The following is a 228,223-nucleotide window of genomic DNA, read 5'->3' as shown; positions in this document are numbered from 1 at the left end:
GGTCATCACGCCTATTTTGATGCGGCGGTCATGCTGGTGTTCTTTTTGCTGGCGGGGCGCTACCTTGATCACCGCACCCGTGCTGTCGCGCGCTCTGCCGCCGAAGAATTATCAGCTTTGGAGGTGCCGCGCGCGATTCGTGTGGTGGACGGCACCGAGGAAACCGTAAGCATTTCCGCGCTGGCGGTCGGGGACATCGTGCGCGTGCGTCCCGGTGGCCGGATGCCGGTGGACGGGCTGGTGATTGAAGGCGCCTCAGAGGTGGACCGTTCGCTTTTGACCGGGGAAAGCCTGCCTGCACTGGCGGGGCCGGGCACAAATGTCGCCGCAGGCGAGATCAACCTGACCGGGCCGCTGCTGGTGCGGGTTGTGGCGGCGGGGCGCGATAGCAGCTTGCACCGCATGGCCGATCTTGTGGCCGTGGCCGAAAGCGCCAAGACCAAATACACCAGCCTTGCCGAACGGGCCTCTGGTGCCTACTCGCCACTGGTGCATCTGCTGTCTTTCGGTGCCTTTGGCTATTGGATGTGGGCCACGGGCGGCGATGTGCGCTACGCGGTCAATATCTCGGCGGCGGTGCTGATCATCACCTGCCCCTGTGCCCTGGGCCTTGCTGTGCCTGCGGTGGTTACGGCAGCCAGCGGCAAGCTGTTTCGCAAAGGCTTGCTGATCAAGGACGGTACAGCGCTGGAACGCTTGGCCGAGGTGGATCATGTGGTGTTTGACAAGACCGGCACCCTGACCCTGGGCACACCGACCCCAACCAATATCGACACGCTGCCCAGGGATGCGCTGGCCATTGCGCTCGGGCTGGCGGCGGGCTCGTCGCATCCACTGGCCCTGGCGCTGACCCGCGCGGCCCCGCACCCTGCCGCCACCGTGACCGATCTGCGAGAGGTGCCGGGCTATGGGATAGAGGCGCGGTACAATGGCCAAACCGTGCGCCTTGGCCGCGCGGAATGGGTTGGGGCCACCCCCGCCGCCGAAACCGCAACCTACCTGTCGGTAGCAGGGCAAACGCATGCCATCTTGTTCGCCGACAAACTGCGTCCGGGGGCCGAAATTGCCGTTGCCGCGCTGAAAGCTGCGGGCCTGCGGCTGACCCTGTTGTCGGGCGATGCCGAAGCTCCGGTGGCCAATCTTGCCGCGCGTCTGGGGATCACCGACTTTGCTGCAGGCAAGCTGCCTGCGGAAAAGCTTGCTTATGTCAAATCGTTGCAAGATCAGGGCTATAAGGTGCTGATGGTCGGCGATGGGTTGAACGATACAGCGGCTCTGGCGCAGGCCCATGTCTCGATTTCGCCTGCCTCGGCACTGGATGCGGCGCGCACGGCGTCTGATATTGTTCTGCTGGGCCAAGATATGGCACCCGTGGCCGATGCCCTGCGCATCGCCAGGCAATCCACCCGCCGCATCCGCGAAAACTTCGCGCTCTCGGCGGGGTATAACGTAGTTGCAGTGCCGCTGGCGCTGATGGGGCTGGCAACGCCACTGATGGCGGCCTTGGCGATGTCGCTGTCTTCGATTACAGTATCTCTGAACGCATTGCGCCTAAGGTAGACCCATGGAAATCCTGACAATCCTGATCCCGGTTTCGTTGCTGCTGGGCGCAATCGGCCTTGCCGCCTTTTTCTGGGCACTTAAAACCAAGCAGTTCGAAGACCCACAAGGCGATGCCGCCCGGATTTTGAAAACAGATTACGACGATCAGCCAAAACCCTGAGTCTGCTTTCTTTTCGGCAAAAATATCCTCGGGGTGGGGGTCTGGGGGAGGGGCCGACAGCCCCTCCCCCAGCGGTCGGCCATGCTCACTCGCCGTAAGGTACCCAAACCGTCTTCACTTCGGTTGCGGCCTGCAAAAAGGCGCGGCCCTCGGCCTGTGCCCAATCGGTTGCAAACCCGTGGTTTACCCAGGTGCGTTTCAGATTGCCCGCAGCTTCCCGCTCTACCATGCCCGACAACGCCGCCGCGCCAAAGCACCACATGGCATCCACCTCCAAATGGCTTGCCAAAGGCTTTGTCAGATCCGCATGCGCGCCAGTGACGATGTTCACCACCCCCCCCCGGCAGGTCAGATGTATCCAGCACCTGGTAAAGGTCGGTCGCGGCAAGGGGGTAGGCCTGTGATGGTACCAGCACGCAGGTATTACCCATCGCGATGGCCGGAGCCATCAGGCTGATCAGGCCCAGCAGCGGCGCTTCATCCGGGCAAATTGCGCCGATCACACCGCAGGGCTCATTCATTGCCAGCGCCACGCCGCGTATGGGCACCGACTTTACCGCACCGTCAAATTTATCGGCCCAGGCGGCATAGGTGAACAACCGCGCGATGCTGGCCTCTACCTCGGCCGCGCCTGATTTGCCGGTCATATCGGCCAATCGTCTGGCAAACTCCTCTGCGCGCGCAGACAGGTTTTCGGCAATGTAGAACAGGATCTGTGCGCGCAGATGGGCGGTGGTCTTGCCCCAGCCTTTTGCCGCCTGCGCCGCCTCTACCGCGTTGCGGATGTCCTTGCGGTTGCCCTGCCCGATATGGCCCAACAGCTTACCTTTGGCTGACCAGATCGGTTGTGAATAGCCGCCATCGGGTCGCGCCTGTTTGCCGCCGATATACAGCTTGGCCGTGCGGTCAAGGCCGGTCACGTCGGCTTGCAAAGGTTCGGGCATTGCGGCAACCGATTTCAGGGGCTTGCGGGCCTCTTTGCGGCGCAGATAGGCCAGCAAGCCCTCCCAGCCCCCTTCCCGGCCAAAGCCGCTTTCACGCAGCCCGCCAAAGCCGGCGGCGGCGTCGAACATATTGCTGCCGTTGATCCAGACAACGCCAGCCTTGACCTTGGGTGCCATATCCAGCGCCAGATTCACATTCTCGGTCCAGATGCTGGCGGCCAGCCCGTAGCGGGTGTTATTGGCCAGTTCCACCGCCTCGGCCGGGGTGCGAAACGTCATGGAAACCAGCACCGGGCCAAAAATCTCCTCTTGCATCAGCGTTGAGGCAGAGCCGAGCCCGGTGATCAGTGTTGGCGGGTAATAACAGCCCGCGGGGCAGGGGACCTGATACTTTTCACCCTCGCTGGCATCGACCATCGCGGTGATCTGCGCCAGTTGCTGCGGTGCCACAATCGCGCCCATGTCGATGCATTTGTCCATCGGGTCACCAATGCGCAAGCCATCCATACGGGCGCGCAGCTTGCTATGGAAACGCTCGGCCACGCCTTCTTGCACCAACAGCCGCGACCCGGCACAACAGACTTGGCCGCCATTGAACCAGATGGCATCGACAAGGCCTTCGACGGCTGAATCCAGATCGGCATCATCGAACACGATATAGGGCGATTTTCCGCCCAGCTCCAACGTCAGTGCCTTGCCGGTGCCGGCGGTGGCCATGCGGATTTTCCGGCCCACATCGGTACTGCCGGTAAAGGCGATCTTGTTGACATCGGGGTGATCGACCAGGGCGGCGCCCGTCGTCCCATCCCCGGTGACCACGTTCAAAACGCCGGGGGGCAGGCCAGCCTCGCGGCTGATCTGCGCGAATAAAAGCGCGGTCAGGGGCGTATACTCGGCGGGTTTCAGAACGACGGTGTTGCCGGCAGCCAGGGCGGGGGCAACTTTCCACGCCAGCATCAGCAACGGAAAGTTCCACGGGATTACGGCCCCGCAAACGCCCAAGGGTTCCATAGCGGGCTGCTCTGCGGCCAAAAGCTGCGCCAGCCCCGCATGGTAGTAAAAATGCCGCGCAACAAGCGGTACATCAATATCACGCGCCTCGCGGATAGGTTTGCCACTGTCGAGCGTTTCGGTCACCGCCAACAAGCGGCTGTGTTTTTGCACCAGCCGCGCCAGCGCATAGAGGTAAGCGGCGCGTGTGTGGCCGGGCAGGCGCGCCCATTTGGGTTGGGCCTTGCGGGCGGCCCTGACGGCTGTGTCAATGTCGGTGGCGTTGCCCTGCGTCACCTGTGCCAAGGCTTGGCCATCGGCGGGGTTGTGGGTGGTAAAGACCGCGCCGGGTGGGGTGAATGTGCCATTGATCCAATGACCAAAGGGGGCGTTTTTGCCAATCCACGCCATCGCCTCGGCGCGTGATTCCGGGGCGGGTCCATAGCACATGTCGTCAAATATCTGCTTGATTGTCATGGCGTTATCCCATTGCATGGCGGTTGGCGGCGGAATAGGCGCCGGTGATGTGGTGTTCGAGCTGGCGTTCAATATCGCCCAAAAGCGACGAGGCCCCGAAACGGAACAGGTCGGGCTGTACCCAAGGCAGCCCCAATTCGTCCCGCATCAGCGATAGATAGACCAGCGCATCCTTGGCCTTGGAAATACCGCCAGCAGGTTTATAGCCAACCTTGATTGCGGTACGGTCTTGATAGTCACGGATCGCGCGGATCATGGTCAGGGTCACGGGCAGGGTCGCGTTGACGGGCTCTTTGCCGGTTGATGTTTTGATGAAATCGGCCCCGGCCATCATGCAGACCAGACTGGCGCGCGCCACATTTCGCAAGGTGCCAAGCTCGCCCGTAGCCAGGATGGCTTTCATATGGGCATCGCCGCAGGCATTGCGCATCTGCCGGGTTTCATCGTAAAGGGCCTGCCAGTTTTGCGTCAGCACATGGCGCCGAGAGATCACGATATCAATTTCTTTCGCCCCTGCGGCGACGCTTTCGCCAATTTCGGCCAGCCGCAGATGCAACGGTGACAGCCCCGCCGGAAAGCCGGTAGAAACGGCGGCCACCGGAATGGCGGTGCCTTCAAGCGCGCGAACGGCGGTTTCCACCATGTCGTGATAGACACAGACCGCGCCAACGGTCAGCCCCTCCATCCCCAGGGCGGCCAGCAAATCAGCGCGTACGGGCTGGCGCGCCTTGAGACACAGACGCAGCACACGGCCAGCGGTATCATCGCCGGACAGGGTGGTCAGGTCGATGCAGGAAATCGCCTTGCACAGCCACGCGGCCTGATAGTCTTTTTTAACCGAGCGCCGCCCCGGAAAGGTGGCCGCGCGCCGTTCGATCGCTGAGGTGTTGGCCTGCACCGAGGCGACCCAATCCAGATCAAGCGGCAAACCAGGGTTGCGGGCATGCGTGAGTTGGGGAAGGTTCGTGGTGGCCATGGCTTGCGCATGGGCCGGGGGGGTATGGTTTTGCAAGAAAGCCTCCGCGTCAAGGGACACGCAAAGCGTGGCACGGGGCCGCGCCTTTCGCAAGTGCGCCGCATCATCAAAGACGCCACATTTTACCAAATGGTCAGGTTTAGTGGTCTTGCTTGGGGGGGGCTGCGTTTGGTGGGGTTTTGGTCATCATCGGCTGCATGTCCTTGGCTTCATCCTCAAACGTGGCCCAATCGCTGGGGGTGCCGGTCGCTGGCAACTTGCCCATATCGCCAAAGCGGTGCAGATGCGCTTTGGCGATAAGATTTGCGGTGATGGGCGCAGTAAGCAACAAGAACATGGTGATCAAAAGCTCATGCCAGCTAAGCCTGCCTTGCGTGATCCAGAAATACAGCATCGAGGCCAAAAGCACACTGCCGACCCCCAGGGTGGTGGCCTTGGTGGGCGCGTGCAGGCGGGTCATGGTGTCGGGCAGTTTTATCAGCCCAAAGCTGCCGATGAGGCCAAAGACCCCCGCAGCGACCAGCAAGACAGCAACGATCAGTTCTGCAATCTGTTCCATGATTTGCCCCTTATTCGATGATATCGCCGCGCAAGATAAACTTGCAATAGGCCACGGTAGAGACAAAGCCGGTCATGGCAAACAGCATCGCCGCCTCAAAATACACGTCGGAATGGGTCGAGATGCCGTAAAGTATCAGCAGCGCTATGATATTGATGACCATCGTGTCCAGCGCCAACACCCGGTCGATAACGCCGGGCGCCATGAAAATCCGATAGAGGTTGAACAAAAGCCCAAGGCCAAAGCAGCCGAATGCGAAGGTTAGTGCATAGTGGATCATTCGAAAATCCTCATCAAACGGGCCTCATAGCGGGCTTTGATATCGTCGCGAATTTCGTCGGGGTTCGGGGCGTGCAGGCAATGGATCAGCAGCGCCCGGCCATCGCCCGACATGTCGGCGGTCAGGGTGCCGGGGGTCATGGTGATGGTGCCGGCAAGCACGGTAATCGCCTCGGGTGTGCGCAGATCCAGCGGGACCGTAACCCAGCAAGATTGCAGCTTGCTGCTGGGTTTGAACAGCACGATCCGCGCGACGATGAAGTTTGATTTCACGATGTCATACATCACAATCAACAGATATCCGACAATCGCCAGTGGATTGCGCAAGATCGGGCGGTCGGGCCAATAGGGGGCCGTGATGATCGGGATGATGATGCCAAGGATCAGCGCAAACACCACAGAGCCGAGCTTGAATTGATCGACCAGCAGCAGCCAGGTCATGACCAGCAGCAGCGTCAGATAGGGGTGCGGAAAGAGCTTGCGTAACATGAGCCTACTCCTGTGCCGGGGGAAAGACGGCCTGAATATAGGCAGACCGGTCAAACAGTTCGGCGCTGGTTTCTGCCAGCCAATCAGTGATCGGGCCGGCCATCAGCGTCAGTACCACAAGGCCCAGCAAAAGGGCAAAGACCATGGCAAAGGCCAGCGGCTCTGGCTTGCCCTCGGGTTGGGTTTGGCGGATGGTGGTGGCATGCGCCTTCCAGAACACCTGCGACCCGGCCCGCGAAAAGCCGATGATGGTGATCAGTGAGGTCACCAGAATCGCCGTCCAGATCATTGCCATATGGGGGCCGCGCGTGGCGTCGAGCACCAACAGCTTGCCCAGAAAGCCCGATAGCGGCGGCATGCCAGCCATGGCAATCGCGCCGCCAAAGAACAGGGCTGCAATCAGCCCATGTTGGCCGGTTACGGGGGCGGGCACGCGCAGGCTGTCATTGCCGCGCCGATCCTGCACCAGATCAGCCACAAGAAACAACGCTGCTGTGGCCAGAGTAGAGTGCAAAAGGTAGTAAAGCCCCGCTGTCATGGCCTGCGGCGTGAATTGCGACACTGCGATAAACAACGTGCCCATTGATCCGATCGCAGCAAAGGCCACCAATCGGGCCATGCCCGTAGCCCCCAACACGCCGATCGCCCCCACGATCAGCGTCATAATGGCGGCTGGCAGCAAGATATCGGCAAAAAGTGCCCCTGTGGCGGCCGTTTCGGGTGGAAATATCAGGGTAAAGACGCGGATCACCGCATAGGCACCAACCTTGGTCATCACCGCAAACAGGGCGGCGACCGGGCCGGGGGCAAAGCTGTAGGTTGCAGGCAGCCAGAATTGCAGCGGCACCAGCGCGCCCTTGACGGCAAAAACCAGCAGCAGCAAAATGGCCCCCACACGCAGCAAGGCGGCATCGCCTTGCGGAAGAACGGCCACTTTCACCGCCAGATCGGCCATGTTCAGCGTACCTGTTACCGAATAGATCGTGGCCAGGGCAAACAGAAACAGCGTCGAGCCGACAAGGTTATAGGCCACATATTGCACGCCCGCCTTCAGCCGGTTCGCGCCGCCGCCATGAATCATCAAGCCGTAGCTGGCGATCAGCAGTACCTCGAAAAACACAAACAGGTTGAAGGCATCGCCAGTCAGAAACGCGCCACACAGGCCCATTAACTGAAACTGAAACAAAGCGTGAAAATGGTTACCGCGGGCGTCCCAGCCAGTACCGATGGCGTAAAGCTGCACCATCAGGGCCAACACCGCCGTCAGGGCAATCATCAGGGCTGACAAGCGGTCCAGTACCAAAATGATGCCAAAGGGCGCCGGCCAGTTGCCAAGAAAATACACCTCTGGCGGGTTTGTTGCGGCCGTGTACAGCAAGACCAGCGAAATTGCCGCCAGAATGGCCGTGCCCGCAGTCGAGAAAATGCGCTGCAATGACAGGTCATGGCGCATCACCAGAACGATAAACGGCGCCAGCAGGGCGGGCAAAATGACCGGGGCAATGATCCAATGGTTCATTCTGCGCCCTCCAAGGATGTGGCGGGCGGTTTCGTGGCCGGATCTTGTTCTTCCATGCCGATATAGTCATCCCCGGTTTCCAGAAAGGCGCCCAAGGCCATCATCACAATCAGCGCGGTCATGCCAAAGCTGATGACGATCGCGGTCAGCACCAGGGCCTGGGTCAGCGGATCGGTATAGCCTATGGCATTTTTGGTGATGATCGGCGGCAGGCCAATGGCCAGACGCCCCGAGGCAAAGATGAACACGTTGACCGCATAAGACAGCATGGCCAAACCGACGATCACCGGAAACGTGCGGCGGCGCAGAATCAGATAAACCCCGCACGCAGTCAGCAAGCCAACGGCAGAGGCGACAAGAAGTTCCATATCAGTGCGTCCCCCCGGTTTTTGGCCCTGCATCCGCCATATCTTCGTCAGGCTGAATATCAAACGGCTCGATGTTCACCGTCTCACCTGCGCGGATTGCGATGCGGCTGATAGAGGCCAACGCCAGCATTACCGCCCCGACCACAGTCAGGAAAACGCCAAGGTCAAATATCGCCGCTGTGGCCAGCTCGAATTTTTCAATAAACGGCAATTTGACATAGCCGAAACTGGTGGTCATGAACGGGCGCGCGGCGAACCACGACCCAATGCCACACAGGCCTGCAACCGTTACCCCCCAGCCAATCAGCGCGTGGTAATCAATGCGTTGCCGCGCCGCCGCCCAGCCAAAGCCAGAGGCCATATATTGCATGATCGTGGCAATCGCGACGACAAGCCCCGCGATGAATCCACCCCCCGGCTCATTATGGCCGCGCAAGAAGATATAGACGCCAACCATGATCGCGATGGGCAAAATCATCCGGGTAGCGACCACCAGCATCAGCGGGTGCCGGTCGCCCGCACGTTTCTGGTCTGGCACCCAGGCCAACAGGCGGTCATTGGCCGGCCCGCCCCGCAGCAGCGCCTCGACCAGCGCATAAATCACCAGGCCCGCGATGCCCAGCACCGTGATCTCGCCAAAGGTATCATAGCCGCGAAAATCCACGAGGATGACGTTGACAACGTTGGTGCCACCGCCGCCGGGTTTGGAATTGGCAAGGTGAAAATCGGCAATCGTCGGGAAAGCGAAATCACGCATCATCAACGCATAGATCAACGCGCCGATGCCGATACCCGCCGCCGCCGCGATAAAGCCATCACGTCCGCGCCGCGCGGCTGTGCTTTCAACCGGGCTATCCTTTGGCAAGAAGTTCAGCGCCAGCAGCAAAAGCATGACCGTCGCCACCTCGACGCTGATCTGGGTCAGCGCAAGGTCTGGGGCCGAAAGATACACAAAGCCGACCGAAATGATCAAGCCGATCACCCCGATCAACACCAGTGCCAAAAGCCGGTTGCGGTGGAAGGTGAAAAGCGCCGCGGTCGCCCCCATCAGCAACAGCCACCCTACCGCAGCCACAGGCTCTATCGGCGTCAGCGCCCGCGTGCCGGGCATATGGCTGCCGGATTGGAAGGCAAAATAACCTGCCGCCAATATGGTCAGCGTGGCCACGGCCAGATAGCGCGCCAAGGACCCGTCATGCAGACGGTCAATCACAACCTGTGCTGCTTTGGCAAAAGGTTCAAGAATACCGTCAAAGATCGCCTTGGCTTCGGGGCGCGGGGCTGACACCCACAGCGCCTCAAGGGGGCGATGCAGGCCCAGCAGGATCAGCCCCGACCCTACCGCAATAACCGACATCCAAAGCGCCGGCACAAAGCCATGCCAGTGACTTATATACACCTCGGCCTGCGCGCCGATCACGGCACTGGTGGTGGTGCGAACCAGATCGCCAACAATGGCCATTGGCAGTACCCCGATCGCAATGACCAAGGCCGCCAGAAACGCCGGTGCGGCCCACATGCCAAAGCCGGGATCATGCGGTGTCGCCGGGTAATCATCGCGTTGCGGGCCCAGAAATGTATGCGCGATCAGGCGGAAAGAATACGCCACCGAGAACATGGCGCCTATCGTCGCCAGGGCCGGCATAAGCCAGTGATTGCCCAGCCAAACCGCGTGCAGCGTCTCCTCCAGCATCATTTCCTTGGACAAAAATCCATTCAGCGGCGGGATGCCCGCCATGGACAGGGCCGAAATGCACACGATGGCAAAGGTGATCGGCATCAGGTGCCGCAAGCCGCCCAAGCGCTTGATGTCACGGGTGTTTACCTCATGGTCCACGATGCCCGCGCCCATGAACAAGGCGGCTTTGAAAGTGGCGTGGTTGATGATGTGGAACACCGCAACAGCCGCCGCTTCGGCGGTGCCAAAGCCCAAAAGCATGGTAATCAGGCCCAGATGCGATACGGTGGAAAATGCCAGCAGCGCCTTCAGGTCATCCTTGAACAGGGCAATCTTGGCGGCCATGATCATGGTAAGCAGGCCCGTGGTGGCGACGATATAGAACCATTCGGGCGTGCCAGCCAAAACCGGCCACATCCGGGCCATCAAAAACAGCCCCGCCTTTACCATTGTGGCCGAGTGCAGATAGGCAGAAACCGGCGTTGGCGCGGCCATCGCATGCGGCAGCCAGAAATGGAATGGGAACTGTGCCGATTTGGTAAACGCGCCCAGCAAGATCAAGATCAAGGCCGGCAAGTACCAAGCCGAGCCCTGGATCAGGTCTTTGCTCTGCAAGATCACGGTCAGGTCATAAGATCCGACGATATTGCCCAAAATCAGCATGCCCGCGATCATTGCAAGCCCACCCGCACCCGTCACTGTCAACGCCATCCGCGCGCCTTGGCGCCCCTCGGGCAGGTGCTTCCAATAGCCGATCAACAGAAAAGAGCTAAGGCTGGTAAGCTCCCAGAAAATCAGCAAAAGCAAGATGTTATCTGACAGAACAATCCCAACCATCGCGCCCTGGAACAGCAAGAGATAGGTATAGAACTGCCCCATCGGGTCTTTGGACGACAGGTAAAACCGGGCATAAAGAATGATCAAAAGGCCGATGCCCAGAATCAAACCGGCAAACAACAGCCCCAACCCATCCAGAAAGAAATTGGCATTCAGGCCCAGCACGGGCAGCCATTCGATCCGCGCCGTAATGACCTCGCCCCGCATCACGCTGGGCGCGTGCATCAATATGCCCAGCAAGGCCAAAGCCGTTACCAACCCGGTAACAGTGGCACATGCATTGCGCCCGGCGCGAATAAGCAAACCGGGAAGCAGCGCGCCAAGAAAGGGCAGGGCGGCGATCAGGGCAAGGGACATTCTACTTGTTCCGTTCGTTGCTCGGGTCGTCAGATATACAAAAAGCGGCCCCAGACTTCGTGACCGCTTTCCCTTGTTTAACTGTAAGACAGGCCGCGCCCTGTCAAGGCAAACCGACAAGATTGCGACAAAATCCCCTGTCGCAATCGCCGCACCTCCGCTTTCTGTTCGGCAAAAATATCCTCAGGGGGGAATTCGCCGTAAGGCGAAGGGGGGCGCGAGCGCCCCCGCTGCGGCGGCTCCGGCAGGCGGTTAGCCGTTTTCGCGCAACACTTGCCCCGCCAGATAAAGCGACCCGCAAATCAATACGCGGGCTGCAGGTTCGGCCCGCGCAATCGCCTGCAGTGCCGCCATCACCGAACCGGCCTCAACCGCGTGCATCCCGGCTGCGCGGGCCGCATCACAGGTGGCCCTGGCCGGCAAGGTCGCCGCCTCACCAGGGATGGATACCGCAGACAGGCTGGCCGCCTCGGCCGCCAGCGGGCGCAAAAAGCCACCGATATCTTTGGTGTTCAGCATGCCGCAAATCAGATGGGTCGGGCGCTTTGGCAAAGCCGCCAGCGTGGCCGCCACCGCCTTGCCGCCGGCGGGGTTATGGCCTCCGTCAAGCCATAATTCGACCCCCGGTGCCGCCTCTACCAACGGCCCGCTGCGCAGGCGCTGCATGCGGGCGGGCCAGGTGGCGCGGGTTACGGCAGCCTCGGCATCGCCGCGCCCCAGCAGTCGCAGGGCCATCAGCGCAGCCCCCGCATTCTGGAGTTGATGTGGGCCGGGCAGATTGGGCATCGGCAAATCAAGCAGGCCGTTTTCATCCTGAAACACCATCCGCCCGCGGTCTTCAAAGCAATGCCAGTGTTGGCCATGCACATGCAGCGGTGCGCCAAGGCGGGCGGCACGGGCCTCTATCACCGCAAGCCCCTCACTGTCTTGCGGGCCAACGATGCACGGCACGCCGGGTTTGATGATTCCAGCCTTTTCGCCGGCAATCAGGGCCAAAGTGTCGCCCAGATATTGCTGATGGTCGAGCGAGACGGGCGTGATGATGGTCAGCGCGGGTTTGTCCACCACATTGGTTGCATCCAACCGCCCGCCAAGACCCACCTCCAACAGCAGATAATCGGCAGGCACGCGTGAAAAGGCAAGCATGGCGGCACAGGTTGTCGCTTCGAAAAACGTGATCGCGTCGGGGCCGTTTGCTGTAATGCACTCGTCCAAAAGCGTCGACAGCGCCTCTTCGCCAATCAATGCCCCTGCCAGGCGGATGCGTTCATGAAAGCGGGCCAGATGCGGGCTGGTATAGGCATGAACGCGCAGGCCCGCAGCTTCCAGCCCCGCGCGGATCATCGCCTGGGTGCTGCCTTTGCCGTTCGTCCCGGCCAGATGGATCACCGGGGGCAAGGCCCGTTCAGGATGGCCAAGGGCCGCGAGCAGCCGGGTTACGCGGTCCAGTGTCAGGTCGATGATCTTGGGATGAAGCGTCATCATCCGTTCCAAAAGCGCGTCAGAGCTGGTCTGGTTCACGTCTTCGCGGCCTTCTTCTCAGAGGCGACCGTCGGTTTGGCGGGGGGCGTTGCCGCGACAGTGCCGGGCGCGGCCCGATTTGGTGTAACCGGGTCTGGCGGCGGCAAGTCGCCACGCACAGCGGGGGATTGATGCATCAAGATCCGCAAAACCGTAGTCAGCTCATCACGCAAATTTTTGCGGTGGGTCACACGGTCAAGCATGCCGTGATCCAGCAAATACTCGGCCCTTTGGAACCCCTCGGGCAGCTTTTCACGGATGGTTTGTTCAATCACGCGCGGCCCGGCAAAGCAGATCAGCGCATTGGGCTCAGCGATATGAATATCACCCAGCATCGCATAAGAGGCCGTCACCCCGCCCGTCGTGGGGTGGGTCAGCACCACAATATAGGGCAGGCCGGCCTCTTTCAGCATTTGCACCGCAACGGTCGTGCGCGGCATTTGCATCAGCGACAAAATCCCTTCTTGCATCCGCGCACCGCCAGAGGCGGAAAACAGCACCAAAGGCCGCTTCAGTTTCACCGCGCGCTCGGCTGCGGCCAGCAACGCATTGCCGACAAAGGCGCCCATCGACCCGGCCATGAAAGAAAAATCCTGCCCGACGGCAACGATCGGGGTGCGGGCAATCTCACCCTCGGCCACCAGCATCGAATCTTTTTCGCCGCTGGCCTTTTGTGCAGCCTTGATGCGATCAGGGTATTTCTTTTGGTCGCGAAACTGCAGCGGGTCGGCAAATGGCTCCGGCACTTTCACCTCGGTAAAAATGCCACCGTCAAACAGCGCTATGAAGCGTTCGCGCGGTGTGATCGCCATGTGGTGATCGCAACTGGTGCAAACGTTCAGATTGTCTTTCAATTCGCGGTGAAACAGCATGGTTCCGCATTCGGGGCATTTGGTCCACAGGTTTTCCGGCACCTCGCGGCGCGAAAACAACGAGTTGATGGTGGGACGGACGTAGTTCGTGATCCAGTTCATCTGTGTTTGGCCCTTCGGTCACTTTGCCTGACGCCCAGATAAGCCTATGGGGCAGGAAATGCAAATAGGATGGCTGCATCTTATGCGGGGCCAGATGCGGGTTGAAAGCGGGGTGCCGGGGTTGCAGACTGCGGGCAAACCCAATGAGGTGCCGAGTGACACACCCTGACACATCCGAACGCCGCGCCCTTGTCTGTGCGATTTCCGCAGACCATGCCTTTGCGCTGGCCAGTTTGATCACCGGGTTTCGGCGGCACAACCCGGATTTTTCGGGCGTCTGGGTGGTGTTTCATGATGGGCTGACGCCCGATCAGCAGGCGCAGCTTTCTGCGCTGTGGCCTGATATTGTTTTTCGCCGCTTTGACCCAGCGATTTTGGCCAAGAGATTTAAAGATACGACCGATCTGGGCAAGGTTCTGGCGCAGTATAGCCCGATGATCTTTGCCAAGTTTGAATTGCCTGACCTGCTGACCGAATTCGATAAATGCGTCTGGCTGGATGTGGATATGCTGGTGCAGGGGGGGCTTGCCCAGCTTTGGGGGTTTCACGGGCTGGCGTGGCGGCCCCTGCCCGAAGGGGCGTTTGCGCGGCGGGCCAAGGTGATGGCAGCCTTTGGCGACTTGCGTGGCGATGGGTCTGTGCCCTTGCTGAATGGGGGCGTCGTGGGCATGGGGCCAGCGCTGCGCGGCCAGATTTCCAGCGCCGATCTTTACGCAATGGCGGCACGGTTGCTGGCAAAAACCGGGGCACCCGCAGTGGATGAGTTGGCACTGTATTTTCTGGCGGCCTCGCGCGGCCTGCCGCTGCACCGTCTGGACCTGCGCTTCAATCATCCGGTGGTTGCACCAGGGGGGCGAGAGGCGCTGATCGTGCATGCGATCGGGCCGGATAAGTTCTGGAATTCTGCTCCGTTGCAGCTTGGCTATCCTGCATGGGCGCAAAACTTGCAGCCTTGGCTGGCAGGTGGCGGTGCGGGCTATGAGGGGCCGCAGCGGCTGGGCATTGTGCAGGCCGCCAGCCCGGATGAGGCGCTGAAGGCGGCGCGGAACCGGGCGTATTGGCAGCAGCTTTATACGGATATCCGGGTTGTGCTGCCTTTTGGGCTGCAGGTGGATTTGCAAAGCGACAGCAAGGGCCTGCGGTTCTTTTATGCCGGTGCAAAGACGGTGCATCTTGGCCTGATCCGGCAGGCGAATGAGCGGCGGATCGGGGTTGAGGTGCATTTTGCCGATGACCAAAGCCTTGCGCCAGCGCTGTTTGCACTGCTGGATCAATTGGATATTCCGGGGCAGCCCGCTGGCACGACACTGGAACTGGCGCAGACCAAGCAGGGCTGGTCCTATGGCGCTGTTGTGCCGGTTACTGCCTGCGGGCAGGTGATAAACCGTATCGTGGCGATGTTGGATCAGGCGACATCACGCGCCAAAAGCTGACCGCCGGGGCCTGACTTTACCTCAAACCGGCTGATTTTACGCACGAGGTCAGAGAGTTTGGCGCTGCCATAGGTGCGGGTATCAAAATCGGGCGCGCCCTGGGTGATGTATTGGCCAATCTGGCCCAGCGAATACCACTCGCCTTCCTGCTCGATCGCGCGCATGGCGGCGATGATCAGCGGAATGGCCTTGTTCGGCGGCTCTTTTGGCGGGCGCGCGGGGGTCGGTTCCGGCATGTCCGGCATCATGCCACGCTCGGGCTTGGGGGCTGGTTGGCGCGGCGTTTCCTCTGCCGGGTCGTCGCTGTCAAGGTTTTCCACATAGATAAAGCGTTTGCAGGCCATGCGGAACGCCTCGGGCGTCTTTTTCTCGCCGATACCGTAGACATCAAGCCCCTGTTCGCGGATACGCGCAGCAAGGCGGGTGAAATCACTGTCGGAACTGACCAGAACAAACCCATCAAACAGGCCCGAATGCAGGAAATCCATCGCGGCAATCACCAAGCCGATATCCGAGGCATTCTTGCCCCTGGTGTTGGAAAACTGCTGATCAGCGACCAGCCCGAGGGCCGCGACCTTGCGCGCCCAGCCGCCCAATCGCTGCGCTGACCAGTCGCCATAAATGCGCCGGACAGAGGCTTCGCCAAGCCCGGCGATTTCTTCAAAGATCGCTTCGGCATAAGAGGCGGGGACGTTATCGGCATCAATCAACACGGCAAGCCGTGGTGCGCGCTGGTCAGACATTGGGTTTCCTTTCGCGGTTGCGGTGACCCTAGCGGATCACGGCAGGGGGCAACAGGGGGGCTGTGCCTGCTTGCGAAAAGGCGGCGCAATTTGCCCCCGGCTACAATCTGCGATGTGATTTACACAATCAGGCGGTGCCAAAGCGTTTTGCCTTGAACCTAGCTTATGTATCGCTGCCTGAAATCAAAGATTTCAACGTGTTATGTGACGGGCCTTGTTTCAAGTCAAAGCTGCCAGAGGCGCCAAGGCCCGCTGCGATCAGATTTGCCGGGATGATAGGTCAGAGGGTATGACAGGTTGGATTCAGGCAATCTTGCGGGCCACAGCGACACCGCCGGTCAACAGAACCATCAGACAGCCCGCCTGCGGATGTGCAAGCGGGGCCGCCAAACGGTCGCAAGATGGCTTATTTCTTGGCGCGAAAATCGCTGTGGCAGGCTTTGCATGCGCCGGCAATGGCGCCCATCCCCGCTTGAAGCGATGCCAGTGAGGACACATCAATCGCCCCTGCGGCGGTTTCAAGCCCCTTGGCTTTTTCCACGAAACCTTCCGTGTTCATCCAGATTTCGGGGCGCGCCTCGGATACGGGGTCATCAGCCTCGGTTTCAAACACGGCAGGTATCTGGGCAGCGGCGGCGGCCAAGGCCGTCTTGGCGGCCTCGGCGGCGGCGGCATCAAACGGGGCCTTGTCGCCTGCCATATCGCCCAAAATCTTGGTGTTCTGGCCAACTGTCCCCATTAAATCCATCCGTATTTTCACAGTTGGGTCCTGGACGCCTTCCTTGGCTAGTGCGATCCCTGCGGTCAGGGTAAGGGTGGCAATTAAGGCTTTGGCTGCGAATCGCATGGGCACGCTCCTGTTTGTTTCTGAGGGGCAGTATAGCTGCGACATAGTGTCAGCCAAGTTCCCAAAGGAAGGATCGGCAAACTTTCACGCGATTGTCAGGGCACCAGCCAGCTAACCGTCGGCAAGATGCCGTTCGCCGCGCGCCTTTGACAAAGCGATTTGCTTTTGGCGCTCGCGAAAGCGTTCGCGGTCGGCCTCGGTGTGTTCATGGATGCATTGGTGGCAAGACACGCCTTCCTCATACTCGGGGCGCGACAGATCTGCGGGGGCAAGCGGGCGGCGGCAGCCATGGCAATTGGAATAGGGGCCGGGCACCAGGCCATGACCAACGGATACGCGGTTGTCAAAAACGTAGCATTCGCCATTCCACAGGCTTTGTTCCTGCGGCATTTCCTCAAGGTATTTCAGGATGCCACCTTTCAGGTGATACACATCCTCAACCCCTTGTCCTAATAGATAATTCGTTGATTTTTCACAGCGAATCCCGCCGGTGCAAAACATCGCAATCCGCTTGTTGTGAAAGCGGTCCTTGTTTGCCTGCCACCAGGCCGGAAAATCGCGAAAGGATCTGGTTCCGGGATCAACAGCATTTTCAAACGTGCCGATCCCCACCTCATAATCATTGCGGGTGTCGATCACGGCCACATCGGGCGCCGTGATCAATGCGTTCCATTCCGCGGGGTTCAGGTAATGGCCAACCTGTGCGCGTGGGTCGATATCGGGCTGGCCCATCGACACAATCTCGCGCTTTAGCCGCACTTTCAGGCGGCCAAAGGGTTCTTTATCGGCCCAGCTTTCCTTGTGTTCCAGATCGGCGCAACCGGGCAGGGCGCGAATATGGGCCAGCATTGCATCAATCCCGGCGCGATCGCCGGAAATGGTGCCGTTGATGCCCTCGGTCGCCAATAAAAGCGAGCCGCGGATGCCAAGGCTGCGCCCAAGCGCCAACAACGGTTGTTGCAGGGCTGCAAAGTCGGGGAAGCGGGTGAAATGGTACAGGGCTGCGATTGTGAACATGGGCAGCGTCTTGCCGTGCCTTGCACTGAAATGCAAGGTATCAGATGATGCAGGCCAGAAGACGCAGCTAAGGAAACGCCATGACCAACGCGCTGATTGTTATTGATATACAGAATGATTTTTGCCCCGGCGGTGCCTTGGCGGTGGCCCAAGGCGATGCAATCGTTGCGGGGATCAACGCGCTGATGGCGGATTTTGACGCTGTGGTGCTGACCCAGGATTGGCACCCGGCGAATCACAGCTCGTTTGCCGATAACCATGCGGGGGCTGCGCCGTATAGCATGATTGAGATGCCTTACGGCCCCCAGGTGCTGTGGCCGCGCCATTGCGTGCAGGGTTCGGATGGTGCCGCGTTTCAGGGGGGGGCTGAACAGCGACCGGGCCGATATGGTAATTCGCAAAGGCTTTCGCCCTGAAATCGACAGCTATTCCGCATTTTTTGAGAATGACCATAAAACCCCTACGGGGCTGGATGGCTATCTGCGCAATCGCTGTGTGACCAAGCTGGTGCTGGCCGGGCTTGCAACCGATTTTTGCGTTGGGTTCTCGGCGCTGGATGCGGCCTCGTTGGGCTTTGACGTGACCGTGCGGATGGACCTGAGCCGCGCCATTGACCTTGATGGGTCACTGGCGGGCATGGTGGAGAAGATGAAAGCCGCAGGGGTGGTGCTGGCCTAAAGCCCGGCACCTTCTTCCAGCCCCAGCATGATGTTCAGGTTTTGCACGGCGGCACCGGATGCACCCTTGCCCAGATTATCCAGAACCGCCGACAGAACCACGCGCCCGGAAGCCGCGTCGCCCAGCACCGACAGTTCCAGCATGTTGCTGTTGTTCAGCGCTTGCGGGTTTTCGCGGGCTTGGGCCTGACCCAAGGGGCGCACGGTGACAAACTGGCTGCCCGCGTAATGGGCGGTCAAAGCTGCCTGTATTTCAACCGCGCGGCTGGTGTGCAGCGGAATTTGCACGATCATGCCTTGGGCATAATGCCCTACGGCGGGCACGAAAATCGGGGCATGGGCAAGATTGCCGTAATGCATCACCTCAGGCATGTGCTTGTGGTGTTGCGTGGTGGCATAGACAAAGCTGCCGTTCGTCTCGCCCTTTTCAAATTCGGCAATCATCGCCTTGCCCCCACCCGTATAGCCCGAAATGCCAAAGATCGACAGGTCGGCATCGGTGCCAACCAGCCCGGCATCGGTCAAGGGGCGCAGCAAGGCAATCGCACAGGTGGAATAGCAGCCGGGGTTGGATACGCGCTTGGCACCCGCAATCGCAGCGCGCTGGCCTGCACCAAGTTCGGGAAAGCCGAACACCCAGTTGGGATTGACGCGATGCGCGGTGCTGGCGTCAATCAGGCGGGTGGGCAGCGCCTCGCAAATCGCAGCCGCCTCACGCGCGGCATCGTCGGGCAGGCACAGAATGGCGACATCGGCAGCGGCAAAGGCATCGGCCCGCGCGCTGGCATCTTTGCGCCGATCTGCGGGCAGGGAAATCAGGCTGATGTCATTGCGCCCCAGCAGGCGATCACGGATTTGCAGGCCGGTGGTGCCAACCTCGCCGTCGATAAAGACCTTTGCGTTCATTTCCATGCCCTTTTCTGGTTGTGTTGCGCCCCCTTGTAACGGCTGGTGCGGGCTTCGCCAAGCTGGACAAGGGGCAAGTGGCTTGATTTAAGCACAGTCAGGCAACAGGGGCGGAACATGGTTGATATTGCAACGCGGGTCTATAACCACAAATGGAAGATTGACCCGATTGTCCGGTCGCTGCTGGATACCGATTTTTACAAGCTGCTGATGTGCCAATCGGTGTTTCGCAACAAGCCCGACACCAATGTCACCTTCAGCCTGATCAACCGCACCAAAAGCATTCGCCTTGCCGATCTGGTGGATGAGGGGGAACTGCGTGAGCAGTTGGACCATATTCGCACCCTGCGCCTGTCGCGTGGCGAAAGCACATGGCTGCGCGGCAACATGTTTTACGGCAAGCGCCAGATGTTTCGCCATGATTTCATGGAGTGGTTCGAGGGGCTGCAACTGCCGCCCTATCATCTTGAAAAACGCGATGGCCAGTATGAACTGACGTTTGAGGGCAAATGGCCCGAGGTGATGATGTGGGAAATTCCGGCGCTGGCAGTGCTGATGGAGTTGCGGGGCCGTGCAGTGCTGGGCGGCATGGGTGCGTTTGAATTGCAGGTGCTTTACGCCCGCGCCATGACCAAACTATGGGAGAAAATCGAGCGCCTGCGCAAGATCGACGGGCTGAAGATTGCCGATTTCGGTACGCGGCGGCGACATTCCTTCATGTGGCAGGATTGGTGCGTGCAGGCGATGCAAGAAGGCCTTGGTTCGGCGTTCTCCGGCACCTCGAACTGTCTGATCGCGATGCGCCGAGAGGTCGAGGCGATCGGCACCAACGCCCATGAATTGCCGATGGTTTACAGCGCTTTGGCCGATAGTGATGCCGAGCTGGCGCAAGCGCCCTATCAGGTGCTTGCCGATTGGCATGAAGAGCATGACGGCAACCTGCGCATCATGCTGCCCGATACCTACGGCACCCAGGGTTTTCTTGCTCGTGCGCCGGAATGGTTGACGAAATGGACCGGGATTCGGATTGACAGCGGTGACCCGGCAACCGGGGCGGAAATGGCGATCAAATGGTGGCAAGCGCGTGGTGAAGACCCGCGCAAAAAGCTGGTGATTTTTTCCGATGGGCTGGATGCCGAGGTGATCGAGGCGTTGCACCGCCAATTCGTGGGCCGGGTAAAGGTGTCGTTTGGCTGGGGCACCATGCTGACCAATGATTTCCGCGGCTTGGTGGCGGGGGATGCGCTGGCGCCGTTCAGCCTTGTGTGCAAGGCGGTTTCGGCCAATGGCCGGCCTACGGTAAAGCTGTCTGATAATCCCAACAAGGCAATGGGCCCGGCCGATGAGATTGCCCGCTACAAGCGGGTGTTTGGGGTCGGCAACCAGACGGCGCTGGATGTGATTGTCTGATCGGGCGCTGTGCAGAACCGGGGCGGAAAGTCAGCCTTTTTTCCGCAGATGCCGCCTCAAAGCGCCAACAGCGACAGGCACCAAAATACCCCGGCTGACAGCAAGGCCGTTGCCGGAACCGTGATGACCCAGGCGGCAATGATCGTCAGGAAATGCGAACGGCGCACCAGTTTGCGGCGGCCGCGTTCCTCTGGCGCTACGGGTTTGCCCTTTAGAATCCCCAACTCGCGGGCGCGGCGTTCGGCATGCCATTCGCGGTAAAACCCGACGCCAAATATGGCGCCAACCGCGATATGCGTCGAACTGACCGGCAGGCCCAGCCATGAGGCCAGGATAACCGTGATCGCCGCTGACAGCGCCACACAATAGGCGCGGATCGGGTTCAGCTTGGTAATCTGGCTGCCTACCATCCGGATCAATTTTGGGCCAAACAACAAAAGCCCAAAGGAAATTCCGGCGGCCCCCACAACCATCACCCAAAGCGGAATCTGTACCTTGCTGGAGGTGTCAAAATCCTGGACGGCATGAACGATCGCGGCCAGTGGCCCAACGGCATTGGCCACATCATTCGCCCCATGCGCAAAGGACAGCAACGCCGCCGAGGCGACCAACGGTATGCCGAACAGCTTTTTAAGCGATTTCTTGCGGTTCTCCAGCCCTTCGGATTGCCGACGGACAAGCGGCTTGGTGATGACCTGCGTCACCAAGCCCACGCCAACCCCGATCAGCAAAGCTGTCGGCAGGTCAATCTCGACAATCTTTTTCAGACCTTTGAGCGAGAGATAGGCAGCAAATGCCCCTGCCATGATCGCTGTCAAAATTGGCACCCAGCGGCGCGCGGCCGCAATTTTATCATCGGCATATTCCAGTTTGGCCTTGATAAAGGCCAAAAACATCGCCGCAACCGCGCCCCCCAAAACCGGAGAAATGACCCAGCTTGCGGCGATCTGCGCCATTGTGGGCCAGTTGACAGCCATCAGCCCCGCTGCCGCAACGCCTGCCCCCATAACGCCGCCAACAACCGAATGGGTGGTCGACACCGGTGCGCCCATCCATGTCGCAAGGTTGATCCACAGCGCCGCCGAGATCAGCGCGGCCATCATCGCCCAGATGAACGTGCCCCGGTCAGCAAGACTTTCCGGTGAGACAATCCCGCCTGAAATGGTTGAAACCACATCACCGCCAGCCAAAAGCGCGCCGGCAGTCTCAAACACTGCGGCAATCGCAATCGCACCGCCCATCGTCAGGGCATTGGCCCCGACCGCCGGGCCCATGTTGTTGGCCACATCATTGGCCCCGATATTCAGCGCCATATAGGCCCCGAATACAGCCGCAGAAATGACGATAAGCTGGTCTTGTGATCCGCCCGTCAACATGGCGGCGACCACGGCTACGAACACGATGAACGCCAACCCCAAGCCGGGCGCAACCAGCGGGCGGGCCACATATTGGGTGGCCTGTTCCAGATGCGAGATGCGGTTAAGGTCTTTGTCCAGCGTCTTCCACTGGTTCACCGGGCGGTCGGTCATTGGGATGGCCTGTCATGCGCGTGTTACATTTTGCGCGGGTGCTATCTGGTTTTTCGCGTGGGAACAACGCAGATCACTCAAAATTCGCAAGATGGTCTTGAATAAGCGCTTGCAGCGCCGGTTGGCGTAGCCGTTTGATTGCGTCGGTTTTCGACATCCATCGTGGGTTACGCAGGGCAACTTCTGGGAAATTATCTGCGATGCTGGTGACATGCAGGGCAAAGACGTAAACGGTGCAGGATTGTTTCAGGCCGGTCGCCCGCCGCTTGTGGTAGCGAAAGCTGCCGATCGGGTCGGAAGAGATGTGGCCCTTTACGCCCGCCTCTTCCCACGCCTCGATTCTGGCGGCTTCGGCCAGGGTTTTGCCGCGCATGGGCCAGCCTTTGGGAATCATCCAGCGCTTGCTGTCAAGGCTGCGAATCAGCAAAAGCTGGATGTCGCCGTCATTCCTGCGCCAGCAGAGTGCCGCAACCTGCAGTAAATCCGGGCGATAGAACAGGCTGCGAATTGCGTCACGGATGGCCCCAAAAAAGGCAGAGATCACGCCATGACCCGTTTTGCACAAAGCAGGGCGCGGGCGATATGGCTGCGCATGATCAGGTCATCGGGCGCAAGGCGCGGCATCGTCCAGCCCACCGAAGCAAGGCAACGGGCAAGCGTAAAGATATCAACCATTGCCGCATCTGTCGGGCGCAGACCCTTATAGCCAGCAATAAGCGCGTCGCGAATATCGGCGAAGGCAGGCTCATACAGGTTTTGCGACAAGACGGTGCCAAGATCATAAAGAGGAAAGCCAAGGCCGCTGTCGTCAAAGTCGATCAGCGACAGGGCCTTGCCGTCTACAAGGATGTTTTCGCGCAGTACATCGGCGTGAACCGGGATGATCGGCGTGGTCTTGGCATGGGTTTGCAGGGCGGCGCGCAAAAACTGACGCGCGCTTTGCATCTGGTCGCGCTCGGGCTTGGTCAGCGCGGCATGATCCCAAAACCTGCCCCAGAACGGGGTTTCCCCAGTCAGCCCGTCAATATCCCAGGACGGGCGGTCAAATGTGCTTGGCAGGTTCAGCGATAGGGGGGCGCTGTGGATGCGGGCCAGCAATTGGCCAAGGGCATGATGCTGCGCTGCCTGATCTGCGGCGGAACCGGCCAGCGGCACCCCCGCCTCGCCCAGTGGCGCGCCCGGCAGCCATTCTACGGCGGTGGCCATGCGGCCGCCCTGCACCGTCACCAGATCGGCGCCGTTCTGGGCAGGCAGCGGGCGCGGCACCGGCAGGCCATTGTCGGCCAAAGCCCCACAAAACCACAGCTCTGACGCAATTGCTGCCTTGGTCTGATAGCCCATGCGGTGCAGCCGCAACGCGGCGTGTTTGCCATTTGGCAAGGCCATGCGGAACACGGCGTTTTCGCGGTTGCGGATCAGGGCAAGGGGCGTGCCCCCCCCATTGTGCGGCGGCCTCACGGGCCAGGTCCTGGATAGTCATGCTGGCACCGGCGTTGTTGCCAGCGCCTCTTGCAGCGCGTCAATCAACAGGTCGGCATGCGCGCGCCCAAAGGGCAGCGGCGGGCGAATTTTCAGGGTATTCTCGGCGCGGCCAATGCGGTTCAGAATAAAGCCCTTGGCCACCATCACCTCGACCAGATCCTCGACGAATGCGGTGGCGGGGGTGTTTTCGGCGTCCAGCACAAATTCGGCCCCAAAGAACAGGCCCACACCGCGCACCTCGGCCAGCAGCGGGTGGCGCAGGGCGCGCAACCGCTCCATGACATAGGCGGCGGTTTGGGCCGCGTTGTCTTGCAGCCGCTCATCGTCGATCACCTTCAGCGTCGCGATGCAGGCGGCCGCCGATACCGGATTGCCGCCAAAAGTATTGAAATAGCCAAAGGCATTGCGAAACGCCGCCATCACATCGGGCCGCGCCAGCACTGCCGCCACCGGATGCCCATTCGCCATTGGCTTGCCACAGGTCACCACATCGGGCGTCAAGCCCAGCCAGTCATGCCCCCAGAAATGGCTGCCCATGCGGCCAAAGCCCGGCTGCACCTCATCACACAACACCAGCCCACCTGCCGCGCGGATCACGGCTTGCGCCTTGTCGAAAAAGCCGGGGTGGACGGTGGGGATGCCTTCATTGGCAAAGGCGGGGCAAAGCATCATGCCGGAAAAGCCTATGCCGCAGGCGTTCAGATCGTCAATCGCCGCCTGAATCTGGGCGGCAAAAATACTGCCATCCGGGTCGGGGCTGCGCAGGCTGTCGGGGGCCGGAATCCGCCGGACATGCGCCGGATACCCCCCGATCGGCGGGCGGCGCGATGACAGCGCCGAGGTCGCCGCCGTGTTGCCGTGATAGGTGTTGTCGGTCGCAATAATCCCCATTTTTCCCGTCACCGCCTGCGCCATGCGCAGCGCGATATCATTCGCCTCTGACCCTGTGCAGGTCATGATACATTGCGAAATATCATGACCCAGCCGCGCAATAAGCTGCTCGATATAGTCCAGCACCAGATCGTGATGATAGCGGGTGTGGGTGTTCAGAATGGCGGCCTGTGTGGCAATCGCCGCAACCACCGCCGGGTGGCAATGCCCGACATGCGGCACGTTATTGTAGCAATCAAGGTAGCGCTTGCCCTCCACATCCCACAGCCAAACCCCCTCACCCCGGACAATATGCACCGGGTTGCGATAGAAGGTTGGCACATTCGGCCCCATCAGGCGGGCGCGGCGGTCGGTCAGGCTTTCAACATTGGGTGTCATTCGTCAGGCTCCACTTTGCCGCGCAGGGTTTTAACGGTGCCGCGCACGGCCTTGGCGGCAAGGCGACGTTTTTGGCTGCCATAGGTTGGCTTGGTCGGGATTCGCCGCTTGGGGGCGACAAGTGCGGCGCGGATCAGTTCTGCCAGCCGTTCGCGCGCCAATTCGCGGTTACGGATCTGACTGCGGGTTTCCTCGGCGCGGATCACAATCGCACCATCCAGCGTCCAGCGCCTGCCCGCAAGCCGTTTCAGCCGGGTTTTCACCGGGCCAGACAGATGTGGAGAGCGTTCTGCCTCAAACCGCAACTCGACCGCGGTTTCGACCTTGTTCACATTCTGCCCGCCGGGCCCCGAGGAGCGTGTGAAGGTTTCTGACAGTTCCCAATCCGCAAGGGTGATTTCACTATTGATCCACAACATGGGCCGACCCTAGCGGAAATTACGGCAGGGGGAAGGGGGGTTGCGTGACGGGCTGTACCGGGCAGCAAGGGCATTGGGGCGCGCGCGATCGGCCCGCCTTGGGTGACAAGCGGATTGGCGCGGTTCTCGAACATGCGCAGCAAGGGCAGCGCCGGCATTTCCGATGTTTTCGGGTTTGTGCCCGAGGGGCGGCACGCTCTGGCGGCAGGGGTAAGATGGCGCCTTCCCGTGCTTTGCCGCCCCATGATGGTTTTGATGGTGGCGCTTTTGCCCATGCCATTGCGGCCCGGCAGCCCGGTTTCTCACTGCAATGCGCCCCTGATATTTCGCCATTGCTGTTCAAGCGGGGCTGTTCAAGCGGGGCCGGGCAGGCCTTTTCCATCTTGTCCGGTTGCACATTGCTTGACAATCGCGGCGCGTGCGTTCAGGCCAACGCGACAAATTCCAAGGGTGACCCCATGACAGATGATGCCGAAAAGCCCAAAAAGACCTCGCGTCAGCAGGTCTATACATTGGTGATCGAGGTTGGCCGCAACCCCGGCGACGGCCTGCCTGCCAAGGCAACAGGCGCAGCCCTGATGATCTATGCCAGCGGTGTGGATGAGGCCGAGGCGGTGCGTGAAACCGTGGCGATCCTGAAGCAAGCTGATATGGCGCCGCTTGATGTGTCGGGATACGGCACCCTGGAAGAGCGGCTTGAATCAGGCGACGAAATTGACCCTGAAGAGCGGGCGCTGATGACCCGCGCCCTGACCGAAAATTCGGTTGTCGTGGCCTCTATGACGCCGTTTTTCGACTGATCCTCAGGCGGCCTGCGACAGTAGCAAATGGGCCTCATGGGCCTTTACGTCATAGCGGGCTGCGACAAAGGCGTTTGCGTTGGTGCGCAACTGGGGGAAAAGGGCCAAAACCTCGTCCCTTGTGTCTTGCTCCATCGCATTCAATACCTGCGCGCCGGGATGAAAGCTTTCGGTTTCCAGCCCGTTTGACATCACGATCTCATGGCGGTCGCATAGGATGTGGAAATATTCCACTTCTTCGCCTGATTGGTCCAGCCGCACATTGCGGCCATTCACCAAATGCTGCGCGCGGATCAAAACCTCGGCCTCGCCGCACAGCAACTCTGCCCTGGCCCCACGGAACAAGATGCGGTGTTGCTGGGATACGACCAACCGATCATGTACCCCAAAACTGTTTGCGTCGATGATCACCGGCGCAAAGGCCCCATGGCCCAGGGCCGTGCTGGCCCCGACCCAGCGCACTGGCTGCAAGCCGCTGTCCAAGGTCCACACCCTGTCGCCCGCCATCAAATCCTGCACGGCAATTTCGCCCCTGTCCGTCTGGATGCGGGTGTCTCGGGTGAAACACGGGGGCAGCGTGACCACCGTGACAAAGGCGGTATCGGTAGTGCCGAGCCCGTCAGACACCTCATAGGAAAAGGTGTTGCTGGCCGCCGAAGACCCGCTTTCCAACGTGATTGTTCCATCAGCATTCAGGGTAATCACTTCACCCGTTGCCAATGTGATGGTGCTGCCGGCAACCACATCCTGCCCATTGATTTTGGTGATTGTCAGGGTGACCCCGGTTGCCCCGACATCATTGGCAAGCAGGTCGATTACCTTTGTGCTGTTCGGGTCAAGCTCTACCGTGTCATCATTGGCAATCAGCGCCGTCTGAACGCTGTTCGCGACGATCATCAGATTGCTGTCATACATGCGATCCCCCCCGTCGGCGATTGCGATTTTTATCGTGTTTGGCACGCCGGGGTTCATCGGGGCTTTAAGGGTCAGGGTGATGGTAAAACCATCCATCTCGGTATTATAGGGAGAGCTGCTTGCCGGGTTGTTTACATAAAGATTGGAATTGGAGACGTTGTTTATATTGTCGATGGAAATCGCGCCTGTGCCCACGGTCAGCACTGCGGGCACCCCATTTACCCAAACACCCACCGCATCATTGAAACCGGATTTGACAAATTCAAGATACTCCTCTGACGAGAAGCTGACCTGCATTGTCAGCGTGTTGCCGATTGGCGTGAAATTCGCTTCAAAGATCGCCGCATCATAGGTTTTTTGGCCCGATATCGCATCAAGCTGGCTGTCACCCGGTGTTTTATGTTCGGTTGTGGTGGACGCGCTGCGGTTGGCTGCGCCGCTTGAGTTGGTAAAATCGGAGGCCCTGCCGGTCGACAGAATAACACCGCTGTCTGAGGGCACCACACCCGGCGAGGTGGTAAGCCCGCCCGAATAAATACCCGAGGCCGAGTTCGCCCCGGTATAGGTGGCGTGGTTGACCGTGATGCCAGACCCGAACATGGTCGCAGCCATTTCTTCTGCCGTTGCCGAGGTGTCCACAGCCAGTTTTGATGCAGCAACCATTTTACACTCTCCCAACATTTGCTTGATGACAGTAAGCGCCCGTTTGCTTAATGCTGCGCAAACAGCCCCACGCAATTATCGCCGTCATTTTAGACTTATTTATGGCATCTCGGGTTACCGACATTTCGCAAAGACTCTTTTACCCCCGGTTGCGCGTGCATGACAGAGGCGTTATCGCTTGGCGGTGCCGCCAGAGGCGCAGCTTATCCAAGGATGATCACAGATGCGCAATACCGTCACGCCCATTGACCCCGTTGCTTTGACCGCCGATCTTATCCGTTGCAATTCCGTGACACCTGCCGAAGGTGGGGCGCTGGTTTTGCTGGAGGGTTTGCTGACAAGTGCCGGTTTTAGCTGTACGCGGGTGGATCGGGGGGGCATCGCCAATCTTTTTGCGCGCTGGGGGCGCCCCGGTGCGAATCGCAGTTTTGGCTTTAACGGGCATACCGATGTTGTGCCCGTGGGTGACATTGCCGCATGGACGCATGACCCTTTTGGGGCCGCGATTGTGGATGGCTGGATGTATGGCCGGGGGGCGACCGATATGAAATCGGGGGTCGCCGCCTTTGCCGCCGCAGCGATTGATTTTATCCGTCAAACCCCGCCCGATGGCGCTGTGATCCTGGCCATTACCGGCGATGAGGAAGATATCGCCGCCGATGGCACTGTGGCCCTGCTGGACTGGATGGCTGCCAATAACGAACAGATGAGCGTCTGCCTTGTCGGAGAGCCGACCTGCCCGAATGTGATGGGCGAGATGATGAAGGTCGGGCGGCGTGGCTCGCTCACCGCGCATTTTACGGCGCGCGGCGTGCAGGGCCATTCCGCGTATCCGCACCGCGCCAACAACCCGCTGAATGCGATGGTGCGGTTGATGGACAAGCTGGCAACGCATGAGCTTGATACAGGCACCGAGCATTTCGACCCGTCTACGCTGGCAATCACCACGATTGATACCGGCAATACGGCGACAAATGTTATCCCGGCGACCTGCCGCGCCACGGTGAATATCCGCTTCAACGACTGCCATAGCGGCGCGTCGATTTCCGATTGGCTGCGGGCCGAGGCGGCGGCGATGCAGGCCGCAACCGACATTCAATTTGGCGTTACGACCACAATCTCGGGCGAAAGCTTTATCACGCCGCCGGGTGAACTTTCGGCGCTGGTTGCCAAGGCGGTGCAGGCGGAAACGGGGGTGACCCCGGTACTTTCCACCTCTGGCGGTACATCAGATGCGCGGTTTGTCAAAGATCATTGCCCGGTGGTGGAATTTGGCCTTGTCGGCAAAACCATGCATCAGGTCGATGAACGGGTCGAGGTGGCACAGATTCACCACCTCAAGGCCATCTACAGCCGGATTTTGGCGGATTATTTCGCATGAGCGCCAAGATTGAGGTCACGCAAGATATCACGGCCTGTCTGGGCCTGCGGCGCACCGTGTTCATCGAAGAACAAGGCGTATCCGAGGCGGATGAGCGCGATAATCTTGATGCGCAGGCAACGCATCTTTTGGCACGGGTTGGCGATAGGGCCGTGGGGTCGGCCAGGCTGCTGACTGCGGGCAAGATCGGTAAAATCGGGCGGGTGTGTGTGTTGGCCGATCAACGCGGCACCGGGCTTGGGGCGGCGCTTATCCGGGCCGCTGTGGAACAGTTCCGTCAGATGCCGGGTATTGAAACGGTCAAGCTGGGTGCGCAAACCCATGCAATTGCGTTTTACGAAAAGCTGGGGTTTGCGGCGTATGGCCCCGAATATGATGATGCCGGTATTCCTCACCGAGATATGATGTTGGACCTGTCGCTTGACGCGTGACGCCGCGAATTGCGCATGCTAAAGTGTTTCGCCTTAATCCGGAATCACATATCGCTGCCTGAAATCAGAGATTTCAACGCGTTATGTGGAAAATTTTGTTTCAAGTTATAGTTGAAACGCTATAGGGCATGATCATGGAACAATTACCGTCTAAACCCCAGATCGTGCAATGGTTGGCTGACAACCCGACGCTGACATCCAAACGCGATATCGCGCGGGCCTTTGGTATCAAAGGCGGCGCATTGCGCATTGAGCTGAAGCGTATGCTGAAAGAGTTGGAGGAGGAGGGCGCGCTGGTCAAAAAGCAGCGCCATTACCGCGACCCTGATGCGCTGCCGCCTGTGTCTATCTTGAAGGTCGAGGCACCGGACGCCGATGGCGATCTGTTTGCCAGCGCGGTGGAATGGAACGACGAAGGCGATGCCCCGCGTATTCTGATCATCACCAAAAAATCCGACCCGGCACTGGGGCAGGGTGACCGGATTTTGGCGCGGTTGGAACCCGTGGGCGGCAAGGACCATGACTATGAGGCGCGGCTGATCCGCAAACTTGGCTCCAACCCGCTGAAGCTGCTGGGGATATTCCGAACCGATAGCGAAGGTGGGCGGATTGTTCCGGTCGATAAAAAGAATGACAAGGAATGGCGCGTGTTGCGTGACGGCACCATGGACGCCCGCGATGGCGAGCTGGTCGAGGCTGAACAAGCAGGCCCCCGCCGCATGGGCCTGCCGCAAGCCCGCATCACCGCGCGGCTGGGTGACCCGTCTGGCCCGCGTGCGATTTCGCTGATCGCCATTCACGAACATGGTATTCCTGACCAATTTCCCGACAATGTGGTGGCCGAGGCCGATGCCGCCGAACCCGCCCCGATGGCCAAGCGCGAAGATCTGCGCGACTTGGCCTTGGTGACGATTGACCCGGTGGATGCCCGCGACCGCGATGATGCGGTGCTGGCGATGCCCGACCCCGATAAGGCCAATCCCGGCGGGCATATCGTTTGGGTTGCGATTGCCGATGTGGCACATTACGTTCGCCCCGGTTCGGCGCTTGACCGTGAGGCGAAAAAACGCGGCAATTCCAGCTATTTCCCCGACCGGGTGGTGCCGATGCTGCCCGACACACTTTCGGGTGATCTGTGTTCGTTGCACGAAAACGTCGATCGCGCCTGTATGGCGGTGCGGATGGTGCTGGATGCGCATGGCCGCAAGATCAGCCACCGCTTTACGCGTGGGATGATGCGTTCTGTGGCCTCGCTCAGTTATGCGCAGGTGCAGGTTGCGATTGATGGCACCCCCGATACCGTAACCGAACCGCTGCTGGACGATGTGCTGCGCCCGCTTTACGCCGCCTACCACGCCACCAAACAGGCCCGCAATGAACGCCAGCCGCTGGATCTGGACCTGCCTGAACGCAAGATCATCCTGTCGGATGAGGGCAAGGTGCTGTCGGTCGATTATTACGAACGCTTCGACGCGCATAAGGTGATTGAAGAGTTCATGATCCTCGCCAATGTCTCTGCCGCCGAGGAGCTGATAAAACTGAAAACACCGCTGTTGTTTCGGGTGCACGAAGAACCCAGCCCGGAAAAACTGCAAGCCCTGCGCGAAGTGGCCGAGGCGTCTGGTTTTGTGCTGGCCAAGGGGCAGGTGCTGCAAACCAGGCATCTGAACCAGTTGCTGTCGGCGGCAGAGGGGACGGAATTTGATGAGCTGATCAACATTTCGACCCTGCGGTCAATGACCCAAGCCTATTACAACCCGCAAAACTTTGGCCATTTCGGGCTGGCTTTGCGTAATTATGCGCATTTCACCTCGCCTATCCGGCGCTATTCCGACCTGATCGTGCATCGCGCGTTGATTGCGGGGCATGGCTGGGGCAGTGACGGGCTGACGGCGCAGGATATTGAGGAACTTGCCGATACCGCCAAGCAAATCTCGGACACTGAACGCCGTTCGATGCTGGCCGAGCGTGACACCACCGACCGTTACCTTGCGGCCTATCTGTCGGAACGGGTGGGGGCCAGCTTTACCGGCCGGGTGTCAGGGGTGCAACGCTTTGGCCTGTTTGTGAAGCTGGATGACAGTGGCGCCGATGGCCTTGTGCCGATCCGCTCGGTCGGGCGTGAGTTTTTCCATTTTGACGCGGATAGTCAGACCCTGATGGGGGCCGATACCGGGATGACCATCGGCATCGGTCAGCGTGTAACCGTGCGATTGACCGAGGCGGTGCCAGTAACCGGCGGGTTGATTTTGGAGCTGCTTGAAATCGAAGACCGGACCTTGCCCAAAAGCCACGCGCCACGCGGCAGGGGCGGGCCGCGCAAACCCGGCAAGGCCGCTGCCAAGGCCAAAGCGATCAAGCGCAAAGTGCTGCGCAAGCGCAAATAACCGCGCATGCCACCGGCCCCGCGTTGCCAATCGGGCGCCAAGCGCTAAACTGAGCGCAACAGAAAAGCGGGGCTGCGCTATGCGGTATTTTCATCTTTTGGGCGCGTGCGGTCTGGGAATTGGCATTGCCAGCGCCAGCCCGGCCGAAACCGCTTTCCCCCTCGCCCCCCAGAAAGTTGCTGCCATGGCCGATGTTACCCCGGTTGCCGATACCCAAGGCCTGCAAACATGGATTGCCGCGTTTCGCTTGCGCGCGGCGGCGGCGGGGATATCGGGCGCTGTGATGGATCAGGCGCTGACGGGCTTGTCCTATGACCCTGATGTCATCCGCCGCGACCGCAATCAATCAGAGTTCACCAAGACGATCTGGGACTATCTTGACACGGCGGCATCAGAGGCGCGGGTGACCAATGGCAAAGCCGCGCTGGCAAAAAATGCGGCGGTTCTGGCGCGGATTGAGGCGAAATACGGGGTGGAAAAAGAGGTGATTGCGGCGATCTGGGGGTTGGAAAGCGCCTATGGCACGTTTCGCGGCACCGTTCCGACAATTCAATCGCTGGCTACGCTGGCCTATGACGGGCGGCGCGCCACGTTCTTTGAGGCCGAGTTGCTGGCCGCGCTGAAAATCTTGCAATCGGGTGATACGAAGGCTGCGACCATGCAGGGCAGTTGGGCGGGGGCGATGGGGCATACGCAGTTCATGCCGTCATCCTTCCTTGCCTATGCCGTGGATTTTGATGGCGATGGCAAGCGCAATATCTGGGGTGATGACCCCACCGATGCGCTGGCATCCTCGGCGGCCTATCTGGCGGGGTTCGGCTGGACCAAGGGCGCGCCCTGGGGGCTGGAAATCACGCTGCCCGCCGGGTTCGACTATGAGCAAACCAGCGAGCGGGTGAAAAAGCCGGTGGCCGCATGGCAAGCGCTGGGCGTGCGCCGGGTGGATGGCGGCGATTTGCCCGATCATGGCGCGGCCTCGGTTCTGCTGCCGGGGGGCGCGCGGGGGGCAGCGTTTCTGATTTTCTCGAATTTTCAGGTGATCGAGCGGTACAACAGCGCCGATGCCTATGTGATTGCCGTGGGGCATCTGGCCGACCTGCTGAAAGACGGGATGCGGATCAAATCCGGCTGGCCGCGCGATTTGCGGGCCTTGACGCTGGAGGAACGCCTGGATCTGCAATCCCGGCTGACCCGCTCGGGGTTTGATACGCTGGGGATTGATGGCAAAATGGGGCCAAACACGATTGCCGCCGTCAAGGGGTTCCAGCGCGCCAACGGCATTGTGGCGGATGGATACCCAAGCCTGGATATTTTGCAAAAACTGCCTTGATGCCTGGACATAGGACTGATTTCAGAAAAGGAACGACCATGAGAAAAACTTCCCTACTGGTGACGGCTGCGATGGGGCTTGGCCTGTTCATGGCGGGCTGCGTGGAGGCGCCGCAGCCGGAGCCGGTCCAGAATGCCAATCTGGCTGGCAATTGGCAGGTTACAGCGATCAACGGCGCGACAATTCCCGGCGTTACGGTGACGATGGATATGGGGGATGGCAAGGTTGCGGGCAGTTCTGGCTGCAATCGTTACAACAGTACCTACACGCAATCCGGCTATACCCTGACGTTCGCAGATGGGGCGATGACACGGATGGCCTGCGCCCCCGCCGATATGGATGCCGAGGCGCGGTTTGGCCAGGCGTTGAGCCGGGTTACCAGCTACAGCTTTGCCACCGATGGCGCGTTGCAGATGTTCGCGGGTAACGCTTTGGTGTTGCAAGCCAGCCGCCGCTAATGTGGTTTGCGTTTGATCTGATCCACGGCAGACCAAACGCAAACCGCCCTGCGCCTATTCAGCCGAGGAACGCGCCCAAAGGTTGATGTCTTCTTCCGAGGAAATCCGGTCAATCTCGGCCAGTTCCGCCGCTGTAAACTCCAGGTTTCCAACTGCGCCTGCGCAATCCTTGACCTGTTCGGGCCTGGACGCGCCGATAAGCGCGGTGGTAATCCCGCCCTCCCGCAGCACCCAGGCAATCGCCATCTGCGCCAGCGTTTGCCCGCGTGCCTGCGCCATGCCGTCCAGCGCCTTGACCGAGGCCAGCGCCCGGTCTGTAATGGTTGCGGGGTTCAGCGATTTGCCTTGCGCCGCGCGGCTGCCCTCGGGAATGCCGCCCAGATATTTCTTGGTCAAAATGCCCTGCGCCAGTGGCGTAAACGCGATAGAGCCAACCCCCAATTCAGCCAAGGTTTCCTTCAACCCATCCTTTTCGACCCAACGGTTCAGCAGGTTATAGCTGGGTTGGTGGATCACCAAAGGCGTGCCCAGATCGCGCAAAATTTCCACAGCTTCGCGTGTGCGGGCCGAGTTGTAGCTGGAAATCCCGACATAGAGCGCCCGGCCAGACCGCACGATATGGTCAAGCGCGCCCATGGTTTCCTCTAGCGGTGTGTCAGGGTCAAAGCGGTGCGAATAGAAAATATCGACGTAATCCAGCCCCATCCGTTTCAGTGATGCATCACAAGACGCGATCAGGTATTTTCGGCTGCCCCATTCGCCATACGGGCCATCCCACATCTCATAGCCCGCCTTGGATGAGATGATCAGCTCATCCCGGTAGCCTTTGAAATCCGTCGCCAGAATATCACCAAACGCCTCTTCTGCCGATCCGGGGGGCGGGCCGTAATTATTGGCAAGGTCAAAATGGGTGATGCCATGGTCAAACGCGGTTTGACATATGGCGCGCTTGGTCTGGTGTGGGGTGTCATAGCCAAAGTTATGCCACAGACCCAGCGACACCGCAGGCAGTTTCAGCCCGGATTTGCCGCAACGGCGGTAGGTCATGCGGGAATAGCGATCTTGGGCGGGGGTATAGGACATGGGTGGCTCCTCTATCTGGTATGGCAGGTTTGGGGCGTTCGGGGGGAAACTGCAACCCTGCGCCTTTCATCCCGGCCCCAATCCCTGCCTTTTGCTGGCCAGGTCGCGCTGCCCGGCAATCGCTTGCAGGCCCTATCAGCCCAAGGTGGCGATTGCCGCTTGCGCGGCATGATAGCGGGCATGCCCCGCGTCAAACGCTGCCGTCAGGGCTGGGCTTGGGTCAATCTGCCGGGCGATGGGCGGCAGGGTTGCAATCTCTGCCCCTGCGCCGGTCGTCGCCATGATGGCCAGCCGTGCCGCACCGAAGGCACCGCCAAAATCACCGGCTTGCGGTAGCAATACCGGCACATTCAGCGCTGTTGCAATCGCCCCCAGCCAGTAATCCGAACGCGAGCCCCCCCCCACCGCAATCAGTTTTTCCAGCTTGGTGCCGGTAGCCGCCAAAGCATCGCGGCAATCGCGAAACGCAAAAGTGACGCCTTCCAGCACCGCACGCGTGCCAGCGGCCTTGTCGGTCGCATGTTCCAACCCCAGAAACGCGCCGCGAATGGTGGCATTGTTCAGCGGCGTGCGCTCTCCGCCAAGATAGGGCAGAAACAGCGGCTTGCCGGGGCTTTGCAACGCGCCAAGCCCGCCGGTCAATGTGGCGGCGGCTTCACCGACCAGGCCTGCGTACCAGTTCAGCGAATCCGTGGCCGACAGGATAACGCCCATCTGATGCCATGTATCGGGCAGGGCATGGCAAAACGTATGTACGGCAGTTTCCGGGCTGGGCTGATAACCGGCATTGGCGGCAAACAGCACGCCCGAGGTGCCAAGCGACACAAACGCCTCGCCCGCGCGCACAACGCCGACCCCCACGCCCGACGCGGCGTTGTCACCGCCGCCGCCCGCAATCACCACGCCCGCAGGCAAGCCCCAGCGCGCGGCAAGGGCGGCGCGCAAATTGCCCGAAATCGCTGCGCCTTCAACCAGTCGTGGCATGTTTGCGCGGGCCAGCCCGGTTGCGGCCAGCAGATCATCCGACCAGTCACGCGCGCCGGTATCCAGCCAGCTTGTCCCTGCGGCATCCGACATTTCGGCGGCATATTCGCCCGACAGCCACAGGCGCAAATAATCCTTGGGCAGCAGCACGGTTGCCACGCGTTCCCAGTTCCGGGGCTCATGGTTGCGGACCCACAGCAGCTTGGGCGCGGTAAAGCCGGGAAACACGATATTGCCGGTGATGCGCCGAAACATCGGGTCGCCGTCCAGATCGGCCGCCTCGGCGGCGCTGCGGGTGTCGTTCCATAAAATACAGGGGCGGATCACCTCATCCGCGCTATCCAGCAGGGTCGCGCCATGCATCTGCCCGGAAAGCCCGATGCCGCGCACGTCGCCCAGCCCATGTGCCGCCAGCCTGTCCATCACAATTTCAGCCGCAGCAATCCACGCAGCAGGGCTTTGTTCTGACCAGCCGTCATGCGGGCGCTGCACCGTCAGCGGGGCCGTCGCCTCGGCCAGCACAGTCTGCGCCTCGTCAATCAAGATGCCTTTCAGGCCGGATGTGCCAAGATCAAGTCCAATATACATCAGGCAGCCTTTGCGGGTTTCTTGCCAAGGATGATCATGGCCAGGATGTCTTCATCCGTCACCTCATCCACATTCACCGTACCGACCAACTCGCCGTTTTTCATCACACTCGCGCGGTCGCATAGTTTCATCACGTTGTGAATGTCATGCTCGATCAGAAAAATGCCGAGGCCCTGCTTTTTCAGCTCTTGGATCAATTCCGAAACCATTTCGGTTTCTTGTGGGCCAAGGGCGGCGGTGGGTTCATCCATGATCAGGATGCGGGCGTTGAAATACACCGCGCGGGCAATGGCAACCGACTGTCGCTGCCCCCCCGACAGCGCCGACACCGGCACGTTGAATTTTTTGAAATTCGGGTTCAGCCGGTGCATGATCTTGCGGGTTTCGGCCTCCATCTTGCTGTCATTCACAAAGCCAAGCGGGCTGATCAGTTCCCGCCCCAAAAACAGGTTCGAGGCGGCATCAAGGTTATCGGCCAGCGCAAGGGTTTGATAGATCGTCTCGATGTTTTGCGCGCGGGCATCGCGGGGGTTATTGATTTCCACCGGCTTGCCATCAATGAAAATCTGGCCAGCATCGGCCTGATAGGCGCCCGACAGGCATTTGATCAGCGTTGATTTGCCTGCGCCGTTATGGCCCAGAAGGCCAACAACCTCACCCGCATGCAAATCTATGGTGACGCGATCAACAGCCTTGATGCCGCCGAAAGAAATCGAGATATCGCGCATCTCGACCAGTGGTGTTCGCGTATTGGTCATGGCGGTCCCTTTCACTTCACTTTTTTGCGGTAAAGATTGTCGAGATACACAGCGAGCACGAGAACAGAGCCGACAACGATCTGTTGAATGGCGGTATCAAAACCAATCAATACCATCCCGGTTTGCAGGCTTTGCATCACCAGCGCGCCAAGGATAGCGCCGTAAATCGTGCCGATACCCCCCGCCAGCGAGGTGCCGCCAATAACGGCAGCGGCAATGACATACAGCTCGTCAAACACGCCCAAAGCATTGGTGGCCGAGTTGAGGCGGGCCGAGGCGACGACCCCGGCAAGCCCGGCCAACATACCCATAAGGGCAAAGATTTTCAACGTCATCCACTTGGTGTTGATGCCTGCCAGCGCTGCCGCCTCGGGGTTGCCGCCAATGGCAAACACATAGCGACCAAAGCGGGTGCGGGTCATCAGCACCGTCATCAAAATTCCGACCGTAACCAGTATCAGCACCGGAATCGCAAAACCGTGGCTGATGAACAGGCCTTCGGCCGGCACGGTAATGTCATTGGCCTTGGCATAGGCATTCACGATGCCTTTGGGCCAGGGGTAAGCGTTGACCAGCAGCACGGCACCGATAATCGCGCCACAACCGACCACTGCCAGAAACCCTTCGGCCCACATCGGGCGCAGCTTGAAATCATGTAACTGCCGTTGTTTGCGGCCAGAGTGCAGCATCCAGACAACGCCAGCGCAGGCGATAAGGCCGACAATCCAACTGCCGGTTTCGCCAATCGCGCCATAGGGCCCCCCGCCCAGCAAGGCAAAGTTTTCATCCACCGGCGAAATGGTGCGCCCGCCCGCCGACAAAAACGCGCAGCCGCGCCAGACCAGCAAACCACCAAGCGTGACGATAAAGGCCGGGATGCCGCGATAGGCGATCAACCAGCCTTGAAAGGTGCCAATCACCGCACCCGCCACCATGCCTGTTGCCACCGCGATGATCCAGATGAACGGGTTTCCCAGCCCAAGGATCGGCGGCAGGATATTCACCTGCAGCAGCCCCATGATCATCGCCGTCAGGCCCAGCAAAGCGCCCACCGAAAGGTCGATGTTGCGGGTCACGATCACCAAAACCATACCCGTCGCCATGATGCCAATGGACGAGGTTTGCACCGAAAGGTTCCACAGGTTGCGCGGCGTCAGGAAAAATCCGCCATTCCCGAAAATCGCCCCGTAAAAGTGAAACCCGAACCAGATCAACATCAAGGCGCCGATCATCCCCAGAAGACGGGTATCTATTTCAGTCGCGCGCAAAAAGCGCGTTATCAATGAGGCGGTCTGGTCAGTTTTTGGGGGGGATGTATCGGTCATATCCGGGTCCAACGCTAATGAGGAAATGGATTGCAGGCAAAACATCCCAAGGTGTGCCCCCGAGGTGCCATACACAAAACATCAACCTAGTCAGGAAAAAAGGGTCCCGGCACCAATGAAAAACCATGGTGCCGGAACAGGGCCTAGGCCGTTACTGGCAAGCGGCCACGCCATCCATCGCGCCTTCGCAAGCCATCTCTTTGGTGATGTGGCCTGCGTCAATCGCAAGGTTCAGGGTGTCTTTGGTGATCGGTGTCGGTTTCAGCAAGATCGCGTTCATTTCAACGCCTTTTTCGCCACCGCTAAACTTGGACGCGCCGTCGATTGCGTCCAATGCGGTGCCATCTGCCAAAGCCGCGGCAATTTCGCCAGCCGCTTTACCCAGTTGCCGCGAATCTTTCCAAACCGAAACGGTCTGGCTGCCGCGTGCAACCCGGTTGATCGCGGCAAGGTCGCCATCCTGGCCGCCGACCGGAATGACAAGGCCCTGTGCTGCCAAAGCCGCCACAACGCCGCCCGCCATACCATCGTTTTCGGCCAGAACCGCATCAACCGCGTTGTTGTTTGCGGTCAGAATCTGCTCCATGTTCTTTTGCGCATTTTCCGGCTTCCAGCCATCCGAGAACGCCTCGCCAACGATCTTGATCTTGCCCGATGCAACATCTGCGCCAATCACTTCCATCATGCCTTCCAGCAAGAATGCCGCGTTCGGGTCGCCGGGATCACCCTTGATGATCGCGAAATTGCCTTCAGGCTGCACGGCCACAACGGTTTCCGCGATGATCGAACCAACGCCCTTATTGTCAAAGGTCAGATAAAAAGTGCGGTCATCTTCGATCAAACGGTCATAGCCGACCATTGGAATACCTTCGGCAGCGGCTTTGTCGATCGCGGGGCCAATGGCATCTTTGTCCCATGCGTTGATGATCAAGGCGTCTGCGCCTTGTGCGATCAGCGCCTCGATATCGGTCAATTGTTTTGCCGAGGATGATTGCGCGTCAGCCGAAATATAGCTGTCGCCGGCCGCCTCGATTGCGGCTTTCATCGCGGCTTCGTCAATCTTCCAGCGCTCTTCCTGAAAGCTTGCCCAGGATACGCCGATTTTCTTGCCTTCGGCCAATGCGGCCGTTGAGAAGCCCGTCGCAGCGATGACGGCCAGCAGAATTGCGTTACGCATGTGTTTCCCTCCCTGTGGAATCGACCTTTTGCAGGTCAGCCCGACGGATTCGTCGGTACACTCCATTCCTAGGCGATAATAAATTCAGTTGTCAAAATAAAAATAGCTGTCACTATGCGATCTGCCAGGTTTTCTGTATGAAAATGCCGCTGTGCAGCATGAACTTGATCATTATAGGTGAAATGCTGCAGTATTTAATTTGGGAAGTAAACTAATGATGCCGCAATTGCGAAAGGACTTTGTGATAAACGCTGTACCGGGTTGCGGCCCGCTCATCCCTCCGCTTTCAGAATCACTGCGGCCTTTGCGCCAGCAGATCTTTGAAAAAGTACGGGCCGCTGGCACCATAGCGCGGGTGCAGGTTGCCAAAGAGCTTGGCGTCAGCCCGGCCTCGGTGACCACCGGCGTATCAGAGCTGATCGATTCTGGCCTGTTGGAAGAGGTCGCGGCCCTGCGCGACGGTGATGCAGGGCGCGGCCGCCCTGCGGTTGCCTTGGGGGTCAAGGCGCAGGCGCATCGGGTCGCGGGTATGAAGCTGTCTGATCGTGAACATACGGCGGTTATTGTCGATTTTGCCGGCAATCTGATTGCAGATGAGGTGGTTGCCCGCAGCCCCGGTGCCATGGAATTGCCGCAGCTATTGGCCGCGATGGCGGCGCTGCTTGATAAGGTCTGTGCAAAAGCCGGGATTGATCGGGGTGATTTGTCGGCCCTGGGCCTTGGCGTTCCGGGGTTTGTTGACAGTCGCAGTGGGCAAGTGATGTGGTCATCGGTGATGGCCGAACGCGGGGTCAATCTGGCCGAGGCGGCCAGCGCGCATCTTGGCCTTTCGGTGCATGTCGACAATGATGCAAACCTTGTGACGCTTGCCGAATTATGGTTCGGGGCAGGGCGCGGATTGTCGGATTTCGCGGTTGTTACCATAGAGCATGGCGTGGGCATGGGGGTCGTGATAAACCACCGTATCTATCGCGGTGCGCAAGGTCTGGGGATGGAGTTGGGGCATACCAAAGTGCAGCTTGATGGTGCCCTGTGCCGCTGCGGCCAGCGTGGTTGCCTTGAGGCCTATGTGGCCGATTATGCGCTGGCGCGCGAGGCAACAACCGCGCTGAACTGGGTGGGTAAAGAGGGGCAGTCGATCAACGTGTTGTTGGAAAGCCTGTATGATCATGCCAAGGCGGGGAACGCGGCGGCACGGTCAATCTTTCGCAGGGCAGGGCGCTATCTGGCGGTTGGGCTGTCAAATGTGGTAAATCTGTTTGATCCGTCGCTGATTATTCTTAGCGGCGATCGGATGCGGTTTGACTATCTCTATGCCGCCGATACCCTGGCCGAGATGAACAGCCTTGCGATTGCCACCGGACGGCCCCGACCGCCAATAGAAATTCACGCCTGGGGCGATATGCTTTGGGCGCAGGGGGCTGCGGCACTGGCGCTTTCGGCTGTGACCGAGCGTTTGCTTGCGCCCAGCCGTGAGGGTGGGCAGCGTGAGGTGGCCGCGCAATGAAGATATTGCCTTTGCTGTTTTCGGTGTTTGCGGTGCAGCCAGCGCTGGCCGCCCCAAGTTTCGTGGATCATGCGCCAGACCTGCCCTCTGCGGTGATCTATGCGGGTGAATGGGAGCATTTTGTCGGTGGCGGCGTGGCGATTTTTGATTGCAACGCCGATGCCCGACCGGATGTGTTTGTGGCGGGCGGCACCAATGCGGCCAGACTGTTGGTCAATATCAGCGAACCAAAGGGCGCTGTGATGTTTGCGGATGGCGCGCTGGCCGATTTAACCGGGGTAACAGGTGCTTACCCACTGGATTTTGACGGCGATGGCTTGCTCGATCTGGCGGTTTTGCGGGTTGGCCCGGATGTCTTTTTGAAAGGCGGGGCCGATTGCAAATTCCACGATGCAACTGCCGAGTGGGGCCTGCAAACCGGCGACAGATGGTCCACGGCGTTTTCGGCAACATGGGAAAAGGGCCAAAGCTGGCCCACCCTTGCGATCGGCCATTATGTTGACCGCAGCCGCGCCGATGGCCCGTTTGAAGCGTGTGACAGCAACAGCCTGTATCGCCCGAAACCGGGCGGCGGCTATGATGCGCCAACGGCACTGGCCCCCGGCTATTGCGCCCTGTCGATGCTGTTTTCCGATTGGCAGCGCAACGGCACTGCCGATCTGCGCATTTCAAACGACCGCCATTATTATGTGCGCGGCGGCTATGAGGAAATGTGGCATCTGACCCCCCTTGCGCCCTATTCGCAGGCAACTTGGCCCCGGTTTTCGCTTTGGGGTATGGGGATTGCCAGCCGGGATATTACCGCCGATGGTCTGCCCGAGGTGATGATGACCTCCATGGGCGACCAGTTGCTGCAGGTCAACAAGGGTGGCGGCAGGTTGGAAAATGCGCCATTTGCTTTGGGAACCTACGCGCATCAGCCCTATTTGGGCGATGATGGCCGCCCCAGCACGGGCTGGCACGCCGAATTTGGCGATATCGACAATGACGGGCGTGATGACCTGTTCATCGCCAAAGGGAATGTCGATCAGATGCCCTCAAACGCGATGCATGACCCGAACAACCTGCTGATGCAGGGCGCGGATGGGGTGTTTGTTGAAAAGGGCGGGGCGGCGGGCATTGGCACGCTGGAACGGTCTCGTGGGGCGGGTTTGGTGGATTTGAACGCCGATGGGTTGCTGGATATCGTGGTCGTCAACCGCCGGGCGCCGATGGAGATCTGGCAGAATACGACGCAAGACACCGGGCATTGGCTGGGCGTTTCCCTGCAAGGCCCGGCGGGCAACAGCCAGGCAGTTGGCGCCTGGGTAGAGCTGCGCAGCGGCGGCCGCGTGCAATCGCGTGAAGTGACGGTGGGCGGTGGCCATGTGTCGGGGCAGGCGGTGCCGCTGCATTTTGGGCTTGGCGTGGACGGGGCCGCAGAGGTCAGGGTGATCTGGCCAAATGGCAGCACTGGCCCATGGCTTGCCGTATCTGCTGACAGGGTGGTGACAATCTTGCCGGATGGCCTGCGCGATTAAGCGGCCTTAGCGGTCAATCGGCAAGCCGCTGGGAACGGCCAGCGGAATACCCAGCCGCCCGGCAAGTGCAGCAGGATCGGTAAGACTGTCCAGGAACGCCAGAATCGCGGTGGCCTCATCGTCGGTCAAGGCGCGTGCGGGTTGGCGGATGGCCTGCTTGATTGCAGCGGTTTCGGCCTTGTCTTGCAGCATCGCCCAATCATCTTTGTCGGTGGTAAACCCTGACAGGACCGCTTGCGGGGTATAGGTATCCAATCCGGCCGCCGGGTTCGCATGAAACAGCACAAAGGCGCGCAGGTCGGCATGGCCCCCGGCATGGCCATAGGGGCCGGTTGCGGTGATATTGCGCAATGATGGCGTGCGAAAGGCATAGGCATCCGCGCTGCGATTTGTCACCCGACTGCGGCCCAGATCGCGCTGATTGCTTTCAAACCGTTCCGCCTTGCCCGGCCCCAACTGTGGGCTTCCCATGGCGTGAAAGGCCTGATCGGTCAGCAAGGGGCCAGAATGGCAAGTGCTGCACCCGGCATCACCATAAAACAAATCGGCCCCCTTGGCAGCAAGTGGGGGAAGCTGCGCCGCCCCCCGCAGCCACGCATCAAAGGGGGCAGTATCGGACCGCCATTCAAAGCTGATAAAGGCGGCAATTGCATTGGAAATATCGGTGAATTGAACGGGCCGCCCCGCCGCGATTTCCGGATAGACCGCCGCAAACTGCTGCTGATAGGCCGGAATGGCGGCAATTCGCGCCGCGATCTTTTCCCAGGCGCCGTTTGGCCCCGTAAGCTGGCCGGTACGGACGGCCTTTGAAACCTCATTTTCAGAATAGTGCCCGGCCATTTCATCGGGCGACAACACCGGAAACATGCTTTGCGCCGATAGCAAGGAAGCAAAGCCGCTGACCATCTCATCCTCTAGCGGGGTGCGAAAGCCGCTGGCGCGCGTGCGATCTGCCTCTATCCGGCCATCGTGAAACAGATTGCGCAAATCCAGAATACCCAGATTGAACAGGGCTGGCGCGTTGCGCGGGATGCGCTGTTCGGGCAGATTGGCAGGGTCGGGGCGGCGATCTGGGCCAATGCCAATGCCGCCTTCGCCCAAAGCCAGCGATACACCATCGCCGGTGCCAAAGCGTGGATGATGGCAGGTTGCACACGAAATGTTACGGTTTCCAGACAGTTCGGCATCCCAGAACAACGCTTGCCCCAAAGCGACCTCGGGTTGCGAATGGTGCCTGAAATCAGCATCCGTCAAGGGCAATGGCCGTGTTTCAGCCCGTGTTTCAGCCATTGCAACGGAGCCAAAAGCTGCGAGCAGCGTTATACTTGTCAAATAAAGATGCATCGGTTCCTCCGCTGCGCAACATAAGCAGAAATTTGGTGAAACAGAAAATCAAAAATATGGCCCATCGTTGCCGATACCCTGAAAATCACCGTTTCGTTTCGTTGTATGTTTGCAGGCAAGATGCAATACATATGGTAATAATATTTGTTAAGCGGGCAGGAGGCAGGATGCAGCGGTTCACGCACCATGGATTGGGCATAGCCGCGCTGTTGCTGGCTGCGGTTTTTGCATCAACCGGGCCAGTCAAGGCATTGGATCAGCTGGATTTCAAGGTCGAAGGCGGCGATGCCGAGGTTGAAAAAGCGCTGCGCAGTGCGTCGCTTTTGGTTGCAGCACAAGCTGAGGGCAGCGCCAACGTACAGGATCTGTTCGCCTCGGCGCGGGCGGAATATCAGCAGCTTGAAGGCGCGCTTTATGCGATGGGCCGCTATTCTGGCGTTATCGAAATTCGTATTGATGGGCGCGAGGTTGCCGCTATCCCGCCCTTGGATGCGCCCAAATCCATCAAGAAAATATCGCTGAGGGTGGTCCCCGGCCCTGCCTTCAAATTCTCCCGGGCCGAGGTTGCGCCGCTTGCCGCAGATACGAAGCTGCCCAAAACCTATCGTGTGGGTGAAATCGCGCAAAGCGCCATTATTTCAAGCGCGGCTTCGGCTGCGGTTGATGGTTGGCGCGCGGTTGGGCATGCCAAAGCCGAGGTAACCGACCAGGACCTGACCGCCGATCACCGTACAGCAATGCTTGCATCAAGCCTTCGGGTCACGGCTGGCCCCCGGCTGCGGTTTGGCCCATTGGCCGTGACCGGGCAAGAGCGTATGCGCGTAAACCGTATTGTCAAAATTGCGGGCCTGCCCAGCGGTGAACAATACAGCCCCAAGGAATTGGAAGACGCAGAGGAGCGGTTGCGCCGTACCGGGGTTTTCCGTTCTGTAGCCCTGGAAGAAGATGCGGCCATCACCGCGCCCGATATCCTTGGCATTACCGCCAAACTGGCCGAGGAAAAGCCGCGCCGCCTAAGTTTCGGCGTCGAGGTGGCAAGCAGTGAGGGTGCCAAAATCAGTGGCTATTGGCTGCACCGGAACCTGTTTGGCGGCGGTGAGCGTTTCAGGGTTGATGGTGAGATTGCACAGATCGGGGCGCAAGGCAGCGGTGTCGATTACGCGCTTGGCTTCAAGATAGACCGCCCGGCAACGCTTAGCCCAGACACCACGGCCACGGCCCTTTTACGGATAGGCCATACCGACGATGCCGATTATGTGCAGGATTTTCTTGAGACGAGGCTAGGGTTTACCCAGTATCTATCGCGCGAGATAACAGCGCGCGTGGGGCTGGAGTATTCGCAATACCGCGTCACATATCCCGCAAGCACAATCAATTTTCGCAATCTGGCCTTGCCGGTGGGCGTGAACTGGGACCGCCGAAATTCAAAAACCGATGCGACCCAAGGGTTTTATGTTGATGCCGAGGCGGCGCCGTTTTTGGGTTTCGGCACCTCTGATTCCGGGTTCAGGCTTGCCGTTGATGCGCGGGCCTATCGTGGTTTTGGGGCAAATGACCGCGTTACAATCGCCGGGCGCTTTCAGGCGAAAGGCGTGTTTGGGTCGTCGATCAGCAACTTGCCGCCCGATTTCCTGTTTTATTCGGGGGGGGGGCGGTTCAGTGCGGGGGCAACCTTATCAATCGCTTGGTTTTACCTCGGCCATGACGGGCCAACGCAGCGGTGGCACCGGCTTTTTGGGGGCATCTTTGGAAGTGCGGGCCAAGGTGACGGATAGCATCGGCGTTGTCGGCTTTGCCGATTTTGGCCAGATTGCGACGGATGGTTTGTATGGTGGCACGACGGCCAGCCATGCGGGGGCAGGATTTGGCCTGCGCTATGCAACCGGTTTCGGGCCGATCCGGCTTGACATCGGTGTGCCGGTTTCGGGTGGCGGCAAGAAGCCACAGGTCTACGTTGGTATAGGGCAATCCTTCTGATGCGCATGTTTTGGATCACGCTGCTTTTTCTGTTTTCCCTGCCCTTCATGGCCGTTGCCCAAGGGGATGATCGCGATTTGCTGACGGCGTTTTTAGAAGATAACCTGTCTGGCGCAGGCCGAAAGGTGACGGTGACAGGGTTTTCCGGCGCGTTTTCATCAAAGGCCGAAATGGCCAGCCTGACGATTGCCGACAGCCAGGGTGTGTGGCTGACGCTGAACAATGTGGTGCTGGATTGGAGCCGGGCTTCGTTGCTGCGCGGCGTTGTCCAGGTATCGGAACTGACGGCGGATGAGGTGATCATCGCCCGCAAACCGCTTGCTGATCCCGATGCAGTTCCCGCCCCCGAGGCGGCTGGCTTTGCACTGCCCGAACTTCCCGTATCGGTGAACGTTGAAAAGCTGGAAGCAAAGCGCATCGTTATGGATGCATCCATTCTTGGCCAAAAGATCGAAGGCAGCCTGTCGGCCTCGGCGCGGCTGGCAGGTGGCCAGGGCAACGCTGATCTGGCGCTGACCCGCACGGGGGATGGCCCGCAGGGGCAGTTGGCGCTGACCATTGGCTATGGAAATGCGGATAAGACACTGAACATCAGCCTTGATCTGACCGAGGGTGCCGATGGGATTGCGGCAACTTTGCTTGACCTTCCGGGCAAGCCCAGCGTTGCGCTGAAAATCGTGGGCGCTGGCCCACTGGATGATTTCGCAGCAAAGCTGAATTTGCAGACCGATGGGCAGGAACGTCTGGCGGGCGATGTCACGCTGACGGGCCAGCAAGACGGCGCGCAAAAGTTTGCACTGACCCTTGAGGGCGATGTAGCACCGTTGTTCTTGCCAGATTACGCCGAGTTTTTCGGCCCCGAAATTCGGTTGAACGCGGAAGGTCAGCGCAGCATTTCAGGCCAGTTGGACCTGACGGCGCTGGCATTGAAAGCGCGGGCGATATCGCTGGAGGGTGCGGCGGTGATTGCAGCCGATGGCGTGCCGCAAACCTTCAGTCTGGCGGGGCGGCTGGGCTTGCCAAGCGGTGAACCTGTGCTGCTGCCCTTTGGCGGCAAAGATGAAACCCGCGTGACCGCTGCTGACATTCGGGTCGGGTTTGACGCGGCGCAAAGTGACGGCTGGTCGGCAACGGTGACGCTGACGGGGCTTGCGCGTGCGGATGTCACGCTTGGCATGGCCAGTATTGATGGCTCTGGCCGCATCAACCGTCAGTCCGGCATCGGCGGTGCGCGTGTTGATGGTGCGCTGGTCTTTGATGCGGCAAATGTTGCGCTGACGAATCAAGCCCTTGCCGAAGCTTTGGGCCAATCCATCAGCGGCAAGCTGAGCTTTGATTGGGAACGGGGTGGCCCCGGCTTTCAGATCGACCGGCTTGAGCTGAATGAGGAAGGCTATAACATCGTCAGCACGGCGCGCGTCGGCAATCTTGCAAGCGGTTTCAGCACTCAGGGCAGTATTGACGCGCAATATGCCGATCTGTCGCGCCTTTCCGCGCTGGCCGGGCGCCCTTTGTCGGGGCGCGCGGGTTTTCGGATCAGCGGCCAAATCAGCCCGCTTGGCGGTGAATTTGATGCGGTTGGCAACATCAAAGGCAATGACATCACGGTCGGGATTGCCGAGGTCGACAGCCTTTTGAAAGGTGGCTCGGCGATTGAATTTGCCGCAGAGCGTTCAAAAGAGGGTACGTTTCTGCGCCGCCTTGACGTTGTCGCTGGGCCGCTTGTCGCGCATGTCGCGGGCAAACTGGCAAGCGATGGCAGCAATCTGAAAGGCACTGTCGGTTTTGCGGATCTATCGGCGCTGGGCGCAAAATATGGCGGTAGCCTGCGGGCTGATGCCAGCTTTGAAGGCACCCCCGTGAATGGGCGCATCACGCTTGACGGGATCGGTGAAAATCTGAAACTGGGGCAAGGGCAGGCCGACGCGCTGATCGCGGGGCAAAGCCGCCTTTCGGTTGCCATCAGCCTGCGCGACAAACGGTTTGTGATAGAGACGGCCGCGCTTTCCAACCCGCAGGTCACCGCAGATGCGACCGGCTATTATGACGCTGCAGGCAGTGATATTTCTGCCAACCTGTCTTTACCCGATCTTTCGCCGCTTGGCCCCGGGTATCGGGGGGCGTTGCAGGCCAGGGTTACGGCAAACGGTACGTTTGACGCGGGGCAGGTGACGCTTTCGGGGATGGGGCAAAACCTTGCAATCGGCAACGCCGAGGCGGACAGGCTGTTGAAAGGCCAAAGCACCCTGAAAGCCGCGGCCAATTTCCGCGATGGCAAGCTGGAGATTGAACAAGCAACCCTGTCGAACCCTCAGGTTTCGGTCAACGCCACCGGCAGCGTGATCGGTGAGACCCGGAAAATCCAGCTTGAAGCGCGGCTTGCCAATCTTGGCCTGCTGGTTTCGGAGTTTCCGGGCGCGGTGACCGTCGCGGGCAATGCGACACAGAATGGGCAGGGGTATTTGCTTGACCTTAACGGAACCGGGCCGGGCGGCCTGAACGGGCGGGTTTCGGGGCGCATCGCCCCCAGCTTTCGCAGCGCTGACCTTGCGATGACGGGCACAGCACAGGCCGCGCTTGCGAATGCGTTTCTTGGGGCGCGGTCGATTTCGGGCCAAACCCGGTTTGATCTGCGGCTGAATGGCCCCTTTGCACTCTCGTCCTTGTCTGGAACCGCAAACCTGGAGGGAGGCCGCTTTTCAGCACCAAGGCTGCCGTTTGGCCTGCAAGACATTGCAGCGACGGCACGGCTTGGCGGTAATGCTGTTCAGATCAATCTGACTGCGGCCCCAAGCACGGGCGGCTCATTGGCCATAGACGGCAGCATCGGGCTGGCTGCGCCCAATACGGCGGATTTGCGAGTCGCCCTGCGCAATGCAACCCTGAAAGACCCCGACCTGTATTCCGTGTCTTTGGGGGGTGATGTTACCGTGCAAGGCCCGCTGGCGGGCGGCGCGGTGATTGCTGGCACAATTCGTATCAGCGAGGCAGAGTTGCGCGTCCCGACCTCGGGCTTTTCCTCCATCGGTTCGCTGCCGGGGCTGAAGCATTTGAATGAGCCGGCAGCGGTACGCGATACGCGTTACAAGGCCGGTCTTATTGACGTTGGTTCTGGCAATGGGAATGGGGGATCATCCCAGCCCTATGGTCTGAATCTTGCTATCGAAGCACCATCGCGCATTTTCTTGCGCGGACGCGGGATTGACTCGGAATTTGGCGGGCGCGTGATCATTCGTGGCGACACGAATGCCGTGATGCCAAGCGGTGCGTTTGAATTGATCAGGGGGCGTCTGGATATTCTGGGAAAGCGCCTTGAACTGGATGAAGCACAGCTGGTGTTGCAAGGTGATATGATCCCCTACATCAATATTGTAGCGATAAATCAAGGGGATGACGTTGTTACCTTGGTTACGATCAAGGGCCGCGCGGATGAGCCTGAAATCATCTTTTCCTCGGTTCCCGATCTTCCGCAGGAAGAAGTGCTGGCACAGCTTTTGTTCGGGCGTGATCTGCAATCCATTTCGGCGCTGCAGGCCGCACAGCTTGCCGCCGCCGTTGCCTCGCTTGCCGGAAAGGGCGGGGAAGGGATTGTGGGGCGTTTGCGCAAAGGGTTTGGTCTGGATGACCTGGATCTGACAACCGATTCCCAAGGAAACGTGTCGTTCAAAGCCGGTAAGTACCTGAGCAAGCGTGTCTATACCGAGGTGGAAGTTGACCAAAAGGGACAGAGCAAGATCAACCTGAATCTGGATCTGAAAAAGAACGTCACGGTGCGCGGCTCGGTCGGGGCTGATGGGCAATCGGGCATCGGGGTTTTCATCGAAAAGGATTACTGAGCTGCAGCTCGTCTGTGGGCCTCCACCTCGGCATCTACGGCGGCCCCCAGCAAGACGGCATAAGCCGATAGGTAAAACCACATCAACAGCGCAACCACCGCCCCGATAGAGCCGTAGACCTGATTGTAATTGGCGAAATTGCCAAGATAAAACACCAATCCGCGCGATACCGCGATCCAAAGGCCAAGCGCGAGAAACAAACCGAAGGTTACAAAAGGCGGGCGTTTTGCATGCTTGGGCCGGTTCGGGCCAAGTCGATAGGCGACTGCAATGCTTGCGATTGCCAAGGCCATGCCAAGCAAAAAATTTGCCGCACCCAGCGCTTTTGCCGCGGCGGCGCCCAGCGGCAGAAACCCGATTATCAGCGGCGTTATGACCGCAACCGTCATGCCGGATAGAACCAGCCCTATCATCACCAGGGTCAACACGAACGCACGCAAGACGTGCAGTAGCCCGCTCCGGCCTGGAAACCCATGAATGGCGTTGATGCCGCTGATCAACGCGCCAACGCCTGCACGGGCAGACCACAAGGCAAAAAGTGTTGAAATAGCCGTGGCAAGGCCCAAACTTCGGGGGTTTGTTGCCAAAATTCGCTGCACCTGCCCATAAAGCAGGTCATAGGCCTCACCCGGAAGGTAGTTTTCAGCCAGAACAAGTTGTGTTTGCACCGCATTGGGGTCGGCTGCAAAACCCCAGATCGTTATGACCGCAGCCAAAGCAGGAAAGATCGCCAGAAACCCAAAAAAGGCGATGCCCGCCGAGATCAGGCCAATTTCGGCATTAGACACGCGAGTCCAGAGGGTAATGGTTGTTTGGTAAAAACTCATTGGTTTTGCTTCACGGTTTTGGCGCGCTATTCCACGTTTCGCAGACACAGTGCTGATGGTTGATTTCAACACAAAAAGGCCCGCCTTAAACGCGCATGGCCGCTGACGGGTGGCTAAGCCCGCCCAGTTTTAGGGGCTTTCCAGGTTAAACAATGTATCAGGGCCCTTGCCAACGGTGAAAATGAATGCTGTGCCAGCAGCGATCCCAGCCGTGATGGCAAGCGTGGTCGGTATCAAAATGATCACCCGCGCAGGCGCCCCTGTCGGCTGTGCCTGAACCGCGCCGCCTAAAGCTGCGATCAATGTCAAAGTGGCAATAGAAGAAACGATCTTTGTTTCAATCTCCATAAGAAAAATCACCTAGACAATTTGATAGCATGACAGCGCGTTGCATAAAACCCCATATGGCGTGCGCTGCTTTTGCGGCGACCGAATTACCGGGCCGCTGCAATCTGTGCTGGCGTGGAATAGCCTTCGACATAAGTATTGATCACGCCATGCGCCTGCCTTGCATTGCCAGTCGCAACCGCCGCGCGCAGATCGCGCAATGCGGTTGCCATCTCAAGCTCTGTCAGGCTTTGTTCCTGTGCGCGCAGTATCTTGGGGTGTGGCGTTGTGAAAAGCTCATCGCCGATCAACAATTCTTCGTAAAGCTTCTCGCCGGGCCGCAGCCCGGTCACAATAATTTCAATGTCACCGTGGGGGTGTTCGGCATCACGAACAGTAAGACCCGCTTCTTTGATCAAATTCCGGGCCAGGTCACGAATCCTGACCGGTTCCCCCATATCAAGCACAAAAACATCGCCGCCATCATTTGAAAAAGACCCGGCGAGTAAAACGAGTTGCGCAGCCTCGGTGATCGTCATGAAGTAGCGCGTCACATCTTCATGCGTCAGGGTGATTGGCTCACCATTGGCGATTTGTTCCTTGAACAAGGGAATGACCGAGCCAGATGAGCCAAAGACATTGCCAAAGCGCACCATCGAAAAGGCCGTACCGCGCGACCGTTTGGCCAGATCTTGCACCACCAGTTCAGCAAGCCGTTTTGAGGCGCCCATCACATTGGTTGGGCGCACGGCCTTGTCGGTTGAAATCAGGATGAATTTCTTTACGCCCGCCTCATTCGCGGCATCCCCGAGCGTGCGGGTGCCCAGAACATTGTTTGCCAGCCCGGAAATTGGGTTGGCTTCGACCAGTGGCACATGCTTATAGGCCGCCGCGTGAAGGACGATATCAACCTTGTGCTCTTTCATGGCTGCCCGTGCCAACCGACCGTCCGTCACTGACCCCAGTACCGCAATAATGCGCGTTTTCGTTCCGACGGCAAGCTTGTTCAGTTTTCGTTCAATCGTGTAAAGTGCGATTTCACTGATCTCAAACAAGACGATGCAGGCGGGGTTGCTTTGCAGCAACTGGCAGCAAAGCGCCGTTCCAACCGACCCGCCCGCGCCGGATACCAAGACGGTGCGCCCCTGATAGGCGGGGCTTGCCAAAGGCAGGCCGCCCTCTATTTCCATGCGGCCCAGAAATTTGTCTGGGTCTATCGGTGTCAGCGCATCAACCAGACGCTCTACTCCGACAAGCTGTGCGAATGAGGGAACAGACATCACCGTCAGGCCCATGGCCTGCAACCGCCGCGCTATCTGTGCCAATTTCGGCCCGGGAACGGATGGCATCGCCAACAAGACACGATCAACATCAAACTGCGCAGTCAGTTCCGCAATCCGGTCTGATCCGTAAATGCGCAACCCTCCTGCTGACATCGAGCGCAGTGCCGGGTTGTCATCTATATAGGCAACGGGGGAAATACTGTCATGCGACCGTAGGGCCGCACGCAACTGGGTCCCGGTGCGCCCTGCGCCATAAATCAAGACGCGGCGGCGTGGCTGCCCTTCACGCAAAACCCATCGCAATATGTGCAACATGGCAAAGCGTGCCACCACAACCAAAAGAAAAAAGACGAAGGCAAAAAGTATGCTTCCCAACCGTGACACATATATGCCGGACTCATTCGCAATCAGGGCGAAAGAAACCGTCACAAGCAACACCATGGCACCGCTACGCAAAACCCCGCGCGACTCGTAGGCGTTCAGCTTGATGTTTTGCATTTTCAGGGCGGTCACAAAAAGCCCGGCGAGGCCGGCCAAAAGGATGAGGAGCGGCCAGTTTCTTTCAAGAAATGCGCTGCCGGGTAATGCGTTGTAAAGGATGGTCGAGGCGATCAAGAAGGCGACGGGGGCCAGCATAATATCAACGCAAGCCAGGCAAACCTTTTTATCGAACCGCGACAGGCGTTCAACCAGTCTGAAAAGTGGTGAGCGAATGAACGGCATTACAATCCTCACAAAAGGCCACGGTATGTTTTTTGCAGCAAAGGGGTTTCCCCAAAACTTCCGCCCCCAACAGCTTTAGATTGTGTTTCCAAAGCGTCCGATTCCTGAAGTTGACTAATATCTACCGCCTGTGGGGTTAATTTCTTATTGATGCAGCTATGCAGGCCAGGCTGCCAATTTGCCGACCGCGCTGCATTTTTGCCCACAATGCCAAACATGGCCGAGATCGGCATGCTGATCATAACAAAGGGGTTGCATTCACGCAGACCTTGCAAATAGGCGCAGCGATAGGTTACAAGTTCCAATAGTTGACGTTTATTTCCACTATATGAAACATCATGGGCGCGACCCTGGATCAGGCTTGTGCTTTGCTATGCCGAATATCACTATATCCGAACTTCCCAGCCTTTATCCTGTCAGTTGCCCAAACCCTACCAGATGAAAGCGAAATCATGTCCGATACACGCGCAAACAAGAAGTACCGTTCGCAGGAATGGTTCGATAATCCCAATAACCCCGGCATGACCGCGCTATATCTGGAGCGTTACCTGAACCAAGAGTATACGCGCGGCGAATTGCAGGGCAATCGCCCGGTAATCGGTATCGCGCAAACCGGGTCAGACCTGACGCCTTGCAACAAGATCCACGTCTTTTTGATGGATCGGATCAAGGCGGGCATCCGTGATGCGGGCGGCGTGCCGATGGAGTTTCCGGTGCATCCCATCCAGGAAACCGGCAAGCGGCCCACAGCCGCGCTAGACCGTAACCTTGCATATTTGTCGTTGGTCGAGGTGCTGCACGGCTATCCGCTGGACGGCGTTGTGTTGACCACGGGCTGCGATAAAACCACCCCGGCGATGCTTATGGGCGCAGCCACCGTTGATCTGCCCGCAATCGCGCTGAATGGTGGCCCGATGCTGGATGGCTGGTGGAATGGCGAGCGCACAGGCTCTGGCACCATTGTCTGGGAAAGCCGGCGTTTGCTGGCCGATGGCAAAATTGACCTTGAGGAATTCATGTCGCGCGTCTGTTCCTCGGCCCCCTCGCTGGGCCATTGCAACACTATGGGCACCGCCAGCACCATGAACGCGATGGCAGAGGCGCTGGGCATGTCGCTGCCTGGCAACTCTGCCATTCCCGCACCGTTCCGCGAACGTATGGGCATGGCCTATGAAACGGGCAGGCGGATTGTGGCGATGGTTGAAGAAGATCTGAAACCCTCGGATATTCTGACCCGAAAAGCGTTTGAAAACGCGATTGTGGTTAACTCTGCCATTGGTGGCTCCACCAACGCGCCGCCACATCTGCAAGCGATTGCGCGCCATGCGGGTGTGGAATTGCACGTCACCGACTGGCAGAAAATCGGCTTTGATGTGCCGCTTTTGGCCAATATCCAACCCGCCGGCAAATACCTGAGCGAAAGTTTTTACCGCGCCGGTGGTGTGCCTGCAATCATGGGAGAGCTGTATGCAGCGGGCCGATTGCACGGCGATGCGATGACGGCGGCAGGCAAACCCGTGTCGGAAACCGTGGGCAAATGGCGCAGCCGCGATACCGAGGTAATCTTGCCCTATGACAAACCGATGCGCCAGAACGCCGGGTTCTTGGTGTTGTCGGGTAACCTGTTCGACTCTGCCTTGATGAAAACCAGCGTGATTTCTGCTGATTTCCGCCAGCGCTTCCTCTCCGATCCTGGTTCAGAAAACATCCATGAGGCCCGCGCGATTGTGTTTGAAGGGCCAGAGGATTACCACGACCGCATCAATGACCCGGCACTGAATATTGATGAAACCTGTATCCTGTTCATCCGCAATGTTGGCTGTGTCGGCTACCCCGGCTCGGCCGAAGTGGTGAATATGCAGCCACCAGATGCCATGATCAAAGTCGGCATCAACCACATGCCCACAGTCGGCGATGGCCGCCAATCGGGTACGTCGGAAAGCCCGTCGATCCTTAACGCCTCGCCGGAATCGGTGGTAGGCGGCGGCCTTGCCCTGCTGAAAACGGGTGACCGCGTGCGGCTTGACCTGAACGCCAGCACCCTGAACGCGCTGGTGGATGATGCCGAATGGGCCAAACGCCGCGCCGATTGGGTGGCCCCGGTGCTGCACCATCAGACCCCCTGGCAAGAGATTTACCGCACCCATGTCGGCCAACTGGCCGAGGGTGGCTGCCTGGAATTGGCGACCAGTTATCACCGTGTGGTCAAGGATTTGCCACGCGACAACCATTGAAGCAGGGGCAAAGGGGGGCATATGGCCGGGTCCACACTGATCATCACAGGGGCTGGCTCGGGCATCGGTCGCGCGACCGCCGGTGCTTTTCTTGAGGCCGGTTGGCGTGTTGGCCTGTTTGGCCGCCGCGCTGCCGCGCTGCATGAAACGGCGGCGGGCCATTCGAACGCGCTGGTCTTGCCCTGCGACGTGACCGACCCCGCCCAAGTTGATGCGGCCTTTGCAATGGCTGCGAAAACATGGGGCCGCATCGACGCGCTTTTCAACAACGCCGGTGTCGCGCTTTTTCCGACCTTGATAGATGAGATCAAGGTCGAAGATTGGCTATACCTTTCCAATGTCAACATTACGGGCATGTTTCTTTGCGCGCGTGCCGCCTTTCGCCATATGCGGGCGCAAGACCCGATGGGGGGGGCGCATTATCAACAATGGCTCCATCTCGGCCCATGTGCCGCGCCCCGGTTCGGCCCCCTACACCATGTCTAAACACGCGATCACCGGCCTGACGCGCAGCCTGTCCCTTGATGGCCGCCCCTTCAACATTGCCTGCGGCCAGATTGATATCGGCAATGCGTTGACAGATATGGCGGTTGCAATGACCAAAGGCGTGCCGCAGGCCAATGGCACCACCGCGATAGAGCCGGTCATGGATGTCAAACACATCGCCGCATCCGTTCTGCATATGGCAAACCTGCCGCTGGCCGCGAATGTGCAATTCATGACGGTAATGGCCAGCGCCATGCCTTTCATCGGGCGCGGTTAATCCGCGCCGTGCCTGGCCAGTGCCGTGCTCTGCCCTTTCGCCGTTTGTGGCCCGGCCACGCTTTCCGGCCCCCGTCTACCAGCCGCCAAAGCGTTCCCATATGCGCAGCGGCGCGCCGGTTTCTTTCGGGATGACATGATAGCGTTGATGTTGGGCCGCTGTTGCGCATGCGTGGTTGGGCAAAATCCGTAAAACCGTCCCGATCGGCAACTCGGGCATGATCCCGCGCGAACCGGGGCGCAGGGCAACAACCCCGTGTTCCTGATTGGCCTTGATGACGATCAGATCGGGGATCACGGCGCCCGCTGCGTCGCACACCAGACCATAGCCTTGATCAACCGTCTGGGTGGCGGTGCCACGGTCACGCGACATCGCCATCCATCCCGCATCGACGATCACCCAGCCTTGCTTTTGCTGATGGCCGATAACCGTGGTCAGGACCGACAAAGCGATGTCAGAAACCCGGCACGCCTCTATGCCCGCCATGACAAGATCAAAAAACACATAAACACCTGCGCGCATTTCGGTGACGCCGTTCAGGTCCTTGGCCGCGTGGGCTGTAGGGGTAGAGCCGACGCTGACTACGGGGCAGGGCAGGCCCGCCATGCGCAGGGCCGTTGCGGAATTGACCACCGCCAGACGTTCGATCTCGGAAAATCTTGATTGCGCCTCTTGCCCGATGGCTGAATAGCTTTCACCGGCATGGCACAAGACACCGGCGAGTTCTGCGCCCTCTTCATGCAAGATGCGCCCCACTTCGATCAGCGCAGGGTCTGCGGGCGTCAGCCCGCTGCGGTGGCCATCGGCGTCAATCTCGATCATCGCGGGGATAGGGATGCCTGACGCGCGCGAGGCCTTGGCCACTGCCCTTGCCTGTACAACGCTGTCCAGCAGCACTGTCAGGCGGCAGCCCGCATGATGAAGGGCCAGCACCCGCTCCAGCTTGTTCAAGCCAATGCCAACGCCATAAACAATATCCCTGATGCCGGCTTTGGCGAAGGCTTCGGCTTCGGCCAAGGTCGAAACCATGGCCGGCCCGGTTCCGTCTTTCAGCACATAGCGGGCGGCGTCGATGCTTTTGGTGGTTTTCAGATGCGGGCGCAGGGTGACGCCAAGGCGCGCTGCATGTGCTGCAAGGCGCGCGATATTATGCATCATTTTCGCCTCATCGACGATCAGGCAAGGCGTGGGCAGTGTGGCAAGGTGTGTGGCGGTCATCACAGCTCCTTTTGGTGATCTTGTGCTTTACGCTAACAAGGGGCGGCAGGCAGCGCTATAGGGGATTGCCGTGCGGCAACAGACAGCCCAGACCCTGCGGCCCCGGACGATGTTACAACAACCATTCAACCGGCAGCCAGCCAACGATAATCAATGCAAGCCGCTTGATTGGCGACGCGCCCGGTTCATCCCGTGTTTCCGTTCCGCTTGCGGTATCAATCCAGACCGGATTGCGGCCGCGTATTTCGACGCGCCATGCCAGACCGTTCAACCCCTGATCAAAGGCAGAGTGCATGGCCAAAGCCATTCGTTCGCTTTCAATCAGCAGCCCCATTTCGGTGTTCAAAGTTGTGGAGCGCGGATCGAAGTTGAAAGACCCCACAAAGATGCGTGTACCATCAACGGCAAAGGTTTTGGCATGCAGGTTGGACCCAGAAGAGCCGAATGGCCCAAAGACATCAGGCTTTATCTGTCCCACCGCTTGTCTGCGCAATTCAAACAGCGTGACGCCGGCGCGCAGCATTGCCTCGCGGCGTTTGGAATAGCCGGCATGAACCGGCACAACATCCGTTGCCTCTAGCGAGTTGGTCAACATGCGCACCGTCACGCCACGGCTTTGAAGGGTGGCAAACGCCTTTACACCCGCAGCACCGGGCACGAAATAGGGGGTGATGCCATCAAACCGCGTCTTGATTTCGCCCACCGCTTGCAACAAGCGTGTGGCAAGCAAATCCTCGCGCGGCACCGCGCCCTCGCCCTTGATCGGGTCGTCGCTGACCAAAATGGCCTTTGTCCATTCCAGATCCAACGTGCCAGCCGCCAAGGCCGCAATGATGTTGGAGGATTGCAGCAGCGTTTGGTATTCGCTGCGTTGCGGGTCGGTGTCGAACCGGCTTAGCCCCAAGGTGATCGGGTGGGGGATCGGGTCTGTGCGACCCGGCTTGCCTAATATCTGGCGGGCAGGATGAACGGATTTTGCCGCCCAGTAGCGATCAAAATCCGCCGAAATCTGCGGCACAATAGCCCCGACCGCCAGCACATCCAGATCGACCTGAAGCGGGTTTGTGCCGGTGCCAAAATATTCATCCCCGATATTGCGCCCCCCCAAGATCGACACGCGGCCATCGACCGTAAAGGCTTTGTTATGCATGCGGCGGTTCAATCGAAAGAAGTCGAAACCAAAGGACACGCGCTTGAAGCGGCGCAGGTTGAAGGGATTGTAGATCCGCACCTCGGCATTTCTATGCGCGTCCAGCGCCGACAGCGCTGGGTCAAGGCCGGAAATGCCATTGTCATCCAGCAGCAGCCTGACGCGTACACCCCGATCCGCAGCCCGGCGCAATGCGTCCAGCAGCAGATAGCCGGTCATATCGGCCCGCCAGATGTAATATTGAACGTCAAGAGAGCTGACGGCCGCATCAGCCAGCATGAACCGCGCCGCAAAGGCATCAGCGCCATTCTGAAGCGGCGCAATCCCTGTCAGCCCGGCGTGGTTTTTGCCGTGCTGGTCCAAGGCATCGGCCAGGGCCCCGGTTTGCGCCGGTGGCAAGGCAATGGTTGCCAGCCGTTGTTTGAAAACCGGCACCGGGAACAGCACGCGCGCAACCAGAATAAGCAGCGCCAAAAGGAAGGCCGTGGCCACAAGGAATTTGAGGATGGGCAATGCCATATCAGATTGCTTTCGTTCCCCGAACCGGCAAGCGAACCGTCACACAGATGGGACGATGATCCGACGCCATCCGCGAACCATCATCATTAAGCACCATGCTGGCCAAGATGTCTATATCATCGCTCAGGGCGACCCTGTCCAGCTTCAGCAGGGGAAGACCCGCCGGAAAGGTTGGCCCCGGACTGTGGGTCTTTAGCCATTTGGGGACTGTCTCCAGGCCCTTCCACTCTCGCCATTCGTTGAAATCTCCGGCAAGGATTGTCGGCTTACGGTCAAGTTTTATCAAGGTGTCAATGACATAGGCAATCTGCTTGCGGCGGTTGCTGCGCAAAAGGCCAAGGTGAAGCCCGACGATCCGAACCGGTTGGCTTGCAATTTCCAGATCGACGATAACAGCCCCCCTCGGCTCCAGCGCGGGCAGGTCCAGCCGCCTGATGGCGGTGACGTCGATACCGGGGCGCTTGAGCATTGCAATGCCATGCCAGCCCAGCCCAACGCCGGTTGGAGTCAGGTCAATCACGTCGAATGGCCCGATACGGCCGTGCAACCTTGGCAGCGCGGCGGGGCGGGGATGGCGGCGAAAATCGGCCTCTTGCAGCAAAACGACATCGGCATCAAGGCCGGTGATCACGTCAATTGTGCGCTGTGGCCGCCGCCGCAGATCGCGCCCCAAGCCCGCGCGGATATTCCAACTGGCAAGCCTTAGTTCAGTCATGCGTTATCGCTCCTGCTACATTGGACGGGGGGCTTGCAAAGGGCCGCCGCCTGGCCTCGTACACTGGGTTGGGGCGCGATCTGTGCGCTGACAGATGGCGGATACGTTGATTTCCCCATAGCCCATAGCAGCGATGGGCGCGGGCCGAAACAGGCAGCGCGCCTGCCGTGGCCTGCCAGCCGATCAAATCAATGCGATAAGATGGTTATCCCAGGCGACCCGGTGGCGCTGACGCAGTGACAGGCCGCTGTCCGCACAGGCCCAGACTGCGCCCAGCCCGTCAGAGACGGTAAACGCCGGGCCAAGGGCGGCAACGCCGCTTAGATCGGCGCGGAAATGGGTTGCGATAGGCGTGCCGCTGCCATCAAACAGCATCACCGCGCCGCCGGGGGCAGAGGTGACGGCAAGGCGGCTGCCATCGGCAAGGGCGGCGATGGAACCGGCATAGCCCTGCATCACATGCGCCTCGGTCGGTGCCGCCGGGCACAGCCGGGGCAAGCTGCCGGGCGACCACAGGCCCACAAGCGGCACTGCATCGGCCTTGTCGCCTTCCCATTGCATGGCAAAGGCGATCTGACCCGGCAGCAGCGCAAGGTGGCGGATGGAATTGGCGCGGTATTCCGGCGGCAGCTCTGCCTGATCCAACAGCGTGCCATTGGCCGATAGCAGGCTCAGGTTCGGGCGCATCTGGCCCAGGTTCAGTTTGCTGCGGTCTAACGGGTCGGTTTGAATGCCGCCATTGGCCACGACAATCCGGCCATCGGGCAGGCGTTTGATGTCATGTGGGCCAATGCCGCCACTGTCCCATTCCGTGATCCTTTGAAAGTGCCGCGTCTCCCACAGGCCAATGCGCCCGGCAGACCCTTCGGCAACCACCTCTGAGGTCATCAGCAGGCTGCCATCGCTTGAAAACGCGCCATGGCCGTTGAATTGGCGGTTCGCTGCGGGGGCAAGACGGTGCAAAACAGCGCCGGTTGCGCAATCAATCACAAAAGCGAATTGACCGGGGCGGCGGGCAAAGGCCACGGCAAGGGGCCGTGTCGGGTGGGCTGCCGCCGCATGGCCGCGCGCAGGCAGGGGAATTTGAAACAGGCTTGCGCCCAGGTCTGACAGCCCGTGCAGCACAAAACCCTGCCCCTGCTTGCCTGCAGCCAGAAAGGCCGGATTGCCGATGTCGGCCCAGGTCAGGCTTGGCCAGGTGGCGGCGGCAAGGCCTGCAAGAAAGGCGCGGCGGCTGGTCATGTCAATCGCCATCCGCCGCGTTAAAACCGATGCCGACATCCAGTTCGGGGCCCAGTTCAGACAGCACCGTTTCGCGCAACGCCTTGATCGCCTGTTGCAAGATTTCTACCTTCAGTCGCGATTCCGGGTCGGCGACGCCCGCAAGCACCGGGTCATCCAGCGTTTGCGCAAGATGAATGGCGTGGTCAAACGCGGCCATGGTTTGCGGCGCGTCGGGTGTCAGGGTTGCCACCAACGCCCGCTGCGCCTGCAAGGACAGCAGGATATTGCGCAACGAGCGGCCCGACGCCCTGGCCTCGGCGCGTTCGGGGCGCGGTTTGCTGAAGATGCCAAGCGGGCGGCCCAGGCGGCTGTCATCGGTGAACTCCAGCGAGGTGACAAGCTGGGTGAACAAGGCTTGGCGCACCTCGGGGCGGGTCAGGTAAATGCTGTTCCCGGCCTCGCCTGCCGTCAGCACGGTCTGCGCATAATCGGTTGTCCAGGCGGTGTTGATCAGCGCGGCCACGCGGGCAAGGTCATGCGTCGTGGCGCGGATCAGGGCGCATGGATCGGCGGGCAGGGGCTCGGCCGGATAGAGCAGACGTTCCAAGGCGAAAAGCCCCCGCGCGGCGATGGATTGCTGGGCGAAATTATCCGGCTCCAAAACGGCGGGCTCGGCTGTCAGCAGGGCAGCCTGCGCCCGCGCGCCGCTGCCCTTGGGGTCCGGCCAAAACCCGATGGAAAGGCCAAGACCGCCCTGTTCCACCGGGCCAAAGCGTAAATGTTGCACCCCCATCCACGCATCAAATGCGGTCTGAAAGGCCGGGCGCAGGGTTTCGGCCTCGCAGGCGGTTGCGGCAGCATCGGACAGGGTTTGGGTGGCCAGCGCAAAATTGGCATAGCCGGGCAAGATATGTTCGGCCACCGCTTGCGGAAAGTCGGCGAGCGCGGGGGTGGCAAGGAAGACAGAAAGGATCAGGGCACGAAACATATCAAAGGCTTTCCAGAAATGTGATGAGGGCAGCGCGGTCTTTGGTATCAAGCACGATAACCCCGTCACGGGCGGCTTGCGCCTCGCCGCCATGCCAAAGAATGGCCTCTAACAGGCTTCGCGCGCGGCCATCATGCAAGAATTCGCTGTGGTTTGATACCTGTTCTGTCAGGCCGATACCCCAAAGCGGCGGGGTTTTCCATTCGCGGCCGGTCGCGCGACCCTCGGGGCGGTTGTCGGCCAGCCCCTCGCCCATGTCATGCAGCAAAAGATCGGTATAGGGCCAGATCAGTTGAAAGCTTTGTTCGGGCTGATTTTGCAGACGATTGGTTACATGTTTGGGGGTATGACAGGCGATGCAGTTGAGGGTGTAAAACACCTCTTTGCCACGCAAGACCTGCGGATCGGCGATATCGCGCCGCGCAGGCACAGCAAGATTTCGGGCATAGAATGTCACCAGATCAAGGCTTTGCATATCCACTTCCAGCCCATCCCGGTTGTCCGGTTCTTGGCCATGTGGCGCGTTGCGGCAATCGGCCTGAAAATCCGTGCAATCGCCCCAAGGCAGGGGGTGCAGCGGTGAAGACAGCCCCATATCGCCCAGAAAGGCCGCCGCCGACTGGTCCTTTACCGTGGCCGCGCCGCCTTTATAGCCAAATCGCCCCAGCATCGGCACGCCGAATTCCGCGCTCGGCACGATAGCCGGGCGCCCCGAGATGCCGTCCCCATCGGCATCCTTTGGGTCGGATCTGGCAAGAATGTCTGCAGCGGGGATCGCCTCTAGCAGGCCCAGACCGATCATCTGCGGGGCGACGCGAGGCGACAGCATTGTGTCTGGATGCAGCGGGCCATAGCCCAGATCGGCAAGCGAATAGCGGGGCGCGCGCAGGGTGATCACGCTGCCATCAGCAAGCGTCACCGGCAGGTCACTATAGGTGATTTTCATCTGTGCCTCGGCGGTCTGGCCGGGGGTGGCAAAATCTTGCAACTGGCCACCATAGCGCGGCTCATCCACCGTTGCGATCCAATCCTCAATTTCGATTTCGGTGCTTGCAGCGGTGGCGGGGATGGACAGGCGCAGAAACATCGACACGGATTTGTCATCGGGGCCTGCGGGGGTGTGGCCGCGCCCATCTTTCAGGTGGCAATCCTGACAGGCCCGCGCGTTATACAGCGGCCCCAGCCCATCCGAGGCCAGAGTCGACGAGGGAGACGCCACCCAAGACTTGCGGAACAATGCATTGCCCAGTTTGAAATCCATTTCACGCGCGAAGGGCATATTGCCCGATAGCTGCGAAAATGCATCGGCATTGCCACGGGCGCGCACCGTGGCGGCCCCTGCCGGTTTGTCCTCAAAATGCTCGGGCTTGCTGAAATCATTGGTCGGGGCCACCACCTGCGCAATACGCGCAGATTCAGCGGCGCTGCGCGCAATGATGTTCAGATGCCCGTCACCAAGCGGTTGCCCCAGCGCAGGGCTGGCCAGCAGCATAAGAAAAAGCGAGAAACGAACCATAGGGGCCTCCTTGCCCGCTTTTCCCAAGAGACATGCCTGACCGGTTCAATCAGAAACAAGCGGGCCGTATGTGGGATTATTGGAAAACGGACCCCGGATTATCAAGGCTTTCAGAACCTTCAAAGGTGGCTGCCCCAAGGCCAAGCGCAGTGACAGCACGGTTGATCGAGGCGGTTTGCGTCACCAGCGCCGCGACCGCCCCCATGATCAGCGCCTCACCTTCTGCATTGCCCGCTGCCAACATCTGGTCATAGGCCATCCCCGCTTCGGCCTTTGCCTTAACCGCACCCAAGGCTGCAACCGAGGCTGCCAGCTCGGCCTGAAGCTGCGCATCAACCGCAGGATCGGCAGCGGCGACCAGATCCGCCAGCGAGGGGCCGGAAACCGTGGTGCCATCTACCCGAATGTAGCGGCCAAGATAGACGTTCTGGATGCCCAGGCCATCGTAGTAATGGCTGTTATGGGTGTTGTCGGAAAAGCAATCATGCTCTTCTTCAGGGTCATTGAGCATGACGCCAAGCCGCATCCGCTCGCCCGCCAGTTCACCATAAGACAGGCTGCCCATGCCGGTCAGCATGGCCGAAAGGGCTGCGGTCGGGTTTTCCGCTAGGGCGGTACGGGCGGCGCCACCATCCCCCCATTGGGCGGCCATATAGGTCAGATCATCGACCAACAGGTCGGTCGCAGCGCCAAGATAGGCCGCGCGGCGGTCACAATTGTCATTGGTGCAGGCAGTGCCTGCGGCATAATCGGTCCAGCTTCGCGCCCCTGCGCCCGGCCCGGTGCCGTTCAGATCTTGCCCCCACAGCAGAAATTCGATCGCGTGATAGCCGGTGGCGACATTCGCCTCTATCCCGTCAGCTTCGTGCAGGGTTTCCGACAGAAACGCTGGCGTAAGGGCGCTGGCGTCAATATCGCTGCCCGACAGCGTAAAGCGCGGCGTGGCGATGATGTTCAGCGTTGACAGGGGGTTTTCCTCGGATTGGCCATAGCTGGTATCTACATAATCAATCAGCCCTTCATCCAGGGGCCAAGCGTTTACCTTGCCTTCCCAATCATCCACAATAGGATTGCCAAAGCGGAAAGCCTCGGTTTGCTGATACGGCACACGCGCTGCCAGCCAGGCGCTGCGCGCAGCGGCCAAGCTGGTTTCGGACGGCGAATCTGTCAGGGCTTGCACCGCCACTTGCAGGGCCAATGCTGTCGTCAGGCTGTCACCATACGCGGCTGCCGCGATATTGGAATAGGTTGTAACCACCTCTTGCGGGGTCGCGGCAAATGCGGGCAGCGTGAAAATTGTTGTCGTGGCAAGGCTGGCAAGCAAGGTCAAACGCATCAGATTTCCTTATATATCGGTTTTCAGGTCTGGATCAGGTCAGTGTCGTGTTTTGGGTGCAGGCCAAGCGGGCAGGGCCATCTCGGTCGCCACAAAACTGCGGTTCAGGCCAAGCAGCGCAAGGCCGAAATCTTTGGCGGCCATCACAGCCTGCCATGCCGCATCGGGCCGCATCAAGGTTAGCGCAAAGGCCATCGCATCTTCTTTGTCGTCTGCGGCGGCGGCGGCGACCAAATTGACAAAGGCGCTTTCATCGCCACCAAAGCAGGCGCAGCCTGTACAATGGCCCATGATTGGCCGCCGCTGCCCAACGCTCAGATAGGCCATCAGCGCCGCCAGGGTGTTGACCTCTTGCACCGCGCGGGTCGGCGTGAACACCTGTGAAAACGCATGGGCAACCGCCTCGCGTCCGTTGGGCCCATTCCGCCATTGGCGAAAATACAGCAGCGCCGCGCGTTCGAGTGGGGGCAGTTCGGCGACATGCCCCACAGGCGCGCCGCCGCGGTTTGTTGGGGCAGGCCGGTCATCGGGCTCTTTCAGGGTCCAGGCGATGCTCATTTTGTCAAAATCAACTTTCCAGCTTTGGTGATGCGCAAGGTATAGGTCTGGGTATCCAGCGTGATCTGGGCGACGTGCTGCCCTTGGGTCAAGTCGCGGGCATCATACACGGGCGTCGTTTCTGTGGGGGGCGCGCAAACCTTGGTCACCGCGACGCCCATTGCAGATCTGAGGCCCGCAGGTCGGCATAAGCCACCCATTCAGCATACCCGCCGATTGCCGCCAGCGATAGCAGTTCTGCGGATGTGACGGGGGCTGAAGATCGTGTTGGCGCAGTCTGAAGCCATGACATATCTTTGGGCTGCGGGGGCATTTCGCACTCCTTTGCAAAAATTGACCGGGCTTCCCTAGTGAGGTGGCTTGGCGTGTTTTCATAAGGTGACTGATTTAGTCGGAAATGTAAATCCGATTCTTTTGCACAGCCTTTGATGCCGCGACAGCCGATTTGACCGGCTGACGAAATGCCAGGGTTTCATGAATTATCAACGGCCTGTGCGGTTTCTTTTGCCAAGCCGTCTGCGCCGCTAGCCATTTTTCAATGGTGACAGCAGGCTGCGATCAAACAGGCGGCCCCATCTGCGACAGACCCAGGGTGCAGATGGCGCCGCTGTCAGATTGGCCCAATGGCATCAGGTTTTGCTTAAGGTGCTAAGCCCGAGGTCATCCAGGATTGCATAGATCGCGGGCAAGACGAACAGCACCACGAGGCTGGCAGACAGCAGGCCAAAGACCAGGCTGGCGACCAGAGGGATCAGGATTTGCGCTTGCAAGCTGGTCTCTGTAAGAATTGGCAACAAGCCTGCGGCGGTTGTGGTGGTTGTCAGAAAGATCGCCCGAAACCGCGCCCTTGCGGCCCGTGCCGCAGCGACCGAAACGCTTTCGGCATCTGCATGTTCATGTTTCACAAAGTCGACCAGCAGGATAGAGTTGTTGACCACCACACCAGCCAAGGCGACAAAGCCAAGCATGCTGGGCATTGAAAAATCGAGCCCCATCGCCATATGGCCAAAAATCGCGCCGGGCAGGGACAGCGGGATGACCAGCATCACCACAATCGGTTCAAGATAGGACCGGAACAAAAAGCTGAGCAGCAAGAACACGCCCAAGAGCCCGATCAAAAAGCCTTTGACCATGGATTTTTGCGTCTTGCCCGCCTCGGCGTTCTGGCCTTCGACATCCAGTATAACGCTTGGGTGGCGTTCCAGCAGGCCCGGTATGAACCGCGTTGTCGTGTCGCCAACAATCGCATTGGCATTGGCAAAACGAGTGTCGATCGACCCTTGGACCGTCACGGTGCGAATACCGTTTTCATGGTTGATCCGGCTGTAGCCCTGCCCGATCTCGATATCCGCCACGATATTCAACGGCACATAACTGCCATCGGCACGTTTGATGGTGAAATCGTCGAAAACGTCGCGGTCGCTTCGGTCCGAAGGGCCGAATTGCGCGGTTAATTCCACCAGATTGCCGGCTATCTGCATCTCGCTGATGGTGCTGCCCAGATAGGCCGCGCGCAACTGATCCGCGACCGTTGCGGCGGTAATTCCCATTGGCCCCGCGATATCTTTCAATGTCACACGCAACTCACGCTTGCCGGGGCGCAGATCATCCAGCACCGAGGTTACCCCTTGGTATTGCCACAGCCAATCTTGCAACTCGGTCGAGGCAGCCTTTAGCGCGATCAGATCATCGCCTTTCAAGCGCAGATCAATCGCGATGCCGGCAGGGCCGATTGTGCTTTCGGCATATTTCAGGCTGATCACATCGGGCACCGGGCCAACCGTATCGCGCCACAGTTCCATGATGTCATCCGGGGTGCTGACCCGCTGGGCCGAGGGCAGCAGATCGACGCTGATCGTGACAACATGCGCGCCCGTTTCAAACGCATCGCGGTTCAGGCCGTGGAAAATGGAAATATGCTGCACCAAGGCGGCCCCTTCGGGCTGTAAGGGCGTCAAGGTGGCGTTTACCTTTTCCAGCCCCGCCTCAAGCTGGCCCACAATTTCATCGGTGCGGGCCAGCGGCGTGCCTTGCGGCAGCAAAACCCGCGCCACAATCGTATCGCCATCCAGTTCTGGAAAGGCGGTGAATTTCAGATAGCCCCCCGCCAGCATCGCAACCGAGATCAAAAGCACCGTCATGCTAAGCCCCGCCACGACATAGCGCCAGCGGATGCAAGTATCGACCAGCGGCCCGACAAGGTTTTCACGGGTCCAATCGACAGCCGACTCTACCCGCGCGCGGATGCCTGTGGCGTGGTTTGATACCTCTAGCGAACGGATCAAATGATGCGGCAATATCAAGAACGCCTCAACCAAGGATACCATCAGCACGAACAACATCACCACCGGCACCACGCGTAAAACCGCGCCCAGATCACCCGACAAAAAGGCGAGCGAGCCAAAGATCATCGCCGTCGTCCCGAATGAGGCCAGCACGTTGGGAAACACCTGTACCGCCCCCTCAACCGCGGCATCCAGCGCGCCAAGCCCCTTTTCGCGCAGCCGGGCGATGTTTTCGGCGATCACAATCGCATCATCCATCAACAGGCCGATCACGATCAGCAGCCCAAGCGATGTCATCAGGTTCAGCGAGTAGCCAACAAGGGCCATCATCGCAACGCCCCCCATGAACGCCACCGGCAGGCCCATTGCCACCCAGAATGAAAAGCGAAAGCCAAAGAAAAGCCACAGCACGCCGAACACAAGGGCCAGCCCTTGCAACCCGTTGACCACAACCAACGACAGGCGCTCGCGCACGACCGACACGCCATCGGCGGTGATTGCCAGCGTCACCGCCGCCGGGGCTTGTGCGCGTTCGGCGCCTAGAAACGCCTGCAGCGCGTCCATCACGCGCAGGCTGTCCTCGGATGGCGGTTTGGTGATGTCGAGAATGGCGGCGGGTTGGCCATCAAACAAGATCACATCATCTTCCAGCGCAAAGCCCGTGGTGATATCGGCGATATCGCCCAGCCGTACCTGCCCCCCCTGCGCCGAGGAGCGCACGATCAAAGCGGCCAGCGATGCGCGGTCCTGGCGCTCTTCGGCGACGCGCACCAAAAGGGTTTCGGTTGCGGCCTCAAGGGTGCCTGCCGGAAGGTCAAGGCTGCTTGCCTGCACCGCGCGCGCAACATCGGAAACCGAAATGCCGAATTTTTGCAATTCAACAGGGCGCAGATTGATCTGGAATTCACGCGTGGAAAAGCCGCGGATATCGACTTTGGGAATACCGCCCCAGCGCAGCATCCGGGTGCGGATTTCTTCGGCATAGGTATACAGATCGGTGCGGGTTTGCGGCCCGGTAATCGCAACCGAAGCGACAAAATCGGTCTGGCCAAGCGGCCTGACCGTCGCAGCCTCGGCCCGTTCGGGGAAATCGGCAATTGCATCGACTTCGGTTTTCACATCATTGACAAAGGTCTGGAAATTATTGCCTTCGCGCATTTTCACCACGGCGCGGCCAAGGTTTTCACGGGCTTCGCATGACTGCCGATCAACACCTGTTACCGCATCCAGCGCATTTTCGATCCGTTCACAAATCGCGGTTTCCACCTCTTCGGGGCGCGCGCCGGGGTAGGGTACGCTGATTTCAACCTCGCTCAGCGCTTTGCGTGGAAAGGTTTCGCGCAGCAGGGTTGGCGTAACAAACAGCCCCGCAGCAAGAAACAGGATCATCAGCAGATTGGCGATGGTGGGATGCGCCGCGAAAAACCGGATCATTGCGGCACGCCCTTGCCCATAAGCCGGGACATGATTGCATCATCGGGGTGCGGGTCCAACAACTGCCCGTCGATTACCGGAACCGGCGGTGCAATCACAACGCGGCTGCCTTCGGCAACAGCATCGGTGAAAACGGCAATTTCGCCCTGTTCAAACAGCGGTGACGCCGAAACGCTGCGCAAGCGATTGTCAGCATCGGCGACAAATATCTTGCCATCGCGCAGCGCGCTTCGGGGCAAAACCACGCCTTGCATGGGGGCCGTGCTAAGAATCACCTCGACAAACATGCCCTTTGTCAGCGGTGGGCGTGCGTCTGGCCCGGTTTTGCCATAGGCGTTTTCGACCACCACGACAACGCCGATCGTGCCCGATTGCTGGTTTATGCCATCGCTGATCCTGTCAACTGTCGCCGGCCAGGCAACCACATCTGTGCCCAACCGCAGCCGCACTTGCGCATTCAGGCCGATATGGTGCAGCGCCTGCGTCATTTTGGCGGGATCCAACAGCAGCGCCGGGGGCGTGGTTTGGCCCAGACGCACGAGCGCGCGAAAGCTTTCCATCGACAGTTGAACATCCACTTCGGCCCGGTCGATACCGTCGAGGATTGCCGCTGTCTGGCCCGCCTTCAGGTATTGCCCGGCCTCAATCGAATGTGAGGCCACCCGCGCCGCAAAAGGCAGGGTGATTTCGCTGCGGGCCATGTTCAGTTCGGCCGTGGCAAGGCTGGCCTGATACACCGCGATTTGTTCGGTTTGAACGGCGCGCTGGGTCGGGAACAGCGCCAGCGTGCTTTCAATGCCCTGTACCTTTTGGCGCTGGGCCAAATGCGCCGCGCGGGTCACGTCGCGGGTGCCTTGCGCCGTTGTTCCGGCGGTAAACAGCGCCTCGGCCCGCGCCAGGTCTGAGGTTTTCACCGCAAGCGCCTCGCGTTCAATATCCAATGCGTTGAGTTGGTTTTGTTCGGATACATCCAGTTCGGCCAGTTTCGCCTCGGCGGCGCGGATATTGGCTTTGGCCTGCGCAATGGCAAGGTTGAAATCGGCAGGTGACAGGCGGAACAACACATCCCCCACAGGCAATATCTGCCCATCACGCAGTCCGGGGTTCACATAGTCAATCCGCCCCCCCACTTCGGCAATTGCCTCAAAGCTGCGTTCGGGTGCGACAATGCCAAACCCGGTGATTTCGGGGGTAACTGACCGCGTTTGCGCTGAAATCACCCGTACCGCGCTGGCGCGTTCGGCCGTTGCAAGGCGGGCAGGCGGCTGGCTGCTGGATATGATATAGGCCAAAACGCCAACGCCAATCGCGGCAAGCGGCAGCGTGATAAAGACCAGTTTGAGCCCGGTTTTCATAGGATATGTCCTTCATGTCCAAGTAGCGCCAATTGCAGGTCCAACAGTCGTTCTCCGTCTTGTTCGATGATTGCAGGGTTTCGGGTCAGGATAAGACGAAAAACAAGGCTTTGAATGATTCCGAACAGCAGCATGATGCCATCCGCCGTTGCAATCCCTGCGCGCAATTGCCCGCCCGTGTTTGCCGCATTCAGCTGCAGGTAAAGTGCGGCCCGAAATGTGCCCATCGCCTCATGGATATGGTCGCGGATCTCGGTCAGGTTGCCGCCCGGATCGCGGCTTGTCATGATTTCAGGCAAAGCCGGGGTTGTGGCGATAAGGTGCAAATGGCCAAGGACAAGCTGCTTGAGCGTTTGCAAAGGGGGCCCCCCTGCCTGCGTAGCCACAGCGACATTCTTGCATATTTGCGTGCAAAGCGAGGTGGTAACCGCCTGCCAGATGTCTTTCTTGTTGGGAAAATGTTTGTAGATGGCGGGTTGCGTCAGCCCAAGCCGTGCCGCAAGCATGCCGGTCGTTACATGGGCAGGCCCCACCTCAAACGCCAGATCAAGCATGGCGGCCACAATCTCGGCCTTTCGATCTTGCGAAGGTTTGCGCGTATTCATGGCTGCCGCCTCATTCGATTTTACGATTGGCCGGCGCGGATATGGGGCCGGGGAAGATTTCGGGGCGGGTGATGATTTCAGATTGCAAAGGGAATGCCGATATGGTGAGTATCTGGTTATAGTGATATAACTAACGGGATGTGACCAGAATTCAAGTCCAAACAATCGCCGCCGGTTTTTTGTCATTTTCGCTTTGCGCCGGGGTTCGTCTGTTGCTGACAATGTCGGGGTGCTGGTGGGGCCGGTTCCGCCGTGACAGAGCAGCCTTGTGCCCTGCCCCGGTTTCGGCAAACATCGAACCCATGTTTCGGCGCAGCCAAGGCGCAACATGCCCTGAGACATGGGGGGCCAAAACACGGATCGGAGTTTTATGAAAGCGATTATTTATAGGGTGGCGCTTTTGCTGGCTCCGTTCGGCTCTCGTGATCTGCATGCGGTAATTTGCGGGGTACAGGTGTGACCGAGGTAGCAAAACAAAGCGCGCCCAAGCCGCTGCTGCGCGACCCCGCTTTCATTCTGTCGGCGCTGACGGTGCTGGGTATGCTTTTGGGTATGGCCGGGGCGTGGCTGCCGGTTGACGGGCTTGCAATGGTCACCCTGCCTTCGCTGGCGATTGTTTACCTTGCGGGGGGCGTGCCTGCGGCGTGGCGGGCGCTTTCGGCGCTTTGGAGCGAGCATGTTCTGGATATTGACCTGCTGATGGTGGTTGCCGCCGTGGCTGCCGCTGCGGTGGGCGCACCGCTGGAAGGCGCGGTTTTGCTGACGCTGTTCAGCGTGGCGGGCACGCTGGAGGAACGCGCGCTTGGCCGTGCGCGCAGCGCGATCGAGGCGCTGATGGCGCTGCGCCCTGAAACCGCGCTTCGCAAAACCGCGTCGGGCGGGGTGGAGGAGGTGGCGGCAGACGCGCTGGAGGTTGGTGATACGGTAGTGCTGCGCCCCGGTGCGCGGGTGCCGAGCGATGGCACCATCAGCCTGGGCCGCGGCGGGTTTGATGAGGCCAATATCACCGGCGAATCCATGCCCGTTTCCAAAACCGTGGGCCAGCCGGTGTTTGAAGCGACGGTGAACCTTGACGGGGTGCTGGAGGTCACGATCACCCGCACCGTTGGTGAAAGCACCATCGCCCGCATGATCCGGCTGGTCACGCAGGCGCAGGCGGCCAAGGCCCCGTCCGAACGCTTCAGCGCCTGGTTTGGCCAGCGCTATACCATTGCGGTGCTGATCGGGGCGGTGCTTGCCTTTGCCGGTTTCTACTGGCTGGGTGGTGATTGGAAGCCAGCGCTTTACAAGGCGGCGACGTTGCTGGTTGCGGCCAGCCCCTGCGCGATTGTCATCTCGGTCCCTGCCGCGATCCTGTCGGCGCTGTCTGCCGCCGCGCGCATGGGGGTGCTGTTCAAAGGCGGGGCGGCGCTGGAAACCCTTGCTGCCGTTGATAGTTTTGCTTTTGACAAGACCGGAACGCTGACCAAAGGGCAGGCGGCGGTGACGCAAATTGTGGCGCTGGATGGTGACGAGGCGGGGTTTTTGTCGCTTCTGGCCGGGCTGGAGGCGCAGTCCGAACACCATGTCGCCGCTGCAATCCGGCGCGCGGCGACCAAGCGCGGGCTTGCCCCGATCGAGGTGCACGAGGTCAGCGCCCGGCCGGGGATCGGGATTACCGGGCAGGATGATCTGGGGCCGATCTGGGCCGGAAACCCCTATCTGGCCGAAACTATGGGCGCGCCGATTGATGCGCAGCAATTGCAGGCCTTGGCCGAGGGCAGTGATACGGTGATCTATCTGGGGCGCGGGGCAACGGTTCTGGGTGCGGTCAGTGTGGCGGATGAGGTGCGGCCCAGCTCGGCCCCTGCGATTGCCGCGCTGCAGGCCAGCGGTGTGCGCCGGATCGTGATGATGACCGGCGACAGGCGCGCGGTGGCGCTGCGGATCGGGGCGGAACTCGGCCTGGCCGAGGCAGAGATTCACGCCGAAATGCTGCCCGAGGATAAGGTGCAGGCCGTCGCCACGCTGGCCGAGAGCGGCAAGGTGGCCTTTGTCGGTGATGGCGTGAATGATGCCGCAGCCCTTGCGCGCGCCGATATCGGCATCGCGATGGGGGCCGCGGGGTCCGAGGTGGCGTTGCAAGCCGCCGATGTGGCCCTGCTGTCGGAGGATATGCGTCAGCTTGCCGATGCCCACCGTCTTGCCCGCCGCGCCGCACGGATCATCCGCCAGAACCTGATCTTTGCCATCGGAGTCATGGTGATTTTGGTCATCGCCGGGCTGTTCTTTGACCTGCCGTTGCCGCTTGCGGTCGTCGGCCATGAAGGCGGTACGGTGCTGGTGGTGCTGAACGGGCTGCGCCTGCTGTTGAATCCCGCGCGCAAGGCGACGCGCGATACGCCAATCCGCGGGCCAAAAGCGGCCGCTGCATGAGGGGGGTGGCCCTTGCCCGCTTTGCGAAGGGAGCTTTGCTATGATGGCTGAAAAACCCCGTGAGGACTGGGACGAGGTGCTTGATTTCTGGTTTCCTGAGGGCTGTGCTTTGGATGTGGACCCGCAGGCGCATCATGCCCATTGGCGCTGGCGGATGCAGGGCGGTGCGGATGCTGAAATCATGGCGCGGTTTGCTGATCTTACCGAAAGCGCGGCGCAGGGGCGGCTTGACGCTTGGGCGCAGGACCCACATGGCAGGCTGGCGCTGATCACCGTGCTGGATCAGTTTTCCCGCTCGGTCTGGCGCGATGATGCCCGCGCCTTTGCGCAAGACCCTTGCGCGCTATCGCTGGTGATGTGCGGTTTGGCGAACGGCGATTATGCCCGGTTGCAGACGCCGTGGTTCCAGATCGTGTTCGGCCTGCCCTTGGGCCATTGCGAAGGCCCGGACCATTTGCAGCGGCTTGACCAGTTGATCACCCTGCGCGAGGGTATTGCGGCCACCGCGCCAACCCCTTTGCAGCCGATCTATTCCGGCTTGGTCCGTCAGGCCCGCGACGTTCGGAAAATCATCGCAGCCTTTGGGCGGCACCCGCATCGCAATGACCTGCTGAACCGCAAATCGACCACCGAGGAGGAGGCCTATCTTGCCAAGGGCCAGTTCCCCCATATGAAAGCCTTTCGCTAAGGCAGCGATGCGGATTGCCAGATGGCGGGCGGGGGCCGATGGTGTCGCCGTGTCGGCCCCCGAATAGCGTCACCGCTGATAGCAACTCTATCCTCTTTTGCGGTGAGCTTCGGCTTCTGCCAGCGCGGCCAGCGGCATGTGGCGAAAGAAATGGCCGTCTTGTTTAAACATGCTTGCATCGGGCAGCGGAGGAAGCGCGGCAAAGGCGGTTGCCAGACGCTGTGCCAGCGTCGAGGCTGCGGCTGTATTGCCCGCATATGCTGCAATAAGCATTGGCGTTTGCAGCGTTGCCTCAAGGTCTGGCTTCAAGTCCCTTGTCCAGTTTTGAAGATAATCGCCCGACGCAACATAGGGAATGGATAAAACCAAATCGCTGCGCCCCATCCGCCCCAGTTCCGCGATAAGCAATGTATAGCGTGAATTGAGAGGGTTTTTCTCGGGTTCCAGCCTGTCCAGCCATGCCAGAACCTCATCTCGCCAAAGGAGCAGGCGATCATCCGCATTGGCTGCCGCCAAAATGCGCAACAATTGATAGTGGCATTTCGCATAGCTGGTGAAATAGGGAAATACCTGCATCTCTGGTGAAACGGCGGCAATTTCTGTGCGGATTTGGTATTCAAGCGTGTCCGCGCTCATCCCGCCTTTGCGCCATTTGGTTTCATTGATGATCGCCCGGCACAGAACCGAGTCTGGGTCATGACCTGCGTGGCGCATGTTGAAATATTCATTTGCAAAATAAACCGCTTCGCGCTCAAAACCGGCACCGCGAAAGGCAAAAGCCATATTCGCACGTTGTAACGGGGTAGGCCCTTTGTCCTGTTGGGACGGTTTATCAATAAATGACTGCATCTCAACAGCAGCGTTTTGCAGCAGGTTCAATCGGGTCGTGTCACCGGCCATGCGGGCAATGGTCGCCATCCTTAAAAACAGCAGGGTCGTTGCCGTAAAATCGGCCTCGATTGCGGCTTGTGCCGTTGCGGCGTCTATCAAACCCTCCAGGTTCCGGTCGGGGTCTTGCAAAAGGGCGATCATGCCTTCGCCGATGCGACGCTCCTGCGCGGTGATCTGCTTTTCCAGAGGGGTGGAAAACCGAGGGATAAGCCGCGCGGGATCTTCGTTGAGGGTTTTGTGAATGGTGGTCAGCGCGAAAGCCGGCAGAAGTATCTGGTTGCGATACCATTCGATCTTGCGCAAACCATGCATCCGCAACGCATCGGCAAGTGGCGCGTCATCTGTGATTAGATCTATCGCATCGTACAGTTGCATGATTTTATTGCGATATTCTGTCACGTACAGGTTCACATCGGCAAAAACAGGGCCAGCAATTGCAGCAACAGGCAGGCCAAGTATAAACTGACGTCGTTTCATGAAACTCTCCGGTGAAGGGGTGATCTTGCTGGGGTCAGGCTGATTTTTTAACGGCGCCAGCCTGCGCGGTTGCCGTGTTCGGTGCAAAACGACGACCGAACCAGTTGTAATCCATCAGCTGAGTGCCCGTATTCTGGCGTGAATAGATTACCGCGATTTGAATGGCACTATAGATGACAAGGCCGATTACGGTCGACCAGCCAGAGCTTGCCAAAGTTCCGTTGTTGAAGCTTTGCCCCAACATCACGATAGCGAAGAGCGTCGGCATAAGGGCGCTGACCCCCACAAGGGCAATGCGCGGCAGATCGGGCAGACGGTTCATCACGTGCCGCTCAAAAACCTCAACAAAGGTTGCAGTAACAGCGATTGCTGCGGCAATGGGTGCCAATGTCGGAATGGCGGCCGCCCCGATGAAGAAAAGCGTAAGAACAGCCCCTAAAGGGTGATCCGGCAAGGCGGAGCCGAGCACTGCAAAGATGATTTGCAGGGCGATCCATCCCGCCAAGCCCACGACCAATGTGGGCAAAGGGCGAAAGAAAAACTGCAACACCAGCGTCATCCCGATTGCGATAAGGCCACCGATGCCCTGTGCAATCAGGTTTCCGTAGTGGAATGTTGCAATCTGCCCCTGCAGATCGGCGCGGGCGTTGGCTGCGGCTTCTTCGGGCGTGCTGCCCGCGCCGTATCCGGTAAACTTCATAAAACTTTCTTTCATTGAACTTCGTCTGATTCCGATACCGAAAAACGGGGTGAATTGATCAGCCGCTTTCAAATTCGTCGCCTTCGCCCCAGAGGTATTTAGCCAACTCACCATTGGCGAGCGCCCCAATGAATTGACGCGCCTGATCCGGTTTCGTCAGGTCGAATGCCACCCGGCCATAGCTGTTGTCCTTTATGAAAACTGCCCCGTTGATGAGTGAATTTCGGGTTTTTGGCCCGAAAGCGCCATCAACGACGCCGTCATATAGGCCCGCCATTGCCAGTTGTTCCTGCACGGCCCTGCGTTTTTCGACGCCAAGCATCGCGAAGGATTCTGCCAAAGGGTCGGTTTGTGCAAACACGGCCCCTGCAGATATCGCAAGGCCGAACATGGTCGTAAGAAGGGTGCGTCTTAACATGATGATATACCTCCTGTTTGTTAGGGCATGGGCCTTGATCTTGGCAAAATTTTGGCACTCCAGCGGTATAGATGCCAATGGTTGATTATTTCTTTTCACCGGTTGTTCCGTTCGGGTCATTTCCGCAACCATCTGAAAATAAGCCGGATCCTGGCGCGGTTCTGGGAAGCTGATCTGCGCCCGCCAAAGCCGGGTCAACACGATGCGGTGCGGGCTTGGAAAAAAAAGAGGGGGCCGGTTACAAACTGGGGCCGCAATCGTGAACCAGATAGACCAAGGGGCATCAAAAACCCAAGGCATTGGGGGAAACCGTGCAGGCCAAGGCCCGCGAATACCGCCGCCGCAGAGTTGGGGCTTTAACAATCGGTTAATCAGGACCTGTCAAAAGGGGATGATGAAGATCATCGCCCTTTTTTCTCGCGCTTGCAGCATGTGCGGCGCAGCCGGCACCGCAGATGTGGGGTGCAAAACGGCATGATGTCACCCGTGATGGTCGTCAATATGCGCTGTTCCAAAAAGGCAATCAGGTGGAAATCATCCGGCTTGGCTGGGCTGCGCATGGCGAACATCAGGCTATTCGCGCCACAATGATCGAAATCATACAACAGGTTACAGCTTGCCGCCTGGTCGAGCGCACGCTGCAAGGTGACAGCGGTGAGATGCGCGCCCGCGTCGCATGCCCGCGCAAATAGGTCACATGCATTCTTTTACTGTTCGTGCTACGCTGCGCCGCAGAAAAGGGGGAATCACATGGCCCATATCATCACTATTGCCCAGCAAAAGGGCGGCGCGGGCAAGACCACCCTTGCGGTCAACTTGGCTATCGCCTTTGCAAAACAGGGGCTGCGGGTTGCGATTCTTGATACTGACCCCCAAGGTTCTCTTGGTCGTTGGTTCATGACCCGGCGTGAGGCGCTGGGCGATCCTGGTGTTGAATTTGCCACCGCGTCGGCTTGGGGCGTGGGGTATGAATGTGAAAAACTTAGCAAAACCAATGATATCGTCATCATCGACACCCCGCCAAAGGTCGATAGTGACCTAAAGCCCGCCCTGCGTGAGGCGGATTTGATTCTGGTCCCTGTCGGCTCTTCGCATGTTGATCTCTGGGCCACGGATGGCGTGGTTGATTTGGCGGTAAGGGTTGGAAAACGCTGTGTTATTGTGCTCAACCGCGTAAAGTCCGGCACCCGTTTGGCAGAAGATGTGGCTGCTGCTGCCGCGACCATTTCCGCCGATGTGGCGACCGCCAGCTTTGGGCAACGCGTTGTTTATGCCGAAACGCTAGGTCAGGGCCGCGCCGCGCATGAGGCGGGGAAATCGGCGGCCTCGGCCGAGGTAGAGGCGCTTGCCGCCGAAGTCATGTTGCTTCTGCCCACCCAAAAATAAGGCCGCCAATCCGGCGGCCAAACTTGTTTTTGATGGTGGAAAGCCCCGATCAGCGGCGGCGGTCGCGCCGCGCCGACATGGGCTGAAACGCAACCCCCACATGGGCCTCACAATAGGGCTTTCCGGCTGTCGAGGGCAGGCCACAGAACCAGAATTCTTCGGTTGCGGGGTCGCCGATCGGCCATTTGCAGGTCCGTTCTGTCAGCTCCATCAGGCTGATTTTCTTGGCATGTTTTTCAACCTCACGCACGGATGCCAGCGCCTCGGGGCTGATCTCATTTGCCGAGGGTTGCGGGGGCAAAGGTTGCCCCGCCGGCACGATGGATTTGCGCAATGGCAATGGGGTGACATTGTTTACCACCTGCGCCATGGTTGGGTTTACGGGCGCGGTTGGGCGCGGTGGTGGCGCGGGTTCTGGCCTTGCTTCGGCGGCTCTTGGCGGTTCCGCCGGGCGAACGGGCGCCTCTGGCTGTGGGGGCGCAACGGGTGCTGGCGCTTCGGGCTCTTCCTTGACCGGCGCGCCGGTCACGCGGTTCGAAAGGCCCAAACGGTGCACTTTGCCTATCACCGCATTGCGCGTCACCCCGCCCAGTTCCTTTGCGATCTGGCTGGCGCTCTGCCCCTCGGCCCACATTTTCTTAAGCGTTTCAACGCGCTCATCTGTCCAGGACATGCCAATCTCCGGTGTTGAGGGCGGCCTGTGGCTGCCGGCTGATGGCGCTTTATCGCCGCAATATAGCTGTAGCAGCGATAGTTACTACCGCGTGGCCTCAGATACAAGGGTCCGCGCGCAGCAAATGCGGCCCGAACCGGCCCGCGCGGGTTTTGCCGTGCCCGAACTTGTGCGTACTGGACGGGCGCTTGGCGCTTGGGATAGGATTATACGCAAGAGCAAAAGGGGCGTGAGATGTTTTCAAGGCGTTGGGTTCTGACGGCGCTGCTGGCCGGGGCTGCGGTTCCGGGATGTGCCGAGGCGCCGGCACGGTCGCCGCGTCCTGCGGCCCGCCCCGGTTCTTCTGCGGCACGATCAGGGGGCGGTGCTGCGATTGTTGATGCGGCAGGCGTCGCTGGCACCGTTGGGTTTGTGGTTATGGAGACGGCCAGCGGCAAAATCCTTGAAGGGATGAACGATACTTTGGCGCAGCCGCCGGCCTCGGTTGCAAAGGCAGTGACCGGCTTTTATGCGCTTGACCGTCTGGGGCCAAATTATCGCTATGCGACGCGTGTCGTCGGTACGGGGCCGGTGCATGATGGGCGCTTGCAGGGCGATCTGGTCTTACTGGGCAGCGGCGACCCCAGCCTTGATACAGACCGTTTGGGCGATCTGGCACAGACATTGGCTGCAAGGGGAATCAAAGAGATTACCGGCCGCTATCTCGCCTTGGCCGGGGGCATCCCGCATATTGATGAAATTGACCGCGACCAACCCGACCACGTTGGCTATAACCCGGCCGTTTCTGGCCTTAACCTGAATTACAACCGGGTTAATTTTGAATGGAAGCGTGGCAACAAGGGCTATGATCTGTCGATGGATGCGCGGGGCAGGCGCTTTGTTCCGGCGGTGTCGATGGCCGATGTCAGCGCGGTTTCGCGTGCGTCCCCGCTTTTCACCTATAAGGCCGGAAAAGATCGTGACAGTTGGACTGTGGCGCAAGCCGCGCTTGGCAAGGCGGGCAGCCGCTGGTTGCCCGTGCGCCACCCCGAAGTCTATACCGCCGAGGTTTTTGCCACCTTGATGCGCGCGCATGGTTTGCGCCTGCCCCAAGCGGTCTTGATCAACGCCTTGCCTGCGGGTGCGGTCCTGGCCGAGACGCGCAGCGATGCGCTGTCCGATGTCATGCGTGACATGTTGAAACATTCAACCAATTTGACCGCCGAAGCGGTGGGGCTGACGGCCTCGGGTGCGGGCGGGCTAACGCAATCGGCCGCACAGATGAGCGCCTGGGCCGCCGCCAAACACGGTATCCGCAGCCATTTCGTCGATCATTCCGGCCTTGGTGGCGATTCGCGGATTTCCGCAAGCGATATGGCAACTGCCTTTCGTGCGGCCCGCGACGGTATGTTGCCCGGCCTGTTGAAAGAACAGGGTCTTCGTGATGCCCAGGGCAAAGAGATCAAGGGCCACCCGATCCGGGTTGCCGCCAAAACCGGAACGCTGAATTTTGTGTCGGGCCTGGCGGGGTATATTCAGCCGCCCTCGGGCAAGGAATTGACCTTTGCGATCTTTAGCGCGGATACCCGGCGCCGCGATGCGCTTTCCATGGCAGAGCGAGAGCAGCCCGAGGGCGGCGCGCAATGGACCCGCCGCGCACGGAACATGCAGCACAGGTTGATCAGCCATTGGGCAAGCCAATACACCTGACAGGGCTACACCGAATACGGGCCAGTGCCTTGCCTCACATCGTCATATGACGCGCGCGCGCGCCGCGTTCAATCGCTGCGGCGTGCAGGCGGTCAATGGCCAGTTCATCACGGATTTCCTGAAGAAATTGTAACTCTTCCTCATAAAGCATCCCATCCGCAGCCGCTACATCACAGGCCAGCGCATAGGCGGTTTCGAACAGCTTTTCGGGCAAAGCCTCTTGCACCAGCCCGAACAGGGCATCAAGGCCATCTTCTTCCTCAAACAGGTCAAACACCACCCGCGCGATGCGTTCGAACCGGTCGGCATCATAATTGGCAAAGACGGGCAGGTGATTGACAATGCGCTGGATGGCGACAAGCTCTGATGTGCGCACATTCTCATCCGAGGCGGAAACCGCGACCATGATCGCCAAAAGCGCGTCCTGTGCGGTCATTGATGGGGGGGTATCGGGCATGTCTGGCATCCTTGTGCGGGCTGTGCGGTGCGCGTTTTTGCGCAGATTATTGACCTATGGACGGCGGGGCAATAGGAGAGGCGGATAATGGCAACGCTGTGTTGCTGCATGTTGAAAAGAGGATGAGGGATATGTCTGCCCTGCGCGATGCTGCGATGACGTCGAAAGCCTGGCCTTTTGAAGAGGCGCGCGCCCTCCTGAAACGCTATGAGAAGAAGGCCCCGGAAAAGGGCTATGTGCTGTTTGAAACCGGCTATGGCCCGAGTGGTTTGCCGCATATCGGCACCTTTGGCGAAGTGGCGCGCACAACCATGATCCGCCGCGCGTTTGAAGTGATATCCGATATTCCGACCCGGCTGATCTGTTTTTCAGATGATGTGGACGGCATGCGCAAAGTGCCCGAAAACGTACCGCAACAAGATATGCTGCGCCAGCACATGCAAAAGCCGCTGACCTCGGTGCCTGACCCTTATGGCGAGTATGAGAGCTTTGGCGCGCATAACAACGCCATGTTGCGCCGGTTTCTGGACACGTTCGGTTTCGAGTATGAGTTCATCTCGGCGACCGAGTTCTATAAGTCAGGGCAGTTTGACGACACGCTGCGCCTTTGTGCGGAACGCTATGATCAGATCATGGCGATCATGCTGGCATCCTTGCGTGAGGAAAGGCAGCAGACCTATTCGGCGTTTTTGCCGATCCATCCCGAAACCGGGCGCGTGCTGTATGTGCCGATGAAGCATGTTGATGCCGTCAATCACACGATCACCTTTGACGATGAGACGGGCCGCGAGTGGACGTTGCCGGTGACCGGCGGCAATGTGAAATTGCAGTGGAAGCCCGATTTCGGTGCGCGCTGGGCCGCACTTGGCGTTGATTTTGAGATGTATGGCAAGGATCACAGCACCAACACCCCGATCTATGACGGGATTTGTGAGGTGCTGGGCGGGCGCAAGCCGAATCATATGACCTATGAGCTGTTCCTGGATGAAGAAGGCCAGAAAATCTCGAAATCGAAGGGCAATGGCCTGACGATTGATGAATGGCTGACCTATGCGAGCGCCGAAAGCCTGTCGTATTTCATGTATCAAAAGCCCAAGACAGCGAAGCGGATGTATTTTGATGTGATCCCGCGGGCGATGGATGAATACCACCAGCAACTCCGCGCCTATCCGGGGCAAGACGTTGGTGGCCAAGTGAATAATCCGGTGTGGCATATTCATTCTGGCCAGCCGCCGGAAAGCCACATGGTTGTACCGTTTTCGATGTTGTTGAATTTGGCAAGCGTTTCGGCGGCCCAGGATGCTGCGGGTTTGTGGGGCTTTATCAAACGCTATGCGCCGGATGCCTCGCCCAAAACGCACCCCGATCTGGATGCGGCTGCGGGCTATGCCGTGCGCTATTTCGCTGATTTTGTCGCGCCAAAGCGGGTGTTTCGCCTGCCAACCGACCCAGAGCGCGCGGCGATGCAAGACTTGCGGGCGCGTTTGGCTGCGTGGGATGGCGGGTTGGATGCCGAAGCGTTGCAAAGCATGGTCTTTGCCATTGGCAAAGACCATGGGTTTGAGCCGCTGCGCGATTGGTTCAAGGCGCTTTATGAGGTGTTGCTGGGCGCAAGCGAAGGCCCGCGATTCGGTGGCTTCATTGCGCTATACGGCGTGCAGGAAACGCTGGCGCTGATGGATCGGGCGCTTGCGGGCGAATTGACCGCGTAATTCGGCGCATCGGAAAACGGCAGTATCGAAGAAAATTCGCAAGTGGACCGTCGCAAGACGCACCACTTGCCTTTTTCGGTGCGCGGCCTAGCTTTTGTCAGGGAAAGCAACGGGGGCGAGGGCCACAGGATGCGCAAGGTTTTCATGGCACTGCTTTTTACACTGGGGCTGAACACAGCCGTCACCGCCCAGGACGGTGCCTCGGCGGCGATAGAAACCACAATCACCAGTCAAATTACGGCGCTTGCCGCTGATGATTTTCCAAAAGCCTTCGGCTTTGCCTCGCCTGCAATCAAAGGTATTTTTGGAAGCCCGGCGAAATTTGGCGCGATGGTTCAGCGCGGATATCCAATGGTCTATCGCCCCGGTGCCGTGCGTATGCTGGGCCTGCGCGATATTGATGGGCGGCTGTGGCAGCGTATCATGGTGACAGATTTGGCGGGGGCGACCCATATGCTGGACTATAACATGATCGAAACGCCTGACGGCTGGCAAATCAACGCCGTGCAGCTTTTGCCGGATTCTGGCGTTGGGGCATGAAATCTCGGGCTATCGCGGCCTTGGCCGCTTGACGAAGGCGGCGTTTCCCCCTAACAGACGTCAATAGAATTTTGGCGCACTGCCCCGAGTAGTGGCCTTTGATGTTGATGTGATGCCCAGTCGGGCGTTGAATACAAGGATCACGACTATGTCGCGCGTCTGCGAACTAAGCGGTAAAGGCCCAATGTCTGGCAACACTGTCAGCCACGCCAAAAACAGAAATCGTCGGCGTTTCTTGCCGAACCTGAATGTTGTCACGTTGATCTCGGACGTGCTCGGTCAGTCATTCTCTCTGCGTATATCCTCCGCTGCATTGCGCACGGTAGATCACCGCGGTGGATTTGACGCATTCCTGGCAAAAGCCAAGGATGTAGAGCTTTCGCCGAAAGCGTTGAAAATCAAGAAAGACGTTGAAAAGGCGCAGGCTGCGGCCTGATTGCCCTGACGTTTCAAGGCATGGCCCCGCTGTATGCGGGGCTTTTTGCATTGCTGCCTTTGGCTGGCCCCTGCGCCAAAATGGCTCTTTCACAGGGTATCGGCTGGGTGTAATCTTTTCTGATGTTTAGGATGCTTCGCCAGTTCAGCCTGATATTGACCTGCCTTGCTTTGATCGCAGGCAGCGTTTCCATGGCTGTGGCGAATGGACAGGCGGCAGGGCTGTCGCGGGGGGGGATAACCGCAGTCATTTGTACGGGCTACGGCGTGATGACCCTTACGCTGGACAGTCAGGGTAACCCCGTTGGGCCGCAATATCCTTGCCCGAAATGTCTTGCCGGGTTGGCGGCATATCTGGCGCCCGGTCCGGTGGCGATTCGGCCAATCGCATTGTCAGGCGCAAAGATCGTGGGGCTGGATCAGCGCAGATTGCCGCGCGCGGCTACTCTGCTGACAACCCGTGCAAGGGGGCCGCCATTGCGGGGCTGAACCAATCTGTTTCAGACCTGTTTTCAATGAAGGACCACACAAATGACCACTAACACCCTTTTTGCGGCTGCTTCGGCAGCATTTCTGGCAATGGTTTCGGCCCCGATGGCCTTTGCCGCCGATATTACTGTCACCGATGCCTATTTGCGGGTTTCGGGGGCCATGGCGAAAAGCGCCGCTGCCTTTATGGTGATTGAGAATCATGGCGCCGAGGATCGCTTGATCGACGCCCGCTCTGACCTTGCCCAAAAGGTGGAGCTGCACACACATCTGCAAGATGCCAATGGCGTGATGAAAATGATTCACGTCGCCGAAGGCTTTCCAATTGCTGCAGGCGAAAACCATGTGCTTCAGCGTGGCGGCGACCACGTGATGTTCTTGGGGCTGAATTCGGTGCCGGTAGCGGGTGAAAGCATCAGCCTGACACTGACCTTTGAAAAGGCCGGCGATGTGACCATCGAGGTGCCCGTCGACAATGAGCGTATGCCCGACATGGGCAAGATGGACCACAGCACTATGGGCCATGGCAAGATGAAAGGTGGCGCCAGCAATTAAGCCAAGGCGCCTTTGGCCTTTGGCCCAGACGAAAAAAACGGCCCTTATGGGGCCGTTTTTATGGTTTCAAAGCGTGTTGCGCGATCAAGGCTAGGCTTGGCGGCGGCTGAATTTTGTCAGCCGCATCAGGCCAAAGCTGAAACGCTTTAGCCTGCGCAATACGCCGCTGCGGTTTCGCCAAAGTTCTTGTAGCGCGCCCAAAACGCATTATCGCGGTCACTTTTGGACATGCGAACCTTTTGCGCCTGGTCTGGATCTCTGAAGAACTTGGCGGCCTGGCGTTGGTCACCGCCCTTCAAGGTCATGTCTGCAACCTGCTGAATACAGCCGCACAATGCCCGATTCGCAACCTTGCGATCAGATTTAAGGCAAGCACTTTCAATCGGGCCTGCCATCGCAGTCAAGGGTAGCGCAAGCGCAAGCAGGCTTGCTGCGATCAGGGTCTTGGTCATGGCTCTGCCTCATGTTTACGCGGGGTATGCCCCGCAGTCTGTCCTTATATGCAAACCATCCTAGTGATTCTGGCAAGTTTTTTCAACGAAATAAGGCCAAAACGGCGGTTTGCCGCCGAAACACCAGCCATAGCGGGGCGCTGGGTTTTGACCACAATATGCCGCCTGGCCGCGCAAAATTCAGACCGCCTGCAGCCGCTGCAAAGCTCTGGGATTATTGCGAGCAAATGTCTTGCAGGCTGACCCAGTCGCCATCGGGCAACAGGGCAGGGGGGATGACATTGCCGAACGGGTCCCCCTCTATCAGATCAGCGGTGGTTTCGCCCGATGGGTCATGCGCATTGGCATAGGGGCTGGTCGCCAGGCCCACCATCTCAAACCGTGACAACAAGATCGAATCAGCCGGAAGATTGAGCGGGGCCGCGATCAACGTCTCGGCATAGCCAGCGATCGCGGTTTCAGGCAAGGTGCCGGTTGTCAGCAGCCGAAAGGTGGCACTGATGCCAGCATGGTCAAGCAACGGGATCATGGGGTCTGTCATCTCGGCTGAAATGCGTGCGACCAGCGCAAAGCCCGCCGCGGCCTCGGGGCCATCTTGCTCGGCCAACAGCGATTCGGGCAGTACGATCATTCTTCCCGGCAGGCTTTGTGCGCGTGCAAGCCCGGTGCGCAGGATAATGATTTTCACGCCGCTATCCGGCCCGAACAGGCGTTCAGAAAGCTTTTCAAGCGCTGCCAGCCCGCTCTTGGCGCTGCAAGGTTGCCCGGTCAGGCGGGTAAGATCGGCCAGAGCCTCTTGCCCGATGGCTTGCCGGGTGCTGCGCGGCAAGAATGAGGCGGTATGCTTTTCCAGCGCGTCAGGCAGCCAAAGCGCACCGATTGCCAAGACGCCAAAGGCGATGATCCCGAAGAAAGAGTTGCGCAGCCGCCCCGGATGCGGCCGCGCCGCACTAATTGCAGAATGGACGGTTTGCAGGGCCGTGATCATCTCATTGTCGTCGATCTCCAACGTCTCGCCATCCGAGGCGTCAGGCGCAAAAAGCGCCGGCATCTCGCCGGGGTTCAGGCGTTTCACGGCAGGAAGCGACCAATGGGCCAAGGCAACTTCGCATTTGGGGTCGGATAGGATCAACGAGGTCATCCCCAAATTGGCAACAACTTCCCGTCTCTGGCTCTGTACGCTTTCACGCCAAAGACCCGAGCATTCCAGCTTTTGATATTTCGTCAGTGCCGTCTTTGCCATCTATGGCCTTGCCTGCTGCCTTATTGACCGCAAAGATAGCCGACTGGCCCAGATAGCACAATCTTGGTCAGGCCTGATCGGGGCCTTACACCGTTCCAGCCCGGTTTTATCCGTCAATCGGCCCATACCCCCCCTTTGTGTCGCTTTCTGCCTAGCATCATTGGCGATTTTGGGTGAATCGATAAAGGACAAACCGGATAGGTAACTGAAATGAGACTGACAACTGATCCGGTGCTGCTTGCAGCGCTGCTTGTGCTGGGCTTTGCAACCGTTATCGGTTTTACTGATAACTTCGTGCGCACTATCGCGGCAGACTCTGGGTTGTGGCAGTTTCATCTGACCCGAACCGTGATGGCGGTCGGGCTTTTGCTGATATCTCTGCCGTTCTTGCGTTTGCGGCTGCGCCCCAAAAAACTGCGGGCAGTTGTGGCGCGGTCGGCGGTGCATGGCTTGGCAATGCTGATCTACTTTGGCGCATTGGCATTTTTGCCTGTCGCCGTTGTTGCTGCCGGGCTGTTTACCGCGCCGATTTTTGTGCTGCTGATTACCCGGTATGTATACCGCCAGCCTATTGGTATTGTGCGGGTGCTGGCGGTGCTGATCGGCTTTGGCGGCGTGGCACTTGTACTGGGCCCCGAGGCGTTGCGGGGGGCATCGCTTGCCGCGCTGATGCCGATTTTCGCGGGCGCCTTTTATGCGATGGGTAATGTGGCCACCCGCGAATGGTGCGAAGGTGAATCGGCCGAAACCCTGACGATCGGGTTTTTTCTGGCGCTGGGCGTGTTTGGCCTGCTGGGGGTTGTTGTGCTTTCCGTGCTGCCAATCACGGTGCCCGATGGGGCTGCGGGCTTTGTGTTGCGCGGCTGGGTCTGGCCCTCTATGGCGTTTTATGGCTGGACCTTTGTGCAGGCGGCGGGTTCGCTGTTGGGCATTGGCATGTTGGTGCGCGCCTATCAGATTGCCGAGGCCAGCCGCGTATCTGTTTTTGAATACTCGGCACTGCCCTTGGCAGCGCTTTGGGGCTGGGTTTTATGGGGTGAAACGCTGGCGGGCCATGCGATTGTCGGTATGGCGCTGATCAGCATCGCGGGCGGCATGATCGCGCTGCGCGGTCGTCAGGCTGGCGAACCATCGCCGACCGCCTGACGCCAATGGCGGCGGCACAGCGAGGCATAGCTTTCATTCCCGCCGATCTGCACCTGATCACCGTCGCGCAGCACCACACCATCCGGGCCTTTGCGCACCACCATTGTTGCTTTCTTGCCGCAGTGGCAAATCGTGCGCACCTCACGCATCTCATCAGCCCAAGCCAGAAGTGCGGCGGAACCGGGAAAAAGATTGCCCTGAAAATCCACCCGCAACCCGTAGCACATGATCGGCACGTTCAAATCATCCACAGCGCGGGCCAATTGCCAGACCTGCGCTTTGGTCAAGAACTGCGCCTCATCAATGAAGGTACAGGCGATAGCGGTGCTGGCAAGCTGCGCCTTGATCTTGGCAAACAAATCCTCGCCCGGCGCAAAGGTATCGGCATCTTCGCCTATGCCGATGCGGCTGGCGATACGGGCCTGCCCGGCGCGATTGTCAAACTGCGCGGTGATCAAATAGGTTGCCATCCCACCCTCGCGGTAATTATGCGAGGCTTGCAGCAGCGAGGTCGATTTGCCCGCGTTCATCGTGGAGTAGTGAAAGTACAGCTTTGCCATAGCCGCTTGTTAGCCCCGCCCCACCCTGATCGACAAGTGTGAATCATCGGATAGGTAAAAATGGGGCGCGGCGGTGCCTGATTTGATCAGTTCCGCCGCCCAAAAGCATATTGTACACCGCATGAATGGCCCGCCGTATCGCGACGCGGCAACGCACGCCGCCCCTGACATCGGTAAAGACACGGCAGGCCCTATTCATACCGATGCTGCGGCATCGGCCACTCGGTACCATTCCAACACACACTGGAGCGGCAATCATAAATGGCAAACCCTGAATCGCAGCTTAACGGGGCAAAGTGAAACGATTTCCCAAGGGTGGCACGGGCATCGGCAACAGCTTTGTCAAGAAGGCGAGATGCTTTCTGCGGCAAACCTGGGCAGTTCAGCAGGCTTTTCTGCCAAGGAAGCCACAGCGTGACGCAAAAGCCGACCAGCGCGGAGGCCCCGCGCTGGTCGGCTGGCTGTATCAGGCCACGTTGCTGCGGCCCTGCGGCCGTGGGCTGCGTTTTTGGGCCGTCTTTTTCGGTGCGCCCAGCCCACCTTCGATACCGCGCATCGGTTTGCCCTGGGGCTTGCCTTGCGGCTTGCCGCCGCCGGGTTTGCCCTGCGCCGACCGTGGCTTGCCCTGACCACCGCCGCGCGGCGGCCGTGCGCCACGCTGCGCAGGCTTTGGCGCGGCCTTGATATCGGCAAGGCCCCATGGCGCGCCACCGATCACCGGAAGCGGAGTTTTCAACAGCTTTTCAATGTCTTTCAACTCGCCCATTTCCGCAGGCGCGCAAAACGCCACGGCGCGGCCCTCGGCCCCGGCGCGGGCGGTACGGCCAATGCGGTGCACATAGTTTTCCGCTACGTTCGGCAGGTCGTAGTTATAGACATGGCGCACGCCGGGAATATCAATTCCACGCGCAGCAACATCGGTGGCGACCAGCACGTCCAGCTCGCCATTGCGAAACTCGGTCAATGTCCGGTCGCGCTGGTTCTGGGATTTGTTGCCGTGGATGGACCCGGCCTTGAACCCCCAGGATACCAGCAATTTCATCAGCTTTTCAGAGCCATGCTTGGTGCGGCCAAAGACCAGCGCCTGTTCGCCCTGATGATCCTTGAGATAGGTTTCCAGCAGCTTGGCCTTATCGCCCTGCGGTGTGTAATGCACGGATTGTTCAATTTTTTCAATCGGTTTGCCAGGGGGGGCAACCTGCACCTTTACGGGATCGCGCAGGTAGGTGCCTGCAAGATCCTCGATCAGTTTCGGCATGGTGGCTGAAAACAGCATCGTCTGCCGTTTCAACGGGATATACTGCGCGATTTTGCGCAGGGCGTGGATAAAGCCCATGTCCAGCATCTGGTCGGCCTCATCCAGCACCAGATAGCCGCAATCCTCCAAGGTCAGGGCCTTGCGGTCCAGCAGGTCGATCAGGCGGCCGGGGGTGGCAACAACCACATCCGCGCCGCGTGCCAGCTTTTCCGACTGGCGGAAAATCGACGCGCCGCCGGTGATCATTACTACTTTTACGGGCGTGCCCTTGGTGTAATTCGTAAGGTTGTCAGATATTTGTGCGACAAGTTCGCGGGTCGGTGCCAAGATCAGGCTGCGCACGCTGCGGGGCGCTGGCGGGTGGCCAATATCAAGCAAACGGTGCAGCAAGGGCAGGCCAAATGCGGCGGTTTTACCGGTGCCGGTTTGCGCCAGCCCCATGATATCGCGGCCTTTCATGATATGCGGAATCGCCTGCACCTGAATAGGTGTGGGCGTAGTGTAGCCGGCCTTATCCAAGCCAGCCATAAGTTTTGGGGATAGCCCCAAGTCAGAAAACGTCGTCATAAATAGTCTTTCCGGCCCGTGAAACCACGCGCCTAGCGCCGCACCAGCGGCAAAAGGGAGCGGCGCGCGCCTCGGATGCCTGCACTTGCAAACACCCCGTCGGCACCGCGGAACCCCTGCGTGACGGTGGGAACCAGTTATTCGGGCCGTTCACATGCTCACGCGGCACGGGCACTCGAATGAGGTCCAGATGAGGGTATAAACGACGAATGTCAAGGCATGCTTGGATGTCTGGGCAAATGACGGTGCGCTTATGGGGCGCTGGCGGCGTGGGTACAGGCTTTGGCGCTGATGGCGGGGGGGTGTTTACGGGGCAATTACGCCACGCGGGCTTGACTTTGGGCTTGGCCCGATGTGTATCACGCTGAACCGGAAAGCCAGCCCTTGGAAAGGGAATTATGATGCACGCCTATCGCAGCCATACTTGCGCCCAACTTAACGCCAGCAATGTCGGGCAGGATATCCGCCTGTCGGGTTGGGTCCATCGGGTGCGCGACCACGGCGGCGTGCTGTTCATCGACTTGCGCGACCATTACGGCATCACCCAAATTCTGGCTGACAGCGATAGCCCCGCCTTTGCCGCGCTGGAAAAGGTGCGGGCTGAATGGGTCATCCGGATTGACGGCACAGTCAAGGCGCGGGATGCGTCACTGGTGAACCCCAAGCTGCCAACGGGTGAGATTGAGGTCTATATCCGCGACATGGAAGTGCTGGGCGCTGCGGATGAGCTGCCGATGCCGGTGTTTGGCGAGGTGGATTACCCCGAGGAAACCCGCCTGACCTACCGCTTCCTTGACCTGCGCCGCGAGAAACTGCACGCGAATATGATGCTGCGGTCCAACGTCGTGCGCTCTATCCGCAACCGGATGTGGGATCAGGGTTTCAACGAGTTTCAAACCCCGATCATCACCGCGTCGTCACCCGAAGGCGCGCGGGATTTTCTGGTGCCGTCGCGCCTGCATCCGGGCAAATTCTATGCCCTGCCACAAGCGCCGCAGCAGTTCAAACAGTTGATCATGGTGTCGGGATTTGACAAATACTTCCAGATCGCGCCCTGTTTCCGCGACGAAGACCCGCGCGCAGACCGATCCCCAACCGACTTCTATCAGCTTGATATTGAGATGTCTTTCGTCAAGCAAGAAGACGTGTTTGCCGCCACGCAGCCGGTTATTCAGGGGATATTTGAGGAGTTCGGCCGCGGCAAGAAAGTTGATACCGACTGGCCGCTGATCGCCTATAATGACGCGCTGAAATGGTATGGGTCGGACAAGCCCGACCTGCGCAACCCGATCAAGATGCAAGACGTGAGCGAGCATTTCCGCGGCTCCGGCTTTGCCATTTTCGCCAAGCTGCTGGAGAATGAAGGCAATGAAGTCCGCGCGATTCCCGCGCCGACAGGTGGTAGCCGCAAGTTCTGCGACCGCATGAACGCCTTTGCGCAACAGCAAGGGCTGCCGGGGATGGGGTATATTTTCTGGCGTGAAGTTGAGATGCCGTCTTATGAGCAACTTGGCGGCAACGACATGCAAAACCCCGCCGCTGCAAACCACGCACATGGCGTAGCGCTGACCAATGCTGAGCAATGGAAATCTGATCGGATTGACCTGGGAAATGGCAAATGGATGGAAGCCGCCGGTCCCCTTGCCAAAAACATCGGCCCAGAGCGCACCGAAGCCATCCGCCAACAACTCGGCCTCGGTGTTGGCGACGCCGCCTTCTTCCTCGGCGGCAAGCCGGAAACCTTCCAGGCGGTCGCGGGGCGTGCGCGCAATGAGATCGGCAATGAACTCGGGTTGACGGAAAAAGATACGTTCCGCTTTGCGTGGATCGTTGATTTCCCGATGTTCGAGAAAGACGACGAAGGCAAGATTGATTTCAGCCATAATCCATTCTCGATGCCGCAAGGCGGGATGGAGGCGCTGCAGGGCGATCCGTTGCAGGTTTACGCCTATCAATATGACCTTGCCTGCAATGGGTATGAGCTGATTTCGGGTGGTATTCGCAACCACAAGCCGGAAATCATGTACAAAGCCTTTGAAATCGCGGGTTACCCGAATGATGAGGTCAACAAGCGTTTCGGCGGTATGGTCAAAGCCTTCAAATACGGCGCGCCGCCCCACGGCGGTTGTGCGGCGGGGATTGACCGCATCGTGATGTTGCTGGCAGATGAGGCGAATATCCGCGAAGTGATCATGTTCCCGATGAACCAGCGCGCCGAAGATCTGCTGATGAACGCGCCGTCAGAACCAACAAATGAGCAGCTGCGCGAATTGCATCTGCGCGTGATTCCAAAGGAATAGGCGGCTTTGGCCCTATGTTTTGCCGCATGAGGCCGCCCGAATTGCACTTTGCCCTTGAAAATCAGGCGCATTGGGCGCATATGCCCGCAAAAGCTCGCATTTTTGCGGGCTCAACGTTATTGGAGTGACCATGGCCAAAGAAGACATTCTCGAATTCCCCGGTGTCGTGAAGGAACTTTTGCCGAATGCGACATTCAAGGTCGAACTTGAGAACGGCCACGAGTTGATCGCGGTGATGGCCGGCAAGATGCGCAAGAACCGTATTCGCGTGCTGGCTGGCGACAAGGTTCAGGTGGAAATGACACCTTACGACCTGACAAAGGGTCGCATCAACTACCGCTTCAAGTAAGCGCATGCGGTTGATCCTTGGCTCTGCCAGCCCGCGCAGGCTTGACCTGTTGGCGCAGATTGGTGTGGTGCCGGACGCCGTGCTGCCCCCTGATATAGATGAGGCCCCGCTGAAGGCCGAGCTTCCGCGCCCCTATTGTGCGCGGATTGCGCGCGAAAAGGCGCGGGCTGTGACGGCAGGGGCCGAAGACCTTGTGCTTTGCGCCGACACGACGGTCGCGCTGGGGCGCCGAATCATGGGCAAACCCGCCGATGCGGGCGAGGCTGCGGCGTTCTTGCTGGCCCTTGGCGGGCGCAGACATTCAGTGATTACCGCCATAGCACTGCGCCAAGGGGATAAGATGTGGACGCGCGAAGTGGTTTCAGCCGTCAAGATGAAGCGATTGTCGGATGATGAGTTGAACGCCTATCTTGCCAGCAATGACTGGCGCGGCAAGGCGGGGGGCTATGGCATTCAGGGCATGGCTGGCGCGTTTATCCCGTGGATTTCGGGGTCTTTCACCGCGATCATGGGGCTTCCTGTGGCGGAAACCGCCGCGATGTTGGCAACGGCGGGCTACCCGCTTTGGAAGGAAAAGCCATGAAGGGCCGTAGCGTTGTTCTGGATGAGGTGCAGGGACGACCTGCGGCAGCGCTGCTGGTTGATGGCCATTTGCAGGATTTGCTGGTCGACCCGGCAGATGATCAGGCGTTGCCGGGCGCGATTTATCGCGTGGTCGCTGACCGTCCGATGAAAGGGCAGGGCGGGGTTTTTGTGAAACTGCCCGGGGGCATGGGGTTCTTGCGCCAGACTGCCGGCATCGCGCCGGGGGCGCGGCTGCTGGTTCAGGTTACCGGCCCTGCCGAGTCGGGCAAAGCTGTGCCGGTTACGACGCGGCTGCTGTTCAAAAGCCGCTATGCGATTGCCACGCCGGGGGCGCCGGGCCGCAATATCTCTCGCCGTATCAAGGATGAAGATATCCGCGCGGCGTTGGAGGCGTTGGCCGATGCCGCCTTGAACGGCGCATCCGAAACGCTTGGTCTTATCCTGCGCTCGGCATGTGAAGGCGTGGACCCGGCTGATATTACTGCCGATATCGTCGCTGTGCGTGATCTGGCCGAGGCCGTGCTGGCCGATACCAACGGCGGGCCGGAATTGCTGGTAGAGGGGGCCGGTGCCCATGAAACCGCGTGGCGCGATTGGGCCGATCCCGCACCGGATGAGGTGATCGAAGGCGGTTTTGCGGATTTGGGTGTGCTGGAGATGATCGACGCGGTGTTGGAGCCGCGGGTGAATTTGCTCGACGCGGGCCACATGATGTTGCAACCGACCCGCGCGCTGCTGGCCGTGGATGTGAATACGGGCGGGGATACGAGCCCGGCGGCGGGCCTCAAGGCCAATATAGCTGCCGCCCGCGAATTGCCGCGCCAACTGCGGCTGCGCGGGTTGGGTGGCCAGATTGTGATTGATTTTGCGCCGATGCCAAAACGCGATCGGGCAGTGCTGGACCAAGTGCTGCGCGCGGCCTTCAAAGGCGAAGCGGCAGAAACCAGCCTTGTGGGCTGGACCACTTTGGGCCTGTATGAATTGGTTCGCAAACGCGACCGTCTGGCCCTGGCCGAAGTGCTGGCAGGGGGCAGGCCATGAACTGCCCGATCTGCGCGCGCGCGAGTGATGCCAAATACAAGCCTTTCTGCTCACGCCGCTGCGCCGATATTGACCTTGGCAAGTGGCTGACCGGCGGATACGCGATCCCGGCGGCAGTGACAGATCAAGACGAGGATGATGAGGGGGCAGCGCGCTTGGAAGACGGTGGTTCTTTGCGCCAGTAAAACACACCGATCATGTGATTATTTTGCGCAATTCCTCTGGACAGCCTCGGTCCTGTGTCATAATACCCACCCTACGTGCCCGGATAGCTCAGTTGGTAGAGCAGCGGATTGAAAATCCGCGTGTCGGCGGTTCAAATCCGTCTCCGGGCACCACTTAAACACCTTAAAAATAACGCTCATTATTCTGTCCTTGTATAGTATATGGGTCGTTGTGCTATCTCGGGACAACACCGGGACTGCAAATGTTGTTTCCTTCGTTGACCGACCAACCTTGGCAACCTGATGGGGATCAATCCGGATGAACCTTGAACGGACACGCCCGATCCCGCGATACATGATCTGAGCCATGCCGCCGACAATCTTGGCCCAGCCAAAGGCCTCCTCGATCCGTTTGCGGTGCTTGATCGACAGGGCGTAACTCTCGTGCCGGATGGTTCTGGCGTCGATTGCTGAATATCACGATTTCTGGGCGACGTGCGGCGTGGCGCAGGCTTTGCGCAGGTTGGCGACGAACTCGTTCGCGTCATAACCCTTGTCGGCCCCCAATGTCAGCCGTCGGGTCGATCCGGGGGAATGACGGTCATGTCCTACGCTGCCTTGCGTTCGGCATGACCGTCCATTGCCCGGCAGGCGCATGCGCAGCATGCTGCCGAGAGGGGGCTTGGGTCAGGTCGCCCTGCACGATCAGCCCGTTACGGTTTTCCATCAGCGCATGGCCCATGAAACACAGCATCGCAGCGGTGCCGGGCGATTTCTTGTAGAGCCGTGCCTCCGGGTCCGTGGTCGAAGCGTGGGTGGCGTTCGAGCGCTTCTCGCCCTTGAAATCGATCTCGGCATTCCGGTGGGGTTTGGTTTTGCGGGGCCTCTGGTCGGTCTCGGCGGCGTTATCGGGCGGATCGCCACGCCCTTCATTGTCAGGCGGGGCCGCATCGGCTTTCGGCTGGAAGCTCTTCATCGACGCCCAGGCTTTCGCCAGCGTGCCGTCGACCGAGAAATGCTCATCCGACAAGAGCGGCGCCACCTCGCGGTGAGCCAAAATTGCCGCCACCCCCTTGCGCGATATCTCCGTGCTCAGCAGCCGGTCGCGGTTCTTCGTGAACACGCTGGGCCTTCGGCCCGGGGCTCCGCCCGTTCAGGGCTGAATTGATCCACTGGATCAATTCCAAGACGCTCTTCACCCCACACTGGGTCATCAATTCCAAGCCCGACAAACCAGCGGAACATCAGGTTGTAATCCATCTGCTCCATCAACGGCCGCTCGGATCGGAGCGGGAACAGGATTTGCAGCAGGCTCGCCCGGATCAGCCGTTCCGGCGGGATCGAAGGGCGGCCGAAATCAGTGTAAAGCGCTTCGAATTCGGCATCGAGGCTGGAGAGCGCGTCATTGACCACCTGTCTGATCTTGCGCAGGGGGTGTCGCGGCGGGATACGCTCCTCCAGATCGACATAGCTGAACAGCGACCCGCTCGTCCCATCCGTCCCGCGCATCATCACCCCCGCCCTTGCCGTGCAAAGGGTGAATCATGTTCTCAAATTTCTGTCGAGGCAGAACTATTTCAGCAGCCTGTTAACTACATTGAAAGTGGTGCGGGCGGTGGGACTCGAACCCACACGGGGACAAGCCCCAACAGATTTTAAGTCTGGTCTGTCTACCATTCCAGCACGCCCGCATAGCGCGTAGTCGTTGAACTCTCCATTGGGTCTAATTCAGGCCCAAAAACATCAGTAGTGCCTTAATCACATGTAAACAATACGCTTCTGGAAGCAGAAAGACAGATTTTAAGTGTCTTGTGTGCACTATTCCACCACGTCGCCATAATCGAATACTCCGACACTCTATTTCAACAGTCTGAAAACCGTCTATGCAGAGATAGGGATGGGGTCATCTCCCCCATTTTTAACGGGGTGCGTTCGCAGAACTTACGCGGCCATTTTCAGTTTCATGGCGGGTGTGATGCCACCGATGCCCCGTTGCCCGGCAACGGTTTGCCTGCAAACCGTGAGAGGGATGTTGGGGCGGTCGTTGTTGTATGTCCAGAGCCATTGCGTGGCGTGATCCTGTGCCTCCTCGATACTTTCGATGATGTATTGGTCAAGCCATTCATGCTGGACGGTGCGGTTGTAGCGCTCCCCTCTCGACGATGCGGTGTATCATCTGCCGGGCGGCGGACATAAGCGTTCTGCTGGGGCTGGCCTGGTTGGATGTGCTGGATGGTAACCCCATGTTTCTTGGCCCATTTCATCAGCTTTTCGCTGATGTATTCGGGGCCATTGTCGACCCTTATGGTGCCGGGCTTGCCGCGCCATTCGATGATCCTGTCCAGGCTACGGATGTCCCGCTTCAGTCGCTTGCGCGGCTTGATCCGCAGGTTTAACTGCCAGCTCGCAGTAGATCCGCCTGACGGTGATTGCGGCGCAATCACCTGACGGCCAGTGGATAGACGCGTTTGTGCCCTCTCATGCATGTAAACATGCATTGCCGGGTAACAGGCCCATGGGGGCCCCTTCACGTTGCGCAGGTGCAGAAAACACAGGCCAAATCCCAGGCTTTGCGGGCATCGGTCAGACCGGTCAGAAGATCGGCAATTTCTTCGTTCTCGGCGCGCAGCTTGGGGCCATAGCGATAACAGGTCTCGCTGACACCAAAGGCACGGCGGGCCAAGGCGATGCTGGCCCCGCGTCGCGCCACTGCATTCTTGGCCATCTTTCGGCGTTGACCCACGGCAGCGGCTTTTGACATCGGGGGATCAGAGATTCGCAGTCACATCAGGGCATTCACGAACTTGGGCGACACGGGGAAATGCCATGACGCTGATCTGTCCGGGCCCTCGAATCTCAAAAACCGCAACAGGTTCTACTTCCGGGGCCAGACCGCAGAGTTGATCATATGGATCGGGTTCCCCATTGCAAATGCATTGATCTGATCAAAGATATCGGCGAACTGGGTGTCGAGTTCATCTTCGGTGACAAAGCCGATATGCGGGGTGGCGATGACATTGGGGTGATGGACCAGCGGGTCATCCGCCGCCGTCAGGGGCTCGGTTTCAAACACGTCGATCCCCGCGCGCCCCGGCCGCCCTGCACGCATCGCCGTCAGCAACGCCCCCGCCTGCACCAACCCTGCGCGCGAGGTGTTGATAAAGCTGGCGCTTTGTTTCATCCGGCCCAGATCTGCAAGGGTTATGATCCCCTGGGTTTCTGGTTTCAGCCGCACATGCAGGCTGATAAAGTCACTGTCGGCAAAGAAGGCGGCGCGGCTTTCGGCCAGCGTTTCGCCTGCAGCAACGGCGCGGGCCCGTCCGGCATCGGAGCCCCACCAGACTACCTCCATCCCAAAGGCGCGGGCATAGCCTGCCACAGCCTGCGCGATGCGCCCATACCCATATAGCCCCAATCTGCGCCCTGCCAGTGACTGACCGACGCCCATTTGCCACTGCCCGGCCTTGATTGCGGCGTTCTGCGCCGTCAATTGGCGGGCGCAGGCCAGCACCAGCGCCCAGGTCAATTCCGCTGCTGCGACGGAATGGCCATCGGCATGCATGTTGGAACATAACAGCACCCCCTGCGCCGTGCAGGACGCCACATCAATATGCGGGTATACGCTGCGCTGGCTGATCAGCCTCAGCTTTGGCAAGCGTTGCAACAGGTCGGCGGTTACGGGCGTGCGTTCGCGAAACAGCACCAATGCCTCGGCTTCGGCCAGCCTATCGGCCAGCAGGGCGGTGGTGGGGGGATGGTCATTCCAGATTGTCACGTCATGGCCGCGCAGCTTTTCAAAGCAGGGCAAATGCCGCAGGGTGTCAAACCAATCGTCAAGAATATGGACCTTCATAGTGACCTCTTTTTGATGGCTTCAGGCGCGGCTTCGGGCGGGCAGGCACCGCAAAAGACGGCTAGAACTTCATATAACGGGCAACGATAGGGGCGGCGGTGATGACCAGCACGATACGTGTGAGGTGATGCACGATTACGAAACCAAGATCTGCCCCGGCGACGATTGCCAAAACCGTCATTTCTGCCTGCCCGCCGGGGGCAAAAGCCAAGAACCCTTCCACCTGTGCGGCAAGGCCGGTCAGCACGACAAACTCGGTAAAGGCAATTGCCAGAAGCGCCAGTAAAATCACATAGGCAACGCCTGCCAGCACAAATTTCCGCAATTCGGCCAGCGTCACACCGACATAGCCCACGCCGATGCCGATGCCGATAAAATACTGTGCGGTCAAAATGGCCTCGGCAGGCGGGCGTGCATGGATCAGGCCTGCCAACGACAGCGCGGCAGTCACGATCATCGGCCCAAGGATGGAGGCACCGAACAAGCCGATCCGCTCGCCTACCTTCCAGCCGATCAGCGCGGCAAGCGCCATCAGCACAAGTTCGATGATGTCAATGTCGCCAATCGGTGCGCCGACAGGGTGGCTGAGCGGGGTATCAAAGGCCTGTGTCAGCAGGATTGGTGCGACGGTGACAATTATCAAAACCCGCGTGGCATGGATCAATGACAAGGCGCGCGGATCGCCACCGGCCTCGGTCCCGAAAATCACCATGTCTTGCAAGCCGCCGGGCATGGCCGCGTAATAGGATGTGACCGGGTCAAATCCGCAGATGCGCCGAAAAAACGGCACGCCAACCAGCCCGATACACAGGATATAAAGCGGGATCAGCGCGACCGACAGCGCCATTTGCGGCAGCACGGTCACAAGATCAGGGGTGATGGATGCGCCAACCGCAACGCCCAGAATGGTGCGTGCGGCCACTGCAACTTGCCCTGTGCCACGCAAAGGCGCGCCCAGCAATGCCGCAATCAGGCAGGCAAGCATAGGGCCGAACAAAAACGGCAGCGGCAAGCCCAGTGCGCTGAACAACGCCGCACCAAGGGCGGCCAAAAGCAAGGTGCCCGCCGTGCGGGTAAAGGGCTGAAGCGAGGCCGAAAAAGGCATGAGTGAACTTTCGTTGACAAGTAATGAATCCGACTGTATCCAAGTGTATACAAAAGACAACCCCGGAGTTTGCCTTGGCCACCAATCCCCTGCCAATCCGTGATCTTAGCCAGGGTCAGGATGCCTACCAACGGCTGATCTCTGAAATTCGCTCGGGTGCGCTTGGCCCCGGTGATCGGCTGACCGAAACCGACCTTGCGGATCGTCTGGGCATCAGCCGCACCCCGGTCCGTGAGGCGATCCGCGCGCTGGAGGCGGATGGCTTGGTGGTGCATGTGCCGCGCGTCGGTGCCAGTATTCGCCGGCTGACCTATTCAGAAGTGACCGAGCTTTATGAGATGCGCACCGTGCTGGAAGGCACCGCCGCGCGGTTGGCCGCGCGTACCGCGTCAGATGTGGAACTGGCCGAATTGCGGGCGATTTCGGATGAGATGGCGTTGACGCCGGCGCAAGCGCCGCGGTTGTATGCGCTGAACCGTCAGTTTCACCGCACGCTTTTGGATGCGGCCCGCAACCGTTTTTTGCTGGATGCAGTGGCCGGTTTGGAAAAAACGCTGCTGATCCTTGGCCCCACCACGATGCAAGATGCGGGCCGTGTCACCCAGGCGCAGGCCGAGCATGAGGCGATATTGACAGCGCTTCAGGCCCGCGATGCCGACCGGGCAGAGACGCTGATGCGGGCCCATATCAACGCGGCCCATGCCATGCGGCTGCGCCAGTTTCGATCCGAAGAACAAGGGAGCCAACCACTATGAACCAAATAGACAAACTCTGGGATGTTGTCGTGGTGGGCGGGGGCAATGCCGCGCTTTGTGCCGCGATCGAGGCGGCAGAGGCCGGGGCGAGTGTGATCATTCTGGAGGGCGCACCGAAAGATTATCGTGGTGGCAACTCGCGCCATACCCGCAACTTTCGCTGTATGCATCAAGGGCCATTGTCGGTTTTGACCGATTCCTATGAGGAAGCCGAATATTACGATGACCTGTTGCTGGTGACCAAAGGCCAGACCGATGAGCATTTGGCGCGCTTGGCGATTCGCACCTCTGAGACGTGTTTGCCGTGGATGGAACGGCAGGGCGTGCGGTTTCAGCCCTCGCTTTCGGGGACTTTGTCGCTGTCGCGTACCAATGCGTTTTTCCTTGGGGGCGGCAAGGCGCTGGTGAATGCCTATTACAACCGCGTCGAAGATCTGGGCGTGACCGTGATCTATGAGGCGCAGGTCAAGCATGTGGATATCAAAGACGGACTCTTCAGCGGGGTTGATTGCGAGATTTCGGGAGAGGTTGCGCGCGTGAATGGGCGCGCGGTGGTGCTTGCCTCGGGCGGGTTTCAGGCCGATCTGGATTGGCTGGCCCGCGCCTGGGGGCCTGCCGCCAGGAACTTTCTGATCCGCGGCACGCCCTATAACCGCGGTGTGGTGCTCAAGGATATGCTGGATCAGGGCGCGGAATCGGTGGGTGACCCGACGCAATGTCACGCGGTTGCCATCGACGGGCGCGCGCCAAAGTTTGACGGCGGTATCGTGACCCGGCTGGACTGTGTGCCGTTCTCGGTCGTCGTCAATCGTCACAGCAAGCGGTTCTATGATGAGGGTGAGGATGTCTGGCCCAAACGCTATGCGATCTGGGGGCGGTTGGTGGCGGCGCAGCCCGATCAGGTGGCCTATTCCATTATCGACAGCCAAAGCATCAATTCATTTATGCCTTCGGTGTTCCCGCCGGTCATCGCTGACACAATCGAAGAACTGGGTGAAAAGCTGGGTTTGTCGGCGACCGCGTTGAAAGAAACGGTTGACGCGTTCAACGCCGCCTGCCGCCCCGGCACCTTTCATGGCAATGAGCTGGACGGGCTGGCCACCGAAGGGCTGGAGCCGCCCAAGACCAACTGGGCGCGCCCCCTCAATCAGCCGCCCTATTACGGATATGAATTGCGCCCCGGCGTGACCTTTACCTATCTGGGGCTGAAGGTGGATGACACCGCGCGGGTCTCGGGCGCAAACGGTCTTATGGTCAATGTGTGGGCTGCAGGTGAAATCATGGCGGGGTCAATTCTTGGACAGGGTTATCTGGCGGGGTTTGGTATGACCATCGGCACCGTTTTTGGACGCATCGCAGGCAAGGAGGCCGCTAAATATGTCGCTTGAACCGATAAACCTTGCCGGGCTGGACCTGACCCAAGAGGCCCGCCGTCAGGTCGAGATTTGCAACGCTTGCCGCTATTGCGAAGGGTTTTGCGCGGTGTTTCCCGCCATCGCCGAAAAGCGGATGTTTGCGGATGGTGATATCACGCAACTGGCGAGCTTGTGCCATAATTGCCAAGGCTGCTATCATGCCTGCCAATACACCGCCCCGCATGAGTTCAACCTGAACCTGCCCGCAATTCTGGCCGAGGTGCGGCATGACAGCTGGGACCGGTTTGCATGGCCGGGCGCTTTTGCCGGCGCGTTTCAGCGCAGCGGGGTCGCCATCGGTTTGGCGCTGGTGGCCGGGTTTGCGCTGCTGTTTGCCGCGCTCGTGGCTTTGCGCCCGGAGTCGGGCGAAGGGTTTTACGCCTATCTTGCGCATACCGCCATGGTTGCGATTTTCGCCCCCGCTTTTCTTGGCCCCTTGGCCATTATCGGCATCGGCCTGCGCCGTTACTGGGTAGAGGTGGGCGGCGCGCGCATCCGGTGGGCGCATATCCGCCACGCCTTTGCCAGTGCTGCAAGTATGCGCAACCTTGGCGGCGGGCAGGGGCAGGGCTGTAACTTTGAAATTGGCGACCGCTTTTCCAACAAGCGGCGTTGGGCGCATCAGATGGTGATGTATGGCTTTTTGCTGTGCTTCGCCGCGACTTCCTCGGGCACGGTGATGCATTATGCCTTTGGCATGGAGGCACCTTATGGGGTGTTCTCGTTGCCCAAGCTGTTTGGCCTGCCGGGGGGCGTGCTGCTGACGGTTGGGGCGGTCTGGCTGATTTCGCTGAAAACGCGGTCTGAAAAGGCGCTGGGCGCAGCGAGTGCCTGGGGCGGAGAGATGGCGTTTGTGGTCCTGTTGGGGCTGACCGGGTTCACCGGGCTTGCGCTTTATGCCGCGACCGGCACCGCGCTGGTGGCGCCGCTGCTGGCGGTGCATCTGGGGGCGGTTCTGGCATTTTTCCTGACCACGCCTTACTCCAAGATGGTGCATGGGTTTTACCGCCTTGCGGCGCTGATCCGTGATGCGCAAACCGGCAGCAAAACCACCGCTTAGCACCAAAGCCTGGAGGAAGGGGCAGTTCACCCCCTTCCGTCAGGCTGCAAGCGGAAGACGGATTTCAACCATGGCACCGTCTTGGCAGTCAAGGAAATGAGCGGTCCCGCCATGCGCCTCTACGATCTTGCGCACGATGGCCAGGCCAAGCCCGCACCCGCCAGAGCCATCATCCTCGCCGCGGACAAACCGGTCAAAAATCCGGTCACGCAGATCCGGGGCGATGCCGGGGCCGTTGTCGCATACGCTGATTGCCACATCATCGGGCCCGAATGTGACCTCCAGCGCGACTTCGTCGCCTCCGTAACGGCTGGCATTGTCCAACAGGTTTTCTATCGCTTCCGATAACATCACCGGATCACCGAGAATGCTGCGTGCATCGCCCGAGACCCTGAACGACACGCCAATCCCGCCGCGCATCCCTTGTTCGGCAAAGCGCCGGGTCAGGTCTTGTGCAAGCGCGCCGATATCCACGGCTTGCCAGGTGTCGGGCGCAGAACGGCCGCGCGCCTTCTCCATCGACAAAAGCTGCTTGGTAAGCCGCCCGGTTCTGCGTGCGGTTGCTGCAAGTTCTGCCACGCGTTTGCGCAGTTCGGCCTCATCCGGGGCGGTGGTGGCGGCTTCGGCCTGTGCCTGAATCGCGGCGATGGGGTTGCGCAATTGATGCGCGGCATCGGAAATGAACGCGTCGCGCAGCGCGAAAGCCTCTGTCAGCCGTGCGAAAAGCGAATTCACCGCGCCCACCAGATTGCGCACCTCTTTCGGAACGACGCGCCGTATCGGGCGCAAATCCCCGGCCGAGCGTTCTGCGACAGCCTCTCGCAACTGCAACAGCGGCCTCAGGCCAAGGTTGATGCCGAACCAGACCAAAAGCGCAGCAGCGGCAACCACAACCGTCATCAGCACAACCGCCTGTGCGACCAACTGAAGGCTAAGCGCCTCGCGCTGATGCATGGTTTGCCAGACGTTCACCGTGACCCAGCCCCCAAATTGCGGCTCTGCGATAAATTCACGCATGGTGACGACCCGCACGGGCCGACCCAGGCTGACCGCATCATAAAAATATGGGACGCCAGATTTAACCTTGGCGAATTTCGGCAGGGGGGGCGGATCGGAATAGCCGGTCACAAACCGCCCGTCCGGCCCCTCGATACGGTAATAGACCGGATCGCCAAGCGCCTTGGTCAAGGCATCCAATAGCTGTTCGGTCAGCATATCGCCTTCGCTCAGCACGACATCGCGCGAAATTGTCAGCGCGACGGTCAAAAGCGTGTTGTCATAAAGCTGTTGCGACATGCGTTCGGCCATGACAAACCGCGCCGCCGCCGCCAGACTGGCAACCAGAACCAACGGCACAATGATAAGCACAAACAAGCGGCTGCGCAAAGACCAGTGGTTCATGCCGGATCATCATCCAGCAAATAGCCCAAACCGCGCGCTGTCCTGATCGTGACGCCAGTACCCGCCAGCTTGCGCCGTAGCCGCGAGATCAGCAGCTCTACCGCGTTGGCATCCATTTCAGAGCCAACCCCGTAAAGCGTGTCTGCGATCCGCTCTTTTGAGACGATCCTGCCGCTATGGTCCATCAGACATTCCAGCAGCGCAAGTTCGCGGCGCGGAAGGTCTATCGCACCCGCAGGGCCGGTCACCGTGCGCGCGGTTTGGTCGAAGCATATCCGACCGATTTCGCGGATGCCGGACCCGATATCTGCGCGCCGCCGCGACAGCGCCCTGATCCGCGCCGTCAGTTCGGCCATATCAAAGGGTTTGACCAGGTAATCATCCGCACCTGCATCCAGCCCCGCCACCCGGTCGCTCAGTTCTCCGCGTGCAGTCAGGATTAACACCGGAATCGTGGACCCACGTTTGCGCAGCGCCCTTACAATCTCGATCCCGCTAAGTCCGGGAAGGTTGAAATCTATAATTGCGATATCTCCGCCTTCGGTTGCCAGAAAACGAAACGCTTCCTCGCCATCGGCCAGCCAATCTACGGCATAGCCCAGATCGCGCAGGGCGTTCACGATACCCTGCGCCAGGCTTTCATTGTCTTCGACAAGTACAATCCGCATTCATTTGCCCTGAATAGGTTTTCGACAGGTTTCCGACAGCATGCGCAAATACTGTGCGCAATATCAAGCTGCCCTGGGGTACGAAAAACACGCTGGCTTTGTAAGAAGGGCGCAAGTTTTTTGATGCAACACCGTCAAGGATCGGGCAACCTTGTTAAAACAATATGGGAGAGGACGACACATGACCAAATTTTTCTCGACAACGCGTCGCGGTGCGCTGGGGCTGGCCCTTGGTGCGGCCGCCACTTTCGGGCTGACAGTGCCGGCAGCGGCAGAGGTCACATTCGAAGGTAAAACGATTGAATGGATCATCCCGTTTTCCGCTGGTGGCGGTTCTGACACCTGGGCGCGCTTCAACGCGCCGCTTCTGGGCAAATATCTGCCGGGGAATCCAACCATTGTGGTTGTCAACGAACCCGGTGGCGGCTCGACCAAAGGCACCAACCTGTTTGCGGCCCGCGCCAAGCCTGATGGGCTGACGCTGCTTGGCACTTCCGGCTCCACGCAGTTTCCCTATCTGTTGGGCGATCCGCGCGTGCGTTATGAATATGCCGACTGGAAGATCGTGATGGCCTCGCCGACGGGTGGCGTTGCCTATACATCCCCCTCAACCGGCGTGACCGCACCGTCCGAGATTGCCAAGCTCAAAGGGCAAAAGCTGGTCTATGCAAGCCAGGGTGCGACCTCGCTTGATCTGGTGCCGCTATTGGGCTTCAAGCTGATGGGGCTGGAGGTTCAGCACGTCTTTGGCTTCAAGGGTCGCGGCGATGGCCGTCTGGCGTTTGAGCGTGGCGAGACCAACATCGACTATCAAACATCTTCGGCCTATATCAAAAACGTAGAGCCGCTGGTTGCGGCAGGCACCGCTGTTCCGCTGTTCAGCTGGGGCACGCTGGATGAAGACGGCAACCCGATGCGGGATCCGACCTTCCCCGACCTTCCCGATTTCAACGAGGCCTATACAACGATGACCGGCAAGGCACCGGAAGGCCCGGAATATGACGCCTATTTCGCGTTCTTTACCGCCGGCTTCCCGGCGCAAAAGATGCTGTTCCTGCCCAAAGACACCCCGCAAGATATCGTCGATGTCTATCAGGCAGCAGTGGACGCGATGAAAGCGGACCCGGAATATCAAGCCAACAAGGAAGCCGTGCTTGGAACCTATGAGCAGGTGACTGGCAAGGCCGCGGATTCGCTGTTCAAGAAAGGCACTGTCATCTCGGCAGAGCTGCGCAAGCAGGTGGTTGATATGCTGTCTGCAGATTACGGCGTGAAACTGGGTGCTGACGAGTGATCTTTTGGCGGCCCACCGGAAAGGCGGGCCGCCAACTTCTATTTCTCGCCCGTAAACCATTGTTTGCTCGGTGTTATCATGCGCTGGGCATGAGGATATGATATGATCGACACGTTGCTCTCGGCCCTCGCAACCCTGCTTACGTTCCAGCATATGGCCTATATGCTGCTTGGCGTGTCGGTCGGGCTGACGATCGGCGTTATTCCGGGCCTTGGCGGGATTGCCGGGCTTTCGCTGTTGGTGCCGTTTCTTTACGGCATGGACCCTATCTCGGCGCTGGGCATGCTGATTGGCCTTGTGGCCGTTATCCCCACGTCTGATACATTTGCATCGGTTTTGATGGGGATTCCGGGGTCGAGCGCCAGCCAGGCCACGGTTCTTGACGGCTTTCCGCTGGCCAAGCAGGGCCAGGCGGCGCGGGCCCTTTCGGCTGCGTTCATCTCATCACTGTTTGGCGGTATTGTCGGCGCGGTGATTCTGACGTTTTTCGTGCTGATCGCGCGACCGCTGATTTTGCTTTTCGGCTCGGCTGAATTGTTCATGCTTGCGCTTTTCGGCTTGTCGATGGTCGCGGTGCTTGCCGGCCGAAGCCTGCCCAAGGGGCTTGCCGCCGCCGTGATCGGGCTTTTGATCGGGTCAATTGGCGCGGCCCCCGCCACGGGCGAATTTCGGATGATCTTTGGCACCGAATATCTTTATGACGGTATTCCCTTGGTCATCATTGGCCTTGGTCTGTTCGCCATCCCCGAAATATCGGACCTGCTGCGCAAGAACGCCTCTATCTCCGAGCGCAACGTCTTGGGCAGCGGTTGGCTGCAAGGGTTGCGGGACTGGTGGGCGAACCTGTTCTTGTCCATCCGCTGCTCAGGGATCGGGTGTATGATCGGTGCGATACCGGGGCTTGGCGGGTCGGTCGTGGACTGGATCGCCTATGGCCATGCGGTTCAGACGACCAGAGACAATCCGAATTTTGGCAATGGCGATATTCGCGGCGTGATCGCGCCTGAAAGTGCCAATAACGCGATGCAGGGCGGGGCGCTGTTGCCGACGATGCTGTTTGGCATTCCCGGTTCCGGCTCTATGGCGGTGTTTCTGGGTGGCATGGTATTGATCGGGATAGAGCCGGGGCCGTCAATGGTCGGCCCGGACCTGAATATCACCTATTCGATCATCTGGTCGCTGGCGATTGCCAATATCATGGGCGCGGGCATCTGCATGATGCTGGCACAGCCGATTTCCAGGCTGACCGAGATTCCGTTTCATTATCTGGCACCGTTCATGATCGCCCTGATCTGCTTTGCCGCGTTTCAGGCAACGCGCGATCTGTCGGACCTTGTGGCCTTGCTGGCGATTGGGGTTGTGGGCATCTTGATGAAACGGTTTGGCTGGCCCCGTCCGGCCTTGCTGATCGGTTTCGTGCTGGCCCCGCAGGCCGAGACGTTCTTTTATCAGGCGTTGCAGTTCAACGGCTGGGGGTTTCTGGTTCGTCCCGGTGTGCTGATTATCGCCGCAATGACCCTTGCCTCGGTTTATTTCGGCCTGAAGAACCGTGTCGATGATACCGGCACCACCGGGGGCGTGGTGGCAACCTCGCGTACCAGCCGCACCATTCAGATCGGCTTTGCGCTGGCAATGATGGCGTTCTTTGCGGTCGCCCTTTGGGATGCGATTGATAAATCCTTCCTTGGGGCGGTCTTTCCGCTTGGGGTTGGGGTTGTTGGTCTGGTTTTCGGGCTGATCTTGCTGGTTCACCTGTGGCGCGGCCATGAAGACCATCCGGCGTTTTATGACTATGAAATCGTTGGCGATCATGTGGGCCAAAGCGGGAATAGCTGGTTCTGGACCGGCCCTGCGTGGATTGCAGGTCTGGTTGTGGCCACGGCGGTCGCAGGTTTCTACATCGCGATGATCCTGTTTTTCGTGGCTTTCCTGAAGCTGCGGGCAAAGGCGACCTGGCTTATGACTGGCGTGCTGACGCTTGCCGCAGCAGGGTTCATTCTGGGGCTGGCCTATATGCTCAGCCTGAATTTCCCGTCGGGCTGGTTGCAAAATACCTATGATCTGCCTTGGCCGATCCGTTGAGGGAATGAAGATGACACAAACGGCAATCCCTTTCTGGTTCTTTCGCGGCGGCACTTCGCGGGGGCCTTATTTCAAACGCAGCGACCTGCCACAGGATCGTGACACTTTGGCCAAAGTGTTGATTGCCGCGCTCGGTTCCGGCCATCCGCTGAATATTGACGGGATTGGGGGCGGGGCTGCCGTGACCACCAAGGTCGCGATACTGTCGCGGTCTGATGATCCTGCGGCGGATGTGGATTACTTCTTTGCCCAGGTATCGGTTGAAGATCGCACCGTCGATTTCAAACCGACCTGCGGCAATATCTTGTCAGGGGTTGGCCCGGCGGCGCTGGAAATGGGCTTGGTTCAGCCGACAGGTGATGTGACCCGCGTGCGGGTGCTTTCGGTCAATACCGGCGCGCGCGTCGAGGCTGTTATTGAGACCCCCGGCGGCGGCGTGCGTTACGATGGTGCGGCGGCGATTGACGGGGTGCCGGGAACAGCGGCGCCGATTTACCTTAATTTCATGGATGTTGTCGGTTCCAGCACCGGGGCCTTGTTGCCCACGGGTTCGGTGCGCGACGTGATCGACGGGATTGAGGTGACCTGCATGGATGTTGCCATGCCGATGGTCATAGCGCGCGCTGCTGATTTTGGCCTTACGGGCTATGAGGCCGCTGGCGATCTGGACGCCAATCGCGATTTTTACGCGCGGATGGAGCCGATCCGGGTGGAGGCCGGCAAAAGGATGGGCATGGGGGATGTGTCCGGCTCGGTTACGCCAAAATTCGGGCTGCTTTCGGAACCAAGGGCGGGCGGCACCATTACCGCGCGGTATTTCATGCCCAAAAATTGTCACCCAACCATGGCAGTCACCGGCTCGCAATGTTTGGCGTCTTGCGTGCTGACACCGGGCACCGTGGCCGAGGGGCTGTTTTCAGCACCAAAAGGCAATCCAGCACTTGTTGTCATCGAACACCCTTCCGGCTCGATTGATGTGACGGTTGATTATACAAATGACGCAGACGGCTTTCAGCTTCGGTCTGCGGGCTTGCTGCGCACCGCCAGGTTGCTGGCCCGTGGTGAGGTTTTTGTACCTGCAAGCGTTTGGAAGATTGGCTGAAATTTGGAATTGTGGCCCTGTGATGGCCGCGATTGAACCGCGCGCGAAACCGTTTAAGGAATACCATCGTGACATTGAAACTTGCCCTGTTGCCCGGTGATGGCATCGGCCCGGAAATTGCGGCCTCAACCAGACTTGTGCTGGATGCGGCGGATAAAGCCTTTGGTCTTGGGCTTTCATGGCAGGAGGTGGCGATAGGGTTTGAGGCGCTGAAAACCACTGGCAGCACATTCCCCGACAGCGCCTTGGATGCGGTGCGCGGCTGTGATGGGCTTATCCTGGGGCCAGTGTCGCATAACACCTACCCGCCGCGCGACAAGGGCGGGCTTAACCCATCGGGTGAATTGCGCAAACGGCTTGATCTTTTCGCCAATATTCGCCCCGCACGCAGCCGTGCCGGAATTGCGCCGCGTACAGGTGTGCCGATTGATCTGGTGGTGGTGCGCGAAAATACCGAAGGCTTTTATGCCGATCGCAACATGTTTGCGGGCGCAGGAGAGGTGATGCCAACCGAAGATGTTGCCTTGGCCTTTCGCAAAATCACCCGCAAAGCCAGCCTGAACATTGCCCACGCCGCCTTTGCCGAGGCTGAGGCGCGGCGCAAGGCTGGCACCGGGCCGGGCAAGGTAACGGCGGTGCATAAGGCCAATGTGATGCGCGTATCGGACGGGTTGTTTCTGGACTGCGTGCGCAGCGTTGCCGCAGATCATCCGCAGATCGCCTATGATGAGCGGTTGGTCGATGCGATGTGTGCCCATCTGGTGCGCAACCCGGCAGAGTTCGATGTCATCTGCACCACCAACATGTTCGGTGATATCCTGTCTGATCTGGCATCAGAAATTGCGGGCAGTCTTGGGCTGGCGGCCTCACTGAATGCGGGCACTGACTATGCGATGGCGCAGGCGCAGCACGGGTCTGCCCCCGACATTGCGGGGCAGGACAAGGCAAACCCATCGTCACTGATTGGTTCGGCGGCCATGCTGCTGGATTGGTTGGGCGCAAAACGCGGCGATGCGCGCTTGCACGCGGCTGGTAAAGCCATTGATGAAGCATTGGAGACGGTGCTTTTGCAGCCTCAAAAACGCACCGGCGATCTGGGAGGAAATTCCGGCACCCGCGCGTTTGGGGAAGCGGTCGCAGCGGCTATAAAGCCATAAACGCATATGAAGCTGAAGATTGGCAAGGCCAAAGGCCCCGCTTTGCGGCACAAGGGTTTTGGCCTGTTTGCGCCTACCGGCTGAGGCCCATTCGTGTAAGCAATTTATGTATGTTTTTCGGATTGTGGACGATTTGTAACCTTACTGTCGGCTATCGGTCATCTTTGCCACCCAAGTTTGGTTCAGACAGAAACAGGAGTCGAACCATGAAGAAAATCTATCGTATCGTCGCGGGCGTTTTGGCCGCATTGGGTGGGTTTGCCGCGATTGGCGCCGGGCTGATGATTGTTGCAACCGCAATTGTGATTGGCGTTCTGGTCGCACTGGCGGCCAAACTGGCGATCAAGGGCAGGGTGGTGGATACAGCCGATGATGCACCGTTTGAGGCGGATCAAGCGCCCGCCTGACATTGGGTGCAACGAAAGACCGGCGGCAACGCGATTTGAGGGGCGAAGGGTGAAAATCCTTCGCCCTTTGTTTATTTCGAGGGTGGTGGCATGCACCGATAAACATGGAATATCTGTAATCTGCCTGACAAGCGGCTACACATACAGGCCCCCTATATTGATGACAGAGGGCGACACGGTGATTGCCCCGCAACCAAGGAGAAGACAATGAAACGCAATACAATTTTGGCTCTGGGATCAACCGCTCTGATGTCGCTCGGCTTGCTGACAGGGGCCACGATGGCGCTTGCCGATACGAGCCCAGCCGAGGCAAAGGCCTTTTTGGCGGCCCCCGGTTCGTTGTCGGCGGCGGTGAGCGCTGCTGAAACAAGCACTGGCGGCAAGGCGATGAGCGCGGATTTTGAAGAGGATGGTGCCGATGCTGGTATGTATGAGGTTGAGATTGTGATGCCCGACGGCACTGTGACCGAGCATCTGGTCAATCCGGCGGATAATTCGGTGAAACTGGCCCCGGCGGATGATGATAAGGACGACAAGGACGAAAACAAAAGCAACTGATCTTATCCCCTGATAAGGTTCATCGGCGGGGCATCACGCCTCGCCGATTATTGACAGCGGGCAAGCCATGAAAATTCTGGTGATTGAAGACGACAAGAAAACCGGCGGCTATATCGCCGATGGCCTGCGCGAGGAAGGCCATTGCGTTGATCTGATCGCCAACGGGGCCGAAGGTCTGGTTCAGGCCAGCGTCGGCACCTATGATGTGCTGATTGTCGATCGCATGTTGCCGGGGATTGACGGTGTCAGCCTTGTGAAAACCCTGCGCGGGGCGAAAAACCGCACGCCGGTGTTGTTTCTGACCTCTCTCGGCGGGGTTGATGACCGGATTGAAGGGCTGAATGCGGGCGGGGATGATTATCTGGTCAAGCCCTTTGCCTTTGGCGAGCTAAGCGCGCGGATCGCAGCCCTTGGCCGCCGCCCCCAGATGCAAGACGCGCCGACCGTTCTGAAAGCCGCTGATCTGGAAATGAACCTGCTGACGCGCAAAGTCACGCGGGCCGGCCAGCCGATTGACCTTTTGCCCCGCGAATTCGCGCTGTTGGAGCATTTGTTGCGCCGCAAAGGCCGCGTGCAAACCCGCACCATGTTGATGGAGGCGGTCTGGGATATTCATTTCGACCCGATGACCAATGTGGTCGACACCCATATCAGCCGCCTGCGCCGCAAGGTCGATAAACCGTTCGAGACGGAGATTATTCAGACTGTGCGCGGCTCCGGCTACCGGATTGACGCGGAATGAAACGCGCGTTGTGGCCCATACGCTCTACCCCGCTGCGGCTGACGCTGGTGTTTCTGGGCATCTTCATCTTGTCCTCAGCCGCCAGCTTTGCCACCGCCTATTTCGTGATCCGCGCCAATTTCGACGCGGTGCTGGAAGATGAGATTGACCAGACCCTTGATACCTATAAATCCATCAAGGATCAAAACGCCCTGATCGCGCGGCTGCAAGCCGATGTGCAGATCACCGATTCCGAACTGACGATCCTGCAGTATCAGCCGGATCGTGGGCCGGTCATTTCCAATGCCGCCGGACTCCCGCAGGCCGAGGATTACACCATTATCGACCACAGCGCGATTGCCGAAAGCCAGGGTGATATCGCCGACAGCTATCTGGCCCGCACCAAGCGCGTCGGGCGCGGGCAGCTCACGGTCGCCAAAACCCGCGAACAGGTTGTAAAGATGGGGGAGATCATCCTGTCGGTGGTTCTCATCGGGTTGTTGCCCACAATCATTCTGGCCTCGGGTGCAGGGGCCCTTGCCGCCCGAAACGCGCGGCGGCGGATCGACCGGATTCAGACCACGCTGGCCGAACTGACCGCCGGGCACATGGCTGCGCGCGTGCCGGTCACGGCGCATGACCGCGATGATCTGACCGCGATCAGCGCCGCCGTGAACACCATGGCCACGTCACAAGAGGCGCTGATTGCCTCCATGCGTCAGGTTTCGGCCGATATCGCGCATGACCTTAAAACCCCGATCCAGCGGGTTGCCGTCATCTTGGACGAAATCACGGAAAAGACGGTGCTGAGCGCGGGGCAGGAGGATTTGCTGGGCCAAGCCTTGCACGAAACCGACCGTATCGTGAAGACGTTTCAGGCCCTGCTGCAACTGGCGCAGATCGAAGGCGGCGCTGTGCGGGATCGCCTGATCCCCACCGATCTGCAAGCGGTCGCCGAAGATGTCGTTGATTTTCTGGGCGCGGATGCCGAAGAAAAGGGCTATGGCCTGACCCTCAGCTTGACCGGCGCTGGCCCGTTCACGGTGATCGGCGACCGCCATTTGCTGTCGCAAACCATCGCCAACCTGATCGAGAACGGGCTGCGCCACACGCCAACGGGGTCAACAATTCAGGTCGAACTATCACGCCAGAATGGTCAGGTTATCCTGCGCATTGCCGATAACGGGCCGGGCATTCCGGTGGAGGAGCGTGAAAAAGTTCTGCAAAGGCTTTACCGGCTGGAGCAAAGCCGCACCACCGAAGGCAACGGCCTCGGCCTCAGCCTCGTCGCCGCGATCTGCACCCTTCACGACGCGCAATTGCTGCTGGAGGATAACCATCCCGGCCTGATGGTACGCATTGTGTTCCCGGATGGTGGCGAAGTTAACTGAATGACAAAAGGTCCAAATACTCTACAACGCAGGCATGATTGCATTTCGAAAATCAGTTGAATGGCCCTGAAAGCCTTTGATGGTTCACCACACCCTGACAGCAATAGAAGGCACCCTGCCAAGCCAAGCACAAGACGGCAAAGCTTCAGGTCAGCGCATGCCAGTTAGTACCGATTTCAGATAGTGTCGCGAAAATGGTGGAAATTTGAAGGTGGCGTAATCTCTGGCTGCGTCGAACTCATGGCGTTGCCCGCAACTTCTATCCAGCGCGAGCGAGACTCCGAGTTTGAGTTTTGCCGTTTTGGGCGGGTTGTGCAACGGGGGCTGGCGTGGCGCTTTGCGGTTTGCACAGCACCAAGCCCGGTTGCGGGGCGAAGGCGGCGGGGGTTTACCTGCCGTAGTTGGTTTTTACCGTCGGGGTAAGAAGGCTGCGCTGCAATGTTTGAGCGTTCTGATCTAAAGAACCAAGGCGCCTTACAATGTTAAAAGACGCCAAAGATCTGGCCTGTATCCAGTTTTTTGACATAATCGACGGCACTTCCATTCCAGTGATAGGAAAAATGCGCGCCTTGCGTCGGGATCGGCAGCACATCCGGCCAGAACGCGGCGATGCAGTTGCCACCCGAAAACCTGACGCTGGGCCAGGTGATGCCGTTGGAGCCTGCTGCGCGGCGCTGGGCGCCGAACACCTGCGAGGGGCCATAGTGGTCGGGGTCCAACAGGTCTGCCATCCCCGTGACATCATCCATGTCGGCGTCCACCGAACCGATCAACTCGCGGAACTGCGAGGTCCAGCCGGGCGCTTCATCCGTGGCCAGCATGGTTTTGCTGTGGTGATGGATGGTTTCGGCGATGGCAACCTCGGTGCTGTCGCCTGCGTAATACAGGCCAAACGTGCCATCGGTGAACCGCCCGGGGCGCAGCGGCGAGCAATGCACGAAGGGCGCCATGACCCAACTGGCACCGGGGCCAGTGATGCGCCGGGCCAGCGGTACTTTTGCCAGATCACCGATGCTGTCGCGGATGCGTGGGTTGAATTTGGCCTCGGCTGAGGCCAGCGCCTCCCAATCTGCCGGATCAGCGATATCCTCGAACAGGTCAATCGGCGGATAGATCGAGCGGATGATCCGGGCGCTGCGCGGCCAGATCACGCGACGCACCGGCGCTGTCACCATGCGCCGCGCTCGGCGTCCAGATAATTGCGCAGGTCGATCAGGTCGGTAATCTCGCCGCGCATCATGATGTCGAGCGCGCTTTGGCCGTTGAAGGCCGCGTTTGGCTTTCTGATCCAGTCATAGCCTCGGGCAGGATCGCTGAAGAGATAGCGCAGGCCTTTGTGAATCCCCATGAGGATTGCCATCCTTGCCCGCAGATCACGGTCAATCCGGCCGATACTGCCGTCTTTCCAGCGCGCCCATGTGCGCTGGGCCATATCGCCAAGAAGGGTTCGGGCCTCGATGTCGCTGAGCTGCCAGACGCGGAACAGGTTCACCGTGGTGCGCGCAAGGGCGGCCGCCTCCTCGTCCGTGATGGAGGGAAGGTCTGGGCGGGCGGCTGTTGGATGGATCGTGGCAAATTGCATGGCTTCTCTCCTTTGACATCAATATAAGGATTAAATGCCATTTGGCAAGATGTGGTTTCCGGTGAGATCGGTTCTGCAATCAGCCCACCCACCCGCTATCAGCCCATCGCGCACCCAATCCAGCGCCTGCCACCAATGCCCATATAGCCGCGCCGGGCGGAGGCGATCTGTTCCGGATGTGGCAGCCATGCCACCGGGCAGGCCACACCTTCAACCGTGCGCCAATTTCCGTGTGATGGCACCCGCCTGGTGCCAACGACGATGGGGCGCGTCCTGCCAAATTCACGCCTACGGGATCGCAGAAAATGGGCCGAAACCCATCCTTGACCAATACCGATACTTACGGTTTGCAAGCAAACGGCTGCCGGGCCGTGGCAACGGTAAGGCGTTCACCGACCGTCTGTTCGGCCTGCGCAAGCGCGGCTATGGCTATCCACCCCACCACTTCCAAGTGGAAATGCACAATCGGCAGCAGCGCCGTATCGGGCTAATGCTTTATGGTCAGGCGATTGCCGTTTTACGGTTAAGTAAGCAGCGTTTTGTCGTTCAGCGCGATCTGATAGGCCAGCATCGCGGGCACCGGGGCCTGTTCGGCAAACAGCGCTGCGATTTCCGGGGTGTAGCTGTCTTTTGCAGCCAGAATATTCACGGTGCCGACGACAGTTCCGCCCAAGACCACGGGCAGGTTCATCGCGGCGGCACATCCCAGGGATTCGATCAGCGCATAGTCAAAGAAATGCTCGCGGTCATTGGTTACCACGTCATTTTCGACATAGAGCTTGCGTTCGTCATGGATGCGGCGAAACCATGCGTCGGGGTTGATCTTTTTGGTGCCCGACACCGGATAGGCGTCGGTGTTTGATGAATAGGCACGGCGGGCAAGCCCGGCCTCCATATCCGTTATGCTGATGGTCAGCAGCTTGACCGGAACCAAGGCCGAGACGAAATTGTCCAGCGCGGTAAAGGCTGCGGCGGCAGTGGTTGCCTCAGCAATGGCGGCAGTGAAAATTGCGTGGGGGGTCATGGGGTTTGCCTTGCTTCAAAAGGGGCGCCGCCGCTGGCGGCATAAAGTTCGCGGGCATAGGGGGTTTTGAAATCCCCGTCCTGCAATTGCGTGACATCTGCCACCTCGACAATGCGGCCATGCTGCATCACGGCAAGCCGGTCGCACAGGAAGGACACCACCGGCATATTATGGGTGACCATCAGGTAGGTCAGCCCCTGTTCCTTTTGCAACCGTTTGAGAAGGTTCAGAATTTCTGCCTGAATCGAGACATCCAGTGCCGATGTCGGCTCATCCAGCAGCAGCACCTTTGCATCCAGCATCAGCGCGCGGGCGATGGCCACGCGTTGGCGCTGACCGCCTGACAGTTGATGCGGAAAGCGGAAGCGAAAGCGGGTATCAAGGCCGACGGCATGCAGCATCGCCTCGACCCGTGCGGGGCGGTCCTTGATGCCGTGGATGACCAGCGGCTCGGTCAAAACCGCGTCAACGGTCATGCGCGGATGCAGCGATCCGTAGGGGTCTTGAAACACCATCTGGCAATCGCGTACCGAATGGCTGTCGATGCTATGCCCGCGCTTTTTGCCCAGAAGCGTGATTTCTCCGGTCCAGCTTGGCGTCAGCCCCGCAATCGCGCGCAACACGGTGGTCTTGCCCGACCCGCTTTCACCCACCAGCGCAAAGCTTTCGCCCTGCGCGACATCCAGTGTGAAGTTATGGACAATTTTCGTCTCGCCATAGGAAATGGAGACATCATTCAGAGAAATTGCAATCATGTGCCGGCCCAATCTGCGCGATCCAGTACCGGAAGCGTGCTGCGTGTTTCACCCAGACGTGGCATCGCGGCCAGCAGCCCTTGGGTATAGGGGTGACGCGCCTGCGCCAAATCGCGGGCGGCGCAGGTTTCCACCACCTCACCCGCGCTCATCACCATGATCCGGTCGCAATAGCGCGATACAAGATTAAGGTCGTGGCTGATCAGCAAAAGCCCCATGCCCTTGCTGCGGATCTGCTCATCAATGATATCCAGAACCTGCGCCTGCACCGACACATCCAGCGCCGAGGTCGGCTCATCCGCGATCAGCAAATCCGGTTCGGGGATCAGCATCATCGCGATCATGATGCGCTGACCCATGCCGCCAGACACCTCATGCGGATAGAGCTTTACCACGCGTTCGGGGTCATTGATGCGCACGGCGTCCAGCATGGTCAGTATCCGCGCGGCCACCTCGGCGCGGTTCAGCTTGGTATGCACCCGCAGCGCCTCGGCCATTTGCGCGCCGACGGTCATCACCGGGTTCAGCGAAAACTTGGGGTCTTGCATGACCATCGAGATGCGCGCGCCGCGAATGGCCCGCATCTCGCGTTCACTTTGGCGCAACAGCGGCAGGCCGGCGAAATCCATCCGGTCGGCGGTCACCTTTCCCGGTGGCCGGATCAGCCGCAAAATCGCGCGCCCGGTCATGGATTTGCCAGACCCGCTTTCGCCCACAATGCCCAGCCGTTCGCGGCCAAGGTCAAAGGAAATGCCCTTGACCACATCGACGGGCCCCTTGGCGGTGGGAAAGGTCACGCGCAGGTTTTCAATGGATAAAAGCGGGGTCAATGGCGTTCTCCCTTTGGGTCAAGCACATCACGCAGCCCGTCGCCCAGAAAGCAAAAGCCAAGGCTGACCGTAACGATGGCAAAGCCCGGCATCGTGCTGACCCACCATTGGTTCAAAATTGCATCGCGCCCGTTGGCGATCATCGCGCCCCATTCCGGCATGGGGGGCTGTGCGCCAAGGCCCAAAAAGCCAAGGCCTGCGGCTGTCAAAATGATGCCCGCCATATCCAGCGTAACCCGGACGATCATCGACGAGGTGCAAAGCGGCAGCACATGAATCAAGATCACGCGCAGATGCGATGCCCCTTGAAGCCGTGCGGCGGCGATGAATTCGGAATTGCGGAAGGTCAGCACCTCGGCCCGGGCGATGCGGGCATAGGCGGGCCAGGTGGTGATGGCGATGGCGATAATCGCGTTGTTGATGCCGGGGCCAAGGGCCGCCACAAAGGCCAGCGCCAGAATCAGCTTTGGCATGGACAGGAAAATATCGGTCAACCCCATCATCACCCGGTCCACCCAGCCGCCGAAATAGCCCGAAATCGCCCCGATAAACAGCCCAAGCGGGGCCGCGATGATCGCCACCAGCCCCACAATGGTCAGCGTGATGCGCGAGCCGTAAACCACGCGCGAAAAGATATCACGGCCCAAGGCATCGGTGCCCATCAGATGCGTCAATGATGGCGGCTTCAGCCGGATTTGCAGGTTTTGCCCAATGGCAGAGTAGGGTGCGATCATATCCGCGAAAATCGCAGTCAAGATCAACGCCAGAACGATGATAATCCCCAGCAGGGTCAGCGGATTGCGTACCAACCCCAGCGCCAGCCGATAGCTGCGGCCCATATTGGCCTGAAAGCGCGACGAAGGGGAATCAGCCAAAAGCCAATCGCGGGTGAACATGGAAGTGTCAGCCATCAGCGCGCCCTCGGGTCCAGAATGCGGTAAAGCACATCGGACAATTTGTTGATAATGATGAACACCGCGCCAATGACCAAAGTTGCCCCCAGCACCGCGTTCATGTCGGCGTTGAACAGGCCGGCTGTCAGGTAATTACCGATACCGGGCCATGAAAACACCGTCTCGATCATCACCGACCCTTCCAGCAACCCGGCATAGGACAGGCCAATCACAGTAATCAGCGGCACGCGGATCGGATAAAACGCATGGCGCCAGATCACCTGCCATTCCGGCACGCCTTTGACGCGGGCGGTGGTCACAAACTCTTGCCCCAGTTGATCCAGCATGAAGCTGCGCGTCATGCGGGAAATATAGGCGAGCGAGAAAAACCCGAGGATGGAGGCGGGAAGCACAAGATGCGAGATGGCATTGCGAAACACGTCAACTTTCCCCGCAAGCAAACTGTCAATCAGCATCAGGCCCGTGACTGGCGGCACCAGCCCGTCGAAAAAGATATCCAGCCGCCCCGGCCCGCCGACAAGCCGCAGCTTGGCATAGAAAAACGCAAGCCCCACCAGACCCATCCAAAACGCCGGAATGGAATAGCCCAGCAGGCCGACCACGCGGATAATCTGGTCAATAAAGCTGCCTTGACGTGCGGCGGCGGCAACCCCCAAAGGTACGCCAAGGATAACGCCAATAAAGATGCCAAGCGTCGCCATTTCCAAAGTTGCAGGGAAATACCGGATCAAATCATCGCTGACCAGCTTGCCGGTTGAAACCGATTTGCCGAAATCGCCATGCAGCACGTCAACAACATAAGACCCGAATTGCACCAGAACGGGCCGGTCCAGCCCCATCTCTACCCGCGCGGCCTCATAGACGGCCGCTGTGGCCCGATCGCCGACAACGGCCAGAACGGGGTCAATCGGAATCACCCGACCGATGGAAAAGGTAATGGCCATCAAGCCAAGGAAGGTCAGCGTTACCGTGGCAACAAACCACGCCAGTTCTACCGCCACTTTTTGAAAGCGCCGCCCGAATGGATTTGGGGCTGCTATCACCGTTTCTTCGCTTTGCGCCACGGGGCCTGTTCCTGTCTGTTTGCCCTGCGCCAAGTGTTGCGCAAAGATTCTTTTAGGTTTCACTTGGAATATACAGAAAAGTTTGCTTATATCAAAATAATTATGATGGAGGCAAAGCTGTCACCTGTTCCCGCCCCTAAAACACCACCAAGCCGAGAGGGCACGCGGATTGCGCCGCGTATCGGCGCGTTGGTCCGTGCGCGGCGGCAGCAGGTTGGCATGACGCTGAAAGCGCTTTGCGATAATGCGGGGCTTTCGGTTGGGTATTTAAGTCAGATTGAACGTGATCTGGCCACGCCGTCGCTTGCCACCCTGACGCAAATTGCGGCGACTGTCGGGGTAGGGGTGGATTACTTCGTTTCCGTCCCCAAGCCACAAGACGCGCTCAGCAGGGCAGAGGGGCGGGCGCAGTTTTCGCTCGATGGTTCCTCGATCCTTTATGAATGTCTCTCAACCGAGTTTCCGGGCGGGGAACTGACCTCTTACATCATGCATGTGCCGCCGGGTTACCAGTCTGAGGTGGTCAGCCATGACGGCGAGGAATGCCTCTTTGTGCTGGAGGGAGAGATCACCCAATGGCTCGGCAAAACCGAAATTATCCTTCGCCGTGGTGATGCTTTGCATTTCCGCGGCAACCAAGACCACGCTTGGGCCAATCATACCCAGCACATGGCCAGGTTGCTTTGGACCGGGAAGCTTGCCCTGTTCCAGCCGCCCCCGGCGTCCTTTTTGGATGCCGCGCAAAATTTGGCCTTACAGTCGAACCTATCCATCAACAGCCCTGAGGAGACATAAAATGAAGCTGCTGCGCGCCGCGCTTTTTTCGACGGCCATCGCCTTGCCGATGATGCCCTTCGCCGCCTTTGCCGCAACCCCGGCGGGGGTTCTGGTCGTTGCCCAGAATATCGACGATATCGTCGCGATTGATCCGGCACAGGCGTATGAGTTTACGTCGGGGGAACTGGTCAACAACGTCTATGACCGGCTTGTGCAATATGATGCCGAAGATACCACAGTGCTGGCACCCGGTCTGGCAACTGAATGGGTGGCCGATGATGCGGCCAAAACCATCACTTTCACCCTGCGCGACGGTGCGAAATTCCATTCCGGCAATCCGGTTCGCGGCGCGGATGTGGTCTATTCCATGACCCGCGTTTTGAAGCTGAACCTGACCCCGGCGTTTATCCTGACGCAACTGGGCTGGACCGCTGACAATATCGGCGAAATGGTGGTTGCAGATGGCAACACCGTGACGGTCAAATACACGGGCGATTTCTCCTCTGCTTTCGTGCTGAACGTGCTGGCCGCGCGCCCTGCGTCGATTGTGGATGAGATGACCGTCAGCCAGCATGTGGTGAATGACGATTGGGGCAATGCCTGGCTGAACGGCAATGATGCCGGCTCTGGCCCCTTCTCGCTTCAGGCGTATCGCCCGGCGGAAATCATCCGGCTGGCGGCAAACCCTGATTACTTCAAAGGCGCGCCCAAGGTCGATTCGGTGATCATCCAGCATGTTGCCGAGGCGACGACCCAGCAGCTTTTGCTGGAAACCGGCGATGTCGATATGGCGCGCAACCTGACATCTGACCAGATTGCCGCCCTGCCGGGCACGATCAAGGTCGAGACTTTCCCTCAGGCCGCCGTCCACTTCCTGTCTTTCAACCAAAAGCAAGATGCGCTGACCAATCCTGCCCTGTGGGAGGCTGCCCGCTATCTGGTGGATTATGAAGGCATGACCACGACCTTCCTGAAAGGCCAGATGGAAGTGCATCAGGCGTTCTGGCCCAAGGGATTCCCGGCCTCGTTGGATGAAACCCCCTTTACCTATGACCCCAAGAAGGCCGAGCAAATCCTGAAAGATGCCGGTGTGACGCTGCCGATCACGGTCGAGCTTGATGTCATCAACTCCGCACCTTTCACTGATATGGCGCAATCGCTGCAAGCCAGCTTTGGCGAAGCCGGTATCAACTTTGAGATTTTGCCCGGCACCGGCGCGCAGGTGATCACCAAGTACCGCGAACGCACCCATCAGGCGATGCTGCTGTATTGGGGCCCGGATTTCATGGACCCCCATTCCAACGCCAAGGCATTCGCCTATAACGCCAACAACGCGGATGATGCCTATGCCGCAACCACCGCCTGGCGCAATGCCTGGGCCGTGCCAGAGGGGATGAACGCAGAAACCGTCGCGGCACTGGCCGAGGCTGATCCCGCAATCCGCAGCGGCATGTACCTTGATCTGCAACGCAAAGTGCAGGAATCCTCGCCCATCGTGATCATGTTCCAAGCGACATATCAGGTCGGGATGGCCGCAGGCGTCAGCGGTTATGTCAACGGTGCCACGTCCGACTTTGTGTTCTACCGCCTTGTGAACAAGGACTGATCAGTCCCGCCGGGGCCACTCTTTCGGGTGGCCCCATTTCCGATTTTCCCAAAGGTCTTTGCCAATGTCCTCAGCCGTCTATACCGCCCGCATCGAAAAACTCCGCGACAGAATGCGCGAAACTGTCACCGATCTGGTCGCCGTCGGCCCGTCGCGCCACATGACATGGTTGACCGGCATTGACCCGCATGGCGATGAACGCCCGGTGCTGTTCGTCGTGTCGCAAAGCTGGGCGGGCTTTTTGATGCCGGGTCTGAATGTGGATTCCGTGCGCCAACACACCGACCTGCCAATGATTCCGTGGAGCGATGCCGAAGGCCCGGCAGCCGCATTGGCCCAGGTTCTGGCCAAGACCGGCGTGACCACGCCCACGCCATCCCTGGTGCTGGATGAAACCATGCGTACCGATTTTTCGCAGCTTTTGTTGCGGGCGCTGCCCGGCGCGCATCATCGCTTTACCGAAGATACGGTGGGCTGGTTGCGCGCCCGCAAGGGGGCCGATGAATATGCCCTTCTCAAGGCCAGCGCCCTGCTGAACGACCGCGCCTGCAAGGCGGCCATTGCCGCGCTTCGCCCCGGCGTAACCGAGCGTGAGATTGCCGATGTGGTCAAACAGACCTATGCGGCGGCAGGTGCCACGCCTGAATTTACCCTGATCTGTTTTGGTGCAAACGGCGCGTTTCCGCATCACCATACCGGCGACAGCGTGCTTGGCCCCAATGATCCGGTGCTGATTGACATCGGCGGGCGGCTGAACGGCTATCCCAGCGATATGACCCGCGTGGCGCATATGGGCGAACCCTCGGCAGAGTTTCGCAAGGTTCATGCCGTGCTGGAGCGTGCAGTTCAGGCCGCCGTCGCCGCTGCAAAGCCCGGTGTTGCCGCAAAGATGGTCGATCATGCCGCGCGATCCGTGATCGCTGAGGCGGGCTATGGTGACTATTTCTTGCACCGCACCGGACATGGCCTTGGCCTCGACGTGCATGAACCCCCTTTTATCACAGGCAATAGCGAACAAATTCTGGCCGAATCTAACGTGTTCTCGATAGAGCCGGGCATCTATCTTGCGGGCAAATTCGGTATTCGCCTGGAAGAAGTTGTTATCATCCGCAACGGCCGCGCCGAGATTCTGTCAGAGTTGAGCCGGGATATTGCACAGTGAGCCATGCCTTGAACGTGATTGCGATCCTGGGCTGATCTTATGGGGGTCGTGAAACAAGAGAAGGCTTGGCGTTCAACGTACACTATCACGGCCGCAACCAGCCATTCCCTTCCAAACTTCCCCCTTGCCCTCTTCTGCCCATCCTTCTATACGAACCCATCCAGCGATTCCGGGCCTCCGGATTCGGTGGTCTATCATTGACTCCATCGGGATCAGGGTAACCCTCACGGGCCCTCCGATGATGTGAAAAAAGGAACAGACGCACATGGCCAAGAAAGCCACGGCAAAGACCTCGAAAGGCGCGACCACCAACGCGGCTTCCGAGTTGAAAACAAAGACGCCAGACCAGCTGCGCGACAGCCTGATTGCGTTGAAGAAAGAAGCTTTCAACCTGCGCTTTCAGCAGGCTACCGGACAGCTTGAGAATACCGCGCGTATGCGCAGCGTCCGTCGTGACGTTGCCCGTATCATGACGGTGTTGAACCAAAAGGCGGCTGAAGCCGCCATCGCGAATTAAGGAGCCTGAAATATGCCCAAACGCATCCTGCAAGGCACCGTAACCGGCGACCAGAACAACCAGACCATCACGGTTTCGGTTGAGCGTCGCTTCAAGCACCCATTGCTGCAAAAGACTGTTCGTAAGTCCAAGAAGTACCGGGCGCATGACGCAAACAACCAATTCAAGGTTGGCGACTCTGTTCGGATTGAAGAGTGTGCGCCAATATCGAAAACGAAACGCTGGACGGTGGTTCTGGACGCGTGAGCGCCAAGCCATCTTTAGCCCATTTACGAAACCCTGGGGATGAGCCCCAAAGGTCGGGAGAAACCAAATGATCCAGATGCAGACCAACCTGGATGTTGCTGACAATAGCGGCGCGCGCCGTGTGCAGTGCATCAAGGTTTTGGGCGGCTCGCACCGCCGGTATGCTTCGGTCGGCGACATTATTGTAGTGTCGGTGAAAGAAGCCATTCCGCGCGGTCGTGTGAAGAAGGGTGACGTGCGTAAAGCCGTTGTCGTTCGCACCGCCAAAGAAGTCCGTCGTGAAGATGGCACCTCAATCCGTTTTGACCGCAATGCTGCCGTCATCTTGAACAACCAAGGTGAACCCGTTGGTACCCGTATTTTCGGGCCAGTGGTACGCGAGCTGCGCGCGAAGAACTTCATGAAGATTATCTCGCTGGCTCCGGAGGTGCTCTGATGGCTGCGAAACTTAAAACAGGCGACAAGGTCGTCGTGCTGACCGGCAAGGACAAAGGGAAAGAGGGCGAGATTTCGTCTGTGAACCCCGAGGCCGGCAAGGCAATCGTGGATGGTATCAACATGGCCATCCGTCACACCAAGCAAAGCCAGGGCTCGCAGGGTGGTCGCATCTCGAAACCGATGCCGATCCAATTGTCGAACCTTGCGCTGATTGATGCGAATGGCAAAGCAACCCGCGTTGGCTTCCGTATGGAAGATGACAAGAAGGTCCGTTTTGCCAAGACCACGGGGGATGTTATCTGATGCTGGACCAGGCAAATTACACCCCGCGTCTGAAGGGCATTTTCAAGGACACAATCCGTCCTGCCATGAAAGAAGAATTCGGCTACAAGAACGACATGATGATTCCGCGTCTGGACAAGATCGTGATCAACATGGGCGTTGGTGAAGCTGTAAAAGACACCAAGAAAGTGAAAAAGGCGGCTGAAGAGCTGACCCTGATCGCTGGTCAAAAGGCTGTCATCACCCATGCCAAGAAATCCATTGCTGGTTTCCGCGTTCGTGAAGAAATGCCGCTTGGCTGCAAAGTGACTTTGCGCGGCGACAAAATGTACGAATTCCTTGACCGTCTTATCACCATCGCCCTGCCGCGCGTGCGCGACTTTCGCGGTGTGAAGCCGACCTCGTTTGACGGTCGTGGCAACTATGCCATGGGCCTGAAAGAACAGATCGTGTTCCCGGAAATCAACTTCGACCAGGTGGACGAAGTTCTGGGTATGGACATCATCATCTGCACCACCGCGAAAACCGACGCGGAAGCGAAGGCATTGTTGAAGAATTTCAACATGCCCTTCACAGCGTAAGCGGGAGGAATAGAGATATGGCTAAGAAATCAATGGTTAACCGCGAAGTGAAGCGCGCAAAGCTGGTCGCGCGTGATGCGTCCAAGCGCGCCGCACTGAAAGAGGTTATCAACAATCAAGAGCTGCCAATGGAAGATCGCTTCAAGGCGACCCTGAAGCTGGCATCGCTGCCCCGCAACGGTTCGGCTGTGCGTTTGCACAATCGGTGCCAGCTGACGGGCCGCCCGCATGCGTATTACCGCAAGCTTAAACTTTCGCGCATCATGCTGCGTGATCTGGCCTCGTTCGGTCAGATCCCCGGCATGGTCAAATCCAGCTGGTAAGGAGGTCGCATAATGATGATGAACGATCCTCTCGGCGATATGCTGACGCGCATCCGCAATGCGCAGATGCGTGGCAAATCGACCGTTAAAACGCCAGCTTCCAAGCTGCGCGCATGGGTTTTGGATGTGTTGGCCAATGAAGGCTACATCCGTGGTTATGAGAAAGTCGAGACCCCAGACGGTCAGGGCGAAATCACAATCAGCCTGAAATACTTTGAAGGCACGCCGGTCATTCGTGACCTGAAGCGCGTCTCCAAGCCGGGCCGCCGGGTTTATTTGGGCGCGCAGGCTATCCCCTCGGTCCGTAACGGCCTTGGTGTCTCAATCGTCTCCACGCCCAAGGGCGTCATGTCCGATGCAGCTGCACGCTCCGCCAATGTTGGTGGCGAAGTGCTCTGCACCGTGTTCTGAGGAGGGCAAGATGTCTCGTATTGGTAAAAAACCGGTAGAGCTGCCCAAGGGCGTTTCCGCGTCCCTGTCCGGCCAGACCATCGAAGTCAAAGGGCCGAAAGGCACCCGTACCTTTGGTGCGACCGATGACGTTACGATCACGATCGAAGACAATGTGGTGACGGTAACCCCGCGCGGCATGTCCAAACGTGCGCGTTCGCAGTGGGGTATGACCCGGAAGCAGATCGAAAATCTGGTGACAGGCGTGACCACCGGCTTCAAGAAAGAGCTTGAAATTCAGGGTGTTGGTTACCGTGCCTCAATGGCCGGCAATGTTCTGAAACTGTCGCTTGGCTATAGCCATGACGTGAACTTTGAAGTTCCCGACGGCGTGACAGTGACGGCTCCGAAGCAAACCGAAATCATTGTGGAAGGCATTGACCAGCAGGTTGTTGGTCAGGTCGCTGCGAATATCCGTGAATGGCGCAAGCCCGAGCCCTACAAGGGCAAAGGCATCCGCTACAAGGGTGAATTCGTATTCCGCAAAGAAGGCAAGAAGAAGTAAGGGGCGTAAAAATGGCGAACACAAAACGACAGTTGTTCCTCAAGCGCCGCTTGCGCGTACGGAACAAGATCAAGGCGATGGCAAACGGGCGTGCGCGCTTGTCTGTGCATCGGTCCAGCAAGAATATCAGCGTCCAGCTGATCGACGACGTGAATGGCGTTACTTTGGCCGCAGCTTCGACCCTCGAAAAGGATCTGGGCTTTGTGGGCAAGAACAACGTCGAAGCGGCGGCGAAAGTTGGGGCGGCGATTGCCGAGCGGGCTAAAAAGGCCGGGATTGAAAATGTCTATTTCGATCGTGGCGGCTTCCTCTTTCACGGCAAGATCAAGGCTTTGGCCGATGCTGCCCGTGAAGGTGGCCTGAAGTTCTGATACCGGCGGGTGGCGTTCGCGCCACCCCGATGATCCGGGGGCTTTGCCCACCAGGATTGGTTCATATGGCGCGAAACCCGCGCACGATACGAGGAATGCCTAATGGCAAGAGAAGATAACCGTCGGGACAATCGCGGTGGCCGCGACGAAACCCCGGAATTCGCAGATCGTCTGGTTGCGATCAATCGCGTGTCCAAAACTGTAAAAGGCGGTAAGCGCTTTGGTTTCGCAGCCCTCGTGGTTGTTGGTGACCAAAAAGGCCGCGTTGGGTTTGGCAAGGGCAAAGCCAAGGAAGTGCCGGAGGCCATTCGCAAGGCAACCGAAGCTGCCAAGCGTCAGATGATCCGTGTGCCGTTGAAAGACAGCCGCACGCTGCACCATGACATGGAAGGCCGCCATGGCGCGGGCAAAGTCGTCATGCGCACAGCCGTTGCGGGTACGGGCATCATTGCCGGTGGTCCGATGCGTGCCGTGTTTGAAATGTTGGGCCTGCAGGACGTGGTGGCGAAATCCATCGGGTCGCAGAACCCCTATAACATGATCCGCGCCACGATGGATGGCCTGAAGCAAGAAACCAGCCCCCGTCAGGTTGCACAGCGTCGCGGCAAAAAAGTTGCCGAGATTCTGGGCACCCGGTCCGAGGCCCCTGCTGAAACCGTGGAGGCGTGATCATGGCTGATACCAAAAAGACTATCGTCGTAAAGCAGATCCGTTCTGCCGCACGCCGCCCCGCAATTCAGACCGCGACCCTGAAAGGGCTGGGCCTGAACAAGATGAACCGCACCCGCGAATTGGAAGATACCCCTTCCGTGCGCGGCATGGTCAACAAGATTTCGCATCTTGTTGAGATCATCGAAGAGCGTGGCTGAATAGGGGCGGTGGGTTTTTGCCCATCTTACCCAAGAGATGAGCGCCCCGTGGGAAACTGCGGGGCGTTTTTTGTTGTTGTTCCCGTTGACGGGGGCGTCAAAGAGAAGCAAGACTTGTTAATCTTTCTTAATAAGAGTTTAACATGAGTCGCGTTCTTACATTCTTTTTCGCTTCACTTTTTGCGTTGCCCGTTGCCGCCGCCGAGGTGATGCATCTGCCCCAAATATCCATTGAGGCTCCTGAGCACGGTGGAGGCTGTCGTAAAAGCTCTCCTCCCGGCAAGTGCTGCCATATGCAAAAGTCCACAGGTAAAGTGCATTGCCACTAGACCCTTTCTGGTAGGGGCTTGAATGCTCGGGGCGTTCCCTCTATACGCCCCCAGTGGCCCCTCTATAGCCACAAGAATCAACAAGAAACGCCGTGTTTGGCCGCTCCCGTCGCTGGGGGTCACATCCGGCAATAGGAGAAGCGACATGAAGCTTAATGAACTTTCCGACAACGAAGGCGCGGCCAAGAAGCAAAAGCGCAAAGCGCGCGGGCCGGGCTCGGGCAAGGGTAAAACCGCTGGCCGTGGTATCAAGGGCCAGAAATCGCGTTCGGGCGTGGCGATTGGTGGGTATGAAGGCGGGCAAATGCCGCTCTATCGTCGTCTGCCAAAGCGTGGCTTTACCAAGCCGAATGCAAAGCATTATGCCGTTGTGAACCTGGGCCTGATCCAGAAATTCATCGACCTTGGCAAGCTTGATATCAAGGCAGACATCACCGAAGACGCAATCATCGCGGCCGGTGTGACCAAGCAAAAGCTGGACGGTATCCGCGTTTTGGCCAAGGGTGAACTGAAAGCCAAAGTGACGCTGATCGTTACCGGCGCTTCGGCATCGGCAATTGACGCGGTGGCAAAGGCCGGCGGTAGCCTGTCGGTCAAGGCATCTGGTGCGGCTGCGGCTGAATAAGAGGTTGTGAGCCGCCTCAAGACGGCTTACATCTCGTCCTAGTTTTCTCGCGCCGCCGACCGGAAAACGGTTTGGCGGCGCTTCCTTTAGCGCCTGTGGAGAAATTTAACCATGGCATCAGCTGCGGAACAAATGGCGGCAAACTTAAGCTGGGGGGCGCTGGGTAAGGCGACCGACCTGCGCCAACGCATCTTTTTCACGATTGGTCTGCTGATCGTTTACCGGATCGGCACCTATATTCCGGTGCCGGGCATTGACGGTACGGCCCTGAAAAACTTCATGGCGGAAATCAGCGGCGGCATTGGTGGCATGTTGAACATGTTCACTGGTGGCGCGATTTCACGGATGGGGATTTTCGCGCTGGGGATCATGCCCTATATCTCGGCCTCGATCATCGTTCAGCTATTGACGGCGATGGTGCCGCGGCTGGAGCAGTTGAAGAAAGAAGGCCAGCAGGGCCAGAAAAAGATCAACCAATACACGCGCTACGGCACGGTGGCCCTTGCCACGGTCCAATCCTATGGCATCGCGGTCAGTTTGCAGAGCGGCGATCTGGTGTCCAATCCGGGGCTGTATTTCATTGCGTCCTGCATGATTACACTGGTCGGCGGCACGATGTTCTTGATGTGGCTGGGTGAGCAGATCACCGCACGCGGCATCGGCAACGGTATTTCGCTGATTATCTTCGTTGGCATTGTGGCGGAAATTCCGGCGGCTTTGGCGCAGTTCTTCTCACAAGGTCGGTCGGGGGCTTTGTCGCCAGCGGTGATTGTGGGCGTGCTGATCATGGTCGTGGTTGTGATTGCCTTTGTGGTGTTCATGGAGCGGGCCTTGCGCAAGATCCATATTCAGTACCCACGCCGACAGGTTGGCATGAAGGTCTATGATGGCGGGTCGAGCCACTTGCCGGTCAAGGTGAACCCGGCAGGCGTTATTCCGGCAATCTTTGCGTCAAGCTTGCTGCTGTTGCCAATGACCATTTCAACCTTTTCGGGGGCGCAGACCGGGCCGATCATGTCGACCATTCTGGCCTATTTTGGCCCCGGTCAACCGCTGTATCTGTTGTTCTTTGTGGCGATGATCGTGTTCTTCGCGTATTTCTATACGCATAACGTCGCCTTCAAGGTGGATGATGTCGCCGAGAACCTGAAAAGTCAGAATGGGTTTGTTCCGGGTATACGCCCCGGAAAGAAGACCGAGGAATATCTGGAATATGTGGTGAACCGCGTGTTGGTTCTGGGGTCTGGTTATCTTGCGCTGGTTTGTTTGTTGCCAGAGATTTTGCGGCACCAACTGGCGATTCCCTTTTACTTTGGCGGGACCTCGGTTCTGATTGTGGTGTCGGTGACGATGGATACGATCAACCAGGTGCAATCGCATTTGCTGGCCCATCAATATGAAGGGCTGATTGAAAAATCCAATCTGCGTGGCAAAAAACGGGGCAAAGCGGCGCCCTCGCGGCGGTAAAGAGGGGCTTTATGGCGAATATCATCCTATTGGGCCCGCCCGGGGCTGGCAAAGGCACCCAAGCAAAGCGCTTGGTAGAGGGGCGCGGCATGGTGCAACTTTCCACCGGCGATATGCTGCGTGAGGCGAAAACCTCGGGCTCCGAGATGGGGCGCAAAGTTGCCGCCGTGATGGCGCGCGGCGAGTTGGTGACGGATGAGATCGTGATCGGTCTGATCCAGGAAAAGTTGACCGGACATGCCGGTGGCGGGTTTATCTTTGATGGATTCCCGCGGACTCTGGCGCAAGCCGATGCCCTGGGCGCCCTGTTGGCCGAAATGGGCCAGAGCCTTGACGCCGTGATAGAGATGAAGGTGGATGATGCCGCCTTGGTCGCGCGGATCACCGGGCGCTATACATGCGGCGGCTGTGGGGCGGTATACCATGATCAGGCCCGCCCAACCAAGGTGACTGATGTGTGTGACGAGTGTGATTCGACAAATATGGTGCGGCGCGCCGATGATACCGAAGATGCGTTGCGCACGCGTTTGCTGGAATATTACAAGAAAACCTCGCCGTTGATCGGCTATTATCACGCCAAAGGCGCGCTCACCTCGGTGGATGGGCTGGCGGAGGTGGCTGTCGTGGCTGCGGCTATTTCGAAAGCGCTTGGCGCAGCACCTTAATCCTGCCTCTCGCCCTTGACGGGCGGGGCAAAACCCCCTACTGAACAGCGTCCCGCAGGGGAATCGTTTCGGCCTTTGGGTATCCATAAATCGTAAACGAAAACATCAGGGGCGGATACGCCGCCCTTGGGTTGTGAAAAAAGGTTCTGGTATGACGGAACCGCAACGAAAGGAAGCGCGCGTGGCTCGTATTGCTGGCGTAAACATTCCGACGGGGAAACGTGTCCCCATCGCATTGACCTATATCACCGGGATCGGTTCCCACAGCGCAGAGATGATCTGCGAGGCTGTCGGCATTGACCGCACCCGTCGCGTGAATGAGCTTTCGGATGCCGAAGTGCTTGCGATCCGCGAACATATCGACGCGAATTTTACTGTTGAGGGCGACCTGCGCCGCGAAACATCCATGAACATCAAGCGTTTGATGGATCTTGGCTGCTACCGTGGTCTGCGCCATCGTCGTGGCTTGCCGGTTCGCGGTCAGCGGACACACACCAACGCTCGTACCCGCAAAGGCCCTGCTAAGGCCATTGCCGGCAAGAAGAAATAAGGGGGCGTTGAATAATGGCACGCGATAAGACCCGTATGAAGCGCAAGGAACGCAAGAACATCGCCGCTGGCGTTGCGCATGTGAATTCCTCGTTCAACAACACAAAAATCCTGATCTCTGACGTTCAGGGTAACGCGATTTCCTGGTCCTCCTCGGGCACCATGGGCTTCAAGGGGTCGCGCAAGTCGACACCTTACGCAGCCCAGATGGCGGCTGAGGATGCAGCACGCAAGGCGCAAGAGCATGGCGTGAAAACGCTGGAAGTCGAAGTGCAAGGCCCCGGTTCGGGCCGCGAATCCGCGCTGCGCGCCTTGGCCGCAGCCGGTCTGAACATCACGTCGATTCGTGATGTGACGCCGATGGCACATAACGGCTGCCGCCCGCCAAAGCGCCGCCGGGTTTAAGATTTATCTATCCTGCCGGGCCGGGCGCTGCATGCGCGCGGCCCGGTTTTGGGCATTTCTACATCCTCGGGCGTCGACTGCTTAGGGACATGGGCAGAAGACAGGTATGGAGGCTATTCGCATGATCCACAAAAATTGGGCCGAACTGATCAAACCGACGCAGCTGGTGGTTAATCCCGGCCCGGACGCGTCGCGCACGGCAACTGTGATCGCAGAACCGCTGGAGCGTGGCTTTGGCCTGACGCTGGGCAACGCGCTGCGCCGCGTCTTGATGTCGTCGCTGCAAGGCGGGGCCATCACCTCGGTACAGATCGACAACGTCTTGCACGAATTCTCGTCGGTTGCGGGTGTGCGTGAAGACGTAACGGACATCGTCTTGAACCTTAAGGGCGTCAGCCTGCGGATGGAAGTCGAAGGGCCAAAGCGCCTGTCGATTTCAGCCAAAGGTCCAGGCGTTGTGACGGCTGGCGATATTTCGGAATCGTCGGGGATTGAGGTTCTGAACAAGGACCATGTGATCTGTCACCTCGACGATGGGGCTGACGTGTTTATGGAACTGACCGTAAACACCGGCAAAGGCTATGTCTCTGCAGACAAAAACCGCCCCGAAGATGCGCCAATCGGGCTGATTCCGATTGATGCAATTTATTCGCCGGTGAAAAAAGTGTCTTACGAAGTGCAGCCGACCCGTGAAGGTCAGGTGTTGGACTATGACAAACTGACGATGAAGATCGAAACCGATGGCAGCCTGACGCCGGAAGATGCTGTGGCCTATGCCGCGCGTATTTTGCAAGATCAGCTGTCAATCTTTGTGAACTTCGACGAGCCGGAATCGGCGACACGGTCGGATGTGGATGACGGGCTGGAATTCAACCCGCTGCTGCTGAAGAAAGTGGATGAGCTGGAGCTTTCGGTTCGCTCTGCGAACTGTCTGAAGAATGACAATATCGTTTATATCGGCGATTTGATTCAAAAGACCGAAGCCGAGATGCTGCGCACGCCGAACTTTGGCCGCAAGTCCCTGAATGAAATCAAGGAAGTGCTGTCTGGTATGCAGTTGCATCTGGGCATGGATGTCGAGGACTGGCCGCCAGAAAACATCGAGGATCTGGCAAAGCGGTTCGAAGACCAGTTTTAAGAATAAGGTGCGCTGAAGGAAACCTTGCAGGGGATTCAGCGCATCACTCCAAATGCCCGGATGTTCCGGGGAAACTATGGGCAAAACGCCCCAAGGTGAGCGGCCCATCCGAGGGCTGCCGGACAAAGCAAAACGCGACTTTAGGAGATATAAAATGCGTCACGCCCGTGGTTACCGCCGTCTGAACCGTACACATGAACACCGCAAGGCGCTGTTCGCCAACATGTGCGGCTCGCTTATCGAACATGAGCAGATCAAGACCACTTTGCCCAAGGCAAAGGAATTGCGTCCGATCATTGAAAAGCTGATCACACTGGCAAAGCGCGGCGATCTGCATGCCCGCCGTCAGGCTGCTGCCCAGTTGAAGCAAGATCAATATGTTGCGCGTCTGTTCGAAATTCTCGGCCCGCGCTACAAAGAGCGTCAGGGTGGCTATGTGCGCGTGTTGAAAGCTGGTTTCCGCTACGGTGATATGGCGCCAATGGCGATTATCGAGTTTGTAGATCGTGACCCCAATGCCAAGGGTGCTGCCGATAAGGCGCGGGTGGCTGCTGCGGATCTTGCCGAAGATTAAGGCCTGCTACCCATGAGGAATACAAGGCTCGCCATGACTGGCGGGCCTTTTTTGTTTCACCCTTGCCAAGGCTTTCCCCTTTTTGTTGACCGTTGTAAACGCAATCTTAATGAAGGTGCTGGCACACAGCTCTATATGTATTTAGGGTTGAGCAGAATCTAGAAAGGCTCTGTTAAGGTTGATGTCGTTAGAAAAAAGGCTTGCAGACTTGTACAGTGAACTTACTCAGCTTGCGCCGGGGGGGTATACAGTTGGGCTGCATATCCGCTTCGCCTCGCCTTTGGTCTATAGCAGCACCTACCCATCCGATTGGGTGGAATATTACAACATGAACTCTTATTATTTACGCGACCCTTTGGTTTTTTGGGGAATTGGCACAGCCGGTACGACGCGCTGGAGCGAGATTCCATTGCCCGATCCTTTTGGTGTTTTGAAAAAAGCTGCCGCCCATGGTCTGCTCTATGGTGCGGTGTCTTCATACGGCCCGGTTACATCTCGTTCCATCGTCGGCGTCAGCCGCGCAGACAGGGAGCTGTTGGATGCAGAGCTGGAAATCCTGTCGGATATTACGGCGCGTCTGCATATCGAGGCCAAGCCACCTTCTGAACTGACAAAAGCACAAATAGAGGCGTTGCAATGCATCGCCAATGGGGACCGCCACACTGCTGCCGCAGCTAAACTAGGGATCTCGGAAAGTGCCTTCAAGGCGCGCCTCACATCGGCGCGGCTAAGACTTGAGGCGCGAACCACATCCGAAGCGCTACGCAAAGCGCGAGAATATCGACTGCTTTAGGAGTGTAAGGCTCCCCTCTGACCGGTTCCAAACCCCAGAAGGAGCACTGAAATGGAAGTTACTACACTCTCTTACGAGAACCTGCACAATCATGGCGAACTGTTTGCAAACATGTTTCGGGCACGTCATCGTACGTTTATCGTTCAAAACAAATGGGATCTTCCTGAAGCCAATGGAATGGAGTTCGACCAATATGATACACCTGCCAGCCGCTGGGTCGCGGTGCATCAGGCGGGCGAGGTCTTGGCTGGGGTCCGGTTGACGCCGACAACCCATCGTTGCGGGATTTATTCCTATATGATTCGCGACGCACAAGAAGGATTGCTGGAGACGATCCCGCCAAACCTGCTGTTTGAAAAGGCGCCAGTCGAAGACCATGTGTGGGAAAGCAGCCGGGTGTTTGTAAGCGAAGTCGTTCCGGCGAGTCTGCGGCTGCGTGTGCAGATGCAATTGATCCATGAAATGGTCATCTCGGCGCGGCGATTGGGCGCAACTTCGGTGCTCGGCCTCATCCCCGAGAACTCTCCGCGGTTGGCCCGGCGTGTTGGGCTGGATTGTGTGGCCGCTGGTCCAGTGATGGATATTGGTGGCATGAAAAGTGTGTGTGTAAATATCAACATGTCGACAAAGATGCACTAAGCGGCAAGCCGTTAATCTGTTGCAGCACCGCCGCCGATACCGCATATCGACGGCGGGCACTGCGTCAAGGAGACCTTATGAGGATTATAAACCACTTGATCGTGGCGCTGGCTGTGTGCCTTTTGCCAATGACGACGAATGCGCAAACGGTTCCGGCGTCACGGGATGAGATCGGGCTGTCTTTTGCCCCCTTGGTTCGACAGGCGGCACCGGCTGTGGTCAACATTTATGCCAAGCGCATTGTCGAGGGCCGAGAAAGCCCGTTTGCTGGTGACCCGTTTTTCAGTCAGTTTTTCCAGGATTTCGGCAAGCCAACCGCGCGGGTCCAGAACTCGCTTGGCTCTGGCGTGATTCTGGGGGCTGACGGTTTGGTCATGTCGAATTTTCACGTTGTCGGTGAGGCAACGGATATTCGCGTCGTTCTGACAGATCGACGAGAGTTCACGGCCAAGGTGATTTTGGCGGATGAAGAAAGCGACCTTGCGCTGCTGAAACTGGAGGGCGCGGCCGACCTGCCGTTTTTGGCGTTGCGCGACAGTGATGATGTCGAAGTGGGTGAGTTGGTGCTGGCGATCGGCAACCCTTTTGGCGTGGGTCAAACCGTTTCAAGCGGTATCATCTCGGGTCTTGCGCGGTCCTCGGCGTCGCTTGGACGTGGCTATTTTATTCAAACAGATGCGCCGGTGAACCCCGGAAATTCGGGCGGCGCGCTGGTTGATATGGCGGGGCGTCTGATCGGCATCAACTCGGCTATCATCACGAAATCCGGTGGATCGAATGGCGTAGGCTTTGCGATCCCGGCGGATCTGGTGGCGCAAGTGATGGTGCAGGCCGCGATGGGGAATGACCGTTTTATCCGACCTTGGGCGGGTGTTTCCGGCCAGGCGGTGGATGCCCAGATGGCCGAGGCCCTGGGCATTGATCGCCCGGTCGGGATTGTGCTGGATGAATTGCACCCCGATAGCCCCTTTGGCCAGGCGGGGCTGGTTCCGGGGGACGTTATTATTCGGCTGGACGGTGCGGATGTGAACAGCCCGCAAGAGGTGATGTTTCGGCTTGCGGTGGCGGGTATCGGCAAACGGGTTGCGGTGGTCTATGTCCGGGGGGGCGCAGAAAATACTGCGCAGGTGGTTCTGAGTGCGGCACCGCAGTCAGATAGCCGGATGGATATGGATATCACTACGGGTGGCTTGGCCGGTCTGTCTGTCGCACAGATTGACCCGGCTTTGATCGTTGCGCTGGACTTGCCGCTGTCTGCGCAAGGGGTGGTGATTACTGCGGTTGAAGGGCCGCTTGCGCGGTCGGGCATGGCGGTGGGCGACATCATCCTTGGAGTCAACGGCAGGCAGGTCAAGACCGTTGAGGATATACGCGCCAGTGCTGCGGCGGGCGGGCGGGGCTGGTCGGTTGATCTGTTGCGGGGCGGGCAAGTGTTGCGGCTTCGGTTTCGGTTGTGATGGTGCTTTCTATGCCGTGCAGGACAGCGTAAACTGGCCGCATGAGCGATCTTTTTGACCAGACACCGCGCGACAAAGCTGAGGGCAAAGCCGAAGGGCCGCGCCCGCTGGCAGATCGTTTGCGCCCGCGCAAGCTGTCGCAGGTGATCGGCCAGGCCAAGGTTTTGGCCCCGGATGGCCCGTTGGGGGCGATGCTGGGGGCCGGTTCCTTGTCGTCCTTGGTTCTGTGGGGGCCGCCGGGGGTGGGCAAGACCACAATCGCGCGCCTGTTGGCGGATGAGACTGATCTGGCCTTTGTGCAGATATCGGCGATTTTTACCGGCGTGCCGGAACTGCGCAAAATGTTTGAGACGGCCAAGATGCGGCGACAAAACGGGCGCGGGACGCTGTTGTTTGTTGATGAGATTCATCGCTTCAACAAGGCACAGCAAGACGGATTTTTGCCTTATATGGAGGATGGCACCATCCTTTTGGTGGGGGCCACCACTGAAAACCCCAGCTTTGAGCTGAACGCGGCGCTTCTGTCACGCTCACAGGTGATTGTGCTGGAGCGGCTGTCGCTGACCGAATTGGAACTTCTGGCGCAACGGGCCGAAAAAGAGCTGAACCGCGCGCTGCCGCTGAAAGGCGAGGCGCGCGAAGCGATGCTGGAGATGGCCGATGGTGATGGCCGGGCGCTGTTGAACCTGATTGAGCAGGTGACGGCGTGGAAGCTGGACGGGCATTTGACCCGCGATCAGCTTTCCCAGCGGTTGATGCGACGGGCGGCGAAATATGACAAATCGGGTGAGGAGCATTACAATCTGATTTCGGCCCTGCACAAATCGGTGCGCGGCTCGGACCCGGATGCAGCGCTTTATTGGTTCGCGCGGATGTTGGAGGGGGGCGAAGATCCGCGGTTTCTGGCCCGCCGCATCACCCGTATGGCGGTGGAAGATATTGGTTTGGCCGACCCACAAGCGCAAGAGATTTGCTTGCAGGGCTGGCAAACCTATGAGCGTTTGGGCAGCCCCGAGGGAGAGTTGGCACTGGCGCAGGCGGTGGTTTATCTTGCGCTGGCGCCGAAATCCAACGGGGTTTATGTGGCCTATAAGGCCGCGCGTGCGGCGGCCAGACAAACCGGGTCGGAACCACCACCAAAGCATATTCTGAATGCGCCGACGAAGATGATGAAAGACATCGGCTATGGCGCGGGCTATGCCTATGACCACGATGCCGAGGATGGGTTTTCGGGGCAAAACTACTTTCCCGATGCGATGAAGCGCCCGGTTTGGTACATGCCACCCGAACGCGGGTTTGAGCGGGAACTGAAAAAGCGGATCGACTATTTTGCCAAGCTGCGCGCCAAGCGGCGGGACGGCTGAAGCGTTTCGGATGCGGCAGGGCGCGTTTGGCCTTGTCTGGTTGACAAAACCTGCCATCACGACCAGATAGCGCGGATGATCATGACCTTGCTTCAAGTTGCCCTTGGTGGCGCCATCGGTGCGTCCGTTCGCTATCTGACCAATGTCGCAGTCATGCGCGGCATCGGGCCGGGGCTTCCCTATGGAACCCTGATTGTAAATGTCGCGGGGTCGTTTCTGATGGGGGCACTGGTTGTACTGTTGGCCCAGAAAAGTGGCACGCGGTTTGCACCGTTTTTGATGACGGGCGTTTTGGGCGGGTTCACGACGTTTTCAGCCTTTTCACTTGATGCGTTCACCCTTTGGGAACGCGGACAGGTGGCGCTTGCCGGCGCCTATGTGGCCGGATCGGTTGTATTTTCCATCATCGCACTGGTTTTTGGTGTGATGACAATGCGAGGGATACTGGCATGAGCGATGTGAAGTTGCTGACTGTTTCTGTGGATGAGGGCGAACAGCGGCTGGACCGTTGGTTCAAACGCCGCTTTCCGCATCTGACGCAAGGCGCTGTGGAAAAGATGTGCCGGACAGGTCAGGTTCGTGTCAATGGCGGCCGGGTAAAGGCGTCTGACAGGGTTGCACCCGGTGCCGAAATCCGGGTGCCGCCTTTGCCAACCGGCGATGCGCCGTCGCGGCCTGCCAAGGATGGCGTTTCTGCCGCTGATACCAAGATGATTCAGAATTGCGTGGTGTTCAAGGATGACCATCTGATCATCATCAACAAGCCGCCGGGGCTGCCCAGTCAAGGTGGCTCGGGGCAGGGCGATCGGCATGTTGATGGGCTGACCGAGGCGCTGAAATTTGGCTATAAGGACCGGCCCAAGCTGGTTCACCGCCTCGACAAGGATACCTCGGGGCTGCTTATGCTGGCGCGAACCGACCGGGTTGCGCGAGCCCTGTCCGAGGCGTTGCGCCACCGCGCCACCCGCAAGATCTATTGGGCGGCGGTGGCGGGCGTGCCGAATCCGCGCAAAGGCTCGATCAAATACGGGTTGATGAAGGCTGGGGGCCGTGGCCGTGGCGGCGAAGGCGAAAAGATGATCTGTATTCACCCCGCCAAAATGGCGGATTACCCCGATGCCAAGCGCGCCCATACTGATTTCTTCGTGCTGTGGTTCCTCGGCTCCCGCCTGTCATGGATGGCGCTGGAGCCGGTGACGGGCCGCACCCATCAGTTGCGCGCCCATATGGCCGAATTGGGCCATCCTATTCTTGGCGATGGGAAATACGGCGGCTCGGGTGTGGAAAATCAGGGCGATGGGTGGGGCGCGTCGATTGGGGGTGAGATCAGCAAAAAGCTGCATCTGCACGCGCGATCCCTGACGATTGAGCACCCGATCACCAAAAAGATGATGACGTTTATCGCGCCCTTGCCCGACCATATGGAACGGACGTGGAAATCGCTGGATTGGGGGGTGAATGACGTACCCGCCGACCCGTTCGGGGGCGATGCATGAGCGGTTGGGCACCAAAACGATTTTGGAAACAGGCCGAGGTGGTCGCGGCCGAGAATGGATTTACCGTCTCGCTTGACGGGCGCGCGTTGAAGACCCCGGCCAAAACCGCGTTTTGGGTGCCCACGGCCGCTTTGGCCGAGGAGGTTGCCAAGGAATGGCAGGCCCAGGAAAGCAAGATCAAGCCTGAAACCATGCCCTATACGCGAACGGCGAATTCTGCGCTGGACAAGGTTTATCCGCAGTTTTCGGCCGTGGCTGATATGCTGGCGGGGTATGGCGGATCTGATCTTTTGTGTTACCGCGCCGTGGCACCGCAAGAGCTGGTCGCACGCCAGCACACAGCCTGGACCCCGTTGCTCGAATGGACAAAGGCAGAATTTGGCGCAGAACTTTCGGTCGTACAGGGTGTCATGCCGGTTGCGCAGCCCGAAAACTGTCTGCGCGCCTTGTCACAGGCCGTGCACAGCCTTAGCCCGTTTCAGCTTGCGGCCTTTCACGACCTTGTGGCGATTTCTGGATCTTTGGTGATCGGGTTGGCAATTGCGCGGGGGCATATTTTGCCCGATGTGGGCTTTGACCTGTCACGGATTGATGAAAACTGGCAGATCGAATTTTGGGGCCATGACGAAGAAGCCGCCGAATCTGAGGCGCTTAAGCGCGAAGGCCTGCGGCATGCGGCGCGATTCCTTGCATTGTGTGGGTAACAATATTGCCCAAATTGTCAGCTATCCGACGGGTTCTTGCATCAATCCATGTCTAAACGACCAAAAATCCATATTCTTGCGTTTGACGGCGGGTTGCACTTGACCTTTGAAAGCGGTTCGGACGAAACTGCCCTACACTGAGGAGGGGACCCCTCAATCAGTTTCGCCTCGTCTGCGGGGCAAGGGAGAAATAATTCCACCTGAAAATGGGTGGGCAATCAGGAAGAGGTAATCAATGAAAAAAACCGTATTCGTCGGAGCAATGACCGCCGCCGCAACTCTTGTCGCTGGTGCGGCATCCGCGACTGTTTTGGAAGAAGTAAAAGCCCGCGGTGAATTGAACTGCGGCGTGTCAACCGGCGTGAATGGCTTTTCGGCCCCGGATTCGGCGGGCGAGTGGCAGGGCTTTGACGTGGCCATCTGCCGCGCTGTCGCCGCCGCAGTGTTGGGCGACCCGAAAAAGGTCAAATTCACCAGCACAACAGGTCAGACCCGCTTCACCGCGCTTGCCTCGGGTGAAATCGACATTCTGGCCCGGAACACAACCTGGACCATGAGCCGTGACGCCGACCTGAAATTCACCTTTGTCGGCATCAACTACTATGATGGTCAGGGCTTTATGGTGAACAAGGCGCTGGGTGTTACCTCGGCCAAGGAACTTGACGGCTCTACCGTTTGTATCCAGACCGGCACCACGACCGAGTTGAACCTTGCCGACTATTTCAAGACCAACAACATGAGCTATGAGCCGGTTCCGATTGAAACCAACGCCGAAGCGCAGCAGCAGTATCTTGCCGGTGCCTGCGACGTTTACACCACCGACGCATCGGGCCTTGCCGCGACACGTGCAACCTTTGCTGATCCGGAAAACCACGCGATTCTGCCGGAAATCATTTCCAAAGAGCCGCTGGGGCCGTTGGTTGCCCATGGTGATGACCAGTGGGCTGATATCGCGCGCTGGACAATGAACGCGTTGGTTGCAGCAGAAGAGCTGGGCATCACCTCAGCCAATATCGAAGAGCTTGCCAAAGGCACGGCGAACCCGGAAATCAACCGTATGCTCGGTTCTTCGGATGATGATCTGGGCGCCATGATTGGCTTGGATAAGGAATGGGCCAAGCGGGCAATCATGGCCGGTGGCAACTATGGCGAAGTCTTTGCGACCAATATCGGTGAATCGACTCCGATCGGTCTGGCACGCGGCTTGAACGCGCTGTGGACCCAGGGTGGTTTGCAGTATTCCCCGCCCTTCCGGTAAGGCGCGGCGATAGAAAAGGGCGCACCATAGGTGCGCCCTTTTTCAACCAATTAGCAAATCTGACGGATGCGCGGCTAAACCCGAACCGTATCAGAGCGCGAAAAAGCGCCAGATCAGATGCAGGGAGAATTATAAATGGCGATGACGTCTGAGAATTCGGGCAGCTCTTTTCGGTTGAGTATGCTCATTTACGACACACGCTACCGATCCATTACGATCCAGATCGTGTTTCTATTTCTGTTCATGGCCGGATTTGCCTGGCTGGTGGACAATACGCTGACCAACCTTGCCAGCAAGGGCAAGGACATTGATTTCGGCTTTCTCGGCATGCGCGCCGGTTATGATATCAACCAGCGCTTGGTTGATTATACCAATGACAGCACCCATACGCGGGCGTGGATTGTCGGCCTGCTGAACACGTTGATTTTGGCCGCCTGCGCCTGTTTCACCGCCACCGTGATCGGTGTGATTGCCGGTGTTTTGCGCCTGTCGAAAAACTGGATCGTCTCAAAGATGATGGCGATCTATGTGGAGATTTTTCGCAACGTGCCGCTCTTGCTGTGGATCATCGTGATCTTTGCGGTATTGACCGAGGTTACTCCGGCGCCAAATGCGTTTCGCGGCGATGATGCCACCGCTTCAATGTTTCTGTTCGACTCCGTGGCGATCACCAACCGCGGCACTTATATTCCTGCCCCCTTGTTCAGCCGCAGTCTGGGTGAGATGAACCTTGGATTGCTGTCTGTCAGCTCCAATTTTCTGGTTCTGCTGCTGATTTTGATCGGCAGCATTTGGGGTTACCGGGCGCTGCAAGGCCATGCGACACAAATACAGCAATCGACGGGCGATCGTCCGGTGACGTGGTGGAAATCGCTGCTGATCCTTGTGGCCCCCATGTTGATTGCCCTGATTGCGATGGGGTTTCATCTGGAATACCCGGTGCTGAAAGGCTTCAACTTTCAGGGCGGCGGCTATATGCGCAACTCATTCATTGCAATGTGGTTGGCGCTTACGCTGTACACCGGGGCTTTCATTGCCGAGAACGTGCGCGCCGGTATTCTGGCCATATCAAGCGGTCAGACCGAGGCGGCCTATGCACTGGGTATGCGGCCAAACCGCACGATGAAACTGGTGATCTTGCCCCAAGCCTTGCGGGTCATCATTCCGCCGCTGATTTCGCAATATCTGAACATCACCAAGAACACCTCGCTGGCGCTTGCTGTGGGTTACATGGATCTGCGGGCCACGCTGGGCGGCATCACGCTGAACCAGACCGGACGAGAGCTGGAAGCCATGTTGTTGATGATGCTGACATATCTGGCCATCAGCCTGCTGATTTCGGGCGGGATGAACATCTACAACAATTCCGTCAAGCTGAAGGAGCGTTGAGATGAGCGATACACATAGCGAAACCATTCCATATGTGCGTGAAACCATGCTTGCACAAAAAGCACCGCCCAGCAGCCAAGTGGGCCCGGTGCGGTGGCTCCATGAAAACCTGTTTTCCAGCCCGTTGAATATTGGCCTGACCCTGCTTGGTGTCTTTGTCGTTTACTTTCTGGTCCTTCATCTTGGCCCTTGGTTCATGAATTCCATCTGGAATGCCAATTCGCTGACTGAATGCCGAGAGATATTGGCGGGTGCAAGCGGGGCCTGCTGGGGGGTTATCAAAGACCGTTGGCATCAGTTGATCTATGGCTTTTACCCACCAGAGGCCTATTGGCGCGCAACGCTGGCCTTTGTGTTGATGTTGGTGGCCTTTGCGCCGATCCTGTTTGCCGCCGTGCCGCGCAAGATGCTGTGGTTTTCGGCAATCTTTCCGGGGCTGGCCTTCTGGCTGATCTGGGGGGGCAGCATCTGGCACGCGGTCTTTGCGATGCTTGGCTTGGTGATTGGCTATGGCGTGTTTATGGTCTTGCAGCGCGTTTCGGCGCTGATTGCGGCCATTGCTGCCGTTGTTGCGCCGGTACTGTGGTGGCTGTTTTTGACCGGCCCAATGGCCGAGTTCATGGCCAAACTGGCCCCGATCTGGCTGATGCCCGTCAAATCGGATGAGCTGGGTGGCTTTATGATCTCGATCATCATCGGGGTGACGGGTATTGCGCTGTCGCTGCCAATCGGGGTGTTGCTGGCCCTTGGGCGACAGTCTGATATGCCGTTGGTGAAATGGATCTGCGTCGGATTTATTGAATTTATCCGGGGCGTGCCGCTGATCACCTTGCTGTTCACCGCCAGTCTTTTGCTCAATTACTTCCTGCCGCCGGGCACCAACTTTGACATAGTCTTGCGGGTTATCATCATGGTTACGCTGTTCGCCGCGGCTTATATGGCCGAGGTGGTGCGTGGGGGCTTTGCCGCCTTGCCGCGCGGCCAGTATGAGGCGGCGGATGCGCTTGGCCTTGATTACTGGAAGTCACAGCGGCTTATTTTGCTGCCGCAGGCGCTGAAAATCTCGATCCCGGGGATCGTGAACACCTTTATCGGGCTGTTCAAAGATACCACGCTGGTTGTCTTTATCGGTATTCTGGACCCGATTGGCCTGTCCAATGCGATCCGCGCCGACAGCAACTGGAACGGGATTGTGTGGGAGCTGTACGGCTTCATCGCACTTTGTTTCTTCATCTTCTGTTTCGGCATGTCCCGGTATTCGCAATACCTTGAAGGCAAGCTGAAAACTGATCACCGCTAAGGGAGGGCGCTATGTCAAACGCCGCTACAGACCGTCAAGTCGATCGCAGCCAAATGCAGGTAAGCGATGAGGTCGCCATTCAGATTTCGAACATGAACAAGTGGTACGGCACATTCCATGTGCTGCGCGACATTGATCTGACCGTAAACCGGGGAGAGCGTATTGTTATCGCGGGCCCGTCGGGATCGGGCAAATCAACGCTGATCCGCTGTATCAACCGGCTGGAGGAACATCAGCAAGGCCAGATCATTGTTGATGGAACCGAGCTGACCTCGGATTTGAAAAACATCGACAAGGTTCGGTCCGAGGTGGGGATGGTGTTTCAGCACTTTAACCTGTTCCCGCATCTGACCATTCTGGAAAACCTGACTTTGGCCCCGATCTGGGTGCGCAAGACCCCCAAGCGCGAGGCCGAAGAAGTTGCGATGCATTACCTCAACAAGGTAAAAATCCCTGAGCAGGCGCATAAATATCCGGGGATGCTCTCGGGGGGGCAGCAGCAGCGCGTGGCGATTGCGCGCTCTTTGTGCATGAAGCCGCGCATCATGCTGTTTGATGAACCGACATCGGCGCTGGACCCCGAGATGATCAAGGAAGTGCTTGATACGATGATCGAGCTGGCCGAGGAAGGCATGACCATGCTGTGTGTGACGCATGAGATGGGCTTTGCGCAGGCGGTCGCGAACCGGGTTATCTTTATGGATCAGGGTCAGATTGTGGAACAGAACAACCCACATGACTTTTTCAACAACCCGCAATCTGATCGCACAAAGCTGTTCCTGAGCCAGATTCTGGGCCACTGAAACAGGAGAGGGGGGGGGCATTTGCCCCCCCCCCCGTCTTTCACCGCGTCCGTTTTTCGGGTGGGATGTTTTCAGGCATATGCTGCAATCGCGCCAAACGGATCATGTGTAGGGTCTTGGTCTTTGGTGCCTGCGCATGATCAATCTGCGTTAAGCGCGCGCCTGTTTTGGTCTGCACTCAACCCAGTTTTGATTGAGTGCCCCGATTTTGATCGAGTGCAATGCGCTTCAGGCCATGATTTCGCGTGGAATAATGAAATCCAGCGCGGCGCCGGTGCCAAAGCCTGCATCGCTCCAATCGTCTATCGGAAATTCTAGAACCAGAGTGGCCCCGGTTGGGTAGCGTTGAAAGTCGGGGTTGGTGGGGGCGCGGGTCACCAAGCGGTTCGCAAATTCGGCAATGCCGGGATTATGCGCAATGATCATCACCGTATCGGCCGTAGCATGACGCAGCACAGCCAGCATCACATCAACCCCGGCATTGTAGAGCGTGGATTTCAGCGTGGCCTCGGGGGCATCAGGCAGCGCTGCGCGGATACCCGAATAGGTTTCACGCGTGCGCAGCGCGTCAGAGCACAGCACCTCACCGGGCACATAGCCGCGCGAGGCAAGCCACTGCCCCAGATCGGCAGCGGCACGTTTGCCGCGCTCATTTATCGGGCGGTCATGGTCAGGTGTCCGCGGGTCATCCCAGCTGGATTTGGCGTGGCGTGTCAGGATCAGACGTTTGGTCATTTGTGAAATTGCCTCATGTGATAGGCCGATTGTTCTGGCAGTCTTGCATAGCCTTGGGACAGGGGGCAAGCGCGACGATTGACGCAGCCGAATTTCATGCAATCTGCGCCGTTTGGACTGTCAAGAAAGCGGTGACAGGATGGCAGCTCATAGCCGGCATTGGTCAGGGCCTGCACGGGGCAGGCGGTAAGGCAGGGCTTTGCGGTGCAGCTTGCACAGGGGTTTGGCGGTGGCGGGGGCAGGGCGACCGTTTCGCGCAGGGCCAATGCCCCACGATATGAGGCAAACAAGCCCATCTGATCATGCACCAACAACCGCACCGGGCTATCCCAGGCCCGCCCAGAGCGAAGTGCCCATTGATAAAAGGGCAGCCAAGGCGGGCCACCAAAAGGGAATAGGGCTGTCGCGCCAAGGTCAGCGCCGATCTGGCTGATAACCCGGTAAGACCAGCGGTCGATCGGGTCCGCCGCGCCGCCTTGCCATTCGGGTTGCGCAGTCAGGTGCGGCCAAAACCCCGGCTCATCTGGGCCGATCAACAGCAGGGTTTTCGTGCCTTGCGGCAGATCGGCCTCATCTGTCACCGCAAACCCGCCCATAACGGACAGCCGATGCGGCTTGAGCAGCGCCTCAATCGTGGCAAGCCGGGTCATTCGCTGCGCGGTTTCACCCGCGGCTCTACCGTCGCTGAACGAATAAGCGACCCCGCACCATGATCGGTGAACAGTTCCAGCAAGCAGGCATTCTGAATGCGGCCATCAAGAATGACAACGGCACGAACCCCCTGCTCAATCGCCAGCAAAGCGGTTTCGGTCTTGGGAATCATGCCGCCCGCAATCACGCCCTTTTCTGTCAGATCGCGCACTTCTTCGGGGGTAAGCTGGGTGATTACCTCACCTTCGCTGTTTTTTACGCCCGAAACATCGGTCAGCAGTAGCAAACGGTCGGCTTTCAGCGCGCCGGCAATCGCGCCTGCGGCGGTATCGCCATTCACATTAAAGGTTTCGCCATTGTCGCCGGGCGCAACCGGGGCGACGACGGGAATGATGCCTGCGTTGAACATATCGCGTAGCACCTGCACCCGCATATCGCGGGGCCGCCCGACAAAACCCAGTTCCGGGTCATCATAATCGCAGACCATCAGGTCGTCATCCTTGCCGGAAATCCCCACGGCACGGCCGCCCGCATCATTGATCGCCTGTACAATCCGTTTGTTCACAAGGCCGGACAGCACCATTTCAACCACCTCAACCGTGGCGGCATCCGTCACGCGTTTTCCACGCACGAATTCAGACTTTATTCCAAGCTTTGCCAAAAGGTTGTTGATCATCGGTCCGCCGCCATGCACCACAACCGGATTCACGCCGACCTGCCGCATAAGCACGATGTCTTGGGCAAACTCTTCCATCGCCTCGCTATCGCCCATGGCGTTTCCACCAAATTTGACAACGACAATCGCACCGGAATAGCGCTGCAAATAGGGCAGCGCTTCGTTCAGGGTGCGGGCGGTGGTGATGGAATCGCGCATATTGGCCAACTGCTTTTTCATGACTGGGTTCCCGTTGATGTTTCTTTTGGTAGCGTCTTTGTTCGCGCATGCCAAGGGTGCGCAGCGGTGCTTGTATATGGCGTTCAGAAGCTTAGGTTGGGCGAGGTTTGAACGAGGGATGCACGCATGGCCGAACAAAAGACACTTTTATTGACCGGGGCAAGCCGCGGTATTGGGCATGCGACCGTGAAACGGTTTTCAGCGGAAGGATGGCGGGTCTTAACCTGCTCACGCCATGCGTTCGATTCCCGCTGTCCATGGCCGGGTGGCGAGGAAAACCATATCCAGATTGATTTGGCCGACCCAACCAAGGTAATCGCAGCCATTGAGGCCATAAAAGGCAAGGTCAATGGGCGGCTGGACGCGCTGGTCAATAATGCGGGTATCTCGCCAAAGGGTGAGGGTGGAAAGCGACTGAACACACTTGAAACCGATTTGCACACATGGGGCCATGTGTTCCACGTCAATTTCTTTGCCTCGGTTGTTCTTGCGCGGGGCCTGCAAGCGGAACTGGCGGCGGCGAAAGGTGCAATTGTCAACGTCACGTCTATTGCGGGCGTGCGGGTTCACCCGTTTGCGGGCGCTGCCTATGCCACCTCGAAAGCCGCCCTGGCCGCCCTGACCCGTGAAATGGCGTATGATTTCGGGCCGCTTGGCGTCAGAGTGAATGCGATTGCGCCGGGTGAGGTGGAAACCGCTATCCTGAGTCCGGGAACAGAAAAGATCGTGGATCAACTGCCGCTACGCCGGCTTGGTCAACCGTCAGAGGTGGCGGACGCGATCTGGTTTTTGTGTTCACCGCAATCGAGTTACATTTCCGGAACCGAAATTGAGGTGAACGGTGCGCAACATGTCTAACGCCTTCGATTTTTCTTCGAAAATTCTGATTTTTCGAAGAAAAATCGGGCGCTATTCAAGCATGGCGATTGTTGCGCGCAGGGTTTCAATGCCCAACCCCTTTTCGGAAGAGGTCACAATCAGTTCTGGAAAGGCTGCAGGGTGCTTTGAAAGTGCAGCCCGTGTTTGGTTAATATTGCTTTCCAGCTCAACTTTGCTGATCTTGTCTGATTTCGTCATCACCGCCTGAAAGGTGACTGCTGAGCGGTCAAGCAAATTCATGATCTCTTCATCCACCGCTTTCACGCCGTGGCGCGAATCAATCAAAACAAAGGCCCGGCGCAGGGTCTGGCGCCCCGAAAGATAGCTTTTCAAAAGCGCCTGCCATTTTGCGACAACAGCAAGCGGGGCCTCGGCATAGCCATAGCCGGGCAGGTCAACCATATAGCGGCTATCGCCCAGGGCAAAATAGTTGATTTCCTGAGTGCGTCCGGGTGTGTTCGATGCGCGAGCAAGGTTTTTGCGGCCTGTCAATGCATTGATAAGGCTTGACTTTCCAACGTTTGAGCGACCTGCAAAGCAAACCTCGATCCGATCAGCGGGGGGCATGCCAGACATGGCAACCACACCTTTGACAAAATCAACCGGGCCAGCGAACAGCAAGCGCCCAGCCTCTCGCGCGGTAAATTCGGGTTCTTCGGCCAAAGGAAAGGAAAGCGTGTTCACAAAAGGGTCCCCACATCGTTCACGGCAATCATGCCGCCATTTTTCACCACGGCATAGACGCCAAAATCCTGATGACCATAGGCCGTGCGCAAGGCACCCAGGGTATCGGCATCGACGACCCCGGTTGCGGTGTTTGCCATTGTCGCCCGGCACCGCGTGATGCGCTCTTTGACAGTCAGTATCGCGTCGCCAATTTGAATGTCGCGCCCGATCCAGCCAAATTCCGCGAATGGTTCATCACCTGTCAGCCAGATGTTTCCCCGAAAACGGTCAGCCGAGATCGGTCTGCCCATCACCGTTGCCAAGGCGTTCAGCGAAGTCTCGGATAGAATTGAGACTGATGGAAAGGCGCTATCCGTCATCCCGCGATCCGCGGAAACGATATGCGATGGCTGGGCGCGGTCGCTTGGTGAAAGCGGGGCGACCCATGCCAGAAAACGCGAGAGATCGGCCGGGTCATCGGGAGAAAAGCAAAGCTCCGGGCGGTCCGGGTGGCGCAATGTGACCCGATTGCCGTTCAGCTCTGCGGTAATGGCCATCAGTTTTGGGGCTTTTGCACCACGATGGAAATTGCTGCACGGGTTCCAGCCGGGCGCCAGCTTTGCCGCCGTGTGCGCCACTGCCCAGCGTCGGTCGCCGGGCAGGCACGCCCCCGCCGAAAGCAGAACGGACGCGAGATCTTCGCGTCCGTGTGCCTTTATCGGATGACGGCAGATCCGGGTCAGCCGCGTCTTCATTTTTTCCCGGTCTTCTTGACGACCGCAGGTTTTATCGCAGGTTTGCGGCCAAAGCTTGCTTTGATATTGCCGAAAATATCGGGCTTGTGGCCATGGCTGCGCATGATCAGGAATTGCTGCGTAAAGGTAATGATGTTGTTGGTGATCCAGTACACCACCAGCCCGCTTGCAAAACTTCCCAGCATGAACATGAAGACCCAAGGCATCCAGGCAAAGATCATCGCCTGGGTGGCATCCGTCGGCGTTGGGTTCAGCTTTTGTTGCAACCACATTGATACGCCAAGCAAGATTGGCAAAACACCGATGAAAACCAAGGCAAGCATGCTGCCTGGCGTTGGTGCGGCCCATGGCAACGCGCCAAACAGGTTGTAAAGCGAAGAGCTGTCAGGGGCCGACAGATCGGTCAGCCAGCCAAAGAACGGTGCGTGCCGCAATTCCAGCGTGACAAAAATCACCTTGTACAGCGAGAAAAAAATCGGAATCTGGATCAGGATCGGTAAACAGCCTGCAGCCGGATTGACCTTCTTTTCCTTGTAAAGCGTCATCATTTCTTTTTGAAGCTTTTGCTTGTCGTCGCCCGCACGCGCTTTCAGCTCTTCCATTTCGGGCTGCAGCTCTTTCATCCGCGCCATGGAAACGTAGGATTTATAGGCCAGTGGAAAGACCAGCGCCTTGAGCAAGAACGTAAGCGCGATGATGGAAAGGCCCATATTGCCGATCATGGCGTGCAGCCAATGAAGGACCGCAAAGATGGGTTTGGTGAAAAAGAAGAACCAACCCCAGTCAATAGCGTCAATAAAGCCGCCGATACCGCCGTCTTTTTCATAGGCTTTCAGGGTTTCCCATTCCTTGGCACCTGCAAACAGCCGCGATGTCGTTGACGCCGTGGCGCCAGGTGCGATGCTGATTACGGGTTCGCGGGTTTCGGTCTGGAAAATATCGGCGCTTGGCACATATTTGATGACCGAGGTAAAGGGTTTGCCCTGTTCGGGGATCAGCGCGGTCATCCAATACTTGCTGGTAAAGCCGATCCAGCCATCGGTCGTCGCAGTGGTAACCTCGGCGAGGGCTGCTTCGCGTTCCACCAGCGGAAATTTCGTGGCGTCTTTGTATTTTACTTCTTCCAGCGTGCCATCGGCGCGGGAGACGATACCCTCATGGCTCAGGTAAAACCCTTCCAGATCGGGCGGGGTGCCGTGGCGTGCCACGATGCCATAAGGTGAAAGGCTGACCGCCGCATTGCTTTGGTTCTTAACGGTCTGCGCGATCGAGAACATATAGCGATCATCAACCGAAATGATGCGGTTAAAAACCAGGCCTTTGCCATTGTCCCATTGCAGCGTTACAGGGGCTTCGGGTGACAGGCCGTTGCTGCCAACTTGCGACCAAAGCGTGTTTGCGCCCGGAACATCTTCAAACGCCAAAGCACCGCCGGGGGTCCAGCCGAAAAGCGCATAATAGGGATGCTCTTCTCCGACCGGGGACAGCAGGGTCACAATTCCGGATTTCGGATCATTGGTTTTGGTATAGGCTTTCATGGCCAGGTCGTCGAGGCGCCCGCCAAGCAAAGAGATGGTGCCCTTCAGGCGTGGCGTATCAATTTCCAGACGCGGGGCTTTGGAAAGCTCGGGCGCGGCGGCGGCTTCAGTGTTTGCGGTTGCAACCACGGGCGGGCTGACTGCCTCGGTCGTGGTTGCGACTATCGCGGGCGCGTTCGGGTCTACCGCCGCGTCCTCTGGTGGGAATAATACAAACCAAACCAGAATCACTAGGAAACTGAGGGCTGTTGCGAGGATGAGATTCTTGTTCTGATCGTCCATCTGGGACCAACACCGTTCCTGTTCAGGGTCAGCGGTGGTTCAACGATAGGGGGCACGAAAGGTCAAGGGCTTTTCCCGGTTTGCCGCCTTAATACTGCAGTAAATCCACGGCAACACCGTATTGATGGGCTTGAACTGCCCTGAAGACTACTCACGATCTGCAATTTTCCACTGTGCCAGAGATCATAAGCCGAGGTTTAGCGGGTACGGCTGCCGATCATGGGCAGGGCTGAACGATGCGCATGCTGTTCAAGGATCCAGGATTGTGTTGCGTCAAAAGGCATGGGGCGCCCAAACAAAAACCCCTGAACATGGCCGCAGCCCAGTTGCGCCAGCATGGCATGTTCGCCTTTGGTCTCAACACCTTCTGCCAAGGTTTCAAGCCCCATCCGTTCGGCCAGTGACAAGATTCCCGATACCAGTTTTTGCTGTTCCCGGTCTTCGTCAACTTTCGTGACAAAGCTGCGGTCAATTTTGATCCGGCGCACGGCGAATCGGCGAATATTGGTGATTGAGGCGTGACCGGTTCCGAAATCATCCAGATCAATGCCACATCCCAATTTCGCCAAGGCCGAGATGTTGTGCACGATGACATCATTATCGGTTTCTGCGATAACCGTTTCCAGAATTTCCACACAAAGCCGGTCTGGCGTCAAATCAAAACGGTCAAGTTCCCATTTCAGTTTTTCGGCCAGGCGCGGGTTGCGCAGCTCGGCCGAGGAAAAGTTCACCCCGACATTTGGCACATGCAGACCTGCCTTGTCCCAGTGCACCAAGGCCGCCAGCGCGTGATACAAGATCACCTCGCCCAGCCGTTCGGAAAGGCCGGCCTCTTCGATTGCGGGAAGAAATTCTGCGGGCGGTATCAGCCCTCGCTCGGCGTGATGCCAACGGGCCAAGGCTTCAAACCCGGAAATGGCGCCGGTATCCGTGCAGATTTGCGGTTGAAAATGGGGGCGAATATGGCCTTCATCCAAGGCCAGCTCCAATTCGCTGCGAAATGCATCCCGGTCCGCTCGCTTGCGCGCCATGCCGCTGGTGTAGGCCCGAATGGCGCCGGGGCCGTTGCGGCCTGCGTCATCTGCCGCAACCTGCGCCGCATCCAGCAGGGATGCGCCGGTTGGAAGCGGGGATTTGGGGCCAAGGCAAAACCCGATGGAGCAAGACACATAGATCCGCGCCGCGTCGATGCTGATCGGACTTGCCAAGGCTGCCTGCAAGCGCGTTGCAACCTGAATCATACCTTCCAGATCCATACGCCGCATCGGGGCGAGGGCGATGGCAAACCCGCCGCCTTCCAGCCGCGCAACCGTATCGCCTTCGCGTAGGGCGGCGCATAAACGCTCGGCGCTACGGGCAAGCACCTCGGTTTGCACAGCGCGCCCATGGCGATCAAGCAAAACATCGGCATCATCAAATTGAATGACAAAACAGGTGGTTGACTTGCCCGTCACTGAAACATCACGCAAAATGCCGTCAAGGAATTTTGTAATATGCGGGCGAAGCGCCAGGCCGCCCAGCGAATCGGGCAGCCGGAAGTCGGTCTTGTCGCCGTCTCGAAAGGCGCCGGCAAATGCAAAAAGAACCGGCAAGCCGAGGGCGGTTATCATCATCGCCCCCTCACCCCCGGCCCAAAACGCGATGAGCGACAAAGCAGGAAGAAATACCAATAGCTCTGGGCGGCGCAAGTAAAGCCCCAGACGTGTCGAAAGCCGGAGCTTTCCGCCATAGTCCGCCGTATGCTGCGGTTTTTGCATCGCTTATCCCCTTTGCCAAGAACGGGTGCGGTTGCCCCTGATGTCTGCGAAACTAAGGCTTGGGGTTAATAGAGACGTTAATGCTCGCTTGAAAGTTGTGAAAAATTCTAAGCATTTGCCTGCCCGGTTCGGCGGATGCAATACAAGGCGGAACCCGAAAGCGTTTCGACTTGTGGCTGGCCTGAACGATATTGCCTGAGAAAAACGTCAAAGCGCCATGTGGTGGATGATGCCGCAGGTTAAAGCCAGAACCATAAAGATAAACTGAACAGCCAAGCCCTTGGGCAGTTTCATGCCCGCGCATGGCGCGTTTCAATCTTGGATGTATTCGTGGCGTTCCGACGCGCGCTTTAAGTCGGGCAGATCATCATCACGTTTGCAAGAATCGGTTAGCCTGCGTCTGCTTTGCGTTCTGGCACCGGGTCATAGCCCGTACCGCCCCATGGATGGCAGCGACACAGGCGATGTGCGGTCAGATAGCCGCCCTTCATCCCGCCATGACGTTCCAATGCCTCTATTGCATAGGCAGAACAGGTTGGCTGAAAGCGGCAGCCATGGCCAACCCAAGGGCTGAGAAAAAGACGATAGGCGCGGACGGGCACTGCAAGGATATGCGCAAGGGGGGTCATTTGCGCGCCCCGTCAGCCTGCCCATGAATACGGTCCAGGGCGGATGTGAGATCGGTCAGCAGCAGGGCGAAATCGCGGTCAATTGTGGCACCAGGGCGCCCGACAAGCACATAATCCCAACCTTGCCGCCCTTGATCTGCCAACACCGCACGCGCAACCTCGCGCAGCCTGCGCTTGGCCCGGTTGCGGGCAACAGCGTTACCGATTTTCTTGGAGCAGGTAAAACCGACACGAATGGCCAGGCAATCATCATTGCGCGCCCGCGCCTGCACCAAGAAACCATTGGTTCCCTGCCGACGTGCCGAGGCAGCCCGCAGAAAGTCGGCGCGCTGTCGCAAGATTTTCAACTTTTGTGGTGCTGAAGACATAGGAAAAGAAACCGCCGGTAACGAGTCGGGCGGGGCAATGCAGCCTTTTCCCTTTGACTCTGGCGGTGTCATTTCAGATGTCCTTCAAAAAGCAGGGTGCATCAGCACCCCGACCAATCAGGCCGAAAGCTTCTTGCGGCCCTTGGCGCGACGCAGGTTCAAGATATTGCGCCCAGCTTTGGTGGCCATACGCAGGCGAAAACCGTGGCGCCGCGCGCGGACCAGGTTCGACGGTTGAAAAGTGCGCTTCATCGCGGATCTCCATAACTTTGCAACAACAGCCTATTCGGGCGGGATTCGCCGCAAACCAACCGGTCACGTCTATTCGAAGCCCGTCCTTTACGCACCCCTTGGGGCCAAGTCAATTCACAGGCGGTGAAATTACTGCAACAATTCGCGCTTATTCATCGGCCGGCGGTCGATTGTGCCCCGCATTTGTTTCAAGACCCGGTGTTTTGATGCCAAACCCGTCACCTCTGATCAAGGCCCCGTGAGAGGGCTGTCTTCTGCACGACATTTTGCGCAGCTTTAGGATAGCCCAATGCGACAGATGTAACGCAAAGAAAGTGATGCCAGTGTCGACCATCAACGAAAAAAAAGCCACGGCATCCAGATCAGGTATAATCGAAAAGCTGCCTTTCCTGATCATTCTGGCCGTTGCGGCCATCGGCGCGTTCTTTTTGCGTGATCAAATCAGCTTTGTGGCCCTGGCCGAGAATCGCGAGACGTTACTGGCATTTCGCGATACCAATTACCTGCTGGCGGTGATCGCCTTCATGGCGGGATACACGGTGATCGTTGGCTTTTCGCTGCCGGGGGCCACAATTGCCACGCTGACAGGCGGGTTTTTGTTTGGCACCTTTCCGGGGGTGTTTTTCAACGTCATCGGGGCCACGCTGGGTGCGATTGCGATCTTTTTGGCGGCGCGCACCGGGTTTGGTGCAAAGTTCTCGAACAGGATCGAAGGCAAGGGGGGGGCGGTGGCCAGGCTGCAAGCGGGATTGCGTGAGAATGAGTGGTCAGTCCTGTTCCTGATGCGGCTGGTGCCGGCGGTGCCGTTTTTTCTTGCCAATCTGATCCCGGCCTTTGTCGGCACCAGGGTATCACGTTTTGCGATTTCGACGTTTCTGGGCATCATGCCGGGGGCGCTGGTGTACACATCTGTCGGGGCTGGCCTGGGCCAGGTTTTTGCCCGCGGTGAGACGCCTGACCTTTCGATTCTCTTTGCGCCGCATGTGCTGGGCCCGATTCTGGGGTTGGCGGCTTTGTCGGCGCTACCGATTCTTATCAAATTCTTGCGCAAGAAAGTGAATTGACCGATGGAAACCATTCAAACAGATATTTGCATCATCGGCGCTGGTTCGGGTGGTTTGTCGATCGCGGCGGGTGCGGTGCAAATGGGCGCGCGCGTTGTCTTGATCGAGGGGGGCGAAATGGGCGGCGATTGCCTGAATTCAGGCTGTGTTCCGTCTAAGGCGCTGATTGCGGCAGCGAAACAGGCACATGCCATGACTGCGGGGGCCGCCTTTGGCATCACGCCCGTTGCGCCCGAAATCGACTTTGCCAAGGTCAAGGATTATGTCGCCGCTGTCATTGCGGGCATTGCCCCGGTGGACAGTCAGGACCGCTTTGAGGGATTGGGTGTGCGGGTGATTCGCGAATGGGCGCGGTTTACCGGCCCGGATGAGGTGACGGCCGGCAGTTTCAAGATCAAGGCGCGGCGCTATGTTGTGGCCACCGGCTCAAGGCCTTTTATTCCGCCTATCCCCGGTATTGAGTCGATTCCCTATCTGACCAATGAAACGATTTTTGCCCAACGCGACCGCCCCGAGCATCTGATTGTGATCGGCGGCGGGCCGATTGGAATGGAAATGGCGCAGGCGCATCGCCGCTTGGGCTGCAAGGTAACCGTGGTGGAAGCGGCCAAGGCGCTTGGCCATGACGACCCCGAGGCCGCCGCCGTGGTCTTGGCCAGGATGCGCGGCGAAGGGGTTGAGCTGCTGGAAGATGCCCCGGTTGTGCGGGTTGGCGGCACAGATGGCGCGATTGAGGTAGAGATAAAGAACGGGCGCATTATCAAAGGGTCGCATCTGTTGATGGCGGTTGGGCGGCAAGTGTCGCTGGAAGGGTTGGGGTTAGAGGCCGCTGGGGTTAACCACAGCCGCAAAGGCGTAACGGTTGGCGCCGATCTGCGGTCGTCCAATCGCAAGGTCTATGCGGTGGGTGATGCGGCGGGCGGGCTGCAATTCACCCATGTTGCGGGGTATCACGCGGGTATCGTGATCCGGCAAATGCTGTTTGGCCTGCCGTCCAAATCAAGCACCGCCCATATTCCATGGGCGACCTATACCGACCCGGAACTGGCACAAGTTGGCCCAACCGAGGCAGAGGCCCGCAAGGCCCATGGTGATGCGCTGAAAACCATGCGCTTTGACTATGCCGAGAATGACCGCGCGCAGGCAGAGCGCAAGACGGATGGGTTTATCAAGGTCATGGTGGTAAAGGGGCGCCCCATCGGTGTTACGATCGTTGGCGCACAGGCGGGCGAGCTGATCGGGCTTTGGGCGCTTGTCATTGCGACAAAGCGCAAAATGGGGGCCGTTGCCGGAACCGTCTTGCCCTATCCGACGTTGGCAGAGGTGTCGAAGCGCGCAGCAGGAGCCTATTTTTCCCCGACATTGTTTGATAATCCATTGATCAAGCGTGTCGTGGGGGTGGTGCAGCGCTATATTCCCTGACGGCGGCATCCTTTCGAGGATATTTGTGAATAGTAAAAGACGAGAAGAAAGCAGGTGCGAGTTTGGGGATGAAACGGTCAGGTTTCTTGAACACGCTTTCGGGGCGTTTTTTGCTGCTGACCGTCGGCTTTGTCATGCTGGCCGAGGTGCTGATTTTTGTGCCCTCGATCGCGCGCTTTCGTGAGGATTATCTTCTGTTACGCTTGGAAAAGGCACAGATTGCCTCATTGGCCTTGTTGGCAACGGATGGGATGATCAGCGCTGAGTTAGAGGCAGAGCTGCTTTCCAATGCGGGGGTGTTGAACGTAATCCTGTGGCGAGATCAGATCCGACAGTTGATATTGTCGTCGCCTGTTACCCAAGAGATTTCAGCAACCTATGATTTGCGCATGGCATCCCCGCCGATTTTGCTGCGCGATGCGTTGGTGGTTTTGGTGAATAGCCAGGATCACGCGATTCGGGTAATCGGTAGCCCGGTCCAGGAAGCTGGCTCCTTGATCGAGGTCACAATGCCGATACGGCCGCTGCGGCAGGCCATGATCGCCTATGGGTTGCGTATTCTGGCACTTTCGGCGCTGATTTCGGTGATGACGGCGGCGCTTTTGTTTTTTGCTGTGCGGCGCTTGTTGGTGCAGCCGATCCGCCGGGTGGTCGATCACATGGCGCTTTATGCCGACGCGCCCGAGGATGCGCGCCGGGTCATCGCGCCGACCTCCGGGGTTGTGGAACTGCGCGAGGCCGAGGAGGCGTTGCTGAGCCTGCAAACCCAGATGACGGGGGCGCTGCGGCAAAAGGAACGGCTGGCGCAGCTTGGCTCGGCCGTGGCCAAGATCAGCCATGATCTGCGCAATATCCTGACGACAGCACAGCTTTTTGCCGACCGGATAGAGCGCAGCTCTGACCCGGCGGTTGCGCGGATTGCGCCCAAACTGGTTGGGTCCATCACGCGTGCCGTGTCGCTTTGCGAGTCAACCCTTGCCTTTGGCAAAGCCGAAGAGCCACCGCCACGCCTGTCGCGTTTCGCGCTGCGGCCCCTGATCGAAGAGGTGATCGAGGCCGAGGCCTTGGGAGAGCGCGCTGGCGTGACATGCCTGATTGATGTGCCGGCCGGGATGAACCTGCGGGCCGATGCCGAGCAGCTTTACCGTATTCTTGCCAATTTGATGCGCAATGCGATGCAAGCCCTGGAGGCGACCAGCAAAGACGGCGTGATTGAGGTTTCCGGCGGCGAAAATGAATCTGAGTGGTGGATAAAGGTCGGCGATACCGGCCCCGGTCTGCCACCTCGGGCCCGCGACCATCTGTTCACAGCGTTTCAGGGCGGCGCGCGCAAAGGCGGGTCTGGCCTTGGGTTGGCGATTGCGTTTGAACTGGTGCGCGGGCATGGAGGGCGGCTTGAATTGCTGCGCAGCGATGAGAGCGGCACGGAATTCATGATTCATTTGCCGAAAAAAGACAGGCTGACAGAGGGCTAAGACCGAAACATGGTGATCTTGTGCTTTTCCCCTCTTGCAATGCCCGGCGCAGGGCGTTACATCGCCCCCACTACGCACCCGTAGCTCAGCTGGATAGAGCATCAGACTACGAATTTGAGGGTCGGGCGTTCGAATCGCTCCGGGTGCACCACTTCCCCCCATATTTAAAAATCGCACAACGATTTCATATTTTTGTCGCTTTCTGCGGTCCTGATCAAGGTCCACAGGGGGGCATTCCACCGCGTATTGAATGGTTTGACAAAATTTTGGGGGGTCTGTTGGGGCATAAAAAAAAGGCCCCGGCATGTTGCGGGGCCTTTGGTCTTGCGATGGCAAAGGGGTCAAGGGTTTGCGTCGATGGTTTTTTCCAGCCAGGGCAAGTAATTTGACACTCGGGTATAGGCCGAAAACGGTGCGCTTTCGTTGCAGCCTTTGCCGCCGATACCCGAAAGCCCCCAGCTAACGATTCCAGCCTGAATAAAGCTGCCATCCGCCAGCGATACGACCAAAGGCCCGCCGCTGTCACCGGAACAGGCAGTCTTGCCGCCTTCGAATGTGCCAGAGCACAGCATGTTTTCCGACATGGGCGGCTTTACCCCAGACACCAGCGCATCCCAGGCGGAATAGGCCGCCTCATCCGACAGGCCAAAAACCTTGACGGCATAGCCAAAGCCTTTGGCCGCTTCTTCCGCACGGGTTTCCAGCATCGCCTGATTGCACAGGTTGCGGTCCATCATCTGAATCTGAACCTCGCGCAGCGCCTCGGGATGGTCGCCGCCCTCGGTCAGGCCCCAGCCGCTGACGATGGTGGAAACGCCGGGCTGGTCAAGGTAATCGCCAAAGGCGGCATCCGGCACCTTGATCGTCGCAAAGGCGGCGCGGGGGGGGCGGGCAAGCTTTATCAGGGCGATATCATTATCAAATTCGCTTCCGATATAATCAGGGTGGCGAAAGATTGCTTCGATCGGAACCAGATCGCCGCCCGCGCTGTCCGAGAGACTGTTTGTGCCGACCAGAACCGAAACCGCCTGTGGGTTGATGTCGCGGAAAACGCCCTTGTCATCAGACATATGGATACAATGCGCCGCAGTCAGAACCCATTGATCCAACAACATGGAGCCGCCGCAAAAATGGCCATCCGGGCCGGGGGCCGCCCCGTTGATCATCAGGCCGACCTGCCAGGGGTATTCGCCCGCCTCGGCCAACTCGCCGCCGATAACCCGCGCTCCGGCTGGGTTGTTTGCAGCGGCCTTTGCGCGCGCGGCCTTCATGCCACTTTGCGCAAAGGCAAAGGGGGAGGTGCTGGCCGGATCAGCGGCGGGCGCAGAAAAATCCGGGGGGGCGGTTTGGGCCTGGGCCAAGCCGCTGCACAGCGCCACAGTCAGGGCAGTTGTGAGGGCGGTTGCAAGGGGGGGGCGGAAAGGCTGGCTTTGGGTCATAATACGCTCCTGAAGGCTAAGGGTAAGGGGGGCGGTGGCGGGGTCAGGGTGAGCTGGGATGCAACATGATGGGTTGGCGCAGCAGTGTCAGCGCCGGGCGTCTGAGGGAAAAGCCGCGGGTTTGGCTGGCCTCATCCGGGGCCATCAGGTGCGCGATCATGGCAAGCGCTTGCCCGCCGCTGCCGGGCTGCCCGGTCGCGCGCAGCTTTTCCGGCGTTGCCAGTGCTGACAGGTCCGCGCGGGGTTCATCAACCTCGGGTGAGAGGGCAACGACCCAGATTTCCTCGGCGGCAAATGCGGTCGGGTCCAGCGCCTCAATGCGCAGGCCAACGCGTGCGCTTTCCCCCAGCGCGATGCGGTTTGACAGGTTGTGCAGGGGCCAGAGCGGGGTCAGCGTGAAATCCTGTGCAAGATAGAACACCGTCACATCCTGCACCCGGCCCGAGGTGTTGGCCAGTGTCAGCCACAGCTCATCACAGGCAGTGACGCTGCTGTCGGGCGAAAACGGCAGGGATTTACCACCACGCGCACAGTCATTGCCCACCTGCGCCCCTGGTTTACGCGCGATCGTCATGGTGATCGCTGGTCCGCCCAGCGACAGGCCGCGCCCGGCACCAAGCCCGGCCAGCACCGCGCGTATGCGAGAGGCATGGGCGGCATTTTCCAGCAGGCGCAGGGCGGCGGCGGTCGCATCCTCATCCGCGCGCCGCACCGCGCGCGGGGTGGAGCCGGGGCCAAAAGGGTCCAACACGCCATCCGGGCCGGCAAGCGCCAAAGTGCCACCCGTCAAAAGCGGAATCAGGTCGGGCGTATCCGCTTGGGTCGATACGATGCCTTCGGCCGTCAGGGTTGCAATGGCGGCATCGTATTGGCTGTAGTTCTGGCCATCATCCGGGTTCATGCGCAACGCCGGTGCCAAGCGTAAAGGGGCAGGGGCTGCGGGCGCGGCAAGTTCGGCCCAATGTGCCGCATCTGGCAGCGGGGCTGCACCGGGGTCCAACGTGGCGTTGACCGCAGTCAAATCTATCAGACGGGCCTCGGCCAAAGCATCGCCTTGGTCTGGCGCGGCATAAAGGGCCACGGTGCTGCCCTCGGTCAGGCCTTGCAGCAGCCCTGCCTGCAGCTTGCCGTCTTTGACAGGAAAGCGGTGGGTGCTGGCGCCTGCGCCAAACACTGGCTGGTCCAGCATCGGGCCTTCACCATCAGGCTCTTGCCGGGCCGTGCCTTGGGTCATGCGGTCACGGGTGGCGGCCAGAACCTGCCGCCAACTGGCTTGCGGTGCGTCTGTCAGTGCCTGGGTCAGCGCAAGGGTAAAGGCCCCGTGCCAGCGCTGATCGGCCCCCACCCCCAGCGGATATTCAAACGAGCGCTGATCGGGTTGGGAGGAGTAGAGGAACGCGAAATCGCCGGTAAGATCATCGCTTTGAATACCAGAGTTCGGGGCTTCGTTCGGGGCAACATTTAGCGTATCATCAGGGATACCCAGCATTTCGGGCGGCAGCACCCGCGCCTTGCCGATGCCGGGAACGGCGCGAAAGCCGGTGCCGGAATGGCACGCATCAATCACGCCGATCAGCTTGACGCCCCTGGCGGTCAATCCCATCGCCCAGGTGTTCAGCTCATCATCCAGCAAAGCGTTTTCAACGGCGGCAAGCGCGCCTTTCCAGCCTGCGGCATCCATCGGCAGCAAAATTTCATCCGCGCCGCCTTGCTCATCGCCGCTGGTATCGGGTGCTTGTGAGCCGTGGCCCGAGAAATAGAACAGCACGGTGTCGCCGGGTTGCGCGCTGGCCGTAAGGCGGTCCATGGCCCCCATGATATCGGCCTTGCGCGGCAGGCCCATCGTCAGGCCCAAGGGCATATCCGGCGCATCGGGCTGGGTGGTCAGCGCGGTAATTGCGGCAGGGGCAACCCCGCGCGCAATCAGCGTATTTGCCATCAAGGCCACGTCAAAGCCCGGCCCCGTCAGGTCTGCATCAAGATATTCGTAATCACCAACGCCCACAAGAAGGGCGCGGATGTCGGCGGTTGCGGGGCCGCTGGCCATTAGGCCAAAGCTGCAAAAGAGTGAAAGGAATAGGGGCATGATCTGGCGCATGGGGCCAAGATAGCAAAGGAACGTGACGCCGCAACCCTGCCTGTGCATCGTGACTGTACTTGTCATGCAAGCGGGCCTATTGCCCGACAGGCATCACACGCCGCCCGCCGCCGGCGATTCCGGCCTTGATGCGGGTTTCAATAGCGTTGCCATCCAGCGATTGCACGAAACCGTTGAATTCCGGCGTGCTTTTGGTGGCAATGCGTCCCGCCTCGATCACCAGATCGACCTGTTCCGGGGTCAGCCGCAGCCGGGTTGGAACCTTGTTCAGGGCTTTGCGCATCGGGCCATCCACCCCGTCAAAATTCGCCATGCCGACAAACAGTTTTACATCCGCGCAATCCCAGTCCTTGGCCCAGTCCTTGCCCCATTCCTTGCCCCCCGCGCCGGATTTGCCCCGCAACCGCCGCACTTCGGACGCAGGCAGGGCGCAGCGCCATTCGATCAGGTCAGATTGCCAACGCCTGATTTCGCTGCGCATCGCATCATAGCCCGACCGGGTCGCAGAGGAGATCGAGGCGCTGGCAATCGCTGCCCCAAGCCCCACCCCACTTGGGCCTTTGATACCTTGTGTCCAGCTGTAATCGGCCTGTACCCCGGCATCGGCCACCAAAACCAGCAGCCGCTTCAACCGCACGGCCTCTTCTGCCGTCATCGGGGCATAGGGCGTCTGGGCGCGGGCGCGTTCCACAGCAAGGCCGGTGGTGCCAAAGTTATCGGTCACGCCGCCGTCCAGAAGTTTGACAAACCTCACCTTTTCGGGGTCGGCATAGCTTTCCAAGGCGCGGGCATGGGCGCGCATAACGGCGGTCGACTTGGGGTTGAAGCGCGCGGCGGTCAGCCAATCGGGTTCCTGATAATCGCATTTGCTTTGGTGTACTTCCAGCACCACAGGCGCGAAGACCAGGGGAAAGGCTGCCGATGCCGCCACAGCCTCGGAAATCGGAAATTTTGACAGGTCGGAACAAAGCGCGTCAAAGGTTTCGGGGGAAAACACGAAGGGCGTCGAATTGGCGATATCGGTCGCGTTGATCCATGTCTTGATCCGCGAGCGGTTGCGCAGGTCGCCAAAGGTCGCCCCCTTGAACAGCACCTCGTCAATATAGCGGGCAAAGGTCTTGCGCCCATTCGCCCCGCCCGAAAGCCCGCGAATTACCGTTAGCGGGTTCAGCAATGAGCTGGCCATGTATTTTTCGGCATTGGTCAGCAGATAGCGTTCGCGGTAACCGTCCAGCCCTTTTGGCCCCCAAAGGCCAAGCTGGGCTGCCGTAACCGAGCCGCCCGAAACCCCTGACACCAGCCGCACATGGTCCAGCAGGCCGTTGGGGGTGGCCGCTGTCACACCTGTTTCACGCAGCGCCTCGGCCATTCCGTAAGCAAAGGCCGAGGCCCGCATGCCGCCACCCGAAAAGGCCAGACCCACATAAACCTCGCCATCGCCGATGGTCTTGTCCGAGATTTCGACCAATGAGGCGTTTTGCCCTTCGGGCAGCGCAGTGTTCAGCGGCGTGTTGAACGCAGCACAGCCAGCAAGCAGGGCGGCAAGGGCAAGGAAGGCGCGGTAAATGGGAATCGGCTTGGCCCTTTGGCTGGTTTACAGGCCCAGCTTAGGCCAGTCGATTTGCAGCTCAAACCCTTTTTCGACATCGGGCGTGGAAAGTCGCGCGCCGTGGCGGGTGGCGATGGCGCGCACCAGCGCAAGCCCAAGCCCGTGACCGGGATGCGCACGGTCGCGCTCGGCGCGTGTAAAGCGTTCAAAAGCTTCGGATTTCACATCCTCGGGCAGGCCCGGCCCGGTGTCGCGGATGATCAGTTTCACCGTGCCGCCGGTTGGGTGCAGCACAAGGTGGATACTGTCACCGCTGGCGCAGTATTTCACGGAATTATCCAGCAGGTTCGCCAGCATTTGCCCGATCAGGGTACGGTCGCCAAGGATTTGCTGGCCGCCCGCGATCTCTGGCAAAAGGGTCAGGCCCTTATCCTCGGCCAGCGCCTCATAAAGCTCGGCCATTTCCGCGCAGAGCGTTGAGAGGTCGACCGGCATCAACCCACCGCCAAAGCCCTGATCCGCCTCGGCGCGTGAAATATCCAGCAGGGCGTCAAACACCCGTGTTGCCTTGCGCATTTCTTCGCGCAGGTCGGTCACCAGATCATCCTGGCCCTGAAGGCGCGACAGCTTTTGTGCCATGCGGTTCAGCGGTGTGCGCAGCTCATGCGCGATACTGTCGGACAGGCGGTGCGTGGCGCGGTTCAGCGCCTCGATCCGGTCAAGCATGGCGTGAACATGGGTTTCCAGCAGGCCAAATTCATCTGCCGCGCGCGGGCCGGGCAGGCGGGCATCCAGCGCGCCTGCGGCCACGCGATCAGCCAGCGCATTGATGCGGGTGATGCGCCCCATGATCTTGCGCGCGGCAACCCAGCCAACCACGCCGCCCGCCGCCAGCATACCCGCTGTCAGGCCCAGAATGGCGCGGCGCAGGGCGGCCAAGGTCGCCTCCATCGCGCTTAGCGACCGCGCGACCAGCAAGGGAAAGCCACCGGGCAAGATCCGCGCCACCCCAAGCCAGCGCTGGCCTGCTTCGTCAAACACCTGTGCGGCATCGGCGCTGAACCCATCGCCCAGAACCGGCAGGCTTTCGGGCCAATCGGGGTGGGTGCCGGCCAGAATGGTGCCGCCGCGGTCTTGCAACAGCAGCATTTCATCGCCGGTGGCCGCCGCGGCGCGGTAGTCAATGGCTTGGCGCAAGGCGATGATACGGCGTTGATCATAGAGCGCGCCGAAGCCGTCCAGATCGGCGGCCAGCAGCGCGGTTTGCGCCTGCATCAGGCGGTTTTCAACCAGACGGTACTGCAAACCCATGCCAAGAAGTGATAAAAACGTCACGGTCAGCGCCACCACAGCAGCCAGCCGAAAGGTTGCCCGCGCCTGCGGGGGGCGTGCCTGTGGGGCGCGCATCGTTACGCCTCGGTTGCCGGAAGGGGGGGCAAAAACATAGCCCTCGCCGCGTGCGGTTTGGATGACCGGGCGGCCTGCCACATCCTCCAGCTTGCGCCGCAAACGTCCGACATGCACATCAACGACATTGGTGCCGGGGTCAAAATGCAGGTTCCAGACTTGTTCAAGTAACTGCATCCGCGTCACCACCTGCCCTGCATTGCGCGCCATAAAGGTGATCAGGTCAAATTCACGCGGGCTTATGGCCACATGAGCCCGCCCGATATGAACCGTCCGCGCCTTGAGCCGGATTTCCAGATCGCCAAAGGCCATCAGATCATTGTCCAGCACCTGCATCGTGGCACGGCGCAGCAATGCCCGCAGCCGCGCGCGCAGCTCATCAGGCTCAAACGGTTTGGCCAGATAATCATCGGCGCCTTTCTCCAGCCCCTCTACCCGGTTTACCGCTCGTCCCAGTGCTGACAGCACCAAAATCAACGCGGTAGAGCCTGCGGCCCGCAGTTTTGCGATCGCGTCAATACTGTCACCGCCGGGCAGCATCCGGTCAAACACAATCACCGCATAATCGCCATTCGCCTCGGCGATGCCATCGGCAAGGGTGGTTCGGATGGCCGGAATACACCCCAGCCCCTCAGTGATCGCGGCAACATCGGCTGCGGTCTGTGGGTCATCTTCGACGATAAGAACTTTGCTTTTCGGGTCCATCACTTACTCATTATGCCATTGTTTCAAAAAATCGCGACCGCCAAGTCAAAAAACGACAATTGCGGGGTCCAGAACATTCGCCCCGCCTATGGCGCGAATCCCCTCACCCGTATCCCACGGGTCAAGCATGACGTGGAGCGTGGCCCCGCCCCCGCGTTGCAGCAAGATCAGCGTGGGCGCGGTAATTTCCAGCTTGCGCAAATCCCCGGCACTCAGCCTTTTGCCATTCACCGCAAGGATGATGTCGCTGCGAATGATCCCGGCAAACAGGGCGGGGCTGTTTTCGCTGACGGTTGTCACCCGCGCGTCATCATCCAGCACAAGGCCCAGCGATTCAAACCGATAAGAGGAAACGCGGTTCAAAACCGCACCCTCCATCCCGCGCAAGGCCAAAACGCTGCTGGTTGCGGGGGCAAAGCCCAGCGTGACGGCAATTTCCTGCCCGCCACGAATGACCCGCAACGCCATTTGCCCGGCCCCTAGTGCGGCATCTATCGCAAAGGCCAGATCACCGGCTGTTTCCAGATCACGCCCCGCCGCGCCAACAAGAATGTCACCCGCGTGCAATCCGGCGCTTTCGGCCAGCGCGCCAGGGTAGACCCGATCAATCAGCACGCCTTTCGGCTCCATGCCCAATGCGGCGGCAATCTCGCGGGTGACAGGGCGCAGTTGCAGGCCCAGCTTGGGGAATGGCAGCAATGTCTCATCCACCAGCCCGCCCACAATCCGCGCCAGATCATCGGCTGAAATCGCATAGGAAATGCCAACGTAATAGCGTGACCCGTCAGCGATACGGCTGTTCATTCCAACCAACCGCCCCGCACTGTCCAGCAACGGCCCACCAGATGATCCGGGATTCACGGCGGCATCATGTTGCAAAAAACGGATCGGAACGGCGGCCTCGACCTGCCGTGCATGGGCTGAAATCACGCCGCGCGTCAGGGTCATGCCCAGCTCCAATGGCGCACCAATGGCCCAAACCTCATCACCGGGCGCAGGTAGTGGGCCAAGCGGAATCGGCGCTGCTTTCAGGCCGGGCACTGAAATCACCGCGACATCGCGCACCGGGTCGCGGCCAATCACCTCGCCCTGATGTTCCATCCCTTTTGCATCCACAATCCGGATGCTCTCGGCCATGCCCGCCACATGGTCATTGGTTACCACCAACGCCCCATCGCCCCACACAAAGCCCGACCCCAGAAAACGGTTTTTGTTATCGGCGCTGCGCAAGATGACAACGCTGTCATAGGCACCGGCGATCGTGGCTGCTTTGGCCTTGCTCGGCGCGATGGCAGCAAAGATCGTCAGCACGACCAAGGCCCCAAGGACCTGTGCGACCTGACGTAGAATGCTGGGGTGACGCGCCGGAAAGAGTCTTTTTGACATGGCTTCGACCTTTATCTGTATCCTCTCAATCACGCTAACAGGGGTAGGCACCGGGTACACATGACAAAGGCAGTCACCTGAAAAACAATGGTTTACGGCAGGGGCGTGGCTTTCTATCTTTGACGTAATCGTATGTCCTTTGGAAAGGAATTATTTGATGAAACGCATGATTTTAGGGGCTGTAGCCGCCACGACACTTGCTGTTAGCCCATTGGTGGCCCAGCCATTAAGCCCGATCAAAACCGTTGAACTCTCGGCCCGGCTGTTTGCGGCTGGCGAGGCGGCGCAAGACCCGATCCTTGTTCTGGCGGCGGCAAAATTGCGGAAACAAACCAAACCGGCGGCAAGTGACCGCGCTGCAACCCAGGGCGAGGCCGGCGAAGGCGCCCCCCTGGGATGGGAGGATATGCTGGCGCGCGCCGAGAGTTTGGCTGCTGGTGATGAGGCCTTGCTGGCCTTGATCGAAGATGCCCGCGCCGAGACGACCAAAGGTGTCGTTACCGGGCCGGTCTACAACATTGGCAAACTTGGCGGTGGCAAGACCGACACCTATCCCCGCATTGACTTCAAAGGCGGGGAATATGCCGAAGTATATGTCGAGGCAAAATCCTCGGTAGATCTGAACCTGACGATCAAAGACGCGCAGGGGCGGTTGGTTTGTGCCGATAGCGACGTGTCGCATATCGCCTATTGCGGCTGGCGACCGGCGGAAGACGGCGGCTATGTGCTGTTGGTTGAAAACAAGGGCGGGGCTGCGACCAGCTACGCCTTGATGACGAATTGAGGGGGGCAGGGGATGGAAAACCGGAAACGCTTTTTGGGTGGGGTGGCGCTTGCGGCCCTGATGGGGCTTGCCGCCTTGCCAGCCCTTGCGCGCGAAAACTATGCGCTACTGATCGGGGCCAACGAATACGCCAATCTTGATCCGCAATACTGGCTGAAAGGCCCGTCAAATGACGTCAAACTGGTGGCATCCTATCTGAAAACCGCAGCTCCGGTGCCTTTTGCCGCGCAAAATGTAGCGGTGTTGTCGGATGGTATCGAAGGGGCGGCCCGCCCTACGTTGGGCGCGATTCGCACCGCGTTTTCCGACCTGACGGCCAAGGTGCAACCCGGTGATTTCGTCTATCTGCATTTCTCGGGCCATGGCACCCAGGCCCCCGCGCTGAACCCCGAGGATGAGTTGGACGGGCTGGATGAGATGTTCTTGCCGGTTGATATCGGCCCTTGGACCGATACGACCGGCACCGTGGAAAACGGGCTGATTGATGATGAAATCGGCCTGATGCTGGATGGGTTGCGCGCCAAGGGGGCTGATGTTTGGGTGGTGTTTGATGCCTGCCATTCCGGCACCGCCACCCGCGCAGCCCCGTCTGGCGATGAAGAGGTGCGCACCCGTCAGCTTTCCCCCGAGGCGCTGGGCGTACCAAGTGCCGCGATGGACGCGGCGTTGGAGGCCGCGCAAACCCGCGCCATGCCCGCAGCCATGTCCCCTGCCAGCCCGCGCGACCATGCTGCGGCCCCCGTTCCCGTGCCGGTGACCAGTGCGGGCAACGGCGGCTCTTTGGTGGCGTTTTTCGCTGCGCAAACCGATGAGGTGACACCCGAAAAACGCCTGCCCAAAGGCAACCCTGACCGCGTGCCGCAGGGCGTCTTTACCTATGCTTTGTTTGAAACCCTGGCTGAATTTCCTCAGGCCAGCTATGCGCAAATCGGGCAAGAGGTGCTGAGGAAGTATTCTGTCAATAACCTCGCGCGTTCCACCCCGATGTTCGAAGGCGATCTGGACCGCGTGGTGTTTTCCGGGCAGGCTGGCCCGCGCGTGGCGCAATGGCCCGCGACCCAAACCGATGCGGGTATGACCGTGCCTGCCGGCTCGTTGCACGGGCTGCGTGAAGGCAGTGTTCTGGCGGTGTTGGCGAGTGCGGCCGATGTGACCGACGCGGCACTGGGCTATGTGCAGCTAACTTCGGTTGATACGTTCAACGCCACTGCAACCCCGGTGGCCCACGCGGGCAAAACCCTGCCCGAAAGCCTGCCCGATGGTCTGACCCTGCGCAAACTTTCCGCCGATCTGGATTTCACGCTGACGGTTGCCTTGCCCGAAAGCGGTACTGCCCCCGCTGCCGCCCTTGCCGCAGCCATGGCCGTGCTGCAAAAGGAAAGCGGCCCGCGGCTGGTCTTTGTGCCGGCTGGCGACGCGGCCGATTTGCGGCTTGCCACGCTGCCAGACAGCTTGCGCCCCGATGCGCTTTGGGTGCTGCCCTCTACCGGGCTTGTTGGCGACCTTGCGACCACGCCCTCGGTATCAACCGGCGATAAAGACGCCGATACGCTGGGCATCACGCTGGCCCAAACGCTTGTCCAGATGGCCAAGGCGATCAACCTGATGAAACTGGGCGCGGCCGTGGATGCGGGCGACCTGAAGGTCGAGGTTGGCCTGATGACCCGTACCAAGCAAGACAAAACCCTGCACGCGCTGCCAACCGCACAGGTGCCGCGCCTGATCCCCGATGACGAGGTGCATGTTGAGGCGGTGAATGAAAATGACTTTCCGGTTGACCTGAACGTGCTCTACGTTGGCTCTGATTACTCGATCACCCATATGTTTGCGGGGCGTCTGCAGCCGGGGGATCGGTTGAAACAGGGTTTGCTGCGGATCACGGATGAGGCTTTTGGCCGTGACCGGATCGTGATGGTCATGACGCCCGCACAACCGCAAACCGCCGTGGAAAACCTTGGCTTTCTGGCGCAAGACGCGGTCGAGGTTACCCGTGCCGCCGGGCAGTCGGGCCGCAAAGGCCTAAACGCGGCGCTGTTCGAGGCAGGCTTTGGCGAAACCACCCGCGCCGCCGCGGCCCTCGTTGATGAAGAGGCAGATGCCGGTCCGGCCCCGATGATGCTGCAGTTTGATCTCGACACGGTTCCGGCAAATTGACTGCCCCCAAAGCCCGCCGAAAAAAGCATGGCGGCGGGCTTCATCCTGGGGTGAATACCTCTGTCCTGCATCAAAAGAAACGCCGACTTTGGCAAGGGGCCTTGCAGCGCAAAGCCCCTTTGGGCACATCCATCAGCCCCGCGACAGCCCAGAGGCAAGGCTTTGTTCGTTGGGTGTCAGCGGCATCAAAGGGGGGGCAGGGCGGGCATGGAAATGCCGGGCCGTACCCCAGACCGAAATATACATCTCTGCTTTGCCGTTGGGTGCCAGATGTTCCGGTGTCAGATCGACCACGCGCACCCGCATATGGTCGCCCCGGCGCAGGGCAGGCGCAAGAAGTGGGGTGGCGTGCGCCCCAAGATAGCCAAAGCGCGCCAGCACCCGCCGCCGGATCAAAAACCGGCGTTTGTGGATATGGGCGTAAACCGCAATTCGGGTATCATCTTCCAGATGCAACTGGGCGCTGTCGCCGATTGAAAGGCCTGTGGTTTTCAGCATGAGCTTTAGCTCGGTGACGGCGGCCTTGTGAATGATGGGTTCAATGATCTCTTGCATGCTGTCGCCCCATTTCTGTTCTTTGGGCAGCATGAAGAAGAAGCGGGCAGGGCAATGCAACCCGGCTTTGCGCAGCTATTGCGGGCTGTGCTGTATCCCGCCCAAAGCCTGGATGTTGGTCGGCAGAGATATGCCGAAAGATGGCTGATGCTGCCCGCCCGAACGGGCGTGGTGCCGGCTTGTTGCGTTGCGTGATCTGGGTTCAGCGCGCTTGCACGCTGCGCAGGGCTTCGCTGCGCAGGCGGGCGCAGACCTCGGGCGCAACGCCGAATGTATTTTGCACAAGGGCAAGCAGTTCATCTTCGGTTTCATGAAGCTGGCCATCGGAAAACACCACCTGCCAAAGCGCCAGAAGCGTCGCTTCGCGCTCGGCAAGGTCAATGGCATCGTGCAAGACCGCGATCAGTTCATTGGTATCAGGCATTTCATCAGAAAGCCGCTCACAGCCCGCCCGCATTTTCGCAGCCTCAAGCGGGTTCAGGCCAAAGCGCTTGGCCAGGATGCGGTCAATCTGCTCCACCTCTTGGAACAGATAGGCATGGTCGGCCTGTGCGACGCGCACCAACAAGGCGCCAAGGGCATGTTTGGCATCGGCTTCGGGCAGGGGGGTGCGATAGCCGTGGACCGACGAAAACAGTTGCAAGATGCGCTGGAACATTGGCGGGCCTTTGGATTGCGTCAGGGTAAGGGGCAGGCTAGGCGTGGCTGGGCCGTGCTGCAAGCAGATTACTGGCCAGGCCTTGGGGCAGGCCCTTGCTATTTCGGCCACAAGCCCCTAAATGAATGCAGCGACGCTTTCTTTTTCGACCTTCTGTTTCCCTTACGGCTTCAGTATTTTCGATCTTGATCTGACTGAGCCGGGCCGCCGCAAGATGTGGGTGGCGAAACACGAGGAGTATACACGATGGCCACTGGCACCGTGAAATGGTTCAATGCAACCAAGGGTTTTGGGTTTATCGCGCCGGAAGGCGGCAACCGTGATGTGTTCGTACACATCTCGGCTTTGGAGCGTGCGGGCATCCGCCAGCTTGATGACGGCCAAGCCGTAACCTTTGATATCGAATCCGGCCGTGACGGTCGCGAATCGGCAACGAACCTCGCTTTGGCTTAATCTGCCTTAGACGTTTTTCAGACGGGGGTGGCCAGCGATGGCCGCCCCCGTTGCGTTTGCGGGCTTGGCTTGCCAGCGCGCGCAACGGTTTGGCCGCGTTGTCGCAAGGGCCGCGCTTTCTCTGCATTGCCCCTATCGGGCGCGTAACCCGCAAGGCCCCCGCGCATGGTTTTGAACCAGTCGCCTAGACCGTGCCGCCAAGCGATCCTTCAAGCGTCGCCAGTTCCTGCCCGCCCGCCATCAGGTCTTGCAACTCTTCGGGCGATATCTCGCCTTTTCGGGCTGTACCAAAGGTTTTGCCGCGGTTGAGCACCGTGAACCGATCCCCGACAGCCATAGCGTGCCGGACGTTATGGGTGATGAAAACCACAGCGATGCCTTGCTTGCGTACCTTGTCGACGGTCGCCAGAACGTTTGCGGTCTGGCGCACACCAAGCGCGGATGTGGGCTCATCCAAAATCAGCACTTTCGCACCGAAATGCACGGCACGCGCGATGGCGACGGTTTGGCGTTCGCCGCCCGAAAGGGTGCCAACCGCCTGGTCGGGGCCGCGCAGGTTGATGCCCATTGCGCGCATTTCTGCCATCGTCACTTCATTGGCATATTCATGATCGAAAAACGGCAGACCCATGATTTTCTTGATCGGCTCATTTCCCATAAAGAAGTTGCGGCTGACAGACATCAGCGGGATCATCGCAAGATCTTGGTACACCGTGGCGATCCCGGCAGCGATACTGTCGCGCGGGTCGTCAAACTGCATCGGCTTGCCTTCGAACAAAATCTCGCCATGCGTGGGTTTGTGAACCCCCGACATGGTCTTGATGAAGGTCGATTTGCCCGCACCGTTATCGCCTAAAAGGCAATGGCATTCGCCGGGAAAAAAGTCGATCGTCACCCCCGCCAGCGCAATAACGGAGCCAAAATGCTTTTGGATGTCTTTCATTTGGATGATCGGTTGCATCAGCGTTCTCCCGTGATCAGGCGGCGGATATAGGTGTTCAGGATCACGGCAAGCAGCAAGATCACCCCAAGAAACACCCGAAACAGCGAGCTTTCGACATTGGCGAAAAACAGCCCCTGCTGCACCACGCCAAAGATCAGCGCGCCAAGGGCGGCACCGATCACGGAGCCATAACCACCGGTCAGCAACGCGCCCCCGATGACCACCGCGATAATCGCCTCAAACTCTTTCAAGATGCCACGATCCGCGCCGGCAGAGCCGAACTCCATCACCTGACACACCGCGAAAACCGTGGCGCAAAAGGCGGTGAACATGAACATCAATATCTTGACCCGGTCCACCGGCACCCCGGCATAGCGCGCGGCCTGTGCATCGCCGCCCGCCGCAAAAATCCAGTTGCCAAAACGGGTGCGGGTCAGAAGGATATGGCCAAACACAACCAGCACCAGCGCCCAGACGATCAGCATTGGCAGGCCATCAACGACAGGTTGCCCGGCCCGATTTCCACTTGAAAAGGTTCCGATCCAGCCTTTGTCGCCCAGCCATTGAAAGATCGGGCCACCGATTTTGGCCCCGAACAGCGCACCGAGCCAGTCACCCTCGGCGGCTTCCCGGATGCCGCCAATGATTGTCTTGCTCTCAATTGTCTGGGGAATGAAAATCGTGAACCCGCGCAGGATAAACAGGGTTGCGAGGGTGACGATAAAGCTTGGCAGCCCGGTTTTGACAACAATGTAGCCATTGAGCGCGCCGAATGCGATACAGATTACGAAAGTGACAAGAATGGCGACCCACATGGGCCAGCCAAGAACGACGCCGAAGATTGCAATCATCATCCCCGCAAAGCCGATCATCGACCCGACCGACAGGTCAAACTCTCCTGCAATCATCAGCAGGCATGCCCCGACGGCAATGATCATGAATTGGGCCGAAACAGTTGTCCAGTTCAGCACACCTTGCGGGCTGAACATGCCACTATCAAAAGCAAACAGCAGAAAAAAAAGTGAAAACGGCGACGGCGCCGACGATCCCGCCCAGTTCCGGGCGAATTAACGCGCGGCGCAAGCCGGACATTTCCTTGACGCGTTCGTCACTGGTCGAAGTGTCTGTCATAGCCCGTTCAATCCCTATGCATCCAAAAAGAGAAGGGGCGGGCATCGTTGGCCCGCCCCGCAGATTTCACGATTCAGCGGTACTCGCCCGCGAACTTCTCTACTTTTTCCAGCGCGGCGGCGGTCACAAAGCCGGGGCCAGAGTTGATGTTGTTCCCCGGCAAAACGCCGTAGCGGTCATAGTTTGAAAGAATTACCACCGGCAGATAGGCCTGCAGGAAGGGCTGCTGGTCGATGCCCCACTGAATGGTGCCGTCTTTGATACCCTTGACGATTTCAGTACCAAGGTCAAAAGTGCCGAAGTAGATATCGCCCGCGATCCCCATTTCTTGAACCGCCAGAATTGTTGGATCAGCCGAGGTCGGCCCCAGGGTCAGGATCGCATCCGTTTCAGGGTTGGCCGTAAGATAAGCCATAACGCGGTTTTTGATCTCGGCAGGGTCCTGACCGGAATCGATCATGCTGCTACCAAGCGGAACCCCAAGGCCATCTGCGAAACCGCGGCAGCGCTCGGCCACAACCGTGTTGGAAATCACATGGTTCACGCAGACAAAGCTTTCGATCCCATCGCCTTTGGCACGAATGCCGGCGGCAAGGCCCGCATCATATTCCGGTTGGCCGACAAACATCAGCGCGCCGACGTCACGGGCCTGCTCTGCCGTGCCGGAGTTGATGATGATGACGTCAACCCCCTGATCAACCGCATTGCGGATCGGGCCGGACAGAACATCAAAATCGGCGAGGGTTGTAATGATGCCATCGGGTTTGGACGCGGTGGCCTGTTCGATGATCCGCGCCATATCTGCCAGATCGCCGGTGGGCGGGTTGCGGTATTCAACTGTAACGTCCATCTGCTTGCCCGCAAGCGCGATCCCGTTTTTGATTGTGTTCCACCAGCTGTCCGAATCCGGGGCGTGACTGACCAGAATATAGGTCAGGTTATCGCCACCTTCTTGGGCAGAGACCATAAGCGGGGATGCAATGACCGCGGCCGTCACCATCAACTTCTTCATCATGGATTTCATGTTATTCCTCCCTAAGACGCCATTCCCTTGGCAAAAGAGCAGGGGTCACCTGCCTCTCATCACCATAAAAGCACGGATTCGATTTTTTTGCAAGCGGTTGCAAAAAGAAGCGAATAGTTTTCTACTGCGGGGGTGTGTGGGTTAGGATATTCAAGCGCAGTCAAACGGCAAAGGGTAGGTCAGAGATATGACGGTGACGCTGAAGGATGTTGCAAACAGGGCGGGGGTCTCGACTTCGGCGGTGTCGCGGACGTTTACCGATGGCGCGTCGGTTTCCGTTAAGATGCGCCAAAAGGTGCGGAAAGCCGCGAATGAACTGGGGTATAGCCCGAATTTTCTGGCCCGCAGCCTGACAACCCGCCGAACCAAACTCATCGGTCTGGTGTCCAACAACTTTCACAACCCCATTTTCCTTGAGGTCTTCGACCTGTTCACCCGCAGCCTTCAAGACCGGGGGCTGCGCCCGCTTCTGGTCAATCTCAGCAATGAAACCGATCCCGAAAACTCGGTGCGGATGCTGCGGCAATATTCGGTTGACGGGGTGATCGTCGCCTCCTCCACCCTGCCGCCCGCCTTTTCCAAGGCATTTCGGGACAAGATGATTCCCGTGGTCAACACGTTTGGCCGACATTCCAGTAACCCGGAGGTGCATGTGGTCGGGATTGACAACATTGAGGCCGGGCGCATGGCCGCGCGGGAACTTGTTGCGCGCGGCTATAAATCAATTGCGTTTTTGGGCGGGCCAGAGGCGGCCACCTCTACGCAAGACCGCTTGCAAGGGTTCAGGGAAGGGCTTGCCGCCTATCCAGATATAGAGCTGCGCCACTCCTTTGCCGCGGCCTATTCTTTCAAGGCGGGGCGCGTGGAAATGCTGCGTCTGTCAGAGAGCGGCCTGGCGGAGGCGTATTTCTGCGGCGATGATGTTTTGTCGATCGGGGTGCTAAGCGCGCTCAAGGATATGAACAAGCAGGTGCCACAGGAAGTTGGCATCATTGGCCTTAACAATATGGAAATGGCAGGCTGGGAAAATATCGCATTGACCACGATTGCCCAGCCGATCAAGCAGATCATCGCCTCGTCAGTGGAACTGATGGTCGCCATGCTGGATGAGCCGGACCGCTATCCCGAAGCGCGCCTGTTCCCCTGCCAAGTGGTCGAACGCGAGACCTTGCGGCCCCGCGTCTGATTGTCAGCGAAACATCGGCGGGCGCGCATCGACCCAGGCGCCATGCTCTTTGGCCGAGGTGACAGCCGCATAAACCGCCGCCATCGACCGCACACCATCGGCGGCATTTGGCAAACCGTCGCGGGTCTCGCCACGAATGGCATCGGCCAGATCGCAGTAGATATTCGCCACGGCCAGCGGGAACCCTTCGGGATGCGCGATAGCAACCCGTGACAGGCGTTGTGCATCGGCATGCAACCCGCCTTCGCCCTTTTCAATGATCTGCGTGCGCCCGCCCACGGGGGTATAGACCAACTGGTTCGGCTGTTCCGACGCCCAGCGCAACCCGCCGGTTTCGCCAAAAATCTGGATGTCGAACCCATGCTGCCGCCCGATGGCAACCGAGGATGTCCACAGCCGCCCGACCGTCCCGCCCGACATGCGGAAATTGACCATCGCGTCATCCTCCAGCACCCGGCTGGAAATGGTCGAGGCGAAATCGGCAGACAGGGTTTGCACCTCATCATCGCAGATGAAACTGGCCATATGCAGCGCATGAATACCGCAATCGGCAAACTGCCCCGACACCCCGGCCATCGCGGGATCATAGCGCCAGCGCACGCGCGGATTGTCGGCATCACTGGCATCGCCGTGGTGGCCATGGCTGAAGTTGGTGACGACAAGCCGCACCTTGCCCAGCTCACCCGCGCGCACCATCGCACGGGCTTGGCGCACCATTGGATAGGCGGAATAGCAGTAGTTCACCGCGCAAATCTTGCCCGTGGCTTTGGCCACGCGCACGATTTCTTCGCCTTGCTCGACGGTCATCGTCATCGGTTTTTCGCACAGGACGTTGAAGCCCGCCTCAAGAAACGCTTTTGTGATCTCAAAGTGGGTGGCGTTGGGGGTTGCCACGGTCACGAGGTCCACCCGGTCGGCGCGGTTCTTTTCACCGGCCAACATCTCTTGCCAGTCGCCATAGGCACGGTCTGGCGCGATGCCCAGGGCCTGCGCATAGGCGCGACCCACATCGGCGCGGTGGTCCAGCGCGCCTGCCGTGAATTCAAACAATCCATCGGCTTGCGCGCCCAAGCGGTGGGCTGGCCCGATTTGGCTGCCCTCACCACCACCGATCATGCCCCATTTCAGTTTTGCCATGTCATTTACCCCTAGAAACCAATGGATTGCAGATATTCCCGGTTGGCGCGCGCATCTTCCAGCGGCGTGCCGGGCATCGACGGGTCACAGTCCTGTTCGACCGTACACCAGCCCTCATAGCCCGCGTCCAGCAACACTTGCCGCACGGCGGGGAAATCAACATCCCCCTGCCCGAGGTTGCAAAAAATGCCCTGCCCGCAGGCCTTGTAGAAATCGGTCCGGTTGGCCACGACATCCGCCTTTACGGCCGGATTGATGTCCTTGAAATGCATGTAGGAAATGCGACCCATATGGCGCTTCATGAACGCCACCGGATCAAAGCCCGCATAGGAGTGATGGCCCGTGTCGAAACAGATTTTCAGGATGCTGTCGTCGACCTCATCCAGCAGGCGCTCCAGCTCCGGCTCAAAGTCCATGAAGCCCGCGGCATGGGCGTGGATGCCAACCGTCAGCCCGTATTCCTCGGCCCCCATTTTGGCGATGGTGGCGATGCGGTCGCGAAAGGCGTTCCATTCGGCGGTATCCATCTGCTCTGCCTCATCCGCGCGGCCCGCAGTCGGGGCGCGGCGGGGCGAAATGCTGTCGATCAGCACCAGATGTTGCGCGCCATGCGCGACAAGCGCCTTGCAGGTCCGCTTGGCGGCATCCTTTACATCATCCCACATCGCGGGATCATGGAAGGCGCGAAACACAACGCCGCCGATGATCTGCAAATCACGCGCGGCCAAGGCGGGCGCAAGGATTGCCGGATCCTCGGGCATATAGCCGATGGGGCCAAGCTCTATCCCTTTGTATCCTGCGCCCGCGCATTGATCCAACACGGATTGCCATGTGGGATAAGACGGATCACTGGGAAATTCGATGCCCCACGAACAGGGGGCGTTGCCGATTCTGATGGTCATATGACTGCCTTTCACATTTTCAGACGGACGCAATATCGACCCATGCTTTCGCACGCGATGATGCCATTGCCGCCGCCACAACCTGGTTTACATCCATGCCATCCTTGAAGGTTGGCCAGACAGGGGCTCGGGTTTCGATCGCGCGCAGAAAATCGCGCGCCTCGATGATGATCTGGTCTTGATATCCGGTGCCATGGCCCGGCCCCTGACAAAACGGCGCATAATCGGGATGGGCCGGGCCAGTCAGGATTTTGGAAAAACCGCGCGTGGCCTCGGGCTCATCGGCGCGGTACAGCCAAAGCGCGTTCTGATCTTCCTGATCGAAACGGATTGCGCCTTTCGTGCCCGTCACCTCATAAGCATAACCCATTTTGCGGCCATGCGCGACGCGGCTGAAATACATTTGCCCCATCGCACCATTGGCGAAACGGCACATCATCTGGCCGTGGTCATCATTGGTCACCGCGCCGCCGGGGCGGGACGTATGGACGGTTTCCACCTCGGCCACCAGCGAGGTGATTGGCCCGATCAGCGCCAGCGCGCCATTGATCATATGGGGCGCAAGGTCCCCCATCGTGCCATTCGCATCGCCATCGGTGCGCCAGTTGGCGGGGGTGGCGGGGTCGGCCAGAAAATCCTCGGTATGCTCGCCGCGAAACCATGTGATGTCACCGATCACGCCATCCGCGATAAGCTGACGGGCGAACTGGCTGGCGGGGGTGCGGATATAGTTAAAGCCCACCATGCTGATCTGACCTTTGGCGGCGGCAACCATGGCGCGGCTGTCCTGCAGCGACGCACCCAATGGCTTTTCACAAAACACCGGCTTGCCCAGCGCAAAGGCAGCTTCGGCAATCTGGCGATGGGTGTTTTGCGGCGACGCAATCACAACCGCTTCCACCTTTGGGTCCTTGACCAGGACCCGCCAATCTTCGGTGCCGCGCGCAAACCCGTAAGCCGCGCGGTAGCGTTCCGCCGAGGCGGGCGTAGAGGCGCAGATCATCTCCAGCCGCGGGCGCAGGGCGGTGTCAAACACCGCGCCAACCGCGGCCATGGCCACTGAATGTGCCTTGCCCATATAGCCGCCGCCGATGATCCCGATGCCGATTTCTGTCATGATCTGCCTCTTTAGATAAAAATAGGTTTGCAACCGGTTGCAAAATTAGTATCCTCAAATTCGAAAACGCGCAAGCGGCTTTAAGAAAGATTTAAGCGAATGACCAATAGCACCCTTCGATTGACCACAGCGCAGGCGATCATCAAATACCTTGCCAATCAGTACATCGTTGTGGATGGCCGCGAGATGCGCGTCTGTGGCGGGGGCTTTGGCATTTTTGGCCACGGCAACGTCACTTGCCTGGGCGAAGCGCTGTATGACAGCCGCGATGCCTTGCCGCTCTATCGTGGCCAGAATGAACAAAGCATGGGGTTTGCAGCGGCGGGCTATGCCAAGCAATGGCTGCGCCAGCGCTTCATGTTTTGCACGGCAAGCGCGGGGCCGGGAACGACCAACCTTTTGACCAGCGCGGCCCTTGCCCATGCCAACCGCCTGCCGATGCTGCTGCTGTGTGGCGATGCGTATACCACGCGCCTGCCCGACCCGGTGCTGCAACAGCTTGAACATTTCGGCAACCCCTCGCTGGGCGTGAATGACGCTTTCAAGGCAGTGACCCGGTTTTGGGACCGAATCACCCATCCCGCACAGATATTGCAATCCTTGCCCGCAGCGCTGGCCACAATGCTGGACCCCGCCGATTGCGGCCCCGCTTTCATCGCTTTGCCGCAGGATGTTCAGGGCTGGACCTTTGATTACCCGGAAAGCTTCTTTGCCAAGCGCGTTCACCGCATCCGCAGGCAGGCCCCGGACGTGGCAGAGATTGCCGATGCCGCTGCGCTGCTGAAGTCGGCCAAGCGGCCGATGATCATTGCGGGCGGCGGTGTGCAGTATTCGCAGGCGGTGGCAGAGCTGACCGATTTTGCCACCACCCATAACATTCCCATCGTGGAAACCATCGCAGGCCGTGCGAACCTGCATCAGGATCATCCGCTCAATATCGGGCCGGTGGGCGTGACCGGATCAGACAGCGCCAATGCGATTGCGGAACGCGCGGATGTGATTTTGGCTGTTGGCACCCGGTTACAAGATTTCACCACCGGATCGTGGACCGCTTTTGCCAAAGATGCCAAGATCATCGGGCTGAATGTGGGCCGCCACGATGCGATGAAACACCTCTCGATGCCGGTGATTGGGGATGCCAAATTGGGGGTTGCCGCATTGGGTGCGGCCATGGCTGGCTATGCCGCGCCGGATGAATGGACGGGTTTTGCCAAGGACGCGCGCCGCAAATGGGTCGCCTATACCGATGAGATCACCACCGTCGGCAATGGCCCCAACTCTTACGCCCAGGCGATCCGCGCCGTGAACGACCTTTGCGACCCGCGCGACCGCGTTGTCGCGGCTGCCGGGGGGCTTCCGGCCGAAATAACCGCACATTGGCAGACCAAAGACATCGGCACCGTGGATGTGGAATTCGGCTTTTCCTGCATGGGCTATGAAATCGCCGGCGGCTGGGGCGCGCGCATCGCGCAATATGAGCAGGAGCCGGAGAAGGACACCATCGTTTTCACCGGTGACGGGTCCTACCTGATGCTGAATTCCGACATCTACTCATCGGTTCTGACCCAGCGAAAGCTGATCATTCTGGTGCTGGATAACGGCGGTTTTGCCGTCATCAACAAGCTGCAAAACAATACCGGGAACACCAGCTTCAACAACCTGCTTTCCGACAGCCCAACCATCCCCGCCCCCTTTGCCGTGGATTTCGAAGCCCATGCGCGGGCCATGGGGGCCAATGCCGAAACCGTATCAAACGCGACCGAGCTGGGGGCGGCGTTTGTGCGTGCAAAGGCGGCCGATAAAACCAGCGTGATTGTGATGCAGGTGGACCCTTACGACGGTTGGACAACCCAAGGCCACGCCTGGTGGGAGGTGGGCACACCGCATATCACCGATAACCCACGCGTCGCCGAAAAGCATCATGAGATTGAGGCGAGTCGCACCCGCCAGCGAAAGGGCGTCTGAATGGATCTTGTAGCTGCCATCAAGAAAAATCGTTTCGTCGTCCTGGGGCGCGTAGGTATGGACCTCTATCCTGCCCCCGGCACCGCGACCGAGGATGCAGACAGCTTTACCGCCGATATGGGCGGATCATCGGCCAATATCGCGGCGGGAATCGTTAAACTGGGCGGGCAGGCCGCGCTGGTCACGCGGGTTTCTGATGATGCGGTGGGGCGGTTTTGCGTCAAGAAACTGCACCATTACGGCGTTGGCACCACCTATGTCACCCCCGTTGGCGGCGAGGCACGCAATTCGCTCGCACTATACGAAAGCCGCGTTGCCGGGCACCAATCGGTGATCTACCGCAACGGGGCCGCCGATTTTGAAATGACGACAAAGGATGTGGAGGCTGTGGATTACAGCCAGTTCGGTGCGCTGATCACCGCCGGAACCGTCTTTGCGGCAGAGCCATCGCGCAGCGCCACCTTCCGCGCCTTTGATCTGGCCCGCGCGGCGGGTCTGCCGATTATCTTTGATGTCGATTACCGCCCCTATAGCTGGCCCAGCCCGCAAGTGGCGGCCGAGGTGCTGTCCAAGGCCGGTGCCATGTCAGATATCATCGTCGGCAATGATGATGAATTCGGCTTTATGGCGGGCGACAAGGGCAAAGGCCTTGCCATGGCCCGCGAATTGTCACGCTCCAGCGCCGGCATCGTCATCTATAAAATGGGCGAGCATGGCGCGGTGACGTTTCGGGGCGCAGAGGAGTTTCGCACCGGCATTTACCCCGTGACCGCCCTTAAACCCACAGGCGCGGGCGACAGTTTCATGGCCGGGTTTCTGACCGGTCTGGCCGATGGTCTTGATCTGCAAGCGGCGGTGCTGCGCGGCTCTGCCTGTGCGGCCATTGTTGTGGCCAAACCCGGCTGCGCGCCTGCCATGCCCTATCCTGCTGAACTTGAACAGTTTATCGCCACCCATCCCGGCCCAACCAAAGCCACCTGAAGGAACGTATTATGCATATCGCCCCCCATGACAATAAAAACAAGCCCATCGTGGATGCCGACGATCCGACAGTGCCGCTCAATTACTTCAACATCGTGATGCTGAAGGCGGGAGAGGCGTTTGAATATCAGGTGCCGGGCTATGAAACCTGTGTCGTCCCCGCGACCGGCACCGTTGATGTCAACGTAGAGGGCGTGGAATTCAAAGCGCTCGGCAACCGCACCATCGACGTCTGGGACGGAGAGCCGGAGGGCGTTTATGTGCCCGTCGGGGCCAAAGTTACCATCGTGGCCGTCCGCGATACCGAAACCTTTATCGCCGGGGCGAAATACGACAAGGTGCTGTCGCCGTTCGATGTGCGGGTGGCGGAACTGGACAAGGTACAATACGGCAGCGATGACACCAAAACCCACCGCAAAATCAAGCATATCCTTGGCCAGAAACAGCACGACAAAGTCGGCCGCCTGTTGGTGAGCGAGCTGTTCACCGTGGGCCAGGGCGGCTGGTCCGGCTTTCCGGCGCATAAGCACGATACCGACCGCCTGCCAATTGAAACCCGCCATGATGAAACCTATAATTTCCGCTTCAAACCCAATCACGGTTCGGGCGTTCAAATCCTTCAGCGCGAAGAGGGCAAGCCGGGCGATGCCTATCAGCTCATGGATCGCTCTACCATTTGCATCGACAAGGGCTATCACCCCTGCGCCGTGATGCCGGGCTATGAGATGTATTATTTCACCATCCTCGGCGGGCTTAGTCAGCGGTCGTTGGTGCAGTATTTCCAGCCGACCCACGCCTATCAGGTCGAAACGATCCCTGGGATCAAAGACATGGTGGCAAAGTTCAAATGAGCCTTGTCACCTTGTCCGATGTGCTTCAGCCTGCGCTGAAAGGCGGCTATGCCGTGGCCGGATTGGTCACGCTTGGCTGGGAAGATATGCGCGCCTATGTGGCCGCAGCAGAGGCAGAGGGCTGCCCCGTCATCTTGCAGGCCGGCCCTTCCTGCCGCGCCCACACGCCGCTTGCCATTTTGGGTAAGATGTTCCGTCATCTGGCTGAAGGGGCCAGCGTTCCGGTCGTCGCCCATCTGGATCACGGCTATACAATGGCAGAGTGCCGCGAGGCGCTTGACGCGGGCTTTACCTCGCTGATGTATGACGGGTCGCGCAAACCCTTGCAGCAAAACATAGACGAAACCGCCGCCGTCGCCGAAATGGCGCATGCGGCGGGGATTTCTTGCGAAGGTGAGATTGGCTTTGTCGGCTATGCCAGCGGCGAAAGTTCCGCTGGCACCGACCCGGAAGAAGCGGCGATCTTTGCACGCGACTCGGGCGTTGATGCGATGGCAATCTCGGTCGGCAATGTGCATTTGCAGCAAGACAAGGAAGGCGGGCTGGACATGGCACGCATCCGCGCGATTGAGGCGGTAACACGCCTGCCGCTGGTGATTCATGGCGGGTCCGGCGTGCCGCTGGCGCAACGTATCGCACTGGCCCAAGGCTCTAAAATCTGCAAATTCAACATCGGCACCGAGTTGCGCATGGCCTTTGGGGCCGCATTGCGTGACGCTGTGAACAAAGACCCCAACCGCTTTGACCGGGTGCAAATCCTGTCCGAAACCCACGCCCCCCTGGTTGCGGCAACCCGTACCGTCCTGCGCGCCTTTGGCCCTGCAAAAACAAAGGCTTGACCCAAGATCAAGATCGGAATTCGGGGCTGTGATCGCATCGGGCAGGTTCATGCCGCTTCTATCCAGCGGGTGCCCGATGTGCAGCTTGTCGCTGTCGCAGAACGCGTTGAAATCTTTGATTTCAGGCAGCGTTATGTGAGGAAGGCTTTAAGGCGAAACGCTTTAGGCCCTGTTCATCGTTGACGCGAGGAATGCTCCTTTTCAAGGGTTGGCGACGAAAGGCCAAGCCAGCTTCATGGGTCACCCTGACACATTCATTGAGCGGCGAAACAGCAAGAGGCTTGCGGTGAAAAAGACACCCCCCAGGCCCGCCATAAGGGACAGATCACGCCAAACAGCATCCAGACCCGCACCGCGAAACACCACCGCCTTGGCAAAGGCCAGAAAATGCCGCGAGGGCAGCGCCATGGTCAGGCGTTGCACGATGTCGGGCTGGCTTTCAACTGCGCCCATCCCGCCCGAAAGCATGATGATCGGGATCACCACCATGATCACCAGCAGGGCAAATTGCGCCATGCTGCGCGCGACGGTGCCCAGAAACATTCCGATAGCGGCGGCAGCGCCCAGATAAACCGCCGTTCCGGCCAGCAAAAGCGGCACTGACCCGGCAATCGGCACCTGTAACAATTGCTGCACCACCAAAAACAGCGACAGGGTAAAGGCCGCCAGCACCACGACCACATTGGCCAGCACCTTGGACAGCGCAATCTCCAGCGGGGTCAGCGGCATCACCATCAGATGTTCAATCGTGCCCTGTTCACGCTCACGCAGCATGGCCGCGCCAGTCAGCGCGATGGTCAGCAAGGAAAGCTGGTTCAGCAGTGACGACATCGCCTTGAACCAGACCGGGTTGCCGTTGGGGTTGAAGGCGCGGCGCAGTTCCAGTTGCAAGGCAGGCTCGGGGGCATCGGGGCTGCCAGACAGGAAGGCGCGGGTTTCCGATTGCAGGATATTGGCGATGTAATCGGTGCCAAGCTGGGCCTGCGATACGGCGGTTGCGTCAACTTCAAGCTGGGCGGTGGGCATCAGGCCCGCGATCACATCTGCCTCGAACCTTGGCGGAAACGACAGGACGAACATGATGTTTCCGGCGTCCATTTCCGCCCTGACCTGATCGGGCGCGATCATCACCGGCGTCTGGAACCAGGGCGGGCCAAGCGCATCGGTCAGCGCGCGGGTCAGGGTGGATTGATCCTCATCCAGAATGGCGATGGCGGCGTTGCGCACGGTATCGCCGGCGCCGCTTGCCTCTAGCATCACCGCGATGACAAAGGACCACAGGATCAGGACCACCATGACCGGATCGCCCAAAACGCTTTTCAGCTCTTTGCCCGCCAGCCAGAAGATGTTTGTCAGTTGCCGCATCGCTTACTTCTCCTGCTTGCGCAGCGCGAGGATCGCGAGGCCGGTCAGGACCGGGCCAAAAGCGGCAAGGCGCAGCAGGTGGCCGGACAGTTCCGACAGGCCAAGGCCCTTGGTGAAGGTGCCAACGCTTATCCCCATATACCAGGTGGTCGGCCAGAACGTGCCCATAACCCGCGCCGCCCCTTCGAGTGAGGAGACCGGCGTTATCATGCCAGAAAATTGTAGCGTTGGCATCACCGACAGGATGGCGGCGGCAAATACCGCCGTTACCTGCGTGGATGTCAGCATTGACACCAGCAGGCCGTAACCCGTTGCCGCCACGGCATATAGCAGCGCCCCCAGCACCAAGGCCAAAGGGTCGCCTTTCAGCGGCACGCCCAGCACCGTCACCACCAATGCGGTCAGGATGACAAAGTTAAGCAGCGTGATGCCGATATAGACCAGTTGCTTGCCGATCAGAAATTCGGCGCGGCTTGTGGGGGTGACGTAGAAATTGGTGATCGTGCCGATTTCCTTTTCCCGTGCCACGCTGACGGCCATCAAAATTGCCGGGAACAGCAGCAGCAACAACGGCGGGATGGATGGGCCGATCGCAGGCAGGCTTTCCATCGCTGGATTATACTGAAACCGCGGGATCAGTTGCGCGGGCGGTGCCGCATCGGGGCTGCGTGGCGTGGCCAGATCGGCCAGCGCCAGCGCCGATTGCCCGGCCTTGGCCAGCACATCGGCATGGGCGCCTTTGACATAGCTTTCCACCGTGCCCGCGCGGTTGGTATCGGACCCGTCGATCAGCCCGGCAATCTCGGCCGTCTCACCCCGCCGAACGGTGCGGCCAAACCCCGGCGGGATTTGCAGCGCCAACGCCAGTTCGCCGCTTTCCATCCGGCGTTCCAGCGCGTCAGGGTCGGAAATCGGCGGTTGTTCGGAAAACCACGGCGTGTCCTCAAACCCGGAAAGATAGGCGCGGCTTTCGGGGCTGCGGTCCAGATCAAACACGGCAAAGGGAATGTCGCGCACCTCTTGCGAGATGCCAAAGGACATGATCAGCAGCAACAGCGCCGAGCCGACAAAGGAAAACACCAGCCGCACCGGGTCGCGGCGCACCTGCATTGCCTCACGCGTGGTATAGGCCAGCAGCCGCCCAAGGCTGAAGCTGCTGGCGGGTTTGCTGTGGTCTTGCGCGGTGCTGGCCAGCAGGCCCTCATCTGCCGGGGCCTCGGGGGGGTGGGCATCAAGCATATAGGCGATGAAGGCATCTTCCAGCGTTGCCACCCCGCGCGCCGCGATTAGTGCCTTTGGCGCATCCGACACCAGCACCTTGCCCGCATGCATCAAGGATATGCGGTCGCAGCGCATGCCTTCATCCATGAAATGCGTCGAGATGAAAATCGTCACCCCGTCACGGTGGGCCAGTTCCAAAAGCATCACCCAAAAGGCATCGCGCGCCTGCGGATCGACGCCGGATGTCGGCTCGTCCAATATCAGGATGTCGGGTTCATGGATCACCGCAACCGCCAGCGACAGGCGCTGGCGCACCCCCAGCGGCAAGGACGCGGCACCTTGATCAAGGTAGGGTTCCAGCCCGAAACGCGGCACCAGTTCGGCCATTCGCTTGGCTGTCAGCGCGCGCCCAAGGTGGAACAAGCGGGCATGCAAAAGCAGGTTTTCGCGTACCGTCAATTCTCCGTAAAGCGAGAAGGATTGCGACATGAAACCAACCCGCCGCCGCGCCTCAAGGTTTTGCGCATCGACCGGCTGGCCGAATATCCACGCCTCGCCCGTCGTGGCGGGGGTCAGGCCGGTCAGCATTTTCATCGTGGTGGTCTTGCCGCAGCCGTTGGAGCCAAGAAAGCCAAAGATTTCACCGCGTGCGATCTCGAAACTGACGTTATCAACGGCGGTAAAGTCGCCAAACCGCTTGGTCAGGTTTTGCGCACGAATGGCAGGGGGCCCCGGTTCAAAAACGGCGGGGGCAGGGGCGGGGGCGGCTGCCTGCGCCGCATCGCCGCCCAGCAGCGCCACATAGGCGGCCTCGACCGTATCGGTTTTGCTGCGCTCCATCAGGTCGGCGGGGCTGCCGGTGGCCAGAATTTTCCCCGCATCCATCGCCACCAGAAAGCCGAAACGCGCCGCCTCTTCCATATAGGCGGTCGAGACGAGCACGCTCATCTGCGGGCGGTCGGCGCGGATTGCATCAATCAAATCCCAGAACTGGCGGCGCGATAGCGGGTCCACCCCGGTTGTCGGCTCATCCAGCAGCAGAAAATCGGGATCATGGATCAGGGCCGCGCATAGCCCCAGCTTTTGCTTCATTCCGCCCGACAGCTTGCCCGCTGGCCGGTCCATGAAGGGGGCAAGACCCGTGGCGCGGGTCAGGCGGGAAATCCGGGCGTTGCGCTCGGCCTTGCCCAACCCGTAAAGCTTGCCGAAGAAATCCAGATTTTCTTGCAGGCTGAGGTCATGGTACAGGTTCTTGCCCAAACCCTGCGGCATGAAGGCAATGCGCCGCCCGGCATCGGCGCGGTGGTGGGCGCTGGCCATAGCGCCGCCCAGGGTTTCCACTTGGCCGGACTGCAATTTCTTGGCCCCCGCGATCAGCCCCATCAGCGTGGATTTGCCCACACCATCCGGCCCGATCAACCCGATCATCTGGCCCGGTGGCAGATCAAGCGTCACGTCTTGTAACGCCTGCACCTTGCCGTAGCGGTGGCTTACCCCCTTTAGTTGTGCGACGGGTGATGTCGCGCTGTTCATGGCGTGGTGCCGGGTGCCACCGCCCCGCCTATTGCCGCAGGCAAAGCGGGCACCAGCGGCGGCGTCAGGCCCGTGGGCCAATCAAGAACAGTTCCGTCCGGCCCGGCCAGACGCACCCACGCCATGCCGCGCACCCCGGTCTTGACCTGTGCAAGATGCCCGGCCACCAGTTCTTGTGGGATGCGCACGCGGATGCGGAACATCAGGCTTTCGCGTTCGGCCACGGTTTCAACCTGCTTGGGGGTGAATTGCGCCTGCGGGGCCACAAAGCTGACAACGGCAGGCACGGAAATATCGGGCATCACATCAACAATAATCCGCGCCTCATCACCCAAAAGCACCCTTGGCGCCGCACTCGCGGGCAGGAAAAACTCCATATAGATATCGCCAAGGCTGACCAGCGTCAGCACCTTGCCGCCGCCGCCCAGAACCTCACCCGGCTGCGCCAGACGGTAAAGGACGCGACCCGATTGCGGCGCGTAAAGCGTGCTGTCGGCGATGCTGGTTTCAATGCCGCGCAGGTTCGCGGTTTCGGCATCGACGCCGCGTTGCTTGGCCACGACACCCGCCATCGCCGCCTCCAGTCCCGCCTCGTCAACCTGTACCTGGGTGCGGCTGATGTCGAGGTTGGCCTGCGACACCACATCGCGCGCGCTGAGCGATTCCGCGCGGCTTAACTCGCTTTGCGACAAGGCGAGTTTCGCCTTGGCCTGCGCAACACTGGCCTGCGCCACGGCCACTGCTGCCTCGGCACTGGCCACCGCAGCCTGCGCTTTCAAACTTTGGGCGGCCAGTTCGGCGGTGTCCATCACGGCCAACACGTCGCCAGCCTGTACCAGATCGCCCTCGCGCACCGTGATTTCGGCAACGCGCCCGGCCAGACGGGTGGAAATATCGACCAGATCCGCCTCGATCCGGCCATTGCCACGGGCAAAGCCTTCGGGCGGTAGGTCGCTGGGGGCCAGCAAAACCTTCCATGCAGCGAACCCTATAAAGGCGGCCAACACGACCAGAACAAGCGCGATGGAAATTTTACGAGACATGCTTAGCCCCTCCGTTGGTCCGCTGCATCGGCTTCAATGCCACGAAGATAAATTTGAAACACGCGGGGGGCGACGGTCAGCATCCGCCCCATATCCCCCGAAATCAGCGCCTGCATCACCAGCCCCTGAATGGTGCCAATGAACAGCACGGTTGCGGCCTCGACATCCAGACCCGCGGGCAGGTCGCCGCGGGTTTTGGCGGTAAGGATAAGATCGTTCAGGCGCGCCGCGTATTGCGCCATAAGTGCCCGCGCCAGCCGTTTTGCCGGGGTCATGGCAGCGCCCTGCAACTCTCCGAACAGCATGCGCGGCGCCCCGGGATGGTCGGCCACAAAGGCGACATGGGCCTGAAACATGGCTTGCATCGCGGCCAAGGGATTGTCGATTCCCGCAGCGGCCTTGTCGATCCGGGCCATCAGGCGGTTGGCCACCCATTGCATGACAGCCTGCCAAATCGCCTCTTTGTTGGGGAAATGGCGAAACAGCGCGCCCTGGGTCAGATGCATATGCTTGGCGATGGCCGCCGTTGTAATCTCGCCGGGGTTCATTGTGCCGGCCAGATCAATCACCGCCTCGACGGTAACATTGCGCCGCTCCTCGGCGGGCAGGTTTTTTGCCCGGACCTCAGTCATACAGCCACATCCATCCGCCAGCTTGCCACCGCAAGCCAGCCCATCGCAACGACCATAGAGGTGCCACCAGCCAGCACAATGACAGGCGGCACCCCAAGCACCAGTTCCGCGAGTATGCCCAAGGGCATCAGCATGCCCGCAAGCGCCAAACCCGAAATCCAGGCCCGGCTTGCCGACGCTGGCAGGCGCAACAGAACCAGCCCGACCGCGATGTTGAGCAGCGCAAAAAGATTGCCATGAACATGGGCCAAGCGCGATTCAAAATGCGCGCCCACGCCGTAATCAGCGATCCATTGCGCTTTGTCCGGCGCGAAATCACGCAGGTAGATCAGCAAAAAACCATAGAGCATGAAAAACGTCAGGAACAAGAACCCCGCCGCGATGTTGATTTTGCCAGTCAGCATGATGACCCTCGCAAGGATGGTTGCAGACGAAACTCCGCTTATGGCGGAGGTAGGGCTTGAATTAAGTTAGTAACCAATTACTATCTTATGTGAGCCGCATATTTACTGCAAGCGCTGGATTCTGGCGCGGGGGCAGCGAACGCCGGGGGATTGATCGGAACGATCTGCGCCGCAGGGAAGTGGTGCAGGAAAAAGCCAAGGGAAACGAGAGTTGCAGACTGCCAATATCCTTGCCGCAATCTTGATTGCCTCGCTGCCGCTGTCTGCTGCGGCGGGCGAAACCCTGACTCGGGAACAGATGTCCCGGCAGATCATCGGCAAAGAACTGACCGCCACACGCAAGGGCGTGAATATTCGCCTGAGATATCTTCCGGCGGGAGAGGTGACGGTGAAGATGTTGCTGCTTTCGTTTTCAGGGACGTGGGATTTTGAGGGGGACAGTATATGCATGACCATGGCTGGTGGCCCACGCAAGGGCAGAAATTGCGTTACGTTCACCGCCCTCGGCGGCAATAGATTTCTTAATTCCGAAGGTCTTGCCATGACCGTTCAGGATTGATCGTCATGGTCGCTATTCCATTCAATACTGGCAAAACCCATCTAAATACGTTGGCGGGTTTTGGCGTCGGGGGGCCGACGAAAAGCAAAAGGAACAGAAACAATGTCTCATAAAGAAAAAAACCGGATCGTGACTTTGCAAGATCATCAAAAGAAGGCCGGATTGGGCGAGGCACCCCGCACGCAGGCCGCAAAAGACACGCGCGCAGCGGTAGAAGATGCTGCCTCAGTCAATGCAAAGACGAAGCCAGATTCGGTATCGGTTGCCCCCAGGCAGGCAGCCAAGCAAGGGGTGCAATCTGACAAGCGGCCAGTGCAGGCCATGTCAATTCACGACACGCTGGACCACAAAATGCAAAGCGCGATTTCGCGTTTCACGCTCGGGTTGTCGCCCGCCGCGCTGATGGGGGCCTGGTTCGATTGGGCGACCCATATCACGGCAGCCCCCGGCAAGCGGTTGGAACTGGCCGAAAAGGCCGCCGATAAACTGCAGCGCCAAACCCGTTTCGCGCTTCGTTGCGCGACAAGCTCTGATAAAGTCGAACCCTGTATCGCGCCATTGCCGCAAGATAATCGTTTCCGCGGCGATGCCTGGCAGACGAAACCCTATAACATGATTTATCAGGGCTTTTTGCTGCAGCAGCAGTGGTGGCACAACGTGGTGACAGGGGTTCCCGGCGTCACCAAACAACATGAACAGGAATTGCAGTTTCTGACGCGCCAGGTGCTTGATATGGTCTCGCCTTCCAACTTTTTGTTGACCAACCCCGAAGTGCTGGCGCGAACCCGCGAAACGGCTGGGATGAACCTTGTCCAAGGGATGCAGAACGCCCTGAAGGACGCGCAAGATGCCGCCGCAGGCGCGCCGCCCACAGGCGCTGAGGCGTTTGTGCCGGGCAAGGATGTTGCGGTGACGAAGGGCAAGGTTGTCTATCGCAACCGCTTGATCGAACTTATCCAATACTCCCCGCTGACGGAAAAGGTGCGGCCCGAGCCGATCCTGATCGTTCCCGCATGGATCATGAAATACTACATCCTTGATCTGTCTCCGCATAATTCGCTGGTGCGTTATCTGGTCGAACAGGGTCACACGGTCTTCATGATTTCCTGGATGAACCCCGATGCAGATGACCGCGATCTGAACATGGATGATTACCGCCAGCTTGGCGTGATGGAGGCGCTGGCCGCGATTGGAAAAATCGTGCCGGACCGCAAGATCAACGCGGCGGGCTATTGTCTGGGCGGCACATTGCTGTCGATTGCCGCCGCCGCGATGGCGCGCGATGGCGATGATCGGCTGGGGTCGCTATCCTTGCTTGCCAGTCAGGTTGATTTCACCGAACCGGGGGAATTGCAGCTTTTCATCAACGAAAGCCAGCTTGCCTTTCTTGACAGTGTGATGTGGAAACAGGGCTATCTGGATACGACCCAGATGGCCGGTGCGTTCCAGATGCTCAGCTCGAATGATCTGATCTGGTCGCGGGGGGTGCGAAATTATCTGATGGGTGAAAGCCGGCCGATGATTGATCTGATGGCATGGAACGCGGACGGAACGCGGATGCCCTATGCCATGCATTCGGAATACTTGCGCAAGCTTTACCTCAACAATGATCTGGCCGAAGGGCGGTTCACCGTTGACGGCCAACCCGTTGCCCTTACCGACATAAGGTTGCCGATCTTTGCCGTTGGCACGCAAAAAGATCACGTGGCCCCCTGGCCTTCGGCCTTCAAGATACAGGCGCTGACGGATACCGAAGTGACCTTTGCCCTTACCAGTGGCGGCCATAACGGCGGCATTATCTCGCAGCCGGGCCACCCGCGCCGGTCGTATCAGGTGAAAACCAAGGGCGTGATGGACCGCTACATCAGCCCCGAGGCATGGGCGGCCGAGACTGAAACACATGCCGGATCCTGGTGGGAGGCATGGGCCAAATGGCTGGGTTCGCATTCGGGCACGGCGATTGCCCCGCCGGATATGGGCAATGCGAGCGCGGGCTACGCGCCATTGGCCGATGCCCCCGGTACCTATGTGATGCAAAAGTAGGAAGACACTCGGCACGCATTTGGCACCCCAATAGCGTTTCGCCTTTGACTTGAAACAAGGCCAATCACATAACGCATTGAAATCTTTGATTTCATCCAGCAGTGTGTGCGGAAGGGTTTAAGGCGAAACGCTTTGGAATATGTTGCGCTTGGTCCAAGGCTGCGATCGTCAGGGCGCGGACGGCTTTTTGCGCCACTCTGACGGCGTTACCGAGAACTGTGATTTGAAAAGCCTTGAGAACTGCGCCTGATCGGAAAACCCGAAACAATAGGCGATTTCGGCCATCGCCATCACTTGATTGGTCCCGATGGCATCGCGTGCCGCGATCAGGCGTTCTTCGCGGATGAATTGGGAAACCGTCTTGTTGGTATCGCTGAACAGTTCGTGCAGATAGCGTTTGGAAATGCCACAGGCATCGGCCACAAAATCCGGCGACAGGTTCTGGTTGGCAAGATTGTTTCGGATGATCTGCTCGGCCCGGCGCAGATGGCCCGCGCGCACCGCTGTTTTTATGCTGGCTTCTTCGCCCGTGGTTCCATCCAGCGCCAAGGCCAGCACTTCGATAATCTGCCGCCCCAGAACCGATGCGGTATGCGTTTCGGTATCAGACAGGATCTGAAGTTGCTGCATCATCGCGGTAAACAGGCCGGGCAGTCCTGATCTTGCATCAATGATCCGGGCGCAAAACCGATCGGGGTCCCGGATCTTCTCGGTCAGGGCTTTTTTGGGGATTTTCAGCACCATCAGTTCATTCGGAGCGGCGTATGAAAAGCGATAGGGCTCGTCGCCTCTTTCCAGAATGAAACCGCCGGGATCACAGCGCACCTCACGGCCCAGTTGTTTGAAATCAATCGGGCTGAGGCGCGGAACCGAGACGAGGTATTCTTCTTCGCAGGCATGCGAGATGTGGTTTGGTCTGCGCTCATATTGCATCGGCTCTGTGGCTAGCCGCGACAATGAGACATGCCCCATCTGGCGACGCTCCAGCAGCCCCGAGAACGTGGATTGGTCGCGAAACGTAAGTTGTAACGGGAAATAGGTTTCGGCGATGACACGATCCCAATGCGCCGAGCGTTGCGCAGGCGCAATCTGATCCGTGCTATGTGCCGTTACCTCCATACGCCTCCTCCTCAAGAGCCGAGTTAGAATCGTTAACAACCATAGGCCCGCGACTCAAGAACATTCAGTTCGCAGGATTTAACCTGCGCGCATTGACAAGGGTTTATGCGCGCATTGCCTGATTTGTACCCCCCTATGCGCTTATATGCAAATCTTTCCGCCCCCGGGTTCAAGACGAGCCGCGTGTTTCGCTTCACTCTGATGGGTATGAGGAGAAGTCGGAATACGGCTCGGGAGGAACAGGGGGGAATGGGTTGAGGGCCCTTCTTTGCTGCCGGGATGCGTTCTGCGCAAAGGGAGAGACACACCATGACCAAACGAAATATTGACCCGATCACGCTGTCCGTGGTGCGGGGCGTGCTGGAAACGACCCAGCGCGAAATGACCCTGACGTTGGAGCAAACCGCGCGCAGCTCGGTTTTCAACCTTGCGCATGATTATTCAACCGCGCTGTTCAACCATACGCCCGAGATGATCTTGCAAGGGCAAGATATTCCGATCCACCTTGGCAGCCTGATCCCCGCGATGAAGTCGGTTGCGAAGTTTTTTGAGGGTGAGATCAACGACGGCGACCTGATCTTGCACAATGACCCGGCCTATGGCGGCAGCCATATCATTGACACCTGCATGTATATGCCGGTGTTTTATGAAGGCGAGCTGGTGTTCTGGACGGTCTGCAAGGGCCATCTAACCGATATCGGCGGCCCGGTTCCCGCAGGCTATAACCCCAACGCGACCGAAATTTACGCCGAAGGTTTGCGTATTCCGCCGGTCAAGCTGTGGGATAAGGGCAAGCCGCGCCATGACGTGATGAACATGATTTTGATCAACATGCGGGCACGCCGTGACCAAGAGGGCGATTTCAACGCGCTGATCGGGGCCTGTCAGGTCGGGGCGCGCAACCTGAAAGGGTTGATGGACAAATACGGCAAGGACTTGGTGCAAGAGTGTATCGCCGAGCTTTTGGACATGGCCGAGGCGCATATGCGCAAGCTGATTTCCGAAGTACCAGACGGCACCTATCACGGCACCGCGATTTTGGAAGATGCCGGTCACGGTTACGGCGATTTTGATATTTCCGCGACCGTCACCATCAAGGGCGATGGCGTCCATATCGAAATCGCAAGCCCGCCGCAGATCCCTTATTTCATCAACAGCTATGAGGGGAACAGCTATTCCGGTGTTTATCTGGGCTTGATGATGTTCGCGCAACTGCCGCCGCCCTATAATGAGGGGCTGTATCGCTGCGTCAGCGTTGATATGGGGCCGAAAGGCACGCTGTGTAACGCGAAATCGCCCGCGCCGCATATGAACTGCACCACAACCCCGATGGAAACCCTGACCGATGCTGTGCGTCTGGCGTTTGAGCAGGCCGCACCAAGCAAGGTTTCGGCAAGCTGGGGCCATGCCAACGGTTGCAATATCGCGGGCATGGATAGCCGCCACGATGAAGAATATGTGACCATGGTGCTGGCCTCGATCATTTCGGGGGCTGGGGCGACCTCCAGTCAGGATGGCTGGCACGCTTGCGGCCCGCAATGTTGCTTTGGCGCGCTGACCAGCGGCGATATCGAGATGCTGGAACACAGCTATCCGATCATCATTCACCGCTATTCCCTGATGGAGGATTCGGGCGGTGCGGGCAAAAACCGCGGCGGTTCGGGAACCTGCTGGGAAGTGGAGCCGATGGACAGCCCGATGAAGCTGATCACCTTTGGCGAAGGCCGGCGTATTCCGGCGATGGGGGCGGCCGGGGCAAAATCAACCATGGTGGAAACCAAGGTTGGCCGGTTGGAACTGACACGCCACGGCAAGACCGAGATCATCACCGACAACGTGATTGAAACGATCCAACCGGGCGAGCGTGCGGCCAACAAGAACCCCGGTGGCGGCGGCTATGGCAACCCGTTTGAACGCGAGGTTCAAAAGGTCGTCGATGATGTGCGCAATGGTCTGGTCAGCCTTGAGGGCGCGCGGCTGGATTACGGTGTGATCATCACCGACCGTGACAGTCTGGCCGTGGATGTCGAGGCAACCGCAAAGCTTCGCGTCGCCTGATCCCTTCTTTGTGAACTCATCTTTGGCGGGGCCGGGGGGTGCGAAATGCCCCCCGAACGACCCCGGCCACCCCGAAAAGGAACAAAAACATGCAAAATCAATATCGTCTTGGTATCGACGCGGGCGGCACCTTTACCGACTTCATTCTGGCAGATCGCAAGGGTGGGGTGCGGATTTTCAAGGCACTTTCCACCCCGAATGATCCTACAGCCGCCATCCGCAACGGCCTGAAAGTGATCCATGAAGAAACCGGCCTGAGCCCGGAACACATCGTTTCCAACGCTGATCTGTGCATCAACGGCACCACGGTGGGCCTGAACGCGCTGATCACCCATAACGGCGCGAAAACCGGCCTTATCGCCACCAAAGGCCATGAGGACAGCATCGAAATCCGTCTTGGCCACAAGGAAGACGGCTATCGCTATGACGCGGAATATCCGCCTGCGACCATGCTGGCCCCGCGCTATTTGCGGCGCGGCGTGTCGGAACGGATCTTGTCCAACGGCACGATTCACACGCCGATGAATGAAGAGGACGTGCGCGAGGCGTGCCGCCACTTTATCCGCGAAGGCGTTGAATCGGTTGCGATTTCCTTTGTCTGGTCGGTGCTTCACCCCGAACACGAGGCCCGCGCCGGTGAAATTGTGCGCGAGATGATGCCCGATGTCCGCCTGACCATCGGCAGCCAGCTTTACCCGCAGGTGCGTGAATATACCCGCACATCGACCGCCATCGTGAACGCCTATCTTGCGCCGATCCTGCAACGCTATGTGGCGGCGATTGATGCCTATTTCCAATCGCTGGGCGCGCGCCATCCGGTGCGGTACTTTCAGTCGAACGGGGGCTTGGCGCTGGGCAAGGTTGTGGCGAACCAGTCGGTTTATGCCATCAACTCCGGCCCCGCCTCGGCGCCGCAAGCGGCCTTGTGGCTGGGCGAGCCGTGGGGCCTGAAGGATATTATCACGGTCGATATGGGCGGCACGTCGTTTGACATCACGCTGACCCGTGACGGGCGCGCGAACGTGTCGAAAAACATCGACTTTCTGCGCTACCGCATTGGTATCCCGATGATTCAGGTGGAAACCCTGGGCGCGGGGGGCGGTTCTATTGGTTGGATCGACACGATGGGGTTGATGCAGATGGGCCCGCAATCGGCGGGGTCAGAGCCGGGGCCAGCCTGCTATGATCAAGGCGGCACCAAACCCACCACGACGGATGCGAACATTGTGCTTGGCTATCTCAATCCCGATGGGCTTGTCGGCGGGCGCTTGCCGCTGAACGTGGAAAAGGCGCGGCTGGCGATCAAGACCCATCTGGCCGATCCTTTGGGGATCAGTGTAGAAACCGCAGCGCATGGCATGTTTACCATTGTAAACAACAACATGGTCAACGCCATTCGGCGTGTATCAGTGGAGCGTGGCTATGATCCGCGCGACTTTGCGCTGAACTGTGCAGGCGGGGCCACCGGCGCGCATATCACGGCCTTGGCGCGCGAAATGGGTATTCGCAAAGTGCTGGTGTCCAAGCTGGCCTCGGGGCTGTGCGCCTTTGGTCAGATCATCTCGGATGTGAAGTACAATTATATGGCACCAGCCCCGGTCCGGCTGGAGGGGGCCGAGGCCGCCGCACATCTGGATAAGCTGTTCAACGAATTGGAGGCGCGCGGCGCAGAGGATCTGCAATCAGACGGTTTTGCCGAAGAAAAGATCAACATTCGCCGCAGCCTTGATATGCGTTATGTCGGGCAGGTCCATGAATGCACCGTCGATGTTGACCCGTTTGAAGTGACAGAAGCAGCGCTTGAGCGGCTGAAAGACGCGTTCCACGCCCGCCATGAAGAACTGTATACCTATTCCGAGCGGCAAAGCGCGGTTGAGGTGGTGAACGTCGAAAGCGCGATCACAGGAGCTGTGGACAAGCCTGCACGGATGACGGTTGCCCCCGGCAAAGGTGCGAAATTTGCCCTGAAAGGCACGCGCGAGATGATCTTCAACGCCGAAGGCATCAGCCACGCGACCCCGGTCTATGATGGCGCGCTTTTGGGGGCGGGCGATGTGATTTCCGGGCCATCCGTCATTCAGGAAATCACCACGACCATCGTGATTGAACCGGGCTGGGTGGCGGAACTGGATGCCTCGGGGGTCTATGTTCTGACAGTCGAGGCCAAGGCCGGCAGCACGGCAAGTAGCGTGCGCACTGTCGAGGTCGCCTGAAATGGCCCTTGAACTGGAAAGCGTGGGGGTCGCCTTTGGCGGCTTCCAGGCCCTCAACGATGTCTCTTTGTCCGTTGCACCGGGGCAGGTTGTCGGGTTGATTGGCCCCAACGGGGCAGGCAAGACCACATGTGTCAACACGCTGACCGGGTTTCAGATTCCGTCCAGGGGCCGCGTGCTGCTGGAAGGGCGCGATGTGTCGCGGTTTTCGGCGCATGCGATCCGGCGTGCGGGGGTTGCGCGCACCTTTCAGGCCGGGCGGTTGTTTTCGGGGCTGGACGTGCTGGACAATTTGACCTGTGCGGGGGTTGGCCTTGGCCAGCGCCGTAGCGCGGCCGAACATGCGGCCAGCGATTTACTGGGCTGGATGGGGATTTCCGACCTCGAAAGCCGGTCGGCGGCTGGCCTGCCCTACACGGATGAGCGGCGCGTGGCGATTGCCCGCGCGATGATGGGCAACCCCAGATACCTGCTGCTGGATGAACCCGCCGCTGGCATGTCCGAGATCGAGGCCGCCGATCTGGCCGATCTGATCCGCAAGATTGCGACCGAAAAAGGCGTGGGCTGCCTGTTGATCGAACACAATGTCGGGCTGGTCCTGTCGGTTTGCACCGATGTCGTGGTGCTGGATGGCGGAGAGGTGATCGAGCGCGGCGACCGCAAGGTCATCCTTGGGTCTACCGCGGTTCGCGAAGCCTATCTTGGCGTGAATGTGGAGGCTGCGTGATGACAAAGATCGGAGTCTTTGACCTTGCTGTGCGTTACGGCAAGCTGACGGCCATTGCCAATCTGACCTTCAGCGTGGCCGAGGGCGAGCGGGTGTTTATCTCCGGCCCCAATGGTGCTGGCAAATCCTCGCTTTTGCTGGCGATTTCAGGCGATGTCGCCGCTGCCCATGGCCGGATTGAAATGGACGGCGAAATTCTGTCTGGTCTTGGTTCGGAAAACGTGGCGCGGCGCGGGTTGTCGATGGTGCCGGAAGGGCGGCGCATCTTTGGCGGGCTGAGTGTGGTGGAAAACCTGATGGTCGGGACCGGGCTGCGGCGCGACCGCTCTGCCGTTGCCGAGGATCTGGAGATTGTGTTCGACGCCTTTCCGATTTTGCGCGAACGGGCCAAGGCCAGTGCCGGTGCGCTGTCGGGCGGCCAACAGCAGATGCTGGCGATTGCCCGCGCGCTGATGACCAACCCCAAGGTGATGCTGGTGGACGAACCCTCGCTGGGGTTGGCCCCCAAGGTGGTGGACGATGTGTACGACCGTTTGTGCCATTTGCAAAAGCTGCGCGGGCTGACCTTGATCATTGTTGAACAATCCTCGGCCCGTGCGGCGCGGGTGGGCGGGCGCATGTTGTTGATGCGTGGCGGAAAGATCGTTGCGGATGGCGATGCCGCCGGGTTTGCCGCCGATACCCTTTTGACCGAAGCTTATTTCGGAGAACAGACATGAGCCTGCAACTGATATTCGACGCCCTGTCACTGGGCGGAATCTATGCCATTGCAGCGCTTGGGATTGCGCTGATTTTCGGGGTGATGAAGCTGGTGAATTTCGCGCATGGGCAGTTCATCGCCTGTGCGGTGTTTGCGCTGATCATACCATCAACCGATGCGCTGGCGGTGCTTGGTCTTGGCCGTTTGCCCGCGCCGGTGCTGATCCCCGTCTTGTTGCTGTTCGGCGCCGGGATTGCAGTCGCGGCCGAGGCATTTGTGTTTCGGCCCATGCGCAATGCCTCGCCCGTGGCGTTGATGGTGGGCAGTTTTGCCCTTGGGGTGGCGCTGCAAAACATCCTTTTGGTGTTGTATGGCGGGCGGCCAAAAGCGGTTAGCCTGTGGGCAGAACTGGGCCATCCGGTACAGATCGGGCCGGCAGAGGTGCCGCTGTTGCAGCTTATCGTCATCATTGCGGTTGGCCTTATCCTTGGCGGTTTGGCGCTGATGCTGCGCCATACCCGCGTTGGGCTTGAAATGCGCGCGGCGGCAGAAGATTTTGCCATGGCGCGGATGTTGGGGGTGCGGGCCAATCGCGTGATCTCGGGTGCGTTTGCGCTGTCGGGCGCGCTGGCTGCGGTGGTGGCGCTGGTGCTGGTGGCGCAGACCGGGGTCGCGGATGTGCGGATGGGCGGGCAGATCATGCTGGTCGCATTCATCGCAACAGTTGTCGGCGGCATGGGCAGCCTTTCGGGTGCGGTGGCGGCCGGGCTGGGAATTGGGGCGGCCTCGGCGCTGTTGCAGGCGTGGTTGCCAACCGATGCGCGGCCCTTCCGTGATGCCTTTCTGTATGGCGGCGTCATTCTTGTCCTTCTTTTCCGTCCGCAGGGGCTTTTCGCCTCTGCCGGCTCCAAGCCGAGGGTTTGATCATGGTCACACAACATATGATCCGTCGCCGTATGGCACGCACAACGCCGCTGCTTTTGGCCCTGCTGCTTTTGGGATTTGCCCTGATCGCAACCCAATTCGGGGATAGGGCGTTGGCGCGCATGGCATCAGAAACCCTGATCCGGGTGGCGATGGTTGTGGGGTTCTGGATTTTTGTCGGCAATTCCGGGGTTGTCAGCTTTGGTCATGCAGCCTTTGCCTGTGTCGGGGCCTATGTCTCGGCCTGGTTGACGCTGAAACCCGCGATGAAATCCATGCTGCTGCCGGGGCTGCCCGATGCGGTTGCGGCGGCGGATTGGCATGTGTTTCCGGCGGCAATCGTTGCAGGGCTGGTCGCGGCGCTGGTTGCGTTGGTTTCCGGGGCGGCAATCTTGCGGCTGTCGGGGATTGCGGCCTCTATCGCCACCTTTGCGTTTTTGGCGATGATCAACACCATCTGGTCAAACTGGACTCCGATCACCGGCGGCACGTCTTCGGTTGTCGGCCTTGCGCGGTATGTGACGCCTTGGGTGGCGCTGGGCTGGGCGCTGGCGGCTATTCTTGTGGCGGCGGTTTATTCGGCCTCTGCCTCGGGTCTTGCCCTGCGCGCCACGCGTGAGGATGAGGTGGCAGCCTCTGCCTCGGGCATCGACCGCTATCGCCATCGGTTGCTGGCCTATACGCTGTCGGGGTTTTTCGTCGGCGTCGGCGGCGCGCTGATGGGGCATTATATCGGCGTCATCAACCCTGACGGGTTTTACCTGAGCCTGACATTTTTGATGCTGGCGATGCTGGTGGTTGGCGGGATCGGGTCACTTTCGGGGGCGGTTGTCGGCGTGCTGGCGCTGTCTTTGGCGGTGGATGCGCTGGTCCGGCTGGAAAAGGGTGTAACCATCGGTCAGGCCACATTCTCGCTGCCCCCCGGCAGTCAGGAAATCATCATCGCAATCGCCATGATCCTTGTTTTGATCTTTCGCCCCACGGGCCTTTTGGCCGGGCGCGAAATTATGCTGCCTGCCCGGTGGGTCGCCGGGCGGAACCAGTCCGACAAATAAGACCTAACAACCCAGAGGAGGAACACAATGAAACTTGCAACCACAGCACTGGCCTTTATGGCCCTGGCCGTTCCCGGCCATGCCGAAGATCTGACGGTGGGCTTTGCCATCGCCAAATCCGGCTGGATGGAGGCCTATGACACACCCGCCGCCACCGCCGCCAAAATCCGCATTGATGAGCTGAACGCAGCCGGCGGCGTTTTGGGCCGCCAGATCAAGGTGGTTGAGGCCGACACCCGCACCGAGCGCGCCGATAGCGCCACGGCGGGCTTGGATGTGTTGGACCAAGGCGCGGAAATGATGGTCGTGTCTTGCGACTATGATTTCGGCGCACCAGCGGCGCTGGCGGCAGAAGGCGAGGGCATGATCAGCTTTTTCCTGTGCGCCGAAGATGTGAAGGCGGGGATTCAGGGTGTGGGGCCGAACAGCTTTTCATCCTCGGTGCTGGCCCCGGTACAGGGTGCGACCATGGCCGAATGGGCCTATGCCAAGCGTGAGGCGCGCACCGCCTTTGTGCTGGAAGATACCTATATCGAATATAACAAGGGCATCTGCACCGGATTCGACTGGATGTTCCCGCAGCTTGACGGCGCCGAGATTGTCGGCACCGACACGTTCAAGAATGATGATGCGTCCATCGCCAGCCAGATCACCCGGATCAAGTCGCTGGAAAAAGAGCCGGATGTGATCATGCTGTGTTCGGTGATGCCGGGTGCTGCAGCAGCGGTTCGCCAGATCCGCGCCTCTGGTATCAACTCTTTGATCTTGAACGGCTCTGCTGTCGATGGTTCATATTGGCTGGATGCCACGCCGGGGCTGACAGGGTTTGTCGTGCCGGTTCAGGGCTCGATCTATGGTGATGACCCGCGCCCCGAGGTCGAGGCGTTCAACGTGGCCTATGAGGCCAAAACCGGCGCGCGGCCAGCCAGCCAATACGCCTATCCGGGCTATATCCTGATTGACCTTTGGGCCAAAGCGGTGGAGCGCGCGGGCACGGTTGACGGGGCCACGGTCACTGCCGAATTGGAAAAAATGCGTGATGAGCCGACGGCTTTCGGGCCGCGCAGCTTTACCTCGGAACTGCATCATCAAAATACGGCGCTGATGCAGATCATTGAGATCACCGACGGCAAGCCTGCGCGGGTTGACGAGTGGACGATTTCAAAGCCAGTGCCGCTTGATGTCTTGATGGGCAAGTAAAACCGGGGGCGCGGGGGGATACCCTCGCGCCACCTACAAATAGGGCGGGGTGCAGGCGGAAACGACAATCGCCTCTCGGTCGCCGATATTGCGAAAGCGGTGCGGGGCGGTAGAGTCGAACAAAAAGCTGTCGCCCGCTTTCAAAACCATGGTTTCCTCACCAACGGTCACCTCGATTTCGCCGGCAATCACCACGCCGCCCTCGTGCGAGACATGTTCCAGCATCTGCTCGCCGGTATCGGCGCCGGGTTCATAGCGTTCATAGAGAATTTGCAGGTTATGCGCCTTGGCATCGCCGATCTGCTGCAAGGTGATCTTGCCGCGCGGATCGTCCAGCGTGGAATAAAGCCGGGTGGTCAGGTCGCGCATTTCATGGGGTTTGAAAAACACCGCCTGCGTTGACGGCGCTTCGGGCTCAAAAAATTCGGACATGCTGACATTCAGGCCGCCCAGAATCTTGCGCAAGGATGATACCGAAGGGCTGGAACGGTTGGTCTCGATCATCGAAATCTGGCCATGTGGCACGCCAGACGCTTCTGCAAGTTGCCGTTGCGATAGGGATGCATCTTGTCGCATTTGCCTGAGTCTTTGGCCGACGTCGAAGTTTTCCATGGTTCTCCCGGTGTTTGCCCCTGTTTATCCCTTGCAGGCTGTGTGCACAATCCTTTGTCACAGGGTGCGCAGAAAATGAATGTATATTGCGCAAAATATTGCGCAGTGGTAACTGGATTCAGTTCAATCTCCGGAGGCTCAAATGTCCGAATCGTCTCTTCTTGCTGCCCGCAAATCCGAAGCTGTCGCCCGCGGGGTTGCGACCCGTGGAATCTATGCCGTTCGCGCTGAAAACTCAGAGCTTTGGGACGCCGAAGGTCGTCGTTACATTGATTTCGCGGCGGGTATCGCGGTCAATAACACCGGCCATCGTCACCCCAAGGTTATGGCAGCCGTGGCCGAGCAGGCGCAGGCCTTTACGCACACCTGTTTTCACGTCGCGCCCTTTGAAGGCTATATCGCCCTGGCCGAGCGCCTGAATGCGATGACCCCCGGCGATTTTTCCAAGAAAACCATGTTGGTCACAACTGGTGCTGAGGCGGTGGAAAACGCGGTCAAGATGGCGCGTGCGTTCACGGGCCGCTCTGGCATCATCTCGTTTTCGGGCGCCTTTCATGGCCGCACCCTGTTGGGCATGGCCCTGACCGGCAAGGTCGCACCCTATAAGAAAGGCTTTGGCGCGATGCCGCCCGAAGTGGTGCATGCGCCCTTCCCGAACCCGCTGCATGGCGTGTCAGAGGCCGATGCCATCGAGCAGTTGGAACGGCTTTTTGCATCTTCGGTTGATCCGGAGCGGGTTGCAGCCATTATTATCGAGCCAGTGCAGGGCGAAGGCGGCTTCACCATCGCGCCGTTCAACTTCTTGCGCAAGCTGCGTGAGATTTGTGATGAACATGGCATCGTGCTGATCGCGGATGAAATTCAGGCCGGTATGGCCCGCACCGGGAAGATGTTCGGTTTTGACCATTCCGGTGTGGCACCCGATCTGGTGACGATGGCCAAAGGGCTTGCCGGGGGCTTTCCGCTTGCCGCCGTGACCGGGCGCGCCGAAATTGTTGATGCCCCTGGCCCCGGCGGTTTGGGCGGCACATATGCTGGCAACCCCTTGGCTGTTGCCGCATCCCATGCGGTGCTGGACATCATCGACGAAGAAGACCTTTGCACCCGTGCGGATGAGGTTGGCGAAGTGATCCGCGCCCGCCTGACCCAGCTTGCCGCGCGGCAGGGGATGGAGTGTATTGGCGATGTGCGTGGCCTTGGTGCCATGAACGCGTTTGAACTGGTGATTGATCGCAACACGTTTGCGCCCGACGCTGCCCTGACCAGCGCGATTGTGGCCGAGGCAGAGGCGCGCGGGTTGATCCTCATATCCTGTGGCACGCGCTACAATGTGATCCGGTTGCTGCCGCCGCTGACAATTCCAATGGATCAGTTGCAAGAGGCGCTGGATATCATCGAGGCCTCTATTGAAGCCGCCGTGATGAAGAAAGCCGCCTGAGCGCTTTGCTCGGGCCCCCCCTTCTGCCAAGCGGGCAGAGGGGGGGGGAAAGGCCAAGATGGATGCGGTGATGATCACCGGGTCCATGGCCAAGCCGCAATATACGGGGTCCGGCCCCAGCCCGCGTAAGCCAGGCGCCCGCTTTGGCGGGCCTGTGCCTATCGCGGCCGCCCCCTGTCAGTCAGGGGTCTTTTGCGCCGATATCACAGATCCACCCTCAAATAGCCGGGCGTTTGTCTGGAGATCGTCGGGTGTAAACCTGTAGATGGTCATTTCATCAACACTATAGGCCCCGAGGCCTTTGTAGAATTCAATTGTCGGGGTGTTCCAGTCCAGAACGCCCCATTCCAGCATCTGGCAGTTGCGGTCCAGCGCGAGCTTGCAAAGATACCCCATAATGATCTTTCCAAGACCCTGATGGCGCAGCTGCGCATCAATCAGAAAGCCATCAATATAAAGCCCGGAACGGCCTGTAAACGCTGATGATGTCATGCAATAATAGGCGAAACCCACAATTTCACCCTTGTAGACGCCAAACAGCGCCTCACCCAGGTTTTCATTCAGCAACCGCTTGATTTGCGGCGCGGTTGCCGTGATCTTGTCGGCCATTTTTTGGTAGGTGCCAAGTTTTTTCATGTAGTGAACGATAAGGTCCGCATCGTCAGAGGACGCGTGCTGGATAAAAAAATCCGGATTGGACGTCTTGATTTTCGGCATGCTGCCTTTCCCCTTGATCTGGCTTTTCCCATGATAGACATCAGCAGAGTCGCGAAGGCAAGTCACGGCACTCAAATCTTGTCTCGGGGGGCGCGCAGGTTTGCCGCAACCGGGGCAGACGATAGGTTTTTCGCCATTTTTCACGAGGGTTGGCAGCATGGGCGTGGTCCAAAATAGATTTGGAATGGCATCAACCCTGCGCCTTGATCGGAAGTTTCAGACGGGCTTCAAAACCCGATGCTTGGCCGGTGCGCGGTGATTTCAGGGTCAACGTGCTTCCCAATCGGTCGGCAATCGCTGCGACAATGGCAAGGCCGAGGCCGCTTCCCTCAGTGCCTGATGTCGCGCGTTCAAAGCGGGCGGTCAGGCGGGCCAGCGTGTGCGCGGGCACAAGCGGCCCATCATTCGCAACGATCAGGGTTCCGTTGGGCTGCAGACCAACCGCGACTGTGCCGCCTTCGGACCCATGGCGCAGGGCGTTTTCAATCAGGTTCCGGCACAGGATGCCGAAGGCGTCTGGGTCAATGTCTGACATCACGGGCTGTTCCGGCAGCGTCAGCTTAATGCGATCAGGCGCAGCCGTGCGGCCAATATCGTCGACGATAATACGCGCCACCGGGCGCAGGTCTGACATGTGATCCAGGCAAAGCTGCCCGCCTTCGGCGCGGGCCAATTGCATCAGGCGTTCGGCCACGCGTGTCAGCCGCTTCAGTGTGGCCTCAATGTCAGTGGCCCTTTGCAGGGTGCCGGGCTCACGGGTTTCGGACCGAAGGCGCTGTGCCTGTGCGATGGCCGCCGCAAGCGGGGTGCGCAATTCATGCGCGGCATTGGCGGCAAAGCTGCGCTCGGCATCAAACGCAGCTTTCAAACGCTCAAAGACGTCGTTCAGTGTGGCCGCTACCGGGGCGATTTCCCAGGGCAGGCCTTTGGTGGGCAGTGGCGACAGGTCACGCGCATCGCGCATGCCAAGGGTTTCGCGGAACTGCCGAAGCGGTTGCAGGCTGGCCCGAACCGCCAGAATGATGGCAAGCAGGGCGGCAGGGATCACGACCAGCAGCGGCAGCGCGAGGCCGATCTGGATGTTGCGCGCAACCTGTTGGCGGTGGCTCAGCGGCTCTGCCACGGTGATTTCTACGCTGCCCTGCAAGGCCGTCTCGGTATAAAGCCGGTGGGTTGCGGTCTGGCTAAACCCTGTCTGATCATAGGGCGGAAAGTCCCCGGCCTCTGCCGCGTGCGATTGCAGCAGCATCCGGCCCTGCGCATCGCGAACGATATAGGTGAAAAATTCATCGTGATCACGGATGGCGGCCAGCCGCTGCGGGGTGTCATCTGCCTCACGCCCGAGGATGTCGAGAACCGCAAGCGGCAGCAGGCGTTGCGCGGTTTCTTGCAGGGCGGAATCAAAGACCTCATCCATTTCATGCCGAAGCGCGACACTGGTTCCCCAAGCCGCTGCCACCCACAAAAGCGTCAGCAGAACGCCCAGCGACAGGGCCAGACGCGATTGCAGGCTGCGCGGCCACCTCATGATGCGCCCAGACGATAGCCCATGCCGCGCTCGGTCTCGATCACCCCGGCACCCAGCTTTTTGCGCAGGCGGCTGACATGAACTTCGATGGTGTTGCTTTCGACCTCCGCGTCAAAAGTATAAAGTTTTTCTTCAAGCTGCGGCTTGGACAGCAATTGACCGGGGCGGGCCAGAAACGCCTCAAACAGCGCCCATTCGCGGGCGGTCAGCGTGATTGGCTTGCCCTCCCGGCGGATGGTGCGCGACGCGATGTCGATGGTCAGCGCGCCGTGGGTGATGATCGGGTTGGGGTTGCCGGAATAGCGCCGCGCGACGGACCCGATCCGCGCGGACAGCTCTGACAGATCAAAGGGTTTCACAAGGTAGTCATCCGCACCCGCATTCAGCCCCTCAATCCGGTCGGAAATCTGGTCCAGCGCGGTCAGGATAATCACCGGCGTCACATCGCCCCGCGCGCGCAAGGTTTTCAAAAACCCAATGCCGCGCCCATCCGGAAGCATCAGGTCAAGCAAAAGCAGATCATAGGCCGCCCCTGCAACCGCATCGCCCGCCGCATCAAGCCGCGTGACCCAATCCACAGACTGGCCGTCGCCAGCGATCTGGTCGCGCACGGCAGAGCCCAAGACGGTGTCGTCCTCAATCAGCAAGATGCGCATGGCGGATGTTTCCTTTCAGACGTGCTGATCCTGTCTCTATGGTCAGGCTGACGCTAAGCTGACAATTGCAGGCCTTTCGCTTCAGCTTGCCGTCAGCCTTGGTCTGCAGCATGCGGCCTGTCGCCAAGACAGGAAGTTTGGCTGATGACGACGGCAAAGACAATTCTGATCTTGCTGGCGGGTGATGAATGCTGTGTGCCGGTGACAGACTGGCAATCCGGCTGAAACCGCACAAGCGGAACGGGGCTATTGGCCGGACCACTGGGGCATCCTGCTTTTTATGGCGGCTTCCTGACGCCAAGCTGAAGCAAAAACCGCGCGGCTGTCAGCCCCCCCTCAGGTGGCCCCCCTAGGGTGATCTTATCAGGTGGAAGGAGATCCCCAATGAAAAAGACTCTGACAGTCCTCGCTTTGCTTGCCGCACTTCCGGCGGGGATGGCGTTTGCAGATGATGATTGCACCGTGCCGCTGGCCAATTGGCAGCCGCGCGCGGCGGTAGAGCGCTTGGCCCAAGACAACGGTTGGACCCTGCGGCGCATCAAAATTGATGATGGCTGCTATGAGGTCAAGGGCCGCGATGCCACGGGGCGGGAAATCAAGGCCAAGATCGACCCGGCGACGCTGCGGGTGATCAAGTTGAAATACAAGAATGATGACCGTGACGACGACGATGATGACAAGGACAAGGATCGCGCGCGCCGTGACCGCAAGGACGCGGTAAACCCTGCCGCACCAAGCACGGCCCCGCGTAACCCTTTGTTTGGCAACGGCGCGCCACCAACGGTTCTGGTGAAATAACCCCGCAGCCCGCCTCATCCCGGACCAAAAAGGAAAATCCCGATGAAATCCCTGCTTGCAACGCTGGCGCTGACAACGGCGCTGACGCTTCCCGGCATCGCCATGGCGCGGCCGGTCACGCTGACCACCCAACTGAGCGCTTACGGCGGCGATGGTGCCTATCTTGCGCTTTATGTCACCGATCCATCGGGTGCCTATGCAGGCACGCTGTGGATGGCGGGTGGCAAGTCGAAATACTACGATAGCCTGAGCGACTGGTATCGTGCCACCGGCGGCGACCCGGCCCAGATCAACGGTATCACCGGGGCCAGTGTTGGCGCAGGCCGAACGCTGGAGATCACGCTGGACTTGGCCGATGCACTGTTTGACGCGGGCTATACCCTGCATATCGACGCCGCGGTGGAGGAGATGCGCAACAGCCCGAACGAGGTTGCGGTGCCGCTGACCACGGCCGGTGCCGGAACCGCCGTGAAGGGGCGTCGCTATGTCGCCAGCTTCACCTACGACATGTAAGAAAGGCAGGGCCATGATCCGCATGTTTCACCGTTGGCCGGGTCTGTTGGCCCTTGCCCTGATAACCGTTCTGGCGCTGAGCGGCGCCGTGCTGTCGGTGTTCCCGGCAGCCGAGCGCCTGAGCGCGCCGCAGGTCGAGGCCGGGCTGAGCGTGGCCGATCTTGCTGCGCGTATCCAGACTGCCTATCCGGGGGTTGAACAAATCCGGCGCGCGCCGTCTGGCCGGATCACCGCTTATTGGTTCGATGGCGGCACACCGGGCGCGGCGGTGATTGATCCTGCAACAGGCCAGGGTATTACATCGGCCGATCCCAACCAGTTCGAACGCTGGTTGACCAACCTGCACCGCTCGCTGTTCTTGGGGGATGGTGGGCGCATTGCCATGGCAGCGGGGGCGGCGGCCATGCTGGTGCTGGCGCTGTCTGGCGCGGTGCTTGTGGTGCGGCGCGTGGGCGGCTGGCGGCGCTGGTTCGCGCCCTTGCGCGGGCCGCTGCCCGGCAGGCTGCATTTGGAAATCGCGCGCGTCGCCGTTGCAGGCCTTGTGCTGTCCTCGCTTACGGCGCTGTGGATGGCGGCCTCTACTTTTGGTTTTCTTCCCGATGGCGGCAGCGCGCTGACCTATGCTGCGCCAAGTGGTCAGACGGGCATGGCGCCGGGTGCAATCAATCTGCTCGGGCAGACCCCAGCGTCAACGCTGCGCGAGCTGAGCTTTCCTTATCCGGATGATGCCACCGATGTCTTTACGCTGAAGACCGACAGCGGCACCGGATACCTTGACCAAGGCACCGGCGCGTTGCTTGGCTGGGCCGATCTGACCGGTTGGGAGCGGGCATCGGAAACCATCGTGATGCTGCATACCGGGCAGGGGGCGGCGGTTTTGGGGTTGGTGCTGGGGCTGATGGCGCTGGGCGTGCCGGTGATGGGGGGTACGGGTGTGGTGATCTGGCTGGCGGCGCGGCGCGGCAGGCCGCGGATTCGCGGCAACCAACCCGCCGGGCAGGCGCAAACGATTCTGCTGGTCGGCAGCGAGGGCGGCAGCACCTGGGGCTTTGCCGCAACGCTGCACCGCGCGCTGACCGAGGCCGGGCAAACTGTTCATGCCGCACCGATGTCGGCCTTTGATCCAAAGCACTATGCGCGTGCGGAGCGTATTCTTGTGCTTGCCGCGACCTATGGCGATGGGGCTGCACCTGCCTCGGCCAAAGGTTTTCTTGACCGGCTTGCGCAGGGTGACGCCGCCCCCGCAATTCCGCTGGCGGTGCTTGGCTTTGGCGACCGCAGTTTTCCGCATTATTGCACCTTTGCCAAAGCGGTGTCCTTGGCGGCCGAGGCCAAAGGCTGGCAGGAACTGCTTGCTTTTGATACCGTCGACCGCCAATCGCCGCAGGATTTTGCCCGCTGGGGTCAGGCGCTTGGGGCCGCGATGGGCATCACCCTTGCCCTCACCCACCAACCGATTATCCCGCACTCGCAGCCGTTGACGTTGATGTCCCGCCGCGATTACGGGGCCGAGGTGCAGGCCCCGACCGCAATTCTGCGCTTTGCGCTGCCGAAGGTTTCGCTGTGGCAGCGCCTGACGGGCCGTGGTTTCGGGCGGTTTCAGGCGGGCGATCTTTTGGGCATCCTGCCTGCGGGTTCAACGCTGCCCCGGTTCTATTCGCTGGCCTCGGGGCGGCGGGATGGGTTTGTTGAGGTTGTGGTCAGAAAACTGCCCGGCGGTCTTTGCTCCGGCCAGCTCATGGCGCTGGAACCCGGTGACAGCATGGCCGCCTTCCTGCGCCCCAATTCCAGTTTCCACGCGGGCCGCAGCGCTGCACCGCTGATTCTGATCGGGGCGGGCACCGGCATTGGCCCGCTTGCAGGCTTTACCCGCGCCAATGCCCGCAAGCGCCCGATTCACCTGTTCTTTGGCATGCGCCACCCCGACAGCGATTTCCTTTATGGCGAAGATTTCGGGGTCTGGCAGGCGCAGGGGCACCTGACCCGACTGGTCACAGCCATATCACGCGGGGCCAGGCCGCATTACGTTCAGGATGCGTTGCGCGCCGAGGGGGCAGAGGTTGCCCGGCTGATCAGGGGTGGCGCGCGCGTGATGGTCTGCGGCGGACGAGAGATGGCTGCCGGGGTCGCCGACGCGCTGGCAGATATCCTCGCCCCCGTTGGGCTGACGCCAATCGCATTGAAGGCCGAGGGGCGTTATGTCGAAGATGTTTACTGATCTGCGGCAGATTGCGCTGAACGGCCCCACCATGGGCACACGCTGGTCGGCGTTGTTTCCTGCGCCAGCCGGGTTTGACCCCGCGCCTGTGCAAACGGCGCTTCAGGCGGCGGTAAGGGAGGTGGATGCGCAAATGTCCACCTGGAACCCCGCCAGCGACCTGATGCGCCTGAACGCGGCCCCCACCGGCGAATGGGTGGCAGTTCCGGCGCGGCTGATGGCGGTTTTGCGCCTTGGCTTGAAAATTGGGCGGGCGTCAAACGGGGCGTTTGACATTGGCATGGGTGACGCGGTGGCGGCCTGGGGCTTTGGGCCAAACGCCGCTACGCCGGGTCATATCCGCGCCGCGATGAGCGCGCATCGCGCGGCCGCGCATGCGGTGTTGGACCTTGATGCAGCCGGGCGGGCGCGCAAACATGCCCCGATCACGTTGGACCTGAACGGGATTGCCAAGGGGTATGGTGTTGACCGACTGGCAGAGGTGCTGACCGATTTCGGCCTCACCTCTGCCCTTGTCGGCATTGATGGCGAGATGCGCGCGCTGGGTCTTAGGCCAGACGGCACCCCTTGGACCATCGCGGTAGAGGCCCCCGACAGGACGCGCCGCGCGCCACATTCCATCCTGGCGCTGCAAGACGCCGCCGTTGCGACCTCGGGCGATTACCGTCACTGGATCAATGTACAGGGCCGCCGCCTGTCGCACACGATGCACCCAACCAAAGCCGCGCCATTGCTGGCCCCGCCTGCCTCGGTCACTGTCATCGCGCAGACCTGCGCCGAGGCCGATGCCTGGGCAACCGCGCTGATGGTTCTGGGCGCAGATGATGGTGCAACCCTTGCGCGGCAATGCGGGCTTGATGCGCTGTTCTTGCTGCGTGACACCACGGATCGTATTCGAACTGTGGCCGTCGGGCGCATGTTCAGCCAAGCGGCAAAGGGCTGGGGGGCGCAGGGTGGGCGTGAAGTGGGCAAATACAGCCCGCTGTAAGGCGCTGATGGCCCCGCCCCGGCCAGACCTGATGAACCGGGGCAGGGGATTGCCTGCCTTGCCGCAAGCATCAACCGTGGTGCCGGTGACGGCCCGGCAATCCCGGTCATATCAACCGCTACCGCCTTGCCCAGATCGGCCATGTGATCCCCCCTTCAGAAAGCCGCTTTACGGGCATTGTGCTTTCAGGAAAGTGGTCGGGATGAATTTCAATGCCTTTGCAGATTGGCGCGATCGTCAATCCTTTTGTGCCGGATACGCCGCGCTGCGAATCCAAAGCCCGCACCAATCTGGCGCGGGCTTTGGGGTTTTGCTGGCTTTGTCGCTATGCCACGGCGGGTTTGGCCTTGGCTTTGGCCGGGTGCGTGTTTGCAGCCTTCGGCATCCGCATCAGGCGCATGGCGTTAAGGATGACGATCAGCACCGACATCTGGTGGACCAGCATACCGCCCGCCATGTGGATATCGCCGCTGAACACCCCGAACAGCAGGCCAAACACCGTCAACACGGCAATCACAAGGTTCTGCCGCATGTTGCGCAGCGTCGCGCGTGAGATTTCCATCGCTTCGGCGATCTTGCCCAGATCATCGGTCATCAGCGCGATATCCGCCGTCTCGATGGCGATATCGCTGCCCGAGGCCCCCATCGCAATGCTGATATCGGCTGCCGCCAGCGCCGGTGCGTCGTTGATGCCGTCACCGACCATCGCCACCCGGTAGCCTTCCGCCCGCATGGCGTGAATCCGGTCCAGCTTGTCATCGGGCATCATCGCGGCATGCACCTCATCGACGCCAACGGCGGCTGCAATCGCCTCGGCTGCCGGGCGCTGGTCGCCGGTCAGCATCACCACACGGCGCACGCCAAGCGCGTGCAAGCGGTCGATCATCGGCTTGGCACTGGCGCGCGGCATATCGGCCAGCCCCAGCAGGCCCACAACTTCGTCGTCACGCGCCACGATGACAACGGTGTGGCCCAGCCCGTGCAACCGGGCAATGCCGTCCTTTGCGTCGGCGCTGAAGGCGATTTTCAGGTGGTCGAACAGGCGGTGGCTGCCGACCGCGATCTGGTGGCCGTCATGCTGGGCAATCAGGCCCATGCCGGCAATCTCCTCCAGCGAGGTGGCGGTGGGAAGCGGGCCTTGCTTGCGCGCGGCCTCGATGATCGGACGGCCCAGCGGGTGGTTCGACCCCGTCTCGGCAATCGCGGCCCAGAGCAGGACATCGGCCTTGCTTTGGCCCACCAATGCGACAACCTCGGCCAGACGCGGCTGGCCTTCGGTCAGGGTGCCGGTCTTGTCCAGCGCCAGCGCGGTGATGCGCCCGGCGTTTTCCAGATGCTCGCCGCCCTTGATCAAGATACCGGACCGCGCCGCCCGCCCGATCCCCGCCACGACTGACACCGGGGTAGAGATGACAAGCGCGCCGGGGCAACTGACCACCAGCAGCGTCAGCGACAGTTCAACGTTGCGGGTGACGATATAGCTGACAATGGCCATCACGAAGACGCCCGGCGTATACCAGCGCCCGAAACTTTCGATCATCCGCTGCGCCGGGGCCTTGGCCTCTTGCGCCTCTTCAACGCGGGTGATGATGCGGGCCAGCGTGGTATCGGCACCGACGCCGGTGGCGCGCAGATGCAGCAAGCCGTTTTCGGCCAGCGTTCCGGCAAAAACGCGTGAGCCGGGGGATTTTTCGGCTGGAATAGGCTCTCCAGTAATCGACGCCTCATTGACGGCGGCGGTGCCTTCGATCACCTCGCCATCAACCGGCAGGCGCTCACCTGCCTTGACCAGAACGGTTTCGCCCAAGATCACCTCATGTGCGGCGACAGTAACCGTCTCGCCGTTGCGCAGCACGGTTGCGGTCACTGGTGCGGCATCAATCAGCGCCTTCAGCGCGCCGCGGGTGCGGGTCATGGTGCGGGCTTCCAGCCAGGCGCCCAGCATGAACAGGAAGGTGACGGCGGCGGATTCCCAGTGGTTGTTGATGAACAGCGCGCCGATTGCCGCGACAATCACCAGCAATTCGATGCTAAGCTGGCGCAGCCGCAGCGAGGCCCATGCGCGCAGGGCAATGTCATAGCCCGCCAGAACGGCGGCGGTTGTCATCAGCGGCGCCCAGGGGGCGGCCAGCCCGAACCCGTACCAGGTGATCCATGCAAGGATGATGAACACCCCGCTGGCGATGGTCAGCCATTTGCGCCGTTCCGCAGGGTGCCTGTAGATATCCATGAGCCCGGAAAACATGTGCTCTCTCCTTTCAAGAAAAACCCACCGCCTATGTGCGGTGGGTGGGGGCGGCGTGATTTCTGGGTCAGAATGCCGATGCTTTGGCGGTGTAGCCGGTCTTGGCGATGGAGTTGATCAGGGCGGCCACATCGCTTTGCGCCGGGTCATGTTCGACCTCAATGCGGCCAGTGGCGAATTTCACCTCGGCCTTTGTCACCCCCGGCAAGGCCAGCAGCGCCTTTTCGATTTTCGGCACGCAAGATGGGCAGGAAAGCTCGTCGCTGCGCAGTTTTGTGTGGATTGTATTATTGCTCATGGCTGGTTCCTTTCAAGGGATCGTGGTTGCTTCTGCTTATCATATGGCTACACAATCAGCGCACAGGAACTGGCCAAAAATGAAAGGTGCGCTTGCATGAATGCACAGCTTGCGAATTGGGATGACTTGCGGGTGTTTCTGGCGGTCGCGCGCACGGGCAGCCTGTCGGGCGCTGCGCGCAGCCTTGGGGTGAACCATTCGACCGTCTTTCGCCGCATTGCGGGGCTGGAGGAAATGCTGGGCGTGCGGTTGTTTGAGCGGATGCCGACCGGCTATGTGCTGACCCCGGCAGGCGTGGAAACGCTGGGCATTGTGGAGCGGATCGAGGAAAACGTCGCCACGCTTGACCGTACCGTGACCGGGCAGGATTTGCGGTTGAGTGGCACCGTGCGGATTACCGCGACCGATATGCTGGCGCTCTGGCTCTTGCCCGCGCATCTGGAAAAGTTCCGCGCGGCCTATCCGCGGATTGAGGTCGGGATCGCCGTTGGCAACCAGACGCTTGACCTGTCGCGGCGTGAAACCGACATCGCCCTGCGCATCGGCAACACCCCGCCCGAAACATTGGTGGGCCGCCGCGTTGGCCAGTTGAGGTTTGCCGTTTATGGCGCGCCAGAGTATTGCGCCACCCATACCGACCCCGATCTGGCAACGCATAGCTGGATCGGCCTTGATGGCGGCCACGCAGCCCTGACCCGGCCTTTCGCGCAGCTTCTGCCCGGTGTGCGGCCTGCCATACGCTCGAACTCGGTCGCCTGCACGGTGCAACTGGCCAAGGCGGGCCTTGGCCTCGCGGTTCTGCCCTGCGTCATTGCCGAACAAAAGCCCGACCTGATCCGCGTGGCCGAATTGCCTGATACCTTTGCGCTTGATCTATGGCTGTTGACCCACGAAGACCTGCGCCACACTGCCCGCATCCGCGCCGTGCTTGATTTCCTGACACCGGCACTGGCGGAAAGCCTGAAAAAATGCACCAAAGGGCCGGAAATCTGATCCGAATGTTGCATTGGCCCGGATATACGCCACTGGGCCGCGATGCAGGTTGCGCAGCAGGATCCGAAGAAGATCAGCGTTAAGGCATGCCAAAGCGGTCTGGCCCGATCTGAACCAAACCCGAGGCCATGAAAACCGGGTAAGTTGCGCTTTTGCGGCGTGCCGGTTGCGCCCGGTAAAACGGATCAGCCTAATAGCTGATGCGGATTTCAGTCTCGCTCATCTCTACCACAAGCTTGCGTTTTTGCTGGGCGATCTCATGGGCAAACAGGGTGAAATGAACCTGCGCCGGGGCAAGGTCGGTTTTGGGCTTTGACAGGCTTTCCCACAGGTCGGGCTGAATGCGCAGGCGTTCAGCGCGGGCATTGACCTGCCATTTGCCATCTTGGGCTGTAAGGCTGATGCGGCCGCCAAAGGCCAAGGCGGATTCGCAGCACAGAATGGCGAGAAAGGCCAGTTTTGCCTCAGCCCGCGCAATATCGCCGCTGGCTTTCCAGTCAATCGAGACGCGCGCACCCTGGCTGGTATCTGCAAGGATTTTCGTAAGCTCGGCCCGTCCGATGCGCTGTTCACCGCCTGACAAGCCAAAAGCGACACGGAAAAACCGGATGCGGGCATTGGCTGCCGCTACACTTTCCGCAATCAATGCCAGCTCGGGCGAGGGGGGGCCACCTTCCATCATCAACAACTCAACCCCATTGCCGATCGCGCCAATCGGGCTGATAAGGTCATGGCATATGCGGGAACCGAGAAGGGCGGCAAGGTTTGTCTGATCGGTCATTAGGGCCTCGGGGTTGGGAAGCAGGGACATGAATTCGATATTGGAACCAGGGATGATCGTGCGGCATCCGCAGCAGCCTGATTGGGGTTTCGGCCAGGTGCAATCACGGGTTGGCGACCGGATTACGGTGAATTTTGAGCATCAGGGCAAAGTTGCGATTGATGGGCGCGTTATTGGGTTGACCGTGGTTTGGGACCATGGGGACCAAGACTAAGCGGCATGGTATTGAAGTTCAATCAAGGATTTAGGGCAATGCGATTGTATTCGCACAGGCTGCGATAACTTGCAGGCCGGCAGGTGTTGATATTGCATTGCGGGGCGCCGCGCCCTAAACGAAGGGCTGCAACGCAGCATAAGGGGTGCCAATGCAGCCTGATGACCGCCATTTCACGCTTCGGCTGGCGCGCGATTGCCGCGATCTGGCGGCTGCCCAGCGGTTGCGCTATCAGGTTTTCGTTGAGGAGCTGGGGGCCGATGGGCCGTTGGTGGACCATGCGGCCCGATTGGAACGGGACGCGTTTGATGAGGCTTTTGACCATCTGCTGCTGATAGATACGCGCCGCGATGCAGGCGCGTTGGAAGATGTGGTCGGGGTGTATCGCTTGCTGCCGGGGGCAAAGCTGCTTGCCGGGCAAAAGTTCTATTCGGAAAGCGAGTTTGACCTGTCGGTGCTGCGGGCCTCGGGGCGGGAATTGCTGGAACTGGGTCGATCTTGTGTGCATGCCGACTATCGCAGGGGCAGCGCCTTGCTGCATTTGTGGAATTCATTGGCCGAATATGTGCTGGCGCGCGGAATTGAGGTGATGTTTGGTGCCGCCAGCTTTCACGGTACCGATGTGGCGGCGCTGGCGCAGCCTTTGGCCTATTTGCACCACACCCATCTGGCGCCCGAGGCGCTGCGGGTACGGGCGATTGGACCGCAGGCGCAACCGATGGATTTGGTGCCGATTGACGCGCTGGACCGTCGCGCGGCGTTGCTGGGCACGCCTGCCTTGATAAAAGCCTATCTGCGGCTGGGTGGTTTTGTTGGGGATGGTGCCTATATTGACCGGGATTTCAATACGATAGATGTGTGTTTGGTGATGGATACCGCCCAGATGTCAGCACGTCATCGCCAGTTTTATGAGCGCAAGAAAGGGCCGTCCGTTTGACCGAGTGGCGCGAAGACAAGCTGGCGGCTGCTGCCATTGGCCCGATTGGCTGGGTGCTGGTGGCGATTCGGATTATTCCTTTTGCAATGGTCACTTATGGCGGGCTTGTGGTGTTGCTGTTGACCCGCGCAGTAGAGGCGCCTTTATGTGGGGCGGCCCGCCCGGTCACGCCCTTTATCACCCAGGGCGTGTGCAAGGCGGCGGTCTGGATCATGGGGCTGCGGGTGCAGCGGCGCGGCGTGCCGATGCAAGAGCGGGGGGCGGTGGTTGCCAATCACGCGTCATGGCTGGATATTTTCACTTTGAACGCCTGTGATCGGGTGTATTTCGTTTCCAAGGCCGAGGTGGCGCAATGGCCCGGAATTGGCTGGTTGGCGCGGGCGACGGGAACCGTCTTTATCGCGCGTGACCCTGCCGAGGCTAAAGCACAGCAGGCTTTGTTCGAACAACGCTTGCGGGCGGGGCATCGGTTGCTGTTTTTTCCCGAAGGCACCAGCACCGATAGCCTGCGGGTCTTGCCGTTCAAATCCACATTGTTTGCGGCCTTCTTCACCCATGGGATGAAGCAAGTGATGCATATTCAGCCCGTGTCTGTGCGCTATATTGCCCCCAAGGGGGCGGATGCGCGGCTGTATGGCTGGTGGGCGGCGATGGATTTCGTGCCGCATCTGCTGCAGATTTTGGCCCAGCCACGTCAGGGGAACGTAGAAATTACGTTTCACGCCCCTGTTGACGTGGATGGTTTCAATGGGCGCAAGGACCTCGCGGCGCATTGCGAGGCCGTGATCCGCGCTGGGCATGCCGCAAGCCCCGCACAAGACCCAAAGCCGTTATCCTAAGGGGGCCAGCAGGTTTTTCAGCGCGACAGAGGCATTTTCGGCCGCCCAGATTTCAGTACCGATGCCGAAGAAATCAGTGACGGGGCCGAATTTTTCAACCAGTTCAACGGTCAGCGCGCCTTCGGCAACCACTGGAACTTCGATCATCTCTGACCACCACTGAAAGATCTCGAAATCGACGCTGGTGCCATCGCCCAGGGTGCTAAGGCCAACGGGGCCGAAAGAGACGTAATCGGCCCCGGCCTCGGCTGCGCTCATCCCGTCATGGCGGGTGGTGCCGCAATAGGCGCCGATAATGGCATCGGCCCCGATTTCTGCGCGAAGTTTGCGGATGTTCTTGCGGGTATCGGTCAGATGCACGCCATCAAGCCCGAGACGGTCGGCCAAAAGCACGTGATCTTCGACCACAATCGCCACATCGCGGGCATGACAGATTTCGCGCAACGCATCGGCAGCGCGCGACAGGGCCTCTTCGTCGCGGGCGGCAAGGCTGAGGCGGACGCAGGCGATGGCATGCGCGTCAAGCACCGCTTTCAGTTGCGCGCCAAAGGCTTCAAGCTCAAAAGCCGGCGGGGTGATAAGGTAGATTTGCGGGCGCTCTGCTTCGGCCATGATCGGTGCTCCTGATTGCTGAGAGCGCTTTAGCCTAGAAATTGCGCCTTGGCTACTTATGCGGCAGCGATTTTACGAATGCGAGCGCGAGGGACAGGAAAGCGGCGCGGTCCATGTCTTTTTGAAGCGTTTCGCTGCGACATTCGACAAAGCCTTTCATCTTGCGTTTGGCGAACATCAGGGGCGCAGCACCGGGCAGGGTAAGGGCGTGGTCATAGCGATCGGGGCCGACGCGGTACATCGCACCATTTTCAAGCGTGCCGCACAGCATGTGGCCATCCAGCATGAAACAGACCCCGCCGAACATCTTTTTCTCGACCACGGGCAGGGCGGCCAGATCGTCGCGCAAGATTTGCGCGGTGCCTTCGTCATATGCCATGGATGGTCCTTTGCTTGTCATCGTGTCGGCAGAAGCGTATCAGGCGCGAGATTTCCCACAAGCAGGACGCATGAGATGAATGATGCCGAGATGACGCCGAGTTTGCTTGCAGATGTTGCGCCAGCAGATCAGGTGCCGCCGGTGTTTGTGTTGGTGCGCCCACAGATGGGCGAGAACATCGGTGGTGCGGCGCGGGCAATGCTGAATTTCGGGCTGGAGCGGTTGCGGGTGGTGGACCCGCGCGATGGCTGGCCCAGCCCCAAGGCGGTGGCGATGGCCTCGGGGGCGGGGCGACTGCTGGAAACGGCGGGGCCGTATGCGGATGTACAGGCCGCGATTGGCGATTGTGACTATGTGTTTGCCACCACCGCGCGGGGGCGGGAACTGACCAAGCCAGTCATGACGCCCGAAGCCGCGATGATGCGGGCGCGGGGGCTGATTGCTGCGGGCAAGAAGGTGGGGTTCTTGTTCGGGCCAGAGCGGGCCGGGCTGGAGAATGACGATCTGGTGCTGGCCAATGCGATTGTGACGGTGCCGGTAAACCCCGATTTCCCAAGCCTGAATCTTGCGCAATGTGTGTTGCTGCTGGGGTATGAATGGCAGCGGCAAACCGGGGTGGTTTCGGCAGAGGAGATGGTGTTCAACCGCACCGATTTCGCCAGCCGGGTCGAGGTGGAAAAGCTGGGCGATCATTTTGAGGAAAAGCTGACGGCGGCGGGGTTTTTCTATCCGCCAGCGAAAGTTCCGGGAATGAAACAGTCTTTGCGCAATATGTGGGCGCGGTTGGGGCTGACCAAGGCCGAAGCCGCGACATTTCATGGCATGCTGCGCCAGATTGCCCGGCATTTGGGTAGTGACCAACGGGGGGAATAGATTTTTCGTAGAAAAATCTGCCTGCGGCACGGATCGTTGGGAACAGAAAAAAGCTGGGGAAATGAAAAAGGGGCCGCTGATGCGGCCCCTGCTGATTTGGTCTTGGGGATTGGATCAGAACGAGAAGCGGCGGGTTACACCGATGCGCAGCGAGACGTTATTGTCTTTGCCCTGGGCTACGATGGGCGAAGATTTGGCATCGCCCAAGTATTTATCCCAACGCACTGCGCCATCAATGCCCCAAGTGTCGTTGATGGCATAGGTTGCGCCCAACTCCAGCCCTGCGGTCAGCGCGCCGCCTTTGGCGGTGTAGGGGGTGGTGAATTTGCTGCCAACGGCTGCGGCCTCGGCGGCGGAAACGCCGAAATAGGTGTTGGCGTAGTCACGGCTGCCAAAGAACACACGCGGGCCGACGCGCAGGGTCAGTTGCTCGGTCGGGTGCATCACGGCGTTTGCCCCGATTTCGCCAACCCAGGCATGGTGACCAATGGCCCCGTAGCGCACATCTGCAAAGGCCTCGAAGTTGCGCTGGGTATAGCCGAGGCCGAGACCCAGTTCGACCGAGGCTTTGACATCGTTCAGGCCAGTCAACTCGGGGTCATCCTTGGAGGACCGCTTGGCGATATAGCGAAACGAGCCGCGCGGGGCAAAGCCGTAGGAGACAGCGCGCGGATCAGTCGAACCGATAGAGCGGCCACCGGGCAGGGCCAGGTAGTTCAGGCTAAAGCTGAAATCAGGGCCAGCCTTGAGGTCCTTGGCACCGAAATAAGCCGGAGCGCCGCCGATGCCTGCACGCAGGGTAAAGGCCAGTTTTGGCGCTTTGACAGGGGCCACGGGAACGGCGACCACACTGTCTGGTGCGGTATCAAGGCTACCTGCAAACGCGGTGAGCGGGGCGGTGGCAACAAGGACGATTGCAAGTGCGGTGATCTTCATTTTCTATCCCTTTTCGAGATTGGCAGTGATTACGATTGCGGCCTTTTACGGGCTGCGCTGTGCAATAAACAGGGTCTTGCCCTTCACGATTTGTGGCGTGGCCAAAATATCGCAACCTTTCGGGGGGAGTGTTGCACGATTACCTTGCGGCAGGGGCGCGCGGGGACTTGCAAGCGGGGGTGGGGGCGGCCTAATCTGCGCCCGACACAGGAACGGGGGCCTTTGCATGGCTGGCAAGCGCAGTATTTTCGAAGAGGTAGGCGATGTTGCACGGCCAAGCACGCCCAAAGGCGGTATGATAGATCGCCGCGACAGGGGCGCGCGGGGCGCAATTCGGCTGTGGCTGATGCTGCTGTTTGTGCTGGTGCTGGCGATGATTGTGGTCGGTGGATTGACGCGGCTGACCGATAGCGGCCTTTCCATCACGGAATGGCGACCCGTGACCGGCGCTTTACCGCCGATGGATGACGCGGCCTGGGCGCTGGAATTCGAGAAGTATCAGGCGAGTCCCGAATATCAGCTGCAAAATGCGGGCATGGAGCTTGCCGCCTTCAAGACCATCTATTGGTGGGAGTGGGGGCATCGCCAGCTTGGCCGGGTGATTGGCCTTGTTTGGGTTGTCGGGTTTCTTGGGTTTCTGGTGGCCCGCAAGATTCCTGCCGGCTGGACGGGCCGGCTGTTTTTCATCGGCGCGCTGGGCGGTTTGCAGGGCGCTATTGGCTGGTGGATGGTGTCATCCGGGCTTGGGGGCGCGCGGGTTGATGTGGCATCTTATCGGTTGGCGGTGCATCTGGGCCTTGCCTTCATCATCTTTGGTTTTATCGCATGGTATGCGTTTTTGCTGGGCCGCTCCGAGGGGGATTTGTTGCAGGCACGGCGGGTGCGAGAGGGTAAGCTGTTCGGGCTTTCAACGGGCTTGTTGCATTTCACGTTTTTGCAGATTTTGCTGGGGGCGTTGGTTGCGGGCATTGATGCGGGGCGCGGCTTTCCCACTTGGCCCGATATGAACGGGTTGTTCTTTCCGGCGGATGCCTTTTATGTGCCGGATGGGGCGGGGGGCAGCTTGCCGCTTTGGCATGCGTTTTTTGAGAACCCCGGTCTGGTGCAATTTGTCCACAGGATGAGCGGCTATGGGCTGTTTGCCTTTGGCGTGGTGGTCTGGCTGCGTGGCCGGAAATCGGCGCATCGGGCCACGCGGCGGGCGTTTGACTGGATGATGGTCATGCTGTTCGGGCAAGTGGTTTTAGGGATTGCGGCCGTGCTGACGGCAGCGCAACTGCATACCGCGATTGCGCATCAGGTGGGCGCTATCATTCTTTGGGTGCTGATCTTGCGCGCGCGGCACCTTGCACAATATCCCCGGCTGGGGTCGATCCGAAAGGGCACGGCATGAACATCCGCACCACTGCATATGATGAGATGATGGCGTTTCAACGCCAGACCGAGGCATTGGCGCAGGTTTCCGGGCGCCTGGGGTGGGACCAGGAGACGATGATGCCGCGCGGCGCAGTGGCGCAACGGGCCGAGGAATCGGGTGCGATGGAAGCGGTCTTGCACGCCCGCCGCACTGACGCGCGGCTTGAAGGCTGGCTGGCCGAGGCCGAGGGCAGCGGCGCGGTGGCCGCGGCCAATCTGCGCCATATCCGACGCAGCTTTACCCGCAATTCCAAGGTGCCATCGCGCCTGGCCGAGGAATTGGCGCGGGTCACGTCTGCCTCGCAAGGGGTGTGGGCCGAGGCGCGGGCAAGCAATGATGTGGCGGCGTTTTTACCAAGCCTGCGGCGGGTCATAGAATTGCGGCGCGAGGAAGCGGCCTGCCTGGCGCAGGGTGGCAACCTTTATGACGCCCTGATTGATGATTATGAACCGGGGGCGACAGCGGCCAGCCTTGGCGCGATGTTTGACGGGATGCGCCCGCGCTTGGTGGAATTGCGCGGGGCGGTGCTGGAGGCATCGTATCAGCCCGACTCGCTTGAAGGGCGGTTTGACAGTGTCGGTCAGATGCGGGTCGCGCGGGAATTGGCAACGGCGTTTGGTTATGACTGGGATCGTGGACGGATGGACCTTGCGGTGCATCCGTTTTCATCGGGGGGCGGTTCGGACGCGCGTATTACGACGCGGGTCGTTGAAAACGATCCGTTCAACTGCTTTTATTCCACGATCCATGAGGTTGGTCATGCCTGCTATGAATTGGGCATTGACAAGGATTACGCCCTGACGCCGCTGGGTGCCGGTGTGTCGATGGGGGTACATGAAAGCCAAAGCCGGATTTATGAAAACCAGTTGGGGCGCAGCCGTGCCTTTACCGGCTGGTTGATGAGCCGGATGCGGTCGCAGTTTTCCGACTTCAACGCCAAGGATGTGGATGCATTCTATGGCACGGTGAACAAGGTGCGGGCCGGGTATATTCGGACCGAGGCGGATGAGGTGCAGTATAACTTGCATGTGATGCTGCGCTTTGATTTGGAACGGGCCTTGATTTCGGGTGATCTGGGCGTGGCTGATCTTGAGTCGGCGTGGAATGACCGCTTCAGGGCCGATTTCGGCTTTGGCGTGGATAAGCCGTCAAACGGGGTGTTGCAGGATGTGCATTGGTCGGTGGGCCTGTTTGGCTATTTCCCGACCTATAGTCTGGGTAATCTTTACGCGGGCTGTCTGAATCAGGCACTGCGCAAGGCGCTGCCGGGGCTGGATGCACAATTGGCCGATGGCGATACATCGGCGGCAACCGCCTGGCTGCGTGACAATGTGCAGCGGCACGGCGGACTGTATGAACCGCGTGAGGTGATCGAGCGGGCCTGCGGGTTCGCGCCGCATGAAGGGCCGTTGCTGGATTATCTGGAAGAAAAGTTCCGCGCGATCTATCGGCTGTAGCGGGGACGATATGGGCAGGCAAGGCTTGGGCGTTTGGTTGCTCGCTACGGGGCAGACGCTGGGCTATGCCTGTATGTTTTACAGCTTTGCCGCGCTGATCCTGTCGCTTGAATCCGACCTGGGGTGGGACAAGCGGCTGTTTGCCCTGGGCCCGATGTTGGCGATTGGTATGGCGGCGGTGCTGGCACCGGTGATGGGGCGGCAGGTGGATGAGGGCCGGGGGCAAGCCTTGCTGCTGGGCGGCGCGGTTCTGGGTGGTTTGGCATTGCTGGGCCTGACGCAGATGCGCAGCCCTTGGCAGTATCTGGCGCTGTGGGCGGTGATCGGCGTCGCGCAATCGGCCTGCTTGTATGAGGTGGCCTTTGCCTATTTGGTGCGGCGCTATGGGGCCGAGGCGCGGGCGCGGATTATTCGGGTGACCTTGGTGGCGGGGTTTGCCTCTACCCTGGCCTTTCCGGCCGGGGCCGCACTGGCCGAGGCATTCGGCTGGCGTGGCGCGGTATTAGTGGCGGCGGGCGTGATGCTGTTCGTGACGGCACCGTTGCATTGGGTCGCGTGCCGGTTAATTCGTGCCGAAACCGCTGTGGTGGTTGAAGTGGCCAGCGCAAAAGGTTTTTTAGCCGCCGCGATGCGCCGCCCGGTGTTTTGGGGCTTGGCCGGGTTGTTTGCGCTGGTGGGGCTGAACCATTGGATTTTAATCAGCTTTCTTGTGCCGTCCTTGGTGGAAATGGGGGTCAGTCACGGTTTGGCGGTGCTTGCGGCGTCACTTGTGGGGCCTGCCCAAACGCTGGGCCGATTTGTGCTGATGCGGGCCGAGGCGCGGATAAGCACAGCGCAGGTCTTGGGGGTTACGGTTGTGATGCTGCTGGGGGCATCGGTTTTGTTGGCGGGGGCCGGGGTTTCGGCGCTGCTGATTTTTGGCTTTGCGGCGTTGCAGGGCGGCGCGATGGGAATCATGACCATATTGCGCCCGGCTTTGGTGGCGGAAAGCCTTGGGCGCGAACAGTTTGGCGCCATCAGCGGCATGCTTTCAATCTCATCCCTGGGGGCCTCGGCGGTGGCGCCACTGATCGCGGCCATGTTGTTTGAAACCGTGGGGCCGTTGGGGATGATTGGCGCAAGTTTTCTGATGGCGCTGGTGGCGCTGGGGCTGGCCCGCTGGGTGGTTGCGCTTAGATAAGCGGACAGGCCTAGCTGTGCCAATCGGGTTTGCGCTTTTCAAGGAAGGCGCTGATGCCTTCGTCGGTGTCACGCATAAGCATGTTCTCGACCATGGCAGCGCCCGTTTGGGCATAAGCCTCGGCCAGGGTTAGCGGTGCCTGATCATAAAACGCGCGTTTGCCGATGCGGACAGCCGGGCCCAGCTTGGCCGCGATGGTGCCGGCAAGGGCCATGGTTTCATCGGCCAATGTGTCGGCGGGAACAACCCGGTTCACCAAACCGATTTGGCGGGCGCGGGTGGCGGTGATGAATTCGCCGGTCACCAGCATTTCAAAGGCGTGTTTGGGGGGAATGTTCCGGGTAAGAGCGACCATGGGGGTCGAACAGAACAGCCCGATATTCACGCCATTGACGCCAAAGCGCGTGTCTTCAGCCGCCACGGCCAAATCACAACTGGCAACCAGTTGGCAACCCGCTGCCGTGGCGATTCCATGGGCCGAGGCGATTACGGGCTGTGTCAGGGTGGTGATGGCCTGCATCACAGTGGCACAGCGGGCAAAAAGACCGGCGAAATAGGCGGCCCCCTTATCGGGGCTGGCGCGACCTGCCTGCATTTCCTTCAGGTCATGCCCCGCACAGAACACCTTGCCCGCCCCCCGCAGGATAACGACCTTGGTTTTGGTGTCGCTGCCGAGGGTGGCCAGTTCATCTGTCAGGGCGGCCAGCATGGCATCGGATAATGCGTTCAGGCTGCCGGGGCTGTTCAGCGTCAGGCGAGCGATGCCGCCGCTCAGGTCTTCGCGCAACAGAATTGAGTCTGCCATCTTGCCATATCTTTCATTTTGCTATGCATGTGGGGCTAGTGTAGCCGTGTCGCGGCGAAGGGGAAGGGGGTTTCCCCAAGACTGAAGCAGAGGGGGTTTATGGCGATTGTGATGGACGTCGCGGCGCTGACCGCGTTCATGGCGCAGGAATTTGCGCAGGTGGCTAAGGATTTCACCATCACGCGGGTTGAGGCGGACCTGCTGGAGATGCGCCTGAACGTGGGGACGCAGCATTTGCGCCCCGGCGGTACGGTTTCTGGGCCCTCGCTCTTCGCGCTGGCTGATGTGGCGATGTATCTGGCAATCCTGGCGCGGCTGGGGCCGGTAGCTTTGGCCGTAACCACGAATTGCAGCATTGATTTCATGCGCAAGCCCGCGGCGGGGCGCGCGTTGATCGCGCAAGCGCGGGTCTTGAAACTGGGCCGGGTGTTGGCGGTGGGCGACGTGCTGATCTGGTCGCAAGGGGGGGATGCGCCTGTTGCCCGCGCGGGGCTGACCTATTCGCTTCCGCCTGCCCGGTAAGCGCGCCTATCGGACGGGCAAGGCCGGGGCAAAATGCGGCCTTGTAGGCGGCGTTTCGGACCTATGCTTTTTTGATCTTGAACGTGCCTTCTATCTGGGCGCCGCTTTCAATCGACAGGGTTGTATAGGTGACATCGGCGGTCATTTGTGCGGCTGAACGCAGGGTCAGCATCGTGCTGTCAATCTTGCCAGACAGCTTGCCGCGCAGATCTACGGTCTTGGCGGTGATTGTCCCTTTGATTGCGCCGTCATGGCTGAGCACAAGGCTATCGGCGATGATGGAGCCGTCAACCTCGCCCATCACCTCTACGCTGCCCTTGGAAACGATATCTCCGGTGATCTTGAGGTCGGAGGCAAGCACAGATTTTCCGGTGCTGGATGGGTTGGACATATAGAAATTCCCTATTGGACCGGGCAAGTGCCGGTAAATTCATTGCCCCGATAGAGGACGAAGCAGCGCGTTGGGTCAAGTGTGTCATGTGGGGAATGATCGGATTTTTGCTGAAAGACGAACAAACGCCTGCCTTTGGGGCAGTGACAGGTCGCGTGTTTGATGGCTTGACGCGCGGCGCTGGACGCGTAGCTATGATATGCTGATGGCAAGGGGCGGGGGCAACGGAGGCGGAATGCAGGCTGATACAATCATTACAAACGCACGGGTTTTGACGATGGATCCCGACCACCCCCGCGCCGAGGCGATTGCCTTGAAGGCGGGGCGGATTGTGGCTGTCGGTTTGCGGGCCGGGGTTGAGGCGCTGACAGGTCCACAGACCCAGGTTATTGATGCAGACGGGCGGACCGTGCTGCCGGGTTTTGTTGAAAGCCATTTGCATCTGGTGCTGGGTGGCGCCGAATTGGCACATTTGCACGTTGGGGGGCTTTATGGGCCCGAGGCGTTGCGGGCGGCCTTTGCCGGTTTTGCCGCCAGGCACCCGGAGGCACCGCTATTGATGGCACAGGGTGGCACCTATACAATGCTTGACGCCCCCATGACCCGCGCCGATCTGGACAAGGTGCTGCCGGACCGCCCGATTGCGATAACGGCCGCCGATCATCACACGGTTTGGGCCAATACAGCGGCGCTGAAAGCAGCGGGGATCTTGCACGGCATGGCCTGCCCGCATGGGCATGAGGTGGTAATGGGGGCCGATGGCCTTGCCACGGGCGAGCTGCGCGAATTCGAAGCCTTTGCCCCGGTGATTGCGCTTGGCGGCGAGGCGCGGCTGAATCTCGGGATTGCCACCGGAGAGGAGCCAAGCCCATGGCCGAGCGAGGCCGAGATGGCGATTGACCGCGCCAAAGTGGCGGCGGGGCTGCGCCATTGTGCGGCGCATGGCATTACCTCAATGGTCAATATGGATGGCAATCGTTTCACGCTTGATCTGCTGGACGGGCTGCGGCGTGAAGGCAAGCTGAGCGCACGGGTCAAGGTGCCGTTCCACTTCAAGCCGCATATGGGGCTGGAGGCGCTGGACCGGGCCGAGGCGATGACACGCGATTTTGCCGATGATTGGCTGCAATGCGGTTTTGTAAAGATGTTCATGGATGGCGTGATTGATAGCCGCACCGCCTATATGCTGAACGATTATCCCGGCCAGCCCGGGTACCGCGCCGAGCCGCTGTTTGCCCCCGCGCGTTTTGCCGAGGTGGCGGTCGAGGCCGACAGGCGCGGCTTGCAGATCGCCGTACATGCGATTGGCGATGGGGCGGTGCGCAATACCATTGACGGCTATGCGGCGGCGGCGCGGGCCAACGGCCTGCGCGATATGCGCCACAGGATCGAGCATATAGAGCTGATTGACCGCGCGGATATCGCACGGCTGGCGGCGCTGGGCATTGTGGCCAGCGTGCAGCCGCCGCATGCGCCGGGTGCGATGGATTTTGCCAAGCAGCCGACGCTGGATATGATCGGGGCGGCGCGCTGGCAGGATGCCTATCTCTGCGCAACGCTGGCAAGGCAGGGCGCGCGGATCGCCTTTGCCAGCGATTGGCCGGTGACAGATGTGTCGGTGCTGCGGGGATTGGGGGCGGCGCTGACCCGGCCATCCTATGCGGGCGGCGTCAATGAATGCCTGGGCCTGATGGAAAGCCTGCACGCCTATACGGCCGGCGGGGCTTGGGCTGCGCATCGCGAGGGGCTGACCGGCACTTTGCGCGCAGGGCTTGCCGCCGATGTGGTGATGCTGACGGGAGATATAGAATCGGCGCGGCCTGAATCTGTCGCGGATATGGGGGTGGCACTGACGATTTGTGGCGGGCAAATTACATATCAAGCCTGAAATGGCGATTCCTTTGGCTGATGAGCCGCGAATCCGAAGCAGGAGAGGCTGTGATTCCACAAATATCGCTGGACGATTCGGCATCGGCCCCAGTGATCTGACCATCTGATCAGGCTTTACCCAGGGGCAGTTCCACCCGAAGCTTGTGAGGGCGCAAGATGTTTTCCCAATAAACACAGGGCGAAACGGAGAAACGGCAAAAA

General features: G+C 59.5%; 211 protein-coding genes, 3 tRNA genes and 8 pseudogenes (1 of these 222 cut by a window edge). 115 read left to right on the top strand and 107 right to left on the bottom strand.

Annotation, left to right across the window (positions count from 1 at the left end; genetic code table 11):
- Both VDP61_RS01175 and ccoS read left to right on the top strand, forming a co-directional pair.
- Positions 1-1,560: the 3' portion of a heavy metal translocating P-type ATPase gene (locus VDP61_RS01175; RefSeq protein WP_323005107.1), read on the top strand. The gene continues 633 nt to the left of window position 1, outside the view; only the last 1,560 of its 2,193 coding nucleotides appear in the window; its start codon lies off the left edge, out of view; the stop codon is at positions 1,558-1,560.
- Between the two features lie 4 nt (positions 1,561-1,564).
- A complete protein-coding gene (gene ccoS / locus VDP61_RS01170; protein WP_323005106.1) occupies positions 1,565-1,723 on the top strand; it encodes a cbb3-type cytochrome oxidase assembly protein CcoS in 159 nt (52 codons plus the stop codon).
- Positions 1,724-1,808: 85 nt separating this feature from the next.
- Here the strand turns inward: ccoS and VDP61_RS01165 are convergent.
- The 10 genes and pseudogenes from VDP61_RS01165 to accD form a co-directional block, all read right to left on the bottom strand.
- Positions 1,809-4,134 (bottom strand): annotated as a pseudogene (locus tag VDP61_RS01165) (aldehyde dehydrogenase family protein).
- 4 nt (positions 4,135-4,138) lie between these two features.
- A complete protein-coding gene (gene deoC / locus VDP61_RS01160; RefSeq protein WP_323005463.1) occupies positions 4,139-5,110 on the bottom strand; it encodes a deoxyribose-phosphate aldolase in 972 nt (323 codons plus the stop codon).
- A gap of 139 nt (positions 5,111-5,249) precedes the next feature.
- Positions 5,250-5,669 carry a Na+/H+ antiporter subunit G gene (locus VDP61_RS01155; protein ID WP_323005105.1) on the bottom strand — a complete coding sequence of 140 codons (420 nt, stop codon included), beginning with the start codon at positions 5,667-5,669 and terminating at the stop codon, positions 5,250-5,252.
- Between the two features lie 10 nt (positions 5,670-5,679).
- Positions 5,680-5,949: a K+/H+ antiporter subunit F gene (locus VDP61_RS01150; protein ID WP_323005104.1), complete on the bottom strand. Its 270-nt coding sequence runs from the start codon at positions 5,947-5,949 to the stop codon at positions 5,680-5,682.
- Positions 5,946-6,437, bottom strand: coding sequence for a Na+/H+ antiporter subunit E (locus VDP61_RS01145; protein ID WP_323005103.1), 492 nt, complete (start codon positions 6,435-6,437; stop codon positions 5,946-5,948). The genes VDP61_RS01150 and VDP61_RS01145 overlap by 4 nt, the downstream gene beginning before the upstream one ends.
- A 4-nt stretch (positions 6,438-6,441) precedes the next feature.
- The gene (locus VDP61_RS01140; RefSeq protein WP_323005102.1) at positions 6,442-7,956 is read right to left on the bottom strand and encodes a monovalent cation/H+ antiporter subunit D; all 1,515 of its coding nucleotides are present in this window, start codon (positions 7,954-7,956) and stop codon (positions 6,442-6,444) included.
- The gene (locus tag VDP61_RS01135; RefSeq protein WP_323005101.1) at positions 7,953-8,324 is read right to left on the bottom strand and encodes a Na+/H+ antiporter subunit C; all 372 of its coding nucleotides are present in this window, start codon (positions 8,322-8,324) and stop codon (positions 7,953-7,955) included. The genes VDP61_RS01140 and VDP61_RS01135 overlap by 4 nt, the downstream gene beginning before the upstream one ends.
- A 1-nt stretch (position 8,325) precedes the next feature.
- Complete coding sequence (locus VDP61_RS01130; RefSeq protein WP_323005100.1) at positions 8,326-11,196, bottom strand: monovalent cation/H+ antiporter subunit A; 2,871 nt, start codon at positions 11,194-11,196, stop codon at positions 8,326-8,328.
- A gap of 252 nt (positions 11,197-11,448) precedes the next feature.
- The gene (locus tag VDP61_RS01125; protein ID WP_415233882.1) at positions 11,449-12,681 is read right to left on the bottom strand and encodes a bifunctional folylpolyglutamate synthase/dihydrofolate synthase; all 1,233 of its coding nucleotides are present in this window, start codon (positions 12,679-12,681) and stop codon (positions 11,449-11,451) included.
- A 32-nt stretch (positions 12,682-12,713) separates the two neighbouring features.
- Complete coding sequence (accD, locus tag VDP61_RS01120; RefSeq protein ID WP_323005098.1) at positions 12,714-13,691, bottom strand: acetyl-CoA carboxylase, carboxyltransferase subunit beta; 978 nt, start codon at positions 13,689-13,691, stop codon at positions 12,714-12,716.
- A gap of 155 nt (positions 13,692-13,846) precedes the next feature.
- Between accD and VDP61_RS01115 the strand changes: the two genes are divergently transcribed.
- On the top strand, positions 13,847-15,124 hold the full coding sequence (locus VDP61_RS01115; protein WP_323005097.1) for a glycosyltransferase: 1,278 nt from the start codon (positions 13,847-13,849) through the stop codon (positions 15,122-15,124).
- On the opposite strand, the gene VDP61_RS01110 is transcribed toward VDP61_RS01115, so the two are convergent.
- The 3 genes from VDP61_RS01110 to VDP61_RS01100 all read right to left on the bottom strand — a co-directional run bounded on the left by VDP61_RS01110 (position 15,097) and on the right by VDP61_RS01100 (position 17,731).
- Positions 15,097-15,867: an NYN domain-containing protein gene (locus VDP61_RS01110; RefSeq protein ID WP_323005096.1), complete on the bottom strand. Its 771-nt coding sequence runs from the start codon at positions 15,865-15,867 to the stop codon at positions 15,097-15,099. The genes VDP61_RS01115 and VDP61_RS01110 overlap by 28 nt on opposite strands.
- Before the next feature lie 406 nt (positions 15,868-16,273).
- Complete coding sequence (locus VDP61_RS01105; RefSeq protein WP_323005095.1) at positions 16,274-16,714, bottom strand: cytochrome c; 441 nt, start codon at positions 16,712-16,714, stop codon at positions 16,274-16,276.
- 111 nt (positions 16,715-16,825) lie between these two features.
- Entirely contained in the window at positions 16,826-17,731 is a 906-nt protein-coding gene (locus VDP61_RS01100) for a rhodanese-related sulfurtransferase (protein WP_323005094.1), read from the bottom strand.
- Positions 17,732-17,811: 80 nt separating this feature from the next.
- On the opposite strand from VDP61_RS01100, the pseudogene pncA reads away from it, so the two are divergent.
- Positions 17,812-18,409, top strand: a pseudogene (gene pncA, locus VDP61_RS01095) (bifunctional nicotinamidase/pyrazinamidase).
- On the opposite strand, the gene argC reads toward pncA, so the two are convergent.
- The gene (gene argC / locus VDP61_RS01090; protein WP_323005093.1) at positions 18,406-19,320 is read right to left on the bottom strand and encodes an N-acetyl-gamma-glutamyl-phosphate reductase; all 915 of its coding nucleotides are present in this window, start codon (positions 19,318-19,320) and stop codon (positions 18,406-18,408) included. The pseudogene pncA and the gene argC overlap by 4 nt on opposite strands.
- A 111-nt stretch (positions 19,321-19,431) precedes the next feature.
- On the opposite strand from argC, the gene pncB reads away from it, so the two are divergent.
- Complete coding sequence (gene pncB, locus VDP61_RS01085; RefSeq protein WP_323005092.1) at positions 19,432-20,724, top strand: nicotinate phosphoribosyltransferase; 1,293 nt, start codon at positions 19,432-19,434, stop codon at positions 20,722-20,724.
- Positions 20,725-20,780: 56 nt separating this feature from the next.
- Here pncB and VDP61_RS01080 read toward each other — a convergent pair whose 3' ends face one another.
- The 5 genes from VDP61_RS01080 to arfB all read right to left on the bottom strand — a co-directional run bounded on the left by VDP61_RS01080 (position 20,781) and on the right by arfB (position 25,423).
- A complete protein-coding gene (locus VDP61_RS01080; RefSeq protein WP_323005091.1) occupies positions 20,781-22,253 on the bottom strand; it encodes an inorganic phosphate transporter in 1,473 nt (490 codons plus the stop codon).
- 73 nt (positions 22,254-22,326) lie between these two features.
- Positions 22,327-22,797, bottom strand: coding sequence for an NUDIX hydrolase (locus VDP61_RS01075; protein ID WP_323005090.1), 471 nt, complete (start codon positions 22,795-22,797; stop codon positions 22,327-22,329).
- The gene (locus VDP61_RS01070) at positions 22,794-23,711 is read right to left on the bottom strand and encodes a phosphotransferase enzyme family protein (protein WP_323005089.1); all 918 of its coding nucleotides are present in this window, start codon (positions 23,709-23,711) and stop codon (positions 22,794-22,796) included. Before VDP61_RS01070 ends, VDP61_RS01075 begins: the two co-directional genes overlap by 4 nt.
- An 18-nt stretch (positions 23,712-23,729) precedes the next feature.
- Positions 23,730-25,004 (bottom strand): aspartate aminotransferase family protein, encoded by a 1,275-nt coding sequence (locus tag VDP61_RS01065; protein WP_323005088.1) that lies wholly within the window; start codon positions 25,002-25,004, stop codon positions 23,730-23,732.
- Positions 25,001-25,423 carry an alternative ribosome rescue aminoacyl-tRNA hydrolase ArfB gene (arfB, locus tag VDP61_RS01060; RefSeq protein WP_323005087.1) on the bottom strand — a complete coding sequence of 141 codons (423 nt, stop codon included), beginning with the start codon at positions 25,421-25,423 and terminating at the stop codon, positions 25,001-25,003. The genes VDP61_RS01065 and arfB overlap by 4 nt, the downstream gene beginning before the upstream one ends.
- Positions 25,424-25,881: 458 nt before the next feature.
- Between arfB and VDP61_RS01055 the strand changes: the two genes are divergently transcribed.
- Entirely contained in the window at positions 25,882-26,223 is a 342-nt protein-coding gene (locus VDP61_RS01055) for a hypothetical protein (protein WP_323005086.1), read from the top strand.
- A gap of 3 nt (positions 26,224-26,226) precedes the next feature.
- On the opposite strand, the gene VDP61_RS01050 is transcribed toward VDP61_RS01055, so the two are convergent.
- The gene (locus VDP61_RS01050) at positions 26,227-27,801 is read right to left on the bottom strand and encodes a choice-of-anchor L domain-containing protein (RefSeq protein WP_323005085.1); all 1,575 of its coding nucleotides are present in this window, start codon (positions 27,799-27,801) and stop codon (positions 26,227-26,229) included.
- 223 nt (positions 27,802-28,024) lie between these two features.
- Here VDP61_RS01050 and dapE point away from each other — a divergent pair, with 223 nt between their 5' ends.
- The 5 genes from dapE (at position 28,025) to VDP61_RS01025 (ending at position 33,788) form a co-directional block, all read left to right on the top strand.
- Positions 28,025-29,182, top strand: coding sequence for a succinyl-diaminopimelate desuccinylase (gene dapE / locus VDP61_RS01045; protein WP_323005084.1), 1,158 nt, complete (start codon positions 28,025-28,027; stop codon positions 29,180-29,182).
- Positions 29,179-29,613: a GNAT family N-acetyltransferase gene (locus tag VDP61_RS01040; RefSeq protein WP_323005083.1), complete on the top strand. Its 435-nt coding sequence runs from the start codon at positions 29,179-29,181 to the stop codon at positions 29,611-29,613. Before dapE ends, VDP61_RS01040 begins: the two co-directional genes overlap by 4 nt.
- A gap of 134 nt (positions 29,614-29,747) precedes the next feature.
- A complete protein-coding gene (gene rnr / locus VDP61_RS01035) occupies positions 29,748-32,000 on the top strand; it encodes a ribonuclease R (RefSeq protein WP_323005082.1) in 2,253 nt (750 codons plus the stop codon).
- A gap of 79 nt (positions 32,001-32,079) precedes the next feature.
- The gene (locus VDP61_RS01030; RefSeq protein ID WP_415233865.1) at positions 32,080-33,330 is read left to right on the top strand and encodes a lytic murein transglycosylase; all 1,251 of its coding nucleotides are present in this window, start codon (positions 32,080-32,082) and stop codon (positions 33,328-33,330) included.
- A gap of 38 nt (positions 33,331-33,368) precedes the next feature.
- On the top strand, positions 33,369-33,788 hold the full coding sequence (locus tag VDP61_RS01025) for an META domain-containing protein (RefSeq protein WP_323005081.1): 420 nt from the start codon (positions 33,369-33,371) through the stop codon (positions 33,786-33,788).
- 54 nt (positions 33,789-33,842) lie between these two features.
- Here VDP61_RS01025 and mgrA read toward each other — a convergent pair whose 3' ends face one another.
- From mgrA to VDP61_RS01000, 5 genes are all read right to left on the bottom strand, one after another.
- Positions 33,843-34,871 (bottom strand): L-glyceraldehyde 3-phosphate reductase, encoded by a 1,029-nt coding sequence (gene mgrA, locus VDP61_RS01020; protein WP_323005080.1) that lies wholly within the window; start codon positions 34,869-34,871, stop codon positions 33,843-33,845.
- A gap of 135 nt (positions 34,872-35,006) precedes the next feature.
- Entirely contained in the window at positions 35,007-36,443 is a 1,437-nt protein-coding gene (xylB, locus tag VDP61_RS01015) for a xylulokinase (protein WP_323005079.1), read from the bottom strand.
- Positions 36,443-37,201, bottom strand: a complete 759-nt coding sequence (locus VDP61_RS01010; protein WP_323005078.1) for an ATP-binding cassette domain-containing protein — start codon at positions 37,199-37,201, stop codon at positions 36,443-36,445. The genes xylB and VDP61_RS01010 overlap by 1 nt, the downstream gene beginning before the upstream one ends.
- Positions 37,202-37,212: 11 nt before the next feature.
- Complete coding sequence (locus tag VDP61_RS01005; RefSeq protein ID WP_323005077.1) at positions 37,213-38,526, bottom strand: sugar ABC transporter permease; 1,314 nt, start codon at positions 38,524-38,526, stop codon at positions 37,213-37,215.
- Positions 38,527-38,677: 151 nt separating this feature from the next.
- Positions 38,678-39,703: a substrate-binding domain-containing protein gene (locus tag VDP61_RS01000; RefSeq protein ID WP_323005076.1), complete on the bottom strand. Its 1,026-nt coding sequence runs from the start codon at positions 39,701-39,703 to the stop codon at positions 38,678-38,680.
- Positions 39,704-39,917: 214 nt separating this feature from the next.
- Here VDP61_RS01000 and VDP61_RS00995 point away from each other — a divergent pair, with 214 nt between their 5' ends.
- Positions 39,918-41,210: an ROK family transcriptional regulator gene (locus tag VDP61_RS00995; RefSeq protein WP_323005075.1), complete on the top strand. Its 1,293-nt coding sequence runs from the start codon at positions 39,918-39,920 to the stop codon at positions 41,208-41,210.
- Positions 41,207-42,730, top strand: a complete 1,524-nt coding sequence (locus tag VDP61_RS00990; RefSeq protein ID WP_323005074.1) for a CRTAC1 family protein — start codon at positions 41,207-41,209, stop codon at positions 42,728-42,730. The genes VDP61_RS00995 and VDP61_RS00990 overlap by 4 nt, the downstream gene beginning before the upstream one ends.
- Before the next feature lie 6 nt (positions 42,731-42,736).
- On the opposite strand, the gene VDP61_RS00985 is transcribed toward VDP61_RS00990, so the two are convergent.
- Positions 42,737-44,074: a cytochrome-c peroxidase gene (locus VDP61_RS00985; RefSeq protein WP_323005073.1), complete on the bottom strand. Its 1,338-nt coding sequence runs from the start codon at positions 44,072-44,074 to the stop codon at positions 42,737-42,739.
- Between the two features lie 167 nt (positions 44,075-44,241).
- Between VDP61_RS00985 and VDP61_RS00980 the strand changes: the two genes are divergently transcribed.
- The 3 genes from VDP61_RS00980 to VDP61_RS00970 are packed head-to-tail and all read left to right on the top strand — an operon-like array spanning position 44,242 to position 49,887.
- Positions 44,242-45,849, top strand: coding sequence for an autotransporter assembly complex protein TamA (locus VDP61_RS00980; RefSeq protein WP_323005072.1), 1,608 nt, complete (start codon positions 44,242-44,244; stop codon positions 45,847-45,849).
- Complete coding sequence (locus VDP61_RS00975) at positions 45,776-46,051, top strand: BamA/TamA family outer membrane protein (protein ID WP_416236476.1); 276 nt, start codon at positions 45,776-45,778, stop codon at positions 46,049-46,051. Before VDP61_RS00980 ends, VDP61_RS00975 begins: the two co-directional genes overlap by 74 nt.
- Positions 46,051-49,887, top strand: coding sequence for a translocation/assembly module TamB domain-containing protein (locus VDP61_RS00970; protein ID WP_323005070.1), 3,837 nt, complete (start codon positions 46,051-46,053; stop codon positions 49,885-49,887). Before VDP61_RS00975 ends, VDP61_RS00970 begins: the two co-directional genes overlap by 1 nt.
- Here VDP61_RS00970 and VDP61_RS00965 read toward each other — a convergent pair.
- The 3 genes from VDP61_RS00965 to VDP61_RS00955 all read right to left on the bottom strand — a co-directional run bounded on the left by VDP61_RS00965 (position 49,881) and on the right by VDP61_RS00955 (position 53,352).
- The gene (locus VDP61_RS00965) at positions 49,881-50,714 is read right to left on the bottom strand and encodes a YihY/virulence factor BrkB family protein (protein ID WP_323005069.1); all 834 of its coding nucleotides are present in this window, start codon (positions 50,712-50,714) and stop codon (positions 49,881-49,883) included. The genes VDP61_RS00970 and VDP61_RS00965 overlap by 7 nt on opposite strands.
- A gap of 434 nt (positions 50,715-51,148) precedes the next feature.
- Positions 51,149-53,038, bottom strand: coding sequence for a polysaccharide biosynthesis protein (locus tag VDP61_RS00960; protein WP_415233883.1), 1,890 nt, complete (start codon positions 53,036-53,038; stop codon positions 51,149-51,151).
- A gap of 17 nt (positions 53,039-53,055) precedes the next feature.
- Positions 53,056-53,352: a hypothetical protein gene (locus VDP61_RS00955; protein WP_323005067.1), complete on the bottom strand. Its 297-nt coding sequence runs from the start codon at positions 53,350-53,352 to the stop codon at positions 53,056-53,058.
- A gap of 147 nt (positions 53,353-53,499) precedes the next feature.
- On the opposite strand from VDP61_RS00955, the gene VDP61_RS00950 reads away from it, so the two are divergent.
- Both VDP61_RS00950 and VDP61_RS00945 read left to right on the top strand, forming a co-directional pair.
- Positions 53,500-55,281: an IlvD/Edd family dehydratase gene (locus VDP61_RS00950; protein ID WP_323005066.1), complete on the top strand. Its 1,782-nt coding sequence runs from the start codon at positions 53,500-53,502 to the stop codon at positions 55,279-55,281.
- A 21-nt stretch (positions 55,282-55,302) separates the two neighbouring features.
- A pseudogene (locus tag VDP61_RS00945) lies at positions 55,303-56,044 on the top strand (SDR family oxidoreductase).
- Between the two features lie 75 nt (positions 56,045-56,119).
- Here VDP61_RS00945 and VDP61_RS00940 read toward each other — a convergent pair.
- The 12 genes from VDP61_RS00940 to VDP61_RS00885 all read right to left on the bottom strand — a co-directional run bounded on the left by VDP61_RS00940 (position 56,120) and on the right by VDP61_RS00885 (position 70,947).
- On the bottom strand, positions 56,120-57,262 hold the full coding sequence (locus VDP61_RS00940) for a DSD1 family PLP-dependent enzyme (RefSeq protein WP_323005065.1): 1,143 nt from the start codon (positions 57,260-57,262) through the stop codon (positions 56,120-56,122).
- Positions 57,263-57,374: 112 nt separating this feature from the next.
- On the bottom strand, positions 57,375-58,931 hold the full coding sequence (locus tag VDP61_RS00935; RefSeq protein ID WP_323005064.1) for a phospholipase D family protein: 1,557 nt from the start codon (positions 58,929-58,931) through the stop codon (positions 57,375-57,377).
- 1 nt (position 58,932) lies between these two features.
- Positions 58,933-59,646, bottom strand: a complete 714-nt coding sequence (locus VDP61_RS00930; protein ID WP_323005063.1) for an endonuclease/exonuclease/phosphatase family protein — start codon at positions 59,644-59,646, stop codon at positions 58,933-58,935.
- Between the two features lie 183 nt (positions 59,647-59,829).
- Positions 59,830-60,888, bottom strand: a complete 1,059-nt coding sequence (locus VDP61_RS00925; RefSeq protein WP_323005062.1) for a DUF1513 domain-containing protein — start codon at positions 60,886-60,888, stop codon at positions 59,830-59,832.
- 1 nt (position 60,889) lies between these two features.
- Positions 60,890-61,858, bottom strand: a complete 969-nt coding sequence (locus VDP61_RS00920; protein WP_323005061.1) for an imelysin family protein — start codon at positions 61,856-61,858, stop codon at positions 60,890-60,892.
- A 1-nt stretch (position 61,859) separates the two neighbouring features.
- A complete protein-coding gene (locus tag VDP61_RS00915; RefSeq protein WP_323005060.1) occupies positions 61,860-63,374 on the bottom strand; it encodes a di-heme oxidoredictase family protein in 1,515 nt (504 codons plus the stop codon).
- A 76-nt stretch (positions 63,375-63,450) separates the two neighbouring features.
- Positions 63,451-64,710, bottom strand: coding sequence for an imelysin family protein (locus tag VDP61_RS00910; RefSeq protein WP_323005059.1), 1,260 nt, complete (start codon positions 64,708-64,710; stop codon positions 63,451-63,453).
- A gap of 39 nt (positions 64,711-64,749) precedes the next feature.
- A complete protein-coding gene (locus tag VDP61_RS00905; RefSeq protein WP_323005058.1) occupies positions 64,750-65,268 on the bottom strand; it encodes a hypothetical protein in 519 nt (172 codons plus the stop codon).
- A complete protein-coding gene (gene hemP, locus VDP61_RS00900) occupies positions 65,265-65,429 on the bottom strand; it encodes a hemin uptake protein HemP (RefSeq protein ID WP_415233880.1) in 165 nt (54 codons plus the stop codon). The genes VDP61_RS00905 and hemP overlap by 4 nt, the downstream gene beginning before the upstream one ends.
- A gap of 468 nt (positions 65,430-65,897) precedes the next feature.
- Entirely contained in the window at positions 65,898-68,987 is a 3,090-nt protein-coding gene (locus VDP61_RS00895; RefSeq protein ID WP_323005056.1) for an efflux RND transporter permease subunit, read from the bottom strand.
- Positions 68,984-70,342, bottom strand: coding sequence for a hypothetical protein (locus tag VDP61_RS00890; RefSeq protein WP_323005055.1), 1,359 nt, complete (start codon positions 70,340-70,342; stop codon positions 68,984-68,986). The genes VDP61_RS00895 and VDP61_RS00890 overlap by 4 nt, the downstream gene beginning before the upstream one ends.
- Entirely contained in the window at positions 70,339-70,947 is a 609-nt protein-coding gene (locus VDP61_RS00885) for a TetR/AcrR family transcriptional regulator (protein ID WP_323005054.1), read from the bottom strand. Before VDP61_RS00885 ends, VDP61_RS00890 begins: the two co-directional genes overlap by 4 nt.
- A gap of 456 nt (positions 70,948-71,403) precedes the next feature.
- On the opposite strand from VDP61_RS00885, the gene VDP61_RS00880 reads away from it, so the two are divergent.
- Positions 71,404-73,362, top strand: coding sequence for a heavy metal translocating P-type ATPase (locus VDP61_RS00880; RefSeq protein WP_416236475.1), 1,959 nt, complete (start codon positions 71,404-71,406; stop codon positions 73,360-73,362).
- A 43-nt stretch (positions 73,363-73,405) separates the two neighbouring features.
- Complete coding sequence (locus VDP61_RS00875) at positions 73,406-74,050, top strand: DUF924 family protein (RefSeq protein WP_323005053.1); 645 nt, start codon at positions 73,406-73,408, stop codon at positions 74,048-74,050.
- Between the two features lie 87 nt (positions 74,051-74,137).
- On the opposite strand, the gene VDP61_RS00870 is transcribed toward VDP61_RS00875, so the two are convergent.
- From VDP61_RS00870 to VDP61_RS00860, 3 genes are read right to left on the bottom strand one after another with little or no spacing between them, the layout of a single operon-like run.
- The gene (locus tag VDP61_RS00870) at positions 74,138-75,418 is read right to left on the bottom strand and encodes a hypothetical protein (protein ID WP_323005052.1); all 1,281 of its coding nucleotides are present in this window, start codon (positions 75,416-75,418) and stop codon (positions 74,138-74,140) included.
- A 34-nt stretch (positions 75,419-75,452) separates the two neighbouring features.
- Positions 75,453-76,118 (bottom strand): hypothetical protein, encoded by a 666-nt coding sequence (locus VDP61_RS00865; RefSeq protein WP_323005051.1) that lies wholly within the window; start codon positions 76,116-76,118, stop codon positions 75,453-75,455.
- Between the two features lie 58 nt (positions 76,119-76,176).
- Entirely contained in the window at positions 76,177-76,836 is a 660-nt protein-coding gene (locus tag VDP61_RS00860) for a peptidoglycan-binding domain-containing protein (protein ID WP_323005050.1), read from the bottom strand.
- A gap of 155 nt (positions 76,837-76,991) precedes the next feature.
- Here VDP61_RS00860 and VDP61_RS00855 point away from each other — a divergent pair, with 155 nt between their 5' ends.
- Positions 76,992-77,228 (top strand): hypothetical protein, encoded by a 237-nt coding sequence (locus tag VDP61_RS00855; protein WP_323005049.1) that lies wholly within the window; start codon positions 76,992-76,994, stop codon positions 77,226-77,228.
- A 58-nt stretch (positions 77,229-77,286) separates the two neighbouring features.
- Positions 77,287-77,922: a ParA family partition ATPase gene (gene parA / locus VDP61_RS00850; protein ID WP_323005048.1), complete on the top strand. Its 636-nt coding sequence runs from the start codon at positions 77,287-77,289 to the stop codon at positions 77,920-77,922.
- A 49-nt stretch (positions 77,923-77,971) separates the two neighbouring features.
- Here parA and VDP61_RS00845 read toward each other — a convergent pair whose 3' ends face one another.
- On the bottom strand, positions 77,972-78,595 hold the full coding sequence (locus tag VDP61_RS00845; protein ID WP_323005047.1) for a GcrA family cell cycle regulator: 624 nt from the start codon (positions 78,593-78,595) through the stop codon (positions 77,972-77,974).
- 234 nt (positions 78,596-78,829) lie between these two features.
- Between VDP61_RS00845 and dacB the strand changes: the two genes are divergently transcribed.
- Positions 78,830-80,284 (top strand): D-alanyl-D-alanine carboxypeptidase/D-alanyl-D-alanine-endopeptidase, encoded by a 1,455-nt coding sequence (gene dacB / locus VDP61_RS00840; protein WP_323005046.1) that lies wholly within the window; start codon positions 78,830-78,832, stop codon positions 80,282-80,284.
- Between the two features lie 34 nt (positions 80,285-80,318).
- Here the strand turns inward: dacB and VDP61_RS00835 are convergent, their stop codons facing one another.
- The gene (locus VDP61_RS00835; RefSeq protein ID WP_323005045.1) at positions 80,319-80,741 is read right to left on the bottom strand and encodes a tellurite resistance TerB family protein; all 423 of its coding nucleotides are present in this window, start codon (positions 80,739-80,741) and stop codon (positions 80,319-80,321) included.
- Positions 80,742-80,872: 131 nt separating this feature from the next.
- Here VDP61_RS00835 and VDP61_RS00830 point away from each other — a divergent pair, with 131 nt between their 5' ends.
- From VDP61_RS00830 to VDP61_RS00810, 5 genes are all read left to right on the top strand, one after another.
- Positions 80,873-82,453, top strand: a complete 1,581-nt coding sequence (locus tag VDP61_RS00830) for a lysine--tRNA ligase (RefSeq protein WP_323005044.1) — start codon at positions 80,873-80,875, stop codon at positions 82,451-82,453.
- A 144-nt stretch (positions 82,454-82,597) separates the two neighbouring features.
- Entirely contained in the window at positions 82,598-82,993 is a 396-nt protein-coding gene (locus tag VDP61_RS00825; protein ID WP_323005043.1) for a DUF4864 domain-containing protein, read from the top strand.
- A gap of 148 nt (positions 82,994-83,141) precedes the next feature.
- Complete coding sequence (gene rpmB, locus VDP61_RS00820) at positions 83,142-83,429, top strand: 50S ribosomal protein L28 (protein ID WP_323005460.1); 288 nt, start codon at positions 83,142-83,144, stop codon at positions 83,427-83,429.
- Between the two features lie 122 nt (positions 83,430-83,551).
- The gene (locus VDP61_RS00815; RefSeq protein ID WP_323005042.1) at positions 83,552-83,917 is read left to right on the top strand and encodes a hypothetical protein; all 366 of its coding nucleotides are present in this window, start codon (positions 83,552-83,554) and stop codon (positions 83,915-83,917) included.
- 42 nt (positions 83,918-83,959) lie between these two features.
- Positions 83,960-84,472: a copper chaperone PCu(A)C gene (locus VDP61_RS00810; RefSeq protein ID WP_323005041.1), complete on the top strand. Its 513-nt coding sequence runs from the start codon at positions 83,960-83,962 to the stop codon at positions 84,470-84,472.
- Positions 84,473-84,618: 146 nt separating this feature from the next.
- On the opposite strand, the gene VDP61_RS00805 is transcribed toward VDP61_RS00810, so the two are convergent.
- Positions 84,619-84,924, bottom strand: a complete 306-nt coding sequence (locus VDP61_RS00805; protein ID WP_323005040.1) for a hypothetical protein — start codon at positions 84,922-84,924, stop codon at positions 84,619-84,621.
- Positions 84,925-85,138: 214 nt separating this feature from the next.
- Positions 85,139-86,167 carry a hypothetical protein gene (locus VDP61_RS00800; protein ID WP_323005039.1) on the bottom strand — a complete coding sequence of 343 codons (1,029 nt, stop codon included), beginning with the start codon at positions 86,165-86,167 and terminating at the stop codon, positions 85,139-85,141.
- Between the two features lie 210 nt (positions 86,168-86,377).
- On the opposite strand from VDP61_RS00800, the gene VDP61_RS00795 reads away from it, so the two are divergent.
- Positions 86,378-87,313: a DMT family transporter gene (locus tag VDP61_RS00795; protein WP_323005038.1), complete on the top strand. Its 936-nt coding sequence runs from the start codon at positions 86,378-86,380 to the stop codon at positions 87,311-87,313.
- On the opposite strand, the gene VDP61_RS00790 is transcribed toward VDP61_RS00795, so the two are convergent.
- Complete coding sequence (locus VDP61_RS00790) at positions 87,283-87,873, bottom strand: thymidine kinase (protein WP_323005037.1); 591 nt, start codon at positions 87,871-87,873, stop codon at positions 87,283-87,285. The two genes, VDP61_RS00795 and VDP61_RS00790, sit on opposite strands and share 31 nt — an antisense overlap.
- Positions 87,874-88,339: 466 nt before the next feature.
- The gene (locus VDP61_RS00785) at positions 88,340-89,698 is read right to left on the bottom strand and encodes a DEAD/DEAH box helicase (protein ID WP_323005036.1); all 1,359 of its coding nucleotides are present in this window, start codon (positions 89,696-89,698) and stop codon (positions 88,340-88,342) included.
- Positions 89,699-90,099: 401 nt separating this feature from the next.
- Here VDP61_RS00785 and aspS point away from each other — a divergent pair, with 401 nt between their 5' ends.
- The 6 genes from aspS to VDP61_RS00755 all read left to right on the top strand — a co-directional run bounded on the left by aspS (position 90,100) and on the right by VDP61_RS00755 (position 94,311).
- Entirely contained in the window at positions 90,100-91,998 is a 1,899-nt protein-coding gene (gene aspS / locus VDP61_RS00780; RefSeq protein ID WP_323005035.1) for an aspartate--tRNA ligase, read from the top strand.
- A 130-nt stretch (positions 91,999-92,128) separates the two neighbouring features.
- Complete coding sequence (infA, locus tag VDP61_RS00775) at positions 92,129-92,347, top strand: translation initiation factor IF-1 (protein WP_323005034.1); 219 nt, start codon at positions 92,129-92,131, stop codon at positions 92,345-92,347.
- Positions 92,348-92,351: 4 nt separating this feature from the next.
- Entirely contained in the window at positions 92,352-92,930 is a 579-nt protein-coding gene (locus tag VDP61_RS00770) for a nucleoside triphosphate pyrophosphatase (RefSeq protein WP_323005033.1), read from the top strand.
- On the top strand, positions 92,927-93,973 hold the full coding sequence (locus tag VDP61_RS00765; protein WP_323005032.1) for a ribonuclease E/G: 1,047 nt from the start codon (positions 92,927-92,929) through the stop codon (positions 93,971-93,973). Before VDP61_RS00770 ends, VDP61_RS00765 begins: the two co-directional genes overlap by 4 nt.
- Entirely contained in the window at positions 93,970-94,158 is a 189-nt protein-coding gene (locus tag VDP61_RS00760; protein WP_323005031.1) for a DNA gyrase inhibitor YacG, read from the top strand. The genes VDP61_RS00765 and VDP61_RS00760 overlap by 4 nt, the downstream gene beginning before the upstream one ends.
- 77 nt (positions 94,159-94,235) lie before the next feature.
- Positions 94,236-94,311, top strand: a tRNA-Phe gene (locus VDP61_RS00755).
- A 147-nt stretch (positions 94,312-94,458) separates the two neighbouring features.
- Here the strand turns inward: VDP61_RS00755 and VDP61_RS00750 are convergent.
- The 6 genes and pseudogenes from VDP61_RS00750 to VDP61_RS00730 form a co-directional block, all read right to left on the bottom strand.
- Positions 94,459-95,646 (bottom strand): annotated as a pseudogene (locus VDP61_RS00750) (transposase); the annotation flags it as partial.
- 95 nt (positions 95,647-95,741) lie between these two features.
- Positions 95,742-95,828, bottom strand: a tRNA-Leu gene (locus VDP61_RS00745).
- 250 nt (positions 95,829-96,078) lie between these two features.
- Positions 96,079-96,491: pseudogene (locus VDP61_RS17810) on the bottom strand (integrase core domain-containing protein); the annotation flags it as partial.
- A 159-nt stretch (positions 96,492-96,650) separates the two neighbouring features.
- Positions 96,651-96,877: pseudogene (locus tag VDP61_RS17805) on the bottom strand (IS3 family transposase); the annotation flags it as partial.
- A 135-nt stretch (positions 96,878-97,012) separates the two neighbouring features.
- Positions 97,013-97,990, bottom strand: a complete 978-nt coding sequence (locus tag VDP61_RS00735) for a D-2-hydroxyacid dehydrogenase family protein (protein ID WP_323005030.1) — start codon at positions 97,988-97,990, stop codon at positions 97,013-97,015.
- A gap of 61 nt (positions 97,991-98,051) precedes the next feature.
- On the bottom strand, positions 98,052-99,095 hold the full coding sequence (locus VDP61_RS00730) for an AbrB family transcriptional regulator (RefSeq protein ID WP_323005029.1): 1,044 nt from the start codon (positions 99,093-99,095) through the stop codon (positions 98,052-98,054).
- Between the two features lie 74 nt (positions 99,096-99,169).
- Here VDP61_RS00730 and VDP61_RS00725 point away from each other — a divergent pair, with 74 nt between their 5' ends.
- From VDP61_RS00725 to tcuB, 3 genes are read left to right on the top strand one after another with little or no spacing between them, the layout of a single operon-like run.
- The gene (locus tag VDP61_RS00725; protein WP_323005028.1) at positions 99,170-99,850 is read left to right on the top strand and encodes a GntR family transcriptional regulator; all 681 of its coding nucleotides are present in this window, start codon (positions 99,170-99,172) and stop codon (positions 99,848-99,850) included.
- On the top strand, positions 99,847-101,238 hold the full coding sequence (tcuA, locus tag VDP61_RS00720) for an FAD-dependent tricarballylate dehydrogenase TcuA (RefSeq protein ID WP_323005027.1): 1,392 nt from the start codon (positions 99,847-99,849) through the stop codon (positions 101,236-101,238). The genes VDP61_RS00725 and tcuA overlap by 4 nt, the downstream gene beginning before the upstream one ends.
- Complete coding sequence (tcuB, locus tag VDP61_RS00715) at positions 101,228-102,325, top strand: tricarballylate utilization 4Fe-4S protein TcuB (protein ID WP_323005026.1); 1,098 nt, start codon at positions 101,228-101,230, stop codon at positions 102,323-102,325. The genes tcuA and tcuB overlap by 11 nt, the downstream gene beginning before the upstream one ends.
- A 39-nt stretch (positions 102,326-102,364) precedes the next feature.
- Here the strand turns inward: tcuB and VDP61_RS00710 are convergent, their stop codons facing one another.
- Entirely contained in the window at positions 102,365-103,726 is a 1,362-nt protein-coding gene (locus VDP61_RS00710) for a sensor histidine kinase (RefSeq protein WP_323005025.1), read from the bottom strand.
- The gene (locus tag VDP61_RS00705) at positions 103,723-104,394 is read right to left on the bottom strand and encodes a response regulator transcription factor (RefSeq protein ID WP_323005024.1); all 672 of its coding nucleotides are present in this window, start codon (positions 104,392-104,394) and stop codon (positions 103,723-103,725) included. Before VDP61_RS00705 ends, VDP61_RS00710 begins: the two co-directional genes overlap by 4 nt.
- Before the next feature lie 181 nt (positions 104,395-104,575).
- Here VDP61_RS00705 and VDP61_RS00700 point away from each other — a divergent pair, with 181 nt between their 5' ends.
- From VDP61_RS00700 to VDP61_RS00665, 8 genes are all read left to right on the top strand, one after another.
- Complete coding sequence (locus VDP61_RS00700; protein ID WP_323005023.1) at positions 104,576-105,688, top strand: Bug family tripartite tricarboxylate transporter substrate binding protein; 1,113 nt, start codon at positions 104,576-104,578, stop codon at positions 105,686-105,688.
- A gap of 102 nt (positions 105,689-105,790) precedes the next feature.
- Positions 105,791-107,770, top strand: a complete 1,980-nt coding sequence (locus tag VDP61_RS00695) for a tripartite tricarboxylate transporter permease (RefSeq protein WP_323005022.1) — start codon at positions 105,791-105,793, stop codon at positions 107,768-107,770.
- A 10-nt stretch (positions 107,771-107,780) separates the two neighbouring features.
- On the top strand, positions 107,781-108,872 hold the full coding sequence (locus tag VDP61_RS00690) for a 4-oxalomesaconate tautomerase (RefSeq protein ID WP_323005021.1): 1,092 nt from the start codon (positions 107,781-107,783) through the stop codon (positions 108,870-108,872).
- Between the two features lie 68 nt (positions 108,873-108,940).
- A complete protein-coding gene (locus VDP61_RS00685) occupies positions 108,941-110,029 on the top strand; it encodes an isocitrate/isopropylmalate dehydrogenase family protein (protein WP_323005020.1) in 1,089 nt (362 codons plus the stop codon).
- A gap of 206 nt (positions 110,030-110,235) precedes the next feature.
- Entirely contained in the window at positions 110,236-110,436 is a 201-nt protein-coding gene (locus VDP61_RS00680) for a hypothetical protein (protein ID WP_323005019.1), read from the top strand.
- 207 nt (positions 110,437-110,643) lie between these two features.
- Positions 110,644-110,994 (top strand): hypothetical protein, encoded by a 351-nt coding sequence (locus tag VDP61_RS00675; RefSeq protein WP_323005018.1) that lies wholly within the window; start codon positions 110,644-110,646, stop codon positions 110,992-110,994.
- 67 nt (positions 110,995-111,061) lie between these two features.
- Positions 111,062-111,736, top strand: coding sequence for a response regulator transcription factor (locus VDP61_RS00670; RefSeq protein WP_323005017.1), 675 nt, complete (start codon positions 111,062-111,064; stop codon positions 111,734-111,736).
- Positions 111,733-113,106 carry a HAMP domain-containing sensor histidine kinase gene (locus tag VDP61_RS00665; protein ID WP_323005016.1) on the top strand — a complete coding sequence of 458 codons (1,374 nt, stop codon included), beginning with the start codon at positions 111,733-111,735 and terminating at the stop codon, positions 113,104-113,106. Before VDP61_RS00670 ends, VDP61_RS00665 begins: the two co-directional genes overlap by 4 nt.
- A 482-nt stretch (positions 113,107-113,588) precedes the next feature.
- On the opposite strand, the gene VDP61_RS00660 is transcribed toward VDP61_RS00665, so the two are convergent.
- The 8 genes and pseudogenes from VDP61_RS00660 to VDP61_RS00625 all read right to left on the bottom strand — a co-directional run bounded on the left by VDP61_RS00660 (position 113,589) and on the right by VDP61_RS00625 (position 119,212).
- On the bottom strand, positions 113,589-114,281 hold the full coding sequence (locus VDP61_RS00660) for an RES family NAD+ phosphorylase (RefSeq protein ID WP_323005015.1): 693 nt from the start codon (positions 114,279-114,281) through the stop codon (positions 113,589-113,591).
- Complete coding sequence (locus tag VDP61_RS00655; RefSeq protein WP_323005014.1) at positions 114,275-114,688, bottom strand: MbcA/ParS/Xre antitoxin family protein; 414 nt, start codon at positions 114,686-114,688, stop codon at positions 114,275-114,277. Before VDP61_RS00655 ends, VDP61_RS00660 begins: the two co-directional genes overlap by 7 nt.
- A 30-nt stretch (positions 114,689-114,718) precedes the next feature.
- Positions 114,719-114,954 (bottom strand): annotated as a pseudogene (locus VDP61_RS00650) (hypothetical protein); the annotation flags it as partial.
- A 257-nt stretch (positions 114,955-115,211) separates the two neighbouring features.
- Positions 115,212-115,712, bottom strand: a complete 501-nt coding sequence (locus tag VDP61_RS00645) for a GAF domain-containing protein (RefSeq protein WP_323005013.1) — start codon at positions 115,710-115,712, stop codon at positions 115,212-115,214.
- Positions 115,709-116,467, bottom strand: coding sequence for an ABC transporter ATP-binding protein (locus VDP61_RS00640; protein ID WP_323005012.1), 759 nt, complete (start codon positions 116,465-116,467; stop codon positions 115,709-115,711). Before VDP61_RS00640 ends, VDP61_RS00645 begins: the two co-directional genes overlap by 4 nt.
- Positions 116,464-117,297: an ABC transporter ATP-binding protein gene (locus VDP61_RS00635; protein WP_323005011.1), complete on the bottom strand. Its 834-nt coding sequence runs from the start codon at positions 117,295-117,297 to the stop codon at positions 116,464-116,466. Before VDP61_RS00635 ends, VDP61_RS00640 begins: the two co-directional genes overlap by 4 nt.
- Positions 117,294-118,193 carry an ABC transporter permease gene (locus VDP61_RS00630; RefSeq protein WP_323005459.1) on the bottom strand — a complete coding sequence of 300 codons (900 nt, stop codon included), beginning with the start codon at positions 118,191-118,193 and terminating at the stop codon, positions 117,294-117,296. The genes VDP61_RS00635 and VDP61_RS00630 overlap by 4 nt, the downstream gene beginning before the upstream one ends.
- A 14-nt stretch (positions 118,194-118,207) precedes the next feature.
- Entirely contained in the window at positions 118,208-119,212 is a 1,005-nt protein-coding gene (locus VDP61_RS00625; RefSeq protein ID WP_323005458.1) for an ABC transporter permease, read from the bottom strand.
- A 165-nt stretch (positions 119,213-119,377) separates the two neighbouring features.
- Between VDP61_RS00625 and VDP61_RS00620 the strand changes: the two genes are divergently transcribed.
- From VDP61_RS00620 to VDP61_RS00465, 32 genes are all read left to right on the top strand, one after another.
- Positions 119,378-120,070 (top strand): XRE family transcriptional regulator, encoded by a 693-nt coding sequence (locus VDP61_RS00620; protein WP_323005010.1) that lies wholly within the window; start codon positions 119,378-119,380, stop codon positions 120,068-120,070.
- 1 nt (position 120,071) lies between these two features.
- Complete coding sequence (locus VDP61_RS00615) at positions 120,072-121,658, top strand: ABC transporter substrate-binding protein (protein WP_323005009.1); 1,587 nt, start codon at positions 120,072-120,074, stop codon at positions 121,656-121,658.
- A gap of 64 nt (positions 121,659-121,722) precedes the next feature.
- Complete coding sequence (locus tag VDP61_RS00610; RefSeq protein WP_323005008.1) at positions 121,723-122,820, top strand: Xaa-Pro peptidase family protein; 1,098 nt, start codon at positions 121,723-121,725, stop codon at positions 122,818-122,820.
- Between the two features lie 265 nt (positions 122,821-123,085).
- A complete protein-coding gene (gene rpmC / locus VDP61_RS00605) occupies positions 123,086-123,337 on the top strand; it encodes a 50S ribosomal protein L29 (protein ID WP_323005007.1) in 252 nt (83 codons plus the stop codon).
- Positions 123,338-123,349: 12 nt separating this feature from the next.
- Complete coding sequence (rpsQ, locus tag VDP61_RS00600) at positions 123,350-123,583, top strand: 30S ribosomal protein S17 (protein WP_323005006.1); 234 nt, start codon at positions 123,350-123,352, stop codon at positions 123,581-123,583.
- 67 nt (positions 123,584-123,650) lie between these two features.
- Entirely contained in the window at positions 123,651-124,019 is a 369-nt protein-coding gene (rplN, locus tag VDP61_RS00595; RefSeq protein WP_035714274.1) for a 50S ribosomal protein L14, read from the top strand.
- Positions 124,019-124,324 (top strand): 50S ribosomal protein L24, encoded by a 306-nt coding sequence (gene rplX / locus VDP61_RS00590; protein WP_323005005.1) that lies wholly within the window; start codon positions 124,019-124,021, stop codon positions 124,322-124,324. The genes rplN and rplX overlap by 1 nt, the downstream gene beginning before the upstream one ends.
- Positions 124,324-124,884, top strand: a complete 561-nt coding sequence (gene rplE / locus VDP61_RS00585; protein ID WP_323005004.1) for a 50S ribosomal protein L5 — start codon at positions 124,324-124,326, stop codon at positions 124,882-124,884. The genes rplX and rplE overlap by 1 nt, the downstream gene beginning before the upstream one ends.
- A gap of 17 nt (positions 124,885-124,901) precedes the next feature.
- A complete protein-coding gene (gene rpsN / locus VDP61_RS00580) occupies positions 124,902-125,207 on the top strand; it encodes a 30S ribosomal protein S14 (protein WP_323005003.1) in 306 nt (101 codons plus the stop codon).
- Between the two features lie 12 nt (positions 125,208-125,219).
- Positions 125,220-125,618: a 30S ribosomal protein S8 gene (rpsH, locus tag VDP61_RS00575; RefSeq protein ID WP_323005002.1), complete on the top strand. Its 399-nt coding sequence runs from the start codon at positions 125,220-125,222 to the stop codon at positions 125,616-125,618.
- 10 nt (positions 125,619-125,628) lie between these two features.
- A complete protein-coding gene (gene rplF, locus VDP61_RS00570; RefSeq protein WP_323005001.1) occupies positions 125,629-126,162 on the top strand; it encodes a 50S ribosomal protein L6 in 534 nt (177 codons plus the stop codon).
- An 11-nt stretch (positions 126,163-126,173) separates the two neighbouring features.
- Complete coding sequence (gene rplR, locus VDP61_RS00565; RefSeq protein WP_323005000.1) at positions 126,174-126,533, top strand: 50S ribosomal protein L18; 360 nt, start codon at positions 126,174-126,176, stop codon at positions 126,531-126,533.
- A 102-nt stretch (positions 126,534-126,635) separates the two neighbouring features.
- Positions 126,636-127,202, top strand: coding sequence for a 30S ribosomal protein S5 (rpsE, locus tag VDP61_RS00560; RefSeq protein WP_323004999.1), 567 nt, complete (start codon positions 126,636-126,638; stop codon positions 127,200-127,202).
- Between the two features lie 2 nt (positions 127,203-127,204).
- Positions 127,205-127,402: a 50S ribosomal protein L30 gene (rpmD, locus tag VDP61_RS00555; protein WP_323004998.1), complete on the top strand. Its 198-nt coding sequence runs from the start codon at positions 127,205-127,207 to the stop codon at positions 127,400-127,402.
- A 474-nt stretch (positions 127,403-127,876) separates the two neighbouring features.
- Complete coding sequence (gene rplO, locus VDP61_RS00550) at positions 127,877-128,356, top strand: 50S ribosomal protein L15 (RefSeq protein ID WP_323004997.1); 480 nt, start codon at positions 127,877-127,879, stop codon at positions 128,354-128,356.
- A 111-nt stretch (positions 128,357-128,467) separates the two neighbouring features.
- A complete protein-coding gene (gene secY, locus VDP61_RS00545) occupies positions 128,468-129,823 on the top strand; it encodes a preprotein translocase subunit SecY (RefSeq protein ID WP_323004996.1) in 1,356 nt (451 codons plus the stop codon).
- Positions 129,824-129,834: 11 nt separating this feature from the next.
- A complete protein-coding gene (locus VDP61_RS00540) occupies positions 129,835-130,488 on the top strand; it encodes an adenylate kinase (RefSeq protein WP_323004995.1) in 654 nt (217 codons plus the stop codon).
- 181 nt (positions 130,489-130,669) lie between these two features.
- The gene (gene rpsM / locus VDP61_RS00535) at positions 130,670-131,038 is read left to right on the top strand and encodes a 30S ribosomal protein S13 (RefSeq protein ID WP_323004994.1); all 369 of its coding nucleotides are present in this window, start codon (positions 130,670-130,672) and stop codon (positions 131,036-131,038) included.
- A gap of 14 nt (positions 131,039-131,052) precedes the next feature.
- Positions 131,053-131,442, top strand: a complete 390-nt coding sequence (rpsK, locus tag VDP61_RS00530; RefSeq protein ID WP_050524378.1) for a 30S ribosomal protein S11 — start codon at positions 131,053-131,055, stop codon at positions 131,440-131,442.
- Positions 131,443-131,563: 121 nt separating this feature from the next.
- Positions 131,564-132,580 (top strand): DNA-directed RNA polymerase subunit alpha, encoded by a 1,017-nt coding sequence (locus VDP61_RS00525; RefSeq protein WP_323004993.1) that lies wholly within the window; start codon positions 131,564-131,566, stop codon positions 132,578-132,580.
- A gap of 154 nt (positions 132,581-132,734) precedes the next feature.
- Positions 132,735-133,154 carry a 50S ribosomal protein L17 gene (gene rplQ / locus VDP61_RS00520; RefSeq protein ID WP_323004992.1) on the top strand — a complete coding sequence of 140 codons (420 nt, stop codon included), beginning with the start codon at positions 132,735-132,737 and terminating at the stop codon, positions 133,152-133,154.
- Between the two features lie 181 nt (positions 133,155-133,335).
- Positions 133,336-133,947 carry a helix-turn-helix transcriptional regulator gene (locus VDP61_RS00515; RefSeq protein WP_323004991.1) on the top strand — a complete coding sequence of 204 codons (612 nt, stop codon included), beginning with the start codon at positions 133,336-133,338 and terminating at the stop codon, positions 133,945-133,947.
- 51 nt (positions 133,948-133,998) lie between these two features.
- A complete protein-coding gene (locus VDP61_RS00510; RefSeq protein WP_323004990.1) occupies positions 133,999-134,586 on the top strand; it encodes an acyl-homoserine-lactone synthase in 588 nt (195 codons plus the stop codon).
- A gap of 77 nt (positions 134,587-134,663) precedes the next feature.
- Positions 134,664-136,043 (top strand): trypsin-like peptidase domain-containing protein, encoded by a 1,380-nt coding sequence (locus VDP61_RS00505; RefSeq protein ID WP_415234646.1) that lies wholly within the window; start codon positions 134,664-134,666, stop codon positions 136,041-136,043.
- Between the two features lie 41 nt (positions 136,044-136,084).
- On the top strand, positions 136,085-137,407 hold the full coding sequence (locus tag VDP61_RS00500) for a replication-associated recombination protein A (RefSeq protein WP_323004989.1): 1,323 nt from the start codon (positions 136,085-136,087) through the stop codon (positions 137,405-137,407).
- Between the two features lie 75 nt (positions 137,408-137,482).
- Positions 137,483-137,860 carry a fluoride efflux transporter CrcB gene (crcB, locus tag VDP61_RS00495; protein ID WP_323004988.1) on the top strand — a complete coding sequence of 126 codons (378 nt, stop codon included), beginning with the start codon at positions 137,483-137,485 and terminating at the stop codon, positions 137,858-137,860.
- Positions 137,857-138,903, top strand: coding sequence for an RluA family pseudouridine synthase (locus VDP61_RS00490; protein ID WP_323004987.1), 1,047 nt, complete (start codon positions 137,857-137,859; stop codon positions 138,901-138,903). Before crcB ends, VDP61_RS00490 begins: the two co-directional genes overlap by 4 nt.
- Positions 138,900-139,607, top strand: a complete 708-nt coding sequence (locus VDP61_RS00485; protein WP_323004986.1) for an ATP12 family chaperone protein — start codon at positions 138,900-138,902, stop codon at positions 139,605-139,607. Before VDP61_RS00490 ends, VDP61_RS00485 begins: the two co-directional genes overlap by 4 nt.
- 235 nt (positions 139,608-139,842) lie before the next feature.
- A complete protein-coding gene (locus tag VDP61_RS00480) occupies positions 139,843-140,865 on the top strand; it encodes an amino acid ABC transporter substrate-binding protein (RefSeq protein WP_323004985.1) in 1,023 nt (340 codons plus the stop codon).
- Positions 140,866-141,000: 135 nt separating this feature from the next.
- Positions 141,001-142,254: an ABC transporter permease subunit gene (locus VDP61_RS00475; RefSeq protein ID WP_323004984.1), complete on the top strand. Its 1,254-nt coding sequence runs from the start codon at positions 141,001-141,003 to the stop codon at positions 142,252-142,254.
- Position 142,255: 1 nt separating this feature from the next.
- A complete protein-coding gene (locus VDP61_RS00470) occupies positions 142,256-143,554 on the top strand; it encodes an amino acid ABC transporter permease (RefSeq protein ID WP_323004983.1) in 1,299 nt (432 codons plus the stop codon).
- An 11-nt stretch (positions 143,555-143,565) separates the two neighbouring features.
- The gene (locus VDP61_RS00465) at positions 143,566-144,357 is read left to right on the top strand and encodes an amino acid ABC transporter ATP-binding protein (protein ID WP_323004982.1); all 792 of its coding nucleotides are present in this window, start codon (positions 143,566-143,568) and stop codon (positions 144,355-144,357) included.
- A gap of 228 nt (positions 144,358-144,585) precedes the next feature.
- On the opposite strand, the gene VDP61_RS00460 is transcribed toward VDP61_RS00465, so the two are convergent.
- Genes VDP61_RS00460 through argB form a run of 3 tightly spaced genes read right to left on the bottom strand, consistent with a single transcriptional unit; the run spans position 144,586 to position 146,638 of the window.
- Complete coding sequence (locus tag VDP61_RS00460; RefSeq protein ID WP_323004981.1) at positions 144,586-145,092, bottom strand: histidine phosphatase family protein; 507 nt, start codon at positions 145,090-145,092, stop codon at positions 144,586-144,588.
- The gene (locus tag VDP61_RS00455; RefSeq protein WP_323004980.1) at positions 145,089-145,742 is read right to left on the bottom strand and encodes a ferredoxin; all 654 of its coding nucleotides are present in this window, start codon (positions 145,740-145,742) and stop codon (positions 145,089-145,091) included. The genes VDP61_RS00460 and VDP61_RS00455 overlap by 4 nt, the downstream gene beginning before the upstream one ends.
- On the bottom strand, positions 145,739-146,638 hold the full coding sequence (argB, locus tag VDP61_RS00450; protein ID WP_323004979.1) for an acetylglutamate kinase: 900 nt from the start codon (positions 146,636-146,638) through the stop codon (positions 145,739-145,741). Before argB ends, VDP61_RS00455 begins: the two co-directional genes overlap by 4 nt.
- A gap of 126 nt (positions 146,639-146,764) precedes the next feature.
- Between argB and VDP61_RS00445 the strand changes: the two genes are divergently transcribed.
- Positions 146,765-147,496, top strand: coding sequence for an SDR family oxidoreductase (locus VDP61_RS00445; protein ID WP_323004978.1), 732 nt, complete (start codon positions 146,765-146,767; stop codon positions 147,494-147,496).
- A 51-nt stretch (positions 147,497-147,547) separates the two neighbouring features.
- Here VDP61_RS00445 and yihA read toward each other — a convergent pair whose 3' ends face one another.
- The 7 genes from yihA to rpmH all read right to left on the bottom strand — a co-directional run bounded on the left by yihA (position 147,548) and on the right by rpmH (position 153,764).
- Positions 147,548-148,201 carry a ribosome biogenesis GTP-binding protein YihA/YsxC gene (gene yihA / locus VDP61_RS00440; RefSeq protein ID WP_323004977.1) on the bottom strand — a complete coding sequence of 218 codons (654 nt, stop codon included), beginning with the start codon at positions 148,199-148,201 and terminating at the stop codon, positions 147,548-147,550.
- Positions 148,198-148,938, bottom strand: coding sequence for an MOSC domain-containing protein (locus VDP61_RS00435; protein ID WP_323004976.1), 741 nt, complete (start codon positions 148,936-148,938; stop codon positions 148,198-148,200). Before VDP61_RS00435 ends, yihA begins: the two co-directional genes overlap by 4 nt.
- On the bottom strand, positions 148,935-150,758 hold the full coding sequence (yidC, locus tag VDP61_RS00430; protein WP_323004975.1) for a membrane protein insertase YidC: 1,824 nt from the start codon (positions 150,756-150,758) through the stop codon (positions 148,935-148,937). Before yidC ends, VDP61_RS00435 begins: the two co-directional genes overlap by 4 nt.
- Positions 150,759-150,955: 197 nt before the next feature.
- A complete protein-coding gene (locus tag VDP61_RS00425) occupies positions 150,956-152,515 on the bottom strand; it encodes a GGDEF domain-containing phosphodiesterase (RefSeq protein WP_323004974.1) in 1,560 nt (519 codons plus the stop codon).
- 389 nt (positions 152,516-152,904) lie between these two features.
- A complete protein-coding gene (gene yidD, locus VDP61_RS00420) occupies positions 152,905-153,144 on the bottom strand; it encodes a membrane protein insertion efficiency factor YidD (protein WP_323004973.1) in 240 nt (79 codons plus the stop codon).
- The gene (rnpA, locus tag VDP61_RS00415) at positions 153,141-153,584 is read right to left on the bottom strand and encodes a ribonuclease P protein component (protein ID WP_323004972.1); all 444 of its coding nucleotides are present in this window, start codon (positions 153,582-153,584) and stop codon (positions 153,141-153,143) included. Before rnpA ends, yidD begins: the two co-directional genes overlap by 4 nt.
- Positions 153,585-153,629: 45 nt before the next feature.
- Positions 153,630-153,764: a 50S ribosomal protein L34 gene (gene rpmH / locus VDP61_RS00410; RefSeq protein WP_050520473.1), complete on the bottom strand. Its 135-nt coding sequence runs from the start codon at positions 153,762-153,764 to the stop codon at positions 153,630-153,632.
- Between the two features lie 317 nt (positions 153,765-154,081).
- Here rpmH and VDP61_RS00405 point away from each other — a divergent pair, with 317 nt between their 5' ends.
- The 4 genes from VDP61_RS00405 (at position 154,082) to VDP61_RS00390 (ending at position 157,876) form a co-directional block, all read left to right on the top strand.
- Entirely contained in the window at positions 154,082-154,828 is a 747-nt protein-coding gene (locus VDP61_RS00405; protein ID WP_323004971.1) for a TVP38/TMEM64 family protein, read from the top strand.
- Between the two features lie 3 nt (positions 154,829-154,831).
- On the top strand, positions 154,832-156,250 hold the full coding sequence (locus tag VDP61_RS00400) for a dihydrolipoyl dehydrogenase family protein (RefSeq protein ID WP_323004970.1): 1,419 nt from the start codon (positions 154,832-154,834) through the stop codon (positions 156,248-156,250).
- 68 nt (positions 156,251-156,318) lie between these two features.
- Positions 156,319-157,725 carry a HAMP domain-containing sensor histidine kinase gene (locus tag VDP61_RS00395; RefSeq protein ID WP_323004969.1) on the top strand — a complete coding sequence of 469 codons (1,407 nt, stop codon included), beginning with the start codon at positions 156,319-156,321 and terminating at the stop codon, positions 157,723-157,725.
- Positions 157,726-157,799: 74 nt separating this feature from the next.
- A tRNA-Arg gene (locus tag VDP61_RS00390) sits at positions 157,800-157,876 on the top strand.
- A gap of 190 nt (positions 157,877-158,066) precedes the next feature.
- Here the strand turns inward: VDP61_RS00390 and VDP61_RS00385 are convergent.
- The 5 genes from VDP61_RS00385 to VDP61_RS00365 all read right to left on the bottom strand — a co-directional run bounded on the left by VDP61_RS00385 (position 158,067) and on the right by VDP61_RS00365 (position 166,309).
- The gene (locus VDP61_RS00385; RefSeq protein WP_323004968.1) at positions 158,067-159,164 is read right to left on the bottom strand and encodes a serine protease; all 1,098 of its coding nucleotides are present in this window, start codon (positions 159,162-159,164) and stop codon (positions 158,067-158,069) included.
- 43 nt (positions 159,165-159,207) lie between these two features.
- Positions 159,208-161,250: a caspase family protein gene (locus VDP61_RS00380; protein ID WP_323004967.1), complete on the bottom strand. Its 2,043-nt coding sequence runs from the start codon at positions 161,248-161,250 to the stop codon at positions 159,208-159,210.
- An 88-nt stretch (positions 161,251-161,338) separates the two neighbouring features.
- Positions 161,339-162,730 (bottom strand): patatin-like phospholipase family protein, encoded by a 1,392-nt coding sequence (locus VDP61_RS00375; RefSeq protein WP_323004966.1) that lies wholly within the window; start codon positions 162,728-162,730, stop codon positions 161,339-161,341.
- 126 nt (positions 162,731-162,856) lie between these two features.
- Positions 162,857-164,923 carry a winged helix-turn-helix domain-containing protein gene (locus tag VDP61_RS00370; protein ID WP_323004965.1) on the bottom strand — a complete coding sequence of 689 codons (2,067 nt, stop codon included), beginning with the start codon at positions 164,921-164,923 and terminating at the stop codon, positions 162,857-162,859.
- 45 nt (positions 164,924-164,968) lie between these two features.
- Positions 164,969-166,309: a S1C family serine protease gene (locus VDP61_RS00365; protein ID WP_323004964.1), complete on the bottom strand. Its 1,341-nt coding sequence runs from the start codon at positions 166,307-166,309 to the stop codon at positions 164,969-164,971.
- A gap of 157 nt (positions 166,310-166,466) precedes the next feature.
- Between VDP61_RS00365 and VDP61_RS00360 the strand changes: the two genes are divergently transcribed.
- Positions 166,467-167,093 (top strand): hypothetical protein, encoded by a 627-nt coding sequence (locus VDP61_RS00360; RefSeq protein WP_323004963.1) that lies wholly within the window; start codon positions 166,467-166,469, stop codon positions 167,091-167,093.
- Between the two features lie 12 nt (positions 167,094-167,105).
- A complete protein-coding gene (locus tag VDP61_RS00355) occupies positions 167,106-169,247 on the top strand; it encodes a caspase family protein (RefSeq protein ID WP_323004962.1) in 2,142 nt (713 codons plus the stop codon).
- A gap of 132 nt (positions 169,248-169,379) precedes the next feature.
- Here VDP61_RS00355 and VDP61_RS00350 read toward each other — a convergent pair whose 3' ends face one another.
- Both VDP61_RS00350 and VDP61_RS00345 read right to left on the bottom strand, forming a co-directional pair.
- Positions 169,380-169,802, bottom strand: coding sequence for a hypothetical protein (locus VDP61_RS00350; protein WP_323004961.1), 423 nt, complete (start codon positions 169,800-169,802; stop codon positions 169,380-169,382).
- Between the two features lie 202 nt (positions 169,803-170,004).
- Complete coding sequence (locus VDP61_RS00345) at positions 170,005-170,460, bottom strand: TerB family tellurite resistance protein (protein WP_323004960.1); 456 nt, start codon at positions 170,458-170,460, stop codon at positions 170,005-170,007.
- 246 nt (positions 170,461-170,706) lie between these two features.
- On the opposite strand from VDP61_RS00345, the gene VDP61_RS00340 reads away from it, so the two are divergent.
- Complete coding sequence (locus VDP61_RS00340; protein ID WP_323004959.1) at positions 170,707-170,913, top strand: cold-shock protein; 207 nt, start codon at positions 170,707-170,709, stop codon at positions 170,911-170,913.
- A 184-nt stretch (positions 170,914-171,097) separates the two neighbouring features.
- Here VDP61_RS00340 and VDP61_RS00335 read toward each other — a convergent pair whose 3' ends face one another.
- The 3 genes and pseudogenes from VDP61_RS00335 to VDP61_RS00325 all read right to left on the bottom strand — a co-directional run bounded on the left by VDP61_RS00335 (position 171,098) and on the right by VDP61_RS00325 (position 174,011).
- Complete coding sequence (locus VDP61_RS00335) at positions 171,098-171,874, bottom strand: ATP-binding cassette domain-containing protein (protein WP_323004958.1); 777 nt, start codon at positions 171,872-171,874, stop codon at positions 171,098-171,100.
- Positions 171,874-172,987 (bottom strand): annotated as a pseudogene (locus VDP61_RS00330) (ABC transporter permease). Before VDP61_RS00330 ends, VDP61_RS00335 begins: the two are co-directional and overlap by 1 nt.
- Before the next feature lie 73 nt (positions 172,988-173,060).
- Positions 173,061-174,011 carry a sugar ABC transporter substrate-binding protein gene (locus VDP61_RS00325; RefSeq protein WP_323004957.1) on the bottom strand — a complete coding sequence of 317 codons (951 nt, stop codon included), beginning with the start codon at positions 174,009-174,011 and terminating at the stop codon, positions 173,061-173,063.
- Positions 174,012-174,198: 187 nt separating this feature from the next.
- Here VDP61_RS00325 and VDP61_RS00320 point away from each other — a divergent pair, with 187 nt between their 5' ends.
- Positions 174,199-175,197, top strand: coding sequence for a LacI family DNA-binding transcriptional regulator (locus VDP61_RS00320; RefSeq protein WP_323004956.1), 999 nt, complete (start codon positions 174,199-174,201; stop codon positions 175,195-175,197).
- A 3-nt stretch (positions 175,198-175,200) separates the two neighbouring features.
- On the opposite strand, the gene VDP61_RS00315 is transcribed toward VDP61_RS00320, so the two are convergent.
- From VDP61_RS00315 to VDP61_RS00305, 3 genes are read right to left on the bottom strand one after another with little or no spacing between them, the layout of a single operon-like run.
- Positions 175,201-176,334 (bottom strand): Gfo/Idh/MocA family oxidoreductase, encoded by a 1,134-nt coding sequence (locus VDP61_RS00315; RefSeq protein WP_323004955.1) that lies wholly within the window; start codon positions 176,332-176,334, stop codon positions 175,201-175,203.
- Between the two features lie 11 nt (positions 176,335-176,345).
- Entirely contained in the window at positions 176,346-177,236 is an 891-nt protein-coding gene (locus VDP61_RS00310) for a sugar phosphate isomerase/epimerase family protein (protein ID WP_323004954.1), read from the bottom strand.
- A 19-nt stretch (positions 177,237-177,255) separates the two neighbouring features.
- Positions 177,256-178,353: a Gfo/Idh/MocA family oxidoreductase gene (locus VDP61_RS00305; protein ID WP_323004953.1), complete on the bottom strand. Its 1,098-nt coding sequence runs from the start codon at positions 178,351-178,353 to the stop codon at positions 177,256-177,258.
- 99 nt (positions 178,354-178,452) lie between these two features.
- Here VDP61_RS00305 and iolD point away from each other — a divergent pair, with 99 nt between their 5' ends.
- From iolD to VDP61_RS00285, 4 genes are read left to right on the top strand one after another with little or no spacing between them, the layout of a single operon-like run.
- Positions 178,453-180,318 (top strand): 3D-(3,5/4)-trihydroxycyclohexane-1,2-dione acylhydrolase (decyclizing), encoded by a 1,866-nt coding sequence (iolD, locus tag VDP61_RS00300; protein WP_323004952.1) that lies wholly within the window; start codon positions 178,453-178,455, stop codon positions 180,316-180,318.
- On the top strand, positions 180,319-181,299 hold the full coding sequence (gene iolC, locus VDP61_RS00295; protein WP_323004951.1) for a 5-dehydro-2-deoxygluconokinase: 981 nt from the start codon (positions 180,319-180,321) through the stop codon (positions 181,297-181,299).
- A gap of 11 nt (positions 181,300-181,310) precedes the next feature.
- Entirely contained in the window at positions 181,311-182,150 is an 840-nt protein-coding gene (locus tag VDP61_RS00290) for a 5-deoxy-glucuronate isomerase (RefSeq protein ID WP_323004950.1), read from the top strand.
- Positions 182,147-182,989, top strand: a complete 843-nt coding sequence (locus tag VDP61_RS00285; RefSeq protein ID WP_323004949.1) for a class II fructose-bisphosphate aldolase — start codon at positions 182,147-182,149, stop codon at positions 182,987-182,989. The genes VDP61_RS00290 and VDP61_RS00285 overlap by 4 nt, the downstream gene beginning before the upstream one ends.
- Before the next feature lie 240 nt (positions 182,990-183,229).
- On the opposite strand, the gene VDP61_RS00280 is transcribed toward VDP61_RS00285, so the two are convergent.
- From VDP61_RS00280 to VDP61_RS00260, 5 genes are read right to left on the bottom strand one after another with little or no spacing between them, the layout of a single operon-like run.
- Positions 183,230-184,354 (bottom strand): ABC transporter permease, encoded by a 1,125-nt coding sequence (locus tag VDP61_RS00280; RefSeq protein WP_323004948.1) that lies wholly within the window; start codon positions 184,352-184,354, stop codon positions 183,230-183,232.
- Between the two features lie 3 nt (positions 184,355-184,357).
- Positions 184,358-187,108 (bottom strand): ribosome-associated ATPase/putative transporter RbbA, encoded by a 2,751-nt coding sequence (gene rbbA, locus VDP61_RS00275; protein ID WP_323004947.1) that lies wholly within the window; start codon positions 187,106-187,108, stop codon positions 184,358-184,360.
- Complete coding sequence (locus tag VDP61_RS00270; RefSeq protein ID WP_323004946.1) at positions 187,105-188,151, bottom strand: HlyD family secretion protein; 1,047 nt, start codon at positions 188,149-188,151, stop codon at positions 187,105-187,107. Before VDP61_RS00270 ends, rbbA begins: the two co-directional genes overlap by 4 nt.
- A 2-nt stretch (positions 188,152-188,153) precedes the next feature.
- Positions 188,154-188,783, bottom strand: a complete 630-nt coding sequence (locus tag VDP61_RS00265; protein ID WP_323004945.1) for a TetR/AcrR family transcriptional regulator — start codon at positions 188,781-188,783, stop codon at positions 188,154-188,156.
- On the bottom strand, positions 188,780-189,187 hold the full coding sequence (locus tag VDP61_RS00260) for a hypothetical protein (protein WP_323004944.1): 408 nt from the start codon (positions 189,185-189,187) through the stop codon (positions 188,780-188,782). The genes VDP61_RS00265 and VDP61_RS00260 overlap by 4 nt, the downstream gene beginning before the upstream one ends.
- A gap of 211 nt (positions 189,188-189,398) precedes the next feature.
- Between VDP61_RS00260 and VDP61_RS00255 the strand changes: the two genes are divergently transcribed.
- Both VDP61_RS00255 and VDP61_RS00250 read left to right on the top strand, forming a co-directional pair.
- Positions 189,399-189,746, top strand: coding sequence for a hypothetical protein (locus tag VDP61_RS00255; protein WP_323004943.1), 348 nt, complete (start codon positions 189,399-189,401; stop codon positions 189,744-189,746).
- A 102-nt stretch (positions 189,747-189,848) separates the two neighbouring features.
- On the top strand, positions 189,849-191,789 hold the full coding sequence (locus VDP61_RS00250; protein ID WP_323004942.1) for a PHA/PHB synthase family protein: 1,941 nt from the start codon (positions 189,849-189,851) through the stop codon (positions 191,787-191,789).
- Between the two features lie 168 nt (positions 191,790-191,957).
- Here VDP61_RS00250 and VDP61_RS00245 read toward each other — a convergent pair whose 3' ends face one another.
- Positions 191,958-192,908, bottom strand: coding sequence for a helix-turn-helix domain-containing protein (locus VDP61_RS00245; RefSeq protein ID WP_323004941.1), 951 nt, complete (start codon positions 192,906-192,908; stop codon positions 191,958-191,960).
- 309 nt (positions 192,909-193,217) lie between these two features.
- Between VDP61_RS00245 and VDP61_RS00240 the strand changes: the two genes are divergently transcribed.
- The 7 genes from VDP61_RS00240 to VDP61_RS00210 all read left to right on the top strand — a co-directional run bounded on the left by VDP61_RS00240 (position 193,218) and on the right by VDP61_RS00210 (position 201,785).
- Positions 193,218-194,966 (top strand): hydantoinase B/oxoprolinase family protein, encoded by a 1,749-nt coding sequence (locus tag VDP61_RS00240; RefSeq protein ID WP_323004940.1) that lies wholly within the window; start codon positions 193,218-193,220, stop codon positions 194,964-194,966.
- Between the two features lie 89 nt (positions 194,967-195,055).
- The gene (locus VDP61_RS00235) at positions 195,056-197,179 is read left to right on the top strand and encodes a hydantoinase/oxoprolinase family protein (protein WP_323004939.1); all 2,124 of its coding nucleotides are present in this window, start codon (positions 195,056-195,058) and stop codon (positions 197,177-197,179) included.
- A 1-nt stretch (position 197,180) separates the two neighbouring features.
- A complete protein-coding gene (locus tag VDP61_RS00230) occupies positions 197,181-197,906 on the top strand; it encodes an ABC transporter ATP-binding protein (protein WP_323004938.1) in 726 nt (241 codons plus the stop codon).
- Entirely contained in the window at positions 197,906-198,625 is a 720-nt protein-coding gene (locus VDP61_RS00225) for an ABC transporter ATP-binding protein (protein ID WP_323004937.1), read from the top strand. Before VDP61_RS00230 ends, VDP61_RS00225 begins: the two co-directional genes overlap by 1 nt.
- Positions 198,622-199,530, top strand: a complete 909-nt coding sequence (locus VDP61_RS00220) for a branched-chain amino acid ABC transporter permease (RefSeq protein ID WP_323004936.1) — start codon at positions 198,622-198,624, stop codon at positions 199,528-199,530. Before VDP61_RS00225 ends, VDP61_RS00220 begins: the two co-directional genes overlap by 4 nt.
- Positions 199,531-199,532: 2 nt before the next feature.
- Positions 199,533-200,585, top strand: coding sequence for a branched-chain amino acid ABC transporter permease (locus VDP61_RS00215; protein ID WP_323004935.1), 1,053 nt, complete (start codon positions 199,533-199,535; stop codon positions 200,583-200,585).
- Positions 200,586-200,612: 27 nt separating this feature from the next.
- Complete coding sequence (locus VDP61_RS00210; RefSeq protein WP_323004934.1) at positions 200,613-201,785, top strand: ABC transporter substrate-binding protein; 1,173 nt, start codon at positions 200,613-200,615, stop codon at positions 201,783-201,785.
- Between the two features lie 33 nt (positions 201,786-201,818).
- On the opposite strand, the gene VDP61_RS00205 is transcribed toward VDP61_RS00210, so the two are convergent.
- Positions 201,819-202,397, bottom strand: coding sequence for a cupin domain-containing protein (locus VDP61_RS00205; protein ID WP_323004933.1), 579 nt, complete (start codon positions 202,395-202,397; stop codon positions 201,819-201,821).
- Between the two features lie 142 nt (positions 202,398-202,539).
- Here VDP61_RS00205 and gabT point away from each other — a divergent pair, with 142 nt between their 5' ends.
- A complete protein-coding gene (gene gabT / locus VDP61_RS00200; RefSeq protein ID WP_323004932.1) occupies positions 202,540-203,835 on the top strand; it encodes a 4-aminobutyrate--2-oxoglutarate transaminase in 1,296 nt (431 codons plus the stop codon).
- Between the two features lie 177 nt (positions 203,836-204,012).
- Here the strand turns inward: gabT and VDP61_RS00195 are convergent, their stop codons facing one another.
- From VDP61_RS00195 to VDP61_RS00185, 3 genes are all read right to left on the bottom strand, one after another.
- Positions 204,013-204,552 (bottom strand): GNAT family N-acetyltransferase, encoded by a 540-nt coding sequence (locus tag VDP61_RS00195; RefSeq protein ID WP_323004931.1) that lies wholly within the window; start codon positions 204,550-204,552, stop codon positions 204,013-204,015.
- 190 nt (positions 204,553-204,742) lie between these two features.
- Positions 204,743-206,080: an ATP-binding protein gene (locus VDP61_RS00190; RefSeq protein WP_323004930.1), complete on the bottom strand. Its 1,338-nt coding sequence runs from the start codon at positions 206,078-206,080 to the stop codon at positions 204,743-204,745.
- Positions 206,077-206,736: a response regulator transcription factor gene (locus VDP61_RS00185; RefSeq protein ID WP_323004929.1), complete on the bottom strand. Its 660-nt coding sequence runs from the start codon at positions 206,734-206,736 to the stop codon at positions 206,077-206,079. Before VDP61_RS00185 ends, VDP61_RS00190 begins: the two co-directional genes overlap by 4 nt.
- A gap of 384 nt (positions 206,737-207,120) precedes the next feature.
- Between VDP61_RS00185 and VDP61_RS00180 the strand changes: the two genes are divergently transcribed.
- From VDP61_RS00180 to VDP61_RS00165, 4 genes are read left to right on the top strand one after another with little or no spacing between them, the layout of a single operon-like run.
- The gene (locus tag VDP61_RS00180; RefSeq protein WP_323004928.1) at positions 207,121-207,534 is read left to right on the top strand and encodes a PepSY domain-containing protein; all 414 of its coding nucleotides are present in this window, start codon (positions 207,121-207,123) and stop codon (positions 207,532-207,534) included.
- A 42-nt stretch (positions 207,535-207,576) separates the two neighbouring features.
- Positions 207,577-208,047 (top strand): DUF2271 domain-containing protein, encoded by a 471-nt coding sequence (locus VDP61_RS00175; RefSeq protein WP_323004927.1) that lies wholly within the window; start codon positions 207,577-207,579, stop codon positions 208,045-208,047.
- 13 nt (positions 208,048-208,060) lie between these two features.
- Complete coding sequence (locus VDP61_RS00170) at positions 208,061-210,265, top strand: PepSY domain-containing protein (RefSeq protein WP_323004926.1); 2,205 nt, start codon at positions 208,061-208,063, stop codon at positions 210,263-210,265.
- The gene (locus VDP61_RS00165; RefSeq protein ID WP_323004925.1) at positions 210,246-211,253 is read left to right on the top strand and encodes an FAD:protein FMN transferase; all 1,008 of its coding nucleotides are present in this window, start codon (positions 210,246-210,248) and stop codon (positions 211,251-211,253) included. Before VDP61_RS00170 ends, VDP61_RS00165 begins: the two co-directional genes overlap by 20 nt.
- 325 nt (positions 211,254-211,578) lie before the next feature.
- Here the strand turns inward: VDP61_RS00165 and VDP61_RS00160 are convergent, their stop codons facing one another.
- Together VDP61_RS00160 and VDP61_RS00155 are read right to left on the bottom strand one after the other, a co-directional pair.
- Positions 211,579-213,498: a cation-translocating P-type ATPase gene (locus tag VDP61_RS00160; RefSeq protein WP_323004924.1), complete on the bottom strand. Its 1,920-nt coding sequence runs from the start codon at positions 213,496-213,498 to the stop codon at positions 211,579-211,581.
- Positions 213,499-213,565: 67 nt separating this feature from the next.
- On the bottom strand, positions 213,566-213,796 hold the full coding sequence (locus VDP61_RS00155; RefSeq protein WP_323004923.1) for a heavy metal-associated domain-containing protein: 231 nt from the start codon (positions 213,794-213,796) through the stop codon (positions 213,566-213,568).
- A gap of 96 nt (positions 213,797-213,892) precedes the next feature.
- On the opposite strand from VDP61_RS00155, the gene VDP61_RS00150 reads away from it, so the two are divergent.
- Entirely contained in the window at positions 213,893-214,789 is an 897-nt protein-coding gene (locus VDP61_RS00150; protein WP_323004922.1) for a LysR family transcriptional regulator, read from the top strand.
- A gap of 190 nt (positions 214,790-214,979) precedes the next feature.
- On the opposite strand, the gene VDP61_RS00145 is transcribed toward VDP61_RS00150, so the two are convergent.
- Complete coding sequence (locus tag VDP61_RS00145; RefSeq protein WP_323004921.1) at positions 214,980-215,600, bottom strand: histidine phosphotransferase family protein; 621 nt, start codon at positions 215,598-215,600, stop codon at positions 214,980-214,982.
- Here VDP61_RS00145 and VDP61_RS00140 point away from each other — a divergent pair.
- The 3 genes from VDP61_RS00140 to VDP61_RS00130 all read left to right on the top strand — a co-directional run bounded on the left by VDP61_RS00140 (position 215,599) and on the right by VDP61_RS00130 (position 217,560).
- Positions 215,599-215,784, top strand: a complete 186-nt coding sequence (locus tag VDP61_RS00140; protein WP_323004920.1) for a DUF3553 domain-containing protein — start codon at positions 215,599-215,601, stop codon at positions 215,782-215,784. The genes VDP61_RS00145 and VDP61_RS00140 overlap by 2 nt on opposite strands.
- Positions 215,785-215,935: 151 nt before the next feature.
- Positions 215,936-216,721 (top strand): GNAT family N-acetyltransferase, encoded by a 786-nt coding sequence (locus VDP61_RS00135; protein WP_323004919.1) that lies wholly within the window; start codon positions 215,936-215,938, stop codon positions 216,719-216,721.
- On the top strand, positions 216,718-217,560 hold the full coding sequence (locus VDP61_RS00130) for a lysophospholipid acyltransferase family protein (protein ID WP_323004918.1): 843 nt from the start codon (positions 216,718-216,720) through the stop codon (positions 217,558-217,560). Before VDP61_RS00135 ends, VDP61_RS00130 begins: the two co-directional genes overlap by 4 nt.
- On the opposite strand, the gene VDP61_RS00125 is transcribed toward VDP61_RS00130, so the two are convergent.
- Both VDP61_RS00125 and VDP61_RS00120 read right to left on the bottom strand, forming a co-directional pair.
- Positions 217,552-218,172: a thiamine phosphate synthase gene (locus tag VDP61_RS00125; protein ID WP_323004917.1), complete on the bottom strand. Its 621-nt coding sequence runs from the start codon at positions 218,170-218,172 to the stop codon at positions 217,552-217,554. The two genes, VDP61_RS00130 and VDP61_RS00125, sit on opposite strands and share 9 nt — an antisense overlap.
- A 52-nt stretch (positions 218,173-218,224) precedes the next feature.
- Positions 218,225-218,551 carry a TfoX/Sxy family protein gene (locus VDP61_RS00120; protein ID WP_323004916.1) on the bottom strand — a complete coding sequence of 109 codons (327 nt, stop codon included), beginning with the start codon at positions 218,549-218,551 and terminating at the stop codon, positions 218,225-218,227.
- Between the two features lie 75 nt (positions 218,552-218,626).
- On the opposite strand from VDP61_RS00120, the gene VDP61_RS00115 reads away from it, so the two are divergent.
- The gene (locus tag VDP61_RS00115) at positions 218,627-219,424 is read left to right on the top strand and encodes an RNA methyltransferase (RefSeq protein ID WP_416236474.1); all 798 of its coding nucleotides are present in this window, start codon (positions 218,627-218,629) and stop codon (positions 219,422-219,424) included.
- 114 nt (positions 219,425-219,538) lie between these two features.
- Here VDP61_RS00115 and VDP61_RS00110 read toward each other — a convergent pair whose 3' ends face one another.
- The gene (locus VDP61_RS00110) at positions 219,539-220,360 is read right to left on the bottom strand and encodes a MipA/OmpV family protein (protein WP_323004915.1); all 822 of its coding nucleotides are present in this window, start codon (positions 220,358-220,360) and stop codon (positions 219,539-219,541) included.
- 226 nt (positions 220,361-220,586) lie between these two features.
- Between VDP61_RS00110 and ctaA the strand changes: the two genes are divergently transcribed.
- Genes ctaA through VDP61_RS00095 form a run of 3 tightly spaced genes read left to right on the top strand, consistent with a single transcriptional unit; the run spans position 220,587 to position 224,414 of the window.
- Entirely contained in the window at positions 220,587-221,753 is a 1,167-nt protein-coding gene (gene ctaA, locus VDP61_RS00105) for a heme A synthase (RefSeq protein ID WP_323004914.1), read from the top strand.
- Entirely contained in the window at positions 221,750-223,234 is a 1,485-nt protein-coding gene (locus VDP61_RS00100; protein ID WP_323004913.1) for a carboxypeptidase M32, read from the top strand. The genes ctaA and VDP61_RS00100 overlap by 4 nt, the downstream gene beginning before the upstream one ends.
- Positions 223,235-223,244: 10 nt before the next feature.
- The gene (locus VDP61_RS00095) at positions 223,245-224,414 is read left to right on the top strand and encodes an MFS transporter (protein WP_323004912.1); all 1,170 of its coding nucleotides are present in this window, start codon (positions 223,245-223,247) and stop codon (positions 224,412-224,414) included.
- Positions 224,415-224,424: 10 nt separating this feature from the next.
- On the opposite strand, the gene VDP61_RS00090 is transcribed toward VDP61_RS00095, so the two are convergent.
- Positions 224,425-225,219, bottom strand: coding sequence for an enoyl-CoA hydratase (locus VDP61_RS00090; protein ID WP_323004911.1), 795 nt, complete (start codon positions 225,217-225,219; stop codon positions 224,425-224,427).
- A gap of 99 nt (positions 225,220-225,318) precedes the next feature.
- Between VDP61_RS00090 and VDP61_RS00085 the strand changes: the two genes are divergently transcribed.
- Complete coding sequence (locus VDP61_RS00085; protein WP_323004910.1) at positions 225,319-225,741, top strand: PaaI family thioesterase; 423 nt, start codon at positions 225,319-225,321, stop codon at positions 225,739-225,741.
- 61 nt (positions 225,742-225,802) lie between these two features.
- On the opposite strand, the gene VDP61_RS00080 is transcribed toward VDP61_RS00085, so the two are convergent.
- The gene (locus tag VDP61_RS00080; protein WP_323004909.1) at positions 225,803-226,132 is read right to left on the bottom strand and encodes a polymer-forming cytoskeletal protein; all 330 of its coding nucleotides are present in this window, start codon (positions 226,130-226,132) and stop codon (positions 225,803-225,805) included.
- A 235-nt stretch (positions 226,133-226,367) separates the two neighbouring features.
- Between VDP61_RS00080 and VDP61_RS00075 the strand changes: the two genes are divergently transcribed.
- Entirely contained in the window at positions 226,368-228,020 is a 1,653-nt protein-coding gene (locus VDP61_RS00075) for an amidohydrolase (protein WP_323004908.1), read from the top strand.
- The last annotated feature ends 203 nt before the right edge of the window (positions 228,021-228,223 follow it).

This window comes from Pseudorhodobacter sp., assembly GCF_034675685.1.
Taxonomy (GTDB): Bacteria; Pseudomonadota; Alphaproteobacteria; order Rhodobacterales; family Rhodobacteraceae; genus Pseudorhodobacter.
Note: the sequence above shows the minus strand (reverse complement) of the source record. Positions and strands in the feature narration are given on the sequence as shown.

Bases quoted from the DNA above. Each gene is read 5' to 3' on its own strand.
- VDP61_RS00615 (WP_323005009.1), top strand. From the start codon at position 120,072: ATGAAGCTGCTGCGCGCCGCGCTTTTTTCGACGGCCATCGCCTTGCCG.
- VDP61_RS00610 (WP_323005008.1), top strand. From the start codon at position 121,723: ATGTCCTCAGCCGTCTATACCGCCCGCATCGAAAAACTCCGCGACAGA.
- VDP61_RS01080 (WP_323005091.1), bottom strand. From the start codon at position 22,253: ATGACCGACCGCCCGGTGAACCAGTGGAAGACGCTGGACAAAGACCTT.
- VDP61_RS00835 (WP_323005045.1), bottom strand. From the start codon at position 80,741: ATGCCCGATACCCCCCCATCAATGACCGCACAGGACGCGCTTTTGGCG.
- VDP61_RS00205 (WP_323004933.1), bottom strand. From the start codon at position 202,397: ATGGAAAACTTCGACGTCGGCCAAAGACTCAGGCAAATGCGACAAGAT.
- VDP61_RS00470 (WP_323004983.1), top strand. From the start codon at position 142,256: ATGAGCGATACACATAGCGAAACCATTCCATATGTGCGTGAAACCATG.
- VDP61_RS00485 (WP_323004986.1), top strand. From the start codon at position 138,900: ATGAGCGGTTGGGCACCAAAACGATTTTGGAAACAGGCCGAGGTGGTC.
- VDP61_RS00475 (WP_323004984.1), top strand. From the start codon at position 141,001: ATGGCGATGACGTCTGAGAATTCGGGCAGCTCTTTTCGGTTGAGTATG.
- rplQ (WP_323004992.1), top strand. From the start codon at position 132,735: ATGCGTCACGCCCGTGGTTACCGCCGTCTGAACCGTACACATGAACAC.
- VDP61_RS01100 (WP_323005094.1), bottom strand. From the start codon at position 17,731: ATGTTCACAATCGCAGCCCTGTACCATTTCACCCGCTTCCCCGACTTT.
- VDP61_RS00315 (WP_323004955.1), bottom strand. From the start codon at position 176,334: ATGGCAAAACTGAAATGGGGCATGATCGGTGGTGGTGAGGGCAGCCAA.
- deoC (WP_323005463.1), bottom strand. From the start codon at position 5,110: ATGGCCACCACGAACCTTCCCCAACTCACGCATGCCCGCAACCCTGGT.
- parA (WP_323005048.1), top strand. From the start codon at position 77,287: ATGGCCCATATCATCACTATTGCCCAGCAAAAGGGCGGCGCGGGCAAG.
- VDP61_RS00115 (WP_416236474.1), top strand. From the start codon at position 218,627: ATGAATGATGCCGAGATGACGCCGAGTTTGCTTGCAGATGTTGCGCCA.
- VDP61_RS00855 (WP_323005049.1), top strand. From the start codon at position 76,992: ATGTGGGGTGCAAAACGGCATGATGTCACCCGTGATGGTCGTCAATAT.
- VDP61_RS00240 (WP_323004940.1), top strand. From the start codon at position 193,218: ATGACCAAACGAAATATTGACCCGATCACGCTGTCCGTGGTGCGGGGC.
- VDP61_RS00085 (WP_323004910.1), top strand. From the start codon at position 225,319: ATGGCGATTGTGATGGACGTCGCGGCGCTGACCGCGTTCATGGCGCAG.
- VDP61_RS00110 (WP_323004915.1), bottom strand. From the start codon at position 220,360: ATGAAGATCACCGCACTTGCAATCGTCCTTGTTGCCACCGCCCCGCTC.
- VDP61_RS00150 (WP_323004922.1), top strand. From the start codon at position 213,893: ATGAATGCACAGCTTGCGAATTGGGATGACTTGCGGGTGTTTCTGGCG.
- VDP61_RS00365 (WP_323004964.1), bottom strand. From the start codon at position 166,309: ATGTCAAAAAGACTCTTTCCGGCGCGTCACCCCAGCATTCTACGTCAG.
- VDP61_RS00920 (WP_323005061.1), bottom strand. From the start codon at position 61,858: ATGTTTCGTGCCCTGATCCTTTCTGTCTTCCTTGCCACCCCCGCGCTC.
- VDP61_RS00645 (WP_323005013.1), bottom strand. From the start codon at position 115,712: ATGACCCCCCACGCAATTTTCACTGCCGCCATTGCTGAGGCAACCACT.
- VDP61_RS00730 (WP_323005029.1), bottom strand. From the start codon at position 99,095: ATGCCTTTTTCGGCCTCGCTTCAGCCCTTTACCCGCACGGCGGGCACC.
- iolD (WP_323004952.1), top strand. From the start codon at position 178,453: ATGACCAATAGCACCCTTCGATTGACCACAGCGCAGGCGATCATCAAA.
- VDP61_RS00340 (WP_323004959.1), top strand. From the start codon at position 170,707: ATGGCCACTGGCACCGTGAAATGGTTCAATGCAACCAAGGGTTTTGGG.
- yidD (WP_323004973.1), bottom strand. From the start codon at position 153,144: ATGACCCCCCTTGCGCATATCCTTGCAGTGCCCGTCCGCGCCTATCGT.
- VDP61_RS00360 (WP_323004963.1), top strand. From the start codon at position 166,467: ATGAAACGCATGATTTTAGGGGCTGTAGCCGCCACGACACTTGCTGTT.
- VDP61_RS00210 (WP_323004934.1), top strand. From the start codon at position 200,613: ATGAAACTTGCAACCACAGCACTGGCCTTTATGGCCCTGGCCGTTCCC.
- VDP61_RS00690 (WP_323005021.1), top strand. From the start codon at position 107,781: ATGACACAAACGGCAATCCCTTTCTGGTTCTTTCGCGGCGGCACTTCG.
- VDP61_RS00175 (WP_323004927.1), top strand. From the start codon at position 207,577: ATGAAATCCCTGCTTGCAACGCTGGCGCTGACAACGGCGCTGACGCTT.
- VDP61_RS00845 (WP_323005047.1), bottom strand. From the start codon at position 78,595: ATGTCCTGGACAGATGAGCGCGTTGAAACGCTTAAGAAAATGTGGGCC.
- VDP61_RS00895 (WP_323005056.1), bottom strand. From the start codon at position 68,987: ATGATCCGGTTTTTCGCGGCGCATCCCACCATCGCCAATCTGCTGATG.
- ccoS (WP_323005106.1), top strand. From the start codon at position 1,565: ATGGAAATCCTGACAATCCTGATCCCGGTTTCGTTGCTGCTGGGCGCA.
- VDP61_RS00165 (WP_323004925.1), top strand. From the start codon at position 210,246: ATGTCGAAGATGTTTACTGATCTGCGGCAGATTGCGCTGAACGGCCCC.
- VDP61_RS01000 (WP_323005076.1), bottom strand. From the start codon at position 39,703: ATGCGTAACGCAATTCTGCTGGCCGTCATCGCTGCGACGGGCTTCTCA.
- VDP61_RS00665 (WP_323005016.1), top strand. From the start codon at position 111,733: ATGAAACGCGCGTTGTGGCCCATACGCTCTACCCCGCTGCGGCTGACG.
- VDP61_RS00225 (WP_323004937.1), top strand. From the start codon at position 197,906: ATGACAAAGATCGGAGTCTTTGACCTTGCTGTGCGTTACGGCAAGCTG.
- VDP61_RS00155 (WP_323004923.1), bottom strand. From the start codon at position 213,796: ATGAGCAATAATACAATCCACACAAAACTGCGCAGCGACGAGCTTTCC.
- VDP61_RS00100 (WP_323004913.1), top strand. From the start codon at position 221,750: ATGAACATCCGCACCACTGCATATGATGAGATGATGGCGTTTCAACGC.
- VDP61_RS00975 (WP_416236476.1), top strand. From the start codon at position 45,776: ATGACGGGCCAACGCAGCGGTGGCACCGGCTTTTTGGGGGCATCTTTG.
- VDP61_RS00970 (WP_323005070.1), top strand. From the start codon at position 46,051: ATGCGCATGTTTTGGATCACGCTGCTTTTTCTGTTTTCCCTGCCCTTC.
- VDP61_RS00860 (WP_323005050.1), bottom strand. From the start codon at position 76,836: ATGCCTTGGGTTTTTGATGCCCCTTGGTCTATCTGGTTCACGATTGCG.
- VDP61_RS01145 (WP_323005103.1), bottom strand. From the start codon at position 6,437: ATGTTACGCAAGCTCTTTCCGCACCCCTATCTGACGCTGCTGCTGGTC.
- VDP61_RS00885 (WP_323005054.1), bottom strand. From the start codon at position 70,947: ATGAATACGCGCAAACCTTCGCAAGATCGAAAGGCCGAGATTGTGGCC.
- VDP61_RS00770 (WP_323005033.1), top strand. From the start codon at position 92,352: ATGCGGTTGATCCTTGGCTCTGCCAGCCCGCGCAGGCTTGACCTGTTG.
- VDP61_RS00080 (WP_323004909.1), bottom strand. From the start codon at position 226,132: ATGTCCAACCCATCCAGCACCGGAAAATCTGTGCTTGCCTCCGACCTC.
- VDP61_RS00160 (WP_323004924.1), bottom strand. From the start codon at position 213,498: ATGTTTTCCGGGCTCATGGATATCTACAGGCACCCTGCGGAACGGCGC.
- VDP61_RS00265 (WP_323004945.1), bottom strand. From the start codon at position 188,783: ATGACTGAGGTCCGGGCAAAAAACCTGCCCGCCGAGGAGCGGCGCAAT.
- VDP61_RS00995 (WP_323005075.1), top strand. From the start codon at position 39,918: ATGATGCCGCAATTGCGAAAGGACTTTGTGATAAACGCTGTACCGGGT.
- VDP61_RS00940 (WP_323005065.1), bottom strand. From the start codon at position 57,262: ATGACCGCCACACACCTTGCCACACTGCCCACGCCTTGCCTGATCGTC.
- VDP61_RS00540 (WP_323004995.1), top strand. From the start codon at position 129,835: ATGGCGAATATCATCCTATTGGGCCCGCCCGGGGCTGGCAAAGGCACC.
- VDP61_RS00675 (WP_323005018.1), top strand. From the start codon at position 110,644: ATGAAACGCAATACAATTTTGGCTCTGGGATCAACCGCTCTGATGTCG.
- VDP61_RS01155 (WP_323005105.1), bottom strand. From the start codon at position 5,669: ATGGAACAGATTGCAGAACTGATCGTTGCTGTCTTGCTGGTCGCTGCG.
- rpsQ (WP_323005006.1), top strand. From the start codon at position 123,350: ATGCCCAAACGCATCCTGCAAGGCACCGTAACCGGCGACCAGAACAAC.
- VDP61_RS00140 (WP_323004920.1), top strand. From the start codon at position 215,599: ATGAATTCGATATTGGAACCAGGGATGATCGTGCGGCATCCGCAGCAG.
- VDP61_RS01140 (WP_323005102.1), bottom strand. From the start codon at position 7,956: ATGAACCATTGGATCATTGCCCCGGTCATTTTGCCCGCCCTGCTGGCG.
- rplX (WP_323005005.1), top strand. From the start codon at position 124,019: ATGGCTGCGAAACTTAAAACAGGCGACAAGGTCGTCGTGCTGACCGGC.
- VDP61_RS00385 (WP_323004968.1), bottom strand. From the start codon at position 159,164: ATGACCCAAAGCCAGCCTTTCCGCCCCCCCCTTGCAACCGCCCTCACA.
- VDP61_RS00935 (WP_323005064.1), bottom strand. From the start codon at position 58,931: ATGGCATTGCCCATCCTCAAATTCCTTGTGGCCACGGCCTTCCTTTTG.
- VDP61_RS00765 (WP_323005032.1), top strand. From the start codon at position 92,927: ATGAAGGGCCGTAGCGTTGTTCTGGATGAGGTGCAGGGACGACCTGCG.
- VDP61_RS00235 (WP_323004939.1), top strand. From the start codon at position 195,056: ATGCAAAATCAATATCGTCTTGGTATCGACGCGGGCGGCACCTTTACC.
- rplF (WP_323005001.1), top strand. From the start codon at position 125,629: ATGTCTCGTATTGGTAAAAAACCGGTAGAGCTGCCCAAGGGCGTTTCC.
- VDP61_RS00815 (WP_323005042.1), top strand. From the start codon at position 83,552: ATGTTTAGGATGCTTCGCCAGTTCAGCCTGATATTGACCTGCCTTGCT.
- aspS (WP_323005035.1), top strand. From the start codon at position 90,100: ATGCACGCCTATCGCAGCCATACTTGCGCCCAACTTAACGCCAGCAAT.
- VDP61_RS00185 (WP_323004929.1), bottom strand. From the start codon at position 206,736: ATGCGCATCTTGCTGATTGAGGACGACACCGTCTTGGGCTCTGCCGTG.
- VDP61_RS01025 (WP_323005081.1), top strand. From the start codon at position 33,369: ATGAGAAAAACTTCCCTACTGGTGACGGCTGCGATGGGGCTTGGCCTG.
- VDP61_RS00090 (WP_323004911.1), bottom strand. From the start codon at position 225,219: ATGGCAGACTCAATTCTGTTGCGCGAAGACCTGAGCGGCGGCATCGCT.
- VDP61_RS00335 (WP_323004958.1), bottom strand. From the start codon at position 171,874: ATGCAACCGATCATCCAAATGAAAGACATCCAAAAGCATTTTGGCTCC.
- VDP61_RS00310 (WP_323004954.1), bottom strand. From the start codon at position 177,236: ATGACCATCAGAATCGGCAACGCCCCCTGTTCGTGGGGCATCGAATTT.
- VDP61_RS00510 (WP_323004990.1), top strand. From the start codon at position 133,999: ATGGAAGTTACTACACTCTCTTACGAGAACCTGCACAATCATGGCGAA.
- VDP61_RS01105 (WP_323005095.1), bottom strand. From the start codon at position 16,714: ATGCGATTCGCAGCCAAAGCCTTAATTGCCACCCTTACCCTGACCGCA.
- VDP61_RS01135 (WP_323005101.1), bottom strand. From the start codon at position 8,324: ATGGAACTTCTTGTCGCCTCTGCCGTTGGCTTGCTGACTGCGTGCGGG.
- VDP61_RS00705 (WP_323005024.1), bottom strand. From the start codon at position 104,394: ATGCGGATTGTACTTGTCGAAGACAATGAAAGCCTGGCGCAGGGTATC.
- VDP61_RS00075 (WP_323004908.1), top strand. From the start codon at position 226,368: ATGCAGGCTGATACAATCATTACAAACGCACGGGTTTTGACGATGGAT.
- VDP61_RS00145 (WP_323004921.1), bottom strand. From the start codon at position 215,600: ATGTCCCTGCTTCCCAACCCCGAGGCCCTAATGACCGATCAGACAAAC.
- VDP61_RS00830 (WP_323005044.1), top strand. From the start codon at position 80,873: ATGTCTGCCCTGCGCGATGCTGCGATGACGTCGAAAGCCTGGCCTTTT.
- VDP61_RS00135 (WP_323004919.1), top strand. From the start codon at position 215,936: ATGCAGCCTGATGACCGCCATTTCACGCTTCGGCTGGCGCGCGATTGC.
- accD (WP_323005098.1), bottom strand. From the start codon at position 13,691: ATGAACTGGATCACGAACTACGTCCGTCCCACCATCAACTCGTTGTTT.
- VDP61_RS00910 (WP_323005059.1), bottom strand. From the start codon at position 64,710: ATGCGTTTGACCTTGCTTGCCAGCCTTGCCACGACAACAATTTTCACG.
- VDP61_RS00500 (WP_323004989.1), top strand. From the start codon at position 136,085: ATGAGCGATCTTTTTGACCAGACACCGCGCGACAAAGCTGAGGGCAAA.
- VDP61_RS00800 (WP_323005039.1), bottom strand. From the start codon at position 86,167: ATGGCAAAGACGGCACTGACGAAATATCAAAAGCTGGAATGCTCGGGT.
- VDP61_RS00285 (WP_323004949.1), top strand. From the start codon at position 182,147: ATGAGCCTTGTCACCTTGTCCGATGTGCTTCAGCCTGCGCTGAAAGGC.
- rnr (WP_323005082.1), top strand. From the start codon at position 29,748: ATGGAACAATTACCGTCTAAACCCCAGATCGTGCAATGGTTGGCTGAC.
- VDP61_RS00925 (WP_323005062.1), bottom strand. From the start codon at position 60,888: ATGACCAGCCGCCGCGCCTTTCTTGCAGGCCTTGCCGCCGCCACCTGG.
- ctaA (WP_323004914.1), top strand. From the start codon at position 220,587: ATGGCTGGCAAGCGCAGTATTTTCGAAGAGGTAGGCGATGTTGCACGG.
- VDP61_RS00870 (WP_323005052.1), bottom strand. From the start codon at position 75,418: ATGAAACGACGTCAGTTTATACTTGGCCTGCCTGTTGCTGCAATTGCT.
- VDP61_RS00380 (WP_323004967.1), bottom strand. From the start codon at position 161,250: ATGCCCCTATTCCTTTCACTCTTTTGCAGCTTTGGCCTAATGGCCAGC.
- rplR (WP_323005000.1), top strand. From the start codon at position 126,174: ATGGCGAACACAAAACGACAGTTGTTCCTCAAGCGCCGCTTGCGCGTA.
- VDP61_RS00680 (WP_323005019.1), top strand. From the start codon at position 110,236: ATGAAGAAAATCTATCGTATCGTCGCGGGCGTTTTGGCCGCATTGGGT.
- pncB (WP_323005092.1), top strand. From the start codon at position 19,432: ATGGTTGATATTGCAACGCGGGTCTATAACCACAAATGGAAGATTGAC.
- VDP61_RS00230 (WP_323004938.1), top strand. From the start codon at position 197,181: ATGGCCCTTGAACTGGAAAGCGTGGGGGTCGCCTTTGGCGGCTTCCAG.
- VDP61_RS01005 (WP_323005077.1), bottom strand. From the start codon at position 38,526: ATGACCGATACATCCCCCCCAAAAACTGACCAGACCGCCTCATTGATA.
- VDP61_RS00655 (WP_323005014.1), bottom strand. From the start codon at position 114,688: ATGCAATTTGCCACGATCCATCCAACAGCCGCCCGCCCAGACCTTCCC.
- rplO (WP_323004997.1), top strand. From the start codon at position 127,877: ATGAAGCTTAATGAACTTTCCGACAACGAAGGCGCGGCCAAGAAGCAA.
- VDP61_RS00395 (WP_323004969.1), top strand. From the start codon at position 156,319: ATGAAACGGTCAGGTTTCTTGAACACGCTTTCGGGGCGTTTTTTGCTG.
- VDP61_RS00325 (WP_323004957.1), bottom strand. From the start codon at position 174,011: ATGAAATCCATGATGAAGAAGTTGATGGTGACGGCCGCGGTCATTGCA.
- rpmC (WP_323005007.1), top strand. From the start codon at position 123,086: ATGGCCAAGAAAGCCACGGCAAAGACCTCGAAAGGCGCGACCACCAAC.
- VDP61_RS00805 (WP_323005040.1), bottom strand. From the start codon at position 84,924: ATGACCAAGACCCTGATCGCAGCAAGCCTGCTTGCGCTTGCGCTACCC.
- VDP61_RS00455 (WP_323004980.1), bottom strand. From the start codon at position 145,742: ATGACCCGGCTTGCCACGATTGAGGCGCTGCTCAAGCCGCATCGGCTG.
- VDP61_RS00700 (WP_323005023.1), top strand. From the start codon at position 104,576: ATGACCAAATTTTTCTCGACAACGCGTCGCGGTGCGCTGGGGCTGGCC.
- VDP61_RS00630 (WP_323005459.1), bottom strand. From the start codon at position 118,193: ATGTTCACCCGCGATTGGCTTTTGGCTGATTCCCCTTCGTCGCGCTTT.
- secY (WP_323004996.1), top strand. From the start codon at position 128,468: ATGGCATCAGCTGCGGAACAAATGGCGGCAAACTTAAGCTGGGGGGCG.
- rbbA (WP_323004947.1), bottom strand. From the start codon at position 187,108: ATGAACAGCGCGACATCACCCGTCGCACAACTAAAGGGGGTAAGCCAC.
- crcB (WP_323004988.1), top strand. From the start codon at position 137,483: ATGATCATGACCTTGCTTCAAGTTGCCCTTGGTGGCGCCATCGGTGCG.
- VDP61_RS00790 (WP_323005037.1), bottom strand. From the start codon at position 87,873: ATGGCAAAGCTGTACTTTCACTACTCCACGATGAACGCGGGCAAATCG.
- hemP (WP_415233880.1), bottom strand. From the start codon at position 65,429: ATGGGCGTCGCGGTGACCAAGGTTTGCGCGCCCCCCACAGAAACGACG.
- rpmH (WP_050520473.1), bottom strand. From the start codon at position 153,764: ATGAAGCGCACTTTTCAACCGTCGAACCTGGTCCGCGCGCGGCGCCAC.
- tcuA (WP_323005027.1), top strand. From the start codon at position 99,847: ATGAACCAAATAGACAAACTCTGGGATGTTGTCGTGGTGGGCGGGGGC.
- VDP61_RS00270 (WP_323004946.1), bottom strand. From the start codon at position 188,151: ATGTCTCGTAAAATTTCCATCGCGCTTGTTCTGGTCGTGTTGGCCGCC.
- VDP61_RS00460 (WP_323004981.1), bottom strand. From the start codon at position 145,092: ATGACCAAACGTCTGATCCTGACACGCCACGCCAAATCCAGCTGGGAT.
- VDP61_RS00345 (WP_323004960.1), bottom strand. From the start codon at position 170,460: ATGTTCCAGCGCATCTTGCAACTGTTTTCGTCGGTCCACGGCTATCGC.
- VDP61_RS01030 (WP_415233865.1), top strand. From the start codon at position 32,080: ATGCGGTATTTTCATCTTTTGGGCGCGTGCGGTCTGGGAATTGGCATT.
- yidC (WP_323004975.1), bottom strand. From the start codon at position 150,758: ATGGACGATCAGAACAAGAATCTCATCCTCGCAACAGCCCTCAGTTTC.
- VDP61_RS00370 (WP_323004965.1), bottom strand. From the start codon at position 164,923: ATGGACCCGAAAAGCAAAGTTCTTATCGTCGAAGATGACCCACAGACC.
- VDP61_RS00350 (WP_323004961.1), bottom strand. From the start codon at position 169,802: ATGCAAGAGATCATTGAACCCATCATTCACAAGGCCGCCGTCACCGAG.
- VDP61_RS00170 (WP_323004926.1), top strand. From the start codon at position 208,061: ATGATCCGCATGTTTCACCGTTGGCCGGGTCTGTTGGCCCTTGCCCTG.
- iolC (WP_323004951.1), top strand. From the start codon at position 180,319: ATGGATCTTGTAGCTGCCATCAAGAAAAATCGTTTCGTCGTCCTGGGG.
- rplE (WP_323005004.1), top strand. From the start codon at position 124,324: ATGCTGGACCAGGCAAATTACACCCCGCGTCTGAAGGGCATTTTCAAG.
- VDP61_RS00670 (WP_323005017.1), top strand. From the start codon at position 111,062: ATGAAAATTCTGGTGATTGAAGACGACAAGAAAACCGGCGGCTATATC.
- VDP61_RS00985 (WP_323005073.1), bottom strand. From the start codon at position 44,074: ATGCATCTTTATTTGACAAGTATAACGCTGCTCGCAGCTTTTGGCTCC.
- VDP61_RS00215 (WP_323004935.1), top strand. From the start codon at position 199,533: ATGGTCACACAACATATGATCCGTCGCCGTATGGCACGCACAACGCCG.
- VDP61_RS00490 (WP_323004987.1), top strand. From the start codon at position 137,857: ATGAGCGATGTGAAGTTGCTGACTGTTTCTGTGGATGAGGGCGAACAG.
- VDP61_RS00305 (WP_323004953.1), bottom strand. From the start codon at position 178,353: ATGACAGAAATCGGCATCGGGATCATCGGCGGCGGCTATATGGGCAAG.
- VDP61_RS00890 (WP_323005055.1), bottom strand. From the start codon at position 70,342: ATGAAAACCGGGCTCAAACTGGTCTTTATCACGCTGCCGCTTGCCGCG.
- VDP61_RS00865 (WP_323005051.1), bottom strand. From the start codon at position 76,118: ATGAAGTTTACCGGATACGGCGCGGGCAGCACGCCCGAAGAAGCCGCA.
- VDP61_RS01130 (WP_323005100.1), bottom strand. From the start codon at position 11,196: ATGTCCCTTGCCCTGATCGCCGCCCTGCCCTTTCTTGGCGCGCTGCTT.
- VDP61_RS01065 (WP_323005088.1), bottom strand. From the start codon at position 25,004: ATGACACCCAATGTTGAAAGCCTGACCGACCGCCGCGCCCGCCTGATG.
- VDP61_RS00435 (WP_323004976.1), bottom strand. From the start codon at position 148,938: ATGAAGACGCGGCTGACCCGGATCTGCCGTCATCCGATAAAGGCACAC.
- VDP61_RS00640 (WP_323005012.1), bottom strand. From the start codon at position 116,467: ATGATTGCAATTTCTCTGAATGATGTCTCCATTTCCTATGGCGAGACG.
- VDP61_RS00320 (WP_323004956.1), top strand. From the start codon at position 174,199: ATGACGGTGACGCTGAAGGATGTTGCAAACAGGGCGGGGGTCTCGACT.
- VDP61_RS00735 (WP_323005030.1), bottom strand. From the start codon at position 97,990: ATGAAGGTCCATATTCTTGACGATTGGTTTGACACCCTGCGGCATTTG.
- VDP61_RS00525 (WP_323004993.1), top strand. From the start codon at position 131,564: ATGATCCACAAAAATTGGGCCGAACTGATCAAACCGACGCAGCTGGTG.
- VDP61_RS00875 (WP_323005053.1), top strand. From the start codon at position 73,406: ATGGCTGAAAAACCCCGTGAGGACTGGGACGAGGTGCTTGATTTCTGG.
- VDP61_RS01150 (WP_323005104.1), bottom strand. From the start codon at position 5,949: ATGATCCACTATGCACTAACCTTCGCATTCGGCTGCTTTGGCCTTGGG.
- VDP61_RS00180 (WP_323004928.1), top strand. From the start codon at position 207,121: ATGAAAAAGACTCTGACAGTCCTCGCTTTGCTTGCCGCACTTCCGGCG.
- VDP61_RS00260 (WP_323004944.1), bottom strand. From the start codon at position 189,187: ATGCTGACTGGCAAAATCAACATCGCGGCGGGGTTCTTGTTCCTGACG.
- VDP61_RS01040 (WP_323005083.1), top strand. From the start codon at position 29,179: ATGAGCGCCAAGATTGAGGTCACGCAAGATATCACGGCCTGTCTGGGC.
- VDP61_RS00480 (WP_323004985.1), top strand. From the start codon at position 139,843: ATGAAAAAAACCGTATTCGTCGGAGCAATGACCGCCGCCGCAACTCTT.
- rpsN (WP_323005003.1), top strand. From the start codon at position 124,902: ATGGCTAAGAAATCAATGGTTAACCGCGAAGTGAAGCGCGCAAAGCTG.
- tcuB (WP_323005026.1), top strand. From the start codon at position 101,228: ATGTCGCTTGAACCGATAAACCTTGCCGGGCTGGACCTGACCCAAGAG.
- VDP61_RS00400 (WP_323004970.1), top strand. From the start codon at position 154,832: ATGGAAACCATTCAAACAGATATTTGCATCATCGGCGCTGGTTCGGGT.
- VDP61_RS00930 (WP_323005063.1), bottom strand. From the start codon at position 59,646: ATGACTGAACTAAGGCTTGCCAGTTGGAATATCCGCGCGGGCTTGGGG.
- VDP61_RS00195 (WP_323004931.1), bottom strand. From the start codon at position 204,552: ATGCCGAAAATCAAGACGTCCAATCCGGATTTTTTTATCCAGCACGCG.
- VDP61_RS00220 (WP_323004936.1), top strand. From the start codon at position 198,622: ATGAGCCTGCAACTGATATTCGACGCCCTGTCACTGGGCGGAATCTAT.
- rpsK (WP_050524378.1), top strand. From the start codon at position 131,053: ATGGCACGCGATAAGACCCGTATGAAGCGCAAGGAACGCAAGAACATC.
- xylB (WP_323005079.1), bottom strand. From the start codon at position 36,443: ATGTATATTGGACTTGATCTTGGCACATCCGGCCTGAAAGGCATCTTG.
- mgrA (WP_323005080.1), bottom strand. From the start codon at position 34,871: ATGTCCTATACCCCCGCCCAAGATCGCTATTCCCGCATGACCTACCGC.
- VDP61_RS00980 (WP_323005072.1), top strand. From the start codon at position 44,242: ATGCAGCGGTTCACGCACCATGGATTGGGCATAGCCGCGCTGTTGCTG.
- VDP61_RS00515 (WP_323004991.1), top strand. From the start codon at position 133,336: ATGTCGTTAGAAAAAAGGCTTGCAGACTTGTACAGTGAACTTACTCAG.
- VDP61_RS00795 (WP_323005038.1), top strand. From the start codon at position 86,378: ATGAGACTGACAACTGATCCGGTGCTGCTTGCAGCGCTGCTTGTGCTG.
- VDP61_RS01055 (WP_323005086.1), top strand. From the start codon at position 25,882: ATGACAGATGATGCCGAAAAGCCCAAAAAGACCTCGCGTCAGCAGGTC.
- VDP61_RS00915 (WP_323005060.1), bottom strand. From the start codon at position 63,374: ATGGTTCGTTTCTCGCTTTTTCTTATGCTGCTGGCCAGCCCTGCGCTG.
- VDP61_RS00355 (WP_323004962.1), top strand. From the start codon at position 167,106: ATGGAAAACCGGAAACGCTTTTTGGGTGGGGTGGCGCTTGCGGCCCTG.
- argB (WP_323004979.1), bottom strand. From the start codon at position 146,638: ATGAAAAAGCAGTTGGCCAATATGCGCGATTCCATCACCACCGCCCGC.
- VDP61_RS00810 (WP_323005041.1), top strand. From the start codon at position 83,960: ATGACCACTAACACCCTTTTTGCGGCTGCTTCGGCAGCATTTCTGGCA.
- arfB (WP_323005087.1), bottom strand. From the start codon at position 25,423: ATGTTGTGGATCAATAGTGAAATCACCCTTGCGGATTGGGAACTGTCA.
- VDP61_RS00125 (WP_323004917.1), bottom strand. From the start codon at position 218,172: ATGGCCGAAGCAGAGCGCCCGCAAATCTACCTTATCACCCCGCCGGCT.
- VDP61_RS00445 (WP_323004978.1), top strand. From the start codon at position 146,765: ATGGCCGAACAAAAGACACTTTTATTGACCGGGGCAAGCCGCGGTATT.
- VDP61_RS00245 (WP_323004941.1), bottom strand. From the start codon at position 192,908: ATGGAGGTAACGGCACATAGCACGGATCAGATTGCGCCTGCGCAACGC.
- VDP61_RS00760 (WP_323005031.1), top strand. From the start codon at position 93,970: ATGAACTGCCCGATCTGCGCGCGCGCGAGTGATGCCAAATACAAGCCT.
- rplN (WP_035714274.1), top strand. From the start codon at position 123,651: ATGATCCAGATGCAGACCAACCTGGATGTTGCTGACAATAGCGGCGCG.
- VDP61_RS00405 (WP_323004971.1), top strand. From the start codon at position 154,082: ATGCCAGTGTCGACCATCAACGAAAAAAAAGCCACGGCATCCAGATCA.
- VDP61_RS00250 (WP_323004942.1), top strand. From the start codon at position 189,849: ATGTCTCATAAAGAAAAAAACCGGATCGTGACTTTGCAAGATCATCAA.
- VDP61_RS01110 (WP_323005096.1), bottom strand. From the start codon at position 15,867: ATGTCTGACCAGCGCGCACCACGGCTTGCCGTGTTGATTGATGCCGAT.
- VDP61_RS00095 (WP_323004912.1), top strand. From the start codon at position 223,245: ATGGGCAGGCAAGGCTTGGGCGTTTGGTTGCTCGCTACGGGGCAGACG.
- VDP61_RS00710 (WP_323005025.1), bottom strand. From the start codon at position 103,726: ATGAACCACTGGTCTTTGCGCAGCCGCTTGTTTGTGCTTATCATTGTG.
- VDP61_RS00660 (WP_323005015.1), bottom strand. From the start codon at position 114,281: ATGGTGACAGCGCCGGTGCGTCGCGTGATCTGGCCGCGCAGCGCCCGG.
- rpsH (WP_323005002.1), top strand. From the start codon at position 125,220: ATGATGATGAACGATCCTCTCGGCGATATGCTGACGCGCATCCGCAAT.
- VDP61_RS01125 (WP_415233882.1), bottom strand. From the start codon at position 12,681: ATGATGACGCTTCATCCCAAGATCATCGACCTGACACTGGACCGCGTA.
- VDP61_RS00620 (WP_323005010.1), top strand. From the start codon at position 119,378: ATGATGGAGGCAAAGCTGTCACCTGTTCCCGCCCCTAAAACACCACCA.
- dacB (WP_323005046.1), top strand. From the start codon at position 78,830: ATGTTTTCAAGGCGTTGGGTTCTGACGGCGCTGCTGGCCGGGGCTGCG.
- VDP61_RS00965 (WP_323005069.1), bottom strand. From the start codon at position 50,714: ATGAGTTTTTACCAAACAACCATTACCCTCTGGACTCGCGTGTCTAAT.
- VDP61_RS01010 (WP_323005078.1), bottom strand. From the start codon at position 37,201: ATGACCAATACGCGAACACCACTGGTCGAGATGCGCGATATCTCGATT.
- VDP61_RS00990 (WP_323005074.1), top strand. From the start codon at position 41,207: ATGAAGATATTGCCTTTGCTGTTTTCGGTGTTTGCGGTGCAGCCAGCG.
- dapE (WP_323005084.1), top strand. From the start codon at position 28,025: ATGCGCAATACCGTCACGCCCATTGACCCCGTTGCTTTGACCGCCGAT.
- VDP61_RS00950 (WP_323005066.1), top strand. From the start codon at position 53,500: ATGTCCGATACACGCGCAAACAAGAAGTACCGTTCGCAGGAATGGTTC.
- VDP61_RS00120 (WP_323004916.1), bottom strand. From the start codon at position 218,551: ATGGCATATGACGAAGGCACCGCGCAAATCTTGCGCGACGATCTGGCC.
- VDP61_RS01050 (WP_323005085.1), bottom strand. From the start codon at position 27,801: ATGGTTGCTGCATCAAAACTGGCTGTGGACACCTCGGCAACGGCAGAA.
- VDP61_RS00190 (WP_323004930.1), bottom strand. From the start codon at position 206,080: ATGAGGTGGCCGCGCAGCCTGCAATCGCGTCTGGCCCTGTCGCTGGGC.
- VDP61_RS00905 (WP_323005058.1), bottom strand. From the start codon at position 65,268: ATGAGCATCGCCTGGACCCTGAAAGAGCCCGATGACCGGCCTGCCCCA.
- VDP61_RS00280 (WP_323004948.1), bottom strand. From the start codon at position 184,354: ATGCGGCAACTGACAAACATCTTCTGGCTGGCGGGCAAAGAGCTGAAA.
- rpmD (WP_323004998.1), top strand. From the start codon at position 127,205: ATGGCTGATACCAAAAAGACTATCGTCGTAAAGCAGATCCGTTCTGCC.
- VDP61_RS00425 (WP_323004974.1), bottom strand. From the start codon at position 152,515: ATGCAAAAACCGCAGCATACGGCGGACTATGGCGGAAAGCTCCGGCTT.
- gabT (WP_323004932.1), top strand. From the start codon at position 202,540: ATGTCCGAATCGTCTCTTCTTGCTGCCCGCAAATCCGAAGCTGTCGCC.
- rpsE (WP_323004999.1), top strand. From the start codon at position 126,636: ATGGCAAGAGAAGATAACCGTCGGGACAATCGCGGTGGCCGCGACGAA.
- infA (WP_323005034.1), top strand. From the start codon at position 92,129: ATGGCCAAAGAAGACATTCTCGAATTCCCCGGTGTCGTGAAGGAACTT.
- VDP61_RS00825 (WP_323005043.1), top strand. From the start codon at position 82,598: ATGGCACTGCTTTTTACACTGGGGCTGAACACAGCCGTCACCGCCCAG.
- VDP61_RS00290 (WP_323004950.1), top strand. From the start codon at position 181,311: ATGCATATCGCCCCCCATGACAATAAAAACAAGCCCATCGTGGATGCC.
- VDP61_RS00785 (WP_323005036.1), bottom strand. From the start codon at position 89,698: ATGACGACGTTTTCTGACTTGGGGCTATCCCCAAAACTTATGGCTGGC.
- rnpA (WP_323004972.1), bottom strand. From the start codon at position 153,584: ATGACACCGCCAGAGTCAAAGGGAAAAGGCTGCATTGCCCCGCCCGAC.
- VDP61_RS00465 (WP_323004982.1), top strand. From the start codon at position 143,566: ATGTCAAACGCCGCTACAGACCGTCAAGTCGATCGCAGCCAAATGCAG.
- argC (WP_323005093.1), bottom strand. From the start codon at position 19,320: ATGGAAATGAACGCAAAGGTCTTTATCGACGGCGAGGTTGGCACCACC.
- VDP61_RS00695 (WP_323005022.1), top strand. From the start codon at position 105,791: ATGATCGACACGTTGCTCTCGGCCCTCGCAACCCTGCTTACGTTCCAG.
- rpmB (WP_323005460.1), top strand. From the start codon at position 83,142: ATGTCGCGCGTCTGCGAACTAAGCGGTAAAGGCCCAATGTCTGGCAAC.
- VDP61_RS00505 (WP_415234646.1), top strand. From the start codon at position 134,664: ATGAGGATTATAAACCACTTGATCGTGGCGCTGGCTGTGTGCCTTTTG.